We start from the raw sequence: 225,625 nt of genomic DNA, 5'->3' as shown, positions 1-225,625 counted from the left end.
TGAAGCTGTTCGACGATGCGCTGTCGGTCACGCAATGCACGGTCTTCGCGTACGAGTTCGGCAACCGCCCGCGCACGGTGTCGGTCGCCGACCATCGCGGCGGCCGCTATCTGCGCGATGTCGCCGATACCTATGCGCGACACTTCTACGCGCTCGACGGCAACCAGACGATCGTATCGAGCGCGCAGCGCCGCACTCGGCGCCGCGACCTGCTGCTGCATCGGCAGGCCGGCGACGAGATCGGCCACGACGCGTATCGCGCGGCCTGCTACCGCGACCCCGACGTCTCCGAGCGGCTGTCGCTGCTGATGCAGCCCGACGACGCGGTCTGGCTGTCGATCAACCTGTACCGCGCGCATCGCAGCGGCGCGTTCGAGCCGCGCGCGATCGCCGAGATCGAGGCGCTCGCGCCGCTGATCGCGCAGGCCGCGAAACATCACTACGCGCTCGCCGGCGCCATGCAGATCGACATCCCGCAGCGGATGCTCGCGCGACTGCGCCGCGCATGCCCGACGCTGTCCAAGCGCGAGCTCGACGTGCTGCGCGGCGTGCTCGACGGCCAGAGCGCGCACGAGATCGGCGAGACGATCGGCGTGAAGGCATCGAGCGTCGTAACCTACCAGAAGCGCGCGTACCGCCGCCTCGGCATTTCCGGCCAGCGCGAGCTGTTCGCGCTGTGCCTGCAGCCCTGAGCGGTCGACGCCCGCCTGCCCCGCACGCATCGGGGTAAATCCCGGTCCGGGTGCCGTACCCGGAATGGGGACAGCGGCGCACCGGCCGGCTTCCATACTGCACGGACGCATCGCATGTATCGCCGCATGCGGGCACTGCACGCCGTCTACCTGGAAGCCAATCACGATGGGCATCGAATTCAAGCCATATCCGTTCGTCGCCGAGCGCCAGCCGGCCCACCTGCCGCCGCTCGATCGCGGCGTCGACACGCAGCGGCACGCCGTCGCGATCGTCGGCGGCGGCCCGGTGGGCCTCGCCGTCGCGCTCGGTCTCGCGAACCACGGGATCCGCAGCGTGCTGCTCGAGGCCGACGACGCGGTCTGCCACGGCAGCCGCGCCATCTGCATCTCGCGGCGCAGCCTGGAGATCATCGAGCGGCTCGGCGCGCTCGACGACTTCCTGCGCGTCGGGCTGCCGTGGACCGGCGGACGCAGCTTCTACCGCACCGACGAGGTGCTGCACTTCACGATGCCGCAGGACGAGAACCAGAAGCTGCCGCCGATGGTGAACCTCGCGCAGTACCACATCGAACAGTTCCTGTTCGACGCCGCGCGACGCCGCCCCGACCTGATCGAGATCCGCTGGCAAACGAAGGTCGTCGGCGTCGCACAACAGCAGGATGGCGTGCGCCTGGCCGTCGACACGCCGCTCGGCGGCTATGCGCTCGACGCCGACTGGATCGTCGCATGCGACGGCGGACGCAGCACGATGCGCGACGCGCTCGGCCTGTCGCTTCAGGGCACGAGCTACGAGGGCCGCTACGTGATCGTCGACATCGCGCTTGACAGCGACCGGCCGACCGAGCGGCTCGCCTATTTCGACCCGTCGTCGAATCCGGGCTCGACGGTGCTCGTTCACAAGCAGCCCGACAACGTCTGGCGGATCGACTACCAGCTGCGCGACGACGAGGATGCCGAAGCGGCCGTGAAACCGGAGAACGTGGTGCCGCGCGTGCAGAACCTGCTCGACATGATGGGCGAGCGCGGCGACTGGTCGCCGATCTGGATCACGATCTACAAGGCGAATGCGCTGACGCTCGAACGGTATCGGCACGGCCGCGTGCTGTTCTGCGGCGACGCTGCGCATCTCGTGCCGATCTTCGGCGTGCGCGGCGCCAACTCGGGCATCGACGATGCCGACAATGTCGCGTGGAAGCTCGCGTACGTGATCCGCGGCCTCGCCGCGGACGCGCTGCTCGACAGCTATTCCGACGAGCGCGTGTTCGCGACGCACGAGAATCTGCGCTACGGCACCAAGAGCACCGAATTCATGGCGCCGCCGTCGTTCGCGTTCGCGCTGATGCGCAAGGCCGTGCTGTCGCTCGCGAGCCGGCACCCGGCGCTGCGCTCGCTGATCAATCCACGCCAGACGTCGGCGATCGCCTATGCGGCGTCGCCGCTCAATGCCGCCGCGCGCGACGCGTTCGACGCCGGGCCCGCGCCCGGCACGGTGCTGGCCGAATGCCCGCTGATGCTGCATGCGACGCAGCACGGCGCAGTACGCCGCGCCCATCTGACCGACCTCGTCGCGCCGTGCTTCACGGCGTTCTGCTTCACGGCCGACGGCACGCCCGATCCATCGCTCGTCGATCTCGAACGTCGGCTGCATCGCGCCGGCCTGCCGTTCGCGCTCGTCGTGCTGGCGCGGCACGCGACACCGCAACCGCCGTCCTGCCGAGGCTACGACGAGGACGGCCGGTTGTTCCGCATGTACGGCGCGCGCGACGGCACCGTCTATCTCGTGCGGCCCGACGGACACGTACTCGGCCGCTGGCATGGCGCGCGCGCCGACGATCTGACGGCCGCGCTCGAACGGGCGGGCCTGCACGCGCATACCGCAGCCGATCCTCAGGAGAACGCATGATGACCGACGCCGACCGCGACACGTTCTACACCGCGCTTTGCACGACGATGACCCGCATCGGCGAAACCGATGCCCCGCTCTTTCTTGCCCGTTTCGCACTGCTCGCGATCGAGGCGATCGGCGACACCGCCACCGTCGCGCAACTGATTGCCGATGCGGGCGACGGGCTGCCCGATGCGTTCGCGCCGGCATCGACGCTCGGGCAATGACGGCTTCGTCCGTTTCTTACAAATTCATTTCATCAAGCCGGCTTTGCGCACACTTCACGTCGTGGGCAGACGAATTCCCTGGAAAATCCCGTTAAGGGTGCATAACATTACTTAACGATTCCGACCCGCCTATCGCGTTACATTGCGGGGGCGGCGCGGCGGGTCGCGAAGCCGCCTGCATCCAGCTTGCGGCGACACAGCCGACGTCCGGTCATTTCGACTCAACACAAGGAGAGGACCACCATGACTCATGGCTTGATTATGTGGCTCATCATCGGCGCGATCGCCGGCTGGCTCGCCGGACTGCTCGTCAAGGGCGGCGGGTTCGGGCTGATCGTCGACATCATCGTCGGCATCGTCGGTGCGGTGATCGGCGGCTGGCTTGCCGGGATCCTCGGCATCAGCATCGGCAGCGGCTTCATCGGCTCGGTGATCGTCGCGGTCGTCGGCGCAGTGATCCTGCTGTTCGTGATCCGTCTATTCAAGCGAGCGGCCTGACGATCGTCTCCACGCGCCTTCGGGCGCGTTTTCGTATCGGCACGGCGCGCGGCATTCGCCACGCGCCGTGCCCCCTTCAGCGGCGTTCGACGCGCCGCGGCCGGCCGTCGAGCAGAGCGCTCGTCGGCCAGCGGCCGGCCGATGCGCTCGCGCCCGCGCGCGCTTTCACAGCGACCATTTCAGTTCTCCATAGAATGTGCGGCCCGGATACGGGTGGAACACGTAGTAGCGGCGATCCGTCAGGTTGTCGATGCCGACCGACGCGCTCCAGTGACGATCGAGGCGATAGCGTGCCTTCAGGTCGACGACCGTGAACGCGCTCGTGCCGCCATAGACGTCCGGATTCACGTCGCTGTTGTCGAGCGTGTTGAACTGGCGGCCCGAATAGCGCACGCCGACGCTCGCCAGCCAGTGCTCGTCGAAGCGGTACGACGCGAGCAGGTTCGCGCGCATGCGCGGGATGCGCGGAAAACGCGAGCCGACGTACGCGGGGTTCGCGGCGTCGGCCAGGATCTGCGCGTTGCTCGCCGATACGTTCGCGTCGAGCGACAGCCCCTTCAGTCCGACGTTCTCGCCGCTGAACGCGAGTTCGACGCCGCGCACGCGCACACGGTCGACGTTCGAGATGTTGGTGACGGTCGACGCGCCCGACACGGTCGTCTGACTGTAGATCGAATCGCGCAGGTCGCTCTGGAACACGCTCGCGCGCACGACGCCGACACCCACGTCGCGCTCGGCGGTGAAGTCCCAGTCGATCGCCTTTTCCGGCCGCAGGTTCGGGTTGTTGTTGACGATCGCGTTGTTGGAGATCGTGCCCTGGAACAGCTCGCCGACCGTCGGGAAGCGCGTGCCGGTCGCGAACGACACGCGAAACCGCCACACGTCCGTCGCATCCCATTGCAGCGCGAGCTTCGGCGACAGCGCGTTCGCGCTGCGGTCGGCATAACCGAGCGTGCCGTTCGCGTTGCCGAGCGCGCCGCCGTATGCGTCCCAGCGTTCGTACCGCAGGCCGAGCGTCGCGAGCCAGCCCGGCGCGACACGCCATGCGTCCTGCGCGAACAGCGCCTGCGTGCGCGTGTCGCCGCGATAGACGCTCGCGAGCGACGTGGTGGGGCCGGCCAGCCAGTCGGCCGTGTTGTACGTGACGTTGCGCAGGAAGTAGTTGTCGTAGTGATAGCCGAACGTGAACGTGTGGCCCTTCACTTCAGGCGCCTCGGCCTTCAGGTCGAGCGTGCGCCAGCCCGTGCCGTCGCCCTGGAACAGCGTGCCCGCCCCGCCCTGCACACTCGACGCGGCGCGCAGCACGTCGCGCGACACGTCGTACGCGGACACGATGCCCGACAGCCGCCAGCCGGAGTCGAGCCGGCCGTTCAGGCCGAGCGCGTACAGCCAGTTCTCCTGGTCGCCGCGCTGCGGTGCGAACGCGCTCGGCGCGACGGTCATGTTCTGGCCGCCGATCGACACGTTGCCGCCGTAGACCGCATTGCCGGCCGCGTCGCGCAGGAAGGTCTCGCCGTGCTGCCGGTAATGGTTCTCCCAGTGCCCGAGCGTGAGCGTCGCGTCGACGTGGTCGGTGAACGCATAGCCCATCCGCACCGTCTCGTTGATCTGCTCGGTCCGCTCGAGCGACTGCGCGCCGACGATCGTGCGCGGCTTGCCGTTCGGCCCGATGTCGGCCGCCGCGCCGGTCACGGGCACCGCGGCGCCGAGTTTCGGGTTGTACGCGGCATTGGGGCTCGCGTACTGCATCGGCTGGCTGTCGTTCTCCAGCCGGTCGAGCGACAGCGCGAACCAGAAGCGGCCGACGCGGTTCGCGATCCGCGCGGTCTGATGATTGCCGCCGAAGCTGTCGGCAACGCCGTAGCCGTCGTGATAGCGCTGCGTGAAGAACTGCGTCGACAGCGACGCCTCGAGTTTTTCCGGGCGACGCGTGGTGAGCAGCACGGTCGAGCCGATCGCGTTGCCCGGATACAGCGCGGAAAACGGGCCGTACAGCACGTCGACGCGCGCGATGTCGTCGGGCGGGATCAGCGACCAGCGCGGCGGATACGCGTAGCTCGAGCCGAGCAGGTTCGACAGCAGCAGGCCGTCCGCATACACGAGCCCGCGCGCGCTCTGCAGTTCGTTGAAATCGCGGCCGGCGAACACGCTGTTGCGGTCGCCGATGTAGCGCTTGCGGACCATCAGGTTCGGCGCGTATTTCAGCGCGTCCTCGGTGTTGACGTTGGTGTGCGAGTCGATCTGCTCGCGCGTGATCGACTCGACGACGGCCGGCGTATCCGGATCGACCGGCTGCCGTTGCGCGGTCACGCTGACGGCGCGCAGCGTATCGCCCGCCGGGGCGGCGGACGGGGGCGCGCCGGCCGCGGCCGACGCTGAAGACGCGGCTGCGCCGGCGGAGCGGCCGGCAGCATCCTCGCGCGGATCGACGCGCGCGCCGTCCGTCGATGCCGCATGGGCGGCGGGCAACGCGAAAGCGGCTGCGCACGCGAGCGCGAGCCGGCCGCGCGACGCGCGCGCGGTGAAAGAGAACGACATGAGTGGATTCCTGAAAACGGGATCGGACGCCGCCGCGCGCAAGGCGACGCACCGCGCGCGAATGGCACGGCACGCGGCCCTGGCCGCGGGCGGCACGCGCGCCAAGGGCGCGCGAGCGACATCAGTCAGATCGGAGCGTTTTCAGGCGGGGCGCGCGGTTGCGCGAGACGGATGCGATTGCGCGGCAGATCGGCGACGACCGGTGTCACCGCGCGATACGCGTACGACCGCACGAAGCCCGGCATCGCAGGCAGGCTCGTGCCGAGCGCAACGTTCGCCGCGAAGCCCGGGCAGTACACGCAGTGCGCGACGCCGGCATGATCGAGCGACGACGTATCGCGGTCGCCGCCCGCCTGCGCGAGGACGACCCGATGCCCGCCTGCCGCGCTGCACAAATCGAGCGTGAGTTCGCCGGAACCGCTCGACGCAAGACGCGCATAGCCGATCACGGGCGACAGTACGTTCAGTACCAGCGCCAGCCAGACGAGGCCGATCCATCGCGTCGTACGTTTCATCGCGGCTCAGAAAAAAGTGCGCGCAAGTATAACAAGCGACTCGATTGTTGCCGATTCTGCAGAGGGTAATAGTCGGCATCGCACTGCACGCCGCAGCGCATGTGCCGTTAATACAACAGAGACAAAATCTAACGATTCGCCACTGGCATAAATCGGAGCGCGAGGTTGATAATCATTGGACCCGCTGGAGAAACGATCATGGACGAAAGACCAACCCGCATGCCGCCGCCCGAGCAAGTGATGAGCCCGGATCCGGAACCCGTCGGCGTGGAATTCCTCGCCGAATTGCCCGAGCACGTGCGGGCGTTCTTCGACGAGCAGCACAAGCTGTACTCGCCGAAGTGAACGACCGTTCCGCTCTGTAACCGCCACGTGTCGATCGTCGCCATCGTGCGGTACATCACTGCGTTTTCGGCGCAGTTCTCCTTGCACCCGGGCTGCAACGGCCTGACGGTGCCGGATCGGCTCGTCCGCTGATTCTCCTGTCGCGTCGTTCCGCCGCGCGACTGTCTTCGTCTATCCTTCTGGTTTTCCACCTCCGGCCCGCCCGGTTTCCCCTGATCGTCCCGATGAAGCAAGCCATTCGTGTCAGCGCTGCTGCCGCCGCGCTCGGCGTCGCCCTTTTCGTCCCGTCGCAACGCGCCACTGCCGATGGCGACGACACCGCGCTCACCAATCTCGTCGCGCTCGCGTCGCAGCGCCTCGCGCTCGCCGAACCCGTCGCGCGCTGGAAGTGGGCAAACCATCAACCGATCGAGGACCGCCCGCGCGAAGCCGCGCTGCTGGAGAACGTCGTCAGGCGCGCACCGCAGAGCGGCGTCGATCCCGCGTTCGCACGCGCGTTCTTCGAAGACCAGATCGCTGCCAGCAAGGACGTGCAGAACGCGCTGTTCGCCAGTTGGCGTGCAACGCGGCCGCCCGAAGGCACGCCGCCCGATCTCGCGACCGGCACGCGCCCGGCACTCGACCGGCTGACGCAGAAAATGCTCGCGGGCCTGGCGCAGGTTGGGCCGCTGCGCGATGCGCCCGACTGTCAGGCGCGGCTCGCGCGCAGCATCGCGAACTGGAAGACGCTCACGCGCTACGACTCCGGGCAGTCGCAGGCGCTCGATACGGCGCTGTCGCATGTGTGCGCGGCCGGCGGCGCAAGCGCGATCGGCTGAGGCTCGACCGACGATAGCGCCGCGTTGGCCGCGCGCCGCCCCGCTTACCCGGCCGGCGTCAGCGCTGCGAGCGGAATCAGTTGCAGACCGCGCGTGAGATGGGTCTGCAGCAGGCGGTGGGTAAACGGTTCGAAGGCGCCGTCGATGTCGTCGGCCGCGAGTTGCGCGGCGGCATCGAGCGATTCCGCCACGCCGAGGTAGCGCCAGCCGTCGATCACGTGGAACAGCCGGCGCTCGCCGTGCGCCTCGAATGCGACCGCGCCGTCGAACGGCCAGGGTGCAGCGCCGGCGCGACCCGCATCGGCGGGACGACGGTTGAACGACGGGCTCAGGCGGGCGATCCACTGCGCCTCGGCGAGCATCGCGCCCAGTTCATTGCCGGTTTCCCGCCATTCGATGCGTCGCACCTGCTGCGCGAGCCGCATTTCCTTCGCCGAACGCCGCTCGCCCGTCAGCAGCGCGCGCAGCCGCTGCCGCACGCGCACGCTACGGCCGACGTAAAGCGGCGCGTCGGCTTCGCCGAACAGCGCGTACGCGCCGCAGCCGGCCGGCGCCGTGTCGAGCCACGCCTCCGTCAGGTCGCCCCCGAGGCGGAAATGACGCGTCGTGCGGGCGATCTGGTCGCGCAGCCGTTCGAGTGGCACGATCTCGTGCAAATGGCGCCAGAACTGCCACAGCAGATCGGCGTCCGCGAGCGCGCGGTGGCGCGCCGCCGGCACGAGGCCGTGCCGCTCGATCAGCGCATCGAGCCCGTGCCGCGACTCGCGCGGAAACAGCGCACGCGACAGCCGCACCGTACACAGCACGTCGGGATTGAACGCAAGGCCGGCCCGCTCGAACTCGGCGCGCAGGAAGCCGCGATCGAAGCTCGCGTTGTGCGCGACGAACAGTTTGCCGTCGAGCCGCTCGAACAGCGCCGGCGCGAGCGACGCGAACGACGGCGCGTCGCGCACCATCGCCTCCGAAATGCCCGTCAGCTGCTGGATGAAGGGGGGAATCGACTGCCCGGGATTGACGAGCGAAGTCCAGGTCGACACGCCGAGCGGGCCGATTTCGACGACACCGATTTCGGTGATGCGATGCTCGACGGACGAGCCGCCGGTGGTTTCAAGGTCGACGAAAACGAGCGGCTGCTCGCAGGCGGGATCGGACGGGCGGGAATCGGACATGAAAAGACGGAAAAGCGACGCTTCCGTGAGTATGCACCGCCAGGCGGGGTCGCGGCCAGCCCGGCGCCCCGCCCTTTTCCGGCCCCGAAATGCAAAAAGCCCCCGCAATACGGGGGCCGGACGTGATCGGCAATGCGCGGCGCGTCAGATCGCCTGGATATTCGCTGCCTGCTTGCCCTTCGGGCCGACTTTCACATCGAACGAAACGCGCTGGTTTTCCTTCAGCGTCTTGAAACCGTCCATCCGGATTTCGGAAAAATGCGCAAACAAATCCTCACCGCCATTGTCCGACGTAATAAAGCCGAAACCTTTAGCATCGTTAAACCATTTCACGATACCGGTATCCATACCTTCGTTCCCCACTGGATTAGATCAAAAAAGCTACTTTTATAGCCGTTTCCCGAAATCCCGAAGCCGTACGCCGGCACCCGCGCCAGCCACCGCCCGGGGGCGGAGTGCTCACTTTATAAATTGGGCGATCAGGGCGCGTCAAGAAAATTTTTGGCGACCGCTTTATCAAAAAAGTGCTAATGCCGGTGGAATCGGTACCCGATCACCCATGATTAATTGATTCGCATCAGAAACCTGTCAATATTACCGGGATCGGATCATTTATTATTCGGAACGCGAAAATCCTACCGGGGACAAATCGATTCGGTAAATTCCTCGGGGTTTTTTCCGGGTTGCGGAAAGCGGGGGACGTTGCGATGCTGACATTATGTTGACTGGAGGGAGAGCGTCATGTGGCTGGACGGAATCAAGCGCTTCGCGAGCCGACTCGGGCGCCTGCGCCGCAAGTCCCGCGCGCTCGCCAACGCCACCCGTGAAACCCCTTGCGATACGGAGTTCGATCCGACGTGGCACGGCGACCACTGGCAAAACCTGCTCGCCTCGCCGCTGGACGCGCGTCATTACGTGATGGAAGACTGGACGTATACGCCGCCGCCGGCTGACACCGAGGCCCCCGCGCCCGCGGGCAAGCGTAAGCGGCGCTCGTACGCGCAATAACGGACGGAACGGTCGAGCAAAAAAAAAGCGCGACTGGGAAGTCGCGCCGACAAAGGTTTGGAGATCTTTTCCGTCAACGAAAAAGTCTGCTTCGGAAAGCAGAGATGGCAGTATAGCGAGAGAACATCCTTTCATTATCAATGCTCCGCACAAACCTCTATTGCCGATGTGTCAATAATCGCGCAATGGCGGCAGCCGACCGCTGCGCAATCCTGTCGCGATTGCGCAACGCCATTTCCGTACTCCTGATCGACTTCTGCGTTTTCCGCACCGCCGCAAATCCTTGATTGACGGGGGTTTGAGCGCATTTCTCCATTCTTGCGGAATCCAAAATACTGTATTGCTTAAAGCAGTTTTCTTCGCCGACCGCGTCACTCCGTACACTGCAGGTGGATTTCCGACGAGGGCGCCCCGCCCGACAGGCTCGGCGCCGCCAGGTGCGCCGTCGATGCCAGCAGCAGGTTCGATCGACACATCATCCTGTTTGGAGACAGATCCATGAAAAAGACCCTGATCTTCGCCGCGCTGTCGGGCGCGTTCGTCGCGACCGCCCACGCGCAAAGCAGCGTCACGCTATACGGCCTGATCGACGCCGGCATCACCTACACGAACAACCAGGGCGGCCACAGTGCGTGGCAGGAAACGAGCGGCTCGATCAACGGCAGCCGCTGGGGCCTGCGCGGCACCGAGGATCTCGGCGGCGGCCTGAAGGCGATCTTCACGCTGGAAAACGGCTTCGGCATCAACAACGGCACGCTGAAGCAGAATGGCCGCGAATTCGGCCGGCAGGCCTTCGTCGGCCTCGCGCACGACAGCTTCGGCTCGCTGACGCTCGGCCGCCAGTACGACAGCGTCGTCGACTATCTCGGCCCGCTGTCGCTCACCGGCACGCAATACGGCGGCACCCAGTTCGCGCACCCGTTCGACAACGACAACCTGAACAATTCGTTCCGGATCAACAACGCGGTCAAGTACCAGAGCGCGAACTACGGCGGGCTCAAGTTCGGTGCGCTGTACGGCTTCTCGAACTCGAGCAATTTCTCGAACAACCGTGCGTACAGCGTCGGCGCGTCGTACAGCTTCATGGGCTTCAACGTCGCGGCCGCGTACATGCAGCTGAACAACAACATCAACGCGCTGTCGCAGGCGGCCAGCGACCCGGGCGCGGTGGCCGGCGACTGGACCTTCGCGGCCAGCCGGCAGCGCACCTGGGGCGCTGGCCTGAACTACGCGTTCGGCCCCGCGACGGCCGGCTTCGTGTTCACGCAGACGCGCCTGAACGATTCCGCCGCCATCAGTGCGGGACAGTCCGGCGTGTCGTCCGGCATTCCGCTGGCCGGCAGCACGCGCTTCAACAACTACGAAGTGAACGGCCGCTACGCACTGACGCCGGCGTTCTCGCTCGCAGGCTCCTATACGTACACGGACGGCCGCCTCGACGGCCAGAAGCCGAGCTGGCACCAGTTCAACCTGCAGGCCGACTATGCGCTGTCCAAGCGCACCGACGTCTATCTGCAGGGCGAGTATCAGCGCGTGCTGGCGGACGGCCTGCCGATCGGCGCGAACATCAACGGGCTCGGCACGGCGTCGTCGTCCAACAAGCAGATCGCGGTCACGGCCGGCATGCGCCATCGCTTCTGAGCGGACGGCACACCGGTCCGGCTGCCGCCGTGCAGCCCACGAAAAAAGCGCCCGGTCAGGGCGCTTTTTCCTTGCCCGCGACACTGGCGGCGCTCAGGCCTCGCCTGCCGCCGGATAGCGCACGTCGAGCACGTCGATCGGCTGCGGGCCGGCCGGCGTCATCAGCGTGACGGTATCGCCGATCCTCGCCTTGATCAGGGCGCGCGCGACCGGCGAGATCCAGCTCACGCAGCCGCGATCGAGGTCGACCTCGTCGATCCCGACGATCGTGATCGTGTGATCCTCGCCGTCGGGCGTCGCATAGTCGACGGTCGCGCCGAAGAACACCTGGTCGACATTCTCCTGCCGGCTCGCGTCGACGACCTCGGCAAGATCGAGCCGCTTGGTCAGGAAGCGGATGCGGCGATCGATCTCGCGCAGCCGCCGCTTGCCGTAGATGTAGTCGCCGTTCTCCGAACGGTCGCCGTTCGATGCGGCCCACGAAACGAGCCGCACGACTTCGGGTCGCTCGACGTCGATCAGGTTCAGCAGCTCGTCCCTGAGCCGCTTGTGCCCGGCCGGCGTGATGTAGTTCTTCGCGCCCGCCGGGATCGCCGGCTGGGCCTGGTCGAGATCGTCGTCGTCGCCGTCCGACTCTTTGACAAACGCCTTGTTCATGATGCAGATTCAACAATACGGGTAACGGATGCTTCAAGGGTACACGAAGGGCGCGCCCGCGAGGCCGCGTCGCCTATTTTGCGAATAAGGCTTCCCTTTTTATACAACCCTGCTATAATTTCGCTTCTGCGTGCGGCTGTAGCTCAGTTGGATAGAGTACTTGGCTACGAACCAAGGGGTCGTGGGTTCGAATCCTGCCAGCCGCGCCACCTTTTCGAGGGCCTTCCCAACCGAAGGCCCTTTCAGTTCGATGTAGTAGCGTTTTGCGTGCGGCTGTAGCTCAGTTGGATAGAGTACTTGGCTACGAACCAAGGGGTCGTGGGTTCGAATCCTGCCAGCCGCGCCACTTTTTGGGGGCCTTCCCATCGCAGAAGGTTCCGACAGTTGAAGTAGTACCGCTTTGCGTGCGGCTGTAGCTCAGTTGGATAGAGTACTTGGCTACGAACCAAGGGGTCGTGGGTTCGAATCCTGCCAGCCGCGCCACCTCAGAAGGGCCTTCCTCCGGGAAGGCCCTTTTTCTTTTCCGCGCCCTGCCCTGCGTGCATCTTCGCGCGCCCGCCGCGTGACGTAATCCCCGTCACGGCGCCATCAACAAAAACGGCGGCCCAAGGCCGCCGTCCGTCTCGCCGAGCGCGGAATGCGCGTCAGTAATCCTGCCGTTCGCGCTCGATGCGCATCCCGCCGTCGTGACGCGCATGCGCGCCGTCGTCGGTGGAGCGTTCGCGCATGATCCGCATCACGTCCGGGTTGGTCCGCACGCGCCGCATCACGTTCGCGAGGTGCACGCGGTCGCTGACCTGGATCACGAAGCGCAGCACTGTCGATTCGTGCGTCAGGTCCTCGTCCATCGCGATATGGACGATGTTTGCGTCGGCCGACGTGATGTCCGCCGCCACGCGCGCGAAGATGCCCTTCGCGTTCTTCACGAGCGCCTTCACCGCGACGTCGAACAGCCGGCCCGGCTGCGGCGCCCATTCGACGTCGATCCAGCGGCCCGGGTCGCGCCGATGGATGCGCTGGGCGACGCGGCAGTCGGTCGTGTGGATCGCCATCCCGAGACCGATGCCGATATAGCCCATGATCGCGTCGCCCGGAATCGGCCGGCAGCATGCGGACAATTGCACGGACATGCCTTCGGTGCCGGTGATCACGACCGGCGGCGCGTGCTGCGCCGCGTGCCGCTCGCCCTTCGGTAGATCGTCGTCCGCGTCGCGGCCGCTCATCAGCACCTCGATGCGCTTGGCCATCACCGCGGCGACGCGCCGGCCGAGGCCGATGTCGGCGAAGATTTCCTGGCGACTCTTGTTGCCCGTCCACTGCACGAGCTTTTCCCACACCTCGGGCCCGACGTCGGCCAGCGATAGGCCGTAGCCCTTCAGGCTCTGGTCGACGAGCCGCTCGCCGAGCTGCACCGACTCGTTCAGGCGCATCGTCTTCAGGTAGTGACGGATCGCCGAGCGCGCCTTGCCGGTGCGCACGAAGCCGAGCCACGCGGGGTTCGGCTTCGAATACGGTGCGGTGATCACCTCGACGATGTCGCCGCTCTTCAGCTCGGTGCGCAGCGGCAGCAGCTCGTTGTTGATCTTCACGGCCACGCACTGGTTGCCGAGATCGCTGTGGATCGAATACGCGAAATCGAGCGCGGTCGCGCCGCGCGGCAGCGCCATGATCTTCGATTTCGGCGTGAACACGTAGACCGCATCCGGGAACAGGTCGATCTTCACGTGCTCGAGGAATTCGCTCGAATCGCCGGCTTCGCTCTGGATGTCGAGCAGCGACTTCAGCCACTGGTGCGCGCGCTTCTGCACGTCGCTGAGATCCGCGCCGCCGTTCTTGTACAGCCAGTGCGCGGCCACGCCGGCCTCGGCAATCTCGTGCATCTTGCGCGTGCGCACCTGGAACTCGATCGGCGCGCCGAACGGGCCGACGAGCGTCGTGTGCAGCGACTGGTAGCCGTTGATCTTCGGGATCGCGATGTAATCCTTGAACTTGCCCGGCACCGGCTTGTACAGCGCATGCAGCGCGCCGATGCACGTATAGCAGTCGAGCGGATTCTCGACGACGACCCGAAAACCGTACACGTCGAGCACCTGCGAGAACGACAGCTGCTTGTCGCGCATTTTCCGGTAGACGCTGTAGATCGTCTTTTCGCGGCCGGTGATCTCGGCGCCGATCTTCGCGTCGCTCATCGCGCGCTGCGCGGCCTCGAGGATCTTGCTGATCACTTCGCGGCGATTGCCGCGTGCGGCCTTCACGGCCTTCTCGAGCGTCGCGTAGCGATGCGGGTTGAAGTTCGCGAAGCTCATGTCCTGCAGCTCGCGGTACGTATTGTTCAACCCGAGGCGGTGCGCGATCGGCGCGTAGATGTCGAGCGTCTCGCGGGCGACGCGCCGGCGCTTCTCGGTCGGCACCGCGCCGAGCGTGCGCATGTTGTGCAGGCGGTCGGCGAGCTTGACGAGGATGACGCGCACGTCGCGCGCCATCGCGAGCAGCATCTTGCGGAAGTTTTCCGCCTGCGCTTCCTCGCGGCTGCGGAATTCCATCTTGTCGAGCTTCGACAGCCCGTCGACCAGTTCGGCGACCTTCGGGCCGAACCGTTCGGCCAGCTCGCTCTTGGTCACGCCCTGGTCTTCCATCACGTCGTGCAGCAGCGCGGCCATGATCGCCTGCGCGTCGAGCTTCCAGCCGGCGCAGATTTCCGCGACGGCGACGGGATGAGTGATATAGGGTTCGCCGCTCTGGCGATATTGACCGAGGTGGGCTTCGTCGCTGAAATGGAACGCCGCCTTGACCTCTTTGATTTCTTCCGGAGGGAGATACTCGGCAAGCGCGGCGGTCAGTTTCGCGATCGAAACGACGCCGTGCTTGCGCGGCTGCTCCGGTGTGGCGGTCGGCCCGAACAGATGCCGGAAGGACTGTTCGAGGACCGCGTCGATGTACTGGCGCGCAGGCGACTGGGCCGTGGCTTCGGTGATCGAATCCGCGGAGGCGGACGATGGGGTGGTGCTCATATTCGCCTCCAGGTCGAGTCGTTGCGCGCGGGGGTTACATGGCTGGAACGGGCCGGATGCGCGTTACACCGGCACCTTCTTCAGCATCTCAACGCCCACCTGGCCGGCCGCGATCTCGCGCAGCGCGACGACGGTCGGCTTGTCGCGGCTCTCGATCTTCGGCGTATGGCCTTGCGCGAGCTGCCGCGCGCGATAGGTGGCGGCGAGCGCCAGTTCGAAGCGGTTCGGGATTTGCTTCAGGCAGTCTTCGACAGTAATGCGAGCCATGTTGGGTAATTCCTTCTGAATATAGTCCTTATTCTACCTTATGTCCCTCGTACCCCGCGTCATTCCGCGTGGGGCAGATGGATGCCCAGTTCGATGAACAGCTCCGTGTGTCGCGCGTACTGCGAAGCAAAGCGCAGGCGCGTGGCCGCGACGATGCATTCGAGCTCGGCCAGCGCACGATCGAAATTCTCGTTGATCACCACGTACTCCGCTTCCGAGGCGTGCGCGATCTCGCTGCCGGCGGCGAGCAGGCGGCGCGTGATCACGTTCGGCTCGTCCTGGCCGCGCTTCTTCAGGCGCTCCTCGAGCGCGTCGAGCGACGGCGGCAGGATGAAGATGCCGACCGCGTTGCGGAACTGCTTCTTCACCTGCAGCGCGCCCTGCCAGTCGATTTCGAGCAGCACGTCGTGGCCGTTCTTCATCTGCTCTTCGATCCACAGGCGCGACGTCCCGTAGTAGTTGCCGTGCACTTCGGCGCTCTCGAGGAATTCGTGCGCCGCATGACGCGCGCGGAAATCGTCGACGGTCGTGAAGTGGTAGTGCTGGCCATCCTGCTCGCCCGGACGCGGCTTGCGCGTCGTGTACGAGATCGACAGGCAGATGTCGCTGTCCTTCGACAGCAGCGCGTTCACGAGCGTCGACTTGCCGGCGCCCGACGGCGCGACCACCATGAACAGGTTGCCGGGATAGACTCCGCCGTGCAGCGAATGCGACGCGTGGCCGTCGCGGGTGGATTCGGTCATCTTGCTTTTACTCCAGGTTTTGCACTTGCTCGCGCATCTGCTCGATCAGCAGCTTGAGCGCCATCGACGCATCGGCGAGTTCCTTCGCCGCCGCCTTCGAGCCGAGCGTGTTCGCTTCGCGATTCAATTCCTGCATCATGAAGTCGAGACGCTTGCCGACGCGGCCGCCCTTCTCGATCACATGACGCGTTTCGTTCAGGTGCGCGGTGAGTCGCGACAGCTCTTCCGCGATATCGATCCGGATCCCGTACATCGTCACTTCCTGACGGATGCGCTCCGCGGCTTCCTCGCGCGAGACGATTGGCGCGCTGCCTTCGGGCGCCGCGATGCCAAGCGCTTCCTGCAGCCGCTCGACGATCTTCTGCTGGTGCTTCGCGATCAGCTCCGGCACGAGCGGCGTGATGCGCGCGACGATCGCCTCCATCTCGGCGACGTTCGACAGCAGCATCGTCGCGAGCTGCGCGCCTTCGCGCGAGCGCACCACGACGAGTTCGCCGATCGCTTCCTTGCCGCACGCGAGCACCGCGTCGCGGATCGCGTCGGCCGACACGCCGCTCTCGGCCAGCACGCCGGGCCAGCGCAGGATCTCGCCCGCGCGCAGGCGGCCGACGCCCGGGAACGCGTCGAGCACCGAGCGTTCCAGGTCGGCGAGCTGGCCGAGCGCGGTCTGGTTCAGCGCACCCGCGCCGATGCTCTGCTCGCCGCGCTGCAGGTTGATGCGCACGTCGACCTTGCCGCGCGACAGCTTGCTCATCAGCATCTCGCGCAGCGCGGATTCGCACGCGCGCACGTCGTCCGGCATGCGGAAATTCAGGTCGAGGAAGCGCGAATTCACGGTGCGCAGTTCGACCGATACGCTGGCGCCGCCATTGCCGGTGGCCGCCGCGAGTTCGCGCGTCGCGCTCGCGTAGCCCGTCATGCTATAGATCATGGTTCGTCTCGCCGTCTGGGTGCCCTTGCGGGCGGGATATGTCGAGGCGCCCGGCGCATCGCAAAGCGCGGGGCGGGAAGCGCGCATTATCCCATTTTTGCGGACCACCCCGCCGGGCGGCACCGCCGTTCGGCGCTAAAATCGGGGTTTCCTCCTTCTCCTAACGATTCGCTCATGACGTCCTCCTTTTCCCGCCCGAGCGGCCGCCGCGCCGACGCACTGCGCAAGGTCGCACTCACGCGCCACTACACGAAACACGCGGAAGGCTCCGTGCTGGTCGAATTCGGCGACACCAAGGTGATCTGCACGGCGAGCGTCGCCGAGCGCGTGCCCGAGTTCCTGCGCGAACGCGGGCAAGGCTGGCTGACCGCCGAATACGGGATGCTGCCGCGCGCGACGCATACGCGCAGCGACCGCGAGGCGGCGCGCGGCAAGCAGACCGGCCGCACGCAGGAAATTCAGCGCCTGATCGGCCGCGCGCTGCGCGCGGTGTTCGACCTGGAGGCGCTCGGGCCGCGCACGATCCATATCGACTGCGACGTGATCCAGGCCGACGGCGGCACGCGCACGGCCAGCATCACCGGCGCGTTCGTCGCCGCACACGACGCGGTGTCGAAGCTGATCGCGGCCGGCAAGCTCGAACGCTCGCCGATCGTCGATCACGTCGCCGCGATCTCGGTGGGCGTCTACGAAGGCACGCCCGTGCTCGATCTCGACTACGCGGAAGATTCGCGCTGCGATACCGACATGAACGTCGTGATGACGGGCGCCGGCGGCTTCGTCGAAGTCCAGGGCACGGCCGAAGGCGTACCGTTCTCGCGCGCCGAGATGAATGCGCTGCTCGATCTCGCGCAAAGCGGGATCGGCGAGCTCGTGCAACTGCAGAAGGACGTGCTGGGTGCCGCTCATGGCTGACGATCGCATCGCCGCGCCGCTGTCGCGCATCGTGCTCGCGTCGAACAACGCCGGCAAGCTGCGCGAGTTCAGCGCACTGTTCTCGACGGTCGGCATCGAGATCGTCCCGCAGGGCGATCTCGCGGTGCCGGAGGCCGACGAGCCGTTCCACACCTTCATCGAGAATGCGCTGACGAAAGCGCGCCACGCGTCGCGGCTCACCGGATTGCCGGCGATCGCCGACGATTCCGGTCTGTGCGTGCGCGCGCTGCGCGGCGCGCCGGGCGTCTATTCGGCGCGCTACGCGCAGCGCGCGGGCCGCGACAAAGGCGACGCGGCGAACAATGCGTATCTCGTCGAGCAGTTGCGCGACGTCGCCGACCGTCGTGCGTACTACTGCTGCGTGCTCGCGCTCGTGCGCCACGCGGACGATCCCGAGCCGCTGTTCGCCGAAGGCCGCTGGGACGGCGAAATCGTCGATGCGCCGCGCGGCGAACACGGCTTCGGCTACGACCCGTATTTCTACCTGCCGGCGCTCGGCGCGACGGCGGCCGAACTCGAGCCGGCCGTGAAGAACGCGCACAGCCATCGCGCGCGTGCGCTGAAGGCGCTGCTCGCGCGGCTTGAGGAGGAAGCGGCATGAGCACGCAACGCCGCCGCCCCGCTTGCGGCGGAACACTTCGGGAGGCTGCATGAGCCAGGCCGCCGAAACCGGCGCGCGCGTCGTCGCGACCTTCACGTCTCCCGGACAGGTGCGGCTCACGTCGCTGCCGCCGCTCGCGCTGTACGTGCATTTTCCGTGGTGCGTGCGCAAGTGCCCGTACTGCGATTTCAACTCGCACGAATGGAAGGGCGAACGGTTTCCCGAAACCGAGTATCTCGACGCGCTGCGCGCCGATCTCGAACAGGCGCTGCCGCTCGTCTGGGGACGCCAGGTGCATACGGTGTTCATCGGCGGCGGCACGCCGAGCCTGCTGTCGGCAGGCGGCCTCGACCGGCTGCTGTCGGACGTGCGCGCGCTGCTGCCGCTCGACGCCGATGCGGAGATCACGCTCGAAGCGAATCCGGGCACGTTCGAAGCCGCGAAGTTCGCGCAGTTCCGCGCAAGCGGCGTGAACCGGCTGTCGGTCGGCATCCAGAGTTTCAACGAAGCGCACCTGAAGGCGCTCGGCCGCATCCACGATACCGCGCAGGCGCGCGCGGCCGTCGAGATCGCCGCGAAGACGTTCGACAATTTCAACCTCGACCTGATGTTCGCGCTGCCGAACCAGACGCTCGACGAGTGCCGGGCCGATATCGAGACCGCGCTGTCGTTCGCGCCGCCGCATCTGTCGCTGTATCACCTGACGCTCGAGCCGAACACGATGTTCGCGAAATTCCCGCCTGCCGTGCCCGACGACGATGCGTCGGCCGACATGCAGGAATGGATACACGCGCGCACGGCGGAGGCCGGCTACGGTCGATACGAAGTGTCCGCGTACGCGAAGCCGAACCATCAGTGCAAGCACAACCTGAACTACTGGCGCTTCGGCGACTATCTCGGGATCGGCGCGGGCGCGCATACGAAGCTGTCGTTTCCGAACCGGATCCTGCGGCAGGCGCGCTACAAGCATCCGGCGACCTTCATCGAGCAGGCGATGGCCGGCACGCCGGTGCAGGAGGAGCGCGAGGTCGGCGCGCGCGATCTGCCGTTCGAGTTCATGCTGAACACGCTGCGGCTGGTCGAGGGCTTTCCCGTGCACAGCTTTGCCGAACGCACGGGCCTGCCGATCAGCACGATCGAACCGGCGCTGAAGGAAGCGGAACGACGCGGGCTGATCGCGCGCGATTTCGCGCAGATCGCGCCGACGCCGCTCGGCCAGCGCTTTCTCAACGATCTGCAGGAACTGTTCCTGCGTGACGATTGACGACAAATCGAGGCGGCATTTCGGTTACAATGCCGCCTCGTGTGGAAGCGTGGCCGAGCGGTTTAAGGCACCGGTCTTGAAAACCGGCGACGGGAAACTGTCCGTGAGTTCGAATCTCACCGCTTCCGCCAGCACTTGAATGAATACGGGCCGCAAGGCCCGTTTTTCGTTTCTGCGGGATGGTTGGCGGGGATGTGCAGCGTTGGCATGTTCCGGCTGAGGCGGGGGGAACGGGCTGCTGCACCGTCGGGAACTACAATCGCGACGCCAGGTCGTCACCTCGTCACGGAGTCAGGGGCGATTCATGCAACGCCTTGATCGGCGGCGCCTGATCGTCCGTGTCGACATAACGCATCCATCCTCCTGCACGCAACCTGGAGAACAGCGGCCAGCGCGACGCAAGCAGCAACACCGACAGGATCGGCGCAAAAAAATAGCGTTTTCTTCATCAGTGCGTGCGCCAGCCGACATCAGCCTGCATCGGATGCAGCATCGATGACGCTCGATGAGCGTGCCGGGAGCGCGTCGAAAATGTCCGCGCGCCCCGGCCCGAATGTCAGTCCGCGTCGCCGGCCCGCGCCAGCAAAACCGCACCGCAGGTCGTTGTGTGCCCTTCCAGCGCAACCGGCGCACCGAAGTCCAGGCTATCGGCGCACCCTTCCGCAATCTCGAATACGTGAGGTGCGCATATCGGGCAGGTCACCTTGTCGCCCTTGCGCGCAATGGGAATCTCCTCGCGCCCCCATGTCGAGGACGGGCTACCAGAAATCACGCGTCCGCCGTGGCTGGTCGCGTCACCGACCACAATTTGCGCTCTTCCGCCTACTGTTGCTCGCATCGCCTGCGCCTCGTCGTCATGGATTGGTGGACGATCCCTGCAAGGCCTTGATCGGTGGATCCTGATAGGCCGTATCGACCGTATAGCCTTGTGCTTTCAGCTCAGCCTCGGTGGCAAGTCGCTTCGCGTGGTACTTCTGCAGCTCTGCCGGAAGCAACGTCTTCCAGTTACGAATTTTGTCGGCGTTGCCCGGAAAGTACCCCAAGCCATAGAACGCATATTCGTTCTTTATATCCATAGTCAGGAGATAAGTCGTCTTGCCGACGAAACCTCCCATGTTGCTTTCCGTGAGTGATACATCGAGATAGACGCCATCTGCATAAAATACCCAATGTGGCATCTTTCTGATCGCGACCTTCCATTCGTCAATAGTCGGCGTGTAATCCGGATCCAGCGAGTAGACCGAATCAACGCGTAGACGATCCCACGCCTGCTTCCCGGTCAAGCGAGGATCACCTACATCAATACACCGAATCCAGCCTTTCGCTCGCAAATCTCGAAAGAGTTTCGCCATCCGAGCCATAGCGGCCTCATGCGTGTCAGCCTGCTCCGGACTCACCCCGAAATTTATGCTCCACTGGTAAATACCGCCCGGCACATCCGTATCGGCGGACCCTATCGCCGACAACACGTTGTCGATCATGAAGCTGTGTTTTCCATGCTCGAACTCGACCGTCCCAAGATTGCCTCTCATCCAGTCGTGCTGATAAAACCTCGCACCCGACGAGTGATTATCAACCGACGTTCCCGGCCCCTTGAGGTCGGAGTCTTTAGGGTCGCCAAACCGGACAAGTGTAGGTGATGAATTCATGCGATTGCCTTTATCAACGGTTACCTGGGAATTCCCGTCATGCATCGCAAAAACGATACCAGCGAGGAACACGCCAATAATCAGTGAAAAAAATGATATCTTTTTCATTTTCATTCTGGTCTATCACCCCAGCTTTTTATTTCAGTCAGGTGATTCATCATTACACCCCTTCGCACTCCCTGCATCAACCCGTGAAATTTCTTTGCCGCACCCATAATCCAGTCCATACGCTTCTGATAATCCTCCAGCACCAGCCGATCTGGCGCATCGGATCTAAACTCAATATTCTCGGTTTTATCGTCCGACGTAAGGACCAGTTGAAGATTGGGCACCAGGGCACGAATGACCGGTGACAGGGCAATGTCCGATCCATCAGACATGCCGCGCCCCATCGCATCCATCGAATTATTGATCGCCGTATCATCGGACGTCGCCAGCGCACCACGTTGAATCTTTAACCATTTGGCGAACTTTGGATCATCGTAGATCAAGCCCTGCAGCACTTCACCTTGTTCGTGCTGGGCAATTGAAATTAAGTGCGCAAAGGCAATAGCAGGTTTCTTTTTATCTTCACAACCTTCCCATTCCTTGACTTGCGCAAATCCGTCAATAATGATCTGCGTGCACTTGAGATATCCCAGCTTGTCCTTCTTTTTGCCAGTCTCGCCATCGATCTCATAGGGAATCTTGTCGATCGAATCGGCATACGCTAACTGCCGTGTAAAGTTCGTCGCGACCTGCGCGACAAAATTACGGCTATCGCGCGCATGCACGCATTTGTCGAACGTGTCGGACCCGGCCGCATACGCATAGAACCATGCCAGCACGTCGTTGAAGAGCCAGAGATTGCCCCGCCCCAGTCCGGCGCGCAACTCGGTCCAGCGTCCGGCGTATCGCACCTGCCAGAGCGCCAATGTAGCGGCAACCTGCTTGGACGCGAACGCACCCAGCGCCAGCCAGTAGAATCGGCCGATCTTGCTCTTGTCCCCCAGGTGAAATTCTTCGAGGAATACGCGTGCATATGCAGCAGCGATGCGTCGCGCCCGGACCTCCGGATCGCTGACAAACGTCGGAGCCTGCTTCTCGAGCTGTGCCCCCGACACGTGCGCTTCGCCTTCGCGATAGTCGGGCATGTGATCGTGCGTGCGCGCGTTCGTTACGATCTGCCGCATCGAGAACTGCTGAGCAAGCGACCAGATAATGTTGCAATTGCACTGCGCGTCCACGCAGGTGTTCGGATCGGGATCGGTCGTTCCCGTCACTTTCAGATTGTCAGTGTCTGCCAAAACCGTGTACTCCTGATCGGGTGCCAGTAATCCGTCACGCGCGGGACGTGTCGGGTGCCGCAGCGAATTCGTCCCAGTGAAGCTGGAACTCTGCGGGCTCCGGTTCAGCCGTATTCAAAGCGGGGGAGCGCCCCAGGCTGTCCGTGCTGAAGATATGCCCGCCGGATTGCGTGGTCATCCGGTAATCCACACCGGGCAACGGCTTGCCGGTCGGTGACAGCACGCGGAACCTCTGGTCGTTCGCCTGAACGTCGGGCAGCCCGTTCGCGTTCACCCCCATCGGCTTCGGCGGCAGGTTCTTCGCTTGAGCGTTGACCTCGTACACTCCGCCGCCCACCGTGATCTTCCCGGGCTTCAGGCTGATATAACTGTCGCCGCCGTGAAGCATCACCTCTTCGGTCGCCTTGATCGTGATCCGGTTCGCGGTCTGCGTAATCTCGAGCTTCGCCAGCAGGTTGAGGTTCTTCTGCAACGCCTTGAGATCGATGTCGCCCGCATACGAAACCATCCGAATACCGAGCTTGTACGCAAAAAGACGGATCGCGTTGCGCGCGGAAGCCAACAGGCTGCTGCCGCTGCTCACGCTGACATGTCCGCCGCCCGTCAGCGCCGTATGCTCCGCGCTGGCCAGATGGATGCTGCCCGCTGTTGTCGCTTCGATCCCGGCCGGCGACGCGATGACCAGATGCGGTTTCGACAGCTCCGGATAATCTCCGCCGCCCTGCCCCGAGATTTCATCGCCCTGTTTGCGCAGTGCATTGACCACCTCAGGCTGATCCTGCCCGTCCTGCGCCTGCGCCTGGATCGCGGCCCTGGCGAGCGTGTCATGTAACTCGCGCGCCTGCGCGAGGCGCTGCACCGTCTCGCCCATGTCCTTCGCCGGGGCCGTTGCGCCGGCGCGCGTCTCCGTCGTCACCAGCATTCCCTGGTTCGCGCGCAGCACGCCCCAGGAGTCGGTCGCCAGCTCCCATCCGGTCCCGCGCCCCGTACCACGCCCCGCATGTCCGTCGATGCGCGTGTTGTAGCCGACCACGAGGCGTGACTGCGCATGATCGCTCGATACCTGCACCTGGAGCTTGCCCGGCGTATCGTCGGCCACGATCTGATTCGCCTGCGCACCGCCGAGGTCGCGCGAGCGCAGGCCCGACAGCGCCTCGTTGTCGGGCAGCTTCCACTGCACGAAGTTGGTGCCATTGGTAACTCGCCCGGTGATGACGGGGCGGTCCGGACATCCATCGAGGAACGACACGATGACTTCGTCGCCGATCCGCGGCAGGTGGATCATCCCGAACCCCCGCCCGCCCCACGGTTGGCTGACGCGCATCCAGCATGAACTGCGCTCGTCGCGCTCGCCGATCCGGTCCCAGTGAAATTGCACCTTGACCCGGCCCAGCTCGTCGGTATGGACCTCGCGACCTTGCGCGCCGACCACGGTTGCGGTCTGCATCTGCATGACGGGCTTGTCGTGCTCGAACGGACTGCGATACGGCACGGATTTGCGCTGCGCCTCGATCTCGGTCAGGAAGAACCCCTCGGAACCGTCGTGATGAGACGCACGGAATACTGACATGTCCTCGGCATGGTCGGCTATCGCGTCGCTCAACCGGCGCCGCAGGCTGTGTGCGAAATTCGCGTGGTGGCTCGAGCCCGGGATGTTGTTCTCGATCAGCCACACCACTTCGATGACGGCAAACTGCCGCCGCTCGCTGGAGTCGCGTTCGTGCTCCGGGTGTCCGACGAGTTCGAACGACCGTCCCGCATCCACCGCGCGCAGCCCTCCGATACCATAGAACCGCTTCGCCCGCGACTCCCACTCCTCCATGCGTACCTTGGTCAGATGATCGCCACGCTCCTGCTTCAGATACGTATAAGGGCCGGTGTACTCGTATACCTCCAGTTGCTCCGGCAATTCGTGCGACACCGTCGGCATGTGGGTGCCCTTCGGGTTTGCCAGTGGCGACGGATGCTTGTAGTCGAAGGTACGTGTCGTGAGCGCGGCGCTATGCAGGCTTCGACAATCGGACCATTGCACCAGCGCATCGACCTCGCGGTGCATGCCGTAACGGGAAAATCGCACGGCCCCGGCAGCGAGCGGCTCGCAGACATCCAGGCCGTCCGCGACGGTAAGCGTGTGGGACTTGCCGTCGTCGGCCTGCTTCCATATGCCGAACAGCCCTTCTTCTTCCATCAATCGATGGACGAAGTTCCAATCGTCCTCGTATTGCGTGCAATACGATCTGGCCGGCAGCGGCTTCGACAGCGCGAAGTCAAATCGGCCTTTCGCCTGCGGATGCGCATTCAATACGTCCCGGAGAATTTCGTCGACCGGCTTGTCCTGCCAGATGCGCTGGTCGCGGCGAAACTTCAGGAAATGCATCCAGGACGCAAAGCCGATCTGGTAGCTGGTCAGGCCGCCTTCCGATCCGAGCCGCCGCACCGTATGGACATGGCCGTGACGGGGCAGATAAGACCCGTTACCCTGCTGGATCCAGAGCGTCACGGGCTGTCCGACCAGGCTTTTCAGCTTGAGGTCGCTGCGCGTCGACAGAACGTCTAGCGTAAATTCGAAATGCCGTCCGATCCGGGAACGGCCCATCGCCCGTTGCGGCAACAATACATTGGGGCCAAGCGGCGTATCGAGCTTCAGCAGGCGGTCCTGCTGGATCAGCCCCCCCTGAATCGCCCTCATGATGTCCTGCGCACTCATTCCAATCCTTTTTATTGCTTTTTCACCATCCGCTTTTTTCACCAGGATGACTGGCGCTCTCAGCGCGCGATTCTAGCAATCAAATCGCCGACCGGCACGCGTCACGCCACTGCCCGCTGCCCCACCTCCCGACGCATCGCGCCAGATGCCGCTACAATCCCGCGCTCCGATTCGCGAAACGGGAAACCACGTCATGAAGTCCCTCATCGTCTCGTCGCTCGCCGTCATGCTGGCCGCCGCGAGCCTGCATGCAGTTGCGGATACCTCGACCGACAGCGACGCGCAGGCGTCGTCGTGCGCAATCGCGTACGTGACGGGCGTCGGCGGTTCGCCGCGCGGCCTGCGCGAGTACCTGGCGAGCCCGACACCGTACAACTACCTGAAAGAGAACGATCTCCAGTGCAAGGTCTCCGACGACGGACGCGCGTCGAACTGCACCGGCGTCACCTACCTGCGGAAGCAGCAGGTCAGCGTGTACGACGATTCCGATCCGGCAACGCTGACCGTCGTCGCGCCTGTCGAGCTCGATCACGGTCAGACTTACCCGGTGATCATCGTCGTGCAGCGAAAGGATGCGCGCTGCAAGCAGTAACGCGCCGCACGCGAGGCCGCGCCGTCAGTCGATACGGAACGAGCGCGCCGGCCGCACCTTGCGCGGCATCTGACCTGCGTGCGCTGGCGGCCCGCCGTCGTCTGCGTGCGGCCTATCCTCCCCCTTCGGCCGGTTGAGCAGCAGCACCAGCGATACTGCGCCGGCGACGCAATAGAGCGCCGCCACGACCTCCCCGACGCGCAGGTATCCGTCCATGCCGCGAACCGTCGCGGCGAGCAGCGGCGGAACCACGGCGCCCAGCGGAAAAGCGATTGCGTTCATCGCCAGCACAGGCCGCGTCAGGATCGTCCAGAACCGGCTCGGCGTCCGCTCGCTCCATGCGAATCGAAACAGCAGGTAGAGCAGCGCACCGATGCTGTACACAAAAGAGCCGTACACCAAAAATACGAGTATCTCCATTTCCCTGGCTCGCTCTCGAGGAATGATGTGGACCCGGCCGCACGCGGCGACGTGCCACCGAATCGGGGTACGGGTCGCCGTCCAGCCGGTGCGATTTCGGGAAGCCGGTTCGCCGCAAGCGCTGCCGCCCCTGCGCGGATAGTCCGACATGGTACGCGCCTGCCGCGCGGCTGCGTGCCCCCGCCGAACGCGCCGCCATCGCCTAGAATTCGGATCAGTACGGCGACACGACCGCCGCCGCGTACTCGATGCCGTGCACGCCATCCCTGTGCGCGACACATGGAGACCGCCATGACCGAACTGTCGACCCCGACCGACCACGTCGAATACGAAGGCTTCGAGATCCATGTCGTGCCGGTCGCTGCGACCGGCGACGCCACGCGCTACACCTACACCGGCTACGTATGCCACCCGGGCGTAAATCCCGCGCTGCCCGGCCATGCGGTGCCGTTTCATGCGGACGGCGAAGAAAGCTTCGCGAGCGTCGACGAAGCCGTGCACGAGGCGGTGCATATCGGCAAGAGCATCATCGACGGCACGCATCCCGATCTGTCGGTGCTCTCGCTCGTCACGCACGGGTACTGAGCCTCCCAGTCGCGCGCGGCATCCGCACGCAACGGCTTTCAGTTTTGCAACAGGTGCTGCATCGCGCGACGATCGGTGCGAGCTTCACCCGCAATCGGAAACGGGGCATCGCGTCGATGCCGGGACGTCCGCGCGACGTGCCGCGCAGCGAATCCGCGACGCGCCCCTTCGTCACATGTCATGTCATCACGCGACGCGCCGACATCATTAACCGCGAACACCCTTCGCGCCGCGCGTTATGCGTTTCTCCCGATATCGCATCGCGTGTGCGCGTCTATCATTTTTCTATCGTCACCGCGGTTGTCCTGTCATGCGCCCCCTACTCCGTTCGACCACCGCGTCTGCGCTCGCCGCCGTCGCCCTGCTTGCCGCCTGCACCATCACGCCACCGCCTTCCCGCACCGTCCTGACGATTCCGTCGGCCGTGCGCAGCGCGAATCTCGACCAGTACCGCATCGAGGTCGCGCGACGCGTCGCCGAGCGCAATCCGTCCGGTCTGCTGCGCGGCACGCCGCAGGCGATGCTGCGTTCGCTCGTCGTCGTGGCCTTCACCGTCGATCGCGGCGGCCGCCTCGTCAACGCGTCCGTCTATCGCAGCAACGGCGACAGCGAAGCCGAAGCGCTCGCGCTGGCGTCGCTGCGGCGCTCGGCGCCGCTGCCGGCGCCGCCGTCGCGCCTGCTCGACGGCAACGGTCAGCTCGAGATGATGGAAGGCTGGCTCTTCAACGACGACGGGCACTTTCAGTTGCAGAGCACCGCGTCGGCGCAGGCGCAATCGATCGACTGAACCTCCGTCGCCCGCGATTGCCGGTGCACGGCGGCGCTCGCTATAATTTTCCGATTCCGCGCGGCCACCCCGCGCGCGTGCTCGCGCGCCGCATCCGGCATGCGAGCCGACCACGCCGGTATCGGGCGGCGGCGACCTACCCGTCTCCATCGTCGACCGGCGGACGACGTCCGCGCCACGCCGCGCGCCCACGCCGCCACCGCATGATCCGCTCCGTACTGTCCGGCACGCATCCGCCGGCCCGGACGCGCGCACTGCCACCGCCCCAAACGACAAAACGGAGACATCCATGTCCGCATCCCCACCGGCCGTTGCACACGCAACCGGTTCGGCCGGCACCATCAGCCACAAGCGCATCGTGTTCGCGAGCTTCATCGGCACCGCGATCGAGTTCTACGATTTCTATGTATATGCAACCGCAGCCGCGCTCGTCATCGGCCCGGTGTTCTTCCCGCACGGCTCGGCGACTGCGCAGGCGCTGTCCGCGTTCGTCACGTTCGGCATCGCGTTCATCGCGCGGCCGATCGGCTCGTTCCTGTTCGGCCACTTCGGCGACCGCATCGGCCGCAAGTCGACGCTCGTCGCGTCGCTGCTCGTGATGGGTCTGTCGACCACCGCGATCGGCCTCGTGCCCGGCTACGACACGATCGGCACGCTTGCGCCGGTGCTGCTGTGCGTGCTGCGCTTCGGCCAGGGCATCGGCCTCGGCGGCGAATGGGGCGGCGCGGCGCTGCTCGCGACCGAGCACGCGCCGCAAGGCAAGCGCGGCTGGTTCGGGATGTTCCCGCAGCTCGGCCCGTCGGTCGGCTTCCTGATGTCCAACGGGCTGTTCTTCGCGCTCGCGCTGTCGCTGTCCGACGCGCAATTCCGCAGCTGGGGCTGGCGCATTCCGTTCCTCGTCAGCGCGGTGCTGGTCGCGCTCGGCCTCTACGTGCGACTGAAGATCACCGAGACGCCCGCCTTCCAGGCCGCGCTCGATCGCGACGAACGCGTGCGCGTGCCGGTCGCGACGCTGATCACGCAGCACTGGCGGCCGACCCTGCTCGGCGCGCTGGCGATGGTCGTCTGCTACACGCTGTTCTACATCTCGACGGTGTTCTCGCTGTCGTACGGCGTGTCGGCGCTGCATATTCCGCGCCAGAGCTTCCTCGGGCTGCTGTGTCTGGCCGTCGTGTTCATGGGGCTCGCGACGCCGCTGTCGGCATGGGCGTCCGATCGCTTCGGCCGCAAGCCGGTGCTCGTCATCGGTGCGATCGTCGCGCTGCTGTCGGGCTTCACGATGGAACCGCTGCTCGGCAGCGGCTCGATGCCGCTCGTCGCGCTGTTCCTGACGCTCGAGCTGTTCCTGATGGGCGTGACCTTCGCGCCGATGGGCGCGCTGCTGCCGGAGCTGTTCCCGACCAACGTCCGCTACACGGGCGCGGGTGTCGCGTACAACCTCGGCGGGATTCTCGGCGCGTCGATCGCGCCGTACATCGCGCAGTTGCTGGCCGCGCGCGGCGGGCTGTCGTGGGTCGGCGGCTATGTGTCGGTGGCCGCGGCGATCAGCCTGATCGGCGTGCTGCTGATGCGCGAGACGCGCGACACGTCGCTGGTCTGACGCTCCGGGACGACCCGGGTTGTGCGGCGGCGGCCCCTGCCTATACTCGATCCCGAGGGCGCGATCAGCGCCCCGGGATCCGTCCCCTGAAGGAGCCGCCGTCATGAACATCCGTCTCGGCAATGCCGATCTCGTCCTGATCCTGGCGCTCGCACTGGGCGGCGCATTGCTGCTCGCACTGCGCTTCCGCCCGCGAACCTGGCGCGGCGTCGTGTTCGAGGCCCTGCTCGCCAATGTCGCGGCGATCGTCGCGGTGGTGACCGTCGAGGCGCTGCTCGCGTAACGTCCGCCGCCGTCTGTCGGGCCGTCAGGCCGTCAGACCATCAGGCCGTCAGGCGCGCGCGCAATGCGCCGTAGGCGGGGCCGACCGCGTCGATCGCGTCCAGCGCGTCGGCCACGGACGGCATCGCGCCCGGCTCGCCGATCGACAGCGCATGAGGCGCCCCGCCGATCCCGCAGTGGTGGCGCGACGTCGCAACGAAAATCATCACGGTCGGCCGCCGCAGCGCATGCGCCATGTGCACGAACCCGGTATCGACGCCCACCACCAGCGCGGCCCGGCCGATCGTCGCGCCGAGGGCGCGCACCGACATCGCCGGCAGCACGACCGCGCCGGGCGCCCGCGCGGCGATTTCCTGCGCATCGTCGTGCTCGGCAGCGGAACCCCACGGCACCAGCACGCGCAGGCCGCGCGCCATCATCTGCACCGCGAGCGCGGCCCAGCGATCGGCGGGCCATTTCTTGTCGGGATTCGACGTCGCATGGAACAGCAGCATGAACGGTGCGCCGTCGGTCACGGCGGCCGGCAAGGGCGCTTCCTGCGGCGGCACCACCCCGTACACGGCGGGGCCTTCCGGCACATAGCCGAGCGCCTCGCCCGCGCTCACGCGCATCCCGTGCCAGGCGTCGCAGTCGGGACGCGGGCCGAAGCGGTGCGAATAGGCGAAGCGCGCGCCGCGCTCGCCGAGATCCTGCGTCTGGTAGCCGACGCGGCGCGCGGCGCGCGCCAGCGCCGAGATGATCGCGCTCTTGTACACGCCGTGCAGGTCGATGACCGCGTCGTAGCGATGCGCGCGCAGCGCGCCGATCGACGCCGAAATCGCCTTCAGGTCGCCGGCGCTGCGCCGCTTCTTGAACTGGCGCAGCGGCGCGCACAGCACCGCGCTGACGCCCGGATGCCAGCGCACCACTTCCGCGCACGACTCGTCCACGGCCCAGTCGACCGTCACGCCGGGAAAGGCGCGATGGAGATCGTCGACGACGGGCAGCGTCTGGACGACATCGCCCAGCGACGTCACTTTCACGATGAGGATGCGTTTCACGTTTGCGGGGATATGCGTGGCCATTCGGCATGCTAACGAGGCTGGCCGCGCAGTGGCATTACGCCCTAATTACATTTGCAACAAAGTGCGTCGCGTTTGTGAAAGATTGTTGAACGCATCGCAAACCCGGTTCTTTTTATAATGGGCGGATCTCCGCCTCCGGCCCTCCAATGCCCCGTCCCGCCATTCCCGCCCTGTTTCCCGCCCTCACCCGCCGCTCGCTGCGCATCTGGCGCCAGTACGGCGTATTCTGGCTCGGCGCGATCGTCGTCGGCCTCGCCGCCGTGCTGTATGCGCGGCTGATCGACTGGGGTTACGACACGTTCCGCACGATGCGCGACCATGCCGCCTGGCTGCCGCTCGTGCTGACGCCCGCGATCGCGGCCGGCTCCGTGTGGCTCACGCGCCGGTTCTTCCGCGGCGCGGAAGGCAGCGGCATCCCGCAGGTGATCGCGACGCTGCACGCGCGCCCGAGCGCGTTCGGCGCGCGGCTGCTGACGCTGCGCATCCTGTTCGGCAAGATCCTGATCTCGTTCCTCGGCATCCTGGGCGGCTTCACGATCGGTCGCGAAGGGCCGACGGTCCAGGTCGGCGCGGCGCTGATGTTCAACCTGCGGCGCTTCTACCCGCGCTCGAACGCGCAGATCGAGCGCCAGCTCGTGCTCGCGGGCGCGGCGGCCGGCCTGTCGGCCGCGTTCAACACGCCGCTGGCCGGGATCGTGTTCGCGATCGAGGAACTGACCCGGAGCTTCTCCGCGCGCGCAAGCGGCGTGCTGATCACGGCGATCATCCTCGCCGGTGTCGTCGCGCTCGGCCTGAACGGCAACTACACGTACTTCGGCACGATCGACGTCGGCCCGCACTTCCCGAAGATGCTGGCGGTCGCCGTGCTCGTCACCGCGATCGTGACCGGCATCGCGGGCGGGCTGTTCTGCTGGCTGCTGCTCAACACCGCGCGCTGGCTGCCCGCGCGCCTGCTCGGCCTGTACCGCGAGCAGCCGATCGCGTTCGCCGCGCTGTGCGGCTTCGTGATCGCCGCCGTCGGCCTCGTGTCGGGCGGCACGACGTTCGGCAGCGGCTATGCGGAAGCGCGCGGCCTGCTCGACGGCCACACGCAGCTGTCGGTGCTCTATCCGTTCCTGAAGATGGTGTCGATGGTCGCGTCGTACCTGCCGGGCATTCCGGGCGGCATCTTCGCGCCGTCGCTGTCGATCGGCGCGGGATTCGGCAACCTGCTGCACGTCGTGTTCAGCCACATGCCGCTGCCGATGCTGATCGCGCTCGCGATGGTCGGCTACCTCGCCGCCGTCACGCAGTCGCCGATCACGTCGTTCGTGATCGTGATGGAGATGATCAACGGCCATGCGCTCGTGATTTCGCTGATGGCGACCGCGCTGGTGTCGAGCCGCGTGTCGCGCTTCTTCGCGCCGCCGCTGTATGAGACGCTCGCCGAGCGCTATCTCGCGCCGCCTGCCGCTGCTGCCGGGCAAGCGGCATCCGCGGCACCGGCGGCGGCGAGCGGCGCTGCCGCGCCGCAGGATGCCGTCGCGGTGCCCGCCGATCCGCTCGACACGCTGCGCGACGAGGACGGCGGCAAGCCGCCCGCCCACCCGGCCGACGGCACGGCGGCATCCGCGTCCACCCCGGCGCCGCTGCCGCCGGCCGACGAGCCGGCCGCTGCCGACACGACCGGTGCGACGCCGGCCGGCCCGCGCGACGCTCAGTAGGCGACGCTCAGTAGATCACCACCGGCGCCGGCCGATAGTAGACCGGCCGCGCCGGCACGACGATGCAGCCGGCGAGCGTGACGGCGACCAGCGCGATTGCGATCAAGGTCCTTTTCATCGCGCCTCCGTCATGCCCAGTGGCCACGGGTCCAGAACCAGTTCGGTCCGCGCTGGTCCCAGTGGCCCGGCACCCAGTGCATGCCGATCTGCTCGGCTTCCCAGTGGCCGCCGATCCACACGTAGCGGCCATGCTCCCAGCGCCAGTGGCCGCGCTCCCACACGTAGCCGACACGCGCGGCCGGCACGACCTCGTAGCGCACAGGCGGCGGCGCACTCGGCGCGACGACCACCACTTCCTCGGTACGCACGGCCACCGGTTCGGCCACGACCACCCGGCCTTGCTGCGCGATGACGGGCGTACCGACGAGGATTTCGTCGGCCCGCGCGGCCAGCGGCGCGACGATGGCGGACAGGCCCGCGGCAGACAGCGCGAGCGCGACGATACGACGTTGAAGCATAGAGACAGCCATCACAACCTCCAGATTGAACAAGTAACGCGTGCGTATTCGTTCAATGCGTGAAGGGCTGGAACCGCCGACAGGCGCCGTGTTACGGCGTGCCCGAAAGTGCAACAGGGCGTAAGACGCGCACGGCGGCAGCGGCCGCCGTGCGGAGGGACGACGCAAAGGTCAGGCTTGCGGGATCTCGATCTTCACTTCGAGGACTTCGAGATCGTCCTGGCGCTCGAGGCTCACGCGGATGTCGTCGTTCGAAATCTGCACGTACTTCGAAATGACCGCGACGAGTTCCTTCTGCAGCGCCGGCAGGTAGTCGGCCGGCGGCCGGCCGCCGACCCGCTCGTGCGCGATGATGAGCTGCAGGCGCTCCTTCGCGACCGATGCGGACTTCTTCTTCTCGCCGAGGAGAAACGAAAGGATGGACATGAGCGGCCTCCGTTACTTGCTGCCGAAGAGGCGCTGCAGCAGGCCCGGCTTCTGGTATTCGGTGAAACGCAGCGGCTTGTCCTCGCCGAGGAAGCGCCCGACGATGTCCTTGTACGCTTCGGCGACGTCGGTGCCATCGAGGTGCACGGCCGGCAGGCCCTGGTTCGATGCGTGCAGCACGGCTTCCGACTCCGGCACCACGCCGATCAGCTTGATGCGCAGGATCTCGCTGATGTCCTCGAGCGACAGCATCTCGCCTTCGCTGACGCGCTTCGGGCTGTAGCGCGTGATCAGCAGGTGCTCCTTGATCGGCTCCTTGCCTTCGGTCGCGCGCTTCGTCTTCGACGACAGGATGCCGAGAATGCGGTCCGAGTCGCGCACCGACGACACTTCCGGGTTCGTCACGATCAGCGCCTCGTCCGCGAAGTACATCGCGTGCAGCGCGCCGGCCTCGATCCCGGCCGGCGAATCGCAGACGATGTATTCGAAGTCCATCGCGGCCAGGTCGTTCAGCACCTTCTCGACGCCTTCACGCGTGAGCGCATCCTTGTCGCGCGTCTGCGACGCCGGCAGGATGAACAGGTTCTCGCACTTCTTGTCCTTGATCAGCGCCTGGTTCAGGTTCGCTTCGCCCTGGATCACGTTCACGAGGTCATACACGACGCGACGCTCGCAGCCCATGATGAGATCGAGGTTGCGCAGGCCGACGTCGAAGTCGATCACGGCCGTCTTGTGGCCGCGCAGCGCGAGGCCGGACGCGAAGCTCGCGCTCGTCGTCGTCTTGCCCACGCCGCCCTTGCCCGAAGTCACCACGATGATTTTTGCCATTTACCCAATACCCTGTGTTCGTCAATGAGAGCCGATCGATCCGGCGCGCGCCACGTGGATCACGTCAGGCGCAGCGGTTCGATCATCAGTTTTTCCTCTTCGAGCCGGATCTGCACCGATTTGCCCAGTACTTCGGCGGGCAGCGGGTTCTCGGTCGTTCGATAGATGCCCGCGATCGAAATCAGTTCCGGTTCGAGACACGTGCAGAAAATGCGCGCGTCGTGATTGCCGTGCACGCCCGCGAGTGCGCGGCCGCGCAACGGCGCGTAGATGTGGATGTTGCCTTCCGCGATGATCTCGGCGCCGTGACTGACCGGCGCAAGCACCACGAGGTCTCCTTTCGCGTAAATCTGCTGCCCCGAACGCAGCGGCCGGTCGATCACGAGCGTCTGGGCGCCCGCCTGGACCGGCGTCGGCGCCGGCTCGACCGCCGGTTCCGGCATCGCCTCGGCTGCCGGAGCAGCGGCTGCCGCGGCGGCGGGCGCCGGTTCCGCTTCGTCGGCCGGCTTCGCCGAGGGCGCGCGACGATCGCGCGCCTCGAGCAACGGCAGGCCGGCTTCCCCCGCCCAGCCCTGCGTTGCCGATGCCACCACGCCCACCGGACGCATCCGCACGTCGTTCAGCATCTGGCGGATGTCGGCCAGCGCGACGCGTTCGCCGTCCGCCAGGCGGCGGACGTCGATCGCGACGACATCGTCGGCAAAAAACTCGGGAGTCGCTTCGAAGCGCTTGACCAGTTCGGCACGCAACGCATCGAGATCGGTCGTCTTCACGGTGAACAGCAACGTATCGACCGATCCGCTGCGCAGCTCGAAGAATGGCGATTTTTTAAGCGACATGGACACTCTGCAAAAAATTTTTGCGTATTTTACAGGCGTCCACGCGTGCAGCCATTATTTTTGGGTCGCCGCTGTGCGGCAGGCCGGGCCCGCGGGCAGGCGGCGGGCGGACAGACCGGCGAATGACCGGGGCGCGGCCGGCCCCTCATCGCGCCGAGCGGGAGGCGGTTTCACGTCGGGTCAAGGCCTGACCCGCGACACGAACAGCGACTTCATCGCGCCGGGCATCCGTGCGATCGGCGCGTGCTCGCCGGTGTTGCCGAACCCCGCGCGCTCGTAGAAACGGATCGCATTGCGGTTCGCGTCGGCGATCCATGCGTAGACGTCCTGCGCACCGCGCTCGACGAGCCACGCGGTAGCCGTCTCGACCAGCAGCACGCCGCCGCGTAGATGACGCACCGCATGCGCGACCCACAGCTCGCTGACGAAGGCGCGCCGCTCGGGCGTATTGTCGAAATACGCGCCGATCATGCCGGCCGGATGGCCTTCGGTGTACAGCAGGAAGGTGGTCGATTCGTCGGATGTCGCGCGCTGCGCGGCGACGACGGCCGCCGCGTCCGCGTCGACGTTCAGCAATTCGGCTTCCGGCGCTTCGCCAGGCGCATAGGGCTCACGCAACGATGCGGCGCGGAGTTCGCGATACACGTCTCCCTGGTCGGCAACGATACGACGAACGGTCAAGGTCGAACTCATGCAGGCACAGCCCCCTTCGGACAGCAAGCTATTAGCTTCAACCGAAAGCGGGGCATGAGTCAAATCGTTATTTTCAAATGGCGGCGCGAATCGAAAGACGGCAGGCGCCGCCGCATGCGCTGGACGCGCGCGGGTGTGCAGGCGCAGCATCGCGGCGGCGGCGCATGATGGCGCACGACGCGATACGCTCGTCGCGACCACGGAATCGACGCCGGCGCCCGCGCGCTTTGATGCACGGGGATGCTGCGGATTGCCGCCGATCGACTCCGTCCATGTTGCAGTAACGATACGTAATATTTATCCGTGGAAGTACCGTTGCGCCAGGAATCGGCGCACGCGGGATATTGCGTTGCAACATCTGTTGTCGCCGACGACGCCGCTCCACACCGCATCGCCACCGCCCCACTCGTCTGACGATATCGCGACTGCACGCGTCGATCCTGCCCCGCCTGCCCGTTTCAATCGGCGTGCACCGCCGCTTGCGCGCATGCGCCGCGCACCGGCCGCCGTTTGGAGCCGTGCGCCTAGCGGCGGGGTTTGGAAAAGCGGGCATGCGAGTCGTATAACAGGCAGAACCGGGCGACGACCCGGTACCTCGCGCGCACGACGCGGATTCGCGAGGATGTGAACGACTCGGACGAGACCGGACGACGCGCCCGCGCGCACGATCCGGCCCACTGGAGGGAGACAATGGCTATCAGCGACGGATCGGCCCCGGGCTGGTCGGATGGCAAGCGGTATCTGTGGCTGCTCGGCGCGTTGACGATCACGCTGCCGATCTTTGCCGCGCAGCTCGCGCTGTCGACGGGACTTCACGTGTTCTGGTGGTTCGGACCGCTGTTCGCGTTCGGCGTGATCCCGATTCTCGACACGCTGATCGGCGACGATCGCGACAATCCGCCCGAGGCCGTCGTGCCGCATCTCGAACGCGAGCGCTACTACCGGTTCATCGTCTATCTCGCGACGCTCGTCGAATACGTCGCGTTCTTCGTCTGCGTATGGATCGTCGGCACGCATGCGCTGGCGTGGTACGACTACGTCGGCTTCGCGCTGTCGCTCGGCGCTGCGACGGGCATCTCGATCAATACCGCGCACGAGCTCGGTCACAAGACGAACCGCTTCGAGCGCTGGCTCGCGAAGATCACGCTCGCGCCGGTCGCGTACGGGCACTTCTACGTCGAGCACAATCGCGGCCATCACGTGCGCGTCGCGACGGCCGAGGATCCGGCGAGCGCGCGCTACGGCGAATCGTTCTGGGCGTTCCTGCCGCGCACCGTCACGGGCAGCATCCGCTCGGCGTGGCGGCTCGAACGGACGCGCCTCGCGCGGCTCGGCCGCTCGCCGTGGACCTGGCGCAACGAGGTGCTGCATGCGTGGGCGATGACGGTCGTCGTCTGGGGCATCGCGATCGCGCTGGCCGGCAAGGTCGTGATCCCGTTCCTCGTGATCCAGGCCGTGTACGGCGCGTCGCTGCTCGAGGTGGTGAACTACGTCGAGCATTACGGGCTCGGACGCCGCAAGCTGCCGGGCGGCCGCTATGAACGCTGCTCGCCGCAGCATTCGTGGAACAGCAATCACGTCGTCACGAACCTGTTCCTGTATCAGTTGCAGCGGCACGCCGATCATCATGCGAACCCGACGCGCTCGTATCAGGCGCTGCGTCACTTCGACGATGCGCCGCAACTGCCGGCCGGCTATGCGACGATGATCCTGCTCGCGTATGTGCCGCCGCTCTGGTATCGCGTGATGAATCCGCGCGTCGTCGCCCACTACGGCGGCAACATGGCGCAGTCGAACATCAAGCCGTCGATTCGCGACAAGGTGCTCGCGCAGTATCCGGCGGCGCCGGCCTGATGGCGTGTGTCGCGGCGGCGCGCGCACTCGATGCATGCCGAGCGCGTTCGCCGCGAGATGCGCCGCGCAAGCGCGACAGCAGCACCGTCACGCCGCCTCCCTCAGCCTGAACACCGACACCGCTTGCCGCAGCGCGTGCGCCTGCTGCGCCAGCGACTGCGTCGCGGCCGACGCCTGTTCGACGAGCGCCGCGTTGCGCTGCGTCGCTTCATCCATCTGCGTGACCGCGATGTTCACCTGCTGGATGCCGCCGCTCTGCTCCTGCGACGCCGACGCGATCTCGCCGACGATCGTCGCGACCCGCTGCACCGCGCCGACGATCTCGTGAATCGATTCGCCGGCACGGCCGATCAGTGCCGCGCCCGCGTCGACGCGCTGCGTCGACTGCTCGATCAACCCCTTGATCTCCTTCGCGGCAGCCGCGCTGCGCTGCGCGAGCATGCGTACCTCGGCCGCGACCACCGCGAAGCCGCGCCCCTGCTCGCCGGCGCGCGCGGCCTCGACGGCCGCGTTCAGCGCGAGGATGTTGGTCTGGAAGGCAATGCCGTCGATCACCGCGATGATCTCGCTGACCGTCGCCGCGCTGCCGGCCATATCGCTCATCGTCTCGACGGCCTGCGTCATCACGCCGCCGCCCGCGGACGCGATGTCCGACGCGTCGTGCGCCAGCTGCGCCGCATGCCGCGCGTGCTCGGCCGACTGGCGCACGACGCCCGTCAGTTCGGCCATGCTGGCCGCGGTCTCCTCGAGCGAGGCGGCCTGCGCCTCGGTACGCGCCGACAGGTCGTGATTGCCCGACGCGATCTGCGCGCTGGCGCTCGCGACGGCTTCGGCGTGCGAACGCACTTCGAGCACGACGCCCGACAGGCTCGCCTGCATCGTCTGCAACGCGCGCAGCAGATCGGCGATCTCGTCGCGGCCGGCCGCCGCGACGTCGCGCGTCAGGTCGCCGCCGGCGACGGCCTGCGCGCAGGCCACCGCGCGATCGAGCGGACGCAGGATCGTGCGGCTGAACAGCGAGGCGCCGATCATCGCGACGCCGAGCACGGCGAGCATCAGCACAAGGCTCGCCGTCGTCGCCCGCCGCGCGTCGCGGCTAGCGCGCGCCGACACCACGGCGCTCTCGTCGGCGATCGTCCTGGCGGCCCGCTCGAGCAACGCGGCCGGCTCGCGATCGACGCCGGCCACCGCTGCATCGCCGGCCGTCGGCTCGAAGCCCGCGGCCTTGAACGCGTCGAAGCCGCGCCGGTAACCCTCGCCCATCGCCGTGTGCGCGCGCATGAACTGCTCGACGAGCGTGCGGCTTTCGCCGGGCGGCAGCTGGCTGACGAGCCGCGCGGCGAGCGTGTCGACCGCGCGTTCGCGCGTCTCGAACGCGTGCCAGTACTTGTCGAGCTTGTCCGGCTGCTTGCCGCGCAGCAGCGTGTCCTTCCATTCCTGGACCTGCAGCTTGAACTGCACGAGCGTGGCCGACACGAGCCGCTCGTTGGCGACGTTCGTCTGCACGTCATTGGAGAACGCGTCGATCGAACGATTGAGGATGTGAATACCGTACAACGCACCGCCAAACATCAACAACAGCGCAACGGCGAATGCCAGGGGAATCTTGTAGCTGAGCTTCATGGGACCTTGAATCGACAGGGGATGACAGCGCGCACAAGCGGCGCGGGTTGTCGTCCTCTGTTAACGGCGCGTGAAGCGGGGGCTTAAAGCAGGAGATGCGATGGGAGGAGGCGTGCTGACGGCTGCAATTCGCGGCCCCAAAACGAAAAACCCCTTGATCCTTCCGGATCAAGGGGCTTCGCATTTTGGCGGAGAGGGTGGGATTCGAACCCACGGTACGGGGAAACCGTACGCCTGATTTCGAGTCAGGTACATTCGACCACTCTGCCACCTCTCCTTCCTTACTGCATTTCCCGGTTGGTCGTTTCCGGGAAAGAAAAGATTATAAGACGATCTCTTCCTGGCTCGCAAGCCCTTTTTGCAAATTTTTTGCGAGGGCTCGAAAATTCGCCGCCGGGCGCTTACGACGCCTGTGCCGGCGCGTCGATGCGCTCCATGCCGCCCATGTACGGACGCAGCGCCTCGGGCACCGTGACCGAACCATCGGCGTTCTGGTAGTTCTCCAGCACCGCGACCAGCGTGCGGCCGACCGCGAGGCCGGAACCGTTCAGCGTATGCACGAGTTCCGGCTTGCCCTGCGTGTTGCGGAAGCGCGCCTGCATCCGGCGCGCCTGGAACGCCTCGGTGTTCGAGCAGCTCGAGATCTCGCGGTAGGTGTTCTGCGCGGGCAGCCACACTTCGAGATCGAACGTCTTCGCGGCCGAGAACCCCATGTCGCCCGTGCAGAGCGTGATCACGCGGTACGGCAGGCCGAGCTTCTGCAGGATCGCTTCCGCATGGCCGACCATCTCGTCGAGCGCCGCGTACGACGTTTCCGGCGCGACGACCTGCACCATCTCGACCTTGTCGAACTGGTGCTGGCGGATCATCCCGCGCGTATCGCGACCGTACGAGCCGGCTTCGGAACGGAAGCACGGCGAATGCGCGGTCAGCTTGATCGGCAGCGCCGACGCCTCGACGATCGAGTCGCGCACGGTGTTCGTCAGCGAGATCTCGGAGGTCGAGATCAGGTATTGCGTGACCGTGTTTTCCGCACCGCCCTTCTCGACGCGGAACATGTCGTCCGCGAACTTCGGCAGCTGGCCGGTGCCGTAGAGGATCTCCGGGTTCACGATGTACGGCGTGTACGTCTCGCTGTAGCCGTGCTGCTGCGTGTGCGTGTCGAGCATGAACTGCGCGAGCGCGCGGTGCAGGCGCGCGATCGGGCCGCGCAGCATCGTGAAGCGCGCGCCGGCGAGCTTCGCGCCCGTCTCGAAATCGAGGCCGAGCGGCGTGCCGACGTCGACGTGATCCTTCACGTCGAAATCGAACTGGCGCGGCGTGCCCCAGCGGCGCACCTCGACGTTGTCGGTTTCGTCCTTGCCGACCGGCACGCTCTCGTGCGCGATGTTCGGCATGCCGAGCATCAGGTCGGACAGGCGCTGCTGGATTTCGTCGAGCTGGGTGGCCGACGCCTTCATCTCGTCGCCGATCCCGCCGACCTCGGCCATCACGGCCGACGTGTCCTCGCCCTTCCCCTTCATCGCGCCGATCTGCTTCGACAGGCTGTTGCGGCGGGCCTGGAGCTCTTCGGTACGGGTCTGGATCGCGCGGCGTTCCGCTTCGAGGGCGGAGAACGCGGCGACGTCGAGGGTGTAGCCGCGATCGGCGAGGCGCTTGGCGACGCCGTCGAGGTCTTTGCGCAGCAACTGGATGTCGAGCATGGGAGGACTTGGAAAATCGTTGTGTAAGACGGGAATTCTAACGCACGGCGCGGCCGCCAACGCGTCGGCCCGACGGACGATGCCGGAAAAGCACCGGTCATGGCAGTATCGCACTGCCGGTGCACGTTTCGTCCACCGGCAAGCGGCGTGGCGCGGCTCCGGCGTACCGGGCCCGCGCGCGCCGACCGACGAACAGGGAACCCGATGGCCATCGAACTGGACAAGGACGTGCGCGACCGTGCGATCGCGTCGCTGCAACGCTATTTCACCGAAAACATGGACGAGCCGATCGGCAACATCCAGGCCGGCGCGCTGCTGCACTTCTTCGTCGAGGAAATCGCGCCGGCGATCTACAACATCGCGATCGCCGATGCGCAGGAGCGCCTGCATGCGCGTATCGCCGAACTCGACATCGAGTGCCACGAGGAACCGTTCGGCTACTGGAAGAAGCAGCCGGGCCGCAAACGCTGACGCGCGAACCGTCGCTCAATCCTGCGGGTGCCGCCACGGCGGCGGCGAACCGGCTGCGCCGCAGACGGAACGCCGCGCGCTAGTCCTTCTTGCCCGCCTCGCGATCGAGTTCGCGCAGCCACGCAAGCTTGTCCGCGATCTTCGATTCGAGCCCGCGCGGCACCGGCTTGTACCAGCGCGGCTCGCGCATGCCGTCCGGCAGGTACGTCTCGCCGGCCGCATAGGCGTTCGGCTCGTCGTGCGCGTAGCGGTACGCGTGGCCGTAGCCGAGCTCCTTCATCAGCTTGGTCGGCGCATTGCGCAGATGCACGGGCACCTCGCGCGACTTGTCCTGCTTGACGAACGCCATCGCCTGGTTGAACGCGTTGTAGCCGGCATTGCTCTTCGCCGCGCACGCGAGATAGATCACCGCCTGCCCGAGCGCGAGCTCGCCTTCCGGCGAGCCGAGCCGCTCGTAGGTCTCGGCCGCGTCGTTCGCCATCTGCATCGCGCGCGGGTCGGCCAGGCCGATGTCCTCCCACGCCATCCGCACGATCCGGCGCGCGAGATACTTCGGGTCCGCGCCGCCGTCGATCATCCGGCAGAACCAGTACAGCGCGCCGTCCGGGCTCGATCCGCGCACCGACTTGTGCAGCGCCGAGATCTGGTCGTAGAAATTGTCGCCGCCCTTGTCGAAGCGCCGTGCATTCAGCGTCATCGCGCTGCTGACGAAATCGGCGTCGATCGTCGTCACGCCGGCCGACGCAGCCGCCGTCTGCGCCTGTTCCAGCAGGTTCAGGAAGCGCCGCGCGTCGCCGTCCGCATAGCCGACCAGCGTGTCGACCGCCTTGTCGTCGAAGGCGAGGCCGTCGAGCGCGATCTCCTGCGCGCGCCTGAGCAGCTGGCGCATCTCGTCGTCGTTCAGCGACTGCAGCACGTACACCTGCGCCCGCGACAGCAGCGCCGAATTCACCTCGAAGCTCGGGTTCTCGGTGGTCGCGCCGATGAAGGTCACGAGCCCCGACTCGACGAACGGCAGCAGCGCATCCTGCTGCCCCTTGTTGAAGCGATGGATCTCGTCGACGAACAGGATCGTGTGGCGGCCGGTGCGGTTCAGCGTGTCGTTCGCCTGCTCCATCGCCTCGCGGATGTCCTTCACGCCGCCGAGCACCGCGGACAGCGCGATGAACTCGCAGTCGAACGCGAGCGCGGTGAGCCGCGCGAGCGTCGTCTTGCCGACGCCGGGCGGCCCCCACAGGATCATCGAATGCGGCTTGCCCGATTCGAACGCGAGCCGCAGCGGCTTGCCTTCGCCCAGCAAATGCGTCTGGCCGATCACCTCGGCGAGCGTCTTCGGCCGCAGCGCCTCGGCGAGCGGACGGCGCGGCTCGACTTGAAACAGGTCGGACATGAACCCTCGCTCCACTTCAAACGGTAGCGGCCGAACGCAGCCGCCGGACCCGACATTATGACAGCCGCGCGATGACGCCGCCGCGGCCGGTGCCGAGTGCCCGACGCCTGGTGCCCGACGCCCCCAAACAACACGGGCCTGCCGTTGCCGGCAGGCCCGTCGGGACAACGCGCCGTGCGGCGCGGGTCAGCCGTTGATCACGTCGGCGCCCTTCGGCACGACGAACTTGAAGGTATCGGCCTTCAGCGGCGGATTGGTCTGAATGTTCGTAAACGTCAGCAGCGTGACGTTGCCGAACACGTCGTGCAGTTCCATCGCGGCGAGCGTGCCGTTCCTGAAGCCGATGCCGATCCGCTGGAACTGCGTGTCCTGCGCCTTCGGCAGCATCTCGAGCCAGTCGATGCCGCCCTTCTCGCCGGCATCGCGCAGCGTGTAGTTCTTGTCGAGGTCGTTGCTGCCGAACAGGATCGCGGCCGGGCTCGCGCCAAGCGCGCCGTTCAGCTTGCGCTCGGTGACCTGGTTCAGGTCGCGGTCGTAGACGTACAGCTTGTCGCCGTCGGCCTGCAGCACCTGCTGATACGGCTTCTGGTACGTCCAGATGAACTTGCCCGGACGCGAGAACACGAAGGTGCCGCTCGAGTTGTCGTTCGGCTTCGGCGCGGCCTGCGCGGCGCTCGCGCCCTTGCTCGGCGCCTTGACGATCTGCTGCGTGAACTCGCCCTTCGCCGCGCGCACCTGCGACACGAAGGCCCTCAGCTGCTCGGTGCCGCTCGCGAACGCATGCGTCGCCGCAAGCATCAGCGATGCGCCGGCCAGCGCCGCGCCGAACCAGCGCCGCGTCGAACGAAGGGACATTGCGAACGAATGTTGCTGCATATTGCGGTTTTCTCCCTGGATGGCCGGCGCCGCGAGCGCCGCGGACTCATTCCGCGTCGCGCACCGGCACAAGAATTTCGCGGTTGCCGCTCGACGACATCGCCGATACGAGCCCCGACTGCTCCATCTGCTCGAGCAGCCGCGCCGCGCGGTTATAGCCGATCCGCAGATGGCGCTGCACGAGCGAGATCGACGCGCGGCGGTTCTTGATGACGATCTCGACCGCCTGGTCGTACAGCGGATCAGACTCGCCGCCGCCTTCGCCGGTTCCCGCGCCGGCCGAGCCCTCGTCGCCGTCGGCGGTGCCGCCTTCGAGCAGGCCCTCGACATAGTTCGGCTCGCCCTGCTCCTTGAGCTTCTCGACGACGCGATGCACCTCGTCGTCGGCGACGAACGCGCCGTGCACGCGCACCGGCAGGCCGGTGCCCGGCGGCAGGTACAGCATGTCGCCCATCCCGAGCAGCGATTCGGCGCCCATCTGGTCGAGAATCGTGCGCGAGTCGATCTTCGACGACACCTGGAACGCGATCCGCGTCGGCACGTTCGCCTTGATCAGGCCGGTGATCACGTCGACCGACGGACGCTGCGTCGCGAGGATCAGGTGGATGCCGGCCGCGCGCGCCTTCTGGGCGATCCGCGCGATCAGCTCCTCGACCTTCTTGCCGACGACCATCATCAGGTCGGCCAGTTCGTCGATCACGACGACGATGTTCGGCAGCCGGCCGAGCGGCTCCGGATCGTCCGGCGTCAGGCTGAACGGGTTCGGGATCTTCTCCTCGCGCTTGGCCGCGTCGTCGATCTTGTTGTTGTAGCCGGCAAGATTGCGCACGCCGAGCTTGCTCATCAGCTTGTAGCGGCGCTCCATCTCCGCGACGGTCCAGTTCAGCGCATGGCCGGCCTGGCGCATGTCGGTGACGACCGGGCACAGCAGGTGCGGAATGCCTTCGTAGACGCTCATTTCGAGCATCTTCGGATCGATCAGGATCAGGCGCACCTGCTCGGCGGTCGCCTTGTACAGCAGCGACAGGATCATCGCGTTGATCCCGACCGACTTGCCCGAACCGGTCGTGCCGGCGACCAGCAGGTGCGGCATCTTCGCGAGATCCGCGCACACCGGCTTGCCGCCGATGTCCTTGCCGAGGCTCAGCGTCAGCGCCGACGACGCGGCCGCGTAGACCTCGGAACCGATGATCTCGGACAGGTGCACCGTCTGGCGGCGCTGGTTCGGCAGTTCGAGCGCCATGTAGTTCTTGCCCGGAATCGTCTCGACGACGCGGATCGACACGAGCGACAGCGAACGTGCGAGATCCTTCGCGAGGTTGACGATCTGGCTGCCCTTCACGCCGGTGGCCGGCTCGATCTCGTAGCGCGTGACGACCGGGCCCGGATACGCGGCGACGACGCTTGCCTCGACGCCGAAGTCCTTCAGCTTCTTCTCGATCAGCCGCGACGTGAATTCGAGCGTATCGGCCGAGATCGCCTCCTGCGCCTTCGGCGCGGGATCGAGCAGCGACACCGGCGGCAGCGTCGAATCGCCGGGCAGGTCGGTAAACAGCGGCACCTGGCGCTCGCGCTCGACGCGCTCGGACTTCGTCGGCGTGACGACCGGCGGCACGATGGTCACGGGCTCGTGATCCTCGATGCGCACGCGCTCTTCCTCGACCTTGCCTTCGCGGCGCACGGCCGCGGCCTCGCCGAGACGGCGGTCGCGCTCGGCCTCGCGGCGCAGCTTCGCGACGTTGACGGCGGACAGGATCGCGCCGCCGACGCGCTCGGACACCGACAGCCACGAGAAACGGAAATACAGCGACAGGCCGATCGCCAGCGCGATCAGCAGCGCGAGCGTGCCGCCCGTGAAGCCCAGCGCGTGCGACACCGCGCCCGCGACGGCCTCGCCGACGACGCCGCCCGGCGCGCGCGGCAGCTGCACCTTCAGCGACCACATCCGCAGCGCCTCGATGCCGTCGCACGCGAGCACGACCAGCACGAACGCGAGGATCTCGGTGAGCCAGCCGATCGGCCGCTCGGGCTCTTCGGCGAGCGCCTCGTGGCGCGTGATGCGGCGATAGTTGACCGCGATGCGCCGCGCGAGCGGCACGATCAGCCAGTAGGCCGACAGGCCGAACAGCAGCAGGATGATGTCGGCCGTCCATGCGCCGACGCGGCCGGCCCAGTTCGAGATGTGGTCCACCTGCGCGGCATGCGTCCAGCTCGGGTCGCGCCGGCTGTAGCTCAGCAGGGCCATCACCAGAAACGCGCACAGCGCGACCTGGAGAATCCAGCGGATCTCCGTGAGGAGCTTCGACATCCGGTGCGGCAACGCCTGTGCCTGAGCGGAATAAGGAGCTTTTGCCATGAATCCGTATAAAGAGAACGGGCCGCGCATGCCGCGCGCCCGCCTGTCGTTCGATCCCGCTTATTGTAAACGCTGCATCGGTCGCCCAAGTGTAAATGACGGTTACATCTGCGGGCCGCACTGCCGAACCGGCCGGACGGCCGCGCCGACGCCTGCGGCAACGCGCCGCGCGAGGCCGCGCGATCGCGCTGGGCGCCGGTGCCGTCTGCTGCGCCTTGCCGGCGCGGTCGGTCCCGCCAGAAACCCCGACGCTATCGCCGCGATTGAAACTCTCGTTCGGCAACGCAGCAACGGGGCCTTTATAATGCGCGTCTGATACCCATCTATGACGGCATCCCGGTCACACCGACCGCCGGCGAGCCCTACCCCGCCCGCCACGGCCGCCTTTTACGGATTTCGCACATGTCCACGCCCAAACACGCCAAAGTCCTGATTCTCGGTTCCGGCCCCGCCGGCTATACGGCCGCCGTCTATGCAGCCCGCGCCAACCTGTCCCCGGTGCTGATCACCGGCATCGCGCAAGGCGGCCAGCTGATGACCACGACCGACGTCGAAAACTGGCCGGCGGACGCGAACGGCGTGCAGGGCCCGGAACTGATGGCGCGCTTCCTCGCGCACGCGGAGCGCTTCAACACCGAGATCGTGTTCGATCACATCCACACCGCGAAGCTGCACGAGCAGCCGATCCGCCTGATCGGCGACTCGGGCGAATACACGTGCGACTCGCTGATCATCGCGACCGGCGCGTCCGCGCAGTATCTCGGCCTGCCGTCCGAGGAAGCGTTCATGGGCAAGGGCGTGTCGGCCTGCGCGACCTGCGACGGCTTCTTCTATCGCGGCCAGGAAGTCGCGGTGGTCGGCGGCGGCAACACGGCCGTCGAGGAAGCGCTCTACCTGACGGGCATCGCGAAGAAGGTCACGGTGATCCACCGCCGCGACAAGTTCCGCGCGGAACCGATCCTGATCGACCGCCTGCTGGAGAAGCAGAAGGAAGGCGTGGTCGAGATCAAGTGGGACAGCGTGCTCGACGAAGTGACCGGCGAGGATTCGGGCGTCACGGGCCTGCGCATCAAGAACGTGAAGACCGGCGCGACCGAAGACATCGCGGTGCAGGGCCTGTTCGTCGCGATCGGCCACAAGCCGAACACCGACCTGTTCCAGGGCCAGCTCGAGATGAAGGACGGCTACATCCTGACGAAGAGCGGCCTGCACGGCAACGCGACCTCGACGAGCGTGCCGGGCGTGTTCGCCGCGGGCGACGTGCAGGACAACGTGTATCGCCAGGCGATCACGAGCGCCGGCACGGGCTGCATGGCCGCGCTCGACGCGCAGCGCTACCTCGAAAGCCTGCACGACAAGAAGTAAGCCGAACCTGTTCGCGCCGGGCGCTACAATGGCGTCCGCTGCCGCGAAGCAGGCCTGGCCGGAGCCGCTGCCGTCGCGCAGCGGCTTTTTTGTGCCCGCGCGCCCGAACGCGCCTGCCCTGCGACCGAATCATGGCGAAGAACCAGCCCCATCCGAGCGATCCCGCGAAGCGGCAGATCGCCGCCCGTCCCGCGAACCCCGCGCCCGCCGCGCCGCCGCGCGCCGCCGATCCTGCCGCGCTGCGCGGCCAGGGCCTCGCCGCGCTCGGCGCGTTGCGCAAGACGCTGCAAGGCGAAGCCGAGCGCCGCGAGCGCGCGCGCGTCGAAACCGCGAAGGCCGCGCGCCAGGCCGAGGCCGACGCGAACCTGTTTCGCAACGAGATTGGCGCGATCCAGCCGCTGAACGCGCCGCCGCGCGCCGCGTCCGGCCGCACGCCGCCCGATCCCGTGCCGAAGCAGACGCAGCGCGACGAGGAAGCGGTGCTGAACGCGGAGCTGTCCGACGAATTCGACCCGGAGACGCTGCTCGACAGCGACGAGTCGCTGTACTACCACCGCCCCGGCGTGAGCCGCGACGTCGTGCGCAAGCTCCGAAGCGGCGCATGGATCGTGCAGGCGCAGCTCGACCTGCACGGGATGCGGCGCGACGAGGCGCGCGACGCGCTGGCCGAATTCATCCGCGAAGCCGGCAAGAAAGGGCTGCGCTGCCTGCGCGTGATCCACGGCAAGGGACTCGGCTCGATCGGCAAGGAACCGGTGCTGAAGGGCAAGGTGCGCGCGTGGCTCGTGCAGAAGGAAGAAGTGATCGCGTTCTGCGAGGCGCGCGGCCACGACGGCGGTGCAGGCGCGGTGCTCGTGCTGCTGCAGCCGCTCGCGGCGCCCGGCGAGCGGGGGCCGCGTGCCGCATCCTAGGCTGACGCTCGCGATCGCGATCCTCGAGGCAATCGCCACGCTCGCGTTCGCGATTTCGGGTTTCATCGAGGCGCGCAAGAACCGCCTCGACTCGGTCGGCACGTTCGTCGTCGCGCTGGCCACCGCATTCGGCGGCGGCACGCTGCGCGACATCCTGCTCGAACGCCGGCCGTTCTACTGGGTCGTGCACGACGACTACGTGATCGCGATCTTCGTGCTCGCGCTGTTCGCGCCGTTCGTGCTGCGCATGCTGTCGCGGCTGTCGGCCGAGCGCGTGCTGCTCGTCGCCGATGCGATCGGGCTCGGGATCTTCAGCATTTCAGGTACCGCGATTGCACTCGAAGCGGAGATGCCGCGCTTCATCGCCGTGATGATGGGCGTGATCACCGGTGTGGTCGGCGGGATCATCCGCGACGTGCTGTGCAACGACATCCCGCTGATCCTGCGCGACTCGCGACCGTACGCGACCTGCGCGTTCGTCGGCTGCTGGCTCTACCTGCTGCTCGTGTGGCTGCAGTTCGACTCGGTGTACAGCGTGCTGCTCGCGACCGGCTTCACGCTCGTCGCGCGGCTTGTCACGTTCAAGTTCGACGTGCGGCTGCCGCACTGAGGTCATTTCCACCTGAAATGCGCGGGGCCGTTTCGACGGCCCCGTTTCGTATGCGACGCTGTTCACGGTTGTTTGCGAATTGCTTCCGCCGATCGCGGCACCGTGCTAGGTTCTGCCCGGCGCGGACAAACGAACGGGAAACGAGTGGGACTACAGAAACGACTCGACGGGCGCAGAAGCCCAGGACTTTCTGAGGCAGTTCCAGCTATATCGCTGGAATTTCGCCGAATTCAACCGGTAGTCGAGGTGCGGACATGCGGCCATTCTTTTCGGTAATCGCGGACAGCGACCTGTTCGGCACGCTCGCGCTTGTTTGCCTGTTCGTCGCCGTAGCGGGCCTGTTTTCCCGGGTGCGCGAGTCGAAGTTCTATTTTCCGGCCGTCTTCGTGTGCCTGCTGTTCATTCCCGTGCTGCACGCGATTGGTTCGTATTTCCTGTCGCAGCCGAGTCCCTGATCGCGACCTCTTCCCGGTGCATCGGCGAAGGACGCCGCCATCATAGCGAAGCCAGCGCCGCCACCGGAGCCAGGGTCAACCGACGAGCGTCCCGATCGAATACGCCTCGGACGCATCGCCGATATCCCCAAAGCCGATTCACATCACGCGATCCGCTCTTCCGACGCCGGATCGAACAGCACGGCCTTCGACACGTCGAACAGCAGCGACTGCGTCTGCCCCGGCTGCGGGTTCGCGGCCGGATGCACGCGGCTCACGATGCGCTTGCCGTTCACCTGCGCGAACACGTGCGTGTCCGGGCCGGTCGGCTCGGTCACGTCGACGCGCACGTCGACCGGCTGCAGTCGCGACGCCTCGCCGTTGTGTGCGCTGCGCGCGTCGGTGATGCGCTCCGGACGCAGGCCGAGAATCACTTCGCGGCCGACGTGCGACTTCAGCTTCGCCGCGTCGAACGGCAGGTTCAGCGCGCTGCGCGCGAGGCCCGTGTCGATCTCGAGCGCGATCCCGCTGCCCTGCTCGACCAGCTTGCCGTTGATGAAGTTCATCGGCGGCGCGCCGATGAAGCCCGCGACGAACAGGTTCGACGGCGAGTCGTAGATCTCCTGCGGCGCGCCGAATTGCTGGACCACGCCGTCCTTCATCACCGCGATCCGGTCGCCGAGCGTCATCGCCTCGATCTGGTCGTGCGTCACGTAGACGATCGTCGTGCCGAGGCGCTGATGCAGCAGCTTGATTTCCGCGCGCATCTCGATGCGCAGCTTCGCGTCGAGGTTCGACAGCGGCTCGTCGAACAGGAACAGCGCCGGGTCGCGCGCGAGCGCACGGCCCATCGCGACGCGCTGGCGCTGGCCGCCCGACAGCTGGCCCGGCTTGCGATCGAGCAGGTGCTGGATCTGCAGCATCTGCGACACGCGATCGACGATCTGCTGCTGCTCGTTCTTCGGCACCTTGCGGATGTTCAGGCCGAACGAGATGTTGTCGCGCACCGTCATCGACGGGTACAGCGCGTACGACTGGAACACCATCGCGATGTCGCGGTCCTTCGGCGACAGGTCGTTGACGACCTTGCCGTCGATGCGGATCTCGCCGCTCGTGACGGTCTCGAGCCCGGCGATCATGTTGAGCAGCGTCGACTTCCCGCAGCCCGAGCCGCCGACGAGAATCAGGAACTGGCCGTCCTCGATGTCGATGTCGACACCCTTCAGGACCGGCACCCCGTTCGGGTAGGTCTTGTACACGTCACGGATGGAAAGGCTTGCCATGCTGTGAATCCTCTGTCTCTGGTGTCGGCCGAAGCGCGCTGCGCGCGCTCCGGTCCGTGCAAGGTTCGGCGCGCATCCCGCGCCGCGTCCGGTTCGTTTCGATGCGCCGCGCGTCAGCCGCGCGGCAGCTCGGTCGTCGTCTTCAGCCCTTCACCGCGCCCGCCGTCAGCCCGCGCACGAAGTAGCGGCCGGCGATCACGTAGACGAGCAGCGTCGGCAGCGCGGCGATGATCGCGCCGGCCATGTCGACGTTGTATTCCTTCACGCCCGTCGACGTGTTGACGAGGTTGTTCAGCGCGACCGTGATCGGCATCGAGTCGACGCCGGAGAACACGATCCCGAACAGGAAGTCGTTCCAGATCTGCGTGAACTGCCAGATCAGGCACACCATGAAGATCGGCAGCGACACCGGCAGCAGGATCTTCGTGAAGATCGTGAAGAAGCCCGCGCCGTCGATCCGCGCGGCCTTCACGAGCTCGGCCGGCACGCTCACGTAGAAGTTGCGGAAGAACATCGTCGTGAACGCGATCCCGTACACGACGTGCACGAACACGAGGCCGGGGATCGTATTCGCGAGCCCGAACATGCCCTGCAGCCGCGCCATCGGCAGCAGGATCACCTGGAACGGAATGAAGCAGCCGACCAGCATCATCGTGAACAGCGCGTCCGCGCCGCGAAAGCGCCAGTGCGTGAGCACGTAGCCGTTGAACGCGCCGATCAGCGACGAGATCAGCACGGCCGGAATCACCATCTGGATCGAGTTCAGGAAGAACGGCTTCATCCCGTCGCAGCGCACGCCGGTGCAGGCCTCGCTCCACGCCTTCACCCACGGCGCGAAGGTCCAGTGCGTCGGCGGCGTCAGCAGGTTGCCGGTGCGCAGCTGGTCGAGATCCTTGAACGACGTCGACAGCATCACGTAGATCGGGAACAGGAAGTACAGCGCGAACAGGATCAATGCCGCGTAGATCACCGCCCGGCTGATGGTCATCTTAGGCTGCATTGCGCGTGCTCCTCGATTCCATATACATCAGCGGCACGAGCACCGCGACCACGGTCGCCAGCATCATCACCGACGACGCCGCGCCCAGGCCCAGCTGGCCGCGGTTGAACGAAAACGTGTACATGAACATCGCCGGCAGCGACGACGACGTACCGGGGCCGCCGGCCGTCAGCGCGACGACGAGGTCGAAGGTCTTGATCGTGATGTGGCAGAGGATCAGCAGCACCGAGAAGAACACCGGGCGCATGCTCGGGATCACGATCTTGCGGTAGATGGTCGGCAGCGTCGCGCCGTCGACCTGCGCGGCCTTGAAGATCTCCGCGTCGACGCCGCGCAGCCCCGCGAGGAACAGCGCCATCACGAAGCCGGTCGACTGCCACACGGCCGCGATCACCACGCAGAAGATCGCCTTGTCCGGATCGTCGAGCCAGCCGAACGAGAAGCTCGTCCAGCCCCAGTCGTGCATCACCTTCTCGAGGCCGAGGCCCGGGTTCAGGATCCACTGCCACGCGGTGCCCGTGACGATGAACGACAGCGCCATCGGATACAGGAAGATCGCGCGCAGCGCGCCTTCGTTGCGGATCTTCTGGTCGAGCAGGATCGCGAGGAACAGCCCGAGCGCGACGCAGATCGCGATGAACGGAATCCCGAACCAGCCGAGGTTCGCGGCGGAAGTCCACCACACGTCGTTCTGGAACAGGTCCGTGTAACGGCCGAAGCCGTCGAATTCGTAGTTCGGCAACAGTCGCGAATTGGTCAGCGACAGATAGCCGGTAATCAGGATGAAGCCGTAGATGAACACTAAGGCGATCGCGACGCTCGGCGCAAGCACGAGCTTCGGAATCCAGCGATCGGCGAGCGCCGACATCGGCGACGTGCGCCGCGCGTCGGCAGCGCCGGATCCGTTTCCGCTAAGAGGGGCAGCCACTTGATTCGACTCCTGGAACGAGGGCGGCGCAGGCCGAAGCCGGCGCCGGACACGGCACGGGCCCGCAGGCGCGCCCGTTTGCTGCACATGCAGGAACGCCCGGCCGATCCAGCGCTGCCGGCCGGGCGCCTGTCGCGCGTTACTTCACCTTCGCGGCTCGCGCGAGCGCGGCGACCGCGCTCTTCGAATCCTGCTGCGAGTTCATGAACTTCGTGACGACGTCGGTGATCGCGCCGGCCGTTGCATCGCCCTGCGCCATCCCGTGCGCGAGCGACGGCACGTAGCCGCCCGACTTGATCGCGGTCTGCTCGTCGGCGTACGACTTCTTCGCGCAGTCGTCGTACTTGTCCATCTTCACGCCGAGGCGGACGGGGATCGAGCCCTTCAGCAGGCTGAACTGCTCCTGGAAGTCCGGCGTCATGATCGTCTTCGCGAGCGCGAGCTGGCCCGGCGTCGCGGCCTTCTGGCCCTTCTGCTGGAAGAACACGAACGAGTCGACGTTGAACGTATAGGCATTGGTCGTGCCCGGCACCGGCGCGCAGATGTAGTCCTTGCCCGCCTTCTTGCCCGCGTTCTCGAACTCGCCCTTCGCCCAGTCGCCCATGAACTGCATGCCAGCCTTGCCGTTGATCACCATCGCGGTCGCGAGGTTCCAGTCGCGGCCGTTGCGGCCCGCGTCGAAGTAGCCCTGGATCTTGCGCACCGTGTCGAACACCGACACCATCTGCGGCGACGTCAGCGTGGCCTGGTCGAGATCGACGAGCGCCTTCTTGTAGAAGGCCGGGCCCTGCGACAGCACGACGTCTTCCCACAGCGTCAGGTCCTGCCACGGCTGGCCGCCCATCGCGACCGGCTGGATGCCCGCGGCCTTCAGCTTGTCGGCGACCGCGAAGAACTCCGGCCAGGTGGTCGGCACCTTCGCGCCGACCTTGTCGAGCGCGGCCTTGTTGATGTACAGCCAGTTCACGCGGTGCACCGAGAACGGCGCGGCGACGTAGTGGCCCTTGTACTTCATGATCTTGTCGATTTCAGGCGGCAGGTTCTGCTTCCAGTCGCCCGCCACGGAATCGATGTTGACGAGCACGCCCTGGTCGGCCCAGTCCTGGATCAGCGGACCCTTGATCTGCGCGGCCGACGGTGCGTCGCCGCTGATCACCTTGGTCTTCAGCGCGGTCATCGCCGCCGCGCCGGCGCCGCCCGCGACCGCGAAGTCCTTCCAGACGTAGCCTTCCTTCTGCATGTCGTCCTTCAGCACGCCGACGGCCTTCGACTCGCCGCCCGAGGTCCACCAGTGCAGCACCGTCACATTCTCGGCCGCCTGCGCGGCCGCGGCGCCTGCCATCAGACCTGCGGCGCACAGCGCACCCATGATCGAGCGAACTTTCATTACCTATCTCCTCCAGACTGAATCAACTCGTGAAGTTCCCTCACCGGGAACGGCTTCTTGACGACGACGGGGAAATCGAGCCGCGAGACGCGTGTCGCGCACGGGGCCGATGACCGGCCGGGCTCTTACAGAAAGCGTGACTTGAGATTCAACTGCGTGTCTCCTCTTTGTGTTTCTGGCTCGCCGCGGTGCGGCACGAGCCCGGGGGCCGGCGGCGCGCGAACGATGCGCGCCGTCAATGTCCGATAACATTCGGCACAAGGCGTTCCCGGCGACGAAGCTCGCGCGTTGCATCGGCCGCGCTTCATTTTTTCTTCGTCCGGGTGCTACCCGTTTCGGCGAATTGTAGTTAAACTACAAATCAGTGTCAAAAATATTTTTATCGCACTACGGATCGCTTCCCAGCTACTTCAAACCGGGCGGAGACACATGCATACCGATTCCAGCTTCACCTTCGTACTTTTCGGCGGCACCGGCGATCTGTCGATGCGCAAGATCCTGCCCGCGCTGTTCGAAGCGCACCGCGCGCAGATGCTCGCGGAAGGCGGCCGGATCATCGCCGTCGCGCGACACGAATCGGATCGCGCCGGCTATCTCGAATGGGTCGACACGCATGTGAAGCCGCACGCGGCAAAGGCGGCCGGCAAGGCCTTCGACGAAGCCGCGTGGAAGTCCTTCCTCGATCGCATCGAATACGTGCAGCTCGATCTCGGCCGCGCGGAGGATTACGTCGTGCTGCGCGACGCGATCGCGTCGCTGCCCGGCATCCGCGTGTTCTACCTGGCGACGGGCCCGTCGCTCTTTGTGCCGATCTGCAAGGCGCTCGCGTCGGTCGGCCTGAACGAAGGCTCGCGCATCGTGCTCGAGAAGCCGCTCGGCTACGACCTGCGTTCGTCGACCGCGATCAACGACGCGGTCGGCGAGATCTTCGCGGAAGGCCAGATCTACCGGATCGACCACTACCTCGGCAAGGAACCGGTACAGAACCTGCTCGCGCTGCGCTTCGGCAATGCGCTGTTCGAGCCGCTGTGGCGCCGCGAATGGGTCGAGAGCATCCAGATCACGATCGCCGAGGAGCTCGGCGTCGAGGCGCGCGGCGATTTCTACGACAATACGGGCGCGCTGCGCGACATGGTGCAGAACCACCTGCTGCAACTGCTGTCGATCGTCGCGATGGAGCCGCCGCATTCGATGGACTCCGACTCGGTGCGCGACGAGAAGCTGCGCGTGCTGCGGGCGCTGAAGCCGGTCGATCCGCGCGACATCGGCAAGGTCGCGGTGCGCGGCCAGTATCATGCGGGCGTGATCAAGGGCGCGCAGGTGCCGGCCTACGCGACCGAGCCGGGCGTGAAGCCCGACAGCCAGACCGAGACCTTCGTCGCGCTGAAGGCCGAGATCGAGAACTGGCGCTGGGCCGGCGTGCCGTTTTTCCTGCGCACCGGCAAGCGGCTCGCGGACCGCGTCGCGGAGATCGTCGTCAACTTCCGTCCGGTGCCGCACTCGGCGCTCGGGCCGACCGCGCTGCGGCCCGGCTCGAACCGCCTCGTGATCCGCCTGCAGCCGAACGAGACGATCCGCCTGTACTGTCTCGCGAAGCAGCCCGGCGAAGGGATGAATCTTGCGAGCGTGCACCTCGACCTCGCGTTCGACCAGTTCTTCAAGGAAGGGCAGATGGAGGCGTACCAGCGCCTGCTGCTCGACGTGATCAACGGCCGTCTCGCGCTGTTCGTGCGGCGCGACGAGCAGGAAGCCGCGTGGCAGTGGGTCGAGCCGATCCTGAACGAATGGGCGCGCTCGCTGAAGCCGCCGAAGCCGTACGCGGCGGGGACGTGGGGGCCGGCCGCGGCGAGCGCGATGCTCGCGCAGCACGGCACGTGCTGGCTCGAGGAAGAGAACTGAGGTGTTGCCGCCGCGGCCGCGCGCCCGAACGCGCACGGCCGCACGCCCCACGATTCGTACGATTTGAACAGACAAAGCAGTCCGGAGGAGATGTGATCGAGATCCACGCTTTCGACACCCAGGAAGCGCAAAGCGAAGCGCTCGCGCGCGCCGTCGGCGACGCGCTGCGCACCGCGCTCGCCGGCCCCGCGCGGCCGACGCTCGCGGTGTCCGGCGGCACCAGCCCGCGCCCGTTCCTGCAAACGCTGTCGCACGCGGCGCTCGACTGGGCCGGCGTCGACGTCACGCTGGTCGACGACCGCTGGGTGCCGGAACATGACGCGGCCAGCAACGCGCAGCTCGTGCGCGACACGCTGCTGCAGCACGCGGCGGCCCCTGCCCGCTTCCTGCCGCTCGTCGACACGCGCACCACGCTCGACGCGCAGGTTGCCGCGCTGAACGCGAACCCCGACTATCGCGTGCCGGACGTCGCGGTGCTCGGCATGGGCGAGGACGGCCACACCGCGTCGATCTTCGCGGACGCGCCCGAATGGGATCACGCGATCGCGACGTCCGAGCGCTTCGTCGCGGTGCATCCGGGCGCCGCGCCGCACGCGCGCGTGAGCTACTCGCTCGATGCGCTCAAGCGCGTCCGGCACCTGTTCCTGCTGATCGCGGGCAGCCGCAAGCGCGACGTCCTCGACGCCGCGGCAGCCACGCTGCAGAAGAACGCGATTTCCCAACTGGCCAACGACAAGGGGACCAAGCTCGATGTCTACTGGTGCGCAAAGTAAGGCCGTCGTCGCGGGTCAGCATGCCGACGGCCCGCGCCTGCTCGCGGACGTCGGCGGCACCAACGCGCGCTTCGCGCTGGAGACCGGGCCGGGCGAGATCACGCAGATCCGCGTCTATCCCGGCGCCGACTATCCGACGATCACCGACGCGATCCGCAAGTATCTGAAGGACGTGAAGATCAGCCGCGTGAACCACGCGGCGATCGCGATCGCGAACCCGGTCGACGGCGACCAGGTCACGATGACCAATCACGACTGGAGCTTCTCGATCGAGGCGACGCGCCGCGCGCTCGGCTTCGACACGCTGCTGGTCGTCAACGATTTCACCGCGCTCGCGATGGCGCTGCCGGGCCTGACCGACGCGCAGCGCGTGCAGATCGGCGGCGGCACGCGCCGCCAGAACAGCGTGATCGGCCTGCTCGGGCCCGGCACCGGGCTCGGCGTCTCGGGGCTGATTCCCGCCGACGACCGCTGGATCGCGCTCGGCAGCGAAGGCGGCCACGCATCGTTCGCGCCGCAGGACGAGCGCGAGGATCTGGTGCTGCAGTACGCGCGCAAGAAGTTTCCGCACGTGTCGTTCGAGCGCGTGTGCGCGGGCCCCGGCATGGAGATCGTCTATCGCGCGCTCGCCGCGCGCGACAAGAAGCGCGTCGCCGCGACCGTCGACACGGCCGAGATCGTCGAGCGCGCGCATGCGGGCGACGCGCTCGCGCTCGAGGCGGTCGACTGCTTCTGCGCGATTCTCGGCACGTTCGCCGGCAATATCGCGGTGACGCTCGGCGCGCTCGGCGGCGTCTATATCGGCGGCGGCGTCGCGCTGAAACTCGGCGAGCTGTTCACGCGCTCGCCGTTCCGCGCGCGCTTCGAGGCGAAGGGCCGCTTCGAAGCGTATCTCGCGAACATCCCGACCTACCTGATCACGGCCGAGTATCCGGCCTTCCTCGGCGTGTCGGCGATCCTCGCGGAGCAGTTGTCGAACCGCTCCGGCGGCGCGTCTTCGGCCGTGTTCGAGCGGATCCGCCAGATGCGCGATGCGCTCACGCCGGCCGAGCGCCGCGTCGCCGATCTCGCGCTGAACCACCCGCGCTCGATCATCAACGACCCGATCGTCGACATCGCGCGCAAGGCCGACGTCAGCCAGCCGACCGTGATCCGCTTCTGCCGCTCGCTCGGCTGCCAGGGGCTGTCCGACTTCAAGCTGAAGCTCGCGACGGGCCTCACCGGCACGATTCCGATGAGCCACAGCCAGGTGCATCTCGGCGACACGGCCACCGACTTCGGCGCGAAGGTGCTCGACAACACGGTCTCCGCGATCCTGCAGCTGCGCGAGCACCTGAACTTCGAGCATGTCGAGAATGCGATCGAGACGCTCAACGGCGCGCGGCGCATCGAGTTCTACGGGCTCGGCAACTCGAACATCGTCGCGCAGGACGCGCACTACAAGTTCTTCCGCTTCGGGATCCCGACCATCGCGTACGGCGACCTGTACATGCAGGCCGCGTCGGCCGCGCTGCTCGGCAAGGGCGACGTGATCGTCGCGGTGTCGAAGTCCGGGCGCGCGCCCGAGCTGCTGCGCGTGCTCGACGTCGCGATGCAGGCCGGCGCCAAGGTGATCGCGATCACGTCGAGCAATACGCCGCTCGCGAAGCGCGCGACCGTCGCGCTCGAAACCGATCACATCGAGATGCGCGAATCGCAGCTGTCGATGATCTCGCGGATCCTGCATCTGCTGATGATCGACATCCTGGCGGTCGGCGTCGCGATCCGCCGCGCGTCGCCGAACGGCGAACTGTCCGAAGCGGTCGCGCAGGCGAAGGCGCGCGCGAGCGACGACGAAACCGCCGACGTGCTCGACTGGCTGAGCCACGGCGCATCGCCGGTGGTGAAGGACGTCACGCGCGACTGAGCACGCGGGCTCGGTTCGCATCGCACGCATGCCGCCGGGTGTCGCGCCCGGCGGCTTTTTTGTCGGCGGTGCGCGCCGCCAAATAAAACGCCACCGACGCATCGCGCACGGTGGCGTGTTTGCTTCGGCCAAGCGGCCGACGCCGGTTCAGGCGCCCGCTTTCACCGGCCGGCCGTGCCAGCGCAGCACGAGCACGCGCCCGACGAAACACAGCACGCCCGACACGCCGATCGTGACGCCCATCGCGAACGGCGTGCCGTCCGCGAGCGCACCGATCGCGACGCTCGCCAGCGCGCCGAGCGCGAGCTGCATCGCACCGAACACGGCCGCCGACGCGCCCGCGTTGTGCGGATAGCGATGCATCAGGTCGGTCGTGCAGTTCGCGGACAGGATCCCGACCACGCCGACCACGAAGAACAGGCACACGACGATCGACCACAGGCCGCCCCACCCCGTCAGCGCGACGAGCGCGACCGCGAGCGACGCGATGCAGCTCACCAGCGACGCGGCCGCGATGATCCGCAGCGAGCCGAGGCGGCCGACCAGCCGCGTGTTCGCGAAGTTGCCGATCATGATGCCGACGACGTTCAGCCCGAACAGCAGCCCGTAGTGCTGCGGCGACACGTGGAAATATTCGATGTACACGAACGGCGTCGCGGTGATGTACGAGAACATCGACGCGAACGCCATCCCGCCGCACAGCATGTGGCCCCACGCGACCGGATCGGACAGGATGCGCCCGTACGCCGCGAACGACGCGAGCACGGCCGCGCTCTTGCGCCGCTCCTTCGGCCAGGTCTCGGGCACGCGCAGGTACGCGGCCGCCGCGCACAGCGCGCCGAACGCGGCGAGCACGACGAACACGCCGCGCCAGCCGGCGAAACGCAGGATCTGGCCGCCGATCAGCGGCGCGAGCAGCGGGCCGACCGCGGTGACGATCGCGACCATCGACAGCACCTTCGCCGCGTCGGTCGGCTCGTGCGCGTCGCGCGCGATCGCGCGCGCGAGCACCGACGCCGCGCCCGCGCCGAGCGCCTGCAGGAAGCGCACGAGAATCAGCATGTCGATCGAGCCTGCGACGAAACAGCCGACGCTCGCGAGTGTAAACAGCGCGATGCCGCCGAGCAGCACGGGGCGGCGGCCCCAGGTGTCGGACAGCGGGCCGTACAGCAGCATGCCGATCGAGAAGCCGGCCATAAAGCTCGTCAGCGTGCGCTGCGCGGCGCCGGGGCTGACCGAGAAGCCGTCGGCGATCGACGGCAGGCTCGGCAGGTACATGTCGGTGGCGATCGGCCCGCAGGCGGCGAGCGCACCGAGCAACAGGATCAGCCGGGCATCGGGCCGGCGCCGGACAGCGTGTGACATGGGAATCCGGGGGTGAGGCCCGCGCGCATCGGGGCGCGCGTGGCGGTGAAGACGCGACGCGCCGTCCAAGGCGGCGCGATCAGGCTCATGATTGTACGCGCAACTTGTTTGCGCAACCGGTGCGGCACGCCGCACGCGATCGCGCGCGGATTCGATTAAGCTTGCTTCCCTTGTCTGAACAATCCGCCGCGCGAGCGAACCGATGACCGCCTTCCTGCTGATCTGGAGCCCCAAGAAATGGCCGTGGCCCGAACTGCCCGACGTCGCCGCGCGCGTGAAGGCCGGCGAGGCCGTGCACGACGTGTGGGGCTGCGGCTTCGCGCGCAGCATCCTGCCCGGCGACCGCGTGTTCCTGCATCGCGTCGCGAAGGAGCCGAAAGGCGTGTTCGGCTCGGGCTACGTGACGCGCGCGCCCTATGAAGTGCCCGATCCGACGACCAAACGCGGCTACCGGCTCTGCATCGACTTCGTGTACGACTGGCTCGTCGACGGCCATCAGGACGTCGTGATCCCGCGCGACGCGCTGCGCGTGCATCCGTATTCGGTACAGACCTGGGACGCGCAGACGTCCGGCACGTCGATCAAGCCGATGGTCGAAGGCCCGCTCGAGAAGCGCTGGGCCGAGCTGACCGGCGGCCGCCGCAAGCCGCCGCGACACACGCAGAAATAAACGGGTCGCATCAGCTTTTCCACGACGGCGCGAGTGGGCCGCCGGCCAATCCCGTACGCGCCGAAAGGCCGCAACCCCGCCCACGGGCCCGCCGCGCGCGTCTCCGGTACAATCGGACGATCGTTCCGCCCAGGCGCCGGCCCGTGCACAGGCCCCGCGCCGTTCTCTCGCAGGTTTCGCTCATGTCCAACAATCAGATCCTCTTCGAACGCGCCCAGAAGACCATTCCCGGCGGCGTCAATTCGCCGGTGCGCGCGTTCCGTTCGGTCGGCGGCACCCCGCGCTTCGTCGCGCGCGCGCAAGGCCCGTACTTCTGGGACGCCGACGGCAAGCAGTACATCGACTACATCGGCTCGTGGGGCCCGATGATCGTCGGCCACGTCCATCCGGACGTGCTCGACGCCGTGCAGAAGGTGCTCGCCGACGGCTTCTCGTTCGGTGCGCCGACCGAAGCCGAGATCGAGATCGCCGAGGAAATCTGCAAGCTCGTGCCGTCGATCGAGCAGGTGCGGATGGTGTCGAGCGGCACCGAGGCCACGATGAGCGCGCTGCGCCTCGCGCGCGGCTTCACGGGCCGCAGCCGGATCGTCAAGTTCGAGGGCTGCTACCACGGTCACGCGGACAGCCTGCTCGTGAAGGCAGGCTCGGGCCTGCTGACGTTCGGCAACCCGACCTCGGCCGGCGTGCCCGCCGACATCGCCAAGCACACGACCGTCCTCGAATACAACAACGTCGCCGCGCTCGAAGAAGCGTTCGGCGCGTTCGGCGACGAGATCGCCGCGGTGATCGTCGAGCCGGTCGCCGGCAACATGAACCTCGTGCGCGGCACGCCGGAATTCCTGAACGCGCTGCGCACGCTGTGCACGAAGCACGGCGCCGTGCTGATCTTCGACGAAGTGATGTGCGGCTTCCGCGTCGCGCTCGGCGGCGCGCAGGCGCACTACGGGATCGCAGCCGACCTCACCTGCCTCGGCAAGGTGATCGGCGGCGGGATGCCGGCTGCCGCGTTCGGCGGCCGCCGCGACATCATGGCCCACCTCGCGCCGCTCGGCGGCGTGTACCAGGCCGGCACGCTGTCGGGCAACCCGATCGCGGTCGCCGCCGGCCTGAAGACGCTGCAGCTGATCCAGGCGCCCGGCTTCTACGACGCGCTCACCGCGCAAACGAAACGCCTCGCCGACGGCCTCGCGGCCGAAGCGCGCGCGGCCGGCGTGCCGTTCGCGGCCGACTCGATCGGCGCGATGTTCGGCCTGTACTTCGCCGAGCGCGTGCCGACCAGCTTCGCCGAAGTCACGAAGAGCGACATCGAGCGCTTCAACCGCTTCTTCCACCTGATGCTCGACGAAGGCGTCTACTTCGCGCCGTCCGCGTACGAAGCCGGCTTCGTGTCGAGCACGCACGACGACGCGGTGATCGACGCGACGCTCGCGGCCGCGCGCCGCGCGTTCGCGGCACTCGCCGCCTGACCCGGGTCCGCGCGCATGTTCTCGGATATCGACTTCGCCCACATGCAGCGCGCGCTCGCGCTGGCGGCGCGCGGCATGTATACGACCACGCCGAACCCGCGCGTGGGCTGCGTGATCGTCAAGGGCGGCGACGTGATCGGCGAAGGCTACACGCAGCCGGCCGGCCACGATCACGCGGAAGTGCAGGCGCTGAAGGATGCGCGCGCGCGCGGCCACGACGTCGCGGGCTCGACCGTCTACGTGACGCTCGAGCCGTGCAGTCATTTCGGCCGCACGCCGCCGTGCGCGAACGCGCTGATCGAGGCGCGCGTCGCGAAGGTCGTCGCCGCGATGGAAGACCCGAATCCGCAGGTGTCGGGGCGCGGTCTCGGCATGTTGCGCGACGCGGGCATCGACGTGCGCTGCGGGCTGCTCGCGCATGAAGCGGGCGAGCTGAACATTGGCTTCGTGTCGCGCATGACGCGCGGCCGCCCGTGGGTGCGGATGAAGAGTGCCGCGACGCTCGACGGGCGCACCGCGCTGCCGTCCGGCGAAAGCCAGTGGATCACCGGCGACGCCGCGCGCCTCGACGGCCATGCATGGCGCGCGCGCGCGTGCGCGATCCTCACCGGCATCGGCACCGTACGCGAGGACAACCCGCTGCTGACCGTGCGCGGCATCGACACGCCGCGCCAGCCGCAGCGCGTGCTGGTCGACAGCCGGCTCGAGCTGCCGCTCGATGCGCGGCTGCTCGAAGGCGCGCCGCTGCTGATCTTCTGCGGCCAACTCGACGCCGCCGGCGAAGCGCGCGCGGCCGCACTGAAGGCGCGCGGCGCGGAGATCGTGCCGCTCGCGAACGCGCACGGCAAGGTCGACCTGCCCGCGATGCTGGCTACGCTCGGCGCGCGCGGCATCAACGAGCTGCATGTCGAGGCTGGCCACAAGCTGAACGGCTCGCTGCTGCGCGAGCAGTGCGTCGACGAACTGCTCGTCTATCTCGCGCCGAGCCTGCTCGGCGGCGACGCGGCCGGCATGTTCGACCTCGCCGCGCCGGCGAACCTCGACGCGCGCACGCGGCTCGTGTTTCACCAGATCGAGCGGATCGGCGACGATCTGCGGATCCTGGCGCGTTTTGCGCCGCCCCCCGCCACTCATTGAACGGAATCGTCACGATGTTTACCGGAATTGTCGCGGCCGTCGGCCGCATCGAATCGATCACGCCGCTCGGCGCTTCGCCCGAGGCGGGTGTGCGCCTGTCCGTGCAGGCCGGCGGACTCGACCTCGCCGACGTCGCGCTCGGCGACAGCATCGCGATCCAGGGCGCGTGCATGACTGTGATCGAAAAGACCGACGCCGCGTTCGACGTCGAGGTATCGCGCGAAAGCCTGAACCGCACGGTCGGCCTCGCCGAGCCGGGCGACGTCAATCTCGAGAAGGCGCTGCGCGCACACGACCGGCTCGGCGGCCATATCGTGTCGGGCCACGTCGACGGGCTCGGCACCGTGTCGTGCTTCGCGCCGGTCGGCGAATCGCACGAACTGCGCATCGTCGCGCCGCGCGAGCTCGGCCGCTATCTCGCGTACAAGGGCTCGATCACGGTCAACGGCGTGAGCCTGACCGTGAATTCGGTCGAGGATCTGGCGGACGGCTCCGAATTCTCGATCAACCTGATTCCGCATACGGTCGAGGTCACGACGCTGCGTCATCTGAAGGCCGGGGACAAGGTCAATCTCGAGGTCGACATGATTGCGCGGTATGTGGAGCGGATGCTGTCGACCGCACCCGATGGCGACAAGCCGTTGAAGTAACGCGGCGTTGGGCCGGACCGGGTCGTCTCGTTGCGATCGACCCCCGGTTGCGGGACGGCGTGCGTGACCGTATGCCGTCGTTTTCCGCGCCGCATATATATAGAGCGAGAGCGATCGGGCTTCCGGAAAGCGGCTTGCTCCGCCCGACCCGATCCCCCGGCCGCTGCCGCTCGCTTCCGCGCAGCCGCTGCCGTTCCCTGACTCCCGCGAAGGCCACAGCCGGCACTGCCGGCTGGCTCGCCTGACCTCACGCCGGTCAGGCTCCCCTCCTGCCTGTCGTTGCCCAGACCCGCCGCACCCGGGTTTGCATACCTCCCCTGCCGACGAGTCGACTCGCCGCGCGCCAGAACACCTGCCCGTCGAAACCCGCATCGACAGTCGCCCCTCGACGATCGTCGCGCAAAACCACGCTTGCCCCGCCCCGCCTTCAGCACCCGAAAGATCGTTTCACATTACGGAACCCTCTCCGGATTTCCGTCGCCCCGCGCCCGCGCCTTTTTTGGAAAGCCTGTTCCAAATCGCGACAGACTCGACCTATCTCGTTGAAAAATAAAGAACAAATTAGTCCTATGTCTTATATAAGACATTGCCGCGATGCATCGAAAAGCCCATACAATGCAGTCATGCAGTTCGCTGCGACAGACGTGGCGGTCCACTCGATCCGGTTCTCAAACACGCTTTCTTCTCAGGAGATTCACATGGCCCAGTATCAGGACGACATCAAGGCAATTGCCGCTTTGAAAGAAGCGCACGGCAGCGCATGGGATGCGATCAATCCCGAGTACGCCGCCCGCATGCGCGCACAGAACAAGTTCAAGACGGGCCTGGACATCGCCCGGTACACGGCCGGGATCATGCGCGCCGACATGGCCGCCTACGATGCGGATCCGTCCAAGTACACGCAATCGCTGGGCTGCTGGCACGGCTTCATCGGCCAGCAGAAGATGATCTCCATCAAGAAGCACTTCAACAGCACCGAGCGCCGTTATCTGTACCTGTCCGGCTGGATGGTCGCCGCGCTGCGCTCCGAGTTCGGCCCGCTGCCGGACCAGTCGATGCACGAAAAGACCGCCGTCAGCGCGCTGATCCGCGAGCTGTACACGTTCCTGCGCCAGGCCGACGCCCGTGAGCTGGGCGGCCTGTTCCGCGAGCTGGATGCCGCCGAAGGCGCTGCCGCCAAGGCCGCGATCCAGGAAAAGATCGACAACCACGTCACGCACGTCGTGCCGATCATCGCCGACATCGATGCGGGCTTCGGCAACGCCGAGGCGACCTACCTGCTGGCCAAGCAGTTCATCGAAGCGGGCGCATGCTGCATCCAGATCGAGAACCAGGTGTCCGACGAGAAGCAGTGCGGCCACCAGGACGGCAAGGTGACCGTGCCGCACGAGGACTTCCTCGCGAAGATCCGCGCGATCCGCTACGCGTTCCTGGAACTGGGCGTGGACGACGGCATCATCGTCGCCCGCACCGACTCGCTGGGCGCCGGCCTGACCAAGCAGATCGCCGTGACGCGCGAGCCGGGCGACCTCGGCGACCAGTACAACTCGTTCCTCGATTGCGACGAGATCTCGGCGGACGCGCTGGGCAACGGTGACGTCGTCATCAAGCGCGACGGCAAGCTGCTGCGTCCGAAGCGCCTGCCGAGCAACCTGTTCCAGTTCCGCGCCGGCACGGGCGAGGCACGCTGCGTGCTGGACTGCATCACCGCGCTGCAAAACGGTGCCGACCTGCTGTGGATCGAAACCGAAAAGCCGCACATCGCGCAGATCGGCGGCATGGTCAGCGAGATCCGCAAGGTCATCCCGAACGCGAAGCTCGTGTACAACAACAGCCCGTCGTTCAACTGGACGCTGAACTTCCGTCAGCAGGCCTATGACGCGATGAAGGCCGCGGGCAAGGATGTGTCGGCGTACGACCGCGCGCGGCTGATGAGCGTCGAATACGACGACTCCGAGCTGGCCGCGCTCGCCGACGAAAAGATCCGCACCTTCCAGGCCGATGCGTCGCGCGAAGCCGGGATCTTCCATCACCTGATCACGCTGCCGACGTACCACACGGCCGCACTGTCGACCGACAACCTGGCCAAGGAATACTTCGGCGATCAGGGCATGCTCGGTTACGTGGCCGGCGTGCAGCGCAAGGAAATCCGTCAGGGCATCGCGTGCGTCAAGCACCAGAACATGTCCGGCTCGGATATCGGCGACGACCACAAGGAATACTTCAGCGGCGAAGCAGCGCTGAAGGCGGCGGGCAAGGACAACACGATGAACCAGTTCTGATACCGGTCATCCGCTGCACGGAACGCCAACCTGTTCACACGGGTTGGCGTTTTTTTATCCGGCGGCGGCATGCGCTGAACGCGAGGCCGGCCCGCCCGGGCATCGACCGGAACTCGCGCCCGGCGCTTCCTGTCTATCGGCTTTCGCCGATCCGATCAGGAGCCTGCGTGACAGTCGCCCGCCCCGATTCCACGCAACCCCGCCGCTTCACCGTCGACGACCTGCTGTCGCTCGACGATTTCCAGCGCTACTACGGCCGCACCTGCGCGCTGTCGCCCGACGGCGGCTCGATCTGCTTCGCCGTCATCCGTCCGCTGGGCGACGCGCTGCGCTTCGACCGCCCCTACCTCGGCGGTCTCGATCGCGCCGAGCTCTATCTGTTCGTCTTTGCCGAGCGCACGCTGCGCCGGCTCGCGGGCGACGTGCGGACCGGACGCGCATGCGGGTCGCCGTCGTGGTCGCCCGACGGACGATGGATCGCCGCGGTCGCGCTGTCGGCCGACGACGACGCCGCGCACGCGGTGCTGATCGAGCCGGCGACGGCGGCCGTGACGCCGATCACGACCTCGCGCAGCCTCGACCTCTCCCCGCTCGATCGCGACGGCCCGTTCACCTGGCTCGCGGACGGCCGGGTCGCACTGCCGCTGCTGGCGCAAGGCGCCGCACCGATCGCGACGCACCTGCACCGCCGCCTGTTTACGAACGCGCGCCATGCGTGGGAAGCCAACGCGCTCGGCCGGCGGCCGACAGCCGATGTGCTCGACAGCCGGTCGTTCGCCAACGCGCCCGGCGAACGGACGCCCGACTGGTGGGCGTTCGACCCGGTCGCCGGCACGCTACGCGCGCTGTCGCCGGACGAATGCGCGCAGGCCGCGCTGTCGCGCGCGTCGCTGCCGGACGAAGCGCCGGCCGAGACCGACGCCGACGCCGCCGACGACACACAAACGCCGACCGCCGCCGACGGCGTACGCGTCGAACGCGTGCCGCCGGAACCGGACCGCCGATATGTCGCGTGCATCGAACACGGCCGCGACGCCACGCGGCTGGCGGTGCGGCTGGCCGACGCGCAAGACGACGCGACGGTCGTATTCGAAACGAACCGCCAGCTGGCCGGCATCGCGACCGGCACCGCGCACCGGCTTCCGTGTCGCGGCGTGGAACCGGGCCGCCCGCGCTTCGTCGACGTGCTGCTGCCGCCCGATTACGCGGACGCGCCGCTGCCCGCGGTCGTCTGGGTGTATCCACACGAGAAAACCGCGCGCCATCCGCACATGTTCCACGAACCGGACTGCCCGCTGCCGTTCAACCTCCAGCTGTTCGCCGCCCACGGCTTCGCCGTGATCGACGTCAACATGCGCAGCGTGCTCGGCGTCGATCCTGCATCGATGGCGGACAGGATGCTCGACGACGTTCGCGCGGCCGTCGACGCGGCGGCCGCCGCCGGATACGTCGATCGCGACCGGCTGCACCTGTACGGCCACAGCCTCGGCGGCTGGGCCGCGATGATGCTGCTCGCGCGCACGCCGATGTTCCGTTCGGGGATATCGAGCGCGGGCATCAGCGACGCGGCGGCGCTTTACGCGTCGCTCGATCCGCGTCTGCGCTACGAAACGGGCGACGACGAGCGCCCCGAGCGCTTCGCGCTGCTCGGCAAGACGCTCGCCGACAACAGCTGGCGCCTCGATGCGACCCCGTGGAGCCGCCCGGACGCCTATCACGCGCTCAGCCCGAGCCTGCACGCGGCGCGGATCACGACGCCGCTGCTGCTGATTCACGGCGATGCCGACTACGTGCCGCTCGAGCAAAGCGAACGGATGTTCGCAGCGCTCACGCATCTGAAGCGCGACGTGCGGCTGATCCGCTACTGGGGCGACGATCACGTGCCGCAATCGCCGGCCAACCTTGCGGACCGCCACCGACGGATGATCGACTGGCTGCGGCACGCATGAGCGCCGCGCCGACACCTGGCCGAACGGCCATCGACGCGCACGCGACACGCGGCCGCGCTAAGATGCGACGACAGCGGTTCCGGCGCCGCAACGCACGGCGCGCCGCCCTCTTCCACAAGGAGTCGTTCCCATGTCCATCTCGATGTACCAGGCCTCGCTGCCCGTGCTGATCCGTGGCCTGACCAACCTGCAGCACATCCTCGGCAAGGCGCAGGCACATGCGGCCGAAAAACAGATCGACCCGTCGGTGTTCGCCGGCGCGCGCCTCTATCCGGACATGCTGCCGCTCGTGCGCCAGGTGTACATCGCGACCGACACGGCCAAGGGCTGCGCCGCGCGGCTCGCCGGCGTCGAGATCCCGAGCTATCCCGACGTCGAGCAGACCTTCGACGAACTGCATGCGCGCATCCAGAAGACGATCGACTACCTGAAAAGCTTCGACGCCGCGCAGATCGACGGCAGCGAAGCGCGCCAGATCGTGCTCAAGATGCGCGTCGGCCCGATCGAATTCACCGGGCAGTCGTACCTGCTGAACTTCGTGCTGCCCAATTTCTTCTTCCACGTCACGACCGCGTACGACATCCTGCGTCACAACGGCGTCGAGCTCGGCAAGCTCGACTACCTCGGCGGCCGCAACGAGCACGCGTGATGCCCGGCCGGGCGCGGCCCGGCACCGCTGCCGCCTGCGCCCGCGTGCCGACGGCGCGCGCGGCAGCCGCGTCGAACCGGCCGCCCAGGCCGGCCGGAGCGCGTTCCGGCGCACTCGCGGGCCGTGCGCGGCCCGCGCCAGCCGAAACGCCGTCCGGCTAGCGTAAAATACGCACTTTCCTCTTTCTCGCCCCCTTATGACGCTCGCCTCCACGCCCGACATCATCGCCGAGCTCAAAGCCGGCCGGATGGTGATCCTCGTCGACGAAGAAGACCGCGAAAACGAAGGCGACCTCGTGATCGCCGCCGAATTCGTCACGCCGGAAGCGATCAACTTCATGGCCAGGTACGGCCGCGGGCTGATTTGTCTGACCTTGACGCAGGAACGCTGCAAGCAGCTGCAACTGCCGCTGATGACCTATCGCAACGGCACGCAGTACGGCACCGCGTTTACGGTCAGCATCGAAGCGGCCGAAGGCGTGACGACCGGCATCTCGGCCGCCGACCGCGCGCACACGATCGCCACGGCGGTCGCGCACGACGTGCGCCCCGAGCACATCGTGCAGCCGGGCCACGTGTTCCCGATCATGGCGCAGCCGGGCGGCGTGCTGGTGCGCGCCGGCCACACCGAAGCCGGCTGCGACTTCACGGCGCTCGCCGGCCTCACGCCGGCCGCGGTGATCTGCGAGATCATCAAGGACGACGGCACGATGGCGCGCCTGCCCGACCTGATCGAGTTCGCGCAGCAGCACGACCTGAAGATCGGCACGATCGCCGACCTGATCCATTACCGCAGCCGCACCGAATCGATCATCGAGCGGATCGCCGAGCGCACGATGCAGACGGCCCACGGCACGTTCCGCGCGGTGCTGTACCGCGACCAGCCGACCGGCTCGCCGCACATCGCGCTGGTGCGCGGCACGCCGGCGCCGGAGCTCGACACGCCGGTGCGCGTGCACGAGCCGCTGTCGGTGCTCGACCTGCTCGAAACGGGCGTGTCGACGCACTCGTGGACGCTCGACGCCGCGATGCGCGAGATCGCCGAACGCGATCTCGGCGTGATCGTGCTGCTCAACTGCGGCGACACGAAGGAACATCTGATCGACGTCTTCAAGGCGTTCGACGAGGAAGAGAAGGCCGCCGCGCTGAAGCGCCGGCCGGTCGATTTCAAGACGTTCGGCATCGGCGCGCAGATCCTGCGCGATGTCGGCGTCGGCAAGATGCAGGTGCTGTCGAATCCGCGCAAGCTGGGCAGCATGTCGGGCTACGGTCTCGAGGTCACGGGCTTCGTCCCGATGCCCGGCGCCGAAGCCAAGTCCTGCCCGGCGCCGCACGCGTAACCCGCCACGGCGCTTTCGCCCTATAACCGTTCCTCCTAACCACGGACCAGATCATGGAAATCGGACAATACCAACCGAATCTCGAAGGCGACGGCCTGCGTATCGGCATCGTGCAATCGCGCTTCAATGAGCCCGTGTGCAACGGCCTCGCCGACGCGTGCGTCGAAGAACTGGAACGCCTCGGCGTCACCGGCGAGGACGTCCTCCTCGTGTCGGTGCCCGGCGCGCTGGAAATCCCGCTCGCGCTGCAGAAGCTCGCCGAAAGCGGCCAGTTCGACGCGCTGATCGCGCTCGGCGCGGTGATCCGCGGCGAGACCTACCACTTCGAACTCGTGTCGAACGAAAGCGGTGCGGGCATCACGCGCATCGGCCTCGACTTCAACCTGCCGATCGCGAACGCGGTCCTGACGACCGAAACCGACGAGCAGGCCGTCGCGCGCATGACCGAAAAGGGTCGTGACGCCGCCCGCGTCGCGGTCGAGATGGCCAACCTGACGATGGCGCTCGACCAGCTCGGCGACGACGAGGACGAGGACGAAGAAGAGGACGAAGACGACGAAGAGGAGCGCGCATGAAGAAGAGCGCCCGCCGACAATCGCGCGAGCTGGCGACGCAGGGCCTGTATCAGTGGCTGCTGTCGAACGCGTCCTCCGGCGAGATCGACGCGCAACTGCGCGGCGCGCTCGGGTACGACAAGGCTGACAAGGCACTGCTCGACGCGATCCTGCATGGCGTGATCCGCGAGCACGCAACACTCGTCGAAGCGCTCACGCCGTCGCTCGACCGCCCGATCGACCAGTTGTCGCCGGTCGAGCGCGCGGTGCTGCTGATCGCCACGTTCGAGCTCACGCACCACGTCGAAACGCCGTATCGCGTGATCATCAACGAAGCGGTCGAGCTCGCCAAGACGTTCGGCGGCTCCGATGGCTACAAGTATGTCAACGGCGTGCTCGACAAGCTCGCCGCGAAGCTGCGCCCGGCCGAAACGCAGGCGCGCCGCAACGGCTGATTCCGCCGGTCTGGAACGGGCGCGCATGCGCCCGTTTTTTTCTTTTGCCCCGCCCTCCCCGTCCCGCCCGATGAATACCACCGCCGATTCGCTCGTCAAGCTCGCATCACGCGTCGACGCGATCCAGCCCTTCTACGTGATGGAACTGATGAAGGAGGCACAGCAACTCGAGTCCTCCGGGCGCGATGTTATCCACATGGGGATCGGCGAGCCGGACTTCACCGCGCCGGAACCGGTGGTCGAGGCTGCCGCCGCCGCACTGCGGCGCGGCGTCACCCAGTACACGAGCGCGCTCGGCATCGCGCCGCTGCGCGAAGCGATCGCCGCGCACTATGCGCGCGCCTACGGCCTGACCATCGGCCCCGAGCGGATCGTCGTGACGGCCGGCGCGTCGGCCGCGCTGCTGCTCGCGTGTCTCGCGCTCGTCGGCCGCGACGACGAGGTGCTGATGCCCGACCCGTCGTATCCGTGCAACCGGCACTTCGTCGCGGCGGCCGAAGGCCGCCCGGTGCTCGTGCCGAGCGGCCCGGACGCGCGCTTCCAGCTGACCGCGGACGACGTCCGCACGCGCTGGAACGACCGCACGCGCGGCGTGCTGCTCGCATCGCCGTCGAATCCGACCGGTACGTCGCTCGAGCCCGACGAGATGAGGCAGATCGTCGAGGCCGTGCGCGCGCGCGGCGGCTTCACGATCGTCGACGAGATCTATCAGGGGCTCAGCTACGACGCGCCGCCCGTATCGGCGCTGTCGTTCGGCGACGACGTCGTCACCGTGAACAGCTTCTCGAAGTACTTCAGCATGACCGGCTGGCGGCTCGGCTGGCTCGTCGTGCCGCCGGCGCTGGTCGGCACGTTCGAGAAACTGTCGCAGAACCTGTTCATCTGTCCGTCCGCGCTCGCGCAGCACGCGGCGCTCGCCTGCTTCGAACCGGCCGCGCTCGACATCTACGAAGCGCGCCGCGTCGAATTCAAGCGCCGCCGCGACTTCATCGCGCCCGCCCTCGAACGGCTCGGCTTCACGGTGCCCGTGATGCCGGACGGTGCGTTCTATGTCTACGCGCACTGCGGCGGCGTCGCCCACCCGGCAGCCGGCGACAGCGCGGCGCTCACGCAGGCGATGCTGCACGACGCGGGCGTCGTGCTGGTACCGGGGATGGACTTCGGTGTGCATGCGCCGCGCGACTATATCCGGCTGTCCTATGCAACCGCCTACTCGCGCCTCGAAGAGGCCGTCGAGCGGCTCGCCACGCTGTTCGGGCAACGCTGAACCACCGACGCCCGCTCGCCGGGTCCAGGCTCGCGCCCAAAGAAAAAGGCACCTTTCGGTGCCTTTTCCACTTTGATGCCGCCGCAGCCGCGCGTTACGCGCCCAGATCCGAATGATCGTCGTGTGCCTGCTTCACCGCGTCGACGCTTGCGTCGGCCTGTTGCGGCGCCTTCGGCGCGGTCGTCTTCGCCGACAGCGGCTGCGCGGCGTCGAGCGTCGCGTGCACGCGCTTCGCGCCGCCCGCGGCCGCTGCCGTCACCGCGGCGGTGACGATCGGCTTGGCCGGCTGCGCCGGCGCCTGCGGCGCATTGATCGGCACGCTGCGGCCGCGCGACACGTCGCGCAGGCGGCTGCGCTCGGCCATCACCTTCGCGCCGTAGGCGGTGTCGTCGGGGTTGGTCGAGCCGTTGTACAGCCGCAGGCCGTTCGCGAGCGAGCCGCCGCGCGCGATGCAGTCCTTCAGCACGAGCGCGCCGACCTGCAGGTTCGCGAGCGGCTGCAGCGCGGTGTCGGTGCCGCCGAAATACTCGAACTTGTCGGAATGGACCTTCGACATGACCTGCATCAGGCCCTGCGCGCCGACGCCGCTTTCCGCGTACGGATTGAAGCCCGATTCAATCGCCATCACCGACAGCAGCAGCAGCGGATCGAGGCCGACGTCGTGGCCGGTCTGGAACGCCGCCTTGACCAGCTGGCCGAGCGGCTCCTGCGCGACGCGATAGCGGCGCGACAGATAGGTCGCGACCAGCGCCTGTTCGCGGTTCGACGCGAGCGCACGATCGTCGCGTGCATCGGCCGGCACGCGCTGGGTCGGGATCAGCTTCGCGAGCGCGACGGGAGACGGGCCGCTGCGGGCCACGTCCGACGCATCGTTCGATGCGGCGGCGTCCGGCGCGACGTCGAGGCCGACGGCCAGCGCATCCGTTTCGGGGCCGTCGTCCTGCTGCGGCTGCGCGCCGGCGGGCGCGAAATTCGGCAGCGGGTGGCCGGTCAGCAGACGGGCCGGCCCGGCCTGCACGGCCGCGGACACGACCGGCATCAGCTTCGCGGCAAGCGTGCCGCGCACGGTCGGCAGCAGCCACAGCGCGAGCGCGACTGCAACAGCGCAACAACCGACAACGCTGAATAGATGGTGACTGACACGCGTCCCGCGACGCAGCACGTTGCGCACGAATTGCGCATGCTGCTCACTGGGACGCCACGATAACCAAGCGTTCATTCAGATCATCTCCCATGAACATGACTCGTGCGGCTCGCTCAGCTCGATGGCGAGACAGATGACGCGCCGCGGAATCACGACGCCGCACGCCTTGGTTGGGGCGCACGGGCATCGGGGAAACGGTATATACCGTTCGAGGCCACGGTGTAGGACTGGGCCGGCGCCTTCGCACATTGGGCGAGGCGGGCATACGCGGTGGCACCCACGCAAAAAACCAGCGTCAGGAGGCGCTGGCCGGGACTACGACTAAGACCGTCGAATACGCCGTGCAGGTTGCGGCGGACGGTGACGCGCTGCGTCAAAGATCGGTGATTGGCGGCTCGAAGCCTTTACCCTGCAGCCAATGTGAGCGGATTCTAGCAGGGTTTTATAGATCGTCAACACTATAAACCGTCAAATCTATAACAAAAAGTAATTTGAAATCACCCTTCAGATCGCCGGCCCCGTGCCGAAGGGGGTTTGCGCGCGATCGACTTTTTTCTCGTTCGGGCGGTCGCGCGGCGGCCCGGGTAAAATCGTCGGTCGATTCGGGGCCGCAGCCGGCCGCTGCGCCCGCCCATCGCTGCCCGTCCTGCGGGCAGCCCGGACCTTGTTCATGAAATACAAAGACTTACGCGATTTCATCCAGCGCCTCGAGGCGCTCGGCGAACTGCGGCGCGTCACGCAGCCCGTGTCGCCCGTGCTCGAAATGACCGAACTGTGCGATCGCGTGCTGCGCGCGGGCGGCCCGGCGCTGCTGTTCGATGCGCCGACCGGCCATGCGTTCCCGGTGCTCGGCAACCTGTTCGGCACGCCGCGCCGCGTCGCGCTCGGGATGGGCGTCGACGCGGGCGACGACGCCGCGCTCGACTCGCTGCGCGACCTCGGGCGCCTGCTGTCCGCGCTGAAGGAGCCCGATCCGCCGAAGAGCCTGAAGGACGCCGGCAAGCTGCTGTCGCTCGCGAAGGCGGTGTGGGACATGGCGCCGAAGTCGGTCTCGTCGCCGCCGTGCCAGGAGATCGTCTGGGAAGGCGCCGACGTCGACCTGCACAGGTTGCCGATCCAGACCTGCTGGCCCGGCGACGCGGGGCCGCTCGTCACATGGGGCCTGACGGTCACGCGCGGGCCGAACAAGCCGCGCCAGAACCTCGGCATCTACCGCCAGCAGCTGATCGGCCGCAACAAGCTGATCATGCGCTGGCTCGCGCATCGCGGCGGCGCGCTCGACTTCCGCGAATTCACGCTGCGCAATCCCGGCAAGCCGTATCCGGTCGCGGTCGTGCTCGGCGCCGATCCGGCGACCACGCTCGGCGCGGTGACGCCGGTGCCCGATTCGCTGTCCGAGTACCAGTTCGCCGGCCTGCTGCGCGGCAGCCGCACCGAGCTCGCGAAGTGCCTGACACCCGGCGTCGATCTGCAGGTTCCGGCGCGCGCGGAAATCGTCCTCGAAGGCTTCATCCATCCGCAGCAGGGCGCGCCCGCACCGGCGCCGGCCGGCGCACCGCCGCGCCCTTCGAGCACGTACGAGCACGCGCTCGAAGGGCCGTACGGCGACCACACGGGCTACTACAACGAGCAGGAGTGGTTCCCGGTTTTCACGGTCGAGCGCATCACGATGCGCCGCGACGCGATCTACCACTCGACCTACACCGGCAAGCCGCCCGACGAGCCGGCAATCCTCGGCGTCGCGCTCAACGAGGTGTTCGTGCCGCTGCTGCAGAAGCAGTTCGCGGAGATCACCGACTTCTACCTGCCGCCCGAAGGCTGCAGCTACCGGATGGCGATCGTCCAGATGAAGAAGAGCTACGCGGGCCACGCGAAGCGCGTGATGTTCGGCGTGTGGAGCTTCCTGCGGCAGTTCATGTACACGAAGTTCATCGTCGTCGTCGACGAGGACGTGAACATCCGCGACTGGAAGGAGGTGATCTGGGCGATCACGACGCGCGTCGACCCGGTGCGCGACACCGTGATGGTCGACAGCACGCCGATCGACTATCTCGACTTCGCGTCGCCCGTCGCGGGCCTCGGCTCGAAGATGGGGCTCGACGCGACCAACAAGTGGCCCGGCGAGACGAATCGCGAATGGGGCCGGCCGATCGAGATGGACGCGGCCGTGAAGGCGCGCGTCGACCGGCTGTGGCAGGAGATCGGCCTGTAAGCCCGCATGGCCGGCGCCGGCCGGCCTGCCCGTTGCCCCCTCCCCACCCCGATACGAACGACGATGAGTTTCCCGCCCGCCTCGATGCTGTCCGACGGTTTCTTCCTGTCGCTGTCGCTGTGTCTCGACATCGGCCTCGTCAATGTCGCGATGCTGTCGCTGACGCTGTCGCACGGCTTCCGGCCGGGCTTCTGGCTCGGCGTCGGCTCGTGCGTCGGCGATCTCGTCTACGCGGCGCTCGCGCTGGCGGGGATGGCCGTGCTGTTGCAGTTCGAGGCGGTCCGCTGGATCGTCTGGATCGGCGGCGGCGCGGTGCTGCTGTTCCTCACCTGCAAGATGGCGCGCGAAGCGCTGGCGCCGGCCGCCGGGCCCGGCGACGACAAGGACGCCGCGCCGCCGCCGCGCGCGAGCGCGCGGCGCAGCTTCATGCGCGGGATGCTGCTCGCGATGTCGTCGCCGAGCGCGATCCTGTGGTTCGCGGCGGTCGGCGGCGCGCTGATCGCCAAGGCCGGCGCGACCACGCCGGCGACGGCGTCGGTGTTCCTGTCGGGCTTCTTCCTCGGCGGCCTCGCGTGGACGCTGTTCATGTGCACGCTCGCGAGCCAGGGCCGCAAGCGCGCGGGCGCGGGGCTGATGCGCGCATGCCATGTCGCATCGGCGCTGCTGTTCGCGTATTTCTCGTACAGCGTGATCGTCGGCGGCTACCGCGACCTCATCGTGCACGCGGCCTGAGCCGACGCGCGCGGGCCGCGCCCGCGGTGGCGGCCCCAACGAAAAACGGCGCAGCGCCCCTCGCGGGACGTTGCGCCGTTTTGCCGCGCGCGGTCAGGCCGCGCGGGACCGATCAGCGACGCCAGTAGCCGTGGTGCCAGCCGCGATGCCAGTACGGACGGCCGTAGTACCCGCCGCCCACGACCACCGCGGGCGGGCCGTAGTAGGCCGGCGCAGGTGCGTAGTAGACCGGCGGCGGCGGCGCGTAGTACACCGGCGGCGGCGGTGCATAGACGGGATAAGCGGGCGCGACCGGGACACCGATGCCGACCCCGATCGACACGTGGGCCTGCGCGGCGCTTGCGGCACCCAGGCCCAGCGCGGCGGCGGCAATCAACGGAATGAGCTTTTTCACTTCGATTCTCCTGCTGGAGCGGTATTTTAGGCGCTCCTGTCGGCAACGGCGGGCGTGCACGTCGCATGAGAGCAATGTAGCGAAAACGCACCCCACGCGTGTCGTCCATTTGTTGCAAATTGCAATTGCACGCGGCCGCGATCGAGCTGGGGCACGGCTTCCGGCGCACGCGGCACCCGGCGCAGGCCGCGCAGTTTCGTCCGGTCTGACGTATCGCGGCGACCCTGCCGGTCAGTCTTACCGGCCGCCGCGCGCGCGTGGGCCGCGCTTCCGTAATGAACGATTACAAATTTGAGACAAGACGCCGACAATTCAAGACGGCGGCCGCCACGAATGTTTCGGGGTCGGATTCCGTAAGCTCGCGCGAGCGCCGGGCCGCCGCACCATTCCTGCGATACTGGCGGCTGTCCCGCTTTTCGCTTCCCGTGCTGCCATGTCCCTCCCCGACACACCTCGCCTCGGCTTCATCGGCGCCGGCCGCCTCGCGCACTGCGTCGCGCGGCGCTTCGCCCAGGCCGGTTTTCCCGTCGTCGCGATCGCGAGCCGCACGCCCGAATCTGCGCGGGCGCTCGCCGCGCACATCGACGGCTGCATGGCGTTCGACACGCCGCAGCAGGTGGTCGACGCCGCCGACCTGATCTTCCTGACCGTGCCCGACGACCATCTCGCCGCGACCGCCGCCACGCTGCGTTTCGACACGGCGCGCGCCGCGCGGCAGGCGCTCGTCCATTGCAGCGGCGCGTCGGCCGTCGACCTGCTCGATCCGGCGAAACGGCAGGGTGCGGCCACCGGCGGCTTTCACCCGCTCTACCTGTTCGGCGGCAGCGACGCCGATCTGGCGCGCATCGACGGCTGCTCGGTCACGATCGAAGCCGACGGCGCGCTGCACGCGACGCTGCTGCGTCTTGTCGCCGCACTCGGCTGCCATCCGCTGTCGATTCCGGCCGGCGGCAGGATGCTCTATCACGCGGCCGCGCACTATGCGGCGAGCTTCGCGCTGTGCGGACTCGCGGAAGCGGTCGAGCTGTGGCGCGGCGTCGGCTTCGACGAGCAGGCCGCGCTGCGCGCGCTGCTGCCGATGCTGGCCGGCACGATCGAGACCGCCCGCGACAAGGGGCTCGCGAACGCGCTTGCCGGCCCCGTGTCGCGCGGCGATACGGGCATCGTCGAGCGGCAGCTCGCGCTGCTCGACGCGCGCGGCGGCGATCACGCCATGCTCTATGCGCTGCTGACGCGCCGTGCGATCGCGCTCGCGGCGAAGCGCGCCGCCCCGCCGGCGTCGCTGCCGGCGCTGGCCGAAGTCGTCGAGGCGTCGCTCGCGCGCGCGGCCGCGCCCCCCTCCCCGCCGCGCGACGAGGCGTGATAAGGTGTCGGCCGATGCGCCGCCATCCGGCGTTGGCGGCCGCACGCTACTCGACTGTATAAAAAGGATGCCAACGATGTTCGGCGAGATCGCCCGTTTTCTGCTCAATACCGTCTTCACGCTATTCGGCGCCGCGCTGATCCTGCGCGTGTGGATGCAGGCCGTCCGCGTGCCGCCGTACAACCCGGTCACGCAGGCCGTGCTGCAGGCCACCAACTGGCTCGTGCTGCCGCTGCGCCGCGCGATCCCCGGCGTGCGCGGCATCGACTGGGCCAGTGTCGTCGCCGCGCTGCTCACCGCGCTCGTCTATGTCGTGCTGATGGTCGTGATGGCCGGCTTCGATCCGGCTGCGGTGATCGCGACGCTCATCGTCGTCGCGCTGCTGACCGTCGTGAAGTGGGCGCTCAACCTCGTGATCTGGATGACGATCCTGATGGCGCTGCTGTCGTGGCTCAACCCGCGCTCGCCGGCGATGCCGATTCTCTATCAGCTCACCGCGCCGTTCCTGAACCCGCTGCGCCGCATCATCCCGAACCTCGGCGGCATCGACCTGTCGCCGATCCTGCTGTTCGTGATCGTGCAGGTGCTGATCATGATCGTCACGCGCGCGGCCGTATCGCTGACGATGTTCGGCATCTGAGGCCCGACGCGACTGCCGGCTCTCGCCGGCAGCCGGCCTTACGGCTGCGGCGCGGCCGGCGCGTGCAGCGTGTCGATCACGCCGAAGCGCGCCGGAATCATCGCATAGCACACGCGTACCTTCTCGTGCGACAGCCGCTCGAGCAGCCGCTGCGCCTCGTCCTCGGTGACGATGAATTCGACCTCGATCGCAAGCGCGCCCTGCAGTTCGAAGAAGCGGTCCTCGTGCAGCACGCGATGCTGGCCGAATCCCGCCATCGCGCGAAACGCGGAGCCGCCCGCGACACCCATCCGGTTCGCTTCCTCGAGCAGCCATTCCCACAGCGGCTGCCAGTGCAGGCGATGCTGCTCGTGCACGTAAAAGCGCAGGAACACCCTGTCCATCGCTCCCTCCGGTGCCGCCCGCTCAGGCGGCGGCGAGCCACGCACGCGCGGTCCACATGCCGAGCGCCGTCAGCGTGAACGATCCAGTCAAGTGTAGGGCAGCCACCGCGATTGCCCATCCGAATTCGCCCTGCAGCGCATGCGTCATCACCTCGACCGAATAGGTCGAGAACGTCGTGAGGCCGCCGAGGAAACCGGTGATCACGAACAGGCGCCACTCGGGCGGCAGCCCGACGCGCGTCGTAAACACGACGGCGGCAATGCCGATCACGTAGCCGCCGATCAGGTTGGCGGCCAGCGTGCCGAGCGGCACGGCCGGAAAGAAGGCGTTGAGCGCGAGGCTCAGGAACCAGCGCAGCAGTGCGCCGAGCCCGGCGCCGACGAAGATCGCGACGATCGAATAAAACAAGGAGGCTCCCGGTCGGTGAGGCGGCTGCATTCGGCCGCCGGGCTCCGGTCGTCCGGAGCGATGGGCATGCCCGCGCGCGAGGCGCGCACGGGCGGTGTAGCCAGAACTGTATGCGGATTCGCGGCGCGCCGGCAATGGCGCGACAACGGCGGCGAGCCCGCGCCTGCGTGCACTGCCGCGCGACGGCCAGGCGGGCGCGCCGCAGCCGGCATCGCAGGCTCGCGCGGCAATCGCCGCGCGATCACGCAGTCGCCGTCATTCGCGACGCCACGCCGCGTCGAGCGCCGTCAGCGTCGCGAGCGCATCGCCCTTCAGCCCGATCACGTCCGCGCGGCGCGCGTGGGCTTCGCGCGCGTTGATGCGGATCACATCGGCGCCGAGCCGCTCGCTCAGCAGGCGCACGGTCGGGATCGCGGTGCCCGCGCCGATCTCGACGACCGCCACGCGTCCCGCGCGCGCGAGCCAGTCGTTCAGCGCGCGCTCCTGGGCGTCGTAGCGGGCGCCGAGCCAGCCCGAATCGCCGAACATCAGGATGTTCGGCCGCGCGAGACCGCCGCAGCGCGGACAACGCGGCGGCGCCCCGACCAGCCGGCACGCGGCTGCGTCGACGTCGGGCACGAACGACGCGGCATCCCAGGTCTGATCCGAGCACGGTCGCAGGCATTGCAGCGCATGGATCGAACCGTGGATCTCGACGATGCGCGCCGGATCGAAGCCGGCTGCCTGGAACTGGCCGTCGACATTGCTCGTCAGCACGAACCCGCCGTTCGGCATCGCCTCGATCCAGCGGCGCAGGATCGCGAAGCCCGCGTGCGGCACCGTCGAGCGATACAGCGAAAGACGGTGTCCGTAGAAGCCCCACGCGAGCTGCGGATGGGCGCGAAACGCCTGCGGCGACGCAATCTCGTGGAATTCGAAACGCTCGTGGCGCAGCGCCGGATACGCGCGCCAGAAACCGTCCGTACCGCGAAAGTCGGGCAGCCCGGAATCGACGCCGAGGCCGGCGCCGGCCGTGACGAGCAGCGCGTCGGCGCGCGCGAGCGCCGCGACCGCGGACGCGACGAGATCGGCCGGCAAGGGCGCGGCGGGGGCAGTTGAATCGGAAGGCGGCATGATCGATCGGCAGAGGGCGTGGCACATTGCGCGAGCGCGCGTCGCGATCATACGCCGGTTCGCGCGCGGCGACGCACGTGCGCCGCATGCCGAACGCATGCAGCGCCGAGGCCCGGCCGCTTCAGTCGGCCGCCGCGTCGTCGACGACCGGCAGCTCGTCCAGCGACAAATAGACCGGCTTGCCGAGACGCCGCGCGAGGCTGACGTCGGCATCCGCGCCGCGCGACGCGCCGTCGATCCGCAACACCGCATCGCATCGTCGCAGCAGCCGGTGCGCGGCCGGATACAGGAACGCGTCGCTGACCGCGTCGCCGACCTGCCGCGATCCGGCCGCAGCGGCAAGCGGCAACGACAGCCATTCGCCGATCATCGGCACATGCCCGCGCCGATACACGGCGAGCGCCGCCGTCTCCAGCCGGCGCAGATTGGCGGCGATGCGCGCGGGGTCGCCGTCGGTGCCGCTGCGATACGGGCCCGCGACCAGCACGAGCTGCGGCGTCATGCCGGGCACGCGCCGGCGGTTTCCCGCAGCGCGACGTATTGCAGCAGCATGATCGTCTTCGCATCGACGATCTCGCCGCGCTCGACCGCATCGAGCGCCGCCTGCAGCGGCATCTCGACGACCTCGAGATCCTCGCCCTCCTCCGCGACGCCGCCGCCGTCGCCCGTGCGCAGCGACGCATCGTATTCGCCGACGAAGAAATGCAGCTTCTCCGTCACGGAGCCCGGGCTCATGAACGCCTCGAACACCTTGCGCACGCCGCGCACGCGGTAGCCGGTTTCCTCCTCGGCCTCCGCGCGGATGCGCGCGTCGGGCGTCGCGTCGTCGAGCAGGCCGGCGGCGGCTTCGAGCAGCATCCCGTCGTGCCCGTTGACGAACGCCGGCATCCGGAACTGCCGCGTCAGCAGCACGTCGCCGGTCGTCGCGTTGCGCAGCAGGATGGTCGTGCCGTTGCCGCGATCGTAGGTCTCGCGGCTCAGGCGCTGCCACGTCCCGTCGCGGCGCAGGAAATCGAACGTCACCCTCTTCAGCACATACCAGTCATCAGACAGCACCGTCGTATCGACGATGCGCACGCGCTCTCGCGTAGCGGTCATGGCGGTCTCCCATTCGACAAGAACCGGCGCCCATGGTAACGTGCAGATTCGTGCAATTTCAAGAAATTTCGTGCAAACGCAATGCTAACGACCCAACGCAAGAAAGCGATCCTCGATGCACTCGCGCGCGACGGCCAGGTGCTGGCCGTCGAACTGAGCGCGCAATTCGGCGTGTCGGAGGACACGGTGCGCCGCGACCTGCGCGAGCTCGCCGCCGACGGCCTGCTGCAGCGCGTGCATGGCGGTGCGCTGCCGGCGTCGCCGGCCGTCGCACCGTTCGCGCAGCGCGAGGCGCTCGAAACCGCCGAAAAGCGGCGCATCGCCCGACGCGCCGCGCAGATGATCGGCCCCGGGCAGGTCGCGATCGTCGATGGCGGCACGACCTCGGCGCTGCTCGTGAGCCAACTCCCGCCCGACCTGCGCGCGACGATCGTCACGCACAGCCCGAGCGTCGCGGTCGCGCTGGCCGCGCATCCGTCGATCGACGTGATCCTGATCGGCGGACGGCTCTACAAGCATTCGATCGTCGCGGTCGGCGCCGCGGCGATGGAGGGCATCGCGCGCATCCACGCGGACCTGTACTTCATGGGCGTCACCGGCGTCCATCCGGTCGCCGGACTGAGCACCGGCGACTTCGAGGAAGCGGCGATCAAGCGCGCACTGGCCGGCCGGGCCGCCGAGACGGTCGTGCTCGCGTCGCAATCCAAGCTGCGCGCCGCATCGCAGTTCGTGATCGGCGACATCACGCTCGCGCAGACGGTCGTGGTCGAGAAGGAAACCGATGCCGCGCTGACGCAGCCGATCGAGGCGGCCGGCGTGACGGTCGTGACGGCCTAGCGGCGCCGGCATACGGGCGCGTGGGTCGGTCGGGTTGCCCGTGGTCGCGCATTCGCGTCGGGCTTCGCGTTGCTCCGGTCGCATCCCGGATCGCCCGACCACGCGCCGATCAAGCCGCGAGCCTGCCGTTCCCGGTCCGGACCGGCCGCATTGCAGCGACGCGGCCGACCGCCGCCATGCGACCGCAATGACATTCGCGCCGAGCAGATGTCAGCGTCCCGACAGCGACCGCTTGCTAACATGGGCGTCAGCCCAACCGCCACGCCCCTTCCGTCGATGCCCCTGCCCTCCGTCACACTTCCGCCGACGCCGCCCGAAGGCGACGCGCCGCCGCCCGGCATGCTCGCGCTGTTCATCGCGTTCGCGCAGATCGGCCTGACCAGCTTCGGCGGCGGGCTCAGCGGCCGGATCATGCGCGACTTCGTGCACGAGCGGCGCTGGCTCGACGAAGAGGCGTTCCTCAACGGCCTCGCGCTATCGCAGGCGCTGCCGGGCGTCAACGTGAAGAATCTCGCGATCTGGATCGGCTACCGGCTCGCCGGATGGCGCGGCGCGGTGGCGGGCTTCACCGGGATCATCGCGCCGCCGGCGGTGCTGATCGTGCTGTTCGGCGTCGCGTTCTCGCACTTCACCCGCTTTCCACTCGTGCACGTCGCGCTCGCGGGCGCGGCGGCCGCGGCGATCGGGCTGTCGGTGTCGATGGCCATCACCGCCGTGCGCCGCCTGCCGCGCCGTGTGCTGCCGTTCGCGGTAATGGCGCTGACCTTCGTGTCGGTCGCGGTGCTGCACTGGCCGCTCGTGTGGACCGTGCTGATCGGCGGCACGCTGAGCGTCGCGCTCGAATACCGCCGCGCCGCGGTCCGTGCCGGGAGCGACGGCCGATGAGCGTCGCGCAACGCTACGCCGCGCTGTTCGGCGTGTTCGCGCCGCTGTCGATCGCGACGATCGGCGGCGGGCAGGCCATCATCGCCGACATCCAGCGGCAGGTCGTCGACGTCCATCACTGGATGACGGCCACGCAGTTCGTCAACGACTTCGCGATCGCGCGGATGGCGCCGGGCCCCGGCTCGCTGCTCGCGACGCTGATCGGCTGGCAGGTCGCGGGCCCGTGGGGCGCGGTGATCGCGACGCTCGCGCTGTTCGGGCCGACCGCGTTCCTGATCTACGGCATCGCGCACCTGTGGCGGCGTCATCAGGGCGCACGCTGGCAGATCGCGCTCGAGGCCGGCCTGCGACCCGTCGCGGCCGGCATGATCCTCGCGTCGGTGTGGGTGCTGCTGCAGGCGCTCGACGGCGGCTGGCCCGCGCGGGCGATCGCGATCGCGTCGACGCTGTGCGTGATGTATACGCGCATGCATGCGCTGCTGCTGATTGCGGCTGGCGCGCTGCTGCTGGTCGGGGTGCATGCGATGGGCGTCTGACGCCGGCCGGGCCTGTGCCTGACGGCAGCGGCTGACCAGACGGCCGACATTCGCGAAGCGACGCAGGCGTTCTGCAGACAGCGTGCGGCTCGCCGCCGCATACGCCGTCCACACCTCGACGCCTACACCCCGCGAAACACCGGCGCCCGCCGCTCCACGAACGCGCGCAGCCCTTCGTCGAAATCCGCCCCTTCGCACGCCTGCCGGCGCAGTTCGGCGATCCGCTCGAACGCGTCGGCCGGCAGCGGCCTCGCATCCTGCAGCACGCGCAACTGCTCCTTCACGGCCTGCACCGCGAGCGGCGCCTTGGCCGCGATCGTGCGCGCGACGTCGAGCGCGGCCGCATCGACGCCGCCCGCATCGGCGAGCCGGTTCACGAGCCCGTGATGTGCGGCGCGTTCGGCGTCGAGCGGCTGCGCGCAGAAGAACATCTCCTTCAGCACGTGGATCGGCAGGTTGTCGTAGAAGCGCAGCAACCCGCTCGTCGAATACGGCAGCCCGATGTTCGCGGGCGTCATCGCAAACCGCGCGTCGCGCGCCGCGACCACCAGGTCGCAACTCATCACGAGATCGACCGCCCCGCCCCACGCCGATCCCGACACGGCCGCGATCACCGCGCCCGGATAGGTCCGCACGCGCCGCAGCGCGCGCTCGAGCGGCTTGCCGTACGCGAGCGGATCGCGGTCGTCGGCCAGCTCGCGCAGGTCGTGCCCCGCGCTCCAGACCTCGCCGCGCCCGTCGTTCGACAGGATCACGACCGGCGGCGGACGCTGCGCGGCCAGCGCGTCGAGACGCTCGACCAGCGCGTCGAGCAGCGGCGCATCGAGCGCATGCCGGCGCGCCGGATTCGCAAAGCGCACGCATGCGATCCGCTCGCCGATGCTGTCGACCGTCACGCCCGACGGCCCTGCGGGTTTCGTCGCGTCGCTCATTGCAGCGCCTCCGCCGTCGTCTCGGCCCGCTCGAGCGCATCGGCCTGGAAGATCGTGCGCGCGGCCAGCAACGCGCCGATCGCGTCGTCGTCGAAGCCCGCTTCGCGCAGCACGCCGACCGTATGCTCGCCGAGCAGCGGCGGCGCGCGATGCGTGCGCGGTGTCGGCGCGGCGTCGTCCATCGCGCCGAGCGGCGTGACGACCTGGCGCAGCGTGCCGAGCGTCGGGTGCGCAACCGGTTCGACGAGCCCGCAGTGCGCGAGCTGCGGATCGGCGAAGACTTCGTCGAGCGTATTGATCGGCCCCGCCGGCAGCCCGGCCTCGACGAAGCGCTGCGTCCACTCGCGCTTGCCGCGCGTGCGCAGCCGGCTTTCGAGCAGCGCCTTCAACGCATCGCGATTCGCGACGCGCGCGTCGTTGGTCGCAAAGCGCGGATCGTGCGGCAACTCACGCAAATCGAGCAGTTCGCACAGCCGCAGCCACATGTCGGTCGTGATCGGTGCGAGATTGAGCGGGCCGTCGGCCGTCTCGAACACGCCGTACGGCGCGATCACCGCGTGCGCGTTGCCGGTGCGGCGCGGCACGTCGCCCAGGCTCAGATAGCGCTGGCCGTGCACGCTCAGCAGCGAGACCAGGCTTTCCAGCAGCGACGAGCCGACATGCTGGCCGCGCCCGGTGCGCTCGCGCTCGAACAGCGCGGCGACGACGCCCGTCGCGACCCACATTCCCGAGCTGAGATCGCCGATCGCGGTGCCGGTGCGGGTCGGCTCGCCGTCGGGGAAGCCGGTGATGCTCATCAGCCCCGCATAGCCCTGCGCGATCTGGTCGAAGCCCGGCCAGTCGCGCAACGGGCCGCGCGGGCCGAACGCGGTGATGCTGCCCATCACGAGCCGCGCATCGCGCGCGCTCAGCACGTCGTAGCCGAGCCCCATCGCGTCCATCGTGCCGGCCTTGAAGTTCTCGATCACGACGTCGGCCTGCGCAATCAGACGACGCACGACGTCGAGGCCGGCCGGTTGCCGGAAATCGACGCAGATCCCGCGCTTGTTGCGGTTGCAGGACAGGTAGTACGTGCTCACGCCGCGATCGAACGGCCCCCACGCGCGGCTCATGTCGCCGTGCGGGCCCGACTCGACCTTGATCACGTCGGCGCCGAGATCGGCGAGCACCATCGAACAGAACGGCCCCGACAGCGCGCGACTCAGATCGACGACCCTGATTCCTTGTAATGCCTGCATTCCGAACTCCTGATATTGAAGATGAGGGACGCGGCGCGGCCGGTCGATCCGGCCCGCCGCGATGCGCGGTTCATTCCGGCAAGGTCTGGTGACGCGTTTCGACCGCGAACGGCAGGATCAGGATGCCGAGCACGAACACGGCCGCGGTCCACGCGACCGGCACGCCCAGCGAGCCGTAACCGTGAATCGCGGCGCCGAGCACGAAGTTGACGCCCGCGCCGATGAACCGGCCGACCGACGCATTGAACGCGAACGCGGTGGCCCGCACGCGGGTCGGGTACTGCTCGGGCAGCCACAGCGAGAAGATCGCGAAGTTGCCGCCGAAGAAACCGAGGAACGCGAGCGACGCCATGAACGCGCCGAGCCCGTTCGGCTGATAGAACGCCCAGCCGAACGCGAACACGATCGCGGCGGCCATCCCCGCGAAATACACGCCGAGCGCGCTGCGTCGGCCGAGCCGTTCCGCGAGCCACGGCGCGGCGAGGCAGCCGACGATCGTCGTGCACGACAGGATGGCCGCGCCGATCGACGCGAGCCGCATCGCGCCGACATGATCGATGCCCGCGCGCGTCGCGAGCGTGCTGACCGCGCTCGCCTCGTAGACCGAACCGGCCCACAGCCCGACGATCGCGACGCCGACCAGGCTCGCGCTCGTCAGCGTGCGGCGCAGGAACGCCGGCGCGAAGATTTCGCGCAGCGGATGCGCGCGCCGCGTTTCGGCCACGTCGCCGTCGCGTGCGTCGCGCCGGCGCCACTGCCCCGGTTCCTTCACGCGCATCACGGTGAACACCGCGAGCAGCGCGGGCGCGAGCCCGCACAGGAACATCGCGCGCCAGCCGTAGGTCGCGCCGATCGTGTAGTTCAGGCAGGCCGCGATGAAGAAGCCGAAGTAATAGCCCGTCTGCAGATAGCCCGCGCCCATCTTGCGCCGATCCTCCGGCCAGCTCTCGGCGACGTAGGTGCCCGCCAGCGCCCATTCGCCGCCGACGCCGATCCCGGCGATCAGCCGGCACGCGGCCAGCGCCCACACGTCGTGCACGAACGCGGCTGCGCCCGTGAACACCGAATAGATCAGGATGCTCGCGGCCAGCGTGCGCACGCGGCCGAAGCGATCGGCGAGCGGCCCCCAGACGAACGACAGCCCCCAGCCGATCAGGAACAGCGCGAACAGGATCGAGCCGTACATGCCGAGGTTCGCGGGCGTCGCCGCGATGCCGGACGCCGGCAGCAGCTCTGTGAGCGCGGGAATCAGCACAAGCGCGTAGATCACCGAGTCCACGCCGTCGAGCACCCAGCCCGCGTACACGGCCCAGAAGCCCTTGATCTGCTCGCGCGTGAGCGGCGTGCGCCGCGGCTTCGCGCCGGCCGCCGGCGCGTCGATCGCCTTGAACATGCTTCGTCTCCTTGCCGGCGCGGCCGGCGCTTGTGCCGCGTCCGGTCCGGGATGGCCGGCGTGCTGGCTCTTTTGTGAGACGAGTATAGAAACGCCTTCGATCGCCGAAAAATATGATATTCATCTTGCTCGATCGGACTGGCTTATGGCTCGACACGGGAGACGACGGCGATGGACCTGAAGCAACTGCGCTACTTCGTGAAAGTCGTCGAATGCGGCAACGTCACGCATGCGAGCGAGGCGCTGCATATCGCGCAGCCTGCGGTGAGCCAGCAGATCCGCAATCTCGAGCAGGACCTCGGGATGCAGCTGCTCGAACGCAGCGTGCGCGGCGTCGCGCCGACGGCCGCGGGCCGCACGCTGTACCGGCATGCGCTCGAGCTGCTGCGTCAGGCCGACGGCACGCGCGAATTGCTGCGCCGCGACGCCGACACGCCGCAGGGCCGCGTGACGGTCGGCATGCCGTCGAGCACGGCGCGCGTGCTGGCGATCCCGCTCGCGCGCGCGGTGCGCGACCGCTATCCGGGCATCATGCTGGAGCTGATCGAGGCGCCGAGCGCCGATCTCGACACGCTGCTCGAACGCGCGCGGCTCGATCTCGCGATCGTCGTCGACGCGGTCGACACGCGCGGCATCGCGACCCGCCGGCTGCTGACGGAAACGCTCTACCTGATCACCTGGCCGGAGTTTCCGGTGCCGGACGATCCCGTGCCGCTCGACGCGATCGCGAAGATGCCGCTCGTGCTGCCGAGCGCGCCGAACACGATCCGCAACCGTGTCGACTGGGCGATGCGCGAAGCCGGGCTGTCGTACGAGATCCGCTTCGAGGCGAGTTCGACCGGACTGCTGTTCGCGGCCGTGATGGCGCAGCTCGGCGTGACGATCCTGCCCTGGACGGCCGCGCACACCGAGATCGACGAGTGCAAGCTGAAGCTGTCGACGGTCGCGCACCGGCTGTTCGTGCGCGACCTGTCGCTGTGCTGGCACGACACGGCGCTCGTCAGCAATGCGGTGCAGAAGGTGAAGGCCGAGATCGTCGGCTTGTTCGACACGCTCGGCCAGCGGCCGGAATGGGCGGACGGCCGGGCGGCGCATCGGTGAGCTTGCCTTCCCGCGCGGCAGCGACTAAGCTCGTCGCATCCTGGGTACCGCTGACACCCTCTCCTCGCCGCTCGGTATAAGCGTCGGGGGAAGGCGTCCGTTCGTGTCCCCGATCCAGTCTGCCTGGCTGCTGCTGGGCGTCAGCGTCCTCGCCGAAGTGCTCGGCTCCATCGGCCTCAAATACTCCGCCGGTTTTACCCGCCCTGTGCCGTCCGTCGCGACCGTCGTCTGCTATGCGTGCGCGGTCTGGCTGATGGCGCTCGCCACCCGGCGGCTCGAAATGGGGCTCGCCTATGCGAGCTGGGCGGCCGCGAGCACGGCCGCCACGGCCCTGATCGGCATCGTCTGCTTCGACGAATCCGCATCGTCGCTGAAACTCGCTGGCATCGCGCTGACCGTCTGCGCGCTCGTCGCGCTCAATCTCGGCGATGGGGCGGCGCGATGAGCGCGATAAAGGTGATGAAGGCGCCGGCCGTTGCGCGCATGCCGTTCGCGGCCGCGCGCGAGGCTCGCATCGCTCGCGTGGTTCCCGATGCGGGCCTCAGGTGCGCGCGCATGCCGCGCACGGTTTGCGAGCACGCTCGCATGGCGCGTGCTCGCCCCGTTCGTCGCGGCGATGATGCTCGGCTTCGAGATCCGCTTCGCGCTCGACGCACGTGAAGCCGGTCACGCCGGTCAGCGGCCGGCTATCGCGCGAAACACCGCATGCGCGGCCGCATGAAGCTCGAAACCGATGCCCGGCGCCTGCGGCACGACCGCGTAGCCCGCGTCGACCGTATCGCCGTCGGCCAGCCCGCGGAACGGATGAAACGCGAACGGATTGATCTCCGCGCCGCCGAGCCCGAGCGCGGCCACGACGTGCAGCGAGAACAGATGACCGCCGTGCGGCCAGAACGCGTCGCGCCGCCAGCCGCGCGACACGAAATGATCGACGATCTGCAGATAGCCCGGCAGTCCGTAGCAGTGCACCGGATCGAACACGAGGAAATCGCGGTCTGCGCGCAGGCCGCCGTAGCGATCGAGCAGCTTCGCCTCCGCGACCGAGAACAGCGCCTCGCCGGCCGCGATCGGCGGTGCGTAGTGCGCGGCCACGTCGGCGTGCAGCGCCAGGTCGAGCGGATCGCAGATATCCTCGAACCACCACAGATCGAACGGCGCGAGCATCGTCGCGGCCGCTGGTGCGGTCGTCGCGTCGTAGCCGTTCATCGCATCGACCGCGAGGTGCGAACTGTCGGCCAGTTGCGCGGCGGCAGCGTCGATGCGGCGCCGGTCGAGATCGGGATCGACGCCGCCGATCTTGATCTTCGCGTGCGTATAGCCGAGGTCCACGATGCGGCGCATCTCGTCGGCGAGGCGCGCCGCATCGTCGTGCGGATAGCGATAGCCGCCGCCCGCGTACACGCGCACGCGTGGCGCGGCGCTACGCGCGAGCCGCTCGGCCAGGAAGCGCTGCAGCGGCTGGCCGGCGATCTTCGCGGCGGCATCCCAGATCGCCATGTCGAGCGCGCCGACCGCGACGCACCGCTCGCCGTGCCCGCCGGGCTTCTCGCCGGCCATCATCGCGCGCCAGGCGCGGAACGGGTCGAGATTCGTGCCGGCGTCGTCGGCGAGCGCATCGGCGGCGGCCAGCAGGCGCGGCGCGAAGCGTTCGCGGATCAGGCCGCCCTGTCCGTAGCGGCCGACGGACGCATAGCCGTATCCGACGACCGGACCGCCGTCGCGCACGACGTCGGTGACGATCGCGACGAGGCTCGTCGTCAGGCCGCCGGACGGCAGCGCCGGATCGGCATGGCGGGAAACCGGGATCGTATGTTCGCGAATGTCGGTGATGCGCATGGTCGGCGTTCGGTCAAGCGCCCGGCGCCGGCAGCCGATTCATGCGATGCGGCCGGAACAGCGGGCGAACCGCTGCATCATAGGCGCTTGCGCGGCGTCTTGCCGCGCGCGCCGCCCGATCGTCGCAAGCGACACCGTCGCGGCGAAGCGCTTATCGTCTGCGGAAAAGCGCCGCGGCGGGCGCCGACTGCCACCGCCCGACGCAGGTAAGTATCGAGTAAGAATCCCGCCCTAAAGTTTTTCGACTCGCACGTCACGACGGCGGAAGTCGCTCCCCGTTCGGGACGTATCAGGACAAAAGGAAGGAGACAGGCATGGCGAATCAGCCGACGATGCGCGACGTGTGTGCGATCGGCCGCGACGGGCGACGGGTCGACTGGCCGCTGCCCGCGAAATGGAAAAAGCAGTCGGTCACGCCCCGGTTTGCGAGCGTGGCAAGCGATCGCTACACCGCGTGCGCATCGGAGATCGTCGACCTCGAGACGACCGGGCCGATCTTCGGCATGCACCTGCGGCCGCCCGCGGCACTCGAGATGCGCATCGACGACAAGGGCTGGACGCCGCACGCCGTGCGCGCGCCGCTGGCCTATGTGCCGCCCGGCTTCGCGTTTTCCAGCCGGTGGTCGAGCGATATCGAGTGGATTACCGTCCACTTCGACGCGGCGTGGCTCGCGCGCGCCGGCCTGCAGGCCGGCGGGCACACGATCCCGTCCCTGCCCCATCTCGACCTGAACGACGATCTGCTGATGCAGATCGTGCGCAGCATCCACGAAGACGCGGTCGCGGGCGCGCCGCTCGGGCCGACCTACGTGGAAACGCTGGGCGCGGCCGCGCTGGGCCGCATGGCGTATCTGGAATCGACGCGGCAGGCGCGCGAATACACGCACGCGCGCGCCATGCAGGCGGCCGTCGAATACATCCGCGACAACTTCCGCGAGCCGCTGACGCTCGTCGCGCTGGCCGAAGCCGTCGGCTATCCCGGCGACCTGTACGCGTTCATCAGAAGCTTCAAGAAGGCCCACAGGCTGACGCCGCATCAATACATCATCGAGACCCGCCTGCAGGCCGCCCGCGACCTGATCGAGCGCGGCCGCAGCGACGTGACCGAGGCCGCGCTCGCATGCGGCTTTTCGACCACGAGCCATTTTTCGGCGACGTTCCGCAAGCGCTGGGGATTTTCGCCGTCCGGGCTCAAGCCGCGTGCCGCGAGCGTCATGCGAGCGGCAGCGACAGGATCCACAGACCGCTGATGGTCAGCACGATCGTCAGCGCGAGCAGCGGCAGCTGATTGCCGACGACGGTGCCGGCCAGCACGCGATTGCGCACCGCGATCGCATGCGTGATGTATACGCTGAGGATATGGCCGGCGAGAATCAGCAGCACCTGCGCGTGCCACACGTAGCCGACGTTGACGAGCAGCGACGTCGGCGAGTATTGGGCCGGCGGCAGCGCCAGCAGGTTCCACCCGATGCCGAGCGGATCGGACAGCAGCACGAAGATCTGCCGCCCCTGATCGATGAACAGCGTGAAGTAGTGACCGACGTTGTAGAACAGCGCGATCGGCAACAGCAGCAGGCAGAACTGCCGCGCGAAGGTCCGGCCGTCCAGCGCCGAACGCGCGCCTCTCGCACCGAGCGCGCAGAATCCCCTGAACAGCGCGTAGTAGGCCAGCGCCACCGCGGCGAACGTGGCCCACTGCCCGGCCAGCACGAGTTCGCCCGAGATCGCGTAGTCGTTTTTCAGCGCGGGAAACAGCCCGACGATCAGCGGGTAAATGCCGCGCCAGAAGAACGTGTTCCAGGTCGCCGTATCGCGCAGGCCGTCGTACGCGGTCGACGACAGCATGAACGACAGGAACATCACGATGCTTGCATCGAATGGCGGCGCCGACGCGATGTCGGCGACCGGGTTCCTCGGCACGATCGCGACGCCCCGCGTCGGCAGGCGGCGCCATGCGAGCGGCGACAGCCTTGCACACAGCCGGCACAGAACGCCGAACGCATCGAAGTGATCGAGCCATGCCTGTCGGCCGAAACACAGCGCGCCGGCCAGCGCATAGACCGCGTAGCCGGCCAGGAACAGGCCCGCATCGCGCGGCCGCGCGGCGCCGAACAATTCCAGCGCGATCAACGCGACATACGCGAGCAACGCAGGGTATGACGCCGCGCGGCGCGGATAGCGATAGCGGCCGCGTTCGATCGTCGGGCAGCAGCGCGCCGCGATGCGCAGGACTAGCGCGAACGGATTCGTGAACGCATATACGTCGCCGAACACCGCGCTGACATAGACCGAGCCCAGATAGAACCAGAGCCAGAAGCCCGACATCGCGAGGTTCTGGAACGGGTTCTGCGTGCCGGCGATGCCGGAAACGATCAGCAGAACGACAAAAAGCGCGCTGACGGTTTGCGTCGCAGCGAGCACCGCAGGCGGTACGCGCCATTCGCGGCGCGCTCGATGCAGCGATACGCGTGCTTCCGCCATGCGCTCGCCCGATGCGAACATCACGATCACGAACGACACGACAAGCGTGCCGCTGGCCGCGTACGCGTACAACCACAGCGGGACGGGCAGGTAGTATGGAATATTCCACGCGTGCGCGTCGGCGTGCGTCGATGCCGATGCGAGCGTCAACGCTGCGGCCCAGGCCAACCGCGCACGGATTGCTGCGCGGTGCGAACCGCGTTCGATGTCTTCGCGCATCACGACCTTCGTCTTCCCGCTCAGTAATCGGACGATGAAATCAACCCCGTTATCTTCCAGTCGGCTCCGCTGCGCTGCTCCGATACGATCCCGATCGTGTCGTACGGCGCATCGAGCAGCCTGATCAGCGCGACCGCGCGCTTGTTCCCGTCGGCCGAGTCCGGCAACGCGAACACCACGAACGGCAGGATCGGCGACGGCTTGTCGCCTTCGACGATCAGCGGCAGCACCGCCTCGTTCAGCGACTTGAACACCGCGAACGAGGCACGGTTGCGGAAAGCGGCAGATGCGCCGCCGGTCGCATGCGACGCGTTCGCGAGCGCGACGTACGTCCCGTGATCCCTCAGCCGCCATCCGCTCAGTTGATCGACCAGCGCACTGTCCGGCTTGCGCGTTCGGTTGTCGATTGCAAGCGCGGGCAGCCAGCGCCTGTCGACCGGCGACGTCGTGACCCAGTCGTCGAAGAAGCGCGTATAGAAATCGACGAGCGCCGGGGCCGCGCCCGCCTGCGCGGCCGGCGACACCGGCGTCGGGATATCGCGCCTGCCGTGCCACCGGACGGCCTTCCATCCGGCGCCGTCAGGCAGGCTGATGCCGTCGAGGAACTCGGTGTCGGCGATGCCGTGCGCGACGAACCAGTCCGACTTCGCCCGTTTGGTTCGCGCATCGATAAAGCCGGCGAGCATCGGCCGGACCTGCTCCCACGGCAGTGCATGCCGCGACACGCCGTCGATCGCCGGGTATCGCGACAGCTGCACGTAGGTCGACTTCGCCATCGCTTCGACGTCGGCGGGCCAGCGCCACGTCATGTCGGCGACATGGCCGGACGGACCGCCGCGCGCAGCCGGCGCGGCCATTGCAAGATTCGCGTCGCATTCGATGCCGTAGCGACGCCAGTCCGGCACGGAAGGCACGCCCTGGTGCGCCCACGCATCCTGCAACGCATGGAGCGCACGGCCGAACTCGCCGAGCATGAACGCCGCGTGGCGACCGCCGGCGCGCCGCAGCGTCGCGTCGATCGACGCTTGCACTGCCGGTCCGTCAGGCACCACGGCGCGGGTTTGCGCGGCCGCCGGCAGGTACGCGCCGGCCGGATAGTGAGCGGCTTGCGCGTCGACGGCGTCGGGAACGAAGCGCGACAGACACGCAAACTGCAAAGGCGTCGTCATGTATTCGATCGAGCCGGCATCGATGCGCTGATCGGCCAGCGCAATCGCGCTGGCCTCGCCGTCCGCGAACCCCGCCTGCTTCGCCAGCCAGTACGTCAGGCCGAGGTGCACGTCGGATTCGAAGCCGGCGCAACGCAGCGGAATCGCGAGTGCGGCCGCCAGAAACAGCGTCGCCGCGCGTGGCTTTCGTCGTAAGCCGTTGCGCACGACGATCGGGGCGAAGGTTTCGATCCCAAGCCACGGCACGCGGCGGGCATCGTGCGCGTGCTTCAATTGCCGATCTCCGTGGCCTTCGTGCTCTCGGGGAACGGCCAGCTGCCGTTTTCGAACGACAGCACCAGCAGCCCGTTGTCCTGGCATGCGGTGGTCAGCAAGTGCCGGTCGAAGTCGAAATCGAGTCGCGACGCGCACCAGTCGGGGCCGCCCGCACGATATTGACCGAAGATCAAATGCGCCGAGCCGGCGCCCGGCGACTTCGCGGACGGCGGGTTGTAGTACGCGATTTCCTTCGGCTTCGACGGGTCGCGAATGTCGAATACGCGCACGCCGGAGTTGAAGTAGCTGCACGCGAGCGCCGTGGCGTTCTCCCGGTTGTCGACGCTGCAGTAGTGGCTGCCGTAGGTGAACGTCGCGAGGCCCTGTATGTCCGGGATGACCTTGCTGCAGTTCTGCACGGCATGCGTCTCGAGTCGAAGCTCGGACACGAGCCGCGGCGACGCTTCGTTCGACATGTCGTAGATATGCCCGAGCGGAAACGGCGTCATGCCCGCATTGCAGGCGGCCTTCACCGCTGCCGCCGACGGGTCCTGAAGGCCGCCGGAGCCGCCCTCGTCCACTTCGATCAGATAGGGCTTGCCGCCCACCAGGAACGAAATCGTATGTTGCGCGACACTGCCGTCCCGCACCGGCACGGTCGCGATTCGGCGCATTTGCGCATTGGGACGCCGATTCTGCACGTCGCTGGTATCGACGACGAAGAACCCGTTGTCGCCGTTCGAGTTCACGTTGTCCAGCGGCGGCGGCCCCATGCCGGCTGCCGCACCCCCGTTCCCGATCGCGACGAAGTACGCACGCGTCCCATCCTGGCTCACCGACAAACCGTGCGGATCGCTGCCGAAACCCAGCTCGGCCATGCTGATTGCCGAGATCAGCTTCGGCCGCGTCGGTATCGTCAGGTCGATCGCGTAGTAGGCCTTCGCGCCGGGCGACCCGATGTAGTACGTGAAGCCGTCCGGAGAGAAACCGCCTTCGTGACCCAGCGGCGTCGCGCCCGGAACGACGCCGCCGTCGGCGCCCGTGCCGACCGGCACACTGGCCAGCAGCTGCGGTCGCGTGCAGTCGGTCGCAATATCGTACAGGTCGAGTTCGGGGCCGCCGGCGCCGCCGAGCCCGTTGTCTCCGGCCAGGATCCCGCGCGCGACGTTCACGCGCAGCGATTCCCACGGATCGATCATCGCCGTCGACGTCAGCGAGCTCACGCGCACCGGGTGCGCGGGATCGGAGAGGTTGATCACCGGCACACCGGGATTGATGCGCGGCGGCGCAGCCGGATTGTTGAATATCGGCGTCGCGCCCATCGTCGCATGATAGAAACAGGTCTGCCCCTGCTTGTCCGTATAGGTCGCGGCCGACCACGACGCACCCTCGCCCTGCAGCTGGCTCACGCGCTTCAGGTTGCAGTTGAAGCCGCCGAAGCCGGACTGGCGCAGCGCGGCCGGCACCTGTCCCTGCAGCGCCGTCTCGGGCGTGTCGCCCGGGCTGCAACTGGGCACACGCGGCACGACGTAGTCCGCGACGGATACGGCGGGCGTCGCGCTGACCGTGTTGTCGTCTCCGCCGCAGCCGGCGAGTGTCAGCGCGCCAAGCGATATCGCTATCGCGAATCGAGTCGGGAATGGCATCTTCGTCTCCTTCTGTACTGCAGAAATATCAATGCGAGGTGTTTCGAATGAGGTCGCGCGTGGCCGGCGTCAATTGCCGATCTCCGTGGCCCTCGTGCTTTCGGGAAACGGCCAGCTACCGTTTTCGAACGACAGCACCAGCAGCCCGTTGTCCTGGCATGCGGTGGTCAGCAAGTGCCGGTCGAAGTCGAAATCGAGTCGCGATGCGCACCAGTCGGGACCGCCCGCGCGATACTGGCCGAGCATCAGATGCCCCGACCCGGCGCCGGGCGATTTCGCAGCAGGCGGGTTGTAGTACGCGATTTCCTTCGGCTTCGACGGGTCGCGAATGTCGAATACGCGCACGCCGGAATTGAAGTAGCTGCATGCGAGCGCCGTCGCGTTTTCCCGGTTGTCGACGCTGCAGTAGTGACTGCCGTAGGTGAAGGTGGTGAGACCCATGATGTCGGGAATGACCTTGCTGCAGTTCCGGGTGGCATGCGTTTCGAGTCGAAGTTCCGACACGAGACGAGGGGCGGCTTCGTTCGACATGTCGTAGATATGCCCGAGCGGAAACGGCGTCATGCCCGCATTGCACGCGGCCTTGACGCTCGTTGCGCCGGGGTCCTGAAACCCGCCGGCGCCCCCTTCGTCGACTTCGATCAGATAGGGCTTGCCGCCCGACAGAAACGAAATCGTGTGCTGTGCCGCACTGCCGTTTCGCACCGGTACGGTTGCGATTCGGTGCATTTGCGCATTGGGACGCCGATTCTGCACCTCGCTGGTATCGACGACGAAGAACCCGTTGTCGCCTGCCATGCTCATGTTATCGAGCGGCGGATTGCCTTGGCTGTATGCCGTGCCGCCGTTCCCGGCGGACACGAAGTACGCGCGCGTTCCATCCCGGCTCACCGACAAGCCATGGGGAAGCGCGCCGAAGCCGAGATCGGCCATGCTGATTGCCGAGATCAGCTTCGGCCGCGTCGGCACCGTCAGATCGACTGCGTAGTAGGTTCTCGATACGGACGCGCCGATGTAGTACGTGTAGCCGTCCGGCGAGAAACCGCCTTCGTGTCCCAGCGGCTTGGTGGCCGCGACAACGCCGCCGTCGGCACCCGTACCGATCGGCACGCTGGCCAGCAGTTGCGGCCGCGTGCAGTCCGACGAAATGTCATACAGATCGATCTCGGGACCGCCGCCGCCGCCGAGCCCGTTGTCTCCGGCCAGGATCCCGCGCGCGACGTTCACGCGCAGCGACTCCCATGGATCGATCATCGCCGTCGACGTCAGCGATCTCACGCGCACCGGACGTGCCGGATCGGTGATGTCGATCACCGGCACGCCCGGGTTCGTGCGCGGCGGCGCATCCGGATTGTTGAATATCGGCGTCGCGCCCATCGTCGAATGGTAGAAGCAGGTCTGCCCCTGCTTGTCCGTATAGGTCGCGGCCGACCACGACGCCCCCTCGCCCTGCAGCTGGCTCACGCGCTTCAGGTTGCAGTTGAAGCCGCCGAAGCCGGACTGGCGCAGCGCAGCCGGTACCTGTCCTTGCAGCGCCGTCTCGGGTGTGTCGCCCGGGCTGCAACCCGGCACGCGCGGCACGACGTAGTCCGAGACGGATACGGCGGGTGTCGCGCTGATCGTGTTGTCGTCTCCGCCGCAGCCGGCAAGCACGAGCGTGCTGATCGATGTCGCGATCGCGACCCGGGCCTTCAATCGCATCTTTGTCCCCTCCTGTTTTCGTGTACCGTTCGAATCGTTCCAGTGCTTAGTTATCCGGATATATTTCGATGACAGCGACTTCGATCTGCTCGCCGGACTGACTATGAAAATGAAGCGAAAACCGTCCGGTGATGCCGACAGGAAGCAGATCCAGCGACTGATTGGCGCCGGATGCACAGGCAGCGAGCGCGCCTGGTATTTCGTGCACCATCAACACGCCGGCCTCTCGAGCATGAACATCGATATGCACCGGCGCGCCTTCGCGGATCGCGATCACGGATCGCTCCCACGGCGCCTTGTTGCGGTCGACGGTGACGGAAAAAACCTGTTGCGCGGACGGTTTTTCCGACGCCCACGACAGATGGCGCGCGACGCCGTATGCAAGCACGAGCGCCACTACGGTAGCGATCAACGCGACGGATCGATACCGACGTCGCAAACTGCTCTCCCCCATCCCGTCGCTCCGTTTCGTCGCTCGCACCATGCGGTGCCATCCTGCCGGCAGGCCCGTTCGGTGTGCGGCCTGCTTCGGTTCGCCGAATATTAGTGAGGGCAGCGATGCGGCGATATCTGCTTATTGCGAGTTGTCGAAAAATTGCGTCCGGACTAACCCGGGTGACGGGATCGGGATGGGGATCGGATTTCCGCGGTGTACGTCGACGCCTCCGACACATCAGCCGGCATCGTTGCCGGCACAACCATATCGTCGCTCCGTGACGCCGAGGCTTTATCGCTCCGCAACCGTATTTTCACGCGGCAACCCGGTACGATTTCACGCTCTTGCCCTGCATTGATCCATTGGGTCCGGAGCGAAACAGCTTGACCTCGGTCACGATAGCGCGTATGGTCTCTCGTTGAAGTCCTCAAGAAGCGCGATTGCTGTTCATCATTGACCGCGGAACGCGGTATTCGTTGTCCTCTCCCTCCTTGATTGATTCTTTCCCGCGTCCGTCCGGGACGCATTCGCTCATCCATTCCCAGGAGATTTCCATGGATACCGGTACCGTCAAGTGGTTCAACGACACCAAGGGTTTTGGCTTCATCACGCCCGACAAGGGCGGCGACGATCTGTTCGCCCATTTCTCGGAGATTCGCGGCGACGGCTTCAAGACGCTCGCCGAGGGTCAGAAGGTCAGCTACGAAACGAAGCGCGGCCCGAAGGGCCTGCAGGCGTCGAACATCACCCCGCTGTAACCCGCCATCCGGCACCGGCGCGCAACTCGCGCGCCGGCGTCCAGCCGCATTACCTCGTCATCCGCGGCGCTGTCGCGGATGACGAGCGTCCGTCACGCAGCACCCCGTACCACGGGCGCCCACCCGCCGCTGCGCAGCCATTGCTGCGTGACGCGCGACGTTGAACCGGGCGCCCCGTCAAACACTCGCCCTGATGCACCGCAAGCGACGGAACGTCCGCTTGCCCCGCAATGGCGAGTCGCGTCGGCCACGCACCTTGTCGCGCGTCGGCCATCCTCGCCGGTAACCGCGATGTCGGCCTGTTGCGCCGAAGCCCGCCGTAGTCCGGCTGCAATGACGATCTGATCTGCGCAAGCAGTCAATCGCCCTGATTGGAGAAATTGGTTTGGCAAAAGAAGAACTATTGGAACTGGACGGCGTTGTCGACGAAGTGCTTCCGGACAGCCGATTTCGCGTGACGCTGGAAAACGGCGTGGTCGTCGCCGCCTATGCATCGGGACGCATGCGCCGCCACCATATCCGGATCCTTGCCGGCGATCGGGTCAGGCTGGAATTGTCCGTCTATGACTTGACGAAGGGCCGCATCAACTACCGGCACAAGGACGAACGCGCATCGGCCGCTTCGCCCGCGCGCCGCACCTTCCGGCGCTGAGCGCCTCTCTGCGTACGGACGAGTCACCGACATGCGTCGCTCGTCCGGCGCGTCGAACCCGCTGTCACGCGGCGCCGCTATCCGGCAGCACATCGGAATGGCGCGTTGCACTGCCGGCGCGGCTCAACTCATCGGAACAACCTGCGCTTTTGCGGGGGACGCAGCCAGCGGCTCGCTCAGGCGAAGACGAAGTACTTGCGCACCGTTTCCACCACTTCCCAGGTTCCCTTCATGCCGGGTTCGATCACGAACACGTCGCCGGCCTTCAGGTGCACCGATGCCTCGCCTTCCGGCGTGATGATGCAGTAGCCGTCGAGGAAGTGGCAGTACTCCCATTTCTCGTAGTTCACCTCGAACTTGCCCGGCGTGCAGATCCAGGTGCCCATGATCTTGCTGCCGTCGCTGGAGACGTAGGCGTTGAGGTTCACGGTGTGCGGGTCGCCGCCGATGCGCTTCCACTTGGTCGCATCGAGGACCGGGGTCGGGCAGGTTTCGCGCAAGACGGTGATGAAATCGGACATGTTGGCTCCAGACGATCGAATAAACGGTCTGACACGTTAGTTCGAAAGCGTTGCCGGGGCTTGTATGCGTCCGACACTGACTCGTCAATTTTCGACACCGCCCCTCAAACCATCCGGCTGTCATTCCGCGCGGTCCGTGCGAAACGGCGCGTCGGGATTGCTCGCGGCCCTGCGAGGAACCGTCGTCTCTACGCGTTTCACTGCGATGCCGACATATCGCACGATCTCCCGAATTGACATTGGCGTCCGACGAGCGATTGGCGTATGATCGTCTCGTCCGAGCACGCATCGATCTTCCGACTGCTCGCCCTCCATCGACCCGCTTGCCGCGTCGCGCCCTTCCCTCCCGCGCGCGCCGTTGTTCCCCTCACCCCACCCGTCGCGCCGCGCAACGGCGATACAGGCTGAATGTGCTCGCCCACGAGATTCGTGGCAGCCGGGCATCAGGAGCTCATCATGAGCATGCATGTCTACCGTGGATTCGAGATCTATCCACTGATTTACCCTCACGTGGCCGCGCCGAACGGCTGCGCACATAACTACGACGGCGGCTTCGACGCAGCCGTCAAGATCTGTCTTCGCGGCACCGCCGACACGCTCACGCAAAGCAAGACTTTCCGGCTGCGCGACGACGCGCCATTCGATACCGCCGGCGACGCGCGCCGCGCCTCGCTGCGCTATGCCGAGAATATCATCGACCAGCATCCGGAAATGCCGGAATTCTTCGCCAACGCGCTCTGACGCAGCTCGCCATTGCGGCGCGACGTATCGATAATGTGGAGGACAAAATGATTGTCGACGAAATTCTCGATCTGGTCAGACGATGCCAGGTCACCCGGAACGACACCACGCTGCCTGCCGGGACGGCCGGTTCAGCACTCGATCATCAGCAGGAATTTCAGATGTTCGCGGCGGTTCGCGCGCTCACCATCGGAGCCGGATATTCGGAGTTCGAATCCGACGAGATCGCGAGCGCCGTCATGACGCGACTCGGCTAACTTTCCACCCCAACGTTTTCAAACAGGAACCCCATGACAACTGTCACGCTCAAGGTCAACGAACCGATCGATGTCGCACTCCGTCGCTTCCGGCGAAGCATCGAAAAAACCGGCCTGATCCGCGAGTTGCGCAGTCGCACCAGCTATGAAAAGCCCACGACCGAGCGCAAGCGCAAGAAAGCGAGTGCCGTCGCCCGGCAACGCCTGCGAACCAGGCGCCTGATGCCGCCCCGCAAGATGTACTAGGAGAACGCCGTGTGCCCCGTGCCGACCGAAGAAGCGTCATTTTTCCCGCTGACGAAATGCGAAGTCGATTTCGACCGGCAGAAAAACCGGGTGACGCTCCTGCCGAGCTTCTATGCCTTCGGCTGCGAGTACACCGGCCGCGGTCTGCTGCTCGAACGGGACGACGCGTTCAGGTTGATCGCGGCAATCGAAAAAGCGCTCAGCGTCGGGAATTGATCCGCGCTGACGCTGCATGACCGGGAGCAACATCATGATCGACGCCACCCCGAACAGCACCTTTCGCCACCTTCCGCTCACGACCGAACAGGACGCGGAAATCCGTCACTACATCAAGCGGAAAACGCAAAAGGGCGAACCATGGGACACCCCGGAGCTCGCGACGATGCTCCGGGACATGCTCGATCCGCCTCCCGCCGACGATGACGAGCCCGAGGCCGACGTCGAGGAAGCGAAGCTGGCCTGCGAGTATGCACTGGCTTCGGTCGATGAAGCGATGGAATCCGTTTCGGCAAGCGAGGAGCGGCACGCGGCGAGGGAGGCCGAGGAGATGAAGCGTCCGAGGCGGTAGCGCGCTGCGACGGCCGAGGTTCATGCCGAAGCGCGCCATCGCCTTTTTTTCATCCACGCCCCTCTTCATCCCGTTTAGTTGCGCGTGCAACCATATCCTCGCGCGCCTCGAAACCGAAATCGCACTGTCCATGAAAATCGATCACCGCTCGATACCCTATTACCTGGTCCTTCGCGGCGGCGGGTCGCCGTACGTGTTGAATGCGGACCGCCTCGTCATTCGCCGCGAAGCGAGTCCGCTGTTGCGCGCGTTTGCGCGAAATCAAGGGCGGTTTTCGAGTATCGACGGCGCGGTATGGAACGCCTTCTCCGATACGGAAGGGCTTTCAGCAGTCGAACGTCGGGAAACGCGGTTCTATGCGTTGGTCAAAGGAACGGAAACCGAGCACCAGCTGCGATTGCTGACGACGCTATGACGTCAATGCGGGGATGAGACCGATGCTGCCCGTCCGGCGGGCAAGATGCGGGTCAGTGTGTCCATCGCTGACCACGCCGCTCGATCGCGGCGGCGACGACATTGAGCACATGACGCGCCACGCCCTCGTCCGTCATGCCGGCATCCAGGTATTGCCGCACCTTCATGGTCTTCGACTGATGGGAACCGTCGTCGTTGTCCACGACCAGGATACTGGCCGTTCCGGCATCAGCCATCAAGACAACCTGGATAGTCCTGCGATAAAGAATCGCCTGCATGCTGAAGGTGGCCATGGCCGTGCCCGGTTCGGTTGATCGAGCCTCAAGTATGCGCGCCGACTGCCGGTCGAATTCGCTTATATACGCGCCGTTTCCGTTCGTTTCGCGGGCAATTCGGATTCGGTGAGCAGCTTTGACCTGTATGCGTTCCATCACCGGGCCGGCCGGCCCGGCTCGACTGACAGCTGCCGGACCGATCGCGTCGTCGACGCAAGCCGCGCCCGCCTTCGGCCTGCTGCAGGGCGGTGGTGTCAGCGTGAACAAGTTTTACCAGATCGTCATGACGAAGCGGCTCGGCAAGAAGCGCTTCATCGCGCTGGGCAACCATCCGCTCCATGCCGCATGCATGCGCGGCCTGACCTTCACGTTTTTTGCGTTCAGCTTGTTCTGGTTCTGGTCCACGTGGACGCAGATGGGTTCGCTGATCGCCGCGCTCTGCTGGAGCACGCTCGCGCGGGTGTGGCTGATCGTCTTCGCCGCCGCGACGATCGTGCTCGCCCTGCTGCAATGGGCGCGGGCGGGAGTGCTGATGCTGGGCTCGGCCGAACATCCGTGGTTCCTGTCGCGCTATACGCGTACCGCATGGGGCACCGCAATGGCCGTCGTCACGGTGCTGACGCTGGTGATTTCGAGTTCGCCGGCGCCGGATATCGTCTACAAGACTTTTTAAAACGGGCGGGGATGGCGATTTTCGCGCCCGAGGCCAGGCCGTCCGCTTGCCATCCCCACCCAAACCCCTGTAGAATCGCAGGCTCTGCGGGCGTCGTATAATGGCCATTACCTCAGCTTCCCAAGCTGATGACGTGGGTTCGATTCCCATCGCCCGCTCCACACACCACTTAGCCCCTTGATTCCGCTGGGTTATGTGCGTGTCTCACGAGCTTCGCCGCACCACTACTACAGTGGTCTCCTACGGTGGCTCAAACCTCCTGCCTCTATCGTCGCCCCAGCGGCATCTACGTCGTTCGTCTCGTAGTCCCGCATCGGTTGCGCGTAGCAGTCGGCAAGACCGAAATTCATGCGTCCACCCGACTCCGGGATTGGGAAGCCGCTAAACTCGTCGCCCATCGAATTCTGTCGCACTGGCGCGAGCACTTCATGACGTTGGACATCGAAAAACTGAGGGCGGAAAACCCGCTGATCGACGGCGCGGGCATGATTCCCGTTGTGGACGCTGCACGGACCATTGGTATGCCGCCGAAACTGTTGGCGAATGAATTGCTCAACGATGGCGCGCAAGTCTTCATGCACCTCCACAGGCAGTCCTGTTGGCGAGTGCCTGTTCTCAACGACCTTGATCGGGACTTCGGCGGCGAATTCATCTGGAACGAAGTCGAAGCCTACCGCGAACAGACCCTCCACACCGGACTGGTGCGCTTCCTCGATCCTCGGGCCACGCTGCAACAGGTCATCACCGCCGGGGAATCTCAAGAGGGTGTGTTCCGCGACGGCAAGTTAGCGGGCGTCTTTCTTGAAGACCCAATAGCCGTTGTGACCTGCCCCCGGTTTTAGTCCGAACCGCAGTTAGAGTCCGAGGTTAAAAACTGCTGCTTTGCATCGTGCGCCCGCGCGAACTGCACCGGCGTCAGATAGCCGAGTGAACTATGAGGCCGCTCGGTGTTGTACTCGATACGCCATTCCTCAATCAGCCGCTTGGCGTGGCGCATTGAGACGAACCAGTGCTCGTTCAGGCATTCATCGCGGAACCGCCCGTTGAAGCTCTCGATATAGGCATTCTCCACCGGCTTGCCAGGCCGAATGAACGACAGCGTGACACCGGCTTCGTAGGCCCATGCATCCAGCACCTTACCAGCGAACTCCGGCCCGTTGTCGACCGTGATGGATGCGGGTAAGCCTCGCATCTCCTTGAGCCGCTCGAGCACTTGCTGCACTCGTAGGCCCGGCAGCGAAGTATCGACCTCGATGGCCAAGCACTCGCGCGTGTAGTCGTCGACCACGTTCAGGCATCGAAACCGCCGACCATAGGCCAGCCCGTCAGAAACGAAGTCCATCGACCAGCTCTGATTCGGGCCTGTTGCTAACGGCAGCGGCGTGCGCTCGACAGCCGCAATACGCTTGCGTCGCCGCTTGCGCACGCTCAGCCCCGCCTTGCTGTACAGGCGCCAGATGCGCTTGTGGTTGGCGAAGCAGCCATCCCGCTGCAACAGCACGTGAATCCGGCGATAGCCGTAGCGGCGCTTCTGCGCGGCGATGGCCATCATCCGGCCAGTCAGCGCTTCGTCATCAACTCGGCGGCGTGATTCGTAGTGGAACAGCGAGCGCGAAATCCCTACCAGCCCGCAGGCCCGGGTAACACCCATGGCACGTTCGGTCATCAATATCCGGACCGCTTCGCGCTTGGCCTGCGGGCTTGCTACTTTCGAGCCAGCAGGTCCTTCAGCGCGGCGTTGTCGAGCATCGATTCGGCTAACAGTCGCTTGAGCTTGCTGTTCTCCTGCTCCAGTTCCTTCAGGCGCTGAGCTTCGGAGACCGTCATCCCGCCGAACTTCGCTTTCCAGTTGTAGTAGGTCGCTTCCGAGATGCCGTACTTGCGACACAGCTCCGCCGGCTTCAGGCCAGCCTCGGCTTCCTTCAAGATGCCGATGATCTGTTCTTCGGTGAATCGCTTTTTCATTGCCGTTCCTCTCTGGAACGGACTCTACACCGTCACCGTACTAAACGCGGGGAGCAGGTCAGTTGACCTCGCCCGGTGCATCGTGCTCAAAACGGCCGTCACAAAGGTTCGCGCCCGGCTCGTTGCGTCACTCAGCCCTGCCCCTACAGTCGCCCTGCCAGCGCCGTCGATCATTTCGAGCGCGCCAACAGCGCTGACCGTCCCAAGCCCGTCAGCGACCGTTGGTGATGTCCCAGCCGTGTTCCCCCCAAGCACTGAGCCAGCCGTGATTGTCTCGGACCCGATCACCGCCAAGCATGGCAAGAAGCGATTCTCTCAGCTATTTGAGTTTTACAAGCGGTCTCGCACATGGAGCGAGGGTCAAATCCGACGCATGACCACGGAAGCCGGTTTTTTCAGTGACCTGATGGGAGACCCCGAACTTGGTGAAATCGAGTTGGAGACAATCGACCAATACGCCAGCCGATTAGCTCAGCTACCATCAAACATCTATCGGGCCAGACAACGGTTCGGAATGGATACCTCCATTGACGAGTTAATCCACATTGCGGAACGCGAGGGGCTGGACCTCAAGAACGAAACGACCGTCAAGAACCACATTGGCCGACTCAGCGAAATCCTAGGGTTCGGGGCACGAAAACACATGCTTCGGTTCAACCCGGCGTCTGACTACAAGCGCAGGGACGGGCGCTTCAACGTGCCGCGAGCGCAAGACGAACGACACGCATTTACATCGCATGAGTTGTCGTTGATCTTCGCGCAGGATTGGTTCACTACCGGCACAAGCTCCTTCACTCGCACCGGCTGGACGAAGTGGCGCCCCCATTACTACTGGCTGCCCTTGCTTGGTCTGTTTACAGGCGGACGTATCAACGAATTGTCGCAGCTATACCTCGTGGACATTGTCCAAAGCGAGGCCGGACAGTGGTTTCTCGACTTCAATCTGATGGGAGCGGACAAAGTTGACGAGAGCGACAAATCGCTCAAGACGGCCAATGCGCGACGGGTCGTCCCACTACACAATAGACTCGTCCAACTCGGGCTGCCGGAATACGTCCAAGCGCTTCGCAAAGCAGGCCATACCCGTCTATTCCCGGAACTGAAACGGGATGCGGTCAAAGGCTATGGGAAACCAGCTAGTTCGTGGTTCAACGAACGGTTCTTGGGGCGAACGCTCGGCATCGAGCGAAATGGAATGAAGACGTTTCATTCGTTCCGGCATACGTTCCTAACCGCAACGGAGCGTCAGGGCATCCCTGAGCGAGTAATGGCCCAACTCGCGGGACACCAACGCGGGGATACCGAAAGCTATACCCGCTACGCAAAGGACCGAGACGCAGACCAGTTGGCCCCGGTAATCAATGGATTGGCTTTCCCTGAAACTGACGGTATTGCGCCGTTCATCGCATCAGACGGTATCCGGGCCATCCGCTGCGCCGAACGTCAGAAGGATAGCGTGCGTCGTAGATCGAGCGGCGCGAACGCTGTCTAGCCCCTAGTCCTGAACCGACGGTGCGCCCTCCGCACCGTCTTCCTCGAACAATGTCTTGACCGGCACCCCGAGAGCATCGGCAATTGTCTGAATCGAGTCCAGGGATGGATTCGCCTTGCCGGTCTCGATCTTCCCCATATAGCTACGAACGAAGCCGCACTTGTCGGCGAAAGCCTCTTGGCTCAACCCGGTCGTAGCTTTCCGCAGTTCTCGAACCCTCGCCCCGAAGCGATTCCTGAGTGATGTGTTTGCCGTCATGCACGGCATTGTTGGCGGGCACGTATAATCGCGACACACCCTAAAAATGGCCACCCTGAAAGAGGCCACCCTATAAATGACACGACCACATGCAAACCATCGGCGCGCAACGCGCACTTCCATAGCGTTGCTGCTCGCGCTGATGTGCGGACCGGTAACGACCAACCGGGCATGGGCTGGCAGCGAAGGCATATGTCTGCAAATCAGTCGGATGGCCCTGGAGATGGCACGAGACAGGGACGATGGGGTTCCCTATGCGACCGAGCAAGCGAAATTCGAAACGAGCCTCAAAACGATCCAGCCCGAGTGGCGGCGCGAATTCCGCGGGCTCTACATAGGCTCACTCGATCTGGTTTACAAACGTCAACCCAACGCCACGCCAGATCAGTTGCAGCGGGCCGTCTACAAAGTTTGCGCCTCGACCTACTGAAACGTAACGCTGCCGTAGCGCAACAGACTCCGGGCACGTCTTGTTGCGTTTGTTGTTGCCCACCACGAGAAAGAGACCTGACCAATGAGAAAGACATTCGCGGCGTGCGCTCTGGCTTTGAGCCTGACCGCCTGCATGACGATGGGGAGCAAGTTCGACCTTCATGACGCGGACCAATTCGTTCCGGGCGTGACGACGATTCAGCAGGCCCAGGAGAAGCTAGGTGCACCGACGGCAACAAACGCAATGCCGAATGGCGCCACGCTGCAACAATGGGTGTATTCGCAAGCATCGATGTTCGGCGGCACATCATCGAACGTCGCCATCCTCTTTGACCGGGACGGGAAGATGGTGCGGATCGCCAGCAAAAGCCAAGTGAACACTCGCTAAAACCACATGCGGAAGCGGGATGGCGGCGCGCGATCATGCGCCGCACATCGCCCGATTTACGCCCCGCCATTCAGTCCCGCGTCCCGGATCGAAATGATCGTTGCACGAGAGACAGCATAAGCCCGTGCAAGGGCGCTCACCGACTCGCCCCGCCCCACCCCTTCAAGAATCTCGAGGCGCTGTTCTAGCGTGGTTTTAGACGGTCTGCCGAGCCTTTTTCCCTCCTGACGTGCGCGAGCAAGCCCGGCTTGAGTTCGCTCGATCAGTAGATCGCGCTCCATCTCTGCAACCGATGCCAGCATCGTGAGCAGCAGTTTCCCCGCTGGCGACGTTAGATCAGTCTGCCCCAACTGCATCACGATCACCTTGATTGACCGCTTTTCGAGCGCCCGAATGGTTTGCAGCACGTCCACGGCATCACGTCCGAGTCGGTCGAGCTTCGCTACGACGAGCGTTTCCCCATCCCTGATCTTGTCGAGTAATCGCCCGAACTCCGGGCGCTCACTGGCACAGGTCTTTCCACTGATCCCGTGGTCCGAGAACCAGTAATCCACGACGAGCCCCGACCGCTCAAGTTCAAGCCGTTGGTTCTCGGTCGTCTGCTGCCCCGTTGAGACTCGTCCGTATCCAAAGATCGCCATTTGCACCTACCCCTGTCAGAAAACCCTGCCAGGTTAGGATGGCCCGTCACAAAAGCCAAGGGCTATATTTCCAACACCCTGACACCCGCTACCGGAGAGGTGCCGGAAAACGGTCGTTTGCTAACGAGAAGAGAGCTGAAATGCATTCTCCGATTGGCTATCATTTGCGTTACAAACACGCACCCCAGAAAGCGACAAGCGCCCCCTAGCGGTCGATCCAACGTTCACAATATTGCCTAACAGACTCCGTCAGATCGAACAAAAACTCAAACAGCATGAGTCAAAAATTCGGTGACGTGAGAATAGGCTCACCCCAACGCCACCGAATTTTTTCATCAAACACAATCAGTCAAGTTTGCCCATATAAATCCGCCGACCACATTCCACAACAAGCAACGAATTGATCGCCAAAGAGGCCTCACGATTCACATTACACCAACGAAACCCCATTTACTCCATAAGCATCCAAAGCTCATCTTTCGAATTGCTTTGCATTTTCATAATCTGCGCAACACGTCGAGTATGCTTACGCTGCGGGATATATAAATTCCCCTGATGCCCTCTTGCCGGCAAGATTATTTTTGCTCCCAACAGATATTGAATCACACGCTCAGCCGCCTCATGATCCCAATACTTTTCCGCACCACGAAGAAGAGCATCCTCCTTTCTCCCCCGCCCCTTCTGGAAGAACAGCTTCTTAATAATTGCAAGCAAAGTCTTCTGCTTATTCGTAAGATTAAGCTCACTAATCCTTGCAGCAGAAGATGTGTCCTCGCTCTTCCCCACCGTCGGATTCACAAAGACATCCATGAATCCAGTAAGATCAGATACGCCCTTAAGAACTTCAATGAGACAATCCGAGAAGCGCACCGAACCAAACTCCGCCCCCTCTATTGTTAATTCCCCAATTTCAACAGCATTAATAGAGAGATTGGATATCTTCACATCAACGAGCGGCAAATCCTTTATCCGCCCATCATGCACGCTAAATCCACGATAATCAATTTCGTCATCCTCAATCAGCACACGAGCAGCCACAAAATCGCAGCCAACTTGACTGTTTGCATGGGCGCAGCAATGCTTAGCAAATTTCTCCGTGTCATGACCAAGCCCAGCAATACGAGCGAGCATTCGCAATCCAAGTTCACCCAGCGGCTGAACCCATTTTTGCCTCGCCAAATCTTTTTCGAATTTCTGCACAGACTGCGCTAACGCAATGCCCCGCAAACCATCTTTCGCATATTCGTCTATAAAAATTCTCTCCGCCCCACCGTTGCCCGTCCGCCCCAGATAAGGTAGTTTCTGTAGCAATTGAGCAGCCTCGTCGACTGGCGCCGAACCCGTCACATCAAAGAAAACCCTATTGATCTCTTCGGCCGTAATACTCTCCGATCCTTCATATTTTTCCCTTGTTCGCTGCGCCAACAAAAGAAGAATGCTTTTCAGACTATCTTTAAAAATAGCAGGATTGAGTCTTGTCTCACGGGCACAAATTGCATCAAATACGCTTTCAAAAAATTCAAGCTCCCCTTCTGCTGCAGACTCAATTCTATCGACCTCATCACCACTCAACCTAGCCAACAATTGACAAATTAAAGGCTTGCGAGGCATCCAATCAGGAACCGACTGAAGCGTGGTATTTAATTTTAAATACTCCCCCAACTCATCATCGGAGAATTCATCAGGGCACTTCAATATCAACAAATTAGACAGATCGACACCAAGACATTCCGCCATTTCCTCATTCGAGGAAAAATAATGCTCCCGACCGGTGAGGAAAACACCTGCATTTCCGCAGTTAGCGATAAGATCCCGAACCCCTTCAAGGCTCCGCTTTCTGGTCTCCCTTAATCTATTTGGATCACCGGACCACGGCTGCGAACCAATTTCATCAAAGCCATCCAATAGAGTTATTTGCTGACCGCGACGAATACTCCTGACGACATTGTCACTATATTCACCAAGCCCCAAGAGATCCAAATGATCAGCAATAAGTCTATTAAATTTCTTTACGCCATAACTCTCCCGGAGATTGATTGCAATCGGCGGAAACTGCCCATTGCCGTTAATCAACTCCTTAAAAACCTCCATAATGCACCGCGACTTCCCCGAACCAAACTCCCCCATCAATACAATTTTCTTACCTGACTTTAGCTCTGCGGCGATATTTTTTATGGAATACACCGCACCGGAGGAATCCAGATACCTTATAGCCGTGTAAGATTTTTGGTCGACCAATCCCGTATCAGGATCGACCGCACTGCCAAATGGGCTTCGGAGACGCTCAGAAATATACTGACTGGAACCAATGAACTTTGAAGCAAATGTCTCAAGGCTATGGACCTCAACCTCCAATGCCTCCCCCGTCCCTCTGAGCGTTGTATGATCGCCAGATGTAACAAAATAGCACTCTGAAAATATTCTTCTCCCAAAAAGCGCCTGCTTCATTGTATTAAGTTTCATCACATCGTCGCGCAACTTATTTAGATCATCACGCTTCGATACCTCGATCAAAATCCAATAATCCTTCTTTGGCTTTAATACAACATCACATTTGACACCCGCGATATCCTCAGGCTCCGCCTTGGTCGACCAAACGGATTCAGCGATTTTTCTTACTTCACGCTCCACATCTTGCCAACGCACTTTATTCCCCTATTCTGTGATTATTTTCCACATCATAAATATTTCAATACCACTCCGCTCCGACCGCAAGAGCTAGCTATCACCCCGAATCGCAAAAAAGCGAAAGCTTGGGAGTCAAGCCTATGCCTCGCTGGAGACGTCCAAAATGGTAGACCATCCATCGCAGTATAGGGGCTACGGGTGTGCGAACAACCGCTGGGGCCGAGTAGGCGTCGCCAAAGCAACGAAAGTGCTACCGAAGTGAGCTAACCACACGCTCCCACAGCCCAGCGGACGCCTAAGTGCTCGTCTTTCACATTACAGGCACCATTCAGCGAACCCGCTCATCAAAAAGACTCACAACAAAATTCTCCAAAAGACCAATGACAGCAGCCATTCGCCTCCACAAACCAAGCCAAGCATGAAAAAATATTTCGTTTAGAGCGATTCTTTGTGCTAAATTACTCAACGCAGACCCAAGAGACCGGGTTTGTGCTTCCTTGCTTTTCGGCGAAAGAACGGTCGGGCAAGGTCGTAAAGCTGCGAGAGAGACATGCAGCGGGGCATAGATGGGATCGTCATAGTGCTCACCGGTAGAGTTGCCTCGAAAGAGGAGGATGCAGCCGGGACGATGGGGAGTGGTTTGGTTGGCTCAGCTTTGGATCAGCCCCTCCTGACATAATGCGTCATGACCAAAGCGAGGGACTACCCATAGGGAAGAATATGGGAGCGTCGATGCCTCCAACTAGGTTTCTCCCTTGTGAGAAGCCTAGGGAGAGTATTGGCTCTCCCACGGGAAGGGTCTAAACAACGAATACAAAACAAAAGGAATAACTACAGACAAGTTATGTCCTGGATTGCTTCCACTCCCCCTGCTTGAATCGCCGACACACAAACTTGTGTCAACCCTGCCTGCGGAGCGCCAACAAGCGCACGACACGAGCCAACCTCATCGGAAGTTGGACTCCTAGGAAATCCGCGACCGGCCCAAGGTATCGCGTCCTTCAATCGAGCCCACGAATCGTGAATCCTTACAGGGCGGCTGACAATCGCTTTGGACATCGGGCCGGGTGGCGATTCCTATCACGCGCTATCTCAAAATAATGTCCCTAATACGATCCCCAAGCAACTGATCCTCTGGGCGGGCTGTCTCGTCTGCAATTTTCTCATCCAACATCTGAAGCAAATCATCGTCGGTCAGTGGAATAATTAGCCCGCGATTGTCGGCATAGGTATCCCGGCAGCGACGCATCAATAGATCCATATTCTCCACCGATCGACATAACAAAATTCCCACCTGGCCTCTGTTGGGCGAGAACCTACCACTCAATTGATCAACCTCTGGATTCCCCACCTCTCGGCCGTAGTTTTTACACTCTGCGGCGATATACTGACATGGCATATGATGAATTCTATGCAATCTTGAAAATATACCACCATCCGCAGCATTATCAAAAACGATATCAATCCTCTTCCGCCCGTCGTGAATTTCGCGCTCAATCGATGGGCTAATGAGCATTGGATAAAATATCGCCTCCAGTATCCCAGTCACAAGCCGGTGATAAGCGGTTGCTCCGTCGTTACCAACAGGAATAGCGGGCAATCGTTGACGTAGAAAGGTGAGGGCTATCGCAAGATCTAGCCCCGGTTGAATTTGATCGTCGCTCAGAGACGTTTCGGATCGCGCTGCCCATTCACGAAATCCCGTGAACACTTCCCGGTGCCGCACGGTAAACGTCGTCACGAAATCTTTCTCCGCAGGAGCTATCCCCTCTTTGATTTCCTTCTTGGACACCCAAACTCTCTCGCCACCATTTCTCAGTTGACGCCTACGAACAAATGGACCATTTGTTTGCAACTGCTCTTGCTTAAGAAAATCGAGCACAAAGTGTTGGTGATACTTACTCATTCCAAATGCTTTCGCGAAACCAACCACGCCTTTTGGAACAAGCAGGATTGGAGCATCGTCAATGACGAGCATATCGTCATGTGACTCCTCCCAACGGGAATTCTCACGAATCCAACACGGGCCAGTTGCTGTATTGGGTCTAAGCGGAATTCCGTGAAGAAAGCACTGCTGCTGCGTGTATTTAACAAGGCTTCCTCGAATGATATTCGTTGTCATATCGGAGACCTTGTCCTTGTCAATGCCATGAATAAATATTCGACAGTCCTCAAGATGCTCCACGACACCGGTTTGAACCGCACGACTCTGTATGATGCTGTCAAAAATCTGCTGCGCCTGCTGACGCCCCACCCCGCGACCATTTGGATTTCCGCTCGAAATTCCTAAGCAAGTTTCATTAGGCTCGTGCAAATACTCAAACAATCCTCTTGCATGATCCATCTCACCCGCCCGGATCAAATCAAGAAAGAATCTAAAAAACGACTCGATCGTCCTGTGCGCCTCTATAGAGAATGCATCGGACCTATACCCCAACGAATGGGGAGACAAGTAGAGTGGCGTGTCACGATCCGGATCGATATCTACGAAATCAAGCTCTACTTGGCTCTTTCCAAGCTGAAACCGTTCACTTATCTTCATTTTTCTAGGTTCCAATAGAACAACTGCAATAGCGGTGGTATCAAATCTGCTTCTCGGCCGACTTATCCCACAGAACCTCGTTCCAGCGCCCGACGGAACCGGGAAAGCAGGCGGCGTATGGTTGTCGTTTAGTAGATCAATGTCAGATGAAGGACTGTCTCCGGGTCGAATTGCCAGTCAGACAAGAGCCGCGGTGGTCGGTCGATGCCTATCATGTTTGTCGTTTAGGCATTGATATGAACCAAACACTGGAGCAGCCCCTTGAAACACCGGACATAGCCTCTCACTTAAACTAGCGGGTAGGCATAAGACTGTGTTTTTGACTAACACCAGGCAGGAAGTGATGGAAGTGTTGACGGGCCCGGAGCGCCGGCGGCGCTGGACGGCGGAGCAAAAGCTGGCGATGGTTCGCGAGAGTTTCGAACCAGGGAAGTCGGTTTCGATGGTCGCGCGGCAGCACGGCGTGAACCCGAACCAGCTGTTCCACTGGCGCAAGCTGTACCAGGATGGGAGCCTGTCAGCGGTCAAGGCTGGCGAGGAAGTGGTTCCGGCCTCAGAGCTGGCCGACGCGCTCAAGCAGATTCGCGAGCTGCAACGGATGCTCGGCAAGAAGACCATGGAGAACGAGATTCTCCGCGAAGCAGTCGAGTATGGCCGAGCAAAAAAATGGATAGCGCACTCGCCCTCGCTGCCGGAGGACGACCAGTGAAACTGGTTTGTGAAGTTCTCGGCGTGTCGCGCTCGAACGTATCGGCACGACTGTCGCGTCCGGCGACGTGGCGCGATGGCCGTCAATCGCGGCAGACGGACGATGCGAGCGTGGTCGAGGAAATCCGCCGAGTCGTCGGCGATTTGCCCAGCTATGGCTATCGCCGGGTGTGGGGCTCGCTGCGCAATGAACGCATTGCTGCCGGACAGGTGCCGTTCAATGCGAAGCGCATCTATCGCATCATGCGCACTCACGGTCTGCTGATGCAACGGCGTCCAGCACCGCCTCGGCCGCAACGTCGGCACGATGGCAAGGTGGCCGTAGCCCGCAGCAATCAGCGATGGTGCTCGGACGGCTTCGAGTTCCGCTGCGACAACGGCGAGCCGCTTCGAGTGACATTCGCGCTTGACTGCTGCGACCGCGAAGCGATGAGCTGGGCGGCTACGACGGCAGGTCACAGCGGCGACATCGTGCGCGACGTCATGCTGGCCGCAGTGGAAAATCGGTTTGGCAACGAGCTGCATACACCGTCCGAAATCGAGTGGCTGAGTGACAACGGTTCGGGCTATACGGCCGATGATACGCGCCGGTTTGCAGCGGCCATCGGCCTGAAGCCATTGACCACGCCGGTGTGCAGCCCGCAAAGTAACGGGATGGCCGAGAGCTTCGTGAAGACAATGAAGCGCGACTACGTTGCCTTCATGCCAAAGCCGGACGCAGCGACTGCTGCACGCAACTTGGCCATCGCGTTCGAGCATTACAACGAGAAGCATCCCCATAGCGCGCTGAAGTACCGCTCGCCTCGCGAGTTCCGGCGCTCAATGGATTCAGCAACCTTAGTGTGACGCTGTGTCCGGGATTACAGGGTCAACTCCAGATATGAACCAAACACTATCATGGGAACACGAACCGAAGTAGCGACCTCCCACTCGGGTTCAAACGTGAACCGGCCCTCTTGGTTCTGATACAATGCGCCCCTACAGAAGTATCCGACATGGAGTAGTGCTGCCCGCTCCATGTTCCTTTTAAATCAAAGTGTTGCGGATGCGCGTGGAGGAGCCTTCGATTCCCATCGCCCGCTCCACTACGGCTCAACCCTTCCGCACAAGGGTTTCGAAGTTCTCCCACAGTCGCCGTACCGATCCCCCTCTTCTACCAGATCCGATACACGACAAACGGCAACGCTGTTTCTCGATGCCGGCTCCCGCAGCAGCCCTCCCGCCGCCTTGCCAGCCCGGCCAAACCAGTCCATAATCCGCTACTTTCCGGTTTGCAGAACGGGAAATCCTTAAGGATCAACGGCTTGACGACGGCCTGACGCCGTCCCGTCGCCGCGTTCCGCAACCGCGCGCCAGCCGCCTCGTCGAAGGCGGCTTTTTTGTACCGCGCTGGCGCGTCCCGCGCGCCCGATGCCCTCGCCCGCAACCGAGCCATTCTCAGTCACCGATGATGCACGACGATCCGAACGAAGCCGGCCTGCCGCCGCATGACGAAGCCCTTCCCGACGAAACCGCCGACGGCGCCGACGAAGTCAACCCGCTGCACCGCCGCCGCATCCGCAGCTTCGTCACGCGCGCCGGCCGCGTGTCGACCGGCCAGCGTCGCGCGCTCGACGAACTCGGCCCGCGCTTCGTCGTCCCGTACACCGCCGCCATTCCCGACTGGGGTGCCGTATTCGGCCGCCAGGCGCCGCGCATCCTCGAGATCGGCTTCGGGATGGGTGCATCGACCGCCGAAATCGCCGCGCACCGCCCCGGCGACGACTTCCTCGGCGTCGAGGTGCACGAGCCCGGTGTCGGCGCGCTGCTGAAGCTGATCGGCGAGCAGGACCTGCAGAACATCCGCATCATCCAGCACGACGCGGTCGAAGTGATCGAGCACATGCTCGCGCCGGACAGCCTCGACGGCGTGCACATCTTCTTCCCCGACCCGTGGCACAAGGCGCGTCACCACAAGCGCCGGCTGATCCAGCCGCCGCTCGTCGCGCTGCTCGCGTCGCGCCTGAAGCCCGGCGCGTACCTGCACTGCGCGACCGACTGGCAGAACTACGCGGAACAGATGCTGGAAGTGCTCGGCGCCGATCCGTCGCTGGAGAACACGGCCGCCGACTACGCGCCGCGCCCCGACTATCGCCCGGTGACGAAGTTCGAACGACGCGGGCTGCGGCTCGGTCACGGCGTGTGGGACCTCGTGTTCCGCAAGCGCGCGGGCTGACCGCTCGCCCGATGCGCGCCGGCGCGGAACACGCGCCGGCAGCATGCGAAACAAAACGGCCAGACAGGCAATGCCCGTCTGGCCATTTTTACATGATGCGTCCGATGCGCGTGCCGGGCGTCACGCCCAGTTCAGCCATCCGCTGTAACCGACCAGCAGCACGAACAGGCCGAACGCGATCCGATACCACGCGAACACCGTGAAATCGTGCGTCGCGACGTAGCGCAGTAGCCAGCGCACGCACGCGAACGCGCTGACGAACGCGGCGACCAGCCCCAGCACGAACAGGCCGAGCGCATCGACGGTGAACGCGTGCCAGTCCTTCACGGTTTCATAGAGCGTCGCGCCGAAGATGATCGGAATCGCGAGGAAGAACGAGAATTCGGTCGCGACGCGCCGGTCGAGGCCGAACAGCATCCCGCCGATGATCGTCGAACCGGAACGCGACATGCCCGGGATCAGCGCGAAACACTGCGCGATGCCGACCTTCAGCGCGTCGAGCGGCGTCAGCGCATCGACCGACTGCACGCGCGGCGGCTCGCGCCGCTCGCGCTGCCGTGCCTCGGCCCACAGGATGATCGCCCCGCCGACGACCAGCGCGAACGCAACAGGCACCGGCGAAAACAGCACGGCCTTGATCTTCTTTTCGAGCAGCAGCCCGAGCACGATCGCGGGAATCGTCGCGATCACGACGTTCAGCGTAAAGCGCCGCGCGTCGGGCCGGCTCGGCAGCCCCGTCACGACCGACGCGATCCGCTGCCGGTATTCCCAGCACACGGCGAGAATCGCGCCGAACTGGATCACGACGTCGAAGGTCTTCGCGTGCGCATCGTTGAAGTTCAGGAAGCTGCCCGCGACGATCAGGTGCCCGGTGCTCGACACCGGCAGGAATTCCGTCAGCCCCTCGACGACGCCGAGGATCAATGCCTTGCAGATCAGGATCCAGTCCATCCGTGGCCCAACTCCGAAGTGATCGAAAGAAAGGGCCACCTTGCCGCCGCGGCCCGCCCGGCCGCGCGCGGCGCGACGTCACTTTTCGACGATCGCCACGCGTATGCCGTTTGTAAGAATCGTAATTGTACCGGGTTCGTAGTTCACTCCGGCAAATTGCAGTTGTTCGGGCTTGAACGTGTAGATCGGATAGTTGGTCAGCAGCTGCGTCGCGAGCAGCCCGGCGGCCGCGCCGACCTGCTGCGCGTACATCTGCGCGTCGCCGTCGAGCGCGAGGCTGTCGACGGCCGGCGCCTTCAGCACGACCGAGCGGCTCGGCGCGTCGTACGCGAGCTGGCCCGATACGGTGAACTTGCCGCTCACGGGCTCGCGCAGGAACGGACTCGTGAAATGCGCATCGAGCTGCACGGCCACGCGGTTCTGGTCGGGCAGCAGGTTGACGGCCGGATTCGCGAGCGACACGTCGATCACCTGCGCCACCGTCTTCTGGTACGGGAACTTGCGCGCGACAGCCTTCTGCACGTCGCCGCGCGAGAACGTGTAGTGATCGGGGATGAACGGGAACGTCGACGCGCACGCGGCGAGCGAGATCGACACGCCGACGGCGGCGGCGCAGGCGGCGAGGAAGCGGCGCCGGCGCGGCGCGCAAGATGCGGTCATGCTGAAACTCTCCTGTGGCGGTCGGATCGACGCCGGGCCGGCGGCCCGGCCGATGCGTCGCGATCGACCAGCGTTAGTGCGGCGACAGCCGGCCCGGGTTCCGTCCGTCGCATGCGGGCCGCGGCTATCGGACGGCGTCGGCGCGCAACGGCGCCGCCGGCCGCGTCGCGACCTCGAGACGCGTGAGCCACGCGAGCGCGTCGTCGCGCGACGCACCGCACATGTCGGCCGCCGGCTGCAAGCCCGAACAGCACGCCGGCCGCTCGGGCCGGCCGAAGATCCGGCAGCGCAGGTCGTCGTCGAGCTGCACGCAGCGCACGCCGGCCGGCTTGCCGTCGGGCATCCCCGGAATCGGGCTGGAAATCGACGGCGCGATGCAGCACGCGCCGCATCCCTCGCGGCACGCATGCGGCGGTGGAACCTCGGCAGGCGCCTGGCGGACAGGCATTTCGACGGACACGCGGTACTCCCGGACAAACAACAAAAAAACGGTGCGACAACCGGACGCGGCGTCCGGCGGCCCACCCCGCATTGTGCCATCGCCCGCTGCGACGTTATTACACAATCCAGCCGAATCGCGCGTTCATATACTCGAAAGCATCTGAAGAAAAGCGCGAGACCGCCATGAGTTCTGGTTCTGCCGATACGCTGTTCCGTCCCGATCTGCTCGCGAAGTACGGCGCGAACGGGCCGCGCTATACGTCCTACCCGACCGCGCTGCAGTTTCGCGACGATTTCTCGCCGGCCGACTACGTACGGGCGGCGAGCGACCCGGGTGCTTCGTCGAGCGACCTGTCGCTGTACTTTCACATCCCGTTCTGCAACACGGCGTGCTTCTACTGCGGCTGCAACAAGATCGCGACCAACAACCGCCGCCGCGCGCGTCCGTACCTCGACCAGCTCAAGCGCGAGATGGCGCTGCAGGCCGCGCTGTTCGATCCCGCGCGCCCGGTCACGCAGCTGCACTGGGGCGGCGGCACGCCGACCTTCCTGTCCGACGACGAGACCGCCGAGCTGATGGCGGCCACGCGCGAACACTTCCTGCTCGCGCCCGATGCCGACGCCGAGTTCTCGATCGAGATCGACCCGCGCACGGTCACGCCCGCGACGCTCGTCCACCTGCGCACGATCGGCTTCAACCGGCTGAGCCTCGGCGTGCAGGATTTCGATCCGGTCGTGCAGCGGGCGATCAACCGCATCCAGCCGCTCGCGATGACGGCCGACCTGCTGGCCGCCGCCCGCGCGACGGGCTTCCATTCGGTCAGCGTCGACCTGATCTACGGCCTGCCGCACCAGACGGTGTCGGTGTTCGCGCGCACGCTCGAAACGATCATCGAACTCGCGCCGGACCGCCTGTCGGTGTTCGGCTACGCGCACATGCCGCAGCTGTTCAAGATGCAGCGGCAGATCGACGACGCGACGCTGCCGCCGCCCGAGACGCGCATCGCGCTGCTCGGCCTCGCGATCGAGATGCTGACGTCGGCCGGCTACGTGTACATCGGAATGGACCACTTCGCGCGGCCGTCCGACGAACTGGTGCGCGCGCAGCGCAACGGCACGCTGCAGCGCAACTTCCAGGGCTACAGCACGCGCGCGGATACCGACCTGGTCGGCATCGGCGTGTCGTCGATCGGCAAGGTCGGCGACGTCTACGCGCAGAACGCGAAGGACCTGCCCGCCTACGGCGCCGTGCTCGATGCGGGCCGGCTGCCGATCGCGCGCGGCGTGCGCCTCACGCCCGACGACCGGCTGCGCCGCGACGTGATCACGCAGCTGATGTGCAACCTCGAACTGCCGTTCTCGCATATCGAGGCCGCCCACGGCATCCGCTTCGCCGGGCATTTCGCGCGCGAGCTCGACGCGCTGCGCCCGTTCGAGCGCGACGGGCTGCTGACGATCGCCGGCGATCGCCTGACGATCCACCCGGCCGGCCGGATGGTCGTGCGCAACATCGCGATGGCGTTCGACGCCTACCTCGGCAGCACGCCGCAGCAGCGCTATTCGCGCACGGTGTGAGCCGGCCGCCGGTTTGATAGAGTGTGAGGTTCCCGTCCGTCAAGAATCCGCACGATGCGCACCACCCAAGCGACCCACGCGGTCGAACGCCTGAAAACCCGCTCCGGCAACCCGCAGTTTGCGGCCGTCGCGATGCCGGGCGGCCTGTTCTACCTGGTCGACCGCTCGGGCGGCACCGCCGAGAAGCGCTGCGAGCCGCTGCCGCTCGACGAGTTCGTCAAGTTCGTCGACGAATTTGGCCCCAAAAAGCCGCGCAAGGCCAGCAAGCTCGATCTCGCATTCGAGGCGCAGATCAACAAGCGCAAGGGATAAGCTCCGTTGCAGGCCGCCTGAAGGCTAGGCGGCCGCCCTGTTTGGTACAATCACGAAGTTTTTCTATCCTCCGCTGATAGCCGACCAGGCTGCATGACCACACCATGAATATCGAAAAAGCGCGTTTCAACATGATCGAACAGCAGATCCGGCCGTGGGACGTGCTGGATCTGGACGTCCTGGGCCTGCTGTCGATCGTCAAGCGTGAGAACTTCGTGCCGGCCGAATACCGCGATCTCGCGTTCGCCGATCTCGAACTGCCGCTGCCCGGCGGCCACAAGATGCTGTTCCCGCGCGTCGAGGCGCGCGTGCTGCAGGAACTGGCGGTCAAGAAGCACGAGAACGTGCTCGTGATCGGTGCCGGTTCGGGCTATCTGGCCGCGCTGATCGCGCACCGCGCGCAGCACGTGACGGCCGTCGACATCGACCCGGCGATCGTGAAGTTCGCGGCGGACAACCTGCGCGACAACGGCGTGACGAACGCGGAAGTGGTGCTCGGCGACGGTTCGCTCGGCTGGCCGGACAAGGCGCCGTACGACGTGATCTGCGTCGCGGGCGGGCTGCCGGTCGTGCCGCAGCAGATGCTCGAGCAGCTGAAGATCGGCGGCCGCCTGTCGGCGTTCGTCGGCGGCCGTCCGGTGATGAAGGCGCAGATCATCACGCGCATCGACGACAAGCAGTATCGCGTCGCCGACGTGTTCGAAACCTACGTCGATCACCTCGTCAACGCGATCGAGCCGTCGCGCTTCAAGTTCTGAACGGCGGAGCCTCCATGCAGATCCTGACGCCCGCGATGCTCGCGGAATGGCTTCGCGATCCGGCGCGCCCCGCGCCGGTCGTCCTCGACGTGCGCGAACCGTGGGAAGTCGCGACCGCGCAGATCGCGGGCAGCGTATCGATCCCGATGCAGCAGATCCCCGCGCGCAGCGAGGAGCTCGACGACGAAGCGGAAATCGTCTGCGTCTGCCATCACGGGATGCGCAGCGCGCAGGTCGCGATGTTCCTCGAATCGCGCGGCTTCACGAAGCTCTTCAACCTGCAGGGCGGAATCGACGCGTGGTCGCGCGACGTCGATCCGGCCGTGCCGCGCTACTGATCGTATCTTCCGGCAGGCGGCGCATCGCGCGCCGCCGCCGTGCGTGACCGGCCGGCGTCTGCGTCGGCCGCCTGCGACACCCGCCCTTCTGCGCCCCCCTTCCTTCACCGCGTCGACCACGATCGCGCACCGCCTGGTCATTCGCGCGTCGTCGATCGCGAGCGACGACGAGATGACCGGCACGTCGCCGTCATCGCACCGCCTCGCCCCTTTGCTGCACTTCGCGCGCGCATCGCATGCACGCCCGGCCCGCCGTCACGCGAACCGTGCGCACGACAATCGCGCCCCGCGCGTTCGCCGCTGAACGACAACGCGGCCCGTGCACCAATTACGCCGCGCGACTGCACCGCGACGGACCATCCATGCCGCACGATGCGTCATCCACGCCATCGCCGGTGCGCCCGCACGCACGCCGGGCGTGCATGTGCGCGACTGGCACGTGCCTTGCGTAACCCCGACGGTCGGCGCCGCAACGGCGCACGCACATCCAACACGTCAAGGGGCATCCGATGAAACGACGCAGTCTGTTGAAGTTCGGCTCGATGGCCGGCGCGCTCGCGCTGGCGGGCAAGAGCCCGTTCGCGCATGCGGCCGATGCGGGCACCGGCCCGATCAAGGTCGGCATCCTGCACTCGCTGTCGGGCACGATGGCGATCTCCGAAACGTCGCTGAAGGACACCGCGCTGATGACGATCGCCGACATCAACAAGAGTGGCGGCGTGATGGGCCGCAAGATCGAGCCGGTCGTCGTCGATCCTGCATCGAACTGGCCGCTGTTCGCCGAGAAGGCGCGCCAGCTGCTCACGCAGGACAAGGTCGCCTGCGTGTTCGGCTGCTGGACGTCGGTGTCGCGCAAGTCCGTGCTGCCCGTGTTCGAGGAACTGAACGGCCTGCTCTACTACCCGGTGCAGTACGAAGGCGAGGAAATGTCGCGCAACGTGTTCTACACGGGCGCCGCGCCGAACCAGCAGGCGATCCCGGCCGTCGAGTACCTGATGAGCGCGGAAGGCGGCGGCGCGAAGCGCTTCTTCCTGCTCGGCACCGACTACGTGTATCCGCGCACGACCAACAAGATCCTGCGCGCGTTCCTGAAATCGAAGGGCGTGAAGGACGCCGATATTCAGGAGGTCTACACGCCGTTCGGCCACAGCGACTACCAGACCATCGTCGCGAACATCAAGAACTTCTCGCAGGGCGGCAAGACGACCGTGGTGTCGACGATCAACGGCGATTCGAACGTGCCGTTCTACAAGGAACTCGGCAACCAGGGGATCAAGGCGACCGACGTGCCTGTCGTCGCGTTCTCGGTCGGCGAGGAAGAGCTGCGCGGGATCGACACGAAGCCGCTGGTCGGCCATCTCGCCGCGTGGAACTACTTCATGTCGGTGAAGAACCCGACCAACACGAAGTTCAAGGATCAGTTCGCCGCATGGGTGAAGGCGAACAATCTGCCGGGCGGCGCGAAGCGCGTGACCAACGATCCGATGGAGGCGACCTACGTGGGCATCCACATGTGGAAGCAGGCCGTCGAGAAGGCGAAGAGCACCGACGTCGACAAGGTGCGCGTCGCGATGATCGGCCAGAGCGTCGCCGCGCCGTCCGGCTTCACGCTGTCGATGGACGGCAACCATCATCTGCACAAGCCGGTGATGATCGGCGAGATCCGCGGCGACGGGCAGTTCAACGTCGTGTGGAAGACCAAGACCGCGATCCGCGCACAACCGTGGAGCCCGTTCATCGCCGGCAACCAGGGCAAGCCCGACATCGTCACGTCGATTCCGGCATTCCTGCGCCGGCAGCGCGCGGCGCTGGCCTGACGCGATGCGGCGCGTCGCGCGCGTGCGCGGCGCGCCGGGCATCGCGCCGTGCATCGCCGATGCCGCCCCGCCGCCGCACGAGTTCGCTTTCCCACGCCTGACCGGATGCCCTTCATGCCTACACGCCTACGCCGAATTGCCGTCGCGATCGTCGCGTGTGCCGCCCTTGCGGGCAGCCTGCCGCGCGCCGCGTTCGCGCTGACGGCCGCCGACACCGCCGCGCTCGCCGGCGACGACTTCGACGCAAAGACGGCCGCGGTCGAGCGGCTCGCCGCCGATCCCGACCCGCGCGCCGTCGCGCTGCTCAACGCGTTGTCGACGGGCGACGCGCTCGCGACCGGCGACGGCCGCCTGCTGATCCAGACCGGCGACACCGCACACGATGCGCTCACGCAGGCCGCGACGCCCGCGGGCGACGCACAGCCGGTGATGCTGAACAACCTGCTGCGCACGAAGATCGCCGGCGCGCTGTCGGGCCTCGCGCTCGCGTCGCCCGACGTCGCGACGCGGCGCGACGCGATCGACGCGCTGCTGAAATCGCCCGATCCCGCACTGAAGCCGATGATCGATCGCGCCCGCGCAAAGGAAACCGATCCCGCGTTGAAGCGCCGACTGGACGCGCTGTGGGCGATCGCCGCGCTGCACGACGCCGATCCCGCGAAGCGCCTCGAAGCCGTGCAGATCGTCGCCGCGCGGCGCGACCTCGACATGATCGAGCCGCTGCGCCCGCTCGTCGCGAAGAACGCGGACGGCAGCTTCGCCGAGCCCGACGCACGCGTGCGCGACGCCGCGCAGCAAGGGCTCGATGCGCTGCACGCGCTGCAACGGCGCGGCGAGATCGCCGGCACGCTGTTCGCCGGCCTGTCGCTCGGCAGCGTGCTGCTGCTCGCGGCGCTCGGTCTCGCGATCACCTACGGGCTGATCGGCGTGATCAACATGGCGCACGGCGAATTCCTGATGATCGGCGCGTACGCGACCTACGTCGTGCAGACGCTGATCCAGCGCTACGCGCCGGCCGCGTTCGACTGGTATCCGCTCGTCGCGGTGCCGGCGTCGTTCGCGGCGGCCGCGCTGGTCGGCATCGTGCTCGAACGGCTCGTGCTGCGGCACCTGTACGGCCGCCCGCTCGAGACGCTGCTCGCGACCTTCGGCGTGAGCCTGATCCTGATCCAGGCGACGCGCATGCTGTTCGGCGCGCAGAACGTGCAGGTCGTGAATCCGTCGTGGATGAGCGGCGGCGTCGCCGTGATGCAGAACCTGATCCTGCCGTACAACCGCCTCGCGATCCTCGCATTCGCGCTCGCGGTCGTGTTCGTCGCATGGGCCGTGCTGACGAAGACGCGGCTCGGGCTGTTCGTGCGCGCGGTCACGCAGAACCGCCGGATGGCCGCGTGCGTCGGCGTGAAAACCGCGCGCGTCGATGCCTATGCGTTCGCGTTCGGCGCGGGCATCGCGGGCCTCGGCGGCTGCGCGCTGTCGCAGATCGGCAACGTCGGCCCCGACCTCGGCCAGAACTACATCATCGACTCGTTCATGGCGGTCGTGCTCGGCGGCGTCGGGCAGATCGCGGGCACCGTGCTCGGCGGCTTCGGGCTCGGCCTCGTCAGCAAGGCGATCGAGCCGTTCTGGGGCGCCGTGCTCGCGAAGATCGCGGTGCTCGTGATGATCGTGCTGTTCATCCAGAAACGTCCGCAGGGCATGTTCGCGCTGAAGGGACGCAGCGCGGAGGCCTGACATGACCCAACCCGCACGCACGAGCCGCGCCCCGGGGCGCGGCGTCGCAACAGCCCGTCACGGAGCGCCGGCATGACTTCCTTCACGAACACGCTGTCGAATCGCGCGGCCTCGCCGCCCTCCCCGTCCGCCGCGCGCAATACGACCGAATTCGCGCTCGGCCTGCCGCCGCGTCCCGCGCTGCTGTCGCGCCGTGCGTGGCTTGCGCTCGTCGCGCTGTGCATCGCGATCGGGATCGGCGTGCCGCTGGCGGCGCTCGTCGCACCCGAGTCGAGCGCGTTTCATCTGTCCGCCTACGCGATGACGCTCGGCGGCAAGCTGATGTGCTACGCGATCGCCGCGCTCGCGCTCGATCTCGTGTGGGGCTACTGCGGCATTCTGAGCCTCGGCCACGGCCTGTTCTTCGCGCTCGGCGGCTACGCGATCGGCATGTACCTGATGCGCGAGATCGGCCGCGACGGCAAGTACGGCAGCGACCTGCCCGATTTCATGGTGTTCCTCGACTGGCATCAGCTGCCGTGGTACTGGAGCGGCACGCAGCATCTGGCGGTCGCGCTGCTGCTGGTGGTGGTCGTGCCGGCCGTGCTCGCATGGGTGTTCGGCTTCTTCACGTTTCGCTCGCGCGTGAAGGGCGTGTACCTGTCGATCATCACGCAGGCGATGACGTTCGCCGCGATGCTGCTGTTCTATCGCAACGAGACGGGCTTCGGCGGCAACAACGGCTTCACCGACTTCAAGCGGATCGCGGGCTTCCCGATCACGTCGCCCGGCACGCGCACCGTGCTGTTCCTGCTGACGTTCGCGACGCTCGTGCTCGCGTTCGTCGCCGCGCGCGCGATCGTCGCGAGCAAGCTCGGGCGCGTCGTGACCGCGGTGCGCGACGGCGAGACGCGGCTGATGTTCCTCGGCTACAGCCCGCTCGCCTACAAGCTGTTCGTGTGGACCGCGTCGGCCGTGCTGTGCGGGATCGCGGGCGCGCTGTACGTGCCGCAGGTCGGCATCATCAATCCCGGCGAGATGTCGCCCGGCAACTCGATCGAGATGGCGATCTGGGTCGCGGTCGGCGGGCGCGGCACGCTGATCGGCCCGATCGTCGGCGCATTCGCGGTGAACGGCGCAAAGAGCCTGTTTACCGCTTACTTCGCCGAATACTGGCTGTTCTTCCTCGGCCTGATCTTCGTGCTCGTACCGCTGCTGCTGCCGCGCGGCATCGTCGGCCTCGTCGAAACCGCGCTCGCGAAGGGGAAACGCGCATGAACGGCACCGCGCTCTATCAATTCACGCCGCCGCCCGAGGACGAACTGCTCGCCGTCAGCGGCACCGCGTCGATGGGCCGCGTCGCGCCGCCCGGCATCGACACGTCACACGGCACGATTCTCTACCTCGAGGACATCGAGGTCAGCTTCGACGGCTTTCGCGCGCTGAACAAGCTGTCGCTCGCGATCGACGCGGGCGAGCTGCGCTGCGTGATCGGCCCGAACGGCGCCGGCAAGACGACGATGATGGACGTGATCACCGGCAAGACGCGCCCCGACACGGGCAAGGTGTTTCTCGGCCAGACGCTCGATCTCGCGCGGATGAACGAGCCCGAGATCGCGCGTGCGGGCGTCGGCCGCAAGTTCCAGAAGCCGACCGTGTTCGAGCAGCATCCGGTATGGGAGAACCTCGAGCTGGCGATGCAGGCCGACAAGGGCTGGCTCGCGTCGCTGCGCGCACGGCTCGATCGCACCGCACAGGCGAAGATCGAGGAAACGCTCGCGCTGATCGGTCTCGAAGCGCATGCGTTCCGCCTTGCCGGCGAACTGTCGCACGGCCAGAAGCAGCGGCTCGAGATCGGCATGCTCCTGATGCAGCGCCCCGCGCTGCTGCTGCTCGACGAACCGGCGGCCGGCATGACCGACCACGAGACGATGGAACTCGCGGAACTGCTGAACACGCTGCGCGGCACCTGCTCGATGATGGTCGTCGAGCACGACATGGAATTCGTCGCGGCGCTCGCGGGCGACACCGGCCGCGTGACGGTGATGGCCGAAGGCGCGGTGCTCGCGCAGGGCACGCTCGATCAGGTCAAGCGCGACGACGCGGTGATCGAGTCCTACCTCGGAAGATGATGCGATGCTGAAGATCGAAGCGCTGAACCAGTACTACGGCGGCAGCCATATCCTGCGCGACGTGACGCTCGCGGCCGACGACGGCAGGCTGACCGTGCTGCTCGGCCGCAACGGCGTCGGCAAGACGACGCTGCTGCGCTGTCTGATGGGCGTCGTCGCCGCGAAGAGCGGCACGGTGTCCTGGCGCGGCACGCCGCTCGGCACGCTGCCGCCGTACGCGCGCGTCGCGGCCGGGCTCGCGTACGTTCCGCAGGGCCGCGACATCTTTCCGCGACTGACCGTCGAGGAAAACCTGCTGGTCGGCGCGGCGAGCCGCAAAGCGCCGTCGAAGGTGCCCGATCGCATCTACGATCTATTCCCGGTGCTCAAGGACATGCGCGCACGGCGCGGCGGCGATCTGTCGGGCGGCCAGCAGCAGCAGCTCGCGATCGGCCGCGCGCTGATGAGCGAACCGCAGTTGCTGATCCTCGACGAACCGACCGAGGGCATCCAGCCGTCGATCATCCAGGACATCGGCCGCACGCTGCGCCAGCTCGTCGACGAATCGAAGATGACCGTGCTGCTCGTCGAGCAGTATTACGAGTTCGCGCAGTCGATCGCCGATCGCTACTGGGTGATGAGCCGCGGCGAAATCGTCGCGGGCGGCGATGCGCGCGACATGGAAGCCAGCGGCGTGCGGGAATTGATCGCGGTGTAGCGGTGCCGCCGTGCACGCCGTACACGCATCGGTCGATGTTCTTGTAGCATCCACGCTTCGTGCTTCCCGATTCCGACCGATGTCCGCCTCCGATCCGCACACCACGCTGTCCCGCCCCGCCGTCGCCAAATCGTGGCGCGGCCGCCTCGAACTCGGCTTCGAGCGGCACGGCGCGCGCACCACGCTCGTTCACCGGCTGCACGACGGCCCGCTGCGCGTGCAGCGCCCGCTGTACCCGGAAGGCGATGCGATCTGCCATGCGGTGATCGTCCATCCGCCGGGCGGCGTCGCCGGCGGCGACCAGCTCGACATCGACATCGCGCTCGGCGACGCCGCGCACGCGGTGCTGACGACGCCCGGCGCGACCAAGTGGTACAAGTCGAACGGCCTGGACGCCATGCAGCGCATCGCGATCGCGGTCGGCGCGGGCGCGAAGCTCGACTGGCTGCCGCAGAACAACCTGCTGTTCGACGCTGCGCATGCGTCGCTCGACTTCACGCTGACGCTCGGCGCGGGCGCGAGCGCGATCGGCTGGGATGCGACGCAGCTCGGCCGGCAGGCAGCCGGCGAGACATGGTCGGCCGGCCGCCTCGTGTCGACATCGGCCTTCGTCGACGCCGACGGCCGGCCGCTGTGGACCGAGCGCGCGCGACTCGACGCGCACGATCCGCTGCGTCTGTCGCCGCAAGGCCTCGCCGGCTTCCCGGTGTACGGCACGCTGTGGGCGGCCGGCGCCGCCTGCGACGCCGCGCTCGCCGAAGCGCTCGCCGAACGGATGCCGTTCGACGACACGCTGCGCGCGGGCGCGACCTGCGTGACGCCCGGCGTGCTGGTCGTGCGCGCGCTCGCCGCGTCGATGGAAACGCTGCAGCGCCACTTCATCGACTGCTGGCTGCATCTGCGTCCGATCGTGCACGGCGTTGCCGCACGGCCGCTGCGACTCTGGCAGACCTGAGCGCACCAGTTTGGCGCAGCGCGCGCCCCGACACCGCACCGCCCGCCGGCAGCCCGCACCACGAACGCGCATCGTGCCGCGTTGCACCCGCATGGCACGGGCCTTGCTCCTTACAGCTTCGATACACGGCGCACGCAAAACGACGCAGTGCTACGATGAGCCGCGTTTTCGCACGACACTGCCGTGCACCGCACGAGCATTACGTTTTCCTGAACGTTTGCCTTCATGAAACTGACTCCCCGAGAAAAAGACAAGCTGCTGATCTTCACGGCGGCACTGCTGGCCGAGCGCCGCCGTGCACGCGGGCTGAAGCTCAACTATCCGGAAGCGGTCGCCTTCATCACCGCCGCGCTGATGGAAGCCGCACGCGACGGCAAGACCGTCGCCGAAGTGATGCACTACGGCACGACGCTGCTCACGCGCGACGACGTGATGGACGGCGTGCCGGAAATGATCCCCGACATCCAGGTCGAAGCGACCTTCCCCGACGGCACGAAGCTCGTCACCGTCCATCACCCGATTCCGTAAGGCACCGCGCATGATCCCCGGCGAAATCCTCACCGACGACGGCGAGCACGAACTGAACGCGGGCCGCGCGACGCTCTCGCTCGTCGTCGCGAACACCGGCGACCGGCCCGTGCAGGTCGGCTCGCACTATCACTTCTTCGAGGTCAACGACGCGCTGTCGTTCGATCGCGCGGCCGCGCGCGGCTTCCGGCTCAACATCGCGGCCGGCACGGCCGTGCGCTTCGAGCCGGGCCAGACGCGCACCGTCGAGCTCGTCGCGCTGGCGGGCGACCGCGCCGTCTACGGTTTTCAGGGCAAGGTGATGGGGCCGCTCTGAGCGCGGCCGGCCCTCCTCTTCAGGAACAGCACGACATGACACTACGCTTGAGCCGCCGCGCGTACGCGGAGATGTTCGGGCCGACGACGGGCGACCGCGTCCGCCTCGCCGATACCGAACTGCTGATCGAGATCGAACGCGACTACACGACCTACGGCGAGGAAGTGAAATTCGGCGGCGGGAAAGTGATCCGCGACGGCATGGGCCAGTCGCAGCGCGTGGCCGCCGACGTGCCCGACACGATCGTCACGAACGCGGTGATCCTCGATCACTGGGGCATCGTGAAGGCCGACATCGCGATCAAGAACGGCCGCATCGCCGCGATCGGCAAGGCCGGCAATCCCGACATCCAGCCCGGCGTGACGATCGCGATCGGCGCGGCGACCGAGGTGATCGCCGGCGAAGGCCTGATCGTGACCGCGGGCGGCATCGACACGCATATCCACTTCATCAGCCCGCAGCAGATCGACGAGGCGCTCGCGTCGGGCGTCACGACGATGCTCGGCGGCGGCACCGGGCCGGCCACCGGCACCAACGCGACGACCTGCACGCCGGGCCCGTGGCACATGGAGCGCATGCTGCAGGCCGCCGACGGCTGGCCGATCAATCTCGGCTTTCTCGGCAAGGGCAACGCGAGCCTGCCACAGCCGCTCGTCGAGCAGATCGCGGCCGGCGCGATCGGGCTGAAGCTGCACGAGGACTGGGGCACGACGCCCGCCGCGATCGACAACTGCCTGTCGGTCGCGGACGACACCGACACGCAGGTCGCGATCCACACCGACACGCTGAACGAAGCCGGCTTCGTCGAATCGACGGTCGCCGCGTTCAAGGGCCGCACGATCCACACGTACCACACCGAAGGCGCAGGCGGTGGCCATGCGCCCGACATCCTGAAGGTGTGCGGCGAGGCGAACGTGCTGCCGTCGTCGACCAATCCGACGCGCCCCTACACGATCAACACGCTCGAAGAACACCTCGACATGCTGATGGTGTGCCATCACCTCGATCCGTCGATCGCCGAGGATCTCGCGTTCGCCGAATCGCGGATCCGCCGCGAGACGATCGCGGCCGAGGACATCCTGCACGATCTCGGCGCGCTGTCGATGCTGTCGTCCGATTCGCAGGCGATGGGCCGCGTCGGCGAAGTGATCATCCGCACCTGGCAGACCGCGCACAAGATGAAGGTGCAGCGCGGCGCGCTGCCGGAAGACACGGCGCGCAACGACAACTTCCGCGCGAAGCGCTACGTCGCGAAATACACGATCAACCCGGCGATCACGCACGGCATCGCGCACGAAGTCGGCTCGATCGAGCCCGGCAAGTGGGCCGACCTCGTGCTGTGGGAACCGGCGTTCTTCGGCATCAAGCCGTCGATGATCCTGAAGGGCGGGATGATCGCGGTCGCGCAGATGGGCGATCCGAACGGGTCGATCCCGACGCCGCAGCCGGTTCATTACCGCGAGATGTTCGCCACGCGCGGCGGCGCGCTCGCGCGCACGTCGCTGACCTTCGTGTCGCAGATGGCGGCCGACGCAGGCATTGCGGAACGCTACGGCCTCGCGAAGCGGATCGTGCCGGTGCGCAATTGCCGCCACGTGACGAAGGCCGACATGATCCACAACGCGTGGCGCCCGACGATCAGCGTCGATCCCGAAACCTACGACGTGATCGCCGACGGCCAGCTGCTCACCTGCGAACCCGCGTCGGTGCTGCCGATGGCGCAGCGCTATTTCCTGTTCTGATTTTCTTGCTCCCTGTTCCATGCGCACCCTCGACAAACGCATCGCCCCGAACGTGAAACTCGCCGCGTCGCTCGTCGCGCGCGCGCCGACGCTCACGCTCGCCTACGACGCCCGCTGCAAGAGCCGCCTCGCGGCGACGCTCGACACCGGCGAGGACGTCGCGGTGCTGCTGCCGCGCGGCACCGTGCTGCGCGACGGCGACGTGCTGGTCGCCGACGACGGCGCGCTCGTGCGCATCGCCGCGGCACCCGAGACCGTGCTGCTGGTGCGCGCGGCCGATCCGCTGACGCTGATGCGCGCCGCCTATCACCTCGGCAACCGCCACACGCCGGTCGAGATCGGCGACGGCTACCTGAAGCTCGAGGCCGACCCCGTGCTCGCCGACATGCTGCGCCGGCTCGGCACGCAGGTCGAGGAAGCGAGCGCGCCGTTCCAGCCGGAAGCCGGCGCGTACGGCGGCGGCCACAAGCACGGGCACGACGCGACGTTCGCGGAGGATTACGCGCTCGCGCAGCAGGTGTTCGGCGAACACCACGGGCACTCGCACTCGCACTCGCACGATCACGATCACGATCACGATCACGATCACGATCACGATCATCAACATGGTCCGGGTTGCACGCACGGCCACGGCCATGACCACCACTGAACTCGTCGCGCTGCTGCATCTCGCGTCGCCGGCGCTGCCGATCGGCGCGTTCAGCTATTCGCAGGGTCTCGAAGCGGCGCTCGACGCGAACCTGATCCACGACGCGGACAGCGCGCGCGACTGGATCGCGAGCGGCCTGACCGACGTGCTCGCGCACGGCGAACTGCCGTTCCTCGCGCACCAGCTCGCGCGCTGGCATGCGCACGACGCGCCTGCGCTCGCCACGGAAAACGCGTGGTTCGTCGCGAGCCGCGAATCGTCGGAACTGCGTCGCGAGACCGAACAGATGGGCTGGTCGCTCGCGCAGCTCTGCGCGTCGCTCGAATGGGGCGACGCCGCGCGTCGCGCGACGCTCGCGTCGCTGTCGCCGATCGCGCTGCCGACCGCGTTCGCCTATGCGGCCGCCGCGCACGACGCCGGCGCCGATGCGGTGCTCGCCGCCTACGCATTCGGCTGGGTCGAGAACCAGACGGCCGCCGCGCTGAAAGCCGTGCCGCTCGGCCAGCTCGCTGGCCAGCGCATCATCGTCGCGCTGCGTGGCGCGATCGACGCGGCCGTGCGCCGCGCGCTCGCGACACCGGCCGATGCAGTCAACACGTTCGCGCCGCAGCTCGGCATCCTGTCCGCGCGGCACGAAACCCAGTATTCGCGGTTGTTCCGCTCCTGAACTACGACGCCAGACCATGAACACACCTGCTTCCTCGCCCGTCCGCCGCACCAAGGAACTGCCGCCGCTGCGCGTCGGCATCGGCGGCCCCGTCGGCTCCGGCAAGACCACGCTGCTCGAAATGCTGTGCAAGGCGATGCGCGACAAGTACGACCTCGTCGCGATCACCAACGACATCTATACGAAGGAAGACCAGCGCCTGCTGACGGTCGCCGGCGCGCTGCCAGAAGAACGCATCATGGGCGTCGAGACGGGCGGCTGCCCGCACACGGCGATCCGCGAGGATGCGTCGATCAATCTCGAGGCCGTCGACCGGATGCTGTCGCGCTTTCCCGATGCCGACATCGTGTTCATCGAATCGGGCGGCGACAATCTCGCGGCGACGTTCAGCCCCGAGTTGTCGGACCTGACGATCTACGTGATCGACGTCGCGGGTGGGGAAAAGATTCCGCGCAAGGGCGGGCCCGGCATCACGAAGTCGGACCTGCTCGTGATCAACAAGACCGATCTTGCACCGCTGGTCGGCGCGAACCTCGACGTGATGGCGTCCGACACGAGGAAGATGCGCGGTGAGCGGCCTTACGTGATGACGAATCTGAAGGCGCTCGACGGCGTCGCGGAAGTCGTCGCGTTCATCGAGAAGAAGGGGTTGTTGACAGTTTGAATAAGTGTCCAGGCAGGCACGCACACGCATTTGCGTACACAGAGGCGCGTGCACTGCCGACAGGTGCCCTAGCGACATTGTGCAGTCAGTTGTGCGCGGCTAGCATCATTTCCTTACTGTTTCTTTTGGTAAGGACCTCGAAATGCTGATCCCCGCACACATGTGGCTCAAGGACGACGGCGGCACTGCCATCAGAGGCTCGTCAACCGTCCAGGGCCGCGGAGGCAGCATTGAAATCATCAGCTTCGGCCACGGTGTAAATCTGCCGGTCGATGGCGCCAACGGCAAGATCACCGGCAAGCGCACACATTCACCGGTTGCGTTCGAAAAGGAATTCGACGCGGCAACGCCGTATCTCTACAAAGCCGTGGCGACAGGGCAGACGCTGCAGTCGGCCGAGATCAAGTGGTATCGCATCAACGATGCGGGAAGAGAAGAAGCATATTTCGTGATGCTGCTCGAAGGTGTCAAAGTCTGCGGCATCAATCCCGGTATGGCGAATACCAGATTGTCACAGGTGTCCGCGCTCAATCATCTCGAAGCCGTCTCGATGATGTATGAACGCATCACCTGGCATTATCTCGACGGCAACGTCAAATACACCGATTCGTGGAATGACGTCGGATAAGCGGAGGCAGTCAATGGCTTATACCGGTAGATTTCTGGTGAATAACGAGTTTTTTTCGCCGCTTACCATTGATGGTTTGGGGACGTTCGATGCGTTCTCCGGCAACGGCATCTACCGGAATCGCGGGGGCTGCACGGCGGTCCCCAATAACGGCCCGATTCCTGCCGGTAAATACTGGATCGTCACACGTCCTACTGGCGGCGTGCGGTCCCAAGCATACGCTTGGACAAAAGATCAATGGAACACCATCAGGGGAAATGCGACCGATCACAGTGAATGGTTTGCACTGTATCGAGATGATGGGATGATTGATGATGAAACGTGGATTAATGGCGTTCAGCGCGGTCAATTCCGGTTGCATCCGGCAGGTGGTGAAGGTGTATCACTTGGCTGCATTACCCTGCCGAGCCGAGTCGATTTTCTGAGAATTCGTTCGGCCCTGCTGCATACCACGCCGCTCCCCGCCGGGAGTTCGGGGCTTGATGCGTACGGAGCAATTGAGGTCATCGCACATGGCAACACTTGCCCGTAGGCTACTGAAGGCTTTGCTATTTATCGGTCTATTTGTTATTTCAGTTCGTTATATTCCGCTATCCAACGAATGGACGCCCGCAGAAGCGCGCGCATGGTGGCGTGCCTCGGAGTGGCTCGGCGTTCACGATCCGGATGACTTGTATTTCGTTGTATGGGTGACTATCGAACTGATCGTGGCAGTGCTCGCCTACATGGCAATCACGCGGGTGTGGCGATACTATCGCGGCAAAAAAGCCATGTTGAACAATAGCGACCGAGAATGACTTCTCTTGCCCGCGGGCTATTCAAAATCGCGCTATTTGCCGGATTGTTTTATCTCTCGTTTCGTTATGTCCGTCCATACCACAAATGGACGCCAGCCGAAGCGCGCGCATGGTGGCGCGCGTCGGATTGGCTCGGTGTCCGCGATCCCGAGGGTTTGTATATCGGCGTATGGATAACGATCGAACTGATCGTGGCAGTGCTCGCCTACGTAGCCATCATGCGGATGTGGCAACACTATCGCGGGAAACAGCAGGTCGACAAATAGCGCGACAGTAACTGCGCTTTCCCGCCCGCTTGTCGAAATCGCGCTATCTATCGGCGCCGAGCGCAACGCGCTCGAATGCAAGTCGCTACAGCTACTTGCCCTGATCGTCCTGCATCGAACCCGCATCCCGCTCCACCGGCGGCAGCAACGCCGCCAGCACATCGACCGTACGCGCGGTCGCGCCGCGATGGCGTGCCGCGAACGCCGCGCCGGCCGCGCCCATCGCGATGCGTCGCGCGTTGTCGGCGAACAGCGCGTCGAGCACATGCGCGAGATCAAGCGGATCCGCGACCTGCAGCGCCGCGCCGGCCGCGACCGCATCGGCGGTCGCCTGCGTGAAGTTGAACACGTGCGGCCCGATCACGACCGGCACGCCGACCGCGCATGCCTCGATCAGGTTCTGCCCGCCAAGCGGCAGCAGACTGCCGCCGATGAACGCGATATCGGACGCCGCGTAGTACGCGCCGAGCTCGCCCATCGAATCGCCGAGCAGCACCGTCACGTCGTCCGGCAGCGGTTCGGCGGCAGCCGGCCGGCCTGCGGCGAGCGCGGCCGCGTCGGCCGCCCACACGGAGCGTCGCACGCACTTGAACCCTTCGCGCGCGGCCAGCGCCTCGACCTCGGCAAAACGCTGCGGATGACGCGGCACCAGCATCAGCAGCGCACCGGGCGTGCGCATCGCCGCAAACGCCTGCAGCACCAGCGCCTCCTCGTTCTCGCGCGTGCTCGCCGCGACCCATACCGGGCGCGTGCCGATCGCGGCGCGCCACGCGTGGCCGCGCGCCGCGAGTTCCGGCGGCGTCGTCATGTCGAATTTCAGGTTGCCGAGCACGGCGACGTTGCGCGCGCCGAGCGACGTCAGCCGTTCCGCGTCGGCCGGACTCTGCGCGAGCACGCGCGAGAAGCCGCCGAACACTTCATGCGCCGCCGCGCCGAACTTCGCGGCCCGCCGCGACGAGCGCGCCGACATCCGCGCATTGGTCAGCACGAGCGGCACGTCCGCGCGCCGGCACTCGTCGATCAGCGTCGGCCACACCTCGGTTTCCATCACGAGGCCGAGCGTCGGCCGCCATGCACGCAGAAAGCGCCGCACGGCGCCCGGCATGTCGTACGGCAGGTAGCAGCGCAGCACGCGGTCGCCGAAGATCTGCTCGCCGGTCGCGCGGCCGCTCGGCGTCATGTGCGTGAGCAGGATCCGTGCGTCGGGCCGCGCGCGCATCAGCGCGTCGATCAGCGGCTGCGCGGCGCGCGTCTCGCCGACCGACACCGCATGCACCCAGATCAGCGGCGCACGATCGTCGGGCGAGCGGCCCGCGACGTGGCCGAAACGTTCGCCGATATGCTCGCGATAGCCGCGCTCCTTGCGCGAGCGCAGATAGAGACGCACGACGGCGAGCGGCGCGACGAGCCACCATAGCGCGCGATAGATCGCCCTCAGCATGCGCCCGTCCGGTCGAGGTGCGGGAAACGCGGCGCGCTCAAACCAGCGTCCTGCCGGTCAGGCGCTCGAGAATGCCGAGCGGCGCACACTCGCGGCGCACCATCGCGTCGACCGGCAGGAAGAACGTCTGCTCGAGCATGAACTGGCCGGACATCACAGCGTGCGAAGTCTGGTCGGAGAAACATATCCACACGCTGCCCGGCGGAAACGGCATCGTCTGCTGCGGGCTGTTTTTCTGGTAGTCGAGATCGGCCTTCATGCTGTCGTGCAGGTTCAGCATCAGATGGTCGTAGGCGCTGCGCGGCGACTTCGTCACATGCAGCAGGTTCAGCAGCCACGCGGAGCCCGGCAATTGCGGGCGGATCTTCGGCAGGAAGCGCTTCGCGACGTCCTCGAACGGTTCGCCGACACGCCACACGCGCGGCGCGCCGGCCGGGTTCACGTTGGTGAACACGCGCAGGATCCGCTCGCCATAGTTCGGCCGCGACGGGAACGCGTCGACGTGCAGCCGGCTGTCGTCCTTGCGCCACGACGTCTGGCGCGTCTCGACCTGCATCAGCCGCAGGCTCGTCGGCGCGACGCGCAGCTTGCCGCGGTATTCGGGAAACAGCCCGTCGACCAGCGTGCCGGCCTGTTGCTGGAAGCGCGCGACCAGCGCGCGCACCGCCGATTGCGTGACGCCGTCGCCGAGCACGCCGGCCAGCGCGCCGCCGTTCGGCGCGAGGCTGATGTTCTTGCGTTTCGGATCGGCGAGCGCCGGATCGAGCAGCGCCTCCTCGCCGCCTTCGATCGCGAAGCGCAGGTGCGGGAAATACAGCACCTTGCCCTCCTCGACCGCGGCGAGCAGCTGCTCGCGCGGCGCCGACAGGTTGTGTCCGCTCCAGTCGGCGGACGCGACTTCGATGATCTGGGATTCGCTCATGATCGGTTCGCGTGTCTGACAGGCATTACAGGAGACCGAAGCCCGCGAGCGCCGACTTCACCTGCGCGATCGACGGGGGCTGCCCCGCCGTGCCGAGATTGACGACGTTCGGCGACCAGTAGCCGCCGGTCCGCCAGGCCGTCGCGAAATTGTACAGTTCGACCGTCGGACGCTTCAGCGCGGCCGCGATGTGAACCAGACCTGTGTCAACCCCGACGGTCGCCGCCGCGCCGTCGATCAGGCCGACCACGGCCGGCAGCGACAGTTTCGGCGGCACGATCGCGGCCGCGCCGAATTCCTTCGCGAGCCGCTCGCTGGTCGCGCGCTCCGCGTCGTTGCCCCACGGCAGCACGAGCGACGCGCCGCGCCGCACCAGCGCCTGGCCCAGCTCGATCCACGCGGCGTCCGGCCACTGCTTGTCGGCGCGCGACGTCGCATGGACGAACACCACGTACGGCACCGGCAGGTTCAGCCCGACCGCCGCGATCGCGCGCGACGCGTCGCGCGTGTCGAGACCGAAATCGACCGGGTCGGCCGGCGTCGGCTCGGGATCGCCGAGCGCGGCCGCGACGAGTTGCCGCGAACGCTCGACGACGTGCGTGCGCGGCGCGATCGGCACGCGCTTGCGATAGAAGAAGCGCACCGGCCACTCGTAGCCCGCGCCGTCGGTCCGGTTGCCGAGGCCGACGAGCGGGCCGCGCGCCCAGCTCGCGACCCAGGCCGTCTTGATGAGGCCCTGGCAGTCGATCACGAGGTCGTAGTGTTCGGCCGCGAGCCGCCTGCGGAACGCGCGGATCTCGCGCCAGGTCGCCGCGGCGAACGGCTTCTTGCGCCAGCGGCGCAGCGAGAACGGCAGCACGTTGCGCACGCCGTCGACGAGCTTCACGAGGTCGACGAAACCTTCCTCGACGAGCCAGTCGATCTGCGCATCGGGATGGCGGCGCCGGATATCGGCGATCACCGGCATGTTGTGCACGACGTCGCCCAGCGACGACACGCGCACGATCAGGATCTTTTGCACGCTGAAAAAACGCCGGCTGGCAGCCGGCGACAGGCATAAAGGGGGGATTTTATCTCGCCCGGGGGCGCAGATTGACAAAAAGCGGCCGCACGCGTCACGCGCACGCCGCTTTTTCGGGAATGGCGCGACGACGGTCCGTGTCGTCGCGCCGGCGGCGGCCCGAGGCCGCCTCGACTCAGAACGGCAGCGTCACGTCCGGCTTCGCGGCCGTCAGCACGCGGCGGAAGTCGTCCTGGATGCGCTTGAGCCCGTCCTGCGTCTCCGCCTCGAAGCGCAGCACGACGACCGGCGTCGTGTTCGACGAACGCGCGAGCCCGAAGCCGTCCGGATACTCGACGCGCAGACCGTCGATCGTCACGACTTCGTCCGCGCCGTCGAACTTCGCTTCCTTCTGCAGCTTCTCGATCAGGCGGAAGTTCTCGCCTTCCTCGAGCTTCAGCTGCAGTTCCGGCGTGCTCATCGCATCGGGCAGCGCGTTCAGCACCGCGCTCGGATCGGCCGTCTTCGCGAGGATCTCGAGCAGCCGCGCGCCGGTGTAGAGACCGTCGTCGAAGCCATACCAGCGATCCTTGAAGAACACGTGGCCGCTCATCTCGCCCGCGAGCGGCGAGCCCGTCTCGCGCAGCTTCGCCTTCACCAGCGAGTGGCCCGTCTTCCACATCAGCGGCTCGCCGCCCTTCGACTTCACCCATTGCGCGAGGTGGCGCGTGCACTTCACGTCGTAGATGATCTGCGCGCCCGGGTTGCGCGACAGCACTTCCTCGGCGAACAGCATCAGCTGACGATCGGGATAAATGATCTGGCCGTCCTTCGTGACGACGCCCAGACGATCGCCGTCGCCGTCGAACGCGAAGCCGAGCTCGGCATCCGTGTCCTTCAGCGCCTGGATCACGTCCTGCAGGTTTTCCGGGTGGGCCGGATCGGGGTGATGGTTCGGGAACGTACCGTCGATGTCGGTGAAGCGCTCGACGAGCGTACAGCCGAGCGCCTTGAACAGGCGCGTCGCGAGCGGGCCCGCGACGCCGTTGCCGGCGTCGACCACGAGCTTCAGCGGGCGTGCGAGCTTGATGTCGCCGACGATGCGGTCGATGTACGCATCGGCCACGTCGTACTCTTCGTACGTGCCGCTGCCGCTCTCGAAGCGCTCGTCGACGATGCGGCGGTACAGCGCCTGGATCTGCTCGCCGTAGATCGCCGCGCCGCGCAGCACCATCTTGAAGCCGTTGTAGTCGGGCGGGTTATGGCTGCCGGTGACGACGATGCACGAATCGACGCGGCGCTCGCCGCCTTTCAGCGCGAGCGGCACGCTCGCCGCGAAATAGCCGACCGGCGTGGGCACCATGCCGACGTCGACGACGTCGACGCCTGCCGCCCGCAGCCCGTCGGCGAGCGCGCCGACGAGTTCCGGTCCGGACAGGCGGCCGTCGCGCCCGACGACGACCGCGTCGCCGCCCTGCGCGCGCACTTCGCTGCCGAACGCCCGGCCGATGCTGCGCGCCGTGTCGGCGTCGAGCGTCTTGCCGACCACGCCGCGAATGTCATATGCCTTGAAGATGGATTGGGAGATCATCGATTCTCTCTCGGTTCGTGCATGGAAAATGATTCTGGCCGCCTCTCGCCGGCGCCGCGCATCGCGCGGCAAGCCCTGCGGAACCGGGATCGGGGATCGCTGGAGCGATCCCGATCCCACTTATAATCGCGGGTTTTGATGACGCGTATTCCGCCCATTTTAATGCCTAGCCGTCCCGCCGCCGCCAAACCGCTGCCTCCGGGCGTCCTGCCAGCCGCTTCGCGCGCGTGCGGCGGCCCCGCATGCTGAAGCGCTTCGCCAATCCGGACGTCGCGAAAGCCGTCGCGAACCTCGTCTGGCTGGGGCTCGAACGGCTTACGCAGATCGGCGTCGCGATCGCGATCAGCGGCCTGCTGGCCCGTTATTTCGGGCCGGATGTGTTCGGCAAATGGCAGTATGCGAATACGCTGCTCCTCGTGCTGGCGCCGCTCACCTGGGTGTGCGGTGCCGAAATCCTGGTTCCGACCATCGTCCAGCGCCCGCCCGGCCAGCTCGGCGCGGTGCTCGGCAGCGCGTTCGCGCTGCGCATCGCCGTGTCGGCCGCCGCGCTCGTCGCGACCTGGATCGCAATCGCCGCCGGCGCGTTCGATCCGCTGGTGGGCGCGATGCTCGCGGGCCTCGCGGTCACGATGGTGTTCCGCGAGCCGTTCGTCGGCGTGATCAACGCGTGGCTGCAGAGCATGACCTACAGCAAGCCGCAGCTCGTGACCAGCATGCTCACCGCGCTCGCGAAGGCGCTGCTGGTCTGGCTGCTGGTGCGCGCCGCCGCCGGCCCCGCGCGCTTCGCGTGGCTGTGGGCGCTCGAGGCCGCCGCGATCGGCTTCGCGCTGCTGCTGTACTACCGGCATCGTAACGGCGACCGGCTCGGCTGGACGTTCGACACACCGCTGTTCAAGCATTTCGCGACGGCCGGCACCGTGTTCTGGCTCGGCCTGATCTGCATGTACCTGTTCCTGAAGCTCGACCGCCTGATGCTCGAGCGTCACGTGTCGTTTGCCGATCTCGGCCGCTACTCGGCCGCGCAGCAGCTCAACGAGAACTGGATCACGCTCGCGCTGATGCTCGCGCAGACCATCGCGCCGGCGTTCGTGTATCGCGTGCAGGACGTCGCGCGGCTGCGCCGCAACATCGTCCGGCTGATCGCGATGACGGCCGGCCTGATGACGGCCGGCGCGCTCGTGCTGGACGCCGCCGCGCCGCTGATCGTCGGCAAGGTGTTCGGGCCCGGCTACGAAGCGTCGGTCGACATCTTCCGCTGGGCCGTCTGGCTGTCCGTGCCGGCCGGCATCGAGGCGATAGGCAATCTTATCGTGCTCAAATATCAAGCAAAATTCGTGTTGCTGTCGAAATGGGTGCTCGCGCTCGCGATCGCCGCCCTCGTCAACCTGCTCGCGATCCCGCGGCTCGGCCTGTACGGCGCGCTCGTCGGGCTGGCGGCCGGCTATCTGGCCGCCGCCGCCGTCAATTTTTATTACATTCGTTTCAAGCTGCGCCCATGACGCCTCCCGATTCCGCGCCCTCGCTCGACGACGTGGCCGTGCTGATGCCGGCCTACAACGGGCACGACGACGTCGTGCGGACCCTCGCGTCGTTTCGCGAGGACACGCGCGTGCACGTGCTGATCGTCGACGACGGCAGCACGCCGCCGATCGTCGCGCCCGATATGCCGGGCCTGTCGATCGAGGTGCTGCGCATGCCGCAGAACGGCGGCATCGAGCGCGCGCTCGAAGCCGGCATTGACGCGCTCGCCGCGCACGGCTTCCGCTACGCGGCCCGCATCGACGCGGGCGATCTCGCCGCGCCGCAGCGCCTCGCGAAGCAGCGCGCGTATCTCGACGCGCATCCGCGCGTGGCCTGCGTCGGCATGTGGACGCAGGTCGTGTCGCGCGCCGGCGAGCCGCGCTTCATGCTGACGCCGCCCGCCGAGCCGCGCACGCTGCGCCGCACGCGCTTCCTGCGCTCGCCGCTCGTGCATCCGTCGGTGATGCTGCGCATCGACGCCGTGCGCGAGGTCGGCAACTATCGCGCGAAATACCGCGCGGCCGAGGATCTCGATCTTTTTTTACGGTTAATGCAACGCTACGATTGCGCGAACCTGCCCGAGCTCGGCCTCTATTACGAGCTCAACGAGGGCGGGATCAGCGCGACGAAGCGCCGCCGCCAGCTCGTGTCGACGCTGGCGCTGCTGCTGCGCCATTTCAACGCGCTGAACCCGTACGACTGGGCCGGCCTCGCCAAGAACCTGCTGCATTTCGTGACGCCGTACCGTACGCTGCAGCGGATCAAGCAGACGCTGTTTGCCGCGCGGCCGTCGGCCTGACGCGTTTTCGGCATTTTCGACCGCTTTATTTTTTCTTTTTTTCATGACCGCCACCCCTTCGCTGCGCATCGCGCTCGTCTGCAACACGGCCTGGGCGATCTACACGTATCGCCATGGGCTGATCCGTGCGCTCGTCGCGCGCGGCGCCGAGGTGATCGTGATCGCGCCGCACGACCGCACCGTGCCGCTGCTCGAGCAGATGGGCTGCCGCTACGTGGCGCTCGCGGTCGCGTCGAAAGGCACGAGCCCGCGCGAGGATCTCGGCACGCTGGCGGCGCTGTTTCGCCATTACCGCGCGCTGAAGCCCGATCTCGTGTTTCATTACACGATCAAGCCGAACATCTACGGCTCGGTCGCGGCGTGGCTCGCGCGCGTGCCGTCGATCGCGGTCACGACCGGGCTCGGCTACGTGTTCATCCAGAAAAGCCGCGCGGCGAGCGTCGCCAAGCGCCTGTACCGGTTCGCGTTCCGCTTCCCGCGCGAAGTGTGGTTCCTGAACCGCGACGACCTCGCGACCTTCACCGACGAGAAGCTGCTCGCGCATCCCGAGCGCGCGCAGCTGCTGCACGGCGAAGGCGTCGATCTCGAACAGTTCGCGCCCGTGCCGCTGCCGGCCGGCGACGCACCGGTCTTCATCCTGATCGGCCGCCTGCTGTGGGACAAGGGCGTGCGCGAATACGTCGAGGCCGCGCGCAGCGTGCGCGCGCGCCATCCGCGGGCGCGCTTCCAGCTGCTCGGGCCGCTCGGCGTCGACAATCCGAGCGCGATCGGCCGCGCGGACGTCGATGCATGGGTGGCCGAAGGCGTCGTCGAGTATCTCGGCGAGGCGCACGACGTGCGCCCGCATATCGCGGCGGCCGACTGCGTCGTGCTGCCGTCGTACCGCGAAGGCGTGCCGCGCACGCTGATGGAGGCGTCCGCGATGGGACGCCCGATCGTCGCGACCGATGTGCCGGGCTGCCGCGACGTGGTCGCCGACGGCGAAACGGGCTTCCTGTGCCGCGCGCGCGACAGCGCGAGCCTCGCGGAGCACCTGATCCGCATGATCGAACTCGGACCGGCCGGACGCGACGCGATGGGTGCGCGCGGCCGGCAGAAGGTGGCCGCGGAATTCGACGAGCAGCAGGTCGTCGAGCGCTACCGGCGTACCATCCACTCGTTGACAGGCATCACACTCTGAAGGAGCGCATCTGCAATGACCGCTAAAGGCACTATCCTCGTTACCGGCGGCGCGGGCTACATCGGCTCGCACACGGCCGTCGAGCTGCTCGACAACGGTTACGATGTCGTGATCGTCGACAACCTCGTCAACAGCAAGGCCGAAGCCGTGCGCCGCATCGAGCGGATCACCGGCAAGACGCCCGCGTTCCACCAGGTGGACGTGTGCGACGAAGCCGCGCTCGCCAGGGTTTTCGACGCGCACCCGATCACCGGCACGATCCATTTCGCGGCGCTGAAAGCCGTCGGCGAATCGGTCGCGAAGCCGCTCGAGTATTACCAGAACAACATCGGCGGGCTGCTCGCGGTGCTGAAGGTGATGCGCGAGCGCAAGGTCCGGCAGTTCGTGTTCAGTTCGTCGGCCACCGTGTACGGCGTGCCCGAGCGCTCGCCGATCGACGAATCGTTCCCGCTGTCCGCGACGAACCCGTACGGCCAGTCGAAACTGATCGCCGAGCAGATCCTGCGCGATCTCGAAGTGTCGGACCCGTCGTGGCGGATCGCGACGCTGCGCTACTTCAACCCGGTCGGCGCACACGCGAGCGGGCTGATCGGCGAGGATCCGGCCGGCATTCCGAACAACCTGATGCCGTACGTCGCGCAGGTCGCCGTCGGCAAGCTGGAGAAGCTGCGCGTGTTCGGCTCCGACTACCCGACACCGGACGGCACCGGCGTACGCGACTATATCCACGTCGTCGATCTGGCGAAGGGGCACATCGCCGCGCTCGATGCGCTCGTGAAGCGCGATGCGAGCTTCGTCGTGAACCTCGGCACCGGGCAGGGCTACAGCGTGCTCGAAGTCGTGCGCGCGTTCGAGAAGGCCTCGGGCCGACCCGTGCCGTACGAACTCGTCGCGCGCCGCCCGGGCGACATCGCCGAGTGCTATGCGAACCCGCAGGCCGCCGCCGACATCATCGGCTGGCGCGCGACGCTCGGCATCGAAGAGATGTGCGCCGACCACTGGCGATGGCAGGAGGGGAACCCGCGCGGTTTTGTATAATCCGCCATCCCATTTTCGAGCGATCCCATGCTCAGCTTCGCGTCCGGCTTCATCGTTTCCCTGCTCGTCACGCTGTTCATCGTGCGCTACGCGCATTTGCACGAGAAATTCTCGATCGACAGCGATCTGGCCGGCGTGCAGAAATTCCACGTGCGGCCGGTGCCGCGTGTCGGGGGCATCGGGATCCTCGCCGGCGTCGTCATCGCCGCGCTGATCCTGTCCCGGCGCTATCCGACGATCGCGGGCAGCATTCTCGGGATCGTCGCCTGCGGGATGCCGGCGTTCCTGTCGGGGCTCGTCGAGGACCTGACCAAGCGTGTGTCGCCGCGCGCACGGCTGCTCTGCACGATGGGCGCCGCGGCGCTCGCGTTCTGGCTGATCGATATCCGCGTCACGCGCATCAGCGTGCCGCCGCTCGACTTCCTGCTCCATTACGTCGCCATTTCGGCATTCGTCACGGTGCTCGCCGTTGCCGCGCTCGCGAACGCGATCAACATCATCGACGGCTTCAACGGGCTCGCGTCGATGGTCAGCTTCATGATGTTCGCATCGCTCGCGTATGTCGCATTTCACGTGAACGACCCGGTCGTGATGTCCGCGTCGATCATCATGATGGGCGCCGTGCTCGGATTTTTCCTGTGGAACTTCCCGGCCGGATTGATTTTTCTCGGCGATGGCGGCGCGTATTTCATCGGGTTCATGCTCGCCGAACTGGCGATCTTGCTGGTGATGCGCAATCACGAGGTATCCGCGTGGTATCCGGTGCTGCTGTTCATGTACCCGATCTTCGAGACGTGTTTCTCGATCTACCGGAAGAAATTCATCCGCGGGATGTCGCCGGGAATTCCCGACGGCGTGCACCTGCACATGCTCGTGTACAAGCGGCTGATGCGCTGGGCCGTCGGCACGCAGCACGCGCACGACCTGACGCGGCGCAATTCGCTGACTTCGCCGTATCTGTGGCTGTTGTGCCTCGTCGCGGTGATTCCCGCGACGCTGTTCTGGCGGCACACGGTGCATCTGTTCGTGTTCGTCGTACTGTTCGCGCTGACCTATGTGTGGCTGTATATCAGCATCGTGCGATTCCGCGCGCCGCGGTGGATGGTGGTCAGGAAGCATCGGCGCAGCCATTGAGCTGCGCCGGCAGCGAGGTTGTCATTGAAAAGAAAAAGCGCCCCGCGGGGCGCTTTTCTTTTTCTTGCGACAGGGACTTACTCGTTCGACACCGCGCGCACCGTCGGCACGCTCTGCAGCACCGGCGCGACGGCCGACTGGTATTCCGGCACCCAGCGCCGCAGGTCGCGCCGCACTTCGTCGTCGCTCAGCACGCGATGCTGCATCAGCCACGGCAACAACTCGTCGAGCAGGTTGTCCGGCACTTCCCGCGCGCGGGCGATCCGCAGCTTCGGATGCGGCGTGCGCGTCGTCGTCTCGTCGTCCGCGAGCAGTTCCTCGTAAAGCTTCTCGCCCGGCCGCAGCCCCGTGAACTCGATCCGGATCTGCCCTTCCGAGAAGCCGTACAGCCGGATCAGGTCGCGCGCCAGATCGACGATCTTGACCGGCTCGCCCATGTCGAGAATGAAGATCTCGCCGCCGCGCCCCATGCTCGATGCCTGCAGCACCAGCTGCGACGCCTCCGGGATCGTCATGAAGAAGCGCGTGATCTCGGGGTGCGTGACCGTCACCGGGCCGCCCTTCGCGATCTGCTGCTGGAACTTCGGGATCACGCTGCCCGCGCTGCCGAGCACGTTGCCGAAGCGCACCGTCTCGAACTGCGTGCCGCCGCTCGTCTGCTGCAGCGCCTGGCAGGCCATCTCGGCGAGACGCTTGCTCGCGCCCATCACGTTGGTCGGGTTGACGGCCTTGTCGGTCGAGATCAGTACGAAATGGCGCACGTCGTGACGGATCGCCGCGCGTGCGACGCGGTAGGTGCCCAGCACGTTGTTGCGCAGCGCCTGCCACGCGTTGTGTTCCTCCATCAGCGGCACGTGCTTGTAGGCGGCCGCATGGAACACGATGTGCGGTGCGTAACGCGACATCACCTGATCGAGCAGCAGCGAATCCTTCGCGTCGCCGATGATCGGCACGACGGGCTGGTCGGGGAAACGCTCGCGCAGCTCCTCGGCAAGCCGGTACATCGCGTATTCGGACAGGTCGAACGCGACCAGTTGCGCCGGCGCGAAACGCAGGATCTGCCGGCACAGCTCGGAACCGATCGAGCCGCCCGCGCCGGTCACCATCACCACGCGGCCGCGCAGCAGCGCCTCGACGTGCGGCGTGTCGATCGTCACCGCATCGCGCCCGAGCAGATCCTCGAGATCGATGTTCCGCACCTGCGACAGGAACCCCTGCCCCGGCATCAGCGCGGTCAGCGACGGCAGCACCATCGCCTTGATGCCGGCCCGCACGCAGAGCGTCGCGACGCGCCGCTGCGTCTCGACGGACGCCGACGGAATCGCGATGATCGCGTACTCGACCTTCATCGCGTCGGTCCAGTGCTTCAGGTCGTTGAACGAGCCGAGTACCTTGTAGCCGTAGATTTCGCGGCCCTGCTTGGTGACGTCGTCGTCGAGCAGGCCGACGAGGCGCCATTCGCCCGAGCGCGACAGCTCGCGCGCGAGGTTCGCGCCGGCGGTGCCGGCGCCGAGCACGAGCACGGGCTTGCCCTGCCCGACGAGACCGCCGTACAGGTAGAACTCCTTCATCGCGCGGTACAGCGCACGCGCGCCGCCCATCGCGAGGAACAGCATCAGCGGCGACACGAGCAGCACCGAGCGCGGAATGATCGGCGACGGCTGGAACATCACCGCGCCGACCATCACGATCACGCTGCCGCCGATCAGCGCCTTCGAGATGCGCATCAGGTCGGGCAGGCTCGCGAAGACCCACAGGCCGCGGTACAAACCGAACACGTGGAACATCAGCGCGTAGACCGGCAGCACCCAGGCGAGCGCCGTCAGCGCGCCATCGAGAAAATCAGGCGGGATGCTGCCGTTGAAACGAACGAGATACGCGAACAGCCATGCCGCGATAACCGCCAGCAGGTCAAACAGGAAAGCACTTAGCGACAGCCACGATGCTTTGGATCGCAACATCGGCGGGAAACCTCACGAGTTGTTTTCAGCGGCCGACTGAAACCGGCGCCAACGCACGTCGATCGACAATCCGAACAACGCCAGCACGCCATACCATGCGAAGAACGACAGCCACTGCTGCGGTTCCGGACGGCCCTTCGCCCACAAGGCGACAGCGACGCCCAGGAGCATGATGAGGTACCAATACAGAGCGGTACGACCGTGGCCTACGCCCGATCGGACCATCCTTTGATAATAGTGCTCCCGGTGCGCTTGCCAGAACTTTTCTCCGCGTAACAGACGTCTCAAAAGTGTTACAGACGCGTCAGCAATAAAGGGCGCGAACACCAGCGGCGGAAACCAGATCGGCCAGACGTCGGCGCGCCAGCCCCAGTAGCCGAGGGCGCCGGCCAGAAAGCCCAGCGGAATCGAGCCTGCATCGCCGAGAAAAAGCCGTGCCGGATGGAAATTCAGCAGGAGAAAGCCCAGCGCCGCGCCGGCGACTGCGGAGCCGGCCACGACGAGATCAGGCGACGGATTCGCGCTGCACAGCGCCGCGATCGCGTAGGCGCCGAAACCGAACAGCGCCATCCCGCCCGCCAGGCCGTCGGCGCCGTCCATGAAATTGTACAGATTGGTCAACCACACCATCACGAAGCCGACTGCGGCGAGCACCCACCAATGCGCATCGGCCGGAAACACGACGATCAGTGCAACGACCGCCGCAAGATGCGCGGAGAACCGCACGCGAGCCGGCAACCCACGGCGGTCGTCGATCTGGGATATTGCAGCGAGCCCCGCCGCGGCCGCGGCAATCAGCCACAGTCGCGGCGCAAGCGCCAGCAGCGCGACGATGCTTACCGGCACGATGCCCCAGCCGCCGACACGGGGTGTCGGCAGCGTATGGAGTGAACGATCGTTCGGAATATCGGTGGCGAGGCGCCACGCGAGGCCGGTCGCGAGCAGTACGCTCAGGATGGCCGTCGACGCGACGCCGGCAGCCACGGCCACCATGACGGCAGCAAGCCACGTGGGTATCGGGAGATGCATGTTGGCTATTTTTGTGTATCGCGCGAACGATACCATGCGGCGGTCGCTTCGAGGCCCTGTCGAGTCGTATAAGGCGGATGCCAGCCGATCACGCGTCTGATCCGCCCGGTGTCGAGTTGCAGGCTGCCCGTCAGGCGATCGATGGCCGCGCGACGGCCGGCCAGCCTGCCGAGCACCCGCAGCGCGGCCGGCGGCACGCCGACCAAGCGCGCGGGCTTGCCGAGCGCATCGCCGACCATCCGCAGCAGTTCGGTGACCGACGGCGCATCGTCGTCGGCGACGTGAAAGCATTCGCCGGCAGCGTACGGGTTGATTGCGCACTGCAGCAGCGCATCGGCGAGATTCTCGACGTAGACGATGCTGCGCCGGGCGCCAACGGCGCCGAGCGGCAGCGGCGTGCCGCGCGCGATCGCATCCATCATGCGCAGGAAGTTCGCGCGGACGGTCGGACCATAAACAAGCGGCGGCCGCACGATGACGACATCGAGCCCTGCCGTCTTGCCGAAGTCCGCGAGCTGCCGCTCCGCGCGCAGCTTCGAGCGGCCGTAAGCGTCCTGCGGATCGGGCGACGCGTGCTCCGACAGCGGTATTCCGCCGTCGCCCTCGCCCACCGCCTTGATGCTGCTCGCGAACACGATGCGCCGCACGCCGTGGTTGCGCGCGGCCTCCGCGAGACGCAGGGTGCCGCCAACATTGGTCGCATCGAACGCGGCATCGGGATCGGGCGACTCGTCGCGCATCACGTGCACACGCGCGGCGAGATGGATCACACAGTCGGCACCCAGATCGGCCGGCCACGCAGCGTCGAGGCCGTCGAAGTCGACCTCGGCGTGCACCCATTCGCGCACGCCTTCGACGCATTCCCCCGGCCGCCGCACGAGCGCGGTCACGGTGTGCCCTGCGGCCAGCGCGCGCCGACATACCGCGCGGCCGACGAAGCCGTTCGCGCCGGTGACGACGAGATGGCTCACCACAGCCTCCAGCCGAAGCGGTTGTAGAACTTGAACGCCGACGCGGCGAACATGCGGATGTGAGCGAAGCCCTTGCGGGACGCGCCGCCGCCGTGATGGATCACGCGGACGGCGGGGACGTAGGCTACGCGGGCGACATCGTGCGTGCGCAGGCTGAGGTCGTAGTCTTCGAAGTAGAGGAAATAGCGCGGGTCGAAGCCGCCGAGTTTCTTCAGGACTTCGGTGCGGAACAGCATGAAGCAGCCGCTGACGATGGGGGGATCCCAGACGATGTCGTGGTCGTTGATGACGTCGCGCATTTCGTAGCGGGCGAGGCGCCGACTAAACGGGAAACGCAATCGCGCAGGTAGAAAGCCTCTAGCGAACAGGTCAACCAAAGTGGGATAGCGACGGCACAGATATTGGACTGCTTCGTCGCCATCAGAAACACAAGGAGCCAACAGGCCTAGGTCGGGATGCCGATCGATAAACTCGAGGGCACGCGTCAGCGCTTCGCGCTCAAGATCGACATCGGGATTCAGAATCAAATGATAAGTACTGGTTGCCCGCGCCACGGCAAGATTGTGGCCGCACCCGTATCCCACGTTGCCATGCCCCGCGATCATCGTGCAGGGGATACCGCTCGCCTCAAGTGCCGCTATCGACGCCGAATCACCACCAAAGCCACCGTTATCGATTAGATAGAGGTGTGCCGACACCTCCGGGCGGCGCACGCGCATCGCGGCGATTGCGTCGCGCAAGCAGTCTAAGGTATCGCGCAGTTGTGCCTCGTCGGGTCGGTACACAACCACCGACACCGAAAACTCCACGGTTTCGCTCTGGGATGCATTGATAACGCTCATGACAGTCAATCGCCTCTCCACCCGATCACGACTGACGGATGCGAAAGCTAGCAGTGTGCTCAAAAGCATCCATTTGAGCAATCCCTGTCCCAGCGTCGGTAGGCCCCGCCTCTTGCAACTTAAACAGGGATGCGGCGTAAATCGGTCAACACTCCTTCTGGAGTTGACCCTGTAATCCCGGACACGGCATCACACTAAGGTTGCTGAATCCATCGAGCGCCGGAACTCGCGAGGCGAGCGGTATTTCAGCGCGCTATGGGGATGCTTCTCGTTGTAATGCTCGAACGCGATGGCCAAGTTGCGTGCGGCAGTCGCTGCGTCCGGCTTCGGCATGAAGGCGACGTAGTCGCGTTTCATCGTCTTCACGAAGCTCTCTGCCATCCCATTACTTTGTGGGCTGCACACCGGTGTGGTCAATGGCTTCAGGCCGATGGCCACTGCGAACCGGCGCGTGTCGTCGGCCGTGTAGCCCGAACCGTTGTCGCTCAGCCACTCGATTTCGGACGGGGTATGCAGTTCGTTGCCAAACCGATTTTCCACTGCAGCCAGCATCACGTCGCGCACGATGTCGCCGCTGTGACCTGCTGTCGTGGCTGCCCAGCTCATCGCCTCTCGGTCGCAGCAATCCAGCGCAAACGTCACCCGCAGCGGCTCGCCGTTGTCGCAGCGGAACTCGAAGCCGTCCGAGCACCATCGCTGATTGCTGCGCGCGACGGCCACCTTGCCATCGTGCCGACGTTGCGGCCGAGGCGGGGCTGGACGCCGTTGCATCAGCAGACCGTGAGTGCGCATGATGCGATAGATGCGCTTCGCATTGAACGGCACCTGTCCGGCAGCAATGCGTTCATTGCGCAGCGAGCCCCACACCCGGCGATAGCCATAGCTGGGCAAATCGCCGACGACTCGGCGGATTTCCTCGACCACGCTCGCATCGTCCGTCTGCCGCGATTGACGGCCATCGCGCCACGTCGCCGGACGCGACAGTCGTGCCGATACGTTCGAGCGCGACACGCCGAGAACTTCACAAACCAGTTTCACTGGTCGTCCTCCGGCAGCGAGGGCGAGTGCGCTATCCATTTTTTTGCCCGGCCGTACTCGACTGCTTCGCGGAGAATCTCGTTCTCCATGGTCTTCTTGCCGAGCATCCGTTGCAGCTCGCGAATCTGCTTGAGCGCGTCGGCCAGCTCTGAGGCCGGAACCACTTCCTCGCCAGCCTTGACCGCTGACAGGCTCCCATCCTGGTACAGCTTGCGCCAGTGGAACAGCTGGTTCGGGTTCACGCCGTGCTGCCGCGCGACCATCGAAACCGACTTCCCTGGTTCGAAACTCTCGCGAACCATCGCCAGCTTTTGCTCCGCCGTCCAGCGCCGCCGGCGCTCCGGGCCCGTCAACACTTCCATCACTTCCTGCCTGGTGTTAGTCAAAAACACAGTCTTATGCCTACCCGTTATTGTAAGTGGGTGACTGTGTCCGGCGTTTCAGGGGGCTGCTCCACCTTCCGATCAATATTCTCTACGTCACCACGCTATGTAACAATCCGCAACGATCGCATCGATTCGACCGGTCATCGCGGTGGTTGCAGCGGTTAAGATATCGGCCGACATCCAGCAACAGTTGACGCATACGATGTGTGAGCTAAGGCTCTCCTCTCCATCCGCGTCTTGGCGACATCCTGATATCCGTCGTCACGCCTTCGTCCACACGGCCCCGACCTTTATCGATCGCCACACCGTCGCTCGGCCAACTCTATGAGTCGTTACATTTCATAGCGTCAACTGGCAAATCATCAACGGAGTCGAACTGTCATCGATATGCAGCCTCTCAAGACAGAACTCCCAGCCTATCAAGAGCAATGACACATCATCTCGTTATCGCCGGCACCGGCCGCGCCGGTACCAGCTTCCTAGTTCAATATCTCACCGCATGTGGGCTCGAAACCCGGCTAACGGCCAATCCCCACGAACAGCTCGACGAAAACGCAAACGCTGGGCTTGAGGACGTTCTTGCACCAGGTGGCCAACTGCCGTATGTCGTCAAGTCGCCCTGGCTGTTTGAGATGGTCAACGATCTGGTTACGCGGTCCGACATCACTCTTGACGCAGTCATCATTCCAATGCGCAACCTTGTCGAAGCCGCTACAAGTCGGGTCATCCTGGAGATGCGGGCACGATACGGAAACGACCAGTTGCCTCCGGACGTGACGCACTGGGAGAATTGGGCAGAAACCCCTGGCGGTGTGATCTACTCACTAAACCCCGTGGACCAAGCGCGCATTCTGGCTCTTGGCTTCCACGAAACTGTCCGAGCACTCGTTGAGAAAGATATCCCGATTATTTTTCTAGACTTCCCCAGATTGGTTAACGATTCTGACTATCTCTGGTCGAAATTAGCAGACGTCATTGTCCCACACGCTTCGCGTGAGCAAGCAATGGCCGCTCATACTCGTCTCGCCGACGCCTCGAAAGTACGAACAGGAAGGGAGGTCAATGCAATCGACCAGGAGAAAAAAAACGCGCGCAGCATCGAGTACCCGTCTCATGACGAACTCGGCAGAGTCGCGCTCATGCGCGAACTACTCCGCCTAAGGGGTGAAGCCGCAAGCCGCTCAGCTCAAATCGAGCGGCTACAACAAGAAACAGCCGCACTCCAAGCGCAAACCGCTCGGGCGACCGAAGCATTCCGGGACCGCGAAGAAGCGCTCAGATATCAACACCACAACGAACTTTCCGCACTGCAGCAGGAGTCGGCATCGCGCATCGACGCTCTTGAGCGGCGTCTCGCCCAATTAACTGCCTCCACGTCCTGGCGGCTCACTCGCCCACTCAGGGCGCTTGGCGATTGGCTCAAACCGCCCCGCTAAATCAGAGCTCCAGCTTTCGCCGCCTACAACAATCGTTATAGTCGACTTCGTAGCCGACATTGTAAGCACGCGCCGCTAAGACCCGCGGTTAGCGTGGCAATCCCCGATTGCGGTTATCGCCCAAGGACGATGTAATAAGTGCTCCGACCGAGAGGGCACGCTGATGATAAGAGAAGACGAGACGCCGGCATTCTGGGAAAGTTTCGAGAAATCCGACCTAGCACTTCGATGCGCCATCCTGCACCGGTACCGACGGGAGGTTGAAGAGGGGAAAGGCGCTGAAGAAGTCCACGTCGTTCGACGCACTTTGGCTCAAATATTCGTGAAAGGGTACGGCATTGAACTCGGTGCCGGTTCAAGACCGTTCCCGATACCCACCTCCGCGACATGCTATTACGGCGACATCCGCGATCGGACGGGACTCGAAAAGTACTTTGGTACGGACAAGGTCGCCCTCTCAGGCGAAATCGACGCCCAAACGCTCCACGGTGTTGCCCTCGACAGCCTGGATTTCGTCATCTCCGCACACGTTATCGAACATCTGCTCAATCCGTTTGGCGCTATCAAGCAAACGATTAAACGTCTCAAGCGGGGAGGTGTATTTCTGTTGGTCGTCCCCGAGCTCACTCAGACATGGGATAGACGTCGTCAATCAACAACGATTGAGCACTTGCTCGCCGATGAAATTGACAATGGGGAAGGCACCTATCTACAAGCATGCATAGAACATTACCGCTTCATCCATCCCGAACTAACCGGCGAAGAACTTCCCGAGGACGAGATTCAGAAGCGCGCTCAAATACTTTACGAGCACCGCGGCAACACTCATTTCCACGCATGGACGGAGGCGGCATTCCACGAAATGCTGGTTCATCTCTCCCACTCCGCGGAATTCTCTATTGATGCAAGGCTATCAGCGGTCAACGAAAACCTGTATGCATTGCGTCGCCTATAGTTACGATGCGATCGACTTTCGCCGTATCAAATCACATCTCAACCGGCGCCGCGAGTCCCTATGGAAGGGATCATCTATATTGCGTCCGTGAACAATATCAGGAATTCACTAAGGGCTCGGAAAAATGAATGTGAACTCCTCCCTGGAACCAAGGATGGAGTTCCCGACACAACGCTCGGTCACTCCATCCCATCACAAGACACTTCACAAGTTCATACTGCCTTTACGCCCTCTTCTTGCAAGCCCAGAAGGGAAAGAGTTCTCTGATGGAAACTGTGCTTTGTGAAATTCTCTTCGAACACGGAGCGAGCTTTGGCGCCGATGGCCGGCCAATCCGCAATTCGGTCGAGCGCTCGCTCCAATCCCGCCGCAACCGCTTCAGGCGAAGCCTGTGTGGCGACAAATCCAGACACACCCTCCTCGAGAAAATCTGACGTCCCTGTCTCGCGGGTGCAGACCATAATTCTGCCTAGCGCCAACGCATCCAGTGATACCAGCGGCAACGTATCGTCGCGGGCCGCTGACAGGACAATATCAGACGCCCTCAATGCCTCGATATAGGCGTCGTGCGGCAACTCCGGACCAAGCTCGACATCGGGCATATCGGCGACCAGCTTCTCCAGTCTAGCGACAAAGGCCGATTCATGATTACGCCCATACAGCCGCAAAACCACCTTGTGTTTGCGATAGCGACTCGACAACATACGCAACGCTTCTACTGCGATATCTTGCCCCTTTCTCGACTCCTTGGACCCAATGAGCGTTACGGAAATTACTGCATCTGCTATAGGTGCGTCATATTTCTTCCAAGGCAGATCATCCGCCCCATATCCGGGAAGAATATCGATTTTATCGCGAAATCTCCGAAGATGACTCGCTGCTCGCGTACTCGCAGCGATCACTCCGGTCGCAGATTTTATGGCCGCCCCAAATCCAGGCAATCCGGCAAAATGATCAGAGACAATTTGCGACTCGTGGCTATAAAGGTAGGTTTTCGTATAGCCCGCCAACCGATCGATATCCTTCCAACACAGCACAGTGTTGCCTATAACGACATCGAAATTCTTCGCAAGGTCAAATAGATGGTCCGAACCGGTCAGCACCAGCTCATCGCAAATGACTGGAATACCATGCTCAACAAGCGGCTTCCGATAGGCCCCATCCGCCGGCGTTGCCACAACCACAAAATGCCCGCAGTGCTTTAGGAAGATAGCCATCTCGAATAGCAATCTTGGCGCTCCACTCATCGTCAGATCATGAGCAAGGAGCAATATATCGCGCCCACCTTGGCGTGCAGGCTCACGCGGCGCAAAAATCTGAAATTTCTCCGGCGAATCGTGAAACAATTGCTCCCGCATCGGCTTCGTGAAATATGGATCGTCGGCAATGAACCATGGCCAACGTCGCAGCATATTAATGTCGGCCTTGTCCTGCTTGAAAGGACGAGCAGCCTTTTGCTGTGCTTTTTCAGTTTCCGCGATCGATACGTGACCAATATGAGTAAGTTCCGCGTAGGGCGTATACACGCAAGTCAGCCCACGATCACGGATTTTAAAGCACAAGTCAACATCCGAATGTGATATTGCCGCATTAACAGCATCGAAGCCATCAATCTCATCAAAAACTTGCTTCTTTACTGCAATACACGCCCCGCACAACACCGAAACCTCACGAATGGATTGCGCAAGATTATAATGAAGCGTCGTTTGAGAATCGAGGCAATGGAATGCCGTACCAACGAGGCGCCTTACTCCGGTTACCATCCCCGCGTGCTGAATGGTTCCATCTTCATACAACATCTTGGGCGCAACAGCCCCAACACCTTTCTGCTGCAACAACTCGAGGATTCGTTGAATCCATTTTCTCGTTATAACACGAACATCATCATTATAAAAAATCAGGAAATCGCCACTCGCAGCGGCAGCACCAACATTACACTTGTCCGAGAAATTAAACGGCTTATCATATCGAATATATCGAATTCGCTTATCTGCACGCTCAGACGACAACCGATCGACGATCGCCGAATTCGTCACCACAAGCACTTCCCAATTTTGATAATCAGTTTCGCTTACGATCGACTCAATCGACTCTTTAATATTATTCGCGTTGTCGGAGGGTATAACGATCGACACAAATCCGTTGATCGCCGCCTCGTCCCACTCAAGATAATTCGCGGTCGGCAAAGGGATTGCCTTCGCCTTCATATTTCGCCTGTCCGCCGCCGACTGCAACGCATTGACATTACTGATACGCGCATACGGTTTCCCCCCTGCGGCTCCGGAAGCAGCGATCATTCGCCATCCATAGAGTACCTTCGGAATATGAACGACTTGATTCGTCAATTCCATTGCGCGCAGGGCAAAGTCGTAATCCTGAGAAAAATCGAATTCGCTGCGAAAACCGCCAACGCGCTCCATCAGACTACGTCGATACACCGATAAATGGCCGATGTACATCGACGAATTCATCAGAAGCGGACTCCAATCTGGCTTCGATAGTACTTCGAGCGGCGACCCATGCGGATCCACCTTGCATTCATCCGAATAAAACAGATCGGCAGTTGGATTACTCGCAATCGCAGCAACCACCTCGGACAGCGCGTCATGCGTCAATAGATCGTCGTGGTCGAAGAGCGCAATAAAGTCGCCCGTCGCCATAGAATACGCTTGGTTAGTTGCGGCGGAAATTCCTCCATTCGCATCCGCAATCTTGACCTTGATGCGCGTATCCTTGCGTGCAAACTCATTCAGGACGTCGAGCAGTTGGCTGTCGTTCGAGGCGTCATCGACAATGCAAAGCTCCCACCGCTGATAGGTTTGTTGCATGACGGAAACAATCGCCTGACGCAGCGCATCTAATGGCGTTCGATATACCGGCATCAGTAGCGAAATGGTCGGACCATCCGACGACTCCGTGACCCGACGATTCACCGGTACCGGCCCAAAACGAACCGCGATATCAGACAGCGTGTGGGTCATGCGCTCCTGCAGCGCATTTGGCCGAGGAAGCCCCACTCGATCGCCGTCAAACTGCCGTGCGCGTTGCTGTACCCCGCGCCACCCTTGCTCTCGCAACGTCCGGCGCACAATTCGCAGCAATGGCGCCCATCCGCCCGCAACACGTTTTGCATTCATTACTCGCTTCACTGCGCCGGAGCGATGCATAAGTTGCGTCCCGATCACGCGCACAGGTGCGCCAAATCGCCAAGACGTACTGCGCATGATTTCGGCCAGCTGATTTTCCAGAGACGTCACTTCACCGCTCAGCGCATGCGCTCTGGCAGCGAGTTCGCCACGCTCCTCTTTAAGAGCACGAATTTCCCTCGCGGCATCCTGACTCGACTGTTCCGCGAGAAACGACGCAGCACGCAGCCGCCGGATTTCGGCGTCAGCGGACGCGCGAGCCTCTTTTATGAGTTCCTGTTCCTTGCGCAACCGTTCATTCTCGTCCGCTGCAGCAGACGCTGCACGTGCCGCCACTTCCGCTTCAGCGACAAAACTGTCCCTTTCGATGCGGATTCGCTCTAGATCTTCCCGTGCTGATGCCAGAGATTCCATGATCAGCGGCCCGATTGTGCCTGTCGCAGCAGACGACAGGACGAATTCTCGCAACCTCGCGGGAGACTCTCCTGCGATAGCTGCCGACGGATCTGCCACCGGGACTCTTTTGCCGGTCATGATTCGGCGAAATGGCCGCGTCTTCGGTGACATCAGCTTCCGCACGACCACAACAGAATCGTAGAACGATATGCTAGCCACCTCGCGGTTCAGATGTTCCAGGTAGGCGCGCTCGTCGTCGGCCAGCAAGGAAAACGCGTCCGTTTCAACATGGTCGAAATTGACCGCGTCAACCACTCCCTTGAGCATCTCGATGGCTGCTTCCCGCTTGCGAAAACCGCCCAAATGCGATGCCATATAACTGCAGTGGATGTCCTCGATTATGAACACGCCCCCGGCGCGCAACCGGTCGAAACATGCCCGAAACGTAGCGACGATATGATCCGATCGATGCGACCCATCGTCGACAATAACATCAAACGTCTCTTCACCAAGCAATTGTTGAATCTGCGCGGGATCTGACGCATCGCCCACCATGACCTCGATATTTTCACCGAGATCCAACTTTCCACAGGCTTCTTCGATATCTATACCAACAATGCGAGAGCCGGTCGCAAAATATTTCTTCCAAACCTGCAGCGAGCCGCCATTCTGCACACCGATTTCCAGAAGGCTAACGGGCTGCGCTCGCTCGGCGAACTCCCTCAGCTCCATGTCGTAAATATGGAGATATTGCTCCCATTTATCCGACAGATTTTCATTGTGATCAAAAAATATTTCAATCAACCGATTGCCTGAGGTATCACTCATTGCATCTACCTTTTTCACAATGTGCACGCCGAGCTAAAAATCAACCACTGATCGACTGATACTAATAATCAGACACCGCGGAATCGGATTTTTTAGCCCGCAAATGACGCTTAATGCGACGCGTCGAGTCAAATTTGCTCTTCGTATGCGGCAACAACTTCGTCAACAGCGCCAAATGCGCGAACTTTTCCTCGATCCATCCAGAGCGCTTTGTTACATACTCTTCGAATTTCGGAATTCGAATGCATTGCAAGCACAACGATCTCAGCACGACTGTGTAAATCAGCGAGTCGATCCTGGGCCTTGTGCCGGAACGATGCATCTCCTACTCCCATGACTTCATCGAGCAGCAGAATCTCTGCGTCCACTGCGGTCGAAACCGCAAAGGCCAACCTGACGCGCATACCACTCGAATATGTACGAATAGGAAGATCCAAATAATCGCCCAACTCACAAAACTCAGCGATATCCTGTTGTTTCGCACGAATCTCTGCATCGCTCATACCGAGCAACAAACCGCGCAACCTGATGTTCTGCAAGCCGGTTGAATTCTCGTCCATACCCAAGCTGATATCGAGCAATGGCACGACTTTGCCGTCGCGGGAGATCTGACCGGTTGTCGGAGAGTAGATGCCTGACATTGCTCTCAACAACGTGGACTTTCCTGCACCATTATGGCCAATCAAGCCAACACGATCACCCGACTGAAAACGAAAGCTCACGTCGTCCAGCGCACGTACAACTACGACACCATCGCTGTCTTCCGCGATCCTGTTTCGACGTCCCATCCGCATTACCGTCTTCTTTAACGAACGGCCTTGGACATCGTATATTGGCAGATCCAGAGTAACTCGATTCAGTTCAATAAAAGCCATATTCGCGCTCCTCAAACCCAGTACGGAATGCGCTTTAGATAGCGCCCAGTCAACAACAGCGCGAATGGCAATCCTACGAGTGCCATACCGATTGTGACGCTCCACATCATCAAAGTCGGCGCCTCTCCAATCAGCGGCGTCCGAACCAACTCAATCAAATAGGCAAGTGGATTGAATTCGACGATAAAGGTAAAACGACTCAACGCGCTCGGCTTATAAATAACAGGAGTCACGTAGAAAGCCACCTGCACCAATGCAGCGATGATTTGTGGCAAATCGCGAAATCTCGCCGAAAGCAGGCCAGCCAACATCGATATCCAAAGCGCATTGGCCAGATATACCAGCATAGCAGGAATAAACAGAGGAACGACTTCCCAGTTCTTCACACCAAAAATCGCAAAAAGAACAACGACAATTACGAAATTGTGCGAAAGAACAATCAAATTTCTCCACATCACCTGAAATACATATATCAGCTTCGGAGTCGACGCCTGACGAATATACGCGCTACTGTTGATATAAGCGAGGCTACCTTCCTGAATTGTCTGAGCAAAAACGTTCCACACCACAAGACTGACCGCCAGGAACGGCAAATATTCGCTCATCTTCTGGCCAAACAGCGTGCCGTATACGATACCAATCGACGCAATCATCACGCCCATACTGATAGTCAACCAGAAGGGGCCTACCCGCGAGCGGGCATACCGCTGCCTGATTTCCAACCATCCCAGCAAAGTCCACAACCGCCATGACTCGATGCTCTGCTTCAAGTCTGTCAATGCGAGATTAAGCATGAAGTATCCAAGATTCCTAAAAATTTTTGATGAGGCACACCGCTGTCATTTGCATCTGAACGGCCCTAACCTTCCACTCAAACCATGCCAAACACCCAAGATGGATAAACGGACATGCTTCAAACCTGACGGCATAAAACACCCGTAAATGATCAATCGGATCGGTATCTTGACAAGCTCCGTCGACTTCCAACTCCATGGCACATAGGCGCGTCGGAGCAGCGCGAACGTATTGCGGAACAGATAATAGTGCCGAATCGGGCTGTGTCCGGGGTAACTGCGTCCGAAAACCTTCACAGGCTCGCCGCCCAGTTCGTGTTTAAGGCGCAGCGCTGGCGCCCCGAGCACCGAATAACCTTTCGAGCGAGCCCGGACACACCACTCGAGATCGACGAAGTCGATGAAGAGCGCGTCATCCATCGGGCCAATGTCGCGCCAAACCGCGAGATTCACGCACGACCCCGACGTAATCAAAAAGTCCACGTCGATCGGCTGCGCACCCTCCGGCGAAACGCGCCGCAGCTTCAGGTAGCCGAAGCGCACGAACGGCGCGACCCCGCCCAGACGCGCATCCTCGTATGCCGGCCCGACGAGCGCCACGCGCCGGTTGCGCGCGCGTTCAGCCGCCAGGGTCCGCGGCAGTGCGACCAGCAATTCGTCCGATGGCTCGCTATCCTGATCGAACAGCAAGGCCGACGTACAGCCCGCCGCGATAACTCGTTCGATGCCCTGGTTAAGCGCCGTCGCGATGCCGAGGTTGGCGCCGTTTGGGATATAGTCGATCCGAGCCTCCAGCCCGAGCGCGTCCGCTGTTGACACGCTTTCTGTGTTGTCGACCACGACGCAGGGCCAACGGCTGGCGAGCCGGTTAGCGCGAGCCACGCATTGGCGGTCCGGTCGATAGAATACGATCACGACACCGGCCCGCTCCTGCTGCGAGAGAGATGGATCCAAGTTACTCACTCAGGCACAGCTTCAGGGCATCGTCCCATTCCGGCAGTCGCAGTCCGAACACTCCGGTCAGCTTCGCATGCGACAGCCTCGAATTGGCAGGCCGCTTCGCTGGCACCGGATAGTCAGCGGCCGGAATCGGCACAACCTTCGGCGTCCGTTCGCCCATCGCATGCGCAAGGATTGCTTCAGCAAACCCATGCCACGACGTCGCGCCGGCAGACGTTAAGTGATAAACACCGGAACGCCGCGCCCACCAGTCCGCCTCGTCCGTCGCCAGCGACTGCGCGAGAATATGCGAGGTTGCAGTAGCGATGGTCTTCGACCACGTCGGCGCCCCAATCTGGTCCGCGACGATTTTCAGTTCCGGCCGCTCGCTGCCGAGCTTCAGCATCGTGAGCAGGAAGTTCTTGCCGCGCCGGCCATAAACCCAGCTCGTCCGCAAGATCAGATGCGCACACCCGGTCGCCGCAATCGCCTGCTCGCCTTCGAGCTTGGTCAGCCCGTACACGTTCTGCGGATTGGTCGCATCCGTTTCGACATAGGCACCGTCTTTGGTGCCGTCGAACACATAGTCGGTCGAATAGTGGATCAGCACTGCGCCGCTGCGCGCCGCTTCCTCCGCGAAAACGCGCGGCACGTCGGCATTCAGGCGCCGGGCGCCTTCGATGTCCGTCTCCGCCTTGTCGACGGCCGTATAGGCAGCCGGATTCACGATAATCGACGGCTTCAGATCGCGCACGACACTGCGTACGCGCTCGAGATCGGACAGGTCGAGCATCGACCGATCGCACGCCACCACGCGCCCCAAGCCTTGCAGCGTGCGGAGCAGTTCGAATCCGACCTGCCCGTTCACGCCCGTCACGAGGATCGTCGGCTCAGTTTTCACGCCCACCTCACGCATAGAGTTCGGCTTCGCTCAACCGCTTGCCCGCCGCATCCTTCGCGGCCAGCAGCGGCTCGAAATCGATCGGCCACTCGATGCCGATCTCCGGATCGTTCCACACGATGCTGCGCTCGTGCTCCGGGTACCAGTAGTCGGTGGTCTTGTAGAGGAACTGCGCCGCCTCCGACAGCACCACGAATCCATGCGCGAACCCGGGCGGCACCCACAGCTGCCGGTGGTTGTCCGCCGACAGCGTCACGCCGACCCACTTGCCGAAGTTCGGCGAGTGCTTGCGGATATCGACCGCAACGTCGAACACCTCGCCCTCGACCACGCGCACGAGCTTGCCCTGCGCATGCTGGATCTGATAGTGCAGCCCGCGCAGCACGCCCTTCGCCGAGCGCGAATGGTTGTCCTGCACGAACTCCACGCCTGGCTCGACGTGCTCGGCGAATTCACGCCCGTTGAAGCTCTCGTAGAAATAGCCGCGCGCATCGCCGAACACCTTCGGCTCGATGATCTTGACTTCGGGCAGCGCCGTGGCAGTTACCGTGATGGCCATGCAACCTGATCCGTAAGAATGTTGAGCAAATATTGACCGTAGCCGTTCTTCGACAACGGCTGCGCCAGCTTCTGCACCTGCTCCGCGTCGATCCACTGACGGCGGTACGCGATTTCCTCCGGGCACGCGACCACCAGCCCTTGCCGCTTCTGCAGCGTCGCGATGAAGCTCGCCGCCTCGATCAGCGAATCGTGCGTGCCGGTATCGAGCCACGCGTAACCGCGCCCCATGATCTCGACATTCAGTGCGCCGTCCGCCAGATAGCGCGAATTGACGTCGGTGATCTCCAGCTCGCCGCGCGGCGACGGCTTGATGTCGGCCGCGATATCGCACACCCGGTTGTCGTAGAAGTACAGGCCCGTGACCGCATAATGCGAACGCGGTTTCGCCGGCTTCTCCTCGATCGACAGCGCGCGGAAGTCCCGGTCGAATTCGACCACGCCGTAGCGCTCGGGATCGTGCACGTGATACGCGAACACCGTCGCGCCCGCTTGCTGCGCGTTCGCATGCTCGAGCTGCTTCGCGAGGTCGTGGCCGTAGAAGATGTTGTCGCCGAGAATCAGCGCCGACGGATCGTTGCCGACGAATTCCCTGCCGATGATGAACGCCTGCGCGAGCCCGTCCGGCGACGGCTGCACCGCGTACTGGATGTTCATCCCCCACTGGCTGCCGTCGCCGAGCATCGCCTCGAAGCGCGGCGTGTCCTGCGGCGTCGAGATGATCAGCACGTCGCGAATGCCCGCGACCATCAGCGTCGACAGCGGATAGTAGATCATCGGCTTGTCGTACACCGGCAGCAACTGCTTCGACACCGCGTGCGTGATCGGATACAGCCGGGTGCCGGAACCGCCGGCCAGGATGATGCCTTTGCGTGCCATGTCCGCCACCCTTACGCGCGCTGCGCGTAGTTGGTTTCGACCCACTTGCGGTATTCGCCCGACGCGACTTCGTCGGCCCACGCCTGGTTGTCGAGATACCATGCGACCGTCTTCGCCAGCCCCGTCTCGAACGTCTCCGCCGGCTTCCAGCCGAGCTCGCGCTCGAGCTTGCGCGCATCGATCGCGTAGCGGCGGTCGTGGCCGGGGCGGTCCGTCACGTAGGTGATCTGGTCGCGATACGAGCCGGCCGCCTTCGGGCGCTGCGCATCGAGCAGGTCGCACAGCGTGTGCACGACTTCGAGGTTCTTCTTCTCGTTCCAGCCGCCGACGTTGTACGTCTCGCCGGGCACGCCGCGTGCGAGCACTTCGCGGATTGCGCTGCAGTGGTCGCCCACGTACAGCCAGTCGCGCACGTTCTGGCCGTCGCCGTAGACGGGCAGCGGCTTGCCGGCCAGCGCGTTGGCAATCATCAGCGGAATGAGCTTCTCCGGGAACTGGTACGGACCGTAGTTGTTCGAGCAGTTCGTGGTGAGCGTCGGCAGGCCGTACGTGTGATGGTACGCGCGTACGAGATGATCGGAGCCGGCCTTGGTGGCCGAGTACGGGCTGTTCGGCGCGTACGGCGTCGTTTCGGAGAACTGCGGATCGGTTGCCGACAGCGAGCCGAACACTTCGTCGGTCGACACATGCAGGAAGCGGAACGCGGCCTTGTCGGCTTCGGGCAGTGCGTTCCAGTATTGACGCGTGGCTTCGAGCAGCGTGAAGGTGCCGACGACATTGGTCTGCACGAAATCGGCCGGGCCATGGATCGAGCGGTCGACGTGGCTTTCGGCGGCAAAGTGCAACACCGCGCGCGGCTTGTGCTCGGCGAACAGCGCGTCGAGTGCCGCGCGGTCGCAGATGTCCACGCGTGCGAATACGTGTTTCGGATTGCCGTTCAGCGACTGCAGCGTGCGCAGATTGCCTGCGTAGGTGAGCTTGTCGACATTGAGCACGGCTTCGCCGGATTCACGCAGCCAGTCAAGTACAAAGTTGGCACCGATAAAACCCGCGCCGCCGGTAACCAGGATCATGAGGCTCCCTCTAGTAATGTATGGCAGGCACGGTCAAGTGCCGGCCGCATCAGATTCGCAAGCAAACGACTGTGATGGCCAGTCAGACCGGGAATTTTAACCGGCCGCCGTGGTCGTCAAAGTCATGAAATGCTAATTTTGTTCGGGAAAACGACAATTATAGGGAGCGGCCCGTCGCAAAAGCCATGCCGCTAACAACTTGATACAGCGCTCCGCACCCAAACCGGAGCTGAAACCTCTTTCTTCATGAAGGGAAATTTGCAGAACGTCGTCCTAGTCACCGACAAGGACTGAAAGTAATTTTCCATACATCGCGAACTTGCAACGCCCAGGCTCTCATGACCCACACCCCCATCGCCATCGGCGACATCCAAGGCTGTCATTCCGCTTTCCAGTCGCTATTCAATAAACTTTCAGCGCCTTCCGATACGCCTCTATGGATCGCCGGCGACATCGTCAACCGCGGTCCCGCGTCGCTCGCCTCGCTGCGCGCGCTCGCCGATCTCGGCTCGCGCGCGACCGTCGTCCTCGGCAATCACGATCTGCATCTGCTCGCCGTCTCGGCCGGCATCCGCACCGAGCGTCCCGGCGACACGATCGGCGAAATCCTCGACGCACCCGACGCGGACGCGTTGCTCGACTGGGTTCGCCATCGCCCGTTCGCGCATTTCGAGCACGGCATGCTGCTGGTCCACGCCGGCGTGCTCCCTCAATGGGATGCCACGCTCGCGCTGGAGCTCGCCGACGAACTGCAGCGCGCCCTACGCGCGCCCGACTGGCGCGAGACGCTGCAAAAGCTGTACGGCAACGAACCGAACCAATGGAGTCCGAACCTGAAAAAGCGCGACCGCATGCGCGTCGCGTTCAATGCATTCACGCGCCTGCGTTTCTGCACACCCGACGGCGTCATGGACTTCAAGGCAAACGGCGGCCCCGACAGCGCGCCGCCCGGCCATCTGCCGTGGTTCGACGTGCCGGGTCGCCGCACCGAGGACGTGACCGTCGTGTTCGGTCACTGGGCCGCGCTCGGCCTGATGCTGCGCGACAACGTCGTCGCGCTCGATTCGGGATGCGTGTGGGGAAATCAGCTGTCGGCCGTGCGCCTGAGCGCCGATCCGGCGCAGCGCACGGTCACGCAGGTGCAGTGCGAAGCGTGCCGCACGCCCGGCGCAGAATGATCGAAAGGCCCGCGTAGCAAACGCGCGAGCCAGGGGCGAACACCTCAGCCCTCGCGCCCCGGCACCGGCTCCTCGGCTGCGGCGTCGCCGGCCGCACCGGCGCCGACCTCCGTCGCCGGATACGCATGCTTCTCGAGCTCCGCCAGCGATTCGGCCGACGGCTTGCCGACCTGCGCCTGCATCGCTTCGAGCGCGGCCGCGATCGCGTCGCGCGCGGCCGCCGACATCGCCCGCCGGTCACCGCCCGGCGGGATCGGATCGCAGACGTACAGATGCGCGACGAGCGGCCCGCCGCGCAACACCATGTCGAGCGACATGCCGAGCGACAGCTCGCCCGTATAGGCGGGCGCGACCGACTGCCGGCCCTGCGCATCCTCGTACATCAGGCAGATCGGCTGCACCGCACAGCCGGCCGACACCGCGGCCTGGAACAGGTTCGCATGGAACGGCAGCAGTCCCTGCCCGTCGGACGTCGTGCCTTCCGGAAACACGCACATCACGCCGCCGCTGCGCAGCCGGTCGGCCATCTCGTGCATGACCCGCATCGCCTCGGTGCGCTTCTCGCGCTGCAGGAACACGGTGTCGAGCTTCTCGGCCAGCCAGCCGACCACCGGCCACTGCCGCACCTCGGCCTTCGACACGAACGGCGTCGGCCGCCACGCGTTGACGGTGTAGATGTCGAGCCACGACACGTGGTTGCCGACGACGAGCGCGCCCGCGTCGAGACGCGCGCCGTCGTTGTGGACGACGAGGCGCATCCCGCAGATGCGCAGCAGCTTGAGCGACCAGCGGCGCGTGAGCTCGAGGCGCCGCGCGGGCGTGACGTGCGAGAAGCGCAGCGCGACGACCGCCATCCCGCGCAGCAGGTGAAAGACGAGGCGCAGCTTGCGAACGGCTGTCATGGCGCAGCTCCGGCGGGGTTCAGTGACGCTCGAACGCGATCTGCCCGGCGACGAGCGTCGCACGCACGCAGGCGGGCAGTTCGTAGCCGAGGAACGGCGAGTTGTGACCCTGGCTCTTCAGCGCGCGCGGCTCGACGCGCCAGTGCGCGCGCGGATCGAACACGCACAGGTCGGCCGCGCCGCCTTCGGCCAGACGGCCGGCCGGTAGCTTCAGCACGTCGGCAGGCGCCGACGTGATGCGGCGCAGCGCCTGCGCGAGCGGCGTGCGCGTCTCGTCGGCCCACTTCACCGTCAGCGACAGCAGCAGTTCGAGGCCAGTGGCACCGGGCGTCGCTTCGCCGAACGGCAGCAGCTTCTCGTCGTCGTCGACCGGCGTGTGGTCGGAGCAGATCGCATCGATCGTGCCGTCGGCGAGCGCCGCGCGGATCGCTTCGCGGTCGCGCTCGCTGCGCAGCGGCGGATCGAGCCGGAACTGCGAATCGAAATAGCCGATGTCGACGTCGATCAGGTGCAGGTGATTTACGCCGACGTCGCAGGTCACGGGCAGCCCTTCGGCTTTCGCGGCGCGCACCAGCGCAAGGCCGGCCGCCGACGACAGCCGCGCGAGGTGCACGCGCGCGCCCGTCACGCGCATCAGCTCGAAAATGGTGTGCAGCGCGATCGTCTCGGCGGCGACCGGCACGCCGGACAGCCCGAGCCGCGACGCGACCGGGCCGCTCGCCGCCACGCCACCCTTGCCGATGAACGCGTCGAGCGGGCGCAGCCACGTGGTGAACCCGTAGGTGCTCGCATACTGCAGCGCGCGCAGCAGCACCTGCGTGTCGCGCACCGGCACGTTCGCATGCGTGAAGCCGACGCAGCCCGACTCGGTCAGCGCGACCATCTCGGTGATCACCTCGCCCTTGAGGCCGACCGTCAGCGCGCCGAGCGGATGGACGTTCGCCTGGTGCAGGTTGCGCGCGCGGAATTTGAGCATCTCGACGAGGCCCGGCTCGTCGAGCACCGGGTCGGTATCCGGCGGGCATACGAGCGTCGTCACGCCGCCGGCGACCGCCGCGGCCATCTCGGACGCGAGCGTCGCCTTGTGCTCGTAGCCGGGCTCGCGCAGCCGCGCGCACAGGTCGACGAGGCCGGGCGCGACGATCAGGCCCGATGCGTCGATCGTCTTGTCGGCCGCGAAGCCAGCCGGCGCGCGGCCGGCTTCGGCGATCGCGTCGATCTTGCCGCCCGAGATGAATACGTCGGCCTGCCGCTCGCTGCCGGCGACCGGATCGATCAGCGTGCCGCCTTTGATATGAATCTTCATGCGCTGTCTGTGAATGCGTTGAATGCGTTGAATGCCTGGATAAGGAGGCGCGAAGCGGCTCAGTCGTTGTTGCCGGCGACGATGCCCATCACCGCCATCCGCACCGCGATGCCGAACGTGACCTGGTTGAGGATCACCGACTGCGGGCCGTCGGCGACCTGCGAGTCGATCTCGACGCCGCGGTTCATCGGCCCCGGGTGCATCACGATCGCATCGGGCGCGGCGAGCGCGAGGCGCTCGGGCGTCAGGCCCCAGGTCTTGAAATACTCCTGCGCGGACGGCAGCAGCGCGCCGCTCATCCGCTCGTTCTGCAGGCGCAGCATGATGATCACGTCGACGCCCTTCAGCCCCTCGTCGAGGTTGTGGAACACCTTCACGCCCATCTGCTCGAGGCCGCCCGGCAGCAGCGTGCGCGGCCCGATCGCGCGCACTTCCGGCACGCCGAGCGTGGTCAGCGCGTGGATGTCCGAGCGCGCGACGCGCGAGTGCAGGATGTCGCCGACGATCGCCACGCGCAGCTTCGTGAAGTCGCGCTTGTAGTGGCGGATCGTGTACATGTCGAGCAGGCCCTGCGTCGGGTGCGCATGACGGCCGTCGCCGGCGTTGATCACGTGCACGTGCGGCGCGCAGTGCTCGGCGATCAGGTACGGCGCGCCGCTCGACGCGTGGCGCACGACGAACAGGTCCGCATGCATCGCGGACAGGTTGTTGATCGTGTCGAGCAGCGATTCGCCCTTGCTCGTCGACGACGCATTGATGTTCAGGTTCAGCACGTCGGCCGACAGGCGCGTCGCGGCGATCTCGAAGGTCGTGCGCGTGCGCGTCGAGTTCTCGAAGAACAGGTTGAACACGGACTTGCCGCGCAGCAGCGGCACCTTCTTCACTTCGCGGTCCGTGACGCTGACGAACTGCTCGGCCGTATCGAGGATGTGATTGACGATCGAGCGCGGCAGGCCCTCGATCGACAGCAGGTGCTTGAGCTCGCCGTTTTTCGTGAGCTGCGGGTTGCCCTTCAGGAAACCGTAGCGGAATCGCTCGGGGCTCGCGGCCGCAGCGGGATTGCCGGTGCGGCCAGTGGTGTCGGTGGTCATGGTGTGCGTGATTCCAACTATGCAAACGGGCCGCGGCGCAAGCCGGCGGCCCGGGATACGGTTTCGCGTTCGCTCAGGCGGCTTGCGCCTCGACGTTCAGCGTGAACTGCGCATCGTCGCGCGCGAGCACGAGCGTCGCGCCGGCCGGCACGTCGAGCGTGCCGCCCGCGAAGCGCGCGGCGACCGGCAGTTCGCGGCCGCCGCGATCGGCGAGCACGGCGAGCTCGACGGCAGCCGGACGGCCGTAGTCGAACAGTTCGTTGAGCGCGGCGCGCACGGTGCGGCCCGTGTACAGCACGTCGTCGACGAGCACGATGCGCGCGCCGTCGACGTCGAACGGCAGCGCCGTCGGGCTCGCCTGGCTGTGCAGCCCCTTCTTCGCGTAGTCGTCGCGATGCAGCGCGACGTTCACGACGCCGAAGCCCGGCGCGCCGAGATCGCGCGCGAGGCGCTCGGCAAGCCATGCGCCGCCGCTGTAGATGCCGGCGAGCCGCGGGCCGCCCGGCTCCGCGAAAGCGGTGCCGTACGCGGCGCGGATCTGGTCGAGCAGCGCGCGGTAAAGCGCCTCGGCGTCAATGGTGCTCATGGTCGGACAATTGATCGAGATACTGTTGAAGGATGACGCGCGCGGCCTCGGCGTCGAGCATGTCGACGCGCGCGCGGCCGCGCACGTTGCGCTCGCGCAGGCCGGCCTCGGCCTCGACCGACGAATAGCGCTCGTCGACCCAGCTCACCGGCAGCCCGAAGCGACCGTTCAGCTGGTTGCCGAAGCGCTTCGCCTGCTGCGTCATGTCGTGCGGCGTGCCGTCCGGATGCATCGGCAGGCCGACGACGAGCGCGTCCGGCCGCCATTCGGCCAGCAGCTCGCCGACCGCCTTGAAGCGGTGTTCGCGGTTCAGGTTGGGAATCACGACGAGCGCGCGGGCCGAGCGCGTCAACGCATTGCCGATCGCGACGCCGATGCGCTTCTCGCCGTAGTCGAACGCCAGGAGCGTCGCATCGCGCGCGCTCGTGCCGCTCATGCGTGCCCTGCTTCGCCGGACAGCATCGACGAGCTGACGCCGAGCAGGCCGAGCGCGGCTTCGAAGCGCTCCTCGGCCGGGGTGTCGAACACGATGCGCGGATCGGCGGCGACCGTCAGCCAGCCGTTGCGGGAAATTTCTTCCTCGAGCTGGCCGGCGCCCCAGCCCGCATGGCCGAGCGTCAGCAGGAAGCGTTTCGGGCCGGAACCCGTTGCGACCGCCTCGAGCACGTCCTTCGACGTCGTCATCTCGAGCCCGCCCTCGACCGACATCGACGAGTTGTAGCTCGCGCCCTCCACCGGCTCGTGCAGCACGAAGCCGCGCTCGGTCTGGACCGGGCCGCCGAAGTACACCGGAATGTGCAGCAGCGGCTCGATCTCGAGCTTCAGGTCGATGCGGTTGAACAGCGATTCGAGGTCGATGTCGGTAGGACGGTTGATGACGAGGCCGAGCGCACCGCGCTCGCTGTGATCGCAAAGATAGACCACCGTTCCCGAGAACGTCGGATCGGCCATGTTCGGCATGGCGATCAGGAACTGGTTGGTGAGATTGATGCGATCGGAAGGCTTTGACATGGTTTGAATTTTAGCAAAGACGCCGCGGCCTGACCGGGCCGCGATCAACAAGCAACGCCGCACGGCGCTGGCAACGACGCGCGCGGATCACACGGCACTCTAACACGCGCGCGGGCGCTGTCGGCAGCGTGTTGCGGCCGTGTCCGGCAAGGCTTGCCGCGCGATGACCGCGCTCATCCGGGTGGGGCCCGGCCCAGTGCCGCGCCGAGCGCGCCAGACACCGCGGTCAGGTCCGGTGGCGCAACGCCGGCCGCGATCTTCAGCAGCGCCGCGCGCAGCATGTCGGCCGCCCGGCCATGCGCATCGAGGCCGGCGCTCGCGAGCGGCAGCCCGTGCGCGGCGCGCCGCCACGCGAGGCCGAGCGTGTCGGCCAGCAGCGCCGCGTGACCGAGGCCGAGCGCGCAGGCCGCCGCGCCGACCCGGTAGGCGGCCGCCGACGCGCGCCACGCCGCGCCGGCGTCGGCCGTCGCCGGATCGGCCGCGAGGTCTGTCATCGACGCGTCGGCCGTCTGCAGGAAATCCTCATACGCATGCGCATTGACCGTCACGACACCGAGCACCCGGGTCGGCGCGGCGGCCACCGCGTCGTGCTCGGCCCGCGCCGCATCGGCCTCCCACAGCGCCTCGGACGCGGGCGTGCCGGCCACGTGCCAGTCGACCGTCAGCCCGTAGTCGTGCAACACGTCGACGAGCGCGACATCCTCCGCCGCGGCGCCGAACAGCGCGAAATCGCGCCAGAGCAGCGCGACCGTCTCGCGCACCAGTTCGGGCGGCGCGCTGCGCCGGCCCTGCACGTGCTCGCCGAGCAGCAGGTTGGTGCGCGCGAGAAACCGCCTCAGTTCGGGCGCGCCGCTGGCGCGCAGCGCACGCAGGCAGGCGGCCGCGAGCCGCCAGAAATCGTATGGGGTGTCGTCGGCCAGCCCCGCCAGCGTCGCGTCGACGGCATCGAGCGCCGCGTCGGGCGTCGCCTGTTGGGCGCGCAGCACGCCGAGCAGCGCCTGCTCGTAGCGGGCGCGCAGCCGGACCGCCAGCGCCTCGGGCAACGCGCGCAGCGACGCCGGCGGCACCGCGCGTCCGACGAGCGCAAGCGCGTCGAGCGGAGCGCCTGCGCGCAGGTCGGCCGCGCTTTGCGCGCGCAGCGTGCGGAAATGGTCGAACAGCACGGGCGAGCATGCGAGCTCGCGCAGATTGTGACGTCCGACGGCCGCGCGGAAGTCGCACAGCGCGGCCCGCCAGCCGGAGACGGCTTCGGGTTCGGCCGCGACCAGCGGCGCGGTGGCGGACAACTGGCCGGCAAAACGCGCGGCCGGCAGCCAGCCGGCCTCGGCCAGCACCGCGGCCGCTGCCGACAGCGGCGCGGCGGCATCGTCGCGACGCGCGAACGCCTCGGCGGCCGCCTCGAGCCACGCGTCGGCCGCGTGCACGGCCCCGCCGCGTGGATTGGGCAGTGCGTCAGGGTGGGGAACGGTCGCCGGATCGGACGTCATGGACACGCGCGCCTGTCATGGTCGAGCGACTCGCGCAGGCCGCGGCGCACGGGCGCCGGGCAAACGCGAGACCGAAGCGGAGTGTCCGGGGGCCAAGGATCCGGTCAGATCTGGACCATCTCGAAGTCTTCCTTGCGGGCGCCGCACTCGGGGCACGTCCAGTTGATCGGGACGTCTTCCCAGCGCGTGCCCGGGGCGATGCCCTCTTCGGGCAGCCCGGCTTCTTCGTCGTAAATCCAGCCACAAATCAGGCACATCCAGCTCTTGTATTCCATCTTAAGCCGCGTCGGGAAAAGTCGGTAAATTCGGGAGCCATGATGGTACCGTGTCGGGGCCGGACTGCCTAGCAATCGCGCTGGAGGGCGGCGACTACGTTGAGCCGCGCTAAAAAAACCGTCGTAGCGGCCGGATTCCGCAGCATAATGGCTGCAAAGTGCGGCCTGCCGGGCAACACGGGGCCGAAACCGGCCCATCCCGCCTCGCCGTCCGCATCTCGATCGCTTCCCCGTTTTTTTCTTGCCCCATTTCTACATGTCCAGCAACGCCCCTCCGATCGTCCTCACCTTCGGCCTGTCCGATCCTACCGGCGGCTCCGGCCTCCAAGCCGATCTGCTGACCCTGGCGAGCATGGGCTGTCACGGCGTATCCGTCCTGACGGGCTATACCGTGCGCGACTCGGCCGCCTGCGACGAGGTGACGGGTCTCGATCCCGATGTCGTCGCCGCGCAGGCCCGCATGCTGCTCGAGGACATGCCGGTCGCCGCCTTCAAGATCGGCGCGGCGACGCGTGCGGAAGTCGTCAGCGCGATCGCCGAAGTGGTGGCCGACTACGACGGCGTGCCGCTCGTGCTCGCGCCGGACTTCACGCTCGACGACGAACACGTGCTCGCCGCCGACGACCTGCGCGAATCGATCGCCGACCTGCTCGCGCCGCAGACCACGCTGCTCGTCGCCGACTACGCGACGCTGATCGCGCTCGCGCAGCCGGACGGCGACGCCGAGGCGCCGAATCTCGACGCGGCCGTGTCGCATCTGCTGTCGCAGGGCTGCGAGTACATCCTGTCGTCCGAGACGGGCTCGCACCGGCTCGTCAACACGCTGTACGGCGAGGAAGGCCAGCTGCGCGAGGACATGTGGGATCGCTCGCCGCACCGGCTGATGGGCATCACGGACACGCTCGGCGCGGCGATCGCGGCGCTGCTCGCGAACGGCCAGGAACCGCCCGAAGCCGTGCGCGAAGCGCAGGAGTACCTGTACCAGGCCGTGCGCGACGCCTTCCGGCCCGGCATGGGCGCGCACCTGCCCGACCGGTTCTTCTGGGCGCGCAGCAACGAGGACGCGGACGCACCGCCGGCCGCCTCGGCCGAACCGCTGCCGAGGACGTCGCACCGCCATTGAGCGCGGCGGGCCCGCCCCGCTGCCGCCCGTGACTGTCGGATCAGGGCGCGCTTCGCGCGCGCCAACGTCGTGCGGTGCATGCATCGCCTTGCAGGCGCGAAAAAAAAGACCCGCATCGCTGCGGGTCTTTTCTTTTGGCTGGAACGCGCATCGCTGCGCGTTCCGGACACATCGACCGAAGTCGATTACATGTCCATGCCCATGCCGCCCATGCCGCCCGGCATGCCGCCCGGCATCGGTGCATCTTCCTTCGGCAGTTCTGCAACGGCTGCGTCCGTCGTCAGCAGCAGGCCTGCGACCGAAGCTGCGTTCTGCAGTGCGGTGCGCGTCACCTTGGTCGGGTCGACGACGCCGGCTTCGACCATGTCGACGTACTCGCCCGTCGCTGCGTTGTAGCCGTAGTTGCCCTTGCCTGCAGCAACTGCCGCCACCACGACGCTCGCTTCTTCGCCGCCGTTCGTGACGATCTGGCGCAGCGGCTCTTCCATTGCGCGCAGCACGATCTTGATGCCGGCGTTCTGGTCGGCGTTCGCGCCGGTCAGTGCGGCGATCGCGGTGCGTGCACGGATCAGCGCAACGCCGCCGCCCGGGACGATGCCTTCTTCAACGGCAGCGCGGGTTGCGTGCAGCGCGTCTTCGACGCGTGCCTTCTTTTCCTTCATTTCGACTTCGGTCGCAGCGCCGACCTTGATCACTGCCACGCCGCCGGCCAGCTTCGCCACGCGCTCCTGCAGCTTTTCACGGTCGTAGTCCGACGTCGCTTCTTCGATCTGCGTGCGGATTTGCTTCACGCGCGCTTCGATGTTCGTCGCTTCGCCTGCGCCGTCGATGATCGTCGTGTTTTCCTTGCCCACTTCGATGCGCTTCGCCTGGCCCAGTTCTGCCAGCGTTGCCTTCTCGAGCGTCAGGCCGGTTTCTTCCGCGATGACCTGGCCGCCGGTCAGGATCGCGATGTCTTCCAGCATTGCCTTGCGACGGTCGCCGAAGCCCGGCGCCTTGACCGCAACGGTCTTCAGGATGCCGCGGATGTTGTTGACGACCAGCGTTGCGAGCGCTTCGCCTTCGACGTCTTCAGCGATGATCAGCAGCGGACGGCCTGCCTTCGCGACTTGTTCGAGCACCGGCAGCAGATCGCGGATGTTCGACACCTTCTTGTCGTGCAGCAGCACGAACGGGTTGTCGAGGACGGCGACTTGCTTGTCCGGGTTGTTGATGAAGTACGGCGACAGGTAGCCGCGGTCGAACTGCATGCCTTCGACGACGTCGAGCTCGTCGGCCAGCGACTTGCCGTCTTCGACGGTGATCACGCCTTCCTTGCCGACCTTGTCCATCGCTTCAGCGATGCGATCGCCGATCGACGAGTCGCTGTTCGCCGAGATCGCGCCGACTTGCGCGATTTCCTTGTTCGTCGTGCACGGCTTGCTGATCTTCTTCAGCTCTTCGACTGCCGCTGCAACGGCCTTGTCGATACCGCGCTTCAGGTCCATCGGGTTCATGCCCGATGCGACGTACTTCATGCCTTCGCGGACGATCGACTGCGCGAGGACGGTTGCCGTCGTCGTGCCGTCGCCTGCGTTGTCGCTGGTCTTGGAAGCAACTTCCTTGACCATCTGCGCGCCCATGTTCTGGAGCTTGTCCTTCAGCTCGATTTCCTTGGCGACCGACACACCGTCCTTGGTGACCGTCGGGCCGCCGAAGCTGCGCTCGAGCACGACGTTGCGGCCCTTCGGACCCAGCGTGACCTTCACTGCGTTGGCGAGAATGTTCACGCCTTCGACCATCTTCGAGCGGGCGGAATCGCCGAATACGACGTCTTTAGCTGCCATCTTCTAACTCCTTGAATTCTTGGGAATATGTACCGTCGGTGGGACGCTTACTTGGCGTTGACCACGGCCATGATGTCTTCTTCGCGCATGACCAGCAGCTCCTGGCCGTCGACCTTCACGGTCTGGCCGGCGTACTTGCCGAACAGCACGCGATCGCCCACCTTGACGTCGAGCGCGATCGGCGCGCCCTTGTCGTCGCGCTTGCCCGGGCCGATGGCCAGGACTTCGCCCTGATCCGGCTTCTCAGCCGCTGCGTCGGGGATGACGATGCCCGAGGCGGTCTTGGTTTCCTGATCCAGGCGTTTGACGATCACGCGATCGTGCAAAGGACGAAGGTTCATATTCACTCCTCTCTTGACTGAGATTGAAGAACGCTTTGGGAATCTGCCCGGCGGGATGCCCGGCAGAGAATTGTTAGCACTCTCGTGCAGCGAGTGCTAATTATATGGACGGGTTTTGACAAATTCAAGAAGGGAAATCGGGCGATTTTTTGCTGCGGACCAGCGCCCGACACGCCTCTCGAAATCGCCGAAAATCCTTTTTAAAACAATCGATTAAAAGCGCCTCAGCGGTGCGCCGGGTGCGCCTGCACGCGGCCCGACGGCCATCCAGCCCCGTTTGGACATCGGGTAAGCACGGAGTTCCTGACGTCGACGCGATCGCATCAAAAATCCTGCGAAGGCGTCGCTTCCGGGCTCGCCGCGCCCCCTTTCCGCAGTGGCGGGCCGACACATCGCTCCGCATCGATTCATACATTTTCATTACGCCGATATTTACGTTTTCCGACCCGACTAAACACGCGGCGCGCCTCGTCCGTAAGCTCCCCGATTACATTCAGTAATATGGATGCGAATCATTCTCGTTTACATTGACTTTCCCATTTAACGCTCCTACGATGCGCCCCGTTGCGTCGATCTTCACGCGGCGGCCGATCGGCGCCGGGCGTCCGGACAGCGCATTTAAAGCAGGACTCCAGACTAAATAGAAGCAGGAATCTGATATGAAGTTTGCGTCGTTCCCAGGAGACCGCATCCACGCCCGGATGCGCCCCGCCGCCTGCGCCGCGGTGCTCGCGTGCGCGTCGTTCGCCAGCGGCGCCGCATTCGCCGACACGCCCGTCGACGCGCAGCCCGACGCGTCCGAAGCCGACCGCGCGATCCAGGCGAAGCCGACCGACATGTGGACCGGCATCTGGACCCGCCAGAACCTGCTCGGCGACATGGGCGGCATCCGTCCGTGGCTCGGCAAGTACGGCGCGACGCTGCAGATCACCGAAACGAGCGAGTACCTCGCGAACCTGCGCGGCGGCCTGAACCGCGGCGGCACGTACGACGGCCTGACGACCGCGACGCTCACCGTCGATACGCAGAAGGCGATCGGCCTGCCCGGCGGCACCTTCAACGTCAGCGCGCTGCAGATCCACGGCTCCAACCTGAGCGCGCGCAACCTCGGCACGCTCAACACCGCGAGCGGCATCGAAGCGCAGGACACGACGCGCCTCTGGGAGCTGTGGTACCAGCAGTCGTTCCTCGACAAGCGCGTCGACGTGAAGATCGGCCAGCAGAGCCTCGACCAGGAATTCATGGTCAGCACGTACGGGAACACCTTCGTCAACACGATGTTCGGCTGGCCCGCGCTGCCGTCCTACGATCTGCCGAACGGCGGCCCCGCGTATCCGCTCGCGGGCCTCGGCGTGCGCGTGCGCGCGCAGATCGCGCCGAAGCTCACCGCGCTCGCGGGCGTGTTCGACGGCGATCCGCTCGGCAACAACCCGAACAACCTCAGCGGCACCAACTTCAACCTGCACAACGGCGCGCTGTATATCGGCGAGCTGCAGTACGCGCTGAACCAGCCGTCCGACGGCGAAATGGACACCGGCCGCTCGAACGGGCTGCCCGGCACCTACAAGATCGGCGTCTGGTATCACAACGGCCGCTTCGCGGACCAGAACCTCGGCACCGACGGGCTGTCGCTCGCGGATCCCGCGTCGAACGGCAGCGCGCAGCAGCACCACGGCGACTACAGCTTCTACGCGGTGGCCGACCAGATGGTCTGGCGCCCCGACCCGAGCGGCCCGCAGAGCCTCGGCGTGTTCGCGCGCGTGATGGGCGCGCCGGGCGATCGCAACCTCGTGAGCTTCGCGGCCAATGCGGGCGTCGTGCTGAAGGCGCCGTTCGCGGGCCGCGACAACGACAGCGTGGGCCTCGCCGTCACCTACATCCAGGTCGGCAGCCACGTGACCGACCTCGACCGCAGCGCGCGACTGTTCGCGAGCGGCCCGTACGGCGTGCGCACGCGCGAAACGGCGCTCGAGGCGACCTACCAGTATCAGGTCACGCCGTGGTGGGTGATCCAGGCGGACGCGCAGTACACGTTCAACGCCGGCGCCGGCCAGAACCCGAACGACGCGACCCAGCCGCTGCGCAACACGTTCGTCGTCGGCGCGCGCACGACCATCACGTTCTGAGCGCCGCGCCCACGCCATTCGTTTTTCGCGCGCCGCCCGCGCGGCGCGTTCCCCAGGAGATCCCGATGATTCGATCCGCCCCGCTTCGCCACCTCGCGACAGGCGCACTGGCCGCTGCCGCGCTGACGGCGGCGGCCGCTGCGCGCGCCGAGCCGCAAGGCTTCCTCGAGACGCTGCATCGCCACACGCTGCTCGTCAACACGGTGCCCGACAACGGCGACCAGAACCCGTACGCGATTGCCGTCGCGCCGGCCTCGGCCGGCACGATCCAGCAGGGCGACGTGCTGGTCGACAACTTCAACAACGCCGCGAACCTGCAGGGCACCGGCAGCACGATCGTCGACTACCGCCCGTCGACGAAGCAGATGAGCCTGTTCGCGACGATTCCGCGCGACCTGCAGGCGTGCCCGGGCGGCGTCGGCCTGTCGACCGCGATGACGATGCTGAAGTCGGGCTGGGTGATCGTCGGCAGCACGCCGAGCAACGACGGCACGACCAATACCAAGGGCGCCGGCTGCATGATCGTGCTCGATCCGCACGGCAAGGTCGCGTCGGTATGGTCGAGCCCGAACATCAACGACCCGTGGGGCAACATGGCCGTCGTCGACCGCGGCGACAGCGCGACGCTGTTCGTCAGCATGGCCGGCTTCGGCGTCGGCGGCGCGGACGGCAACCCGCCGGTCTACAAGCAGGCGACCGTGCTGCGGCTCGACCTCGACGTGCCGGCCGGCAAGCCGCCCGCGATCCGGCAGGAAACGGTGGTCGCCAGCGGCCTCGGAGCGCAGGCCGACAAGGGCGTGTTCCTGGTCGGCCCGACCGGCCTCGCGCTGTCGGGCGACCAGCAGAAGCTGTACGTGTCGGACGCGATCGGCAACCGCATCGTCGAGATCGACGATCCGCTCACGCGCGACACCAGCGCCGGCGTCGGCCGCCCGATCACGGCCGACGGCTTCCTGCGCCGCCCGCTCGCGCTCGCGACCGCGCCGAACGGCCACCTGCTCGCGACCAACGCGCTGAACGGGCAGGTCGTCGAGATCGATCCGGTTGCCGGCAAGCAGCTCTACGCGCGCTGGATCGACACCGACAAGGCGCAGTCGCCTCCCGGCAACGGCGACTTGTTCGGGATCGCGATGACGCCGGCCGGCGACGGTTTCTATTACGTGCAGGACGACGTCAACACGCTGATGCTCGCGAAGTGACGGAGACGCTCATGACAGACGATTCGAACCCGCCGTCGCGCGCCGCGCGTCGCGGCTTCCTGAAGGCCGGCGGCGCGGCGGTGGCCGCGGGCCTCGCGGCGACCGCGATGCCGGCCGCACGCGCGGCCGACGCCGGCGCGCCGCAGGCGGCCGCGCACGACGACGACATCGAGCCGTTCTACGGCAAGCACCAGAGCGGCATCACGACGCCGCAGCAGCGCAACGCGTATTTCGCGGCGCTCGACCTGACGACGACGCGGCGCGAGGACGTGATCGCGCTGCTGAAGACATGGACCGACGCGGCCGCGCGCCTCACGCGCGGCGAACCCGCGCAACCGCTGCCGACGAGCGGCGCGGACGACGCGCCGCCGGCCGACTCGGGCGACGCGCTCGGCATCGGCCCGGCGTGCCTGACGATCACGTTCGGCTTCGGGCCGGGCCTGTTCGCGGCCGCCGGCAAGGACCGCTACGGACTGGCGAAGCAGCGCCCCGCCGCGCTGGTCGACCTGCCGCGCTTCAACGGCGACCAGCTGCTGCCGGAGAAAACCGGCGGCGACCTGTTCATCCAGGCGTGCGCGAACGACGCGCAGGTCGCGTTCCACGCGGTGCGCCAGCTCGCGCGGCTCGGCGGCAAGACCGTGCAGATGCGCTGGGGCCAGGCCGGCTTCACGTCCGGCAAGCCGGGCGAGACGCCGCGCAACCTGATGGGCTTCAAGGACGGCACGATGAATCCGTCGCGCGACGATCCCGCCGCGATGAACGCGTTCGTCTGGGCCGGCAGCGAAGGGCCGGCCTGGATGAACGGCGGCACCTACACGGTCGTGCGCCGCATCCGCATCACGCTCGAGCACTGGGACAACACCGAGCTCGGCTTCCAGGAGCAGGTGTTCGGCCGCCGCAAGTACAGCGGCGCGCCGCTCGGCGGCAAGCACGAATTCGAGGCGCTCGATCTCGACGCAGTGGACAAGGACGGGAATCCGGTGATCCCCGACAACGCGCACGCGCGTCTCGCGTCGCCGCAGATGAACGACGGCGCGCAGATCCTGCGCCGCGCGTATTCGTACAACGACAGCACCAACTTCTATATCGAGCGCTGGCCGCCGTGGCGCCAGCAGACCGAGTACGACGCGGGGCTGATGTTCGTCGCGCACCAGCGCGATCCGCGCAAGGGCTTCATTCCGATCAACGAGAAGCTCGCGAAGCTGGACATCATGAACCAGTTCACCACGCACGTCGGCAGCGCGATCTTCGCGTGTCCGCCGGGCGCGCAACCGGGTTCGTACATCGGCGCCGCGCTGTTCGAAGCGTAAGCCGGCACTTCAGGATTCAACTTTCGACATCGACATGAACACTCTGCCCGTTAGCCGCCCGGTGCGGCACCTGATCTCCGCGGCGGCCGCCGCGCTCATGCTGACCGGCGCGCTGACCGCAATGCCCGCGCGCGCCGCGACGCTCACGCTGTACAACGCGCAGCACGAGCAGGTCGTCAACCAGCTCGTCAAGGACTTCGAAGCGCAAAGCGGCATCACCGTGAAGGTGCGCTCGGGCGAAGGCCCGGCGCTTGCCGCGCAGCTCGTCACCGAAGGCGATCGCACGCCGGCCGACGTGTACTTCACCGAGAACTCGCCCGAGCTCGTGCTGCTCGACCACAAGGGCCTGCTCGCGAAGACCGATGCCGCCACGCTGCAAGCGGTGCCGGCGCGCTACAACCCGGCCGACGGCAACTGGGTCGGCGTGCTCGCGCGCGAGAACGTGCTCGTCTACAACACCGCGAAGCTCCAGCCGCAGCAACTGCCTGCGTCGCTGCTCGATCTCGCGAAGCCCGAGTGGAAGGGCAAGGTCGGCATCGCGCCGAGCGACGCCGACTTCCTGCCGGTCGTGAGCGCGGTGCTCGCGCTGCACGGCGAGGCCGCGACGCTGCAATGGCTGAAGGGCCTGAAGACCAACGCGCAGATCTTCGACGACGACGAAGGCGTGACGGCCGCCGTCAACCGCGGCGGCGTCGTGACCGGCGTGATCAACAACTACTACTGGGACCGCCTGCACGCGGAACTCGGCGACAAGTCGACCCGCAGCGCGATTTACCACTTCGGCCGCGGCGACGTCGGCGCGGCGGTCAACGTATCGGGCGCCGCAGTGCTGAAGGCGTCGAAGCATCAGCCGGAAGCGCAGCAGTTCGTCGCGTACCTCGTCAGCGAGCGCGCGCAGAAGCTGATGGCCAACGGCCATGTCAGCTTCGAGTATCCGCTGCGCCCGGGCGTCGCGCCCGACCCGATCCTGAAGCCGTTCAACGAGCTGAGCCCGCCGTCGCTGTCGTTCGAACAGCTCGGCGACGACAGCCAGGCCGGCAAGCTGCTGCGCCAGGCCGGCCTGCTCTGACCATGAGCGACGCCGTGTCCCGCACGGCCCGCGCCGCGCACGACGACGACGCACGCGGCGCAGCGCGGCGGCGGCCGTCGCGCGCGCTCGTCGCGGCGGCCGCCTGCGGGCCGCTCGCGATCCTGCTGCCGCTCGGCTTTACGCTGTATCGCGCGGCGACCTTCGGCGTCGACGACGCGATCGAGCTGCTGTGGCGGCCGCTGGTCGGCGAGCTGCTCGTCAATACGCTGTCGATCACGCTCGCCGCGACGCTCGTCTGCGCGCTGCTCGGCACCGCGGTCGCATGGTTCATCGAGCGCACCGACCTGCCGGGGCGGCCGCTGTGGACCGCGCTCGCCGCCGCGCCGCTCGCGGTGCCGCCGTTCATCACGAGCTATGCATGGGTGTCGCTGAGCCTCGACCTGCAGGACTTTCTCGGCGCGCTGATCGTGCTGGGCTCCGCGTACTTCCCGCTCGTCTACCTGCCGGTCGCCGCCGCGCTGCGCGAGCTCGACCCCGCGCTCGAGGAAAGCGCGCGCACGCTCGGCTGCTCGCCGTGGCGCACGTTCTTCCGCGTGGTGCTGCCGCAGCTGCGCCCGGCGCTGTGCGGCGGCATGCTGCTCGTCGCGCTCGGCGTGCTGTCCGAGTTCGGCGCGTTCCAGCTGCTGCGCTTTCGCACCTTCACCACCGAGATCTACGCCGAATACCGCACCGCGTTCGACGGCGGCGGCGCATCGCTGCTCGGCTGCGTGCTGATCGCGCTGTGTCTGCTGTGCCTCGCGATCGAAGCGCGGGCGCGCGGCCGGGCGCGCTACGGCCATACGCACCGCGCGGCGCGGCGCGTCGCGATGCGCTATCCGCTCGGACGCGGCCGGCTCGCCGTCGTCGCGGCCTTCGCCGCGCTCGCTGCCGCGACGCTCGGCGTGCCGCTCGCGACGATCGGCTACTGGCTCACGCAGCAGGGCGCGGCCGCCGTCACGCCGGCCGACGTGTCGCCCGAACTGCTGTGGCAGGCCACGCTCGCGTCGAGCGGTTACGGCCTCGCGGCGGCGGCCGTCACGACGCTGCTCGCGCTGCCGCTCGCATTCCTGCTGGTGCGCCATCCGGGCCGCATCGCGACGCTGCTCGAACGCACGGCGATGACCGTGCAGGGCGTGCCGGGCATCGTCGTCGCGCTCGCGACCGTGTCGATCACCGTACGGCTGCTGCAGCCGCTCTATCAAAGCGCGCCGGCGCTCGTCGCCGCGTACGCGATCCTGTTCCTGCCGCTCGCGGCCGTCAGCGTGCGCGCGGCGCTGTCGCACGTGCAGGTGCGGCTCGAGGAAACCGCGCGCGCGCTCGGCCTCGGCTGGCGCGCGACGCTGACGCGCGTGGTGCTGCCGCTCGCGGCGCCCGGCCTCGGCGCGGCCGCGACGATGGTGTTCGTCTCGGTCGTGACGGAGCTGAACGCGACGCTGCTGCTGTCGCCGATCGGCACGCGCACGCTCGCGACGCAGGTGTGGAGCGATACCGCGACGCTCGCGTTCGCGGCCGCGGCGCCCTATGCGGCACTGCTCGTCGCGCTGTCGCTGGCCGCGTCGGGCCTGCTGTTCCTGCTGCTCGGCCGCGCGTCGGTGCGCCGCTGAGCCCCTTGTCCCGGAACCGCTCATGAGCGAATTACGCATACACGGCCTGTCCAAATCGTTCGGCTCGCATACCGTGCTGCACGACATCGATCTCACGGTGCGGCGCGGCTCGCGGCTTGCGCTGCTCGGCCCGTCCGGCAGCGGCAAGACGACGCTGCTGCGCGTGCTGTGCGGCTTCGAGCGCGCGGAGCGCGGCATCGTCGAGATCGACGGCCGCCGGGTCGCCGCGCCCGGCCTGCACCTGCCGCCCGAGCAGCGGCGGATCGGCTACGTGCCGCAGGAAGGCGCGCTGTTTCCGCACCTGTCGGTCGCCGACAACATCGCGTTCGGGCTGCCGCGCGCGGCGCGGCGGCGTCGTCATCGCGTCGACGCACTGCTCGAGATGGTCGGGCTGCCCGCATCGTACGCGAGCCGCGCGCCGCAGCAGCTGTCCGGCGGACAGCAGCAGCGCGTCGCGCTGGCGCGTGCGCTCGCGCCCGAGCCGTCGCTCGTGATCCTCGACGAGCCGTTTTCCGCGCTCGACACGTCGCTGCGGCACGAGACGCGCAGCGCGGTCGCGGATGCGCTGGCCGCGGCCGGCGCGACGTCGGTGCTCGTCACGCACGACCAGCCCGAGGCGATGACGCTCGGCGACGAAGTCGCGGTGCTGTGGCAGGGCCGGCTCGTGCAGACGGCCGCGCCGCAGACGCTGTACCGGCAGCCGGTCACGCGCGACGTCGCGTCGTTCGTCGGGCAGGCCGTGCTGCTGGCGGGCCAGGTGCGCGCCGGCCATATCGCGTGCGCGCTCGGCGAGTTGCCGCTCGTCGCGCTGCTGCCGGACGGGCCGGCCGATGCGATGCTGCGTCCCGAGCAGATCGGCATCGTGCCGATCGCGGATCCGGATGCCGCGCGCGGCCATGCGGCAACGGTCGAGGCCACGCAGTTCGCGGGCCAGGACGCCGACGTGCTCGCGCGGGTCGAGGCCGCGCCCGACACGCTTGTGCGTGCGCGCGTGCCCGGGCATCGGTGCCCGACGGTCGGCGAACGCGTCGCGCTCGTCGTCGACGGCGCGGTGATGGCTTACGCGCGCTGAGCGCGCGACGCGCTCACGACTCGGCGCAGCCGGCGCCCGCGACGGGCCGGTAGATCCGGCCGTCGCTCTCGACCGTCGCGCCCAGCAGGCGCGCGAGCCCTTTCGCGCCTTCGCGCATCACGACGTCGTGATTCCATTTGAATACCGGCCGCGCGATCGGCTCCAGCCAGTTCATCCAGCGCGCCTGCGTGCGGATGTGCCAGTCGTAGCGCACGACGGTGCCGGCGCCGTCGGCGGCGAAGCGCCAGCGGCCGTCGCCTTCGATCGCGCCGCTCGCGCGCCCTTCCAGCGTATGCGGCGGCTCGACGCGCCGCACGCGCATGTCGAAGCTCAGCCGGTATGGCAGCGCGCCTTTCCACGTATAGCGATGCAGCGCGCCGACGCCGCGCGCGTCGCCCGGCTCGAGCTCGACGGTGCGCACCGCGCCCTTCCACCAGTCGGGCCAGCGGTCGACCTGGTAGATCGCGTCCCAGACCGCCGCGAGCGGCGCGTCGACGCGCCACGTCGTCGAGAACCGGTATTCCGCCATGCCGCCTCCGGCGCGCCACATCCGTCGTGTCGCGAAATCAGGGTGCGAAGAAACGATCGGGAAACGCGACGTCGATCTCGACGTCGTCGAGCGTCACGGTTTCGAGCGGCCGGTCGTCGTCGCCGGCGAAGCTGACGACCTTCAGCGGGAAACCGTCCTGCGTGTCGAGCCACAGCCGGTAACGATGCACGCCGTCGACCGCGTGCGCGGGCGCACCCGTCACCGACACGCGCAGCGCGGCGCGGCCGCCGACGGTCTCCTCGCCCTCGGTCACCGTCGCGCCGCCCTGTTGCAGCGCGTGGACGTTGCGCAGCAATTCGCCGACGTCCGACCGGTCGACCCGATGGCCGCTGCGATCGCGCACCAGCGGGTTGGCCGGCGACAGCGTCAACGCCGGCAGCGTATGTTCGCCGAACGGACGAAGCCGCACCTTGCCGTCGTCCGGGTCGTACTTGAGCACCGCGCCGCGATGCGGTTCGACGAAATCCATCCGGACAAAGCCGGGTTTCAGGTACGCATAGTGCATTTCGGTGCGCTCGCCGCTGCGCGACGACGAACGGATCGTCGCGCGATACGAGCGGATGTGTTCGAAATGGGTCTGCGCAACGGTGACGGGATCGGCGGTCATGCTCGCTCCTAACAGGCTTGCGGCCAGCAATGCGGCGATCATGGCGCCGCCTCGACGTCGAGCACGCCCTCCATCCCGCGCTCGCGATGGCTTTTGAAGAACAGCAGACGGTGCGTGCAATAGTAGGCGAAGCGGCCCGGCTGCGTCGGCGTGAAGCGAAACGTCTTCGGCGTCGTGCCGAGTTCGGTGTGGATCGCGATGCCGGCCTGCGGCGCGTCGATTTCGAAACTGTGGGGCACGATGCCGGGCTCGGCCGATACAGTCAGTTCGACCGGCAGTTGCGCGCGCACGATCACGTGCTTCGGCCGAAAGAAATAGCTGCCGCCGACGATCGCGACCCGCTGCACGCCGTCGGCGTCGACCGGTACGCGCACCGGCGTGTCGTCGTCCGCGCGCGCGAGCCCGGCGCCCATCGCGAGCGCCACCAGCAGAACCGCCGTCGTCGCCTTCATCGTGTGCTCCCTGGCCGCGTCGGTCCCGTCGTCCGTGCGCATCCGTCGCTCGCGCATGCCGACGGGCGTCGCCGACCCGCGGCGCATTCGCAACCGCCGGTCTGGCTGCCGGCACCGCCGTCGGCACGGTGGCGGTTGGCATCCGGATGACGCCCGTTCGCGCGCGTCGCGCCATTACGCGGCATCGCCGGACGGGACGGCCGTTGCGTTTCGACCATTATCGCGCTGCGCGATCGCGCCGTGACTCGGTATCTAAACGGAGGTCGGGCATGCCTTTCTGCGCCGTGCCCGCCGGCGGCGCGGCGGACCGGTAGCGACGCTTGCGGTGAAAGAAACGGGCCGCCCAATGACAACGCGGCATGACATCGCTGTCATGCCGCGTTGCGCGTCCGTTTCGCGCGGCGGACGGAACGCCGCCGCGCGCCGGCCGTGGCCGCTTACTTCGGCAGTGCGCCCGTCAGCGACTGCAGCAGCGTCGACACCGGAGCCAGCGGGTTGTTCGCCGAACTGCCGTTCGAATGCGACGAAACCGACAGGCTCGGCACGGAGCCGAGCGTCGTGCCGACCGCATTGACGACCGTCGCCGCCGAATTGCCGCCCGCCGTCAGCACCGAGCTGACCGCGCCCGCCGTGCTGCCCGCCGTGCTGCCCGCCGCGCTCGCGCCCGAGCCGAGCAGGCTGCCGCCCGCCGCCGCCGTCGAACCTGCCGCGCCCGACAACGCGCCGGCCGCCTGCCCGAGGGCCGCCGGACCGTTCGCGAGGGCGCCCGTCACCGAACCCAGCGCACCGGTCAGCGCGCCGGCCGGGTTGCTGCCGCCCGTCAGGCCGCTGACGAGGTTCGTGATCGGCGCGATCGGGTTGCTGCCTGCCGCGCCCGACAGCGTGCCGACGACCTGGTTCACGACGCCCTGCACCGGCGCCAGCGGATTCGCGCCGCCGAGGCTGCCGAGCGCACCCGTGACCTGGCTCACCACGCCCTGCACCGGCGCCAGCGCGTTCGCGCCGCCGAGGTTGCCGAGCGCGCCCGTGACGGCATTGACTGCGCCGCCCAGTGCACCCGTCGCCGTGCCGACCGCATTGCTCAGCGCGGCGGTCGGGTTGCTGCTGCCGAGCGTGCCGACGACCTGGTTCACGACACCCTGTACCGGTGCCAGCGCGTTCGAGCTGCCGAGGCTGCCGAGTGCACCCGTCACCGAACCGAGCGCACCGGTCAGCGCGCCGGCGGCGTTGCCACCCGTCGGCAGCGCATTCTGCAGACCGCTGACGAGGTTCGTGATCGGCGTGATCGGGCTGCCGCCGCCTGCTGCACCCGACAGCGTGCCGACGACCTGGTTCACGACACCCTGCACCGGCGCCAGCGGATTCGTGCCGCCGAGATTGCCGAGCGTGCCCGTCACCGAATTCAGCGCGCCCGTCAGTGCGCCGGCCGGGTTGTCGTTGCCGAGCGTCCCCGCGAGTTGCGTCACGACGCCCTGGACCGGCGCGAGCGGGCCCGATGCGCCGCCGACGTTGCCGAGCGTGCCGGTGATCGTGTTCACCGCGTTGCTCAGTGCGCCGGCCGGATTGCCGCTGCCGAGCGTACCCGTCACCTGGTCGACGACGTTCTGGATCGGCGTCAGCGGGTTCGTGCCGCCGCCGACATTGCCGAGTGCGCCGGTAACTGTCCCGAGAGCACCGGTCAATGCGCCGGTCGGATTGCCGCTGCCCAGTGCACCGGTCACTTGGTTCACGACGCCTTGCACCGGTGCCAGCGGATTCGAGCCGCCACCCACGCTGCCCAGTGCACCAGTGACCGTGCCAAGAGCACCCGTCAGCGCCCCGGCCGGGTTACCGCTGCCAAGCGCACCGGTCACTTGATTCACAACGCCCTGAACCGGCGCCAGCGGGTTCGAGCCGCCCCCGACGTTGCCCAGTGCACCCGTTACCGTGCCGAGGGCGCCTGTCAGTGCGCCGGCCGGATTGCCGCTGCCCAGCGCACCGGTCACTTGATTCACAACGCCCTGAACCGGCGCCAGCGGGTTCGAGCCGCCACCGACATTGCCCAGTGCACCCGTTACCGTGCCAAGAGCACCCGTCAGTGCACCAGCGGGGTTGCCGCTGCCGAGCGCGCCGGTCACCTGATTCACCACGCCTTGAACCGGCGCCAGCGGATTCGAACCACCACCAACGCTGCCCAGTGCCCCCGTTACCGTGCCAAGGGCGCCCGTCAGTGCGCCAGCGGGGTTGCCACTGCCGAGCGCACCGGTCACTTGATTCACCACGCCTTGAACCGGCGCCAGCGGATTCGAACCACCACCAACGCTGCCCAGTGCCCCCGTTACCGTGCCAAGGGCGCCCGTCAGTGCGCCAGCGGGGTTGCCACTGCCGAGCGCACCGGTCACTTGATTCACCACGCCTTGAACCGGCGCCAGCGGATTCGAGCCGCCACCGGCACTACCCAGCGCCCCGGTTACCGTACCCAGCGCACCCGTCAGTGCGCCAGCGGGGTTGCCACCGCCGAGCGCACCGGTCACCTGATTCACGACACCTTGAACCGGCGCCAGCGGGTTCGAGCCGCCGCCGACGCTGCCCAGTGCACCCGTTACCGTGCCGAGGGCGCCCGTCAGTGCGCCGACCGGGTTGCCGCCGCCGAGTGCACCAGTCACCTGATTCACGACACCTTGAACCGGTGCCAGCGGGTTCGAACCACCGCCAACGCTGCCCAGTGCGCCAGTTACCGTACCCAGGGCGCCCGTCAGTGCGCCGGCCGGGTTGCCGCCGCCGAGCGCACCGGTCACCTGATTCACGACACCTTGAACCGGCGCCAGCGGGTTCGAACCACCGCCAACGCTGCCCAGTGCGCCAGTTACCGTACCCAGGGCGCCCGTCAGCGCGCCAGCCGGATTTCCGCCACCCAGCGCACCAGTCACCTGATTCACCACGCCCTGAACCGGCGCCAGCGGATCCCCGCCACCACCGACGCCGCCCAACGCGCCCGTTACCGTGCCAAGCGCACCCGTCAACGCGCCAGCCGGATTCCCGCCACCCAGCGCACCGGTCACCTGATTCACGACACCCTGAACCGGCGCCAGCGGATTCGCACCGCCGCCCACCCCGCCGAGCGTCCCCGTCACCGTGCCAACCGCATTGCTCAGCGTCCCCGTCGCCGTATTCAGCGCACCGGTCAGTGCCCCCGCCGGGTTACCGCTGCCCAGCGCCCCCGTCACCTGATCCACCACGCCCTGCACCGGCGTCAGCGGCGACACCGTGCCGCCGCCACCGAGCGCGCCCGTCACCGCGCCCACCGCCCCCGACAGCACCTGCGCAGGATTGCCGAGCGACGTCTGGATCGAGCCCGATCCGCCTGCAGCCACGGTGACCGAGCCCAGCGGCGACGTGCCCGTCGCCGCGAGCCCCACCGATACCGTATTCGTCGGCGGATTCACGATGATCTGCGGCACCGGCAGCGCGTCGAGCGCGCCCGCCATCGCAGAACCCGAAGCCAGTCCCCCAAACGCCGTCGCTACCGCCAGCGCCGCGCCCGTCAATTTAAAATTCTTCCCCATCTTTATTTACCTCATCTCGGTTGGCACTACGTTGATAAAGCATGGGGACGGATTGCACGAAGCGTGCCACTTGGATAAATCGGCGTGATTCGTCGGGCTATTGCAAGGCAATAACGATTTCAACGTGAATTTCAGGCGAAATTCCGCTGCCACGACGCGAAATCGTATGAGGAAAAATGCGGCGGGAAAGCGGATGTAACGTAACGTTTGCGCGGCTTGCAGTAACGTGTTCCGGTACATCGGCGCCCATGCCCGAACATCCGTTCATGAACGCACGGCAGATCGGCTCGCGCAGCGGCTTTCCGTTGCGCATTCGGCCAATGAAAATGCATTAGTAAATCGCTTGTTTTCTGGTTTTATTATTCCGCGATTTCTTTCCGTATTATTACGCAGACCATTTCCATTGCCGCGCATTCCGGTGATACGGACAACAGAATGAAAAATTGTGTCGCCCGCATCGCGGCCAGCGGCGAGCGGGCGGCGCGTGCGGAAGCGCCCGCGCTCAACCGAAGCGCTCGGGCCGGTACGGACGCGGATCGATATAGGTCGGCGCGCCCGTCATCATTTCGGCGAGCAGGCGGCCGGTCGCGGGGCCGAGCGTGAGCCCGTGATGACAGTGGCCGAAGGCGAACCACAGATGACGATGGCGCGGCGCCGCGCCGATTACCGGACGCATGTCCGGCGTGCACGGGCGCATCCCGAGCCACGGCTCAGGATCGAGTCGCTCGCCGATGCCGAACGCGTCGCGCGCGAGCGGCTCCGCGCGCGCCAGTTGCACACCGGTCGGCGGCGCGCCGCGCAGCGCGATCTCGACGCCGGTCGTGAGCCGCAGCCGGCCGCCCTCCATCGGCGCGACCACAAAGCCTTGCTCGGTATCGCACACCGGCACGTTCAGCGGCGTGCGCGTCGGCCGGTAATGCATGTGATAGCCGCGCTTCGCGCGCAGCGGAATCCGGTAGCCGAGCGGCGCGAACACATGATCCGACCACGGGCCGAGCGCGACCACCGCCGAACGGGCCGCGACCGGCCCGTGTTCGGTGGCGACCCGCCAGCCGTCGCGCAGTTGCACGAGCGTCGTCGCGTCGCCGCGCACCAGCGTGCCGCCGCCGCGTTCGAACAGCCGCGCATAGGCCTTCGTCAGACCGCCCGGGCTGGAAACCGTCTTCGGATCCTGCCAGTGAAACGCACCGCAGAACGCGTCGCTGATGCCCGGCTCACGCTCGCGCAGCGCGCGCGCGTCGAGCACCGTCATGCGCAGCCCGTGCTCGGCCGCGACGCGCTGCTGCACGCGCGTCTCCGCGTCGAACAGCGCGGGCGAGCGAAACGCCTCGATCCAGCCGCCGTCGTGCACCAGCGGCTGCGCGTCGGTGCGCGCGAGCAGCGCGTCGTGCTCGACGACGCTCGCCGCGACGAGCGGCAGCAGGTCGCGCGCCGCAGCCGCGAGCCGCGGCGGCGACGATTCGCGCCAGAAGCGCGCGAGCCAGCCCGCATACGCGGGCAGCGCGCGGTAATCCCAGTAAAGATCGACCGACCGATTGCGCGCATAGCGCAGCAGCGTGCCGAGCCGGCGCGGAAACGCGTACGGCACGACCGACGAGCGCTCGATCAGCCCCGCATTGCCGTGGCTGGTCTCCTCGCCGGGCCCGCGCCGGTCGACGAGCGCGACGCGCAGCCCGCGATCCTGCAGATGCAGCGCCGACGACACGCCGACGATGCCGGCCCCCAGAACGATGACGTCGAAATCCATGCTTTTCCGTACCGCGTCGAGATTCGAAGCGACGCGCGCCGGCACCGCGGCCGGCGCGCGGCCGTGCTTACCTGGCGATGATGTCGCGCTTGAAATACTTCTGCGACAGCGCGCTCAGCGTGCCGTCCTTCTTCAGCGCGTCGAGCGCGCCGACGATCTTCGCCTGCAGCGCCTTGTCGCCCTTGCGCATCCCGAAGCCGGTGCCCTCACCGAGCGTCGCCGGATCCTTCAGCGGATCGCCGACGATCTGGTAGTCGCGGCCGGCCGGCTTGTCGAGGAAGCCGTCCTGCGCGGTCTGCGCTTCCTGCACCGCCGCATCGAGCCGACCGGCGACGAGATCCGCATAGATCTGGTCCTGGTCCTGATAGGACACGACGGCCACGCCCGCATTGGCCCAGTGCGCCTTCAGGAAATCCTCCTGCGACGAGCCCTGCAGCACGCCGACATGCTTGCCGCGCAGGCTCGCCACATCGGGCCGCAGCGGCGAGCCGCGCTTCGCGACCATCACGATCGGCACCACGTAGATCGCCGGCGTGAAGTCGATGCTCTGCTTGCGCTTCGCGGTGATGTTCATCGCCGAGTTGATCGCGTCGAACTTGCGCGCCTGCAGCGCCGGAATCAGCCCGTCGAACGAATTCTCGACCCATGCGCACTTCATGTTGAGCTTCGCGCACACGGCGTTGCCGATGTCGACGTCGAAACCCTGCAGCTGGCCGGCCGGCGTCTTGCTCTCGAACGGCGGATACGCGGCTTCGATCCCGAAGCGCAACGTGGCCTGTTCCGCATGGGCCGCGATGGCCGAACACGCAAGCGCCGCGGCGGCGCAGATAGAAAGCTTCCAGTTCATGACGGGTCCTTCTGGATTGAGGCGATGAAAATCGGGCGAGACGCCGCCGGCAGCGCGACGGACCGGCCGGCAGCACGGCCCGCCGCATCGCGGCGACAGGCCGTCGGGACGCAAAATATAGACTGAAAGTCTACTATAGACTATAGGGGATATGATAATCGCGTCTCCCCCGACATGCATCCGGATCGCCGTGTTCCGCTTGCCCCCTTGATTCATCGAGGTTTTTCCGTCCGGACGCCGCTGCCGGCCGCCCTGAAAAGAAACACTGGCCAGACTTTATTTGTCTATATTAGACTTTTATTCCACAACAAACACCGCCGGACGCCGCGTCGCGAGACTGTGTCGTCCGGCCCCGACCGGAGATGTCCTCATGACGCAAACCGCCCCGACCCTGCCGCTGACCGTCGACGAAGCCGCGGTGCGCGCGGCGCTGCCGTCGCTCGACGTGCTCGGCACGCTGCGCCGCATGTTCGCGTCGCTGGCGTCGGCGAACGCGGTGCAGCCGCCGCAGACGCTCACGCTGTTCCCCGGCCAGGCCGGCGACTTCATCACGTACCTCGGCGCGCTCGCCGACGAGCAGGTGTTCGGCGCGAAGCTGTCGCCGTACATCGTGACCGGCGGGCGCCCGATCGTCACCGCGTGGACCGCGCTGATGTCGATGCGCACCGGCCAGCCGCTGATGTGGTGCGACGCGGGGCAACTGACGGTCGAGCGCACGGCCGGCACGACGGCGCTTGCGGTCGACTGTCTCGCGCCGCGCGACGCGCGCCGCCTGGCGATCGTCGGCGCCGGCGCGGTCGGCCTCGCGCATCTGCGGCATGCGGCGGCGCTGCGCGACTGGGACACGATCCGCGTGTACTCGCCCGCGCTCGCCGGCGACACGGCGCTGCAGGCGACGCTCGCGCAGCTCGACCCGCGCGCGCGTCCGGCAGACGGCATCGCCGCCTGCGTGCGCGACGCGGACGTGGTGATGCTGTGCACGTCGTCGGGCACGCCCGTGCTCGGCGACGACATGCTCACGCGCCCGGCGCTCGTCACGTCGATCAGCACCAACGTCGCACGGGCGCACGAGATCCCGCCCGCGTGGCTGCCGGACATGGACGTGTACTGCGACTACCGGCACACGACGCCCGCGAGCGCGGGCGAGATGCAGATCGCCGCGGCCGAGCACGGCTGGACGCCGGAGCGGATCGTCGGCGACCTGCCCGCGCTCGTCGCCGGCACCTGCGCGGCGCCGTCGCGCACGCGTCACGCGTTCTTCCGCTCGATCGGCCTCGGGCTCGAGGACATCGCGATCGCGCACGCGCTGTATACGCACCTGATGCGCGCATGAGCGTCACGCGCCCGCGGGGCCGATACAATGGCGCAACCGCGGCGCGGCGCGAGCACGCGCATCTGCGTGCCGCCGACGCGCCCGCCGCAGGCCTGCCTGCCGCCGACGCCCCGGCGCGCCGGCCCGACATGCCGCCCGGCTCCCGCCCACCCGAGATCGCGATTCCGATGCGCAAGAAGAAATCCCCCGTCAAAGACCTGCTGCTCACCCGCTATGCGCCGCTCGCCGACGGTATCGCGGCGCTGTTCTTCCCGTATGCGGAAGTCGTGATCCACGACCTGCACGACCAGACCGTGCTGTATCTCGCGAACAACCTGTCGAAGCGCGAGGTCGGCGACGATTCCGCGCTCGAGGAAATCGACCATTCGGCGCGCGAGCGCGTGATCGGCCCGTACGAGAAGCTGAACTGGGACGGCCGGCGCATGCGCTGCGTGAGCAACGTGCTGTTCGACGACGACGGCCGCCCGGCCGGGATGATGTGCATCAACTTCAACATCGCGGTGTTCGACGAAGTGCGCGCGACGCTCGACCTGTTCATCAAGGGCGCGGGCGTCGTCGCGCAACCCGACGAACTGTTCCGCGACGACTGGCAGGAACGCATCAACACGTTCCTGCACGGCTGGCTGCGCGAGCGGCAGATCGGGCTGAACGGGCTCACGCGCGAGCACCGGCGCGAGCTCGTCGAGGCGCTGCATGCGGAAGGCGCGTTTCGCGGCAAGAGCGCGGCGAACTACGTCGCGAACGTGCTCGGCATGGGGCGCGCGACGGTCTACAAGCACCTGAAGCACCTGAAGGACACGCAGGGCGACGCGTAGCGGCAAGGGCCCCCGCGTCGCATGGCCGGTCGCCCGCCCTTTCGGGAAGCGGTTTGCGCGACTATGCTTGAGGCGCCCCCGCCTGCCGCGCCGCGGCATCGAATCGCAAAAATGATATAGTCTCGGTTACATTTTTTATCGCCTCGAGCCGCCCATGCCGACCGCCCCCGCCCCGACTGCCCGCCCGACCCTCACCGTCGAAATCTGGTCCGACCTGATCTGCCCGTGGTGCTGGATCGGCAAGCGCCGCTTCGACGAGGCGCTGGCCGCGTTCGCACACGCGGACCGCGTCGACGTCGCGCTGCGCGCGTACCGGCTGATGCCCGGCCAGCCGGTCGAGCCGGTCGAGGCGATGCTCGCCGGCAAGTACCGGATGTCGCCCGCGCAGGTCGACCAGATGCTGCGCCAGGTGACCGACGCGGCCGCGAGCGTCGGGCTGCGCTACGACCTGCCCGGCACCTTCGTCGGCGACACGCTCGACGGCCACCGGCTCGTCAAGCTCGCAGAAGCGACCGGCCGCGCGCATGCGCTGACCGAGCGGCTGTATCGCGCCTATTTCTGCGAGCACGGCTCGCTGTTCGATCACGCCGAACTGGCCGATTTCGCCGTCGACGCCGGGCTCGAGCGCTCGGCCGTCGAATCGGTGCTGCGCAGCGACGCGTATCGCGACGAAGTCGACGCCGACATCGCACGCGCCGCGCAGATCGGCGGGCGCGGCGTGCCGCTGTTCGTGTTCGGCGGCCGCTACGCGGTGTCGGGCGCGCAGCCGGCCGACGTGTTCGCGCAGGCGCTCGACCAGGCGTGGCGCGACGGCGTCGTCGAACCCGCCGGCGGCGACGCGGCCGCATGCGGCCCCGACGGCTGCGAACTGCCGGGGCGCGCGTGATGTGCCGCAGCGGCGTCGCACCGACCACTACGCGACGCTGCTGCCACAAACCGGCAGGAAGCCTTCGCGAATGCCGACTAGAATGCAGCCTTTCAAATAACTATCAAAAGGCGGCAAGCCAATGACCCACGGCATCCACGGCGAAAGACGCTGGTATGCGCTGATCGTCCTCTGTCTCGGCGTGCTGATGATCGTGCTCGACAGCACGATCGTGAACGTCGCGCTTCCGTCGATCAGCACCGATCTCCGCTTCACCGAAACCGCGCTCGTCTGGGTCGTCAACGCGTACCTGCTGACCTTCGGCGGCTGCCTGCTGCTCGGCGGCCGGCTCGGCGACCTGTACGGACAGCGGCGCATGTTCCTCGCGGGACTCGTCGTCTTCACGCTCGCGTCGCTCGCCTGCGGCCTCGCGCAGTCGCAGGCGATGCTGATCGCCGCGCGCGCGGTACAGGGCTTCGGCGGCGCGATCGTGTCGGCCGTATCGCTGTCGCTGATCATGAACCTGTTTACCGAGCCCGGCGAACGAGCACGCGCGATGGGCGTGTACGGCTTCGTCTGCGCGGGCGGCGGCAGCATCGGCGTGCTGCTCGGCGGCTTGCTGACCAGCACGCTGTCGTGGCACTGGATCTTTCTCGTCAACCTGCCGATCGGCCTCGCCGTCTATGCGCTGTGCGTGGCACTGCTGCCGCGCATGCGCGCGCCGGCCGGCGCCGCGCGGCTCGACGTCGCGGGCGCGATCACGGTGACCGCGTCGCTGATGCTCGCCGTCTACGGCATCGTCGGCGGCAACGAGGCCGGCTGGCTGTCGACGCAGACCGTCGCGCTGATCGGCGCGGCCGTCGTGCTGTTCGCGCTGTTCGTCGCGATCGAGGCGCGCGTCGCGCATCCGCTGATGCCGCTCACGCTGTTCGGCGCACGCAACGTCGCGCTCGCGAACGTGATCGGCGTGATGTGGGCCGCCGCGATGTTCGCGTGGTTCTTCCTGTCCGCGCTCTACATGCAGCGCGTGCTCGGCTACGCGCCGCTGCAGGTCGGCCTCGCGTTCCTGCCGGCGAACCTGATCATGGCCGCGTTCTCGCTTGGGTTGTCCGCGCGGATCGTGATGCGCTTCGGGATTCGCGGCCCGCTCGCGGCCGGCCTGCTGATCGCGGCGGCCGGCCTCGCGCTGTTCTCGCGCGCACCGGTCGACGGCGGCTTCGTCTGGCACGTGCTGCCGGGCATGACGCTGCTCGGCATCGGCGCGGGCATCGCGTTCAACCCGATGCTGCTCGCGGCGATGAGCGACGTCGATCCGGCCGACTCGGGCCTCGCGTCGGGCATCGTCAATACCGCCTTCATGATGGGCGGTGCGCTCGGCCTCGCGGTACTCGCGAGCCTCGCGGCCGCGCGCACCGACGCGCTGACGGCCGCCCGCGCCGCCCCGCTCGACGCATTGAACGGCGGCTACCACACGGCGTTCGCGTTCGGCGCGGCGTTCGCCGCGGCGGCCGCGCTGATCGGTCTCGCGCTGCGGGCGCGGCGGCAGGATGCCGTCGAAGGCGGGGTCGGCCCGGCGATGCACTGATCCGCGCGCCTCGACGGGACGATGCGGCCTGCGCCGCGTCGTCTCTCCCTCCGCGCCGGGCGCGCCTTTCGCACCGTTCAATCCGCGCCGCACCCGCCGATAGCGGTCCATCGGCCCGCCGCGCCCTGGTACGACGCGCCCGCCCGTGCCCATTCAAACGCCCGTTTCATCTGCGACCGCACACCGCCGCCGGAAGCGCGCGCCGACCGATTTTTAACGCAGTCGTACACCGAACCGCCACTTTTGCGACAATGGCGGACTTTGACCCACGCGCCGCCGCCGAACGCCGCACAACTGCCTGCTGCCGATGTCGCTTCCCCATATCGATCTGCTGTACTCCCTGTCCGGCCTGTTCGTCGGCGTCCTCGTCGGCCTGACGGGCGTCGGCGGCGGTTCGCTGATGACGCCGATCCTGGTGCTGCTGTTCGGCGTCCATCCCGCGACGGCGGTCGGCACCGACCTGCTGTACGCGGCCGCGACCAAGGCCACCGGCACGCTCGTGCACGGCCTGAAGGGCTCGATCGACTGGCGCATCACCGGGCGGCTCGCCGCAGGCAGCGTCCCGGCCTCAGCCGTCACGCTGTGGGTATTGCATACGCACGGGGTGAATTCGCCGGGCACCGCGCGGACGATCCAGCTCGTGCTCGGCATCGCGCTGCTGCTCACGTCGCTCGCGCTGATCTTCCGGCCGCAGCTCGCCGCGTTCGCCGCGCGCAACCCGCTCGCGCCGAGCCCCGCCCGCACGCTGTGGTCGACGGTACTGACCGGCGCCGTGCTCGGCGTGCTGGTGTCGATGACCTCGGTCGGCGCCGGCGCGATCGGCGTCACCGTGCTGCTGCTGTTGTATCCGGCCCTCGCGACGACCCGCATCGTCGGTTCCGACATCGCGCATGCCGTGCCGCTCACGCTGGTCGCCGGCATGGGCCACTGGCTGCTCGGCTCGGTCGACTGGTCGATGCTGCTGTCGCTGCTGCTCGGCTCGCTGCCCGGCATCGTGCTCGGCAGCCTGCTGTCCGCGCGCGCGCCCGAGCGGCTGCTGCGCAACCTGCTCGCCGCGACGCTGGTCGCGGTCGGCGTGCGGCTCGTGCTCGCCTGAGCCTGCCCCGCCGCCCCTTCCCTACATGAAAAAAACAGCCCGACCGGCCATCGCCGATCGGGCTGTCGTCGTTGCAGGAGACCGGCGGCCCGCCCCGCGCGGCGGCGAACCGCGCGCAGCGGGCTGCCCCGCCCGTCGGGCTTAGCGCCCCTGCTGCTGGAGCTGCTGCTGACGCAGCTGCTGCGTGCGCGCCTGCAGTTTCAGCACGCGCTGCAGCGCGGTACGGTTCGCCAGGATCCCGTCGTAGAAGTTGCCGAGATCGGCCTTCAGCGCGGTCCGCGACGCGTCGTTCAGATAGATCATGTGACCGGACGGGTAATTCTTGATCGTCAGGTTCTGCGCCTTGATCGTCGGATCGAGCGGCATCTGCGCGAGCGTCAGCTCGGTCTGGTGGAACGGCGTGACCGCATCGAAGTAGCCGTTCGCCGACAGCACCTTCAGGTCCGGGTTCACGCTCATCGTCGACGCGAGGTCGCCGGCCGTGTACAGCGTATTGCCGCCGCCCTTGTTCGCGCCGGTCGGGTCGATGTGGCTGAAGTCCCAGTTGTTGAAGACCTGGTCGTTCAGGTCCACGAACGACGACGTCGACGTGTACTTGAGGTCGGTGTTGATGTAGCTGTTCCACAGCACCGTGTACGCGCCGCCGACGTTCGTGATCGACGGATCGTTGCTGCCCGAGTTCGGCAGGATGTACGGCGCGATGCCCTTGCCGGTGAAGTTCGCGCGACCGTCGTACTGGCCGATCTGCGTGCCCGGCACCAGCGTCAGGAAGAACGTGTACGGCGGGTTGTCATCCGACGACGGCACGTTGCCGAGCGCGGCCGGATTGCCGAAGGTCTGGATCAGCGACGTCGGGTCCGTGCCGATGTACGAGCCCATCTGCTGCGCCGTCTGCAGGTTCAGGTTCAGCCGCACGTTGACGAAGCCGCCGTCCTGCGGGTTCGGCTTCTGCGCGAGCGGCGCGAGCGTGTTGTCCGCGTAGTTGCGCGCCTGCACCATGTACGCGTCGAGATCGGTCGGCGTCGGGTTGAGCGTCGTCTTCTTCCAGTAGAACGCGTCGGCCGCGAGCGTCGGGAACGTGCCCGGCGCGGACAGCGCGTTCGCGTAGTCGAGGATCGACGACTGCAGCGTGATCCCGTTCAGGTCGATGCCGTCCTCATGCAGCACCCACGACACGACCGCGCTGCGCGCGGTGCCGTACGATTCGCCGTACAGGAACTTCGGCGAGTTCCAGCGCGAGTACTTGGTCAGGTAGCGCTGGATGAAGCGGTCGATCGATCGTGCGTCCTGGTCGGTGCCCCAGAAGTCCTTGTTCTTCGCCGGGGCGATCGCCGCCGAGTAGCCGGTGCCGACCGGGTTGATGAACACGAGGTCGGTGCGGTCGAGCAGGCTGTCCGGGTTGTCGAGCAGCTTGTACGGCGCGGGCGGCGTGAAGTTCGGGAACGACGACTGCAGGCGCTTCGGCCCGAACGAGCCGAGCAGCAGGTAGACCGACGACGAACCGGGGCCGCCGTTGTAGAAGAACGTGACCGGGCGCGGCTTCGACGGATCGGGATTGTCCTGCGTGTACGCGACGTAGAACATCTTCGCGTTCGGCGCCGACGTGATCGGGTCGATCGTCGTCAGATGGCCGGTGGTGGCCGTGTACTTGACGGTCTTGCCGCCGATCGTGATCTGGCGATGCACGACGGCCGCCCCTTCCGTCGAATCCGTGACCGCGTCGTTCGGGCCGGTGCCGTAGACGTCGGTGTCGACGTACGGCTGGTCGGCCGTGGCGGCCGTCGTCGCGTTGCTGCCGGCGGACGAGCTGCCACTGCCGGAAGTCGGCGCCGTCGCGGCGGCCGCCGCGGCCGCGGCAGCCGGGCTCGGCCCGTCGTCGCCACCGCAACCGGTGACGAGCAGCGCCGCGGCCGTGGCCGCGGCGAGCGGCGCGCTCAGTGTCGTTCCGAATAGCGCGAAACCGTCTTTCAAGGACTTCAGTGTCGTCATTATTGCCTCTCGAACAGAACGATAAATACCGCCGGTCGCAAAGGATCATTTGCGCCGGCGCTCCGCACCAGGAATGCATTCGTTATGCGACGCACTCCGAGTTTTTTACCGGCTCGGCGAATACCGACCGGCACGATTTACCCCACCCTTATTCCGCAACTGCACAATGAAATCGATGGAATCAATTCCATTGCAAACGACAAATCAATAATCCGGCGTACGTCCGACCGACGATTCCGCCGTACTCGCATCGATAATCGACGGCAATAACTGCCCCCGCGAAATCCGCCGCGCCAGGCAGTTTCGCTGCGTATGGACGAACCCTCCCGTCGACGAGGCGCCGATTAATCGCCGAATGGCAATCAGTCGCAGCCCGAGCCGATCTAACAAAATCGAAAGGATCGTTTAATTAAATGGAAAGGAATATTGTCTCTATCGAATTTATTAAATTAAGTGAAAATACCGGCGCATATTAAGTTCGGGGTTTTACGGCGTAAAGTAATAATTTGTTACAGCGCTCGCCATTCGAAGAAAGACCGCTGCGGGACCGATTCCACGCGCCAAAAAGAAAAAGGCCGGACGCAGGTCCGGCCAGGTTGCGGCGGCGCGCCGCGCACTCAGAGCGGCACGTCGATCACGCCGGCGCCGGCCGTGATCGCGTTCGCGCCCGGCGCGCCGGAGATCGGCGGCAGGTTCGCGCTCGTCAGCGCCGGCGCCGCTCCCGGCGTGCCGCCGCGCGGCACCGTGCGGATCACCTGCGACGGCGGCAGCGGCGCGCCGTTCTTCAGGTGCCGCCACATCAGGTTCAGCGCCTGCAGGTTGTAGTAGTGAACCGGCACGAAGCGCGTGTCGAAGCCCGCGACGGGCAGGAACGCATCGAAGTGCTGGCCGTTCGTCACCTCGTAGAACACGAGCCGGCTGCGGCTGCCTTCGCTGATGCCGTTCTGCGCGACATAGGCGCGCGACGCGTGGTTGACCGGCACGAGCGCGTCGCTGCGGCCCTGCACGATGATCGCGGGCTTGCCCTGCAGGTTCGCGTTCACGCGCACCGCGTCGACGTTCGCGGGCATCCCGAGCATCCCGTTGGTCCACAGCTGGCGCAGGCACAGCGCGCCCGCGAAGCTCGCGTCGGGCGTCGCGAGCCGGTGGTCGACGCCCGCGCCTGTGTTGAACACGAGATTGATCCCGGCCGTCGGCGGCACGCCATTGCCGGCGCCGAACACGGCCGGCATCGGCGACGCGGCGGGCGGCGCGACCGCGCCGGTGGCCGCATTCGTCGTCGCGAAGCTGAAGTTGCAGAGGTTGTCGGTGACGCGCGAGCGCGTGTACGCGTTCGCATAGGTCACCGCGATCGCCGGAATCGCCTGCGAGTCCCACATCGGCGCCTGCAGCAGGTCCGAATCGGCGAGATAGCCGGCCGCATGCAGTTGCGCGAGCGCGTCGGCGGCCTGGCTTTGCGTGTCGCTGCCCGACACGAGGCCCGCGGCGGCGAGCGTCGCGCAGCGCTGCGTGCGGATCGACTGCGTGGTGGCGGCCGGCAGCGCCGTGAGATACGGCGCGCCCGCGAGCGACGCCGACGCGGCCGCGCACGGCTCCAGCAGGTTCGCGAGCGTCGCGTAGTCGGCGAGCGGCCGGCCGAACGACGGCACCGGCTGGCCGCCGCTGCGCACGACCGCGTTCGGCGACATCCGCACGTTGACCTGCGGCTCGCCGACCACGACCGCGGTGATCCAGCCGCGGCTGTCCTGTTCGGCCGCCGCGAGCGACGCACCGCCGCCGTTGCTGACCGACGCGGCGATCGTCGTGATGTCGCCGGCGCGATAGCGCACGCCGCGATGCGTGCCGTCGATCAGCGGTCCGAACTGCTCGTTCAGCGCCCAGTACGCGAACTCGACCGACTGCAGCGTCACGCGCCCCCAGTCCTGCTCGGGATTCTGCTGCGAATGCGCGTGCTTGAACGCGTAGCGGTTCGGGTACTGGCTGTTGTATGTCGAGAGATCGGCGCTCGACACGTTCGCGGTGAACAGGCTCGCATTGCCGGCGAGCACCGCATTCGCGAGCGTGCCGTCGATCAGCGTGACCGTGTCGCTGCCGAGCTCGTGCGCGCCGTTGCCGCCGCCCTTGTCGTTGTATGCGACCGCGCAGCCGCGCTTGAGCCCCCACTCGCCGGCCGCCGAGATCGCGCCGTACACGCCGCGCGAACCCGACGACGTCGCCGTGACGATGCACGGCTGCGCCGGATCGAAGCTCGCGGGCACCTGCACGAGCAAGGTCACGTTCTTGCGGCCGCTGCCGTCGTCGGAATACGCGAGATATTCGGTGCCGGGGATCTTGCCTTCGCCGAGCGTGTCGTTGCCGTCGAGATCGACGTTCGGCCCCCAGAAACGGCCGTAGCCGCCGTTCGCGCTCATGTCGACAAGCGCGCGGTAGTTCGACCAGATCGCGAGCCGGCGCAGCTCGGCGGCCGTCGGCCGCGACGGATTCGCGAACGCCGGCGCGGTCGCGCTCGCGAGACCGGTCTTGCCGAGGCCGGCCGTCAGCAGGTCGTCGCTCGCGCCGTCATAGGCCGTCGTGCGCACGCTGCCCGCGACGAAGCCGGGCAGCCGGTTGCGCTCGGCCGTCTCGTCGCCGTTGCAAGCGCCGAGCACCGCGACCGCGGCCAGCGCCGCGCCGAAAAGAATCCGCCTGCCCCACCCGAGCCTCGTCATCGCCGCCCCCTCGATATCGTTATCGGCCGCCGCCGCGTCGGGCGCGGCGCACGGCATCGCAAGCGCAAACGGGCGCCGGCATGCCGGCGCCCGCCCGTCGGCGGGCCTGCGCGGCGCTCACGCGCCGCGGCCCGTCGTCACTGCTGCTGGACGGTCAGCTTGTTCGTGACCGACGTCACGCCCTTCACGCCCTTGGCCGCGGCTTCGGCCTTGTCGATCTGCGACTGGTCGGGCATCGTGCCCTCCAGCGTGATCGCCCCGCCCTTGGAACGCACGACGAGGTTCGACACGTTCTCGCCGGATTCCTTCGAAATCGCCTTGCGCACCGCGTAGCCGAGCTTGCGGTTCGCCTTCTTCGCGGTTTTCGCGGCGGCTTTCGGTGCGCTCGTCGCGGCGGCCGGCGCCTCGGTCGCCGCCGGCTCGCTCGACTGCGCATACACGCTGCCCGACAGACAGGCCGCCACCGCGGCAACGCCCAACGCTCTCAACACGATCGACTTCATGCTATCTCCTTGTCACTCCGGAACGGCCGCGCACAGGACGGCCGGGTACCCCCAAAGGCAGCCGGCCCGCGCGCGAACGGGCGGGACGGCCGATGATTTCCACGGCGATGCGAGAGAGGCGAGACGGGCCGGCAGCCGGCGCGCGCGAAAGCGGGCCGGCCGGACCGGGCAGCCGCCGGCCGGACGCGCCCGGTCTGGTCGCTTGCCGGGTCGCGCGAGTCGGGCGCGGCTGCGTCGCACAATGTAATCCAGCGCCCGCCGAAGCGTCAAAGCTTTTGACGCGCCGCGCCGGCCGCCGGGTCGCCAGCCGCCTCCCCGGCTCGCGCGCGTGCGGCGAAACCGGTTACCATCGCCGCGAGAACCCGCATCGTCGACGGCCGCCGTCATCGATGCGTCATACCCGCGTCATCCGCCGCCCCATGAAACCTGACCGTCCCCGCCCGCCACGCCGCATCCTGGCCCGCTTCGTCGCGGTGTCGTGGCGCGATCTCGCGCTGTCGATCGGCCCGACCGTGCTGCTCGCGGCCACCGCCGTCTGGCTCGCGGTCAAGCTGATCCAGCCGGCGCCGCCGTCCACGCTCGTGATCTCGGCCGGGCCGCCCGGCAGCACGTACTGGAACGCCGCGCAGAAATACAAGGCGATCCTCGCGAAAAACGGCATCACGCTCGACGTCGAATCGTCCGAAGGATCCGCGCAGAACCTGTCGCGGCTGATGAACCCGAACGCGCCGGTCGACGTCGGCTTCGTGCAGAGCGGCATCGGCACGAAGGAACGCGACGAGCATCTGGTGTCGCTCGGCAGCATCGGCTACGTGCCGCTCGCGATCATGTACCGCGGCCCGATCGTCGCGCGCCTGTCCGACTTCAAGGGCAAGCGGCTCGCGCTCGGCGCGGAAGGCAGCGGCGCACGCGAGCTGAGCCTGGCGCTGCTGAAGATGAACGGCATCGTGCCGGGCGGCCCGACCCAGCTGCTGCCGACCGGCGGCGAGGACGCGGCCGCCGCGCTGCTCGACGGCAAGATCGACGCGGCGTTCCTGTCCGGCGACTCGACGCAGATTCCGGTCATGGCGAAGCTGTTCCGCACGCCGGGCGTGCACATGTATTCGTTTACGCAGGCCGAGGCGTATGCGCGGCGCTTCCCGTACCTGACCGCGATCACGCTGCCGATGGGCGTCTACGACCTCGGCCGGAACCTGCCGCCCGAGGATCTGCACACGCTCGCGCCGACCATCGACCTGGTCGCGCGCGACACGCTGCATCCCGCGCTGTCCGACCTGCTGATCGAGGCCGCGCGCGAAGTGCACGGCCACGCGACGATCCTGCAGCATGCGGGCGAGTTCCCGTCGCCCGACACGCGCGGCTTCCCGCTGTCCGACGACGCGGCGCGCTATTACAAGTCGGGCAAGACCTTCCTGTACCGGCGGCTGCCGTTCTGGGTCGCGAGCCTCGTCGATCGCCTGCTGGTGGTCGTCGTACCGCTGATCGTCGTGCTGATCCCGGGGCTGCGGCTGGTGCCGTCGCTGTACGGCTGGCGCGTGCGCTCGCGGATCTACCGCTGGTACGGCGCGCTGATCGCGCTGGAGCGCAGCGCGCTCGGCGAGCACACGCCCGAGGAGCGCGTCGAGCTGCTCGACCAGCTCGACGACATCGAGGAATCCGTAAACCGGATGAAGATGCCGCTCGCGTATGCGGGCCAGTTCTACGTGCTGCGCGAGCATATCGGCTTCGTGCGCGAACGGCTCACCGCGCACGACGCCGACCCGGCCGCGGGCACGGGCACGCCCGGCGCGGGCCACGCCGCACCGCGGCGCAGCGAAGCGGCGCCGCCGGCCGGCGGCCCCCCTCGGGCGACTCCCGGTTCCGCGTGAGCGGACGATCCGCGATCATTGCTGCACGCACGCGCCGCCGCGTAACATGGGGGCCCGCCGCACGCCCCATCCTCTGGAGATCGTCATGACAACCGGCCTCGACACCGCCCGTCCCGCGTGGTTCTTCGACTTCGTGTCGCCGTTCTCCTACCTGCTGCTCGAGCAGCACGACAAATGGCCGGAGATGCCGTTCGAACCCGTCGCCGTGTCGCTCGTCGACCTGCAGCGCCACTGGGGGCAGCGCCCGGGCGCCGACGTGCCGGCCCGGCGCATCTTCACGTATCGCCACGCGCTGTTTCGCGCGGAGCAGCTCGGCATCCGCTTCAAGATGCCGCCCGCGCATCCGTTCGATTCCGACAAGGTGCTGCGGCTCGCGATCGCGCTGCGCGCCGACATCGCGACCGTGCTGGAGATATTCCGCTTCATCTGGCGCGAAGGCAACGATCCGTCGACGCCGGAAGGCTTCGCGGCGCTGTGCGAACGCGTCGGCGTCGGTCACGGCGACGAGCTGATCGACTTCGAGGAAACCAGCGCGCAGCTGCGCCGCAACGTCGACGATGCGATCGCGCTCGGCGTGTTCGGCGTGCCGACCTTCTGGATGAACCGCCAGCTGTTCTGGGGCGAGGATGCGCTGCCGATGGTGCTGTACTGCGCGCGCACGCCGAACTGGCTCGAGTCGCGCGAGGTCAAGCGCATCAGCTCGCTGCCGAAGGGCCGCGCGTGATGGCCGGTATCACGCACGGCAACGCGCGGCTGCGGTAAGGTTACGCTTCCCCCCGTACACCCCGCATCGATGGAAGACGACGACCGTACCGCCTCGCTCGACATCTGGCTCGTGCGCGTGCTGCGCACGCTGCTGCTCGAGCGCAGCGTCACGCAGGCCGCCCTGCGCCTGAACCAGACGCAGCCCGCGATCAGCACCGCGCTGCGCAAGCTGCGCGAGACGCTGAACGACCCGATCCTCGTGCGCGGCAAGTCCGGCATGGTGCCGACCGAATACGGCGCGTCGCTGCTCGGCGCCGCGACGCGCGCGCTGCGCGAGGTCGACTTCATCGCGACGCCGCACGGCGACTTCGATCCGTCGTCCGCGCGGCGCACGTTCCGCGTCGCCGCGCCCGACTACCTGAACGATTTCTTCATGCCGACGCTGATCGAACGCTTTCGCGACGCGGCGCCGCATGCGCATCTGGAAATCGACTCGCTGAATCCCGCGCTCGATCACGCGGGCGCGCTCGAATCGGGCGCGCTCGACCTCGTGATCGGCAACTGGCCGAAGCCCGACCCGCTGTTCGCGCGCCAGGACCTGTTCTCCGACACGATCGTGTGCCTGATGCGCGACGCGCACCCGCTCGCGCGCGCACCGCTCACGCGCGACGCGTATGCGAACGCCGCGCACGTCGCGCCGACGCCCTACACCGGCGACAAGCGCAACGCGATCGAGATCGGCCTCGCGCGCGCGAAGCTCGCACGGCGCATCGTGACGACGCTGCCGTACTTCGGCATCGTGCCGCAGGTGCTGCTGCAGTCGGACCTGATCTTCACGACGACGCGCCGCTTCGCGACGCACTATGCGCAGCTGCTGCCGCTGGTGGTCGTCGCGCCGCCGGTGCCGTTCCCGCGCATCAAGAGCTACCTGCTCACGCATCCGCAGCCGGATCGCCCGACCGACATCGCGTGGCTGTGCGCGCTGATGCAGAGCGTATCGAACGAGCTGACCGCGGCCCGCGGCCGCAAGCGCTGAGCGCGCGCACGCGGCATGCCCTCGCCGCGACGGCCGACCACGTCAGGCCGTGCAGAAGGTTTCCTGCAGATGGGTCCAGCGCACCGTGCCGGCCGCATCGCGTTCGAACACCGCGGTCGCGCGGCGTGCGGGCAGTTCGCCCGACGCGGCGTGCTGCGCTTCCCGGTAGGTGAGCACCGCATGCGACGCGTCGGCGGCGAGCACGCGAAGCTCCGACAGCGCGATGCGCAGCCCGGGCTTCGCGCCGGCGAGCGCCGCGAACAGCGCGCGCGTGCCGTCGCGGTCGAACACGCGACCGTCGGTCGCGATCATCGTGAAGCCGGCGGAGAACGGCGCGAGCATCGCATCGAGTGCGGCCGGCGCGGTATCGGCGCCGGACAGCCAGCGTTCGATGGCGACCAGGCTCGCATCGAGCGCGTCGAGATAAATGCGGTGATCGGACATGGGATGGCAAGGAAGGACGCGGCCCGATGCCGCGCGATCCGTGCAGTGTAGGCAAAAACGCGCGGCCGTGCACCGGCCGCGACGTCAGCGCGCGCAGGACACCGCGTCGCGCGCCTGCGCGCTCGCAGCCGCCTTCGCGTCGGCCACCGACATGCCGCAGCGCGCCTGCAGCAGCTCCGCGCACACGGCCACCGCGATCGAGCCGGGCGCCTTGTCGACGATGCCGGCCACGCCGATCGGGCACACCATCTCGACGAGCCGCGCGGGATCGACGCCGCGCGCGGCGAGCCGCCGCTCGAACTTCACGCGCTTGGTGCGCGAGCCGATCATCCCGAAATAGGCGAAGTCGCGGCGCCGCATGATCTGCGCGGCGAGCGAGAAATCGAGCGCGTGGTTGTGCGTCATCACGAGGAAATACGCGCCGGGCGGCGCCGCGTCGACGACGGCCTCGGGCGTGTCGGTCGGCTCCGGCTGTACGTTCGGCGGGCACTCGTCCGGGAACAGCTCGTCGCGCGTATCGACCCACTGCACGACGCACGGCAGCGCGCCGAGCAGCGTGACGAGCGCGTGCCCGACATGCCCCGCGCCAAACAGCACGATGTGCATCGGCGGCGGCGCGCCCGTCGCGCGGTTGCGCCGGCCGGTGCCCTGCGCGAACGGCGCGTCGGCCGACGGGTATGCACGGGCATCGCCGCACGCACCGCTGTCGCAACCGCGCTCGGCCGGTTGCGCATGCGCTGCCGCCCCACACGCGTCGGGCGCGGCTGGCGGGAGCGGCGAACGGACGGGCGCCTTCATCTCACGCTGCCCGGGACGCGCGCACCGCCTGCAGCGCGCGCAGGATCGACTCGCCGGTCGCCGGCGCGTCGAGCGGCGGATTCACGCGATAGTCGCCGACCGCCGCGATCGCGTCGCGCACCGCGAAGAACACCGAGAACGGCAGCAGCAGCGGCGGCTCGCCGACGGCCTTCGAGCGATGGATGCTGTCCTCGACGTTGCGGTTCTGGAACAGCCGCACGTTGAACTCGGGCGGCGTATCGTTGACGGTCGGGATCTTGTAGGTGGACGGTGCGTGCGTCATCAGCTTGCCGCCCTTGTTCCACCACAGCTCCTCGGTCGTCAGCCAGCCCATCCCCTGGATGAACGCGCCCTCGACCTGGCCGATGTCGAGCGCCGGGTTCAGCGACGCGCCGACGTCGTGCAGCGCGTCGACGCGCAGCGTACGCATCTCGCCCGTCAGCGTGTCGATCACGACTTCCGACACGGCCGCGCCGTACGAGTAGTAGTAGAACGGCCGGCCCTGCAGCTTCGACTGGTCCCAGTACAGCTTCGGCGTCGCATAGAAGCCGTCCGACCAGAGCTGCACGCGCGCCAGGTACGCCTTCGCGATCACCTCGCCGAACGGCACCGCGACGCCGCCGATCCACACGCAGTCGTTGCCGAAGGTCACGTCGGCCGCATCGACCTTGCCTTCGCCGTACTGCTTGGCCGCGAACACCGCGAGCCGCTCGCGCAGCTGGCGCGCCGCATCCTGGGCGGCCTTGCCGTTCAGGTCAGAGCCCGTGGACGCCGCAGTCGCCGACGTGTTCGCGACCTTGCTCGTGTCGGTCGCGGTCACGCGAATCCGGCCGAAGCGGATGCCGAGCTCGTGCGCGACGACCTGCGCGACCTTCGTGTTGAGCCCCTGCCCCATCTCCGTGCCGCCGTGGTTCACGAGCACCGAGCCGTCGGTGTAGATATGCACGAGCGCGCCGGCCTGGTTGAAGTGCGTGACGTTGAACGCGATCCCGAACTTCACCGGCGTGAGCGCGATGCCCTTCTTCAGCACTGCGTTGCGCGCATTGAACGCGCGCACGCCTTCGCGGCGCGCACGGTAGTCGCTGGTCGCCTCGAGTTCGGCGAGCAGCTCGGGCAGCACGTTGTCCTCGATCGTCTGGCCGTACGGCGTCACGTTGCGCTCGGTCTTGCCGTACAGGTTCGCGTAGCGGACGTCGAGCGGGTCGCGGCCGAGCGAGCGCGCGACGTCGTCGAGGATGTACTCGATCGCGAACGCGCCCTGCGGGCCGCCGAAGCCGCGAAACGCGGTGTTCGACTGCGTGTTGGTCTTGCCGCAGTAGCCGGCGATCGCGACGTCGGGCAGCCAGTACGCGTTGTCGAAGTGGCACACCGCGCGCGTCATCACCGGGCCCGACAGGTCGGCCGAGAAGCCGCAGCGCGACGTCATGTCGAGCGACACGCCGTCGAGGCGGCCGTCGTCGTCGTAGCCGACGTCGAAGCGATAGTGGAAGTCGTGCCGCTTGCCGGTGATCATCATGTCGTCGTCGCGATCCGGGCGCAGCTTCACCGGGCACAGCAGCTTCCATGCGGCCAGCGCCGCGCAGCACGCGAACAGCCCCGACTGCGATTCCTTGCCGCCGAACCCGCCGCCCATCCGGCGACATTCGACCAGCACGTTGTGCGACGCGACGCCGAGCACGTGCGCGACGAGGTGCTGCATTTCGCTCGGGTGCTGCGTCGAGCAGTACACGTGCATGCCGTCGTCGTCCTTCGGCACCGCGTACGCGATCTGCCCTTCCAGATAGAACTGCTCCTGGCCGCCGAGCAGCATCTCGCCCGACTCGCGGTGCGGCGCGGCAGCCAGCCGCGCGGCCGCATCGCCGCGCGCGAGCTTCAGCGGCGGGATCACGTAGGTTTCGGCCTGGCGCGCTTCCTGCGCGGTCAGGATCGCCGGCAGTTCTTCGTACTCGACCTGCGCGCGGCGCGCGGCCAGTCGCGCGGTTTCGTGCGACGTCGCGACGACGATGAACATCGGCTGGCCCACGAACTGCACGACGCCCTGGGCGAGCACGGGATCGTCATGGATGATCGGGCCGCAGTCGTTGACGCCCGGGATATCGTCCGCGGTGAACACGGCGACCACGCCGGGCGTCGCGCGCACCGCGTCGAAGTTCATCGACACGATCTTCGCGTGCGCCTTCGCGGACAGCCCGAGCGCCGCGTGCAGCGTGCCCGCGACGAGCGGAATGTCGTCGGTGTAGGTCGCGCGCCCGCTCACGTGCAGGTGCGCGGATTCGTGCGGACGCGAGACGTGCACCTGCGCGGCGTCGGCCTGCGGATCGAGGGTGCTCAGGAACGGTTCGGCTTGCTGGTTCATGTTCGGTGTTCTCCGTGGTCAGACGCGCGCCGCTTCGGCGGCGACTTCACGCACGTTCAGGGCTTGCGGCGGCAGCGGATCGTGCGGACGCGTCTCCAGCCAGAAGCGGTACATCAGGTTCTTCGCGGTATCGAGCCGGTATGCGCTCGTCGCGCGCATGTCGGTGAGCGGCTGGTAGTCGCGCTCGAGCGCCTGCATCGCCGCCTGCGCGGTGGCCTCGTGCCACTGCGCGCCGTCGAGCACGCCTTCCGCGTGCGTCGCGCGCTTCGGCGTCGCGGCCATCCCGCCGAACGCGATGCGCGGCTCGCGGACCACGTCGCCGTCCGCGATGAACGCGAACGCCGCGCACACGGCCGAGATGTCGGAGTCGAACCGCTTCGACAGCTTGTAGGTGCGGAACTGCAGGTTCGCGCGTGCGCCGCTGCGGGTCGGCACCTTCACGCCGACGACGAATTCGTGCGGCGCCATCTCCTTCTGCTGGTAGCCCGTATAGAGCGCTTCGAGCGGCAGCTCGCGCACCGTGTCGCCGCCGCGCAGCACGACCCGCGCGCCGAGCGCGATCAGGCCCGGCATCGAGTCGCCGATCGGCGAGCCGTTCGCGACGTTGCCGCCGAGCGTGCCCGCGTTGCGGATCGGCAGCGACGCGAAGCGCTTCCACATCTCGGTCAGCTCCGGATACGTGCCGGCGAGCGCCGCATAGGCGTTCTCGACGGTGACGCCCGCGCCGATCTCGATCCAGTCGTCGCCGTGCACGACGCGCTGCAGCTCGGCGATCTGGCCGACGTAGATCAGGTCGTCGAGCCGGCGCATCTGCTTGGTGACCCACAAGCCGATGTCGGTGCTGCCCGCCAGCAGACGCGCATCGGGACGCGCGAGCTTCAGCGCGGCCAGCGCGTCGAGCGTGCGCGGCGCCGCGAAGCGCGCGCCGCCGATCGTGTAGTCGAAGGTGTCGTCGCGCTTCAGCGCGGCCAGCGTGCGGGCGAGCGCGGCGGTGTCGACGGGCGATGAATGCGACGGGGCGCCTTCGCCGGCAGCACCTTCGCCGGCCGCGTCGAACATCCTCACCGCCGCGTCGACGATCGGACGATAGCCGGTGCAGCGGCACAGGTTGCCGGTCAGCGCATCGGCGATCTCGGCGCGCGTCGGCACGTCCTTCGCCTTCGCGCACGCGCTGCCGCAGCCTTCGTGGCCGTGCTTCTCGTAGAGCGCCCACATCGACATCACGAAGCCCGGCGTGCAGAACCCGCATTGCGACCCATGGCAGTCGACCATCGCCTGCTGCACCGGATGCAGCGTGCCGTCCGGCTGGCGCAGGTCCTCGACCGTCAGCAGCGCCTTGCCGTCGAGCGTCGGCAGGAACTGGATGCATGCGTTGACGGCCTTGAAGGCGACCGTGCCCGCGTCGGTCAGCTCGCCGACGACGACCGTGCACGCGCCGCAGTCGCCTTCCGCGCAGCCTTCCTTGGTGCCGGTGCAATGGGCGTCCTCGCGCAGGTACTGCAGCACGGTGCGGGTAACGTCCGCGCCGCTGACTTCGCGGACCGCGTGACGATGGTAGAAGCGGATCGGCTCACTCATGTCTCTATCGTTCTTCAAGTGGGGGCAACACGGCCGGCGCAGGGCGCCTGACCGACGTTTTTCTGACAGTTTGCACGCTATCACCGTCAAATTCCGCAACCCATAGCCCATCACGCATGGGGCCCATATAACTGCGGCGATATGGTTTCCGGCGCCGGCCGGCGATCGGCGCGCAGGCCCGCCCCGCCTGCCGGACGGGCACGGCGCCGCCGTGCCGCGCTCCACCGCAACCGGGGCGGAAAAGGGTTCGATTAACTAAACGGTACCTGCGGGAAAACCGGTTCCATGGGAAAATCCCGATTCCGTTTTTCGCCGCCGTGCGTTTCGTCCCCTCATTCGTTCAGACCCCATGTCAACCGATTCCGCCCCCACGCCGCGCAGCGGGTTCGCCGTCACGCTGCAAATCGTGTCCGTCGTCAGCTTCACGTTCATCTGCTACCTGACCATCGGCCTGCCGCTCGCCGTGCTGCCGGGCTTCGTCCACGACGATCTCGGCTTTTCGGCGATCGTCGCGGGCGCAGCGATCAGCGTCCAGTATTTCGCGACGCTCGCGTCGCGGCCGCTCGCCGGACGCTTCGCCGACACGCTGGGCCCGAAGCGGACCGTGCTGCGCGGGCTGGTCGGCTGCGGCGCGTCGGGCGTGCTGCTGCTGGTCGCGCTGCTGCTCGCGCACTGGCCCGTCGCGAGCCTCGTGCTGCTGGTCGCGAGCCGGCTGGTGCTGGGCGTCGGCGAGAGCCTGTGCGGCACCGGCGCGATCCTGTGGGGCATCGGCCGGGTCGGCGTCGCGCACAACGCGAAGGTGATCTCGTGGAACGGCATCGCGACCTACGGCGCGCTGGCGCTCGGCGCGCCGCTCGGCGTCGCGATCGCGCATACGCTGAATCCGGCGCTGATCGGCGTGATCGTGATCGCGCTCGCCGCGCTCGGCTATTACCTTGCCCGCCTGATCGACGCGGTGCCGATCGTGCACGGCGAGCGGATGTCGTATGCAAGCGTGTTTACGCGCGTGCTGCCGCACGGCCTCGGCCTCGCGCTCGGCTCGGCCGGCTTCGGCTCGATCGCGACCTTCGTCACGCTGTACTACGCGGCGCGCCACTGGCCGAACGCCGCGCTGTCGCTGACGGTATTCGGCACGCTGTTCATCGGCGCGCGCCTGCTGTTCGCGAACACGATCAAGACCTACGGCGGCTTCCGCGTCGCGATCGTGTCGTTCGCCTTCGAATGCTCGGGCCTCGTGCTGCTGTGGCTCGCGCCCGTCCCGCACGTGGCGCTGGTCGGCGCCGCGCTCACCGGCTTCGGCTTCGCGCTGATCTTCCCGGCGCTCGGCGTCGAGGCCGTCGCGCTCGTGCCGCCCGCGAGCCGCGGCGCGGCGCTGTCCGCGTATTCGGTGTTCCTCGACCTGTCGCTCGGCATCACGGGCCCGCTCGCCGGTTATGTGGCGGGCGCGTTCGGCTATCCGCAGGTGTTCCTGTTCGCGGCCGTCGCGGCGGCGGCGGGCGTCGGGCTGTCGGCGCTGCTGTATCAGCGGCAGGCGCGGCTGGCGGGCAGCGGCGCGGCGGCCTGAGCGCGGGACGAACGGCGGATATCGGAGGCTGCAGCGCGCGCCCGGTCTGCGGGCGCGCGGCACGGCGATGCGCCGGCTAACGCGGCAGGGTGTTGAAGTCCCGGCCTCGCGTTCGGGAAGTGCTGCCGGGCGTCGTCAACGTCAAATATCCGCTCCCCTGGGTCCGGGTCGATATGAAGGCAGGCCCTAGCGCTCGGCGAACGCCGCTGCCGCGCGCATCACCTGCTCGACCTTGCCTTGTGCGAGCGCCTTCAGCGGCGTGAGCTTGCCGAGCGACGCTTTCGGCGTCGTGAAAAACTGCCATTTGCTCCAGCCCGGCAGGTCGCCCAACTGCTGTGTCACCCTTCCCAGCGTCTTGCGATCGATGTCGCCCGCCAGATAAAAGGCCGGGTAGAACTGCGCGGCGCCAACGTCGACCGTAAAGATGCGCCCCGACGCGACCGCCTTGTTCAGTGCCTGGCGCGTGATTCCCAGTGCCGTCCAGATCTCGGCGGCCGGCAGCAGCCTGCCGCTGGCGACCAGCGCCTGTCGTTCCGGCAGCACGAGACGCTCGACCTCGGAAAGCGCGGCGGCCTTACGCGCGGTCGATCCGGACGCCTGCTTCGCGCGGCCCGGATCCGTCCTGTCGCGCGTCGCGGCAGCCGCGATCCCGAACGTGACCGTCGCCGCCAGATCGATGACCTGCGCGATACCGACCTTGAACAGATGCCCGAGTTGCGCGTCGGAAAGCCTGAGCAGCGCGCGGGCCTTGTCGGGCCCGAGCATGGTCGCGGCGCCGACCGCGCTGCGCAGCGCGTCCGCGGTATCGACGTCGAGGACGACGTCCTCGATCGTGTGTGCGTGCCGGCCCATCGTCGCCTCCTTTCGCAATCAGGAAGAAGCGTAGGCCAATCACGCAACCACGTCAACCTCGTCAACCATCCCGCTGTCATGGCGTGCCGCCCGTATCGGCCAGCAACATCGCCCCGTCAACCCGTCGTGGGCCACCCCGCCCGCTCAGGCCGTCCGCAGAAACAATCGCCGCGTCAGATCGAACGCAACCAGATTCCCGGCCAGCACGAGCAGCAGCCCGACCACCGCGAGCGGCGACCACCGATAGCCCTCGAACACCGTCGACACGGCCAGCGCGACGATCGGGAACAGCACCGTGCAGTAGGCGGCCCGCTCCGGCCCGATGCGGCCGACGAGCGTCAGATAGGCGGTGAAGCCGATCACCGAGCCCGGCACCGCAAGGTAGACGAGCGCGCCGAGATAGCGCGGGCTCGGATCGACCGCGAACGGCAACCCGGCCGCCACGCTGCCGATGGTCAGGATCGCCGCGCCGATCAGCATCGCCCAGCCGTTGGTCGCGAGCGGATGCAGCCCCATCGACTGCATCCGGCTCGACAGCAGGTTGCCGGCCGAGAAGCACATCGTGCCCGCGAACGCGATCGCGAGGCCCGTCCACGTCGCGTGATCGTCGAGATGGCCGGCCATCTGCTGCCAGAACAGGCACGCGATGCCGGTCAGCCCGAGCAGCGCGCCGGCGATCGCGGACGGCCGCAGCGGCCGCCCCATGAACAGCCGGCCGTTGATCGAGTTCAGCAGCGGCGCGGTCGAGAAGATCACCGCGACGAGCCCGCTCGGCACGACGCGCTCCGCGTAGTAGAAGCACAGGAAATTCAGGCAGAACAGCGCGAAGCCCTGCGCGAGAAGAAAGCGCCACGCCTCGCGCGGCGGGCGCGCCGGCCGGCGCATCACGCGCAGCAGCGCGAACATCACGGCGGCGGCGAGCCAGAAGCGCCACGCGATCGAGACGGGCGGCGGCACGGCGCCGAGTTGCCATTTGATCGCGATCCAGGTGGTTCCCCAGATCAGCACGGTGACGATATAGAGCGACAGGTTCATGGCGGTCGACAAACACGGAATCGGGTGAAACGGACTCCGACTATGCCGCCGCGCGACATGCGGCGATTGTCCGGAATTGCGGTCTTTTTCGCGAGGCCGGGCGCGCCGGCGCGCACGCGCTTATACTCGGCGCATCATGAGTCCGTCCCTTTCCGCCCCGCCCGTCGATCGCGCCGCCGCGCTGGCCGGCGCCGACATCCCGTTCGGCCTGCAGTCGGTTTGCCGCACGCTCGCCGAGGCGAACGCGACGCTCGAGCGCTTCGCGTGGCTCGGCGACCATCTCGCGATCGCCGAATGGACACGGATCACCGACGAAGCCGAGACGATCTACGCGCAGCCCGGCCATCACACGCTGTCGTGCTATCTCGACGGCGGCTACCGGACCGAGCGCGAGCGCGTGCCGCGCTACGGCGCGCCGAGCCTGCTGTGCGCGCTGCCGGGCGATCACGAATCGCGCTGGTGGGTGCGCGGCGAGATGCATTTCATCCACCTGTACTTCCTGCCCGAGCACTTCACGCAGCGCGCGATCCGCGAACTCGACCGCGAACCGCGCGAACTGAAGCTCGCCGACCGCACCTATTTCGAGGATGCGCGCGTCGCGACGCAGTTCCGCTCGCTCGCGCTGGAGCGCTGGGACGATGCCGACGGCCGGCTGCGCGTCAACGAAACCGCGCACGAGGTGCTGAGCCTGCTGCTGCACGGCCAAAGCACGACGCGCACCGATGCGTCGTTTCGCGGCGGGCTCGCGCCGGCCGTGCGCCGCCGCGTGCGCGACTACATCGACACGTACCTGTCGCAGCCGCTGACGCTCGGCGAACTCGCCGATGTCGCCGCGCTGTCCGAATATCACTTCTCGCGGATGTTCCGCCTGTCGTTCGGCCGCGCGCCGCATGCATGGGTGGCCGAACAGCGGCTCGCACGGGCCCGCCTGCTGCTGCGCACGACGGCGCTGCCGCTCGCGCAGATCGCGGCCGAATGCGGATACGCGAACGCCGGACACTTCAGCCACCGCTTCCGCGACGCGCACGGCACGACGCCGAACACGTACCGGCGCGCGATGCGGGGCGGCTGAGGCCCCGCCCTTCCCGCGTCGGTTACACGCCGCGCCGCGACAGCTCCTGTTCGAGCGCGGCGACGCCGGCCGGCAGATCGACCGGCACCTTCAGGTCGACCATCGTGCGGCCGAACGCATGCACGGTGCGGAACAGGTTGTGTTCGCGGCACTGCTCGCCCATCTGGCCGATCCGCACGATCGGCAGCCCGAACGAGCCGGAGATCTCGACCTGGTACTGCTTCGAGATATGCCCGCAGATCATGCCCGGCGTGAGCCCGTCGGGCGTCTCGATGCCGACCACCGAATTGAGCCGGCAGTCCTTCGGCGCATAGAGCCTGAGCCCCATTGCCTCGACGCCTGCCTGCAGCGCGAGCGAGCAGCGCAGGTGGCGCGCGAAGCGGCTTTCGAGCGTTTCCGCGCAGACGAGCCGCAGCGCCTCGTGCAGCGCGAGCACGCCCGACACGGGCGCCGTGTAGTGATAGCCGGCGTTGTGCCAGAAGTTCTCCGCGAGCGCCATGTCGAGGCACCAGTGCGCATTCGGTTCGGGACGCCGCTTCATCCGCTCCCAGGCCGCATCGGAGAAGGCGATCAGCGACACGCCCGGAATCGACGACAGCCCCTTCTGGCCGCCGGTGATCACCGCGTCGATGCCCCACGCGTCCATCTCGAGCGGCATCGTCGACAGCGTGCACACCGCATCGACGACGACCAGCGCGCCGGCCGCCTTCGCGAGCGCGGCGATGTCGCGCAGGTCGCGATTCCATACGGTGTTCGACGTCTCGCCCTGCACGATCGTGACGATCTCGGGGCGCTCGCGCGCCATCGCGTCGGCGACCTCGTCGAGGCTCGCGACCGCGCGGTCGGCCACTTCGAGCGTCGAGACGTCGGCGCCGACGCGCGTGGCCATCTCGGCCATCCGCGCGCTGAAGAAGCCGTTGCGGATCGACAGCACGCGCGTGCCGCGCCACGCGAGGTTCGAGATCGCCATCTCCATCGCGGCCGAGCCGGGGCCGGCGACGCCGAGCACCCACTTCGTGCGGGTCTGGAACACGTAGCGCGCCATCTCCTTCACCTGCTCGATGATCTTCGCCATCGTCGCGCCGAGGTGGTTGATCACGATCGTGTTCGCCTTGGCGACGGCGGCCGGGATCGGAACCGGGCCGGCCCCCATCATCAGCAGCGGTTCTTCGGGCAGGATCGCGTCGAGCGGCACGACGACGGGACAGGGAATCGGCGAGTAATCGATGGACATGGCTGGAACGGGATGAATGGGACGAAATGCAGGAACGCTCGCCGCACGGCGAGCCAATCGATCATTCCCCGTTCCGCCGCATTGCGCAAGAGGCACGCAGCACCGGACAGCAGGCAGCCGGCCCGGTCGCCGGACCGGGCCAGATCGCGCGCCGGCCCGCGCGGAATTCCCGTTCCGATGGTGAAACGGTTCCATGCGGGCGATTTTCCGGCGCAATATCGAGATGATTCATCGATTCGAACCGTTCGCCGCAGCCGCCTGTGCGCACGCAAGAAACTTTGCGCGCCGTAAAATCGCCGAACCGGATTCGATACGCATATTCGACATACTGGCAAAAAACGCCATTCTCCAGCATCCCATTGCCGGAAATACCGAAAATTACCCCGACCGGGCGCGCCCATCGGGCACAATCCGTTGATTCATATGCGAAATATTCATTGCATCGACGCATAAGCGAATGCCCGAATCCGCCCGCGACGCCGACCGCCGGCGGGGTCCGGCGGTTTTTCGGGCACCCGCGATTCCGATTTTCCGCAACCCGCCCTTTTTCTCAGGTTGACGGATATCGTTTCCTTATTGAACAATCGTCTGCGGAATCGAAAAAACGTTTTTTCGATACGAGGGAGAATCGGGTGTCGCGCATTGGGCTTTCACGGCTGCGCGACGAAAAATCACAACCATAATCAGTCAACCGGGCCAGAAATACGCGAGCCATGAACCAGATTCAGACCATGCGTGTCTTCGTCTGCGTCGCCGAGCAACAGAGCTTCCGGCGCGCGGCGCACCATCTCGGCGTGTCCAACGCACTCGTCACGCGCTCGATCGCGATGCTCGAGGGCCATCTGAATACGCGGCTGATCCACCGCACGACGCGCAACCTGTCGCTCACGGAGGCCGGCGCGCGTTATCTCGATGGCTGCCGCGCACTGCTCGAGGAGTTCGACCACCTCGAGGCGTCGGTCGCGCATGCGGCGCGCGAGCCGGGCGGCACGCTGCGCATCGTCGCGTCGGGCCTGCTGTCGCCGCTCGCGCTGACGCCGCTCGTCAGCAGCTTCCGGCAGCGCTATCCGGAGCTACGCGTGCACCTCACGGTCGCCGAGGGGCCGCTCGACATGCTCGACTCGGGCTACGACGTCGGCATCGTCACGGGCGACCGGCTCGCCGGCAATCCGGCGCTGATCGGTCATCCGCTCGCGCCGAACCCGTTCGTCGCATGCGCGGCGCCCGCCTATCTCGAACGGCGCGGCGAGCCGCGCTCGCCCGACGACCTGCCGCGCCACGACTGGATCGCGCTCGCGCCGCATCAGCACACGCCCGCCTGGCGGCTGGTCGGCCCTGACGAAGTCGTGCACGCCGTCACGGTGCGCCCGGCCTGCACGGTCAACCAGCTCGCGCTCGTGCAGGCGGCGGTCGTCGCCGGATCGGGCATCGCGATGCTGCCCTCGCACTGCGTCGCCGACGCGATCGACAACGGCACGCTGGTGCGGCTGCTGCCCACCTACCGGATCGACGATCCGGACGCGCAGCTGTCGCTCGTCTACCCGAACCGGCAGTTCGTGCCGGCACGCACGCGCAGCTTCGTCGAACACGCGCTCGAACACTTCGGCACGCCGACGCAGCGCGAGCGCGCCGACTACGGCTTCCTGCGGCCGGCGCGGGGCGAACGCCCCGACATCGTCACGGGCCTGCAGTAAACTGCCCGCGACAGCCATCGGAGGTGCAGCGTGCGCGTGATCCTGTTCAGCAGCCGGCAATACGACGACGATTCGTTCACTGCGGCGAACCGGCAGTTCGGCTACCGGCTGCACTTCCAGCCGTCGCATCTCGATGCGGAGACGGCCATCCTCGCGCACGGCTATGACGTCGTCTGCCCGTTCGTCAACGACACCGTCGACGCGGCCGTGCTCGAACGGCTCGCGGACGGCGGCACGCGCCTGATCGCGCTGCGCTCGGCCGGCTTCAACCACGTCGACCTGGCGGCCGCCGAGCGGCTCGGCATCGCGGTCGTGCGCGTGCCGGCCTATTCGCCGCACGCGGTCGCCGAACACGCGGTCGCGCTGATCCTCGCGCTCAACCGCCGCCTGCCGCGCGCGGTCGCGCGCACCCGCGAGGGCGATTTCTCGCTGAACGGCCTGCTCGGCTTCGACCTGCACGGCAAGACGGTCGGCGTGATCGGCACCGGCCTGATCGGCCGCGTGTTCGCAAAGATCATGATGGGCTTCGGGATGCACGTGCTCGCCCACTCGATGCCGCCCTACGACGACGAGCTGATCGCGTTCGGCGCGCGCTACGTCGAACTCGACGAGCTGCTGCGCCACGCCGACATCGTCAGCCTGCATTGCCCGCTGCTGCCGTCCACGCACCATCTGATCAATGCGCAGACGCTCGCGCGGATGAAGCCCGGCGCGATGCTGATCAACACCGGCCGCGGCGGCCTGGTCGACGCGCAGGCGCTGATCGATGCGCTCAAGAGCGGCCAGCTCGGCCATCTCGGGCTCGACGTGTACGAAGAGGAAAGCGGGCTGTTCTTCGAGGACCACTCGGACCTGCCGCTGCAGGACGACGTGCTCGCGCGGCTGCTGACGTTCCCGAACGTGATCGTCACGTCGCACCAGGCGTTCTTCACGCGCGAGGCGCTCGCCGAAATCGCGCACACGACGCTGCTGAACATCGAGGCGTGGCATGCGGGCACGCCGCAGAACCTCGTGACGACGAACCGCTGAAAAACGGCGCGTTTGCGGGCCCGCAGCGCGTCCGCAATCGTTTGCTTGTGCGCATGGCCGCTCGCTGTGCACGCCTGCGTCAACAATTGCGCACTTTGTTTCGGTTGAGGCAACGCTTCGTACGCGCCGTCTGCTATCGTTGCGCCGACGTCATCCCTGCTTCCGCCGCCCATGCGTTTCGACGATCCCGACCTCGCCGCCGTTTACCGCGCCATCTTCGAGCGACGCGACATGCGCCATTTCACGCCCGCGCCGGTCGATCCGGCCGTGCTCGGCCGGCTGCTGCGCGCCGCGCACCATGCACCGAGCGTCGGCTTCATGCAGCCGTGGCGCTTCGTCCGCATCACCGATCGCGCGCTGCGCACCGCGATCCACGCGCTGGTCGAGGCCGAGCGCCGCGCGACCGCCGACGCGCTCGGCGAGCGCCACGACGACTTCATGCGGCTGAAGGTCGAAGGCGTGCGCGAATGCGGCGAACTGCTGGTCGTCGCGCTGACCGACGATCGCGAACGCCATGTGTTCGGCCGCCGCACGCTGCCGGAAATGGATCTCGCGTCGGCCGCGTGCGCGATCCAGAACATGTGGCTCGCGGCCCGCGCGGAAGGACTCGGGATGGGCTGGGTATCGCTGTTCGACGTCGACGCGCTGCGCACGCTGCTCGGCATGCCCGACGGCGCGAAACCGATTGCCGTGCTGTGCATCGGGCACGTCGACGCGTTCTATGCGAAGCCGATGCTCGAGGAAGCGCGCTGGGCCGCGCGGATGCCGATCGACGCGTGCCTGTTCGAGAACGGCTGGGGCGCGCCGGCGGCGCAAGAGTTGGCGGCTGCCGCGGCAGTCGGTTCCGGTGACGGCTCCGGCGGCACGGAAGCCTCGGCCGAACAACCAACCTAGAAACTGGCCTGTCCCGGCCCCGCCATCCTCCGCGACTCACGACCCGCGCCGCCGTCCCTCCCACAGTCCGGGCGCGGCCCGTCGCACGCCGGCAACAGCCGTTCCGGCCCCCGGCATAAGGGTTTCCACTGAAGTAGAATCGCGGCTATCGCCCTGCCGTCCACCCGCTCCGCGCGTCCTGCGCCGCTCCTGGCCGACGGCCTTTCCCGGAATCCTCCGCGATGCCCTTACCTCTGTTCGCTCTCGCCGTCGCCGCATTTGGAATCGGTACCACCGAATTCGTGATCATGGGGCTGCTGCCCAACGTCGCGCGCGACCTCGGCGTGTCGATTCCCGCCGCCGGCATGCTCGTGTCCGGCTACGCGCTCGGCGTGACGATCGGCGCGCCGATCCTCGCGATCGTCACCGCGAAGATGCCGCGCAAGCGCGCGCTGATGGGGCTGATCGGCCTGTTCATCGCCGGCAACCTGTTCTGCGCGATCGCGCCCGGCTATGCGGTGCTGATGGCCGCGCGCGTCGTCACCGCGTTCTGCCACGGCGCGTTCTTCGGGATCGGCTCGGTGGTCGCGAGCAACCTCGTCGCGCCGAACCGCCGCGCGCAGGCGATCGCGCTGATGTTTACCGGCCTCACGCTCGCGAACGTGCTCGGCGTGCCGCTCGGCACCGCGCTGGGCCAGGCCTACGGCTGGCGCGCGACGTTCTGGGCCGTCACCGGCATCGGCATCGCCGCGGCCGCCGCGCTCGCCGTATGCCTGCCGAAACACCTCGCGATGCCCGACACCAGCATCACGCGCGAATTCGGCGTGCTGAAGCACCCGCAGGTGCTGATGGTGCTCGGCATCAGCGTGCTCGCGTCGGCGAGCCTGTTCAGCGTGTTCACCTACATCACGCCGATCCTCGAGGACGTGACGGGCTTCTCGCCGCGCCAGGTCACCTACGTGCTGCTGCTGTTCGGCCTCGGCCTGACGGTCGGCGGCACGCTCGGCGGCAGGCTCGCCGACTGGCGCCGGATGCCGTCGCTGATCGCGACCCTCGCGCTGATCGGTGTCGTGCTCGCGACGTTCGCCGGCACGATGCACCTGCCGTTCGCCGCGCTCGCGACGATCTTCGTCTGGGGCATCCTCGCGTTCGCGATCGTGCCGCCGCTGCAGATCCTGATCGTCGATCGCGCGAGCGATGCGCCGAACCTCGCCTCGACGCTGAACCAGGGTGCGTTCAACCTCGGCAATGCGACCGGCGCGTGGCTCGGCGGGATGGCGATCGGCTCCGGCGTGTCGCTCGTGAACCTGCCGTGGGTCGGCGTCGCGATGGTCGTCGCCGCGCTCGCGCTGACGCTGTGGTCCGCATCGCTCGAACGCCGCCCGGTGGCCGTGCCGACCGAGTACGTGTGACGCGCCCGGGCCGCGATCGTTGCGCACGCAACACCATTCGGACTTGATGGCCTTCATGGACCTTTCAAGGCCCGAGGTGTAGCATCGCGCCCGATGAAAGCCATCCTCAACCGTGATTTCCTTGCGCTCATCCTGAGCGTTGCGGTCGTCGGTCTCGGCACCGGCGCCACGCTGCCCCTCACCGCGCTCGCGCTGACCGAAGCCGGGCACGGCACCAACGTGGTCGGCATGCTGACGGCCGCGCAGGCCGGCGGCGGGCTCGCGATCGTGCCGTTCGTCACCGCGCTCGCGCGGCGCATCGGCGCGCGCCGCGCGATCGTCGTGTCGGTCGTGCTGCTCGCCGCCGCCACCGCGCTGATGCAGTTCACGTCGAGCCTGATCGTGTGGGCCGTGCTGCGCGTGCTGTGCGGCGCCGTGCTGATGCTGCTGTTTACGATCGGCGAAGCGTGGGTCAACCAGCTCGCCGACGATTCGACGCGCGGCCGCGTCGTCGCGATCTACGCGACCAACTTCACGCTGTTCCAGATGGCGGGCCCCGTGCTCGTCAGCCAGATCGCCGGCGCGACCGGCATTCGCTTCGCGCTGTGCGGCGCGCTGTTCCTGCTCGCGCTGCCGACGCTCGCGACGATCCGGCGCGCGCCGCTCGCCGGCGACGATGCGCATCACGAAACGCACGATCACTGGCTCGCCGTGCTGCCGCGCATGCCGGCGCTGATCATCGGCACCGGCTTCTTCGCGCTGTTCGACACGCTCGCGCTGTCGTTACTGCCGCTCTACGCGATGGATCATGGCGTCGCGAGCGAAACCGCCGTGCTGCTCGCGTCGATCATGCTGTTCGGCGACACCGCGATGCAGTTCCCGATCGGCTGGCTCGCGGACAAGCTCGGCCGCGAACGCGTGCATCTCGGCGCGGGCTGGATCGTGCTCGCCGGCCTGCCGCTGCTGCCGTTCGTCGTCGCGAATCCGTGGCTGTGCTGGCCGCTGCTGTTCGTGCTCGGCGCGGCCGCCGGCAGCATCTATACGCTGTCGCTCGTCGCATGCGGCGAGCGCTTCCGCGGCACGGCGCTCGTCACGGCCAGCTCGCTCGTGTCGGCGTCGTGGAGCGCCGCGAGCTTCGGCGGCCCGCTGGTCGCGGGCGCATTGATGGAGCAACTGGGCAGCAACGCGCTGGTCGGCGTGCTGGTCGCGTGTGTCGCCGCGTTCGTCGCCGCCGCGCTGTGGGAACGCCGCGCCGCGCTGCAGCGCGCGGTCTGAGGCGCGTGCCCGCATCGCACGCGTGACACGGCCGAAACGACGACGGCCCGCGCGAGGCGGGCCGTCCGATGCAGGCGCGTCACGCGCGGTGCGTCACCCCTTCAATGCAGGCAGGATCTTGCCGGCGCAGTGGCCGAAGCCGACGCGATAGCCGTCGCCCTGGCACCAGCCGGCGAGCGTCAGCTCGTCGCCGTCCTCGATGAACGTGCGGCTGCCGCCGCCGCTCAGCGCGAGCGGTTCCTTGCCGTTCCACGTCAGCTCCAGCAGGCTGCCGAACGAATCGCGGGTGGGCCCGCTGATCGTGCCCGAGCCCATCAGGTCGCCGACCCGCGTATTGCAGCCCGCAACCGTGTGATGCGCGAGCTGCTGCGCCATCGTCCAGTACATGTGCTTGAAGTTGGTGCGGCAGATCGTCGTCGGCTGCGCTGCGCCTTCCGCGCGCAGCGTCACTTCGAGCGCGATGTCGAACGCATGCCGGCCCGCATGCTGCAGATACGCGAGCGGCTGCGGCGACTGCTCGGGCTGCGCGGTGCGGAACGGCTCGAGCGCATCGAGCGTGACGATCCACGGCGAGATCGTCGTCGCGAAGGTCTTCGCGTTGAACGGGCCGAGCGGCACGTATTCCCACTGCTGGATGTCGCGCGCGCTCCAGTCGTTGAGCAGCACCATCCCGAAGATATGCGCTTCCGCGTCCTCGCACGCGATCGGCTCGCCGAGCGCATTGCCGCGGCCGACGATGAAACCCGTCTCCAGTTCGATGTCGAGCTTGCGGCACGCGCCGAACACCGGACGCTCCTGGTCGGGCAGCTTCAGCTGGCCGTTCGGGCGCCGCACCGGCGTGCCGCTCACGACCACCGACGACGCGCGGCCGTTGTAGCCGATCGGCATTTCCGACCAGTTCGGCAGCAGCGCGTTCTTCGGATCGCGGAACATCGAGCCGACGTTGGTCGCGTGCTCCTTCGACGAATAGAAGTCGGTATAGCCGGGAATCTCGACCGGCAGATGCAGCGTCGCATCGCGCTGCGCGACCAGCACCTGCGCGCGCAGCGCCGCATCGTCGCGCAGCCGCGCGTTCTCGCGCGAGAACAGCGCGGACAGCTGCACGCGCACGCTGCGCCACGCGTCGCGGCCGAGCGCGATGAACGCGTTCAGCGTCGGCGCGGCGAACGCGTCGCCGCCGCCCGGCAGCGTCACGAGGCCGGCACGCGCGAGCGCGGCGAGATCGACGATCTGGTCGCCGAGCGCGACGCCCGCGCGGTGCGCCGGCTGCTTCGCATCGCTGAAGATCCCGAACGGCAGGTTCTGGATCGGAAAATCGCAGGCGGGATCGTTCGCGGTGTCGAGCCAGCTCTTGCGAGCCGGGTCGAGCGTCGCGCGCCAGTCTTGGGTATCGCTCATCGTTGCTCCGGATTGAAGTGTTTCCTGATGCCTTGCCAGCATTCGAAGTAGTTCGCCTGCAGCTGCGCGGTGTCGAGCGCGTAGCGCGTCGGCCGGATCAGCGTGCGGGTTTCGAACATGAACGCCATCGTGTCGTCGACCTTGTGCGGCTTCGACGTGTCGCTCGCCGACGCCTTCTCGAACGTGTCCGCGTCGGGCCCGTGGCCCGACATGCAGTTGTGCAGGCTCGCAC

At 66.4% G+C, this 225,625-nt stretch carries 214 protein-coding genes and 6 tRNA genes (2 of these 220 only partly in view); 118 read left to right on the top strand and 102 right to left on the bottom strand.

From position 1 onward, the window contains the following. From WS57_RS22655 to WS57_RS22640, 4 genes are all read left to right on the top strand, one after another. On the top strand, positions 1-692 hold the 3' portion of the coding sequence (locus WS57_RS22655; RefSeq protein ID WP_009690046.1) for a helix-turn-helix transcriptional regulator. Its footprint begins 118 nt before the window's first position; 692 of the gene's 810 nt are visible here — the last part of the coding sequence; its start codon lies beyond the left edge, outside the window; its stop codon occupies positions 690-692. Positions 693-858: 166 nt separating this feature from the next. Then, positions 859-2,595 carry an FAD-dependent oxidoreductase gene (locus tag WS57_RS22650; RefSeq protein ID WP_059602595.1) on the top strand — a complete coding sequence of 579 codons (1,737 nt, stop codon included), beginning with the start codon at positions 859-861 and terminating at the stop codon, positions 2,593-2,595. Next, positions 2,592-2,804, top strand: a complete 213-nt coding sequence (locus WS57_RS22645; RefSeq protein WP_059602594.1) for a hypothetical protein — start codon at positions 2,592-2,594, stop codon at positions 2,802-2,804. Before WS57_RS22650 ends, WS57_RS22645 begins: the two co-directional genes overlap by 4 nt. 243 nt (positions 2,805-3,047) lie before the next feature. Beyond that, a complete protein-coding gene (locus WS57_RS22640) occupies positions 3,048-3,302 on the top strand; it encodes a GlsB/YeaQ/YmgE family stress response membrane protein (RefSeq protein WP_039343362.1) in 255 nt (84 codons plus the stop codon). 165 nt (positions 3,303-3,467) lie between these two features. On the opposite strand, the gene WS57_RS22635 is transcribed toward WS57_RS22640, so the two are convergent. Beyond that, the gene (locus WS57_RS22635) at positions 3,468-5,840 is read right to left on the bottom strand and encodes a TonB-dependent receptor (RefSeq protein ID WP_069244878.1); all 2,373 of its coding nucleotides are present in this window, start codon (positions 5,838-5,840) and stop codon (positions 3,468-3,470) included. 125 nt (positions 5,841-5,965) lie between these two features. Then, on the bottom strand, positions 5,966-6,355 hold the full coding sequence (locus tag WS57_RS22630) for a DUF2946 domain-containing protein (protein ID WP_009690994.1): 390 nt from the start codon (positions 6,353-6,355) through the stop codon (positions 5,966-5,968). Between the two features lie 198 nt (positions 6,356-6,553). On the opposite strand from WS57_RS22630, the gene WS57_RS37675 reads away from it, so the two are divergent. Together WS57_RS37675 and WS57_RS22625 are read left to right on the top strand one after the other, a co-directional pair. Then, positions 6,554-6,700: a hypothetical protein gene (locus WS57_RS37675; RefSeq protein WP_009690993.1), complete on the top strand. Its 147-nt coding sequence runs from the start codon at positions 6,554-6,556 to the stop codon at positions 6,698-6,700. A gap of 224 nt (positions 6,701-6,924) precedes the next feature. Beyond that, a complete protein-coding gene (locus tag WS57_RS22625; protein ID WP_009690991.1) occupies positions 6,925-7,518 on the top strand; it encodes a chorismate mutase in 594 nt (197 codons plus the stop codon). Between the two features lie 44 nt (positions 7,519-7,562). Here WS57_RS22625 and WS57_RS22620 read toward each other — a convergent pair whose 3' ends face one another. Together WS57_RS22620 and WS57_RS22615 are read right to left on the bottom strand one after the other, a co-directional pair. After that, positions 7,563-8,687, bottom strand: a complete 1,125-nt coding sequence (locus WS57_RS22620) for an exonuclease domain-containing protein (protein ID WP_009690990.1) — start codon at positions 8,685-8,687, stop codon at positions 7,563-7,565. A gap of 144 nt (positions 8,688-8,831) precedes the next feature. Continuing rightward, entirely contained in the window at positions 8,832-9,035 is a 204-nt protein-coding gene (locus tag WS57_RS22615; protein WP_006764903.1) for a cold-shock protein, read from the bottom strand. A gap of 393 nt (positions 9,036-9,428) precedes the next feature. On the opposite strand from WS57_RS22615, the gene WS57_RS22610 reads away from it, so the two are divergent. Then, the gene (locus WS57_RS22610) at positions 9,429-9,695 is read left to right on the top strand and encodes a hypothetical protein (RefSeq protein ID WP_009690989.1); all 267 of its coding nucleotides are present in this window, start codon (positions 9,429-9,431) and stop codon (positions 9,693-9,695) included. 498 nt (positions 9,696-10,193) lie between these two features. Then, positions 10,194-11,336, top strand: a complete 1,143-nt coding sequence (locus tag WS57_RS22605) for a porin (protein WP_059517981.1) — start codon at positions 10,194-10,196, stop codon at positions 11,334-11,336. Between the two features lie 93 nt (positions 11,337-11,429). Here the strand turns inward: WS57_RS22605 and greB are convergent, their stop codons facing one another. Next, the gene (greB, locus tag WS57_RS22600) at positions 11,430-11,993 is read right to left on the bottom strand and encodes a transcription elongation factor GreB (RefSeq protein WP_009690986.1); all 564 of its coding nucleotides are present in this window, start codon (positions 11,991-11,993) and stop codon (positions 11,430-11,432) included. 132 nt (positions 11,994-12,125) lie between these two features. On the opposite strand from greB, the gene WS57_RS22595 reads away from it, so the two are divergent. The 3 genes from WS57_RS22595 (at position 12,126) to WS57_RS22585 (ending at position 12,476) form a co-directional block, all read left to right on the top strand. Further along, positions 12,126-12,202, top strand: a tRNA-Arg gene (locus WS57_RS22595). 60 nt (positions 12,203-12,262) lie between these two features. Beyond that, positions 12,263-12,339: transfer RNA gene (locus WS57_RS22590), tRNA-Arg, on the top strand. A 60-nt stretch (positions 12,340-12,399) separates the two neighbouring features. Continuing rightward, positions 12,400-12,476, top strand: a tRNA-Arg gene (locus WS57_RS22585). 161 nt (positions 12,477-12,637) lie between these two features. Here WS57_RS22585 and WS57_RS22580 read toward each other — a convergent pair. From WS57_RS22580 to WS57_RS22565, 4 genes are all read right to left on the bottom strand, one after another. Then, a complete protein-coding gene (locus WS57_RS22580; RefSeq protein WP_069244877.1) occupies positions 12,638-15,004 on the bottom strand; it encodes a RelA/SpoT family protein in 2,367 nt (788 codons plus the stop codon). Positions 15,005-15,067: 63 nt separating this feature from the next. Next, complete coding sequence (gene rpoZ / locus WS57_RS22575; protein ID WP_006025620.1) at positions 15,068-15,271, bottom strand: DNA-directed RNA polymerase subunit omega; 204 nt, start codon at positions 15,269-15,271, stop codon at positions 15,068-15,070. 59 nt (positions 15,272-15,330) lie between these two features. Beyond that, positions 15,331-16,014, bottom strand: a complete 684-nt coding sequence (gene gmk, locus WS57_RS22570; protein ID WP_040126861.1) for a guanylate kinase — start codon at positions 16,012-16,014, stop codon at positions 15,331-15,333. A gap of 7 nt (positions 16,015-16,021) precedes the next feature. After that, entirely contained in the window at positions 16,022-16,945 is a 924-nt protein-coding gene (locus WS57_RS22565; protein WP_069244876.1) for a YicC/YloC family endoribonuclease, read from the bottom strand. Positions 16,946-17,119: 174 nt separating this feature from the next. On the opposite strand from WS57_RS22565, the gene rph reads away from it, so the two are divergent. The 4 genes from rph to WS57_RS22545 all read left to right on the top strand — a co-directional run bounded on the left by rph (position 17,120) and on the right by WS57_RS22545 (position 19,877). After that, positions 17,120-17,860 (top strand): ribonuclease PH, encoded by a 741-nt coding sequence (gene rph, locus WS57_RS22560; protein WP_009690981.1) that lies wholly within the window; start codon positions 17,120-17,122, stop codon positions 17,858-17,860. Further along, positions 17,853-18,482 carry an RdgB/HAM1 family non-canonical purine NTP pyrophosphatase gene (rdgB, locus tag WS57_RS22555; RefSeq protein ID WP_009690980.1) on the top strand — a complete coding sequence of 210 codons (630 nt, stop codon included), beginning with the start codon at positions 17,853-17,855 and terminating at the stop codon, positions 18,480-18,482. Before rph ends, rdgB begins: the two co-directional genes overlap by 8 nt. 49 nt (positions 18,483-18,531) lie before the next feature. Beyond that, positions 18,532-19,746: a radical SAM family heme chaperone HemW gene (gene hemW, locus WS57_RS22550; protein WP_009690979.1), complete on the top strand. Its 1,215-nt coding sequence runs from the start codon at positions 18,532-18,534 to the stop codon at positions 19,744-19,746. A gap of 43 nt (positions 19,747-19,789) precedes the next feature. Then, a tRNA-Ser gene (locus WS57_RS22545) sits at positions 19,790-19,877 on the top strand. 425 nt (positions 19,878-20,302) lie between these two features. On the opposite strand, the gene WS57_RS36085 is transcribed toward WS57_RS22545, so the two are convergent. From WS57_RS36085 to WS57_RS22530, 4 genes are read right to left on the bottom strand one after another with little or no spacing between them, the layout of a single operon-like run. Then, a complete protein-coding gene (locus WS57_RS36085) occupies positions 20,303-20,584 on the bottom strand; it encodes a PAAR domain-containing protein (protein ID WP_081055932.1) in 282 nt (93 codons plus the stop codon). Positions 20,585-20,600: 16 nt separating this feature from the next. Continuing rightward, the gene (locus WS57_RS22540) at positions 20,601-21,503 is read right to left on the bottom strand and encodes a hypothetical protein (protein ID WP_059602585.1); all 903 of its coding nucleotides are present in this window, start codon (positions 21,501-21,503) and stop codon (positions 20,601-20,603) included. 2 nt (positions 21,504-21,505) lie between these two features. Further along, a complete protein-coding gene (locus WS57_RS22535; protein ID WP_059517988.1) occupies positions 21,506-22,681 on the bottom strand; it encodes a DUF2515 family protein in 1,176 nt (391 codons plus the stop codon). Positions 22,682-22,715: 34 nt separating this feature from the next. Continuing rightward, positions 22,716-25,388, bottom strand: coding sequence for a type VI secretion system Vgr family protein (locus WS57_RS22530; RefSeq protein ID WP_069244875.1), 2,673 nt, complete (start codon positions 25,386-25,388; stop codon positions 22,716-22,718). A 193-nt stretch (positions 25,389-25,581) separates the two neighbouring features. Here WS57_RS22530 and WS57_RS22525 point away from each other — a divergent pair, with 193 nt between their 5' ends. Then, positions 25,582-25,980, top strand: a complete 399-nt coding sequence (locus WS57_RS22525; protein ID WP_009690974.1) for a hypothetical protein — start codon at positions 25,582-25,584, stop codon at positions 25,978-25,980. A gap of 24 nt (positions 25,981-26,004) precedes the next feature. On the opposite strand, the gene WS57_RS22520 is transcribed toward WS57_RS22525, so the two are convergent. After that, positions 26,005-26,400 (bottom strand): hypothetical protein, encoded by a 396-nt coding sequence (locus WS57_RS22520; RefSeq protein WP_009690973.1) that lies wholly within the window; start codon positions 26,398-26,400, stop codon positions 26,005-26,007. 291 nt (positions 26,401-26,691) lie between these two features. Here WS57_RS22520 and WS57_RS22515 point away from each other — a divergent pair, with 291 nt between their 5' ends. The 4 genes from WS57_RS22515 (at position 26,692) to WS57_RS22500 (ending at position 29,655) form a co-directional block, all read left to right on the top strand. Then, positions 26,692-26,985 (top strand): hypothetical protein, encoded by a 294-nt coding sequence (locus WS57_RS22515; RefSeq protein ID WP_009690972.1) that lies wholly within the window; start codon positions 26,692-26,694, stop codon positions 26,983-26,985. 310 nt (positions 26,986-27,295) lie between these two features. After that, entirely contained in the window at positions 27,296-27,772 is a 477-nt protein-coding gene (locus WS57_RS22510) for an energy transducer TonB family protein (RefSeq protein ID WP_194795877.1), read from the top strand. A 289-nt stretch (positions 27,773-28,061) separates the two neighbouring features. Beyond that, a complete protein-coding gene (locus tag WS57_RS22505; protein WP_040126856.1) occupies positions 28,062-29,372 on the top strand; it encodes an MFS transporter in 1,311 nt (436 codons plus the stop codon). Positions 29,373-29,475: 103 nt separating this feature from the next. After that, the gene (locus tag WS57_RS22500; protein ID WP_009690968.1) at positions 29,476-29,655 is read left to right on the top strand and encodes a hypothetical protein; all 180 of its coding nucleotides are present in this window, start codon (positions 29,476-29,478) and stop codon (positions 29,653-29,655) included. A gap of 40 nt (positions 29,656-29,695) precedes the next feature. Here WS57_RS22500 and waaC (WS57_RS22495) read toward each other — a convergent pair whose 3' ends face one another. Further along, the gene (waaC, locus tag WS57_RS22495) at positions 29,696-30,694 is read right to left on the bottom strand and encodes a lipopolysaccharide heptosyltransferase I (protein WP_009690967.1); all 999 of its coding nucleotides are present in this window, start codon (positions 30,692-30,694) and stop codon (positions 29,696-29,698) included. A 170-nt stretch (positions 30,695-30,864) separates the two neighbouring features. Between waaC (WS57_RS22495) and WS57_RS22490 the strand changes: the two genes are divergently transcribed. Next, complete coding sequence (locus WS57_RS22490; protein WP_069244874.1) at positions 30,865-32,421, top strand: chloride channel protein; 1,557 nt, start codon at positions 30,865-30,867, stop codon at positions 32,419-32,421. 128 nt (positions 32,422-32,549) lie between these two features. On the opposite strand, the gene WS57_RS22485 is transcribed toward WS57_RS22490, so the two are convergent. The 5 genes from WS57_RS22485 to WS57_RS22465 all read right to left on the bottom strand — a co-directional run bounded on the left by WS57_RS22485 (position 32,550) and on the right by WS57_RS22465 (position 35,875). Further along, on the bottom strand, positions 32,550-32,951 hold the full coding sequence (locus WS57_RS22485) for a YXWGXW repeat-containing protein (protein WP_069244873.1): 402 nt from the start codon (positions 32,949-32,951) through the stop codon (positions 32,550-32,552). 159 nt (positions 32,952-33,110) lie between these two features. Further along, a complete protein-coding gene (gene minE, locus WS57_RS22480; protein WP_006400798.1) occupies positions 33,111-33,365 on the bottom strand; it encodes a cell division topological specificity factor MinE in 255 nt (84 codons plus the stop codon). A 12-nt stretch (positions 33,366-33,377) separates the two neighbouring features. Next, a complete protein-coding gene (minD, locus tag WS57_RS22475; RefSeq protein WP_009688384.1) occupies positions 33,378-34,193 on the bottom strand; it encodes a septum site-determining protein MinD in 816 nt (271 codons plus the stop codon). Positions 34,194-34,252: 59 nt separating this feature from the next. Then, positions 34,253-35,032, bottom strand: coding sequence for a septum site-determining protein MinC (gene minC / locus WS57_RS22470; RefSeq protein WP_069244872.1), 780 nt, complete (start codon positions 35,030-35,032; stop codon positions 34,253-34,255). Between the two features lie 180 nt (positions 35,033-35,212). Then, a complete protein-coding gene (locus tag WS57_RS22465; protein ID WP_236871961.1) occupies positions 35,213-35,875 on the bottom strand; it encodes a GNAT family N-acetyltransferase in 663 nt (220 codons plus the stop codon). 540 nt (positions 35,876-36,415) lie between these two features. Between WS57_RS22465 and WS57_RS22460 the strand changes: the two genes are divergently transcribed. After that, complete coding sequence (locus WS57_RS22460; RefSeq protein ID WP_069244871.1) at positions 36,416-37,579, top strand: alkane 1-monooxygenase; 1,164 nt, start codon at positions 36,416-36,418, stop codon at positions 37,577-37,579. A gap of 87 nt (positions 37,580-37,666) precedes the next feature. On the opposite strand, the gene WS57_RS22455 is transcribed toward WS57_RS22460, so the two are convergent. The 3 genes from WS57_RS22455 to serS all read right to left on the bottom strand — a co-directional run bounded on the left by WS57_RS22455 (position 37,667) and on the right by serS (position 40,905). Further along, on the bottom strand, positions 37,667-39,202 hold the full coding sequence (locus tag WS57_RS22455) for a methyl-accepting chemotaxis protein (protein WP_069244870.1): 1,536 nt from the start codon (positions 39,200-39,202) through the stop codon (positions 37,667-37,669). 186 nt (positions 39,203-39,388) lie between these two features. Next, a tRNA-Ser gene (locus WS57_RS22450) sits at positions 39,389-39,479 on the bottom strand. A 124-nt stretch (positions 39,480-39,603) separates the two neighbouring features. Further along, positions 39,604-40,905: a serine--tRNA ligase gene (gene serS / locus WS57_RS22445; protein WP_059518001.1), complete on the bottom strand. Its 1,302-nt coding sequence runs from the start codon at positions 40,903-40,905 to the stop codon at positions 39,604-39,606. Between the two features lie 204 nt (positions 40,906-41,109). Here serS and WS57_RS22440 point away from each other — a divergent pair, with 204 nt between their 5' ends. Then, on the top strand, positions 41,110-41,376 hold the full coding sequence (locus tag WS57_RS22440; protein WP_009688220.1) for a DUF2164 domain-containing protein: 267 nt from the start codon (positions 41,110-41,112) through the stop codon (positions 41,374-41,376). A gap of 79 nt (positions 41,377-41,455) precedes the next feature. Here the strand turns inward: WS57_RS22440 and WS57_RS22435 are convergent, their stop codons facing one another. The 3 genes from WS57_RS22435 to WS57_RS22425 all read right to left on the bottom strand — a co-directional run bounded on the left by WS57_RS22435 (position 41,456) and on the right by WS57_RS22425 (position 45,998). Then, positions 41,456-42,766: a replication-associated recombination protein A gene (locus tag WS57_RS22435; protein ID WP_069244869.1), complete on the bottom strand. Its 1,311-nt coding sequence runs from the start codon at positions 42,764-42,766 to the stop codon at positions 41,456-41,458. 186 nt (positions 42,767-42,952) lie between these two features. Further along, entirely contained in the window at positions 42,953-43,642 is a 690-nt protein-coding gene (gene lolA, locus WS57_RS22430) for an outer membrane lipoprotein chaperone LolA (RefSeq protein WP_009688223.1), read from the bottom strand. A gap of 46 nt (positions 43,643-43,688) precedes the next feature. Then, complete coding sequence (locus WS57_RS22425) at positions 43,689-45,998, bottom strand: DNA translocase FtsK (RefSeq protein WP_060252957.1); 2,310 nt, start codon at positions 45,996-45,998, stop codon at positions 43,689-43,691. Between the two features lie 402 nt (positions 45,999-46,400). Here WS57_RS22425 and trxB point away from each other — a divergent pair, with 402 nt between their 5' ends. The 4 genes from trxB (at position 46,401) to WS57_RS22405 (ending at position 49,339) form a co-directional block, all read left to right on the top strand. Next, positions 46,401-47,363: a thioredoxin-disulfide reductase gene (gene trxB, locus WS57_RS22420; RefSeq protein ID WP_009689886.1), complete on the top strand. Its 963-nt coding sequence runs from the start codon at positions 46,401-46,403 to the stop codon at positions 47,361-47,363. A 131-nt stretch (positions 47,364-47,494) separates the two neighbouring features. Next, positions 47,495-48,274 (top strand): Smr/MutS family protein, encoded by a 780-nt coding sequence (locus WS57_RS22415; protein WP_069244868.1) that lies wholly within the window; start codon positions 47,495-47,497, stop codon positions 48,272-48,274. Next, on the top strand, positions 48,261-48,884 hold the full coding sequence (locus WS57_RS22410; RefSeq protein WP_009687335.1) for a trimeric intracellular cation channel family protein: 624 nt from the start codon (positions 48,261-48,263) through the stop codon (positions 48,882-48,884). The genes WS57_RS22415 and WS57_RS22410 overlap by 14 nt, the downstream gene beginning before the upstream one ends. Positions 48,885-49,138: 254 nt before the next feature. Continuing rightward, positions 49,139-49,339, top strand: a complete 201-nt coding sequence (locus WS57_RS22405) for a hypothetical protein (protein ID WP_040126847.1) — start codon at positions 49,139-49,141, stop codon at positions 49,337-49,339. 143 nt (positions 49,340-49,482) lie between these two features. Here the strand turns inward: WS57_RS22405 and WS57_RS22400 are convergent, their stop codons facing one another. The 4 genes from WS57_RS22400 to WS57_RS22385 all read right to left on the bottom strand — a co-directional run bounded on the left by WS57_RS22400 (position 49,483) and on the right by WS57_RS22385 (position 53,916). Further along, entirely contained in the window at positions 49,483-50,601 is a 1,119-nt protein-coding gene (locus WS57_RS22400; protein WP_040126846.1) for an ABC transporter ATP-binding protein, read from the bottom strand. Positions 50,602-50,743: 142 nt separating this feature from the next. Beyond that, positions 50,744-51,601: a carbohydrate ABC transporter permease gene (locus WS57_RS22395; RefSeq protein ID WP_009692579.1), complete on the bottom strand. Its 858-nt coding sequence runs from the start codon at positions 51,599-51,601 to the stop codon at positions 50,744-50,746. Next, positions 51,591-52,529: a carbohydrate ABC transporter permease gene (locus tag WS57_RS22390; protein WP_009692580.1), complete on the bottom strand. Its 939-nt coding sequence runs from the start codon at positions 52,527-52,529 to the stop codon at positions 51,591-51,593. The genes WS57_RS22395 and WS57_RS22390 overlap by 11 nt, the downstream gene beginning before the upstream one ends. Positions 52,530-52,668: 139 nt before the next feature. Further along, entirely contained in the window at positions 52,669-53,916 is a 1,248-nt protein-coding gene (locus WS57_RS22385) for an ABC transporter substrate-binding protein (RefSeq protein ID WP_009692581.1), read from the bottom strand. A gap of 429 nt (positions 53,917-54,345) precedes the next feature. Between WS57_RS22385 and zwf the strand changes: the two genes are divergently transcribed. The 3 genes from zwf to WS57_RS22370 all read left to right on the top strand — a co-directional run bounded on the left by zwf (position 54,346) and on the right by WS57_RS22370 (position 58,494). Next, positions 54,346-55,815 (top strand): glucose-6-phosphate dehydrogenase, encoded by a 1,470-nt coding sequence (gene zwf / locus WS57_RS22380; RefSeq protein ID WP_059518006.1) that lies wholly within the window; start codon positions 54,346-54,348, stop codon positions 55,813-55,815. 92 nt (positions 55,816-55,907) lie between these two features. Further along, positions 55,908-56,588, top strand: coding sequence for a 6-phosphogluconolactonase (gene pgl / locus WS57_RS22375; protein ID WP_059518008.1), 681 nt, complete (start codon positions 55,908-55,910; stop codon positions 56,586-56,588). After that, positions 56,566-58,494 (top strand): bifunctional transcriptional regulator/glucokinase, encoded by a 1,929-nt coding sequence (locus tag WS57_RS22370; RefSeq protein ID WP_040126842.1) that lies wholly within the window; start codon positions 56,566-56,568, stop codon positions 58,492-58,494. The genes pgl and WS57_RS22370 overlap by 23 nt, the downstream gene beginning before the upstream one ends. A 147-nt stretch (positions 58,495-58,641) precedes the next feature. On the opposite strand, the gene WS57_RS22365 is transcribed toward WS57_RS22370, so the two are convergent. Continuing rightward, positions 58,642-59,859, bottom strand: a complete 1,218-nt coding sequence (locus WS57_RS22365) for a Bcr/CflA family multidrug efflux MFS transporter (protein WP_040126841.1) — start codon at positions 59,857-59,859, stop codon at positions 58,642-58,644. Positions 59,860-60,061: 202 nt separating this feature from the next. On the opposite strand from WS57_RS22365, the gene WS57_RS22360 reads away from it, so the two are divergent. The 11 genes from WS57_RS22360 to WS57_RS22310 all read left to right on the top strand — a co-directional run bounded on the left by WS57_RS22360 (position 60,062) and on the right by WS57_RS22310 (position 72,277). Continuing rightward, complete coding sequence (locus WS57_RS22360; protein ID WP_059518010.1) at positions 60,062-60,529, top strand: hypothetical protein; 468 nt, start codon at positions 60,062-60,064, stop codon at positions 60,527-60,529. 182 nt (positions 60,530-60,711) lie between these two features. Continuing rightward, entirely contained in the window at positions 60,712-61,995 is a 1,284-nt protein-coding gene (gene hemL, locus WS57_RS22355; RefSeq protein ID WP_059518012.1) for a glutamate-1-semialdehyde 2,1-aminomutase, read from the top strand. A gap of 15 nt (positions 61,996-62,010) precedes the next feature. After that, positions 62,011-63,132, top strand: coding sequence for a bifunctional diaminohydroxyphosphoribosylaminopyrimidine deaminase/5-amino-6-(5-phosphoribosylamino)uracil reductase RibD (gene ribD / locus WS57_RS22350; protein ID WP_069244867.1), 1,122 nt, complete (start codon positions 62,011-62,013; stop codon positions 63,130-63,132). Between the two features lie 14 nt (positions 63,133-63,146). Next, the gene (locus WS57_RS22345) at positions 63,147-63,782 is read left to right on the top strand and encodes a riboflavin synthase (RefSeq protein WP_069244866.1); all 636 of its coding nucleotides are present in this window, start codon (positions 63,147-63,149) and stop codon (positions 63,780-63,782) included. 698 nt (positions 63,783-64,480) lie between these two features. Continuing rightward, on the top strand, positions 64,481-66,064 hold the full coding sequence (locus tag WS57_RS22340; protein ID WP_059518014.1) for an isocitrate lyase: 1,584 nt from the start codon (positions 64,481-64,483) through the stop codon (positions 66,062-66,064). Between the two features lie 167 nt (positions 66,065-66,231). Beyond that, positions 66,232-68,013 (top strand): alpha/beta fold hydrolase, encoded by a 1,782-nt coding sequence (locus tag WS57_RS22335; protein ID WP_069244865.1) that lies wholly within the window; start codon positions 66,232-66,234, stop codon positions 68,011-68,013. Positions 68,014-68,143: 130 nt separating this feature from the next. Beyond that, positions 68,144-68,662: a DUF1993 domain-containing protein gene (locus WS57_RS22330; protein WP_009693893.1), complete on the top strand. Its 519-nt coding sequence runs from the start codon at positions 68,144-68,146 to the stop codon at positions 68,660-68,662. A 196-nt stretch (positions 68,663-68,858) separates the two neighbouring features. Then, on the top strand, positions 68,859-70,001 hold the full coding sequence (ribBA, locus tag WS57_RS22325) for a bifunctional 3,4-dihydroxy-2-butanone-4-phosphate synthase/GTP cyclohydrolase II (RefSeq protein ID WP_040126835.1): 1,143 nt from the start codon (positions 68,859-68,861) through the stop codon (positions 69,999-70,001). 53 nt (positions 70,002-70,054) lie between these two features. After that, entirely contained in the window at positions 70,055-70,576 is a 522-nt protein-coding gene (gene ribH, locus WS57_RS22320; protein WP_009690767.1) for a 6,7-dimethyl-8-ribityllumazine synthase, read from the top strand. Beyond that, positions 70,573-71,010 carry a transcription antitermination factor NusB gene (nusB, locus tag WS57_RS22315; protein WP_009690766.1) on the top strand — a complete coding sequence of 146 codons (438 nt, stop codon included), beginning with the start codon at positions 70,573-70,575 and terminating at the stop codon, positions 71,008-71,010. Before ribH ends, nusB begins: the two co-directional genes overlap by 4 nt. Before the next feature lie 70 nt (positions 71,011-71,080). After that, entirely contained in the window at positions 71,081-72,277 is a 1,197-nt protein-coding gene (locus tag WS57_RS22310) for a pyridoxal phosphate-dependent aminotransferase (RefSeq protein ID WP_069244864.1), read from the top strand. A 94-nt stretch (positions 72,278-72,371) separates the two neighbouring features. Here WS57_RS22310 and WS57_RS22305 read toward each other — a convergent pair whose 3' ends face one another. Continuing rightward, entirely contained in the window at positions 72,372-73,496 is a 1,125-nt protein-coding gene (locus WS57_RS22305; RefSeq protein WP_040126833.1) for a lytic transglycosylase domain-containing protein, read from the bottom strand. Positions 73,497-74,091: 595 nt separating this feature from the next. Here WS57_RS22305 and WS57_RS22300 point away from each other — a divergent pair. Both WS57_RS22300 and WS57_RS22295 read left to right on the top strand, forming a co-directional pair. Continuing rightward, the gene (locus WS57_RS22300) at positions 74,092-75,633 is read left to right on the top strand and encodes a UbiD family decarboxylase (RefSeq protein ID WP_069244863.1); all 1,542 of its coding nucleotides are present in this window, start codon (positions 74,092-74,094) and stop codon (positions 75,631-75,633) included. Between the two features lie 63 nt (positions 75,634-75,696). Beyond that, positions 75,697-76,365 carry a LysE family translocator gene (locus tag WS57_RS22295; RefSeq protein ID WP_069244862.1) on the top strand — a complete coding sequence of 223 codons (669 nt, stop codon included), beginning with the start codon at positions 75,697-75,699 and terminating at the stop codon, positions 76,363-76,365. Positions 76,366-76,477: 112 nt separating this feature from the next. On the opposite strand, the gene WS57_RS22290 is transcribed toward WS57_RS22295, so the two are convergent. Continuing rightward, entirely contained in the window at positions 76,478-76,759 is a 282-nt protein-coding gene (locus WS57_RS22290; RefSeq protein WP_009695183.1) for a hypothetical protein, read from the bottom strand. 433 nt (positions 76,760-77,192) lie between these two features. On the opposite strand from WS57_RS22290, the gene WS57_RS22285 reads away from it, so the two are divergent. Both WS57_RS22285 and WS57_RS22280 read left to right on the top strand, forming a co-directional pair. After that, positions 77,193-78,122 (top strand): Rossmann-like and DUF2520 domain-containing protein, encoded by a 930-nt coding sequence (locus tag WS57_RS22285; protein WP_069244861.1) that lies wholly within the window; start codon positions 77,193-77,195, stop codon positions 78,120-78,122. Positions 78,123-78,198: 76 nt separating this feature from the next. Then, the gene (locus tag WS57_RS22280) at positions 78,199-78,762 is read left to right on the top strand and encodes a YggT family protein (protein ID WP_040126829.1); all 564 of its coding nucleotides are present in this window, start codon (positions 78,199-78,201) and stop codon (positions 78,760-78,762) included. A gap of 38 nt (positions 78,763-78,800) precedes the next feature. Here WS57_RS22280 and WS57_RS22275 read toward each other — a convergent pair whose 3' ends face one another. From WS57_RS22275 to WS57_RS22255, 5 genes are all read right to left on the bottom strand, one after another. Beyond that, positions 78,801-79,145, bottom strand: coding sequence for a DUF190 domain-containing protein (locus tag WS57_RS22275; RefSeq protein ID WP_040126828.1), 345 nt, complete (start codon positions 79,143-79,145; stop codon positions 78,801-78,803). Positions 79,146-79,167: 22 nt separating this feature from the next. Next, entirely contained in the window at positions 79,168-79,554 is a 387-nt protein-coding gene (gene crcB, locus WS57_RS22270) for a fluoride efflux transporter CrcB (RefSeq protein ID WP_040126827.1), read from the bottom strand. A 255-nt stretch (positions 79,555-79,809) separates the two neighbouring features. Next, entirely contained in the window at positions 79,810-80,667 is an 858-nt protein-coding gene (locus WS57_RS22265; protein WP_069244860.1) for an SIR2 family NAD-dependent protein deacylase, read from the bottom strand. A 121-nt stretch (positions 80,668-80,788) separates the two neighbouring features. Next, positions 80,789-81,169: a hypothetical protein gene (locus WS57_RS22260; protein ID WP_059518028.1), complete on the bottom strand. Its 381-nt coding sequence runs from the start codon at positions 81,167-81,169 to the stop codon at positions 80,789-80,791. Continuing rightward, positions 81,166-81,765, bottom strand: a complete 600-nt coding sequence (locus tag WS57_RS22255) for an NUDIX domain-containing protein (protein ID WP_069244859.1) — start codon at positions 81,763-81,765, stop codon at positions 81,166-81,168. The genes WS57_RS22260 and WS57_RS22255 overlap by 4 nt, the downstream gene beginning before the upstream one ends. An 81-nt stretch (positions 81,766-81,846) precedes the next feature. Between WS57_RS22255 and WS57_RS22250 the strand changes: the two genes are divergently transcribed. The 3 genes from WS57_RS22250 (at position 81,847) to WS57_RS22240 (ending at position 84,023) form a co-directional block, all read left to right on the top strand. Then, positions 81,847-82,602, top strand: a complete 756-nt coding sequence (locus tag WS57_RS22250) for a DeoR/GlpR family DNA-binding transcription regulator (protein WP_069244858.1) — start codon at positions 81,847-81,849, stop codon at positions 82,600-82,602. A gap of 276 nt (positions 82,603-82,878) precedes the next feature. After that, entirely contained in the window at positions 82,879-83,487 is a 609-nt protein-coding gene (locus WS57_RS22245; RefSeq protein ID WP_059518032.1) for a chromate transporter, read from the top strand. Further along, positions 83,484-84,023, top strand: a complete 540-nt coding sequence (locus WS57_RS22240; RefSeq protein WP_009687550.1) for a chromate transporter — start codon at positions 83,484-83,486, stop codon at positions 84,021-84,023. The genes WS57_RS22245 and WS57_RS22240 overlap by 4 nt, the downstream gene beginning before the upstream one ends. A 122-nt stretch (positions 84,024-84,145) precedes the next feature. Here the strand turns inward: WS57_RS22240 and scpB are convergent, their stop codons facing one another. From scpB to WS57_RS22225, 3 genes are all read right to left on the bottom strand, one after another. Next, positions 84,146-84,955, bottom strand: a complete 810-nt coding sequence (gene scpB / locus WS57_RS22235) for a methylmalonyl-CoA decarboxylase (protein ID WP_069244857.1) — start codon at positions 84,953-84,955, stop codon at positions 84,146-84,148. Then, the gene (locus WS57_RS22230) at positions 84,952-86,193 is read right to left on the bottom strand and encodes a CaiB/BaiF CoA transferase family protein (protein WP_069244856.1); all 1,242 of its coding nucleotides are present in this window, start codon (positions 86,191-86,193) and stop codon (positions 84,952-84,954) included. The genes scpB and WS57_RS22230 overlap by 4 nt, the downstream gene beginning before the upstream one ends. Before the next feature lie 70 nt (positions 86,194-86,263). Beyond that, on the bottom strand, positions 86,264-87,586 hold the full coding sequence (locus WS57_RS22225) for an MFS transporter (RefSeq protein ID WP_009687554.1): 1,323 nt from the start codon (positions 87,584-87,586) through the stop codon (positions 86,264-86,266). 171 nt (positions 87,587-87,757) lie between these two features. On the opposite strand from WS57_RS22225, the gene WS57_RS22220 reads away from it, so the two are divergent. Next, positions 87,758-88,687, top strand: coding sequence for a LysR substrate-binding domain-containing protein (locus WS57_RS22220; RefSeq protein ID WP_009687555.1), 930 nt, complete (start codon positions 87,758-87,760; stop codon positions 88,685-88,687). A 103-nt stretch (positions 88,688-88,790) separates the two neighbouring features. Further along, positions 88,791-89,132 (top strand): DMT family transporter, encoded by a 342-nt coding sequence (locus WS57_RS22215; protein WP_009687556.1) that lies wholly within the window; start codon positions 88,791-88,793, stop codon positions 89,130-89,132. Between the two features lie 230 nt (positions 89,133-89,362). Here WS57_RS22215 and WS57_RS22210 read toward each other — a convergent pair whose 3' ends face one another. After that, the gene (locus WS57_RS22210; RefSeq protein WP_069244855.1) at positions 89,363-90,523 is read right to left on the bottom strand and encodes an enolase C-terminal domain-like protein; all 1,161 of its coding nucleotides are present in this window, start codon (positions 90,521-90,523) and stop codon (positions 89,363-89,365) included. Positions 90,524-90,837: 314 nt separating this feature from the next. Between WS57_RS22210 and WS57_RS22205 the strand changes: the two genes are divergently transcribed. Then, the gene (locus WS57_RS22205) at positions 90,838-91,773 is read left to right on the top strand and encodes an AraC family transcriptional regulator (RefSeq protein ID WP_069244854.1); all 936 of its coding nucleotides are present in this window, start codon (positions 90,838-90,840) and stop codon (positions 91,771-91,773) included. On the opposite strand, the gene WS57_RS22200 is transcribed toward WS57_RS22205, so the two are convergent. The 5 genes from WS57_RS22200 to WS57_RS22180 form a co-directional block, all read right to left on the bottom strand. Then, positions 91,736-93,223, bottom strand: a complete 1,488-nt coding sequence (locus WS57_RS22200; RefSeq protein WP_059518050.1) for a hypothetical protein — start codon at positions 93,221-93,223, stop codon at positions 91,736-91,738. The two genes, WS57_RS22205 and WS57_RS22200, sit on opposite strands and share 38 nt — an antisense overlap. A 20-nt stretch (positions 93,224-93,243) precedes the next feature. After that, positions 93,244-94,752: a DUF6765 family protein gene (locus tag WS57_RS38285; RefSeq protein ID WP_335645809.1), complete on the bottom strand. Its 1,509-nt coding sequence runs from the start codon at positions 94,750-94,752 to the stop codon at positions 93,244-93,246. Then, complete coding sequence (locus WS57_RS22190; protein WP_069244853.1) at positions 94,662-96,293, bottom strand: LVIVD repeat-containing protein; 1,632 nt, start codon at positions 96,291-96,293, stop codon at positions 94,662-94,664. Before WS57_RS22190 ends, WS57_RS38285 begins: the two co-directional genes overlap by 91 nt. Before the next feature lie 69 nt (positions 96,294-96,362). Then, entirely contained in the window at positions 96,363-97,994 is a 1,632-nt protein-coding gene (locus WS57_RS22185; protein ID WP_069244852.1) for an LVIVD repeat-containing protein, read from the bottom strand. Between the two features lie 46 nt (positions 97,995-98,040). Beyond that, a complete protein-coding gene (locus WS57_RS22180; RefSeq protein WP_236871959.1) occupies positions 98,041-98,406 on the bottom strand; it encodes a hypothetical protein in 366 nt (121 codons plus the stop codon). Positions 98,407-98,984: 578 nt separating this feature from the next. Between WS57_RS22180 and WS57_RS22175 the strand changes: the two genes are divergently transcribed. After that, on the top strand, positions 98,985-99,188 hold the full coding sequence (locus WS57_RS22175; RefSeq protein WP_009687567.1) for a cold-shock protein: 204 nt from the start codon (positions 98,985-98,987) through the stop codon (positions 99,186-99,188). Positions 99,189-99,573: 385 nt separating this feature from the next. Then, positions 99,574-99,840: a translation initiation factor IF-1 gene (infA, locus tag WS57_RS22170; protein ID WP_009687568.1), complete on the top strand. Its 267-nt coding sequence runs from the start codon at positions 99,574-99,576 to the stop codon at positions 99,838-99,840. A gap of 176 nt (positions 99,841-100,016) precedes the next feature. On the opposite strand, the gene WS57_RS22165 is transcribed toward infA, so the two are convergent. Beyond that, entirely contained in the window at positions 100,017-100,361 is a 345-nt protein-coding gene (locus WS57_RS22165) for a cupin domain-containing protein (protein WP_009687569.1), read from the bottom strand. Between the two features lie 456 nt (positions 100,362-100,817). On the opposite strand from WS57_RS22165, the gene WS57_RS22160 reads away from it, so the two are divergent. The 6 genes from WS57_RS22160 (at position 100,818) to WS57_RS22135 (ending at position 102,588) form a co-directional block, all read left to right on the top strand. Beyond that, positions 100,818-101,102 (top strand): hypothetical protein, encoded by a 285-nt coding sequence (locus WS57_RS22160; protein WP_040126814.1) that lies wholly within the window; start codon positions 100,818-100,820, stop codon positions 101,100-101,102. A gap of 47 nt (positions 101,103-101,149) precedes the next feature. Next, positions 101,150-101,359 carry a hypothetical protein gene (locus tag WS57_RS22155; RefSeq protein ID WP_009687571.1) on the top strand — a complete coding sequence of 70 codons (210 nt, stop codon included), beginning with the start codon at positions 101,150-101,152 and terminating at the stop codon, positions 101,357-101,359. A 33-nt stretch (positions 101,360-101,392) separates the two neighbouring features. After that, positions 101,393-101,605, top strand: a complete 213-nt coding sequence (rpsU, locus tag WS57_RS22150; protein WP_009687572.1) for a 30S ribosomal protein S21 — start codon at positions 101,393-101,395, stop codon at positions 101,603-101,605. An 18-nt stretch (positions 101,606-101,623) separates the two neighbouring features. Continuing rightward, entirely contained in the window at positions 101,624-101,821 is a 198-nt protein-coding gene (locus tag WS57_RS22145) for a hypothetical protein (protein ID WP_009687573.1), read from the top strand. Positions 101,822-101,855: 34 nt separating this feature from the next. Continuing rightward, positions 101,856-102,173 (top strand): hypothetical protein, encoded by a 318-nt coding sequence (locus tag WS57_RS22140; RefSeq protein WP_040128754.1) that lies wholly within the window; start codon positions 101,856-101,858, stop codon positions 102,171-102,173. 130 nt (positions 102,174-102,303) lie between these two features. Next, the gene (locus WS57_RS22135) at positions 102,304-102,588 is read left to right on the top strand and encodes a hypothetical protein (protein WP_059518071.1); all 285 of its coding nucleotides are present in this window, start codon (positions 102,304-102,306) and stop codon (positions 102,586-102,588) included. 52 nt (positions 102,589-102,640) lie between these two features. Here the strand turns inward: WS57_RS22135 and WS57_RS38090 are convergent, their stop codons facing one another. Next, complete coding sequence (locus WS57_RS38090) at positions 102,641-103,018, bottom strand: hypothetical protein (RefSeq protein WP_236871956.1); 378 nt, start codon at positions 103,016-103,018, stop codon at positions 102,641-102,643. On the opposite strand from WS57_RS38090, the gene WS57_RS22125 reads away from it, so the two are divergent. From WS57_RS22125 to WS57_RS22115, 3 genes are all read left to right on the top strand, one after another. Further along, the gene (locus WS57_RS22125; RefSeq protein ID WP_059518062.1) at positions 103,008-103,535 is read left to right on the top strand and encodes a hypothetical protein; all 528 of its coding nucleotides are present in this window, start codon (positions 103,008-103,010) and stop codon (positions 103,533-103,535) included. The genes WS57_RS38090 and WS57_RS22125 overlap by 11 nt on opposite strands. Before the next feature lie 86 nt (positions 103,536-103,621). Further along, positions 103,622-103,696, top strand: a tRNA-Gly gene (locus WS57_RS22120). 84 nt (positions 103,697-103,780) lie between these two features. Next, positions 103,781-104,377: a DUF6538 domain-containing protein gene (locus WS57_RS22115; RefSeq protein ID WP_208610314.1), complete on the top strand. Its 597-nt coding sequence runs from the start codon at positions 103,781-103,783 to the stop codon at positions 104,375-104,377. Here the strand turns inward: WS57_RS22115 and WS57_RS22110 are convergent. Further along, positions 104,374-105,500 (bottom strand): IS3 family transposase gene (locus WS57_RS22110; RefSeq protein WP_419468979.1). Its coding sequence is split into 2 segments (ribosomal slippage): positions 104,374-105,242 and positions 105,242-105,500, totalling 1,128 coding nucleotides; the frame shifts between segments, so codons are not numbered across the junction. The genes WS57_RS22115 and WS57_RS22110 overlap by 4 nt on opposite strands. A 373-nt stretch (positions 105,501-105,873) precedes the next feature. On the opposite strand from WS57_RS22110, the gene WS57_RS22100 reads away from it, so the two are divergent. After that, the gene (locus WS57_RS22100; RefSeq protein WP_236871955.1) at positions 105,874-106,992 is read left to right on the top strand and encodes a site-specific integrase; all 1,119 of its coding nucleotides are present in this window, start codon (positions 105,874-105,876) and stop codon (positions 106,990-106,992) included. A gap of 3 nt (positions 106,993-106,995) precedes the next feature. On the opposite strand, the gene WS57_RS22095 is transcribed toward WS57_RS22100, so the two are convergent. Beyond that, on the bottom strand, positions 106,996-107,178 hold the full coding sequence (locus WS57_RS22095; RefSeq protein ID WP_059685640.1) for a helix-turn-helix domain-containing protein: 183 nt from the start codon (positions 107,176-107,178) through the stop codon (positions 106,996-106,998). Between the two features lie 148 nt (positions 107,179-107,326). On the opposite strand from WS57_RS22095, the gene WS57_RS37225 reads away from it, so the two are divergent. Continuing rightward, positions 107,327-107,680 carry a hypothetical protein gene (locus tag WS57_RS37225; protein WP_155774335.1) on the top strand — a complete coding sequence of 118 codons (354 nt, stop codon included), beginning with the start codon at positions 107,327-107,329 and terminating at the stop codon, positions 107,678-107,680. A gap of 84 nt (positions 107,681-107,764) precedes the next feature. Beyond that, on the top strand, positions 107,765-108,070 hold the full coding sequence (locus WS57_RS22085; protein ID WP_230971849.1) for a hypothetical protein: 306 nt from the start codon (positions 107,765-107,767) through the stop codon (positions 108,068-108,070). Between the two features lie 56 nt (positions 108,071-108,126). Here the strand turns inward: WS57_RS22085 and WS57_RS22080 are convergent, their stop codons facing one another. The 3 genes from WS57_RS22080 to WS57_RS22065 form a co-directional block, all read right to left on the bottom strand. Then, positions 108,127-108,711 carry a recombinase family protein gene (locus tag WS57_RS22080; RefSeq protein ID WP_069244850.1) on the bottom strand — a complete coding sequence of 195 codons (585 nt, stop codon included), beginning with the start codon at positions 108,709-108,711 and terminating at the stop codon, positions 108,127-108,129. 450 nt (positions 108,712-109,161) lie between these two features. Beyond that, a complete protein-coding gene (locus WS57_RS37220) occupies positions 109,162-111,357 on the bottom strand; it encodes a hypothetical protein (RefSeq protein ID WP_155774334.1) in 2,196 nt (731 codons plus the stop codon). Positions 111,358-112,426: 1,069 nt separating this feature from the next. Further along, positions 112,427-113,881 carry a hypothetical protein gene (locus WS57_RS22065; protein ID WP_069244847.1) on the bottom strand — a complete coding sequence of 485 codons (1,455 nt, stop codon included), beginning with the start codon at positions 113,879-113,881 and terminating at the stop codon, positions 112,427-112,429. Between the two features lie 343 nt (positions 113,882-114,224). Between WS57_RS22065 and WS57_RS22055 the strand changes: the two genes are divergently transcribed. Beyond that, positions 114,225-115,435 (top strand): IS3 family transposase gene (locus WS57_RS22055; protein ID WP_155774271.1). Its coding sequence is split into 2 segments (ribosomal slippage): positions 114,225-114,540 and positions 114,540-115,435, totalling 1,212 coding nucleotides; the frame shifts between segments, so codons are not numbered across the junction. Positions 115,436-116,036: 601 nt separating this feature from the next. Further along, complete coding sequence (trmB, locus tag WS57_RS22050; RefSeq protein WP_069244846.1) at positions 116,037-116,804, top strand: tRNA (guanosine(46)-N7)-methyltransferase TrmB; 768 nt, start codon at positions 116,037-116,039, stop codon at positions 116,802-116,804. Between the two features lie 120 nt (positions 116,805-116,924). Here trmB and WS57_RS22045 read toward each other — a convergent pair whose 3' ends face one another. The 3 genes from WS57_RS22045 to WS57_RS22035 all read right to left on the bottom strand — a co-directional run bounded on the left by WS57_RS22045 (position 116,925) and on the right by WS57_RS22035 (position 118,863). Then, on the bottom strand, positions 116,925-117,755 hold the full coding sequence (locus WS57_RS22045) for an undecaprenyl-diphosphate phosphatase (RefSeq protein ID WP_040126807.1): 831 nt from the start codon (positions 117,753-117,755) through the stop codon (positions 116,925-116,927). A gap of 78 nt (positions 117,756-117,833) precedes the next feature. Continuing rightward, entirely contained in the window at positions 117,834-118,415 is a 582-nt protein-coding gene (locus tag WS57_RS22040; protein ID WP_009689798.1) for a DUF1439 domain-containing protein, read from the bottom strand. Between the two features lie 124 nt (positions 118,416-118,539). Beyond that, complete coding sequence (locus WS57_RS22035; protein ID WP_059517050.1) at positions 118,540-118,863, bottom strand: YkgJ family cysteine cluster protein; 324 nt, start codon at positions 118,861-118,863, stop codon at positions 118,540-118,542. A 176-nt stretch (positions 118,864-119,039) separates the two neighbouring features. Here WS57_RS22035 and hemN point away from each other — a divergent pair, with 176 nt between their 5' ends. The 20 genes from hemN (at position 119,040) to WS57_RS21940 (ending at position 135,410) form a co-directional block, all read left to right on the top strand. Further along, entirely contained in the window at positions 119,040-120,431 is a 1,392-nt protein-coding gene (hemN, locus tag WS57_RS22030) for an oxygen-independent coproporphyrinogen III oxidase (RefSeq protein WP_059517052.1), read from the top strand. A 54-nt stretch (positions 120,432-120,485) separates the two neighbouring features. Beyond that, on the top strand, positions 120,486-120,743 hold the full coding sequence (locus WS57_RS22025) for a hypothetical protein (protein WP_069244845.1): 258 nt from the start codon (positions 120,486-120,488) through the stop codon (positions 120,741-120,743). A 104-nt stretch (positions 120,744-120,847) separates the two neighbouring features. Continuing rightward, a complete protein-coding gene (locus WS57_RS22020) occupies positions 120,848-121,501 on the top strand; it encodes a protein-L-isoaspartate O-methyltransferase family protein (RefSeq protein WP_040126804.1) in 654 nt (217 codons plus the stop codon). Positions 121,502-121,515: 14 nt separating this feature from the next. Further along, a complete protein-coding gene (locus WS57_RS22015) occupies positions 121,516-121,839 on the top strand; it encodes a rhodanese-like domain-containing protein (RefSeq protein ID WP_009689803.1) in 324 nt (107 codons plus the stop codon). Positions 121,840-122,348: 509 nt separating this feature from the next. After that, complete coding sequence (urtA, locus tag WS57_RS22005) at positions 122,349-123,656, top strand: urea ABC transporter substrate-binding protein (protein ID WP_040126802.1); 1,308 nt, start codon at positions 122,349-122,351, stop codon at positions 123,654-123,656. Between the two features lie 114 nt (positions 123,657-123,770). Beyond that, the gene (gene urtB / locus WS57_RS22000) at positions 123,771-125,390 is read left to right on the top strand and encodes an urea ABC transporter permease subunit UrtB (protein ID WP_059517078.1); all 1,620 of its coding nucleotides are present in this window, start codon (positions 123,771-123,773) and stop codon (positions 125,388-125,390) included. A 72-nt stretch (positions 125,391-125,462) separates the two neighbouring features. After that, the gene (urtC, locus tag WS57_RS21995; RefSeq protein ID WP_059517055.1) at positions 125,463-126,647 is read left to right on the top strand and encodes an urea ABC transporter permease subunit UrtC; all 1,185 of its coding nucleotides are present in this window, start codon (positions 125,463-125,465) and stop codon (positions 126,645-126,647) included. After that, entirely contained in the window at positions 126,644-127,501 is an 858-nt protein-coding gene (urtD, locus tag WS57_RS21990) for an urea ABC transporter ATP-binding protein UrtD (RefSeq protein ID WP_040126800.1), read from the top strand. The genes urtC and urtD overlap by 4 nt, the downstream gene beginning before the upstream one ends. Before the next feature lie 4 nt (positions 127,502-127,505). Beyond that, a complete protein-coding gene (gene urtE, locus WS57_RS21985) occupies positions 127,506-128,198 on the top strand; it encodes an urea ABC transporter ATP-binding subunit UrtE (RefSeq protein WP_040126799.1) in 693 nt (230 codons plus the stop codon). Between the two features lie 79 nt (positions 128,199-128,277). Beyond that, positions 128,278-129,153 (top strand): urease accessory protein UreD, encoded by an 876-nt coding sequence (locus tag WS57_RS21980; RefSeq protein ID WP_059517057.1) that lies wholly within the window; start codon positions 128,278-128,280, stop codon positions 129,151-129,153. 225 nt (positions 129,154-129,378) lie between these two features. After that, positions 129,379-129,681 (top strand): urease subunit gamma, encoded by a 303-nt coding sequence (gene ureA, locus WS57_RS21975; protein ID WP_006406310.1) that lies wholly within the window; start codon positions 129,379-129,381, stop codon positions 129,679-129,681. 10 nt (positions 129,682-129,691) lie between these two features. Then, complete coding sequence (locus tag WS57_RS21970) at positions 129,692-129,997, top strand: urease subunit beta (protein WP_040126797.1); 306 nt, start codon at positions 129,692-129,694, stop codon at positions 129,995-129,997. 35 nt (positions 129,998-130,032) lie between these two features. After that, complete coding sequence (gene ureC / locus WS57_RS21965; RefSeq protein ID WP_059517059.1) at positions 130,033-131,739, top strand: urease subunit alpha; 1,707 nt, start codon at positions 130,033-130,035, stop codon at positions 131,737-131,739. 19 nt (positions 131,740-131,758) lie between these two features. After that, on the top strand, positions 131,759-132,388 hold the full coding sequence (gene ureE, locus WS57_RS21960; protein ID WP_069244844.1) for an urease accessory protein UreE: 630 nt from the start codon (positions 131,759-131,761) through the stop codon (positions 132,386-132,388). Further along, on the top strand, positions 132,375-133,055 hold the full coding sequence (locus WS57_RS21955) for an urease accessory protein UreF (protein WP_059517063.1): 681 nt from the start codon (positions 132,375-132,377) through the stop codon (positions 133,053-133,055). The genes ureE and WS57_RS21955 overlap by 14 nt, the downstream gene beginning before the upstream one ends. Before the next feature lie 16 nt (positions 133,056-133,071). Continuing rightward, positions 133,072-133,719: an urease accessory protein UreG gene (ureG, locus tag WS57_RS21950; RefSeq protein WP_059517065.1), complete on the top strand. Its 648-nt coding sequence runs from the start codon at positions 133,072-133,074 to the stop codon at positions 133,717-133,719. 142 nt (positions 133,720-133,861) lie between these two features. After that, positions 133,862-134,347, top strand: a complete 486-nt coding sequence (locus WS57_RS21945) for an Hcp family type VI secretion system effector (protein ID WP_069244843.1) — start codon at positions 133,862-133,864, stop codon at positions 134,345-134,347. A gap of 13 nt (positions 134,348-134,360) precedes the next feature. Beyond that, positions 134,361-134,879, top strand: coding sequence for a DUF2778 domain-containing protein (locus tag WS57_RS36065; RefSeq protein ID WP_081056821.1), 519 nt, complete (start codon positions 134,361-134,363; stop codon positions 134,877-134,879). Continuing rightward, on the top strand, positions 134,860-135,144 hold the full coding sequence (locus WS57_RS36060) for a hypothetical protein (RefSeq protein ID WP_081056820.1): 285 nt from the start codon (positions 134,860-134,862) through the stop codon (positions 135,142-135,144). The genes WS57_RS36065 and WS57_RS36060 overlap by 20 nt, the downstream gene beginning before the upstream one ends. Then, the gene (locus WS57_RS21940; RefSeq protein WP_059517070.1) at positions 135,141-135,410 is read left to right on the top strand and encodes a hypothetical protein; all 270 of its coding nucleotides are present in this window, start codon (positions 135,141-135,143) and stop codon (positions 135,408-135,410) included. Before WS57_RS36060 ends, WS57_RS21940 begins: the two co-directional genes overlap by 4 nt. Positions 135,411-135,501: 91 nt before the next feature. Here the strand turns inward: WS57_RS21940 and waaA are convergent, their stop codons facing one another. The 4 genes from waaA to WS57_RS21920 all read right to left on the bottom strand — a co-directional run bounded on the left by waaA (position 135,502) and on the right by WS57_RS21920 (position 140,364). After that, the gene (waaA, locus tag WS57_RS21935; RefSeq protein WP_059517072.1) at positions 135,502-136,851 is read right to left on the bottom strand and encodes a lipid IV(A) 3-deoxy-D-manno-octulosonic acid transferase; all 1,350 of its coding nucleotides are present in this window, start codon (positions 136,849-136,851) and stop codon (positions 135,502-135,504) included. 37 nt (positions 136,852-136,888) lie between these two features. Further along, the gene (locus tag WS57_RS21930) at positions 136,889-137,773 is read right to left on the bottom strand and encodes a Kdo hydroxylase family protein (RefSeq protein ID WP_040126790.1); all 885 of its coding nucleotides are present in this window, start codon (positions 137,771-137,773) and stop codon (positions 136,889-136,891) included. A gap of 25 nt (positions 137,774-137,798) precedes the next feature. Then, positions 137,799-138,794 carry a lipopolysaccharide heptosyltransferase I gene (waaC, locus tag WS57_RS21925; RefSeq protein WP_040126789.1) on the bottom strand — a complete coding sequence of 332 codons (996 nt, stop codon included), beginning with the start codon at positions 138,792-138,794 and terminating at the stop codon, positions 137,799-137,801. Between the two features lie 175 nt (positions 138,795-138,969). Beyond that, positions 138,970-140,364: a phosphomannomutase/phosphoglucomutase gene (locus WS57_RS21920; RefSeq protein WP_069244842.1), complete on the bottom strand. Its 1,395-nt coding sequence runs from the start codon at positions 140,362-140,364 to the stop codon at positions 138,970-138,972. Between the two features lie 242 nt (positions 140,365-140,606). Here WS57_RS21920 and WS57_RS21915 point away from each other — a divergent pair, with 242 nt between their 5' ends. Genes WS57_RS21915 through WS57_RS21895 form a run of 5 tightly spaced genes read left to right on the top strand, consistent with a single transcriptional unit; the run spans position 140,607 to position 146,036 of the window. Further along, positions 140,607-141,863: a lipopolysaccharide biosynthesis protein gene (locus WS57_RS21915; RefSeq protein ID WP_059519156.1), complete on the top strand. Its 1,257-nt coding sequence runs from the start codon at positions 140,607-140,609 to the stop codon at positions 141,861-141,863. Further along, complete coding sequence (locus WS57_RS21910; protein ID WP_059519154.1) at positions 141,860-142,684, top strand: glycosyltransferase; 825 nt, start codon at positions 141,860-141,862, stop codon at positions 142,682-142,684. The genes WS57_RS21915 and WS57_RS21910 overlap by 4 nt, the downstream gene beginning before the upstream one ends. 43 nt (positions 142,685-142,727) lie before the next feature. Beyond that, positions 142,728-143,864 (top strand): glycosyltransferase family 4 protein, encoded by a 1,137-nt coding sequence (locus WS57_RS21905; protein WP_059519151.1) that lies wholly within the window; start codon positions 142,728-142,730, stop codon positions 143,862-143,864. A gap of 15 nt (positions 143,865-143,879) precedes the next feature. Beyond that, positions 143,880-144,902 carry a UDP-glucose 4-epimerase GalE gene (galE, locus tag WS57_RS21900; RefSeq protein ID WP_009689134.1) on the top strand — a complete coding sequence of 341 codons (1,023 nt, stop codon included), beginning with the start codon at positions 143,880-143,882 and terminating at the stop codon, positions 144,900-144,902. A 27-nt stretch (positions 144,903-144,929) separates the two neighbouring features. Further along, a complete protein-coding gene (locus tag WS57_RS21895) occupies positions 144,930-146,036 on the top strand; it encodes an MraY family glycosyltransferase (protein WP_009689135.1) in 1,107 nt (368 codons plus the stop codon). A gap of 77 nt (positions 146,037-146,113) precedes the next feature. On the opposite strand, the gene WS57_RS21890 is transcribed toward WS57_RS21895, so the two are convergent. From WS57_RS21890 to WS57_RS21870, 5 genes are all read right to left on the bottom strand, one after another. Then, positions 146,114-147,997 (bottom strand): polysaccharide biosynthesis protein, encoded by a 1,884-nt coding sequence (locus WS57_RS21890; RefSeq protein WP_009689136.1) that lies wholly within the window; start codon positions 147,995-147,997, stop codon positions 146,114-146,116. 12 nt (positions 147,998-148,009) lie between these two features. Beyond that, the gene (locus WS57_RS21885) at positions 148,010-149,026 is read right to left on the bottom strand and encodes an MraY family glycosyltransferase (RefSeq protein WP_069244841.1); all 1,017 of its coding nucleotides are present in this window, start codon (positions 149,024-149,026) and stop codon (positions 148,010-148,012) included. Between the two features lie 5 nt (positions 149,027-149,031). Beyond that, entirely contained in the window at positions 149,032-149,997 is a 966-nt protein-coding gene (locus WS57_RS21880) for a UDP-glucose 4-epimerase family protein (RefSeq protein WP_009689138.1), read from the bottom strand. Beyond that, entirely contained in the window at positions 149,994-150,839 is an 846-nt protein-coding gene (locus WS57_RS21875; protein WP_069244840.1) for a glycosyltransferase family 2 protein, read from the bottom strand. Before WS57_RS21875 ends, WS57_RS21880 begins: the two co-directional genes overlap by 4 nt. A 189-nt stretch (positions 150,840-151,028) precedes the next feature. Then, positions 151,029-152,239 (bottom strand): IS3 family transposase gene (locus WS57_RS21870; protein ID WP_155774291.1). Its coding sequence is split into 2 segments (ribosomal slippage): positions 151,029-151,924 and positions 151,924-152,239, totalling 1,212 coding nucleotides; the frame shifts between segments, so codons are not numbered across the junction. 452 nt (positions 152,240-152,691) lie between these two features. On the opposite strand from WS57_RS21870, the gene WS57_RS21860 reads away from it, so the two are divergent. Together WS57_RS21860 and WS57_RS37215 are read left to right on the top strand one after the other, a co-directional pair. Then, positions 152,692-153,699, top strand: a complete 1,008-nt coding sequence (locus WS57_RS21860) for a hypothetical protein (protein WP_069244839.1) — start codon at positions 152,692-152,694, stop codon at positions 153,697-153,699. Positions 153,700-153,862: 163 nt separating this feature from the next. Then, positions 153,863-154,654, top strand: coding sequence for a methyltransferase domain-containing protein (locus tag WS57_RS37215; protein WP_155774332.1), 792 nt, complete (start codon positions 153,863-153,865; stop codon positions 154,652-154,654). Between the two features lie 212 nt (positions 154,655-154,866). Here the strand turns inward: WS57_RS37215 and WS57_RS36055 are convergent, their stop codons facing one another. The 8 genes from WS57_RS36055 to rfbB form a co-directional block, all read right to left on the bottom strand. Further along, positions 154,867-159,024 (bottom strand): glycosyltransferase, encoded by a 4,158-nt coding sequence (locus tag WS57_RS36055; RefSeq protein WP_081337657.1) that lies wholly within the window; start codon positions 159,022-159,024, stop codon positions 154,867-154,869. Between the two features lie 128 nt (positions 159,025-159,152). Next, positions 159,153-159,899 (bottom strand): ABC transporter ATP-binding protein, encoded by a 747-nt coding sequence (locus tag WS57_RS36050; protein WP_081337656.1) that lies wholly within the window; start codon positions 159,897-159,899, stop codon positions 159,153-159,155. Positions 159,900-159,910: 11 nt separating this feature from the next. Next, positions 159,911-160,693, bottom strand: a complete 783-nt coding sequence (locus WS57_RS21835) for an ABC transporter permease (RefSeq protein WP_069244834.1) — start codon at positions 160,691-160,693, stop codon at positions 159,911-159,913. A 45-nt stretch (positions 160,694-160,738) separates the two neighbouring features. Further along, complete coding sequence (locus tag WS57_RS21830; RefSeq protein WP_228545487.1) at positions 160,739-161,647, bottom strand: glycosyltransferase family 2 protein; 909 nt, start codon at positions 161,645-161,647, stop codon at positions 160,739-160,741. Between the two features lies 1 nt (position 161,648). Continuing rightward, a complete protein-coding gene (gene rfbD / locus WS57_RS21825) occupies positions 161,649-162,548 on the bottom strand; it encodes a dTDP-4-dehydrorhamnose reductase (protein WP_069244832.1) in 900 nt (299 codons plus the stop codon). Further along, entirely contained in the window at positions 162,541-163,092 is a 552-nt protein-coding gene (gene rfbC, locus WS57_RS21820) for a dTDP-4-dehydrorhamnose 3,5-epimerase (RefSeq protein ID WP_009689154.1), read from the bottom strand. The genes rfbD and rfbC overlap by 8 nt, the downstream gene beginning before the upstream one ends. Continuing rightward, positions 163,077-163,970 (bottom strand): glucose-1-phosphate thymidylyltransferase RfbA, encoded by an 894-nt coding sequence (gene rfbA, locus WS57_RS21815; RefSeq protein WP_069244809.1) that lies wholly within the window; start codon positions 163,968-163,970, stop codon positions 163,077-163,079. The genes rfbC and rfbA overlap by 16 nt, the downstream gene beginning before the upstream one ends. A gap of 11 nt (positions 163,971-163,981) precedes the next feature. Continuing rightward, positions 163,982-165,043, bottom strand: coding sequence for a dTDP-glucose 4,6-dehydratase (gene rfbB / locus WS57_RS21810; RefSeq protein ID WP_009689156.1), 1,062 nt, complete (start codon positions 165,041-165,043; stop codon positions 163,982-163,984). A 338-nt stretch (positions 165,044-165,381) separates the two neighbouring features. On the opposite strand from rfbB, the gene WS57_RS21805 reads away from it, so the two are divergent. After that, positions 165,382-166,221 carry a symmetrical bis(5'-nucleosyl)-tetraphosphatase gene (locus WS57_RS21805; protein ID WP_069244831.1) on the top strand — a complete coding sequence of 280 codons (840 nt, stop codon included), beginning with the start codon at positions 165,382-165,384 and terminating at the stop codon, positions 166,219-166,221. A gap of 44 nt (positions 166,222-166,265) precedes the next feature. Here WS57_RS21805 and WS57_RS21800 read toward each other — a convergent pair whose 3' ends face one another. The 8 genes from WS57_RS21800 to WS57_RS21765 all read right to left on the bottom strand — a co-directional run bounded on the left by WS57_RS21800 (position 166,266) and on the right by WS57_RS21765 (position 172,879). Next, positions 166,266-167,123 carry a lysophospholipid acyltransferase family protein gene (locus WS57_RS21800; RefSeq protein ID WP_009689158.1) on the bottom strand — a complete coding sequence of 286 codons (858 nt, stop codon included), beginning with the start codon at positions 167,121-167,123 and terminating at the stop codon, positions 166,266-166,268. A 19-nt stretch (positions 167,124-167,142) separates the two neighbouring features. Next, entirely contained in the window at positions 167,143-168,429 is a 1,287-nt protein-coding gene (locus WS57_RS21795) for a dihydroorotase (RefSeq protein WP_059517535.1), read from the bottom strand. A gap of 59 nt (positions 168,430-168,488) precedes the next feature. Next, on the bottom strand, positions 168,489-169,520 hold the full coding sequence (locus tag WS57_RS21790; protein WP_006400966.1) for an aspartate carbamoyltransferase catalytic subunit: 1,032 nt from the start codon (positions 169,518-169,520) through the stop codon (positions 168,489-168,491). Between the two features lie 73 nt (positions 169,521-169,593). Continuing rightward, positions 169,594-170,106 (bottom strand): bifunctional pyr operon transcriptional regulator/uracil phosphoribosyltransferase PyrR, encoded by a 513-nt coding sequence (pyrR, locus tag WS57_RS21785; protein WP_060299055.1) that lies wholly within the window; start codon positions 170,104-170,106, stop codon positions 169,594-169,596. Further along, positions 170,093-170,542 carry a Holliday junction resolvase RuvX gene (gene ruvX / locus WS57_RS21780; RefSeq protein WP_009687445.1) on the bottom strand — a complete coding sequence of 150 codons (450 nt, stop codon included), beginning with the start codon at positions 170,540-170,542 and terminating at the stop codon, positions 170,093-170,095. Before ruvX ends, pyrR begins: the two co-directional genes overlap by 14 nt. Then, the gene (locus WS57_RS21775) at positions 170,539-171,117 is read right to left on the bottom strand and encodes a YqgE/AlgH family protein (RefSeq protein ID WP_009687444.1); all 579 of its coding nucleotides are present in this window, start codon (positions 171,115-171,117) and stop codon (positions 170,539-170,541) included. The genes ruvX and WS57_RS21775 overlap by 4 nt, the downstream gene beginning before the upstream one ends. A 173-nt stretch (positions 171,118-171,290) precedes the next feature. Then, entirely contained in the window at positions 171,291-172,604 is a 1,314-nt protein-coding gene (locus WS57_RS21770) for a hypothetical protein (RefSeq protein WP_069244830.1), read from the bottom strand. A 104-nt stretch (positions 172,605-172,708) separates the two neighbouring features. Then, positions 172,709-172,879 (bottom strand): rubredoxin, encoded by a 171-nt coding sequence (locus tag WS57_RS21765; protein ID WP_004186709.1) that lies wholly within the window; start codon positions 172,877-172,879, stop codon positions 172,709-172,711. 256 nt (positions 172,880-173,135) lie between these two features. Between WS57_RS21765 and WS57_RS21760 the strand changes: the two genes are divergently transcribed. Next, the gene (locus WS57_RS21760) at positions 173,136-174,002 is read left to right on the top strand and encodes a hydroxymethylpyrimidine/phosphomethylpyrimidine kinase (RefSeq protein WP_040126763.1); all 867 of its coding nucleotides are present in this window, start codon (positions 173,136-173,138) and stop codon (positions 174,000-174,002) included. 185 nt (positions 174,003-174,187) lie between these two features. Here the strand turns inward: WS57_RS21760 and groL are convergent, their stop codons facing one another. Both groL and groES read right to left on the bottom strand, forming a co-directional pair. Then, positions 174,188-175,828 (bottom strand): chaperonin GroEL, encoded by a 1,641-nt coding sequence (groL, locus tag WS57_RS21755; RefSeq protein ID WP_040126762.1) that lies wholly within the window; start codon positions 175,826-175,828, stop codon positions 174,188-174,190. A 47-nt stretch (positions 175,829-175,875) separates the two neighbouring features. Further along, positions 175,876-176,169, bottom strand: coding sequence for a co-chaperone GroES (gene groES, locus WS57_RS21750; protein ID WP_004186661.1), 294 nt, complete (start codon positions 176,167-176,169; stop codon positions 175,876-175,878). Positions 176,170-176,828: 659 nt separating this feature from the next. Between groES and WS57_RS21745 the strand changes: the two genes are divergently transcribed. The 6 genes from WS57_RS21745 to WS57_RS21720 all read left to right on the top strand — a co-directional run bounded on the left by WS57_RS21745 (position 176,829) and on the right by WS57_RS21720 (position 184,549). Continuing rightward, positions 176,829-178,295 (top strand): carbohydrate porin, encoded by a 1,467-nt coding sequence (locus WS57_RS21745; RefSeq protein ID WP_069244829.1) that lies wholly within the window; start codon positions 176,829-176,831, stop codon positions 178,293-178,295. Positions 178,296-178,360: 65 nt separating this feature from the next. Continuing rightward, positions 178,361-179,494, top strand: coding sequence for a hypothetical protein (locus WS57_RS21740; protein ID WP_069244828.1), 1,134 nt, complete (start codon positions 178,361-178,363; stop codon positions 179,492-179,494). An 11-nt stretch (positions 179,495-179,505) separates the two neighbouring features. After that, positions 179,506-180,804 (top strand): iron uptake transporter deferrochelatase/peroxidase subunit, encoded by a 1,299-nt coding sequence (efeB, locus tag WS57_RS21735; RefSeq protein WP_069245466.1) that lies wholly within the window; start codon positions 179,506-179,508, stop codon positions 180,802-180,804. A gap of 34 nt (positions 180,805-180,838) precedes the next feature. Next, positions 180,839-181,873, top strand: coding sequence for an iron ABC transporter substrate-binding protein (locus tag WS57_RS21730; protein WP_069244827.1), 1,035 nt, complete (start codon positions 180,839-180,841; stop codon positions 181,871-181,873). 2 nt (positions 181,874-181,875) lie between these two features. Next, positions 181,876-183,477, top strand: coding sequence for an ABC transporter permease (locus tag WS57_RS21725; protein ID WP_069244826.1), 1,602 nt, complete (start codon positions 181,876-181,878; stop codon positions 183,475-183,477). Between the two features lie 22 nt (positions 183,478-183,499). After that, a complete protein-coding gene (locus tag WS57_RS21720) occupies positions 183,500-184,549 on the top strand; it encodes an ABC transporter ATP-binding protein (protein WP_069244825.1) in 1,050 nt (349 codons plus the stop codon). Positions 184,550-184,562: 13 nt separating this feature from the next. On the opposite strand, the gene WS57_RS21715 is transcribed toward WS57_RS21720, so the two are convergent. The 6 genes from WS57_RS21715 to WS57_RS21690 all read right to left on the bottom strand — a co-directional run bounded on the left by WS57_RS21715 (position 184,563) and on the right by WS57_RS21690 (position 192,297). Then, a complete protein-coding gene (locus WS57_RS21715; protein WP_069245465.1) occupies positions 184,563-185,078 on the bottom strand; it encodes an SRPBCC family protein in 516 nt (171 codons plus the stop codon). 37 nt (positions 185,079-185,115) lie between these two features. Then, positions 185,116-185,748: a LolA family protein gene (locus tag WS57_RS21710; protein WP_069244824.1), complete on the bottom strand. Its 633-nt coding sequence runs from the start codon at positions 185,746-185,748 to the stop codon at positions 185,116-185,118. Next, positions 185,745-186,158, bottom strand: coding sequence for a quinol oxidase (locus WS57_RS21705; protein WP_069245464.1), 414 nt, complete (start codon positions 186,156-186,158; stop codon positions 185,745-185,747). Before WS57_RS21705 ends, WS57_RS21710 begins: the two co-directional genes overlap by 4 nt. Before the next feature lie 437 nt (positions 186,159-186,595). Beyond that, a complete protein-coding gene (locus tag WS57_RS21700; RefSeq protein WP_069244823.1) occupies positions 186,596-189,703 on the bottom strand; it encodes a beta strand repeat-containing protein in 3,108 nt (1,035 codons plus the stop codon). A gap of 502 nt (positions 189,704-190,205) precedes the next feature. Beyond that, on the bottom strand, positions 190,206-191,450 hold the full coding sequence (locus WS57_RS21695; RefSeq protein WP_069244822.1) for an NAD(P)/FAD-dependent oxidoreductase: 1,245 nt from the start codon (positions 191,448-191,450) through the stop codon (positions 190,206-190,208). A 67-nt stretch (positions 191,451-191,517) separates the two neighbouring features. Beyond that, the gene (locus tag WS57_RS21690; protein ID WP_009692413.1) at positions 191,518-192,297 is read right to left on the bottom strand and encodes an ABC transporter substrate-binding protein; all 780 of its coding nucleotides are present in this window, start codon (positions 192,295-192,297) and stop codon (positions 191,518-191,520) included. 370 nt (positions 192,298-192,667) lie between these two features. Between WS57_RS21690 and WS57_RS21685 the strand changes: the two genes are divergently transcribed. The 5 genes from WS57_RS21685 to WS57_RS21665 all read left to right on the top strand — a co-directional run bounded on the left by WS57_RS21685 (position 192,668) and on the right by WS57_RS21665 (position 197,991). Then, positions 192,668-193,630, top strand: coding sequence for an ornithine cyclodeaminase family protein (locus tag WS57_RS21685; protein WP_069244821.1), 963 nt, complete (start codon positions 192,668-192,670; stop codon positions 193,628-193,630). After that, on the top strand, positions 193,627-194,445 hold the full coding sequence (locus WS57_RS21680; RefSeq protein WP_069244820.1) for a helix-turn-helix transcriptional regulator: 819 nt from the start codon (positions 193,627-193,629) through the stop codon (positions 194,443-194,445). Before WS57_RS21685 ends, WS57_RS21680 begins: the two co-directional genes overlap by 4 nt. Positions 194,446-194,599: 154 nt before the next feature. Then, on the top strand, positions 194,600-195,331 hold the full coding sequence (locus WS57_RS21675; protein WP_069244819.1) for a DsbA family oxidoreductase: 732 nt from the start codon (positions 194,600-194,602) through the stop codon (positions 195,329-195,331). Between the two features lie 121 nt (positions 195,332-195,452). Further along, positions 195,453-196,895 (top strand): DHA2 family efflux MFS transporter permease subunit, encoded by a 1,443-nt coding sequence (locus tag WS57_RS21670; RefSeq protein ID WP_069244818.1) that lies wholly within the window; start codon positions 195,453-195,455, stop codon positions 196,893-196,895. Between the two features lie 307 nt (positions 196,896-197,202). Then, a complete protein-coding gene (locus WS57_RS21665; protein ID WP_009690400.1) occupies positions 197,203-197,991 on the top strand; it encodes a sulfite exporter TauE/SafE family protein in 789 nt (262 codons plus the stop codon). 141 nt (positions 197,992-198,132) lie between these two features. Here WS57_RS21665 and WS57_RS21660 read toward each other — a convergent pair whose 3' ends face one another. The 3 genes from WS57_RS21660 to WS57_RS21650 all read right to left on the bottom strand — a co-directional run bounded on the left by WS57_RS21660 (position 198,133) and on the right by WS57_RS21650 (position 203,191). Next, positions 198,133-199,980 (bottom strand): S10 family peptidase, encoded by a 1,848-nt coding sequence (locus tag WS57_RS21660; protein ID WP_059602698.1) that lies wholly within the window; start codon positions 199,978-199,980, stop codon positions 198,133-198,135. Between the two features lie 617 nt (positions 199,981-200,597). Next, entirely contained in the window at positions 200,598-202,688 is a 2,091-nt protein-coding gene (locus WS57_RS21655) for a D-(-)-3-hydroxybutyrate oligomer hydrolase (RefSeq protein WP_059519405.1), read from the bottom strand. Between the two features lie 137 nt (positions 202,689-202,825). Further along, positions 202,826-203,191, bottom strand: a complete 366-nt coding sequence (locus WS57_RS21650) for a BON domain-containing protein (protein WP_040126745.1) — start codon at positions 203,189-203,191, stop codon at positions 202,826-202,828. A 419-nt stretch (positions 203,192-203,610) separates the two neighbouring features. Between WS57_RS21650 and WS57_RS21645 the strand changes: the two genes are divergently transcribed. The 3 genes from WS57_RS21645 to WS57_RS21635 all read left to right on the top strand — a co-directional run bounded on the left by WS57_RS21645 (position 203,611) and on the right by WS57_RS21635 (position 206,800). After that, positions 203,611-205,059 (top strand): TAXI family TRAP transporter solute-binding subunit, encoded by a 1,449-nt coding sequence (locus tag WS57_RS21645; RefSeq protein WP_069244817.1) that lies wholly within the window; start codon positions 203,611-203,613, stop codon positions 205,057-205,059. 85 nt (positions 205,060-205,144) lie between these two features. Next, entirely contained in the window at positions 205,145-205,783 is a 639-nt protein-coding gene (locus tag WS57_RS21640; protein ID WP_040126744.1) for a DsbA family protein, read from the top strand. Positions 205,784-205,852: 69 nt separating this feature from the next. After that, positions 205,853-206,800 (top strand): LysR family transcriptional regulator, encoded by a 948-nt coding sequence (locus WS57_RS21635; protein ID WP_040126743.1) that lies wholly within the window; start codon positions 205,853-205,855, stop codon positions 206,798-206,800. A 42-nt stretch (positions 206,801-206,842) separates the two neighbouring features. On the opposite strand, the gene WS57_RS21630 is transcribed toward WS57_RS21635, so the two are convergent. From WS57_RS21630 to xdhA, 4 genes are all read right to left on the bottom strand, one after another. Beyond that, positions 206,843-207,244, bottom strand: coding sequence for a hypothetical protein (locus WS57_RS21630; RefSeq protein WP_059519372.1), 402 nt, complete (start codon positions 207,242-207,244; stop codon positions 206,843-206,845). Between the two features lie 84 nt (positions 207,245-207,328). Continuing rightward, complete coding sequence (gene xdhC / locus WS57_RS21625; protein ID WP_069244816.1) at positions 207,329-208,042, bottom strand: xanthine dehydrogenase accessory protein XdhC; 714 nt, start codon at positions 208,040-208,042, stop codon at positions 207,329-207,331. 1 nt (position 208,043) lies between these two features. Continuing rightward, positions 208,044-210,398 carry a xanthine dehydrogenase molybdopterin binding subunit gene (xdhB, locus tag WS57_RS21620; protein WP_040126741.1) on the bottom strand — a complete coding sequence of 785 codons (2,355 nt, stop codon included), beginning with the start codon at positions 210,396-210,398 and terminating at the stop codon, positions 208,044-208,046. Between the two features lie 18 nt (positions 210,399-210,416). Further along, on the bottom strand, positions 210,417-211,976 hold the full coding sequence (gene xdhA, locus WS57_RS21615) for a xanthine dehydrogenase small subunit (RefSeq protein WP_069244815.1): 1,560 nt from the start codon (positions 211,974-211,976) through the stop codon (positions 210,417-210,419). 349 nt (positions 211,977-212,325) lie between these two features. Between xdhA and WS57_RS21610 the strand changes: the two genes are divergently transcribed. Further along, a complete protein-coding gene (locus WS57_RS21610) occupies positions 212,326-213,540 on the top strand; it encodes an MFS transporter (RefSeq protein WP_040126739.1) in 1,215 nt (404 codons plus the stop codon). 186 nt (positions 213,541-213,726) lie between these two features. On the opposite strand, the gene WS57_RS21605 is transcribed toward WS57_RS21610, so the two are convergent. Both WS57_RS21605 and WS57_RS21600 read right to left on the bottom strand, forming a co-directional pair. Then, a complete protein-coding gene (locus WS57_RS21605) occupies positions 213,727-214,392 on the bottom strand; it encodes a hypothetical protein (RefSeq protein WP_009687303.1) in 666 nt (221 codons plus the stop codon). Between the two features lie 144 nt (positions 214,393-214,536). After that, entirely contained in the window at positions 214,537-215,427 is an 891-nt protein-coding gene (locus tag WS57_RS21600; protein ID WP_009687304.1) for a DMT family transporter, read from the bottom strand. A gap of 136 nt (positions 215,428-215,563) precedes the next feature. On the opposite strand from WS57_RS21600, the gene WS57_RS21595 reads away from it, so the two are divergent. Continuing rightward, positions 215,564-216,499 (top strand): helix-turn-helix domain-containing protein, encoded by a 936-nt coding sequence (locus tag WS57_RS21595; protein WP_009687305.1) that lies wholly within the window; start codon positions 215,564-215,566, stop codon positions 216,497-216,499. A gap of 22 nt (positions 216,500-216,521) precedes the next feature. Here WS57_RS21595 and WS57_RS21590 read toward each other — a convergent pair whose 3' ends face one another. After that, positions 216,522-217,733: a pyridoxal-phosphate-dependent aminotransferase family protein gene (locus WS57_RS21590; RefSeq protein ID WP_069244814.1), complete on the bottom strand. Its 1,212-nt coding sequence runs from the start codon at positions 217,731-217,733 to the stop codon at positions 216,522-216,524. Between the two features lie 193 nt (positions 217,734-217,926). On the opposite strand from WS57_RS21590, the gene WS57_RS37210 reads away from it, so the two are divergent. The 6 genes from WS57_RS37210 to WS57_RS21565 all read left to right on the top strand — a co-directional run bounded on the left by WS57_RS37210 (position 217,927) and on the right by WS57_RS21565 (position 223,995). After that, complete coding sequence (locus tag WS57_RS37210) at positions 217,927-218,151, top strand: hypothetical protein (protein WP_155640308.1); 225 nt, start codon at positions 217,927-217,929, stop codon at positions 218,149-218,151. Between the two features lie 295 nt (positions 218,152-218,446). After that, entirely contained in the window at positions 218,447-219,427 is a 981-nt protein-coding gene (locus WS57_RS21585) for a LysR family transcriptional regulator (protein WP_009687307.1), read from the top strand. A 30-nt stretch (positions 219,428-219,457) separates the two neighbouring features. Continuing rightward, entirely contained in the window at positions 219,458-220,456 is a 999-nt protein-coding gene (locus WS57_RS21580; RefSeq protein ID WP_009687308.1) for a 2-hydroxyacid dehydrogenase, read from the top strand. Positions 220,457-220,627: 171 nt separating this feature from the next. After that, on the top strand, positions 220,628-221,350 hold the full coding sequence (gene bluB / locus WS57_RS21575) for a 5,6-dimethylbenzimidazole synthase (protein ID WP_060299037.1): 723 nt from the start codon (positions 220,628-220,630) through the stop codon (positions 221,348-221,350). Positions 221,351-221,571: 221 nt separating this feature from the next. Beyond that, positions 221,572-222,741, top strand: a complete 1,170-nt coding sequence (locus WS57_RS21570; RefSeq protein WP_059519384.1) for an MFS transporter — start codon at positions 221,572-221,574, stop codon at positions 222,739-222,741. Positions 222,742-222,834: 93 nt separating this feature from the next. Beyond that, complete coding sequence (locus WS57_RS21565; RefSeq protein WP_069244813.1) at positions 222,835-223,995, top strand: MFS transporter; 1,161 nt, start codon at positions 222,835-222,837, stop codon at positions 223,993-223,995. 93 nt (positions 223,996-224,088) lie between these two features. Here the strand turns inward: WS57_RS21565 and fahA are convergent, their stop codons facing one another. Continuing rightward, positions 224,089-225,393, bottom strand: coding sequence for a fumarylacetoacetase (gene fahA, locus WS57_RS21560; RefSeq protein WP_059519387.1), 1,305 nt, complete (start codon positions 225,391-225,393; stop codon positions 224,089-224,091). Next, positions 225,390-225,625, bottom strand: the 3' end of a protein-coding gene (gene hmgA, locus WS57_RS21555) for a homogentisate 1,2-dioxygenase (RefSeq protein ID WP_059519389.1). The gene runs 1,099 nt beyond the window's last position; 236 of the gene's 1,335 nt are visible here — the last part of the coding sequence; the start codon falls outside the window, past its right edge; it ends in the stop codon at positions 225,390-225,392. Before hmgA ends, fahA begins: the two co-directional genes overlap by 4 nt.

This window comes from Burkholderia pseudomultivorans, from assembly GCF_001718415.1.
GTDB classification, from domain to species: domain Bacteria; phylum Pseudomonadota; class Gammaproteobacteria; order Burkholderiales; family Burkholderiaceae; genus Burkholderia; species Burkholderia pseudomultivorans_A.
Note: the sequence above shows the minus strand (reverse complement) of the source record. Positions and strands in the feature narration are given on the sequence as shown.

Excerpts from the sequence above, each read along its gene's own strand:
- WS57_RS22650 (WP_059602595.1), top strand. The coding sequence starts at position 859 with ATGGGCATCGAATTCAAGCCATATCCGTTCGTCGCCGAGCGCCAGCCG.
- WS57_RS22645 (WP_059602594.1), top strand. The coding sequence starts at position 2,592 with ATGATGACCGACGCCGACCGCGACACGTTCTACACCGCGCTTTGCACG.
- WS57_RS22640 (WP_039343362.1), top strand. The coding sequence starts at position 3,048 with ATGACTCATGGCTTGATTATGTGGCTCATCATCGGCGCGATCGCCGGC.
- WS57_RS22635 (WP_069244878.1), bottom strand. The coding sequence starts at position 5,840 with ATGTCGTTCTCTTTCACCGCGCGCGCGTCGCGCGGCCGGCTCGCGCTC.
- WS57_RS22630 (WP_009690994.1), bottom strand. The coding sequence starts at position 6,355 with ATGAAACGTACGACGCGATGGATCGGCCTCGTCTGGCTGGCGCTGGTA.
- WS57_RS37675 (WP_009690993.1), top strand. The coding sequence starts at position 6,554 with ATGGACGAAAGACCAACCCGCATGCCGCCGCCCGAGCAAGTGATGAGC.
- WS57_RS22625 (WP_009690991.1), top strand. The coding sequence starts at position 6,925 with ATGAAGCAAGCCATTCGTGTCAGCGCTGCTGCCGCCGCGCTCGGCGTC.
- WS57_RS22620 (WP_009690990.1), bottom strand. The coding sequence starts at position 8,687 with ATGTCCGATTCCCGCCCGTCCGATCCCGCCTGCGAGCAGCCGCTCGTT.
- WS57_RS22615 (WP_006764903.1), bottom strand. The coding sequence starts at position 9,035 with ATGGATACCGGTATCGTGAAATGGTTTAACGATGCTAAAGGTTTCGGC.
- WS57_RS22610 (WP_009690989.1), top strand. The coding sequence starts at position 9,429 with ATGTGGCTGGACGGAATCAAGCGCTTCGCGAGCCGACTCGGGCGCCTG.
- WS57_RS22605 (WP_059517981.1), top strand. The coding sequence starts at position 10,194 with ATGAAAAAGACCCTGATCTTCGCCGCGCTGTCGGGCGCGTTCGTCGCG.
- greB (WP_009690986.1), bottom strand. The coding sequence starts at position 11,993 with ATGAACAAGGCGTTTGTCAAAGAGTCGGACGGCGACGACGACGATCTC.
- WS57_RS22580 (WP_069244877.1), bottom strand. The coding sequence starts at position 15,004 with ATGAGCACCACCCCATCGTCCGCCTCCGCGGATTCGATCACCGAAGCC.
- rpoZ (WP_006025620.1), bottom strand. The coding sequence starts at position 15,271 with ATGGCTCGCATTACTGTCGAAGACTGCCTGAAGCAAATCCCGAACCGC.
- gmk (WP_040126861.1), bottom strand. The coding sequence starts at position 16,014 with ATGACCGAATCCACCCGCGACGGCCACGCGTCGCATTCGCTGCACGGC.
- WS57_RS22565 (WP_069244876.1), bottom strand. The coding sequence starts at position 16,945 with ATGATCTATAGCATGACGGGCTACGCGAGCGCGACGCGCGAACTCGCG.
- rph (WP_009690981.1), top strand. The coding sequence starts at position 17,120 with ATGACGTCCTCCTTTTCCCGCCCGAGCGGCCGCCGCGCCGACGCACTG.
- rdgB (WP_009690980.1), top strand. The coding sequence starts at position 17,853 with ATGGCTGACGATCGCATCGCCGCGCCGCTGTCGCGCATCGTGCTCGCG.
- hemW (WP_009690979.1), top strand. The coding sequence starts at position 18,532 with ATGAGCCAGGCCGCCGAAACCGGCGCGCGCGTCGTCGCGACCTTCACG.
- WS57_RS36085 (WP_081055932.1), bottom strand. The coding sequence starts at position 20,584 with ATGCGAGCAACAGTAGGCGGAAGAGCGCAAATTGTGGTCGGTGACGCG.
- WS57_RS22540 (WP_059602585.1), bottom strand. The coding sequence starts at position 21,503 with ATGAAAAAGATATCATTTTTTTCACTGATTATTGGCGTGTTCCTCGCT.
- WS57_RS22530 (WP_069244875.1), bottom strand. The coding sequence starts at position 25,388 with ATGAGTGCGCAGGACATCATGAGGGCGATTCAGGGGGGGCTGATCCAG.
- WS57_RS22525 (WP_009690974.1), top strand. The coding sequence starts at position 25,582 with ATGAAGTCCCTCATCGTCTCGTCGCTCGCCGTCATGCTGGCCGCCGCG.
- WS57_RS22520 (WP_009690973.1), bottom strand. The coding sequence starts at position 26,400 with ATGGAGATACTCGTATTTTTGGTGTACGGCTCTTTTGTGTACAGCATC.
- WS57_RS22515 (WP_009690972.1), top strand. The coding sequence starts at position 26,692 with ATGACCGAACTGTCGACCCCGACCGACCACGTCGAATACGAAGGCTTC.
- WS57_RS22510 (WP_194795877.1), top strand. The coding sequence starts at position 27,296 with ATGCGCCCCCTACTCCGTTCGACCACCGCGTCTGCGCTCGCCGCCGTC.
- WS57_RS22505 (WP_040126856.1), top strand. The coding sequence starts at position 28,062 with ATGTCCGCATCCCCACCGGCCGTTGCACACGCAACCGGTTCGGCCGGC.
- WS57_RS22500 (WP_009690968.1), top strand. The coding sequence starts at position 29,476 with ATGAACATCCGTCTCGGCAATGCCGATCTCGTCCTGATCCTGGCGCTC.
- WS57_RS22490 (WP_069244874.1), top strand. The coding sequence starts at position 30,865 with ATGCCCCGTCCCGCCATTCCCGCCCTGTTTCCCGCCCTCACCCGCCGC.
- WS57_RS22485 (WP_069244873.1), bottom strand. The coding sequence starts at position 32,951 with ATGGCTGTCTCTATGCTTCAACGTCGTATCGTCGCGCTCGCGCTGTCT.
- minE (WP_006400798.1), bottom strand. The coding sequence starts at position 33,365 with ATGTCCATCCTTTCGTTTCTCCTCGGCGAGAAGAAGAAGTCCGCATCG.
- minD (WP_009688384.1), bottom strand. The coding sequence starts at position 34,193 with ATGGCAAAAATCATCGTGGTGACTTCGGGCAAGGGCGGCGTGGGCAAG.
- minC (WP_069244872.1), bottom strand. The coding sequence starts at position 35,032 with ATGTCGCTTAAAAAATCGCCATTCTTCGAGCTGCGCAGCGGATCGGTC.
- WS57_RS22465 (WP_236871961.1), bottom strand. The coding sequence starts at position 35,875 with ATGCTGCGCCTGCACACCCGCGCGCGTCCAGCGCATGCGGCGGCGCCT.
- WS57_RS22460 (WP_069244871.1), top strand. The coding sequence starts at position 36,416 with ATGGCTATCAGCGACGGATCGGCCCCGGGCTGGTCGGATGGCAAGCGG.
- WS57_RS22455 (WP_069244870.1), bottom strand. The coding sequence starts at position 39,202 with ATGAAGCTCAGCTACAAGATTCCCCTGGCATTCGCCGTTGCGCTGTTG.
- serS (WP_059518001.1), bottom strand. The coding sequence starts at position 40,905 with ATGCTCGACATCCAGTTGCTGCGCAAAGACCTCGACGGCGTCGCCAAG.
- WS57_RS22440 (WP_009688220.1), top strand. The coding sequence starts at position 41,110 with ATGGCCATCGAACTGGACAAGGACGTGCGCGACCGTGCGATCGCGTCG.
- WS57_RS22435 (WP_069244869.1), bottom strand. The coding sequence starts at position 42,766 with ATGTCCGACCTGTTTCAAGTCGAGCCGCGCCGTCCGCTCGCCGAGGCG.
- lolA (WP_009688223.1), bottom strand. The coding sequence starts at position 43,642 with ATGCAGCAACATTCGTTCGCAATGTCCCTTCGTTCGACGCGGCGCTGG.
- WS57_RS22425 (WP_060252957.1), bottom strand. The coding sequence starts at position 45,998 with ATGGCAAAAGCTCCTTATTCCGCTCAGGCACAGGCGTTGCCGCACCGG.
- trxB (WP_009689886.1), top strand. The coding sequence starts at position 46,401 with ATGTCCACGCCCAAACACGCCAAAGTCCTGATTCTCGGTTCCGGCCCC.
- WS57_RS22415 (WP_069244868.1), top strand. The coding sequence starts at position 47,495 with ATGGCGAAGAACCAGCCCCATCCGAGCGATCCCGCGAAGCGGCAGATC.
- WS57_RS22405 (WP_040126847.1), top strand. The coding sequence starts at position 49,139 with ATGCGGCCATTCTTTTCGGTAATCGCGGACAGCGACCTGTTCGGCACG.
- WS57_RS22400 (WP_040126846.1), bottom strand. The coding sequence starts at position 50,601 with ATGGCAAGCCTTTCCATCCGTGACGTGTACAAGACCTACCCGAACGGG.
- WS57_RS22395 (WP_009692579.1), bottom strand. The coding sequence starts at position 51,601 with ATGCAGCCTAAGATGACCATCAGCCGGGCGGTGATCTACGCGGCATTG.
- WS57_RS22385 (WP_009692581.1), bottom strand. The coding sequence starts at position 53,916 with ATGAAAGTTCGCTCGATCATGGGTGCGCTGTGCGCCGCAGGTCTGATG.
- zwf (WP_059518006.1), top strand. The coding sequence starts at position 54,346 with ATGCATACCGATTCCAGCTTCACCTTCGTACTTTTCGGCGGCACCGGC.
- WS57_RS22370 (WP_040126842.1), top strand. The coding sequence starts at position 56,566 with ATGTCTACTGGTGCGCAAAGTAAGGCCGTCGTCGCGGGTCAGCATGCC.
- WS57_RS22365 (WP_040126841.1), bottom strand. The coding sequence starts at position 59,859 with ATGTCACACGCTGTCCGGCGCCGGCCCGATGCCCGGCTGATCCTGTTG.
- WS57_RS22360 (WP_059518010.1), top strand. The coding sequence starts at position 60,062 with ATGACCGCCTTCCTGCTGATCTGGAGCCCCAAGAAATGGCCGTGGCCC.
- hemL (WP_059518012.1), top strand. The coding sequence starts at position 60,712 with ATGTCCAACAATCAGATCCTCTTCGAACGCGCCCAGAAGACCATTCCC.
- ribD (WP_069244867.1), top strand. The coding sequence starts at position 62,011 with ATGTTCTCGGATATCGACTTCGCCCACATGCAGCGCGCGCTCGCGCTG.
- WS57_RS22345 (WP_069244866.1), top strand. The coding sequence starts at position 63,147 with ATGTTTACCGGAATTGTCGCGGCCGTCGGCCGCATCGAATCGATCACG.
- WS57_RS22340 (WP_059518014.1), top strand. The coding sequence starts at position 64,481 with ATGGCCCAGTATCAGGACGACATCAAGGCAATTGCCGCTTTGAAAGAA.
- WS57_RS22330 (WP_009693893.1), top strand. The coding sequence starts at position 68,144 with ATGTCCATCTCGATGTACCAGGCCTCGCTGCCCGTGCTGATCCGTGGC.
- ribBA (WP_040126835.1), top strand. The coding sequence starts at position 68,859 with ATGACGCTCGCCTCCACGCCCGACATCATCGCCGAGCTCAAAGCCGGC.
- ribH (WP_009690767.1), top strand. The coding sequence starts at position 70,055 with ATGGAAATCGGACAATACCAACCGAATCTCGAAGGCGACGGCCTGCGT.
- nusB (WP_009690766.1), top strand. The coding sequence starts at position 70,573 with ATGAAGAAGAGCGCCCGCCGACAATCGCGCGAGCTGGCGACGCAGGGC.
- WS57_RS22310 (WP_069244864.1), top strand. The coding sequence starts at position 71,081 with ATGAATACCACCGCCGATTCGCTCGTCAAGCTCGCATCACGCGTCGAC.
- WS57_RS22305 (WP_040126833.1), bottom strand. The coding sequence starts at position 73,496 with ATGAACGCTTGGTTATCGTGGCGTCCCAGTGAGCAGCATGCGCAATTC.
- WS57_RS22300 (WP_069244863.1), top strand. The coding sequence starts at position 74,092 with ATGAAATACAAAGACTTACGCGATTTCATCCAGCGCCTCGAGGCGCTC.
- WS57_RS22295 (WP_069244862.1), top strand. The coding sequence starts at position 75,697 with ATGAGTTTCCCGCCCGCCTCGATGCTGTCCGACGGTTTCTTCCTGTCG.
- WS57_RS22285 (WP_069244861.1), top strand. The coding sequence starts at position 77,193 with ATGTCCCTCCCCGACACACCTCGCCTCGGCTTCATCGGCGCCGGCCGC.
- WS57_RS22280 (WP_040126829.1), top strand. The coding sequence starts at position 78,199 with ATGTTCGGCGAGATCGCCCGTTTTCTGCTCAATACCGTCTTCACGCTA.
- WS57_RS22275 (WP_040126828.1), bottom strand. The coding sequence starts at position 79,145 with ATGGACAGGGTGTTCCTGCGCTTTTACGTGCACGAGCAGCATCGCCTG.
- WS57_RS22265 (WP_069244860.1), bottom strand. The coding sequence starts at position 80,667 with ATGCCGCCTTCCGATTCAACTGCCCCCGCCGCGCCCTTGCCGGCCGAT.
- WS57_RS22260 (WP_059518028.1), bottom strand. The coding sequence starts at position 81,169 with ATGACGCCGCAGCTCGTGCTGGTCGCGGGCCCGTATCGCAGCGGCACC.
- WS57_RS22255 (WP_069244859.1), bottom strand. The coding sequence starts at position 81,765 with ATGACCGCTACGCGAGAGCGCGTGCGCATCGTCGATACGACGGTGCTG.
- WS57_RS22250 (WP_069244858.1), top strand. The coding sequence starts at position 81,847 with ATGCTAACGACCCAACGCAAGAAAGCGATCCTCGATGCACTCGCGCGC.
- WS57_RS22245 (WP_059518032.1), top strand. The coding sequence starts at position 82,879 with ATGCCCCTGCCCTCCGTCACACTTCCGCCGACGCCGCCCGAAGGCGAC.
- WS57_RS22240 (WP_009687550.1), top strand. The coding sequence starts at position 83,484 with ATGAGCGTCGCGCAACGCTACGCCGCGCTGTTCGGCGTGTTCGCGCCG.
- scpB (WP_069244857.1), bottom strand. The coding sequence starts at position 84,955 with ATGAGCGACGCGACGAAACCCGCAGGGCCGTCGGGCGTGACGGTCGAC.
- WS57_RS22230 (WP_069244856.1), bottom strand. The coding sequence starts at position 86,193 with ATGCAGGCATTACAAGGAATCAGGGTCGTCGATCTGAGTCGCGCGCTG.
- WS57_RS22225 (WP_009687554.1), bottom strand. The coding sequence starts at position 87,586 with ATGTTCAAGGCGATCGACGCGCCGGCGGCCGGCGCGAAGCCGCGGCGC.
- WS57_RS22220 (WP_009687555.1), top strand. The coding sequence starts at position 87,758 with ATGGACCTGAAGCAACTGCGCTACTTCGTGAAAGTCGTCGAATGCGGC.
- WS57_RS22210 (WP_069244855.1), bottom strand. The coding sequence starts at position 90,523 with ATGCGCATCACCGACATTCGCGAACATACGATCCCGGTTTCCCGCCAT.
- WS57_RS22205 (WP_069244854.1), top strand. The coding sequence starts at position 90,838 with ATGGCGAATCAGCCGACGATGCGCGACGTGTGTGCGATCGGCCGCGAC.
- WS57_RS22200 (WP_059518050.1), bottom strand. The coding sequence starts at position 93,223 with ATGCGCGAAGACATCGAACGCGGTTCGCACCGCGCAGCAATCCGTGCG.
- WS57_RS38285 (WP_335645809.1), bottom strand. The coding sequence starts at position 94,752 with ATGCCAGGACAACGGGCTGCTGGTGCTGTCGTTCGAAAACGGCAGCTG.
- WS57_RS22190 (WP_069244853.1), bottom strand. The coding sequence starts at position 96,293 with ATGCCATTCCCGACTCGATTCGCGATAGCGATATCGCTTGGCGCGCTG.
- WS57_RS22185 (WP_069244852.1), bottom strand. The coding sequence starts at position 97,994 with ATGCGATTGAAGGCCCGGGTCGCGATCGCGACATCGATCAGCACGCTC.
- WS57_RS22175 (WP_009687567.1), top strand. The coding sequence starts at position 98,985 with ATGGATACCGGTACCGTCAAGTGGTTCAACGACACCAAGGGTTTTGGC.
- WS57_RS22165 (WP_009687569.1), bottom strand. The coding sequence starts at position 100,361 with ATGTCCGATTTCATCACCGTCTTGCGCGAAACCTGCCCGACCCCGGTC.
- WS57_RS22160 (WP_040126814.1), top strand. The coding sequence starts at position 100,818 with ATGAGCATGCATGTCTACCGTGGATTCGAGATCTATCCACTGATTTAC.
- WS57_RS22155 (WP_009687571.1), top strand. The coding sequence starts at position 101,150 with ATGATTGTCGACGAAATTCTCGATCTGGTCAGACGATGCCAGGTCACC.
- rpsU (WP_009687572.1), top strand. The coding sequence starts at position 101,393 with ATGACAACTGTCACGCTCAAGGTCAACGAACCGATCGATGTCGCACTC.
- WS57_RS22140 (WP_040128754.1), top strand. The coding sequence starts at position 101,856 with ATGATCGACGCCACCCCGAACAGCACCTTTCGCCACCTTCCGCTCACG.
- WS57_RS22135 (WP_059518071.1), top strand. The coding sequence starts at position 102,304 with ATGAAAATCGATCACCGCTCGATACCCTATTACCTGGTCCTTCGCGGC.
- WS57_RS22125 (WP_059518062.1), top strand. The coding sequence starts at position 103,008 with ATGCGTTCCATCACCGGGCCGGCCGGCCCGGCTCGACTGACAGCTGCC.
- WS57_RS38090 (WP_236871956.1), bottom strand. The coding sequence starts at position 103,018 with ATGGAACGCATACAGGTCAAAGCTGCTCACCGAATCCGAATTGCCCGC.
- WS57_RS22100 (WP_236871955.1), top strand. The coding sequence starts at position 105,874 with ATGACCACGGAAGCCGGTTTTTTCAGTGACCTGATGGGAGACCCCGAA.
- WS57_RS37225 (WP_155774335.1), top strand. The coding sequence starts at position 107,327 with ATGACACGACCACATGCAAACCATCGGCGCGCAACGCGCACTTCCATA.
- WS57_RS22085 (WP_230971849.1), top strand. The coding sequence starts at position 107,765 with ATGAGAAAGACATTCGCGGCGTGCGCTCTGGCTTTGAGCCTGACCGCC.
- WS57_RS22080 (WP_069244850.1), bottom strand. The coding sequence starts at position 108,711 with ATGGCGATCTTTGGATACGGACGAGTCTCAACGGGGCAGCAGACGACC.
- WS57_RS22065 (WP_069244847.1), bottom strand. The coding sequence starts at position 113,881 with ATGAAGATAAGTGAACGGTTTCAGCTTGGAAAGAGCCAAGTAGAGCTT.
- trmB (WP_069244846.1), top strand. The coding sequence starts at position 116,037 with ATGATGCACGACGATCCGAACGAAGCCGGCCTGCCGCCGCATGACGAA.
- WS57_RS22045 (WP_040126807.1), bottom strand. The coding sequence starts at position 117,755 with ATGGACTGGATCCTGATCTGCAAGGCATTGATCCTCGGCGTCGTCGAG.
- WS57_RS22040 (WP_009689798.1), bottom strand. The coding sequence starts at position 118,415 with ATGACCGCATCTTGCGCGCCGCGCCGGCGCCGCTTCCTCGCCGCCTGC.
- WS57_RS22035 (WP_059517050.1), bottom strand. The coding sequence starts at position 118,863 with ATGCCTGTCCGCCAGGCGCCTGCCGAGGTTCCACCGCCGCATGCGTGC.
- hemN (WP_059517052.1), top strand. The coding sequence starts at position 119,040 with ATGAGTTCTGGTTCTGCCGATACGCTGTTCCGTCCCGATCTGCTCGCG.
- WS57_RS22025 (WP_069244845.1), top strand. The coding sequence starts at position 120,486 with ATGCGCACCACCCAAGCGACCCACGCGGTCGAACGCCTGAAAACCCGC.
- WS57_RS22020 (WP_040126804.1), top strand. The coding sequence starts at position 120,848 with ATGAATATCGAAAAAGCGCGTTTCAACATGATCGAACAGCAGATCCGG.
- WS57_RS22015 (WP_009689803.1), top strand. The coding sequence starts at position 121,516 with ATGCAGATCCTGACGCCCGCGATGCTCGCGGAATGGCTTCGCGATCCG.
- urtA (WP_040126802.1), top strand. The coding sequence starts at position 122,349 with ATGAAACGACGCAGTCTGTTGAAGTTCGGCTCGATGGCCGGCGCGCTC.
- urtB (WP_059517078.1), top strand. The coding sequence starts at position 123,771 with ATGCCTACACGCCTACGCCGAATTGCCGTCGCGATCGTCGCGTGTGCC.
- urtC (WP_059517055.1), top strand. The coding sequence starts at position 125,463 with ATGACTTCCTTCACGAACACGCTGTCGAATCGCGCGGCCTCGCCGCCC.
- urtD (WP_040126800.1), top strand. The coding sequence starts at position 126,644 with ATGAACGGCACCGCGCTCTATCAATTCACGCCGCCGCCCGAGGACGAA.
- urtE (WP_040126799.1), top strand. The coding sequence starts at position 127,506 with ATGCTGAAGATCGAAGCGCTGAACCAGTACTACGGCGGCAGCCATATC.
- WS57_RS21980 (WP_059517057.1), top strand. The coding sequence starts at position 128,278 with ATGTCCGCCTCCGATCCGCACACCACGCTGTCCCGCCCCGCCGTCGCC.
- ureA (WP_006406310.1), top strand. The coding sequence starts at position 129,379 with ATGAAACTGACTCCCCGAGAAAAAGACAAGCTGCTGATCTTCACGGCG.
- WS57_RS21970 (WP_040126797.1), top strand. The coding sequence starts at position 129,692 with ATGATCCCCGGCGAAATCCTCACCGACGACGGCGAGCACGAACTGAAC.
- ureC (WP_059517059.1), top strand. The coding sequence starts at position 130,033 with ATGACACTACGCTTGAGCCGCCGCGCGTACGCGGAGATGTTCGGGCCG.
- ureE (WP_069244844.1), top strand. The coding sequence starts at position 131,759 with ATGCGCACCCTCGACAAACGCATCGCCCCGAACGTGAAACTCGCCGCG.
- WS57_RS21955 (WP_059517063.1), top strand. The coding sequence starts at position 132,375 with ATGACCACCACTGAACTCGTCGCGCTGCTGCATCTCGCGTCGCCGGCG.
- ureG (WP_059517065.1), top strand. The coding sequence starts at position 133,072 with ATGAACACACCTGCTTCCTCGCCCGTCCGCCGCACCAAGGAACTGCCG.
- WS57_RS21945 (WP_069244843.1), top strand. The coding sequence starts at position 133,862 with ATGCTGATCCCCGCACACATGTGGCTCAAGGACGACGGCGGCACTGCC.
- WS57_RS36065 (WP_081056821.1), top strand. The coding sequence starts at position 134,361 with ATGGCTTATACCGGTAGATTTCTGGTGAATAACGAGTTTTTTTCGCCG.
- WS57_RS36060 (WP_081056820.1), top strand. The coding sequence starts at position 134,860 with ATGGCAACACTTGCCCGTAGGCTACTGAAGGCTTTGCTATTTATCGGT.
- WS57_RS21940 (WP_059517070.1), top strand. The coding sequence starts at position 135,141 with ATGACTTCTCTTGCCCGCGGGCTATTCAAAATCGCGCTATTTGCCGGA.
- waaA (WP_059517072.1), bottom strand. The coding sequence starts at position 136,851 with ATGCTGAGGGCGATCTATCGCGCGCTATGGTGGCTCGTCGCGCCGCTC.
- WS57_RS21930 (WP_040126790.1), bottom strand. The coding sequence starts at position 137,773 with ATGAGCGAATCCCAGATCATCGAAGTCGCGTCCGCCGACTGGAGCGGA.
- WS57_RS21920 (WP_069244842.1), bottom strand. The coding sequence starts at position 140,364 with ATGATCTCCCAATCCATCTTCAAGGCATATGACATTCGCGGCGTGGTC.
- WS57_RS21915 (WP_059519156.1), top strand. The coding sequence starts at position 140,607 with ATGCTGAAGCGCTTCGCCAATCCGGACGTCGCGAAAGCCGTCGCGAAC.
- WS57_RS21910 (WP_059519154.1), top strand. The coding sequence starts at position 141,860 with ATGACGCCTCCCGATTCCGCGCCCTCGCTCGACGACGTGGCCGTGCTG.
- WS57_RS21905 (WP_059519151.1), top strand. The coding sequence starts at position 142,728 with ATGACCGCCACCCCTTCGCTGCGCATCGCGCTCGTCTGCAACACGGCC.
- galE (WP_009689134.1), top strand. The coding sequence starts at position 143,880 with ATGACCGCTAAAGGCACTATCCTCGTTACCGGCGGCGCGGGCTACATC.
- WS57_RS21895 (WP_009689135.1), top strand. The coding sequence starts at position 144,930 with ATGCTCAGCTTCGCGTCCGGCTTCATCGTTTCCCTGCTCGTCACGCTG.
- WS57_RS21890 (WP_009689136.1), bottom strand. The coding sequence starts at position 147,997 with ATGTTGCGATCCAAAGCATCGTGGCTGTCGCTAAGTGCTTTCCTGTTT.
- WS57_RS21885 (WP_069244841.1), bottom strand. The coding sequence starts at position 149,026 with ATGCATCTCCCGATACCCACGTGGCTTGCTGCCGTCATGGTGGCCGTG.
- WS57_RS21875 (WP_069244840.1), bottom strand. The coding sequence starts at position 150,839 with ATGAGCGTTATCAATGCATCCCAGAGCGAAACCGTGGAGTTTTCGGTG.
- WS57_RS21860 (WP_069244839.1), top strand. The coding sequence starts at position 152,692 with ATGACACATCATCTCGTTATCGCCGGCACCGGCCGCGCCGGTACCAGC.
- WS57_RS37215 (WP_155774332.1), top strand. The coding sequence starts at position 153,863 with ATGATAAGAGAAGACGAGACGCCGGCATTCTGGGAAAGTTTCGAGAAA.
- WS57_RS36055 (WP_081337657.1), bottom strand. The coding sequence starts at position 159,024 with ATGAGTGATACCTCAGGCAATCGGTTGATTGAAATATTTTTTGATCAC.
- WS57_RS36050 (WP_081337656.1), bottom strand. The coding sequence starts at position 159,899 with ATGGCTTTTATTGAACTGAATCGAGTTACTCTGGATCTGCCAATATAC.
- WS57_RS21835 (WP_069244834.1), bottom strand. The coding sequence starts at position 160,693 with ATGCTTAATCTCGCATTGACAGACTTGAAGCAGAGCATCGAGTCATGG.
- rfbD (WP_069244832.1), bottom strand. The coding sequence starts at position 162,548 with ATGCGTGAGGTGGGCGTGAAAACTGAGCCGACGATCCTCGTGACGGGC.
- rfbC (WP_009689154.1), bottom strand. The coding sequence starts at position 163,092 with ATGGCCATCACGGTAACTGCCACGGCGCTGCCCGAAGTCAAGATCATC.
- rfbA (WP_069244809.1), bottom strand. The coding sequence starts at position 163,970 with ATGGCACGCAAAGGCATCATCCTGGCCGGCGGTTCCGGCACCCGGCTG.
- rfbB (WP_009689156.1), bottom strand. The coding sequence starts at position 165,043 with ATGATCCTGGTTACCGGCGGCGCGGGTTTTATCGGTGCCAACTTTGTA.
- WS57_RS21805 (WP_069244831.1), top strand. The coding sequence starts at position 165,382 with ATGACCCACACCCCCATCGCCATCGGCGACATCCAAGGCTGTCATTCC.
- WS57_RS21800 (WP_009689158.1), bottom strand. The coding sequence starts at position 167,123 with ATGACAGCCGTTCGCAAGCTGCGCCTCGTCTTTCACCTGCTGCGCGGG.
- WS57_RS21795 (WP_059517535.1), bottom strand. The coding sequence starts at position 168,429 with ATGAAGATTCATATCAAAGGCGGCACGCTGATCGATCCGGTCGCCGGC.
- WS57_RS21790 (WP_006400966.1), bottom strand. The coding sequence starts at position 169,520 with ATGACCACCGACACCACTGGCCGCACCGGCAATCCCGCTGCGGCCGCG.
- pyrR (WP_060299055.1), bottom strand. The coding sequence starts at position 170,106 with ATGAGCACCATTGACGCCGAGGCGCTTTACCGCGCGCTGCTCGACCAG.
- ruvX (WP_009687445.1), bottom strand. The coding sequence starts at position 170,542 with ATGAGCGGCACGAGCGCGCGCGATGCGACGCTCCTGGCGTTCGACTAC.
- WS57_RS21775 (WP_009687444.1), bottom strand. The coding sequence starts at position 171,117 with ATGTCAAAGCCTTCCGATCGCATCAATCTCACCAACCAGTTCCTGATC.
- WS57_RS21770 (WP_069244830.1), bottom strand. The coding sequence starts at position 172,604 with ATGACGTCCGATCCGGCGACCGTTCCCCACCCTGACGCACTGCCCAAT.
- WS57_RS21765 (WP_004186709.1), bottom strand. The coding sequence starts at position 172,879 with ATGGAATACAAGAGCTGGATGTGCCTGATTTGTGGCTGGATTTACGAC.
- WS57_RS21760 (WP_040126763.1), top strand. The coding sequence starts at position 173,136 with ATGTCCAGCAACGCCCCTCCGATCGTCCTCACCTTCGGCCTGTCCGAT.
- groL (WP_040126762.1), bottom strand. The coding sequence starts at position 175,828 with ATGGCAGCTAAAGACGTCGTATTCGGCGATTCCGCCCGCTCGAAGATG.
- groES (WP_004186661.1), bottom strand. The coding sequence starts at position 176,169 with ATGAACCTTCGTCCTTTGCACGATCGCGTGATCGTCAAACGCCTGGAT.
- WS57_RS21745 (WP_069244829.1), top strand. The coding sequence starts at position 176,829 with ATGAAGTTTGCGTCGTTCCCAGGAGACCGCATCCACGCCCGGATGCGC.
- WS57_RS21740 (WP_069244828.1), top strand. The coding sequence starts at position 178,361 with ATGATTCGATCCGCCCCGCTTCGCCACCTCGCGACAGGCGCACTGGCC.
- efeB (WP_069245466.1), top strand. The coding sequence starts at position 179,506 with ATGACAGACGATTCGAACCCGCCGTCGCGCGCCGCGCGTCGCGGCTTC.
- WS57_RS21730 (WP_069244827.1), top strand. The coding sequence starts at position 180,839 with ATGAACACTCTGCCCGTTAGCCGCCCGGTGCGGCACCTGATCTCCGCG.
- WS57_RS21725 (WP_069244826.1), top strand. The coding sequence starts at position 181,876 with ATGAGCGACGCCGTGTCCCGCACGGCCCGCGCCGCGCACGACGACGAC.
- WS57_RS21720 (WP_069244825.1), top strand. The coding sequence starts at position 183,500 with ATGAGCGAATTACGCATACACGGCCTGTCCAAATCGTTCGGCTCGCAT.
- WS57_RS21715 (WP_069245465.1), bottom strand. The coding sequence starts at position 185,078 with ATGGCGGAATACCGGTTCTCGACGACGTGGCGCGTCGACGCGCCGCTC.
- WS57_RS21710 (WP_069244824.1), bottom strand. The coding sequence starts at position 185,748 with ATGATCGCCGCATTGCTGGCCGCAAGCCTGTTAGGAGCGAGCATGACC.
- WS57_RS21705 (WP_069245464.1), bottom strand. The coding sequence starts at position 186,158 with ATGAAGGCGACGACGGCGGTTCTGCTGGTGGCGCTCGCGATGGGCGCC.
- WS57_RS21700 (WP_069244823.1), bottom strand. The coding sequence starts at position 189,703 with ATGGGGAAGAATTTTAAATTGACGGGCGCGGCGCTGGCGGTAGCGACG.
- WS57_RS21695 (WP_069244822.1), bottom strand. The coding sequence starts at position 191,450 with ATGGATTTCGACGTCATCGTTCTGGGGGCCGGCATCGTCGGCGTGTCG.
- WS57_RS21690 (WP_009692413.1), bottom strand. The coding sequence starts at position 192,297 with ATGAACTGGAAGCTTTCTATCTGCGCCGCCGCGGCGCTTGCGTGTTCG.
- WS57_RS21685 (WP_069244821.1), top strand. The coding sequence starts at position 192,668 with ATGACGCAAACCGCCCCGACCCTGCCGCTGACCGTCGACGAAGCCGCG.
- WS57_RS21680 (WP_069244820.1), top strand. The coding sequence starts at position 193,627 with ATGAGCGTCACGCGCCCGCGGGGCCGATACAATGGCGCAACCGCGGCG.
- WS57_RS21675 (WP_069244819.1), top strand. The coding sequence starts at position 194,600 with ATGCCGACCGCCCCCGCCCCGACTGCCCGCCCGACCCTCACCGTCGAA.
- WS57_RS21670 (WP_069244818.1), top strand. The coding sequence starts at position 195,453 with ATGACCCACGGCATCCACGGCGAAAGACGCTGGTATGCGCTGATCGTC.
- WS57_RS21665 (WP_009690400.1), top strand. The coding sequence starts at position 197,203 with ATGTCGCTTCCCCATATCGATCTGCTGTACTCCCTGTCCGGCCTGTTC.
- WS57_RS21660 (WP_059602698.1), bottom strand. The coding sequence starts at position 199,980 with ATGACGACACTGAAGTCCTTGAAAGACGGTTTCGCGCTATTCGGAACG.
- WS57_RS21655 (WP_059519405.1), bottom strand. The coding sequence starts at position 202,688 with ATGACGAGGCTCGGGTGGGGCAGGCGGATTCTTTTCGGCGCGGCGCTG.
- WS57_RS21650 (WP_040126745.1), bottom strand. The coding sequence starts at position 203,191 with ATGAAGTCGATCGTGTTGAGAGCGTTGGGCGTTGCCGCGGTGGCGGCC.
- WS57_RS21645 (WP_069244817.1), top strand. The coding sequence starts at position 203,611 with ATGAAACCTGACCGTCCCCGCCCGCCACGCCGCATCCTGGCCCGCTTC.
- WS57_RS21640 (WP_040126744.1), top strand. The coding sequence starts at position 205,145 with ATGACAACCGGCCTCGACACCGCCCGTCCCGCGTGGTTCTTCGACTTC.
- WS57_RS21635 (WP_040126743.1), top strand. The coding sequence starts at position 205,853 with ATGGAAGACGACGACCGTACCGCCTCGCTCGACATCTGGCTCGTGCGC.
- WS57_RS21630 (WP_059519372.1), bottom strand. The coding sequence starts at position 207,244 with ATGTCCGATCACCGCATTTATCTCGACGCGCTCGATGCGAGCCTGGTC.
- xdhC (WP_069244816.1), bottom strand. The coding sequence starts at position 208,042 with ATGAAGGCGCCCGTCCGTTCGCCGCTCCCGCCAGCCGCGCCCGACGCG.
- xdhB (WP_040126741.1), bottom strand. The coding sequence starts at position 210,398 with ATGAACCAGCAAGCCGAACCGTTCCTGAGCACCCTCGATCCGCAGGCC.
- xdhA (WP_069244815.1), bottom strand. The coding sequence starts at position 211,976 with ATGAGTGAGCCGATCCGCTTCTACCATCGTCACGCGGTCCGCGAAGTC.
- WS57_RS21610 (WP_040126739.1), top strand. The coding sequence starts at position 212,326 with ATGTCAACCGATTCCGCCCCCACGCCGCGCAGCGGGTTCGCCGTCACG.
- WS57_RS21605 (WP_009687303.1), bottom strand. The coding sequence starts at position 214,392 with ATGGGCCGGCACGCACACACGATCGAGGACGTCGTCCTCGACGTCGAT.
- WS57_RS21600 (WP_009687304.1), bottom strand. The coding sequence starts at position 215,427 with ATGAACCTGTCGCTCTATATCGTCACCGTGCTGATCTGGGGAACCACC.
- WS57_RS21595 (WP_009687305.1), top strand. The coding sequence starts at position 215,564 with ATGAGTCCGTCCCTTTCCGCCCCGCCCGTCGATCGCGCCGCCGCGCTG.
- WS57_RS21590 (WP_069244814.1), bottom strand. The coding sequence starts at position 217,733 with ATGTCCATCGATTACTCGCCGATTCCCTGTCCCGTCGTCGTGCCGCTC.
- WS57_RS37210 (WP_155640308.1), top strand. The coding sequence starts at position 217,927 with ATGCGGGCGATTTTCCGGCGCAATATCGAGATGATTCATCGATTCGAA.
- WS57_RS21585 (WP_009687307.1), top strand. The coding sequence starts at position 218,447 with ATGAACCAGATTCAGACCATGCGTGTCTTCGTCTGCGTCGCCGAGCAA.
- bluB (WP_060299037.1), top strand. The coding sequence starts at position 220,628 with ATGCGTTTCGACGATCCCGACCTCGCCGCCGTTTACCGCGCCATCTTC.
- WS57_RS21570 (WP_059519384.1), top strand. The coding sequence starts at position 221,572 with ATGCCCTTACCTCTGTTCGCTCTCGCCGTCGCCGCATTTGGAATCGGT.
- WS57_RS21565 (WP_069244813.1), top strand. The coding sequence starts at position 222,835 with ATGAAAGCCATCCTCAACCGTGATTTCCTTGCGCTCATCCTGAGCGTT.
- fahA (WP_059519387.1), bottom strand. The coding sequence starts at position 225,393 with ATGAGCGATACCCAAGACTGGCGCGCGACGCTCGACCCGGCTCGCAAG.